Below are 230686 nucleotides of genomic sequence, written 5' to 3'. Positions count from 1 at the left end.
AGGAGCGTGGTCACGTCGACGAAGCCGTGTTCCACGCCGTGAAGGCCGGCGATGTCGACGCCGCGGCCGCCATGGTGGAGCGCTGTGCGCAATTGCTGCTGTCGCGTGGCGAACTGCGCCGGGTGGCGGCGCTGATGCGCATGCTTCCCACCGAACAGGTGGAACAGCGCTTCGGCCTGCATGTCGTCAATGCGTATATGCAACTTTACTCGCGCGATTTCGACCAGTTGCAGCGCAGCCTCGACCAGATGGAGTCACAACAGGAGAGGCTGGAAGATTGCGAGCGCTACTCGCTGTGCCTGCTGCGGGCAGGCCTGGCCCTGCAACTGGACAATAACGATGCGGCAGCGGAAATGTTGCCGCGACTTTGGGACGTTCCCCCCGACGTTGACGACTTTGCATGGCACGCGCGTGGCAATGTGTTGTCGTGGCTGCTGACCGCGCGTGGTGACTACGACCTGGCACGCAGCGTGCTGGAAGAGGCCGAACTGCGTACCGGCGCGCCGCGCAGCGGGCAGCTTGGCCATTGCATCCACGCCATCAGCCTGGCTAGAGAGGGCAAGATCAAGCAGGCTGGCAAGATCGTGCGTGAAATAATGGAGGAAGCGGAACGGCACGGCGCCGCCTATGTGGGCCTGGCGTGCATGGCGGCCGGCTTGCTGGCCGACATGCTCTATGAGTTGAATGAAGCCGAGGCTGCGTGTCAGTTGCTGGAGCCGCGCATCGACGTGCTGGAGCGCGTCTCGTTGCCGGACGTCGTGCTGCGCGCGTGCCTGGTGCTGTCCAATTCGCATTGGCTGGCAGGGCGGCGCACGGAGGCGTTGGGTTACCTGGACCGCCTGGAGGCGTATGCGGTGCGCTACGGGCTCGACCGGTTGCTGGCCGAGGCACTGGTCTCGCGCCTGCGCCGGCATCTGCAGCAGGGAGAAATGGAGCGGGCCAACATCGTGCTGGAATGCGTTCAGGGCCTGGCGGAGCACTATGTGGGTGCCGGTCCGGAAAGGGCGGGCCAAATTGCCCTGGCCGCTGCCCGCGCCGGTGTCGAGATGGCACTGCACACCAAGGACAACGCCAATGCCATCGAGCGCATCCAACCGCTACTGGCGGGCAGCGAGCGCCCACAGAGTGCCGTCAGCCTGCGTCTGCAGCTCGTCATGGCGCGCATGAGTCTGGGCGAGCACGAGGCCGCGCGGCAGGACTTTTCGCGTGCTGTCCGCGAGGGACATCGACTGGGCCTGACGCGGACGTTGCTCGATACCCTCGAGGGAAAGCCGGAAGTGCTGGCCATGCTGGGCCGCGATGCGGTTCAGGACCCGGTGCTGGCCTTCTACATCAAGCGCTTGCAGGATGCTTCGGGCAATGTCGTACTGGACCGGCGTCAGCCTCCTGCCAGCGCGGCCGCAGGGTCCATCGAGGTACTGAGCGAGCGGGAGCGCGAGATTCTTGGCTTGCTGGCGCAGGCGATGTCGAACAAGAAGATCGCCAAGGTGTTGAATGTCTCGGCTGAAACCGTCAAGTGGCACCTGAAGAATATCTACGCCAAGCTTGGTGTTGGCGGCCGGGGAGGCGCGGCCGCGCGCCTGCGGGACCTGGGCGGCGTCACGCCGATTCACGCCTGAAATCACATCCATCTTCCTGGCCGGTCATCCCCGCCGATGTGGGAGACCGGCCATTGCCCGTCTGTCCGCATCGCATCCGATGGCGCCGGCTCGCGTTTTTCCTGGCCCGCAGCGCCATCCGCCCCCTTCCATCCCCTTCGTCATAAGTTCCATTCAGGCCCGCCCCCCGGGTTGGGGAGTGCTCGCGCGGGTGGCCGCCGCAATCATGGTTACCCAGGCAGCATCTTCGTCAACCCCGTCATGTTCAGTCCAATCCGACAACTTGGTCACCGGCCGATCAGCTTTCCGTCTCCGCTTGCGGCGTCGGACTGCCGTATGCCCGGCGAAGCGGAGGCCGATGCGGCAGCGTGTCCTGGCGGGATCGTCATGGATTACCACGGCCGCAAGATCACCTTGCAGGAATTGCTGACAGCCAGTGCCGCATTGGCCGGCTACATGCAGCGGTACCTCGCCGTCCGTCGGGGCGCCCGGGTGCTGTTGATGATGCGCGAATGCCCGCAGTTTGTGATGACCTGGTATGCCGCGCTGCGCTGTGACGCCGTGGTGGTGGCAGTTCCCCACAACAGTCCGGCGGATGAGGTTGCCAGGCATGTCGAAGATTCCGGCGCCTGTGCGGCGGTGGTCATGCAGGACGCGTTGCCGCGCGTGGTGCCACTGCTGGGAGCCAGTGGTCTGCGGAATTGCGTCGTGGGGGCCTATTCCGAGTTTGGCCCTGCGCCGGTCACGGAAGCGTGGCTGCGTGCACCCGAGCATGTGCGCGATCCGCGCGTGCCATTGCTGCAGCCGCGTGTGCATGAGTTTTCGGACGCGCTCGCGTTGGGCTTCGTCCAGCCATCGTTGTCTGTGACTTCACGTGCGCTAACGCAGTCACCGGCAGCGAGCAAGACCGATTGCCTTGTTCAACCGATTTAATCTGGAGTACGAAAAAATGAGCTTGCTCGAAGGAAAAGTCATTATTGTGACCGGCGCAGGTGCCGGGGTCGGCAAAGGGATCGCACTGGAAGCCGCGCGCCAGGGCGCGCGGGTGATCGTCAACGACCTGGGCGTCAATATCGACGGATCCGGCGGCAGCGCCGGCCCGGCCCAGCAGGCTGTCGACGAGATCAAGGCGGCTGGTGGCGAGGCCGCGGCCAATACCGACAGCGTGGCCGACTGGAGCGCGGCCCAGAAGATCGTGCAGCAGGCACTGGACCTGTACGGTCGCGTCGACGGTGTGGTCAACAATGCCGGCAATCTGCGCGACATCATCTTCCACAAGATGAGCGAAGACGATTTCGATGCCGTGATTCGCGTGCACCTGAAAGGGAGCTGGAACGTCTCGCGCGCCGTGGCCCCGCATTTCAAGGCGCAGGAAGGCGGCGCCTTCGTGCACATGACGTCCACCGCAGGCCTGATCGGCAACTTCGGTCAAGCGAACTATGCGTCGGCGAAGCTCGGCATCGTCGGCCTGTCGAAGTCCATCGCGGTCGACATGCAGAAGTTCAACGTGCGCTCCAACTGCATCGCGCCGTTTGCCTTCACGCGCATGGTCGGCAGCATCCCGACCAACACGCCGGAGGCCGCGGAGCGCATGAAGATCAACATGCGCCTGGAGGCCGGCAAAATCGCGCCGTTCACGCTCGCCCTGCTGACTGACCAGGCGCGGCACGTCACTGGCCAGATCTTCGGCGTGCGCAACAACGAGATCTACCTGTTCTCGCAACCGCGCCCGATCCGCTCGGCCCACAACAGCGAAGGCTGGACCGTTGCGTCCTGCGTCGAGCGAGCCATCCCGATGTTCCAGGACTCGTTCTACAAGCTGGACCTGTCGCGCGATGTATTTGGCTGGGATCCGGTCTGACCGGCTGCCGTGACGCCGACGCGGCGGCAGCTGCCCAGATGGGTCTGCCGCCTGCGTCCGAGGAGACAAAGCATGGATTTTCAACGTGACCTGGGCCTGGAGGCCTTCCGAGAGCAGGTGCGCGCCTTCTTGCGAGAGAACCTGCCCGAGGACCTGAGCGGACGTATCCGCATTGGCACGCGATCGCCCAAGTCCGAGCTCAAGCGCTGGCAGCGCATTCTGAACGAAAAGGGTTGGGGTGCGCCGTACTGGGCGAAGGAGCATGGCGGTACCGGCTGGAGCGTGATGCAGCGTCTGGTGTTCGACGAGGAGTGCACGGCGGTCGGTGCCCCCTCGCAAGACACCGGGGCGCAGAAACTGCTGGGGCCGGTGCTGAATGCATTCGGCTCGCCGGCGCAGAAGGCCGAGCACCTTGCCCACGTTTTCAGTGGCGAACGCCAGTGGTGCCAGGGTTTCTCGGAGCCCGGTTCAGGCTCGGACCTGGCCTCGCTGCGCACACGTGCCGAACGCGATGGCGACCACTACGTGGTCAACGGCCAGAAGATCTGGACCAGCTATGCACATCGTGCCGACTGGATCTTCCTGCTGGTACGTACCGACACCGAAGTGAAGAAGCAGGCCGGCATCAGCTTCCTGCTGGTGGACATGAAGACGCCGGGTATCACGGTCCGGCCGATCGTCAGCATCGATGGTTGCCACCACCTTAATGAGACGTTCTTCGACAACGTGCGTGTGCCGGTCGGGAACCTTGTGGGAGCGGAGGGCGAGGGCTGGAAGATCACCAAGTTCCTGCTCAATAACGAACACGCCACGGCGGCGGACCTGCCGATGCTGCGCCGCTACCTGGCACAGATCCGGGCGCTCGCCATGCGGCGCAACCAGGGTGGCAGCGCGCTTCTGGAGCGCCACGAGTTCGCGCTGCAGCTTGCGCGTTTCGAAGCGGAACTCGCTGCCATTGCCACGCTGGTGCAGCGGGTGGCGGCGATGGAGGAAGACCACAGTCCGGCGGCGCATGCCATGGGATCCATCCTGAAGATCCGGGGCACCGAACTGCTGCAGAAGATGACCTGTTTTCTCTCCGAATCGCTGGGCGACTACGGCGCCATTGCCTATCCCACGCCGCAGGAAGAAGAGGCCGCCGATCCGTTGCCCATGCAGGACGTGGGGCGTGGCGTCACCAACGAGATGTTCTTCCGCCGCGCTTCAACGATCTACGGTGGTACGAGCGAAGTCCAGCGCTCCATCATCGCCAAGACAATGTTCCAACTCTGAGGGCACTGACCGATCATGAACTTCAACCTGACTGACGAACAGCGCCTGCTTCAGGACAGCGTGCGCCGCTTCGTCGACAAAGACTACGGCTTCGAGTCGCGCACCGCCAGGATCAAATCCGGCGAGCCGTGCAGCGAAAAGTACTGGGCCACCTTCGCTGAGAACGGCTGGCTGGCGGCGGCGCTGCCGGAATCGGCAGGGGGCCTGGGCGGCACCATCATCGACACGGTGCTGATTGCCTGCGAGCTGGGCCGTGGTCTGGTGGTGGAGCCCTACCTCGGCTGTGCGGTACTGGCAGGACAGACGCTGGTGGCGGCAGGCAATCCCACTCAGATGACCGCTGTGCTGCCCACGCTGGCCGACGGGTCGCGGCGGATCGCGCTGGCCTACAGCGAGGCGCAGTCGCGCGGTCTGTCCGAGCCCGTGACGACGCAAGCCGAGCCGGCACCCGGCGGCTACACCCTGCACGGCATCAAGACGCTGGTGCTCGGCGGATGCGATGCCGACACCTTTATCGTGTCCGCGATGCTGCCGGGCAAGGCCGGGGGCAGCGCGCTGTGCAGCCTGTTCCTGGTCCCGGCGGATGCTGCTGGCGTGCGCCGGACAGCGCTGCCGTTGCACGACGGTAGCTGGGCCGCAGAAGTGACCCTCGAACAGGTCTTCGTCCCGACCGACGCATTGCTGGGCGAACCCGGCAATGCGCAGGCGGCGCTGCGTCACGGGCTGGCGCATGGCATCGCGGCACTCTGCGCGGAACTGGTCGGCGGCATGGAGAAGGCGATCGAAATCACGGCCGATTACCTGAAGGTGCGCAAGCAGTTCGGGGTTCCGATCGGCAGCTTCCAGGCGCTGCAGCATCGCATGGCGGATATGGCCGCCGAATTGGAGGTGGCGCGCTCGATGTTGTATGCGCTGCTGGCATCGATCGAGAACGACGACGAAGACGCTATTGCCCGCACGGTCTCGCAGGCCAAGGCGCTGATCGGCCGCGCCGCGCGCTACGTGTGTGGGCAGGGCATCCAGTTGCATGGCGGTATCGGTATGACGGAGGAGTACACCGTGGGCCATTACTTCAAGCGCGCCGTAGTGGCGGACGTACTGTTCGGCAATGCCGATCTGCATGAGGCGCGCAACGCGCGCGCACTGCAAGCATCCCTGACGGAAAAGGAAACGCAAGCATGAAAATCTACGAGAACATTGGCGACTTGCAACCACTGGTCGGCGAGGTCATCGGCACCAGCGAATGGCTGACGCTGGAGCAGGATCGCATCAACCGGTTCGCCGACGCGACCGGCGATCACCAGTGGATTCACGTGGACCCGGTACGCGCCAAGGATGGTCCTTTCGGCACGCCGATCGCGCACGGATTCCTGACGCTGAGCCTGCTGCCCGCGTTTACGCACACGGCCTACAAGGTGAAAAACAGCAGTGCTGGTGTGAACTACGGCCTGGACAAGGTGCGCTTTCCCGCGCCTGTGCCAGTGGGCAGCCTGCTGCGGGCGCACTTCAAGCTGGTGGCGTTCGACCTTCTTGATAACGGCGGCGCGCAGTTGAAGCTGGAGATGACCGTCGAGCGACAGGGCGGTAGCAAGCCCGTGTGCGTCGCGGAGTCGATCATCAGGCGGTTCCCTTAACCCCTCGGGGTGTGACAGCGAAACAAGCCGGTGCCACGGGCACCGGACCTCTCAAGAAGCGCGACTGCCCGAATCAGGGCAGCACAGACCGACATGGAGGAGACACCAATGCAAAACGCCATTTCCCCGCTGCGCCGCCGGATTCTCGCAGCCACCGCCAGCGGCGTGCTGGCGGCTCTGGCTTCGGCGGCCGGCGCGCAGGCCCAGACCTATCCCGAACGCGTCATCAAGATTGTCTCCGTCGCCAGCCCCGGCACGGGCATCGATGACTACACTCGCCTGCTGGCGAAGTTCCTCGCCCAGAAGTTGGGGCAGAGCGTGGTGGTGGAGAACCGGCCCGGCGCCAACATGATCATCGCCAATGACTATGTGGCGAAGTCCGCGCCAGACGGCTATACGCTGCTGCTGACCGCGTCCAGCGCGATGTCGGCGAACCCTTTCCTGTTCAGGCATCTGCCATACAACCCGGCCAGGGATTTCGTTCCCGTGGCACGCATGTCAGCGCTGCCTGTGGCGCTGGTGGTGGCCGCCGGTTCCCCATACAAGTCCGTCGACGATCTCGTCAGCGCCGCGCGCTCCCGGCCAGGGAAGCTCAATGGCGCCAGCAGCAGCACCGGCTACCGGCTCATGGCGGCCGCGTTCACCGAGGCGGCTGGCGTCAGGACCCTGGACGTGCCCTACAAGGCGACCGCGACGCTGTTGCCGGATCTGATCGGCGGCAACGTGGACTTCACCATGGTCGAGCTGACAGCGGCGCTGCCATTGATCCAGTCGAACAAGCTGCGAGCGCTGGCGGTGCTGAGCCCGAAGCGCGTCGCGCTCCTGCCCGATGTGCCAACACTGACAGAGGCTGGCATGCGGAATAATGCCGTCGTAGAGGCTGTTTCGCGGATCAACTGGAGCGGGTTGTTTGCCCCGGCGGGCACGCCCGCGCCGATCGTCGACAGGATCTCCAGGCTCACGCTCGAGTTCGTCGGCTCCCCCGAGGCAATGGCGCACTACGCCAATCGCGGCAGCTTGCCGAACCCCGGCAGCGCGCAAGAACTGGGCAAGGCCGTGGTGGCAGACCAGGAGACGTGGAAGCGGCTGATTGCCGCGGCCGGCATGCAGCCGGAGTGAACGCTGGCAGGGAGCCGGTCAGACGCGACACCCAGCCACGTTGGCAGCATCGGATGTCCTTCGCGCAGTCTGCCGAAGGACATCTTTTTCATTGCGGCCCGCCTTGCGCAGCAATCAGAACTGGAACAGCGATTTCGCAATGATCGAGCGCTGGACCTCGCTGGTGCCGCCATAGATGGTGGTGGCGCGGCGGAAGAACATCTCCGAGGCCATGCCTTGCGCGACATCAGCCATGGGCAGTACCGGCAGCTGGCCAGACTGTTCCGCATGGGAGCCGGGATATGCGACGGCGCCATGATCGCCCAGCGTTTCCACCAGGAACTCGCTCATCCGCTGCTGCAGTTCGGTACCACGGATCTTGAGCATGGAGCCCATGGCATGCGCCGCCGGACTGTGGTCTGCCTCCATTGCCGCCACACGCTGGACCATGACGGTGATGGCCTTGAGCTCGGCGTCATAGCGGGCCAGGCGTAGCAGGAATTCGTGCCGCTCCATCAGCGTCTTGCCGCCTGCGCGTGCGGTGTGCGACAGCGCGCGTATCTGGCCCTGCAGGCGGCGCAGCGTGGGGAGGTCCGCGGTGGAGGCATGCTCGTTGTTGAGCAGGAACTTGGTGATCTTCCAGCCTTCGCCCTCGGCTCCCACCAGGTTGGCGACCGGGACGCGCACGTTGTCGAAGAACGTTTCGTTCAGATGGTGGCAGCCATCGATGCTGATGATGGGACGGACGGTGATGCCCGGCGTCTTCATGTCCACCAGCAGGAAGCTGATACCGGATTGCTTCTTGACGGCCGGATCGGTGCGTACCAGCAGGAAGATCCAGTCCGCATGGTGGGCATAGCTGGTCCAGATCTTCTGCCCGTTGACCACGTAGTGGTCGCCATCGCGGTCCGCACGCGTACGCAGGGAGGCCAGGTCCGAGCCGGCGCCCGGCTCCGAGAAGCCCTGGCACCAGAGGCGATCGCCGTTGAAGATCGGCGGCAGGTGCTCGGCCTTCTGCCCGGGCGTGGCGAAGTGATTCAGCACCGGGCCAACCAGTTTCTGGGCAAAGGAATCCTGCGAAGGTGTTCCGGCTGCCGCGCATTCCTCGTCGAAGACCAGACGCTGCTGCACGCTCCAGCCGGTACCGCCGTGCTCCCTGTCCCAGTATGGGGCGCCCCAGCCCTGGGCATTCAGGATGCGTTGCCACAGCACCACGTCCGCCCGTGGGGAGCGCAGGCCGTCCTTGCGACGCGCCAGGTCCGCCGGTTGGTGCTGCCGCAGGAAGTTCCGTACCTCCTGACGGAACGCATCGAGATTGGGGTCGGGTGCAAAGTTCATGAAGCCTCTCCAGTGGGTTGGCGGCCAGCAGGCCGGCCTGTTCCGATGCCATACACATTAAGCCGGCGCTCGGGTTGGAAGGCCCCCCACCACTGGGGGCGCCATGCTCGCATAGGCGCTGATTCATAGGTAACGCCTCCAGGATCCCCCTTGAGTCGAGGGGGGCGGCACGGTGGTCCGCTGCGCCACACTGCATTCAGGGGCTTTACCGTGCGCAGGCGCCATGGATAAGCCGAGCAGATATCCATTCCCAGGAGGAAAGATGACGATGCAGGCCCGGCAGATCCCTTTGCGTCACAGCCACCTGTCCATTGCGGACGGCGTGGCCGAATTCACTCACCAGCGCCCCGCGTCTCGGAATGCCCTGACGCTCGAGATGCGCCAGGACTACCACGACATGCTGGATTGCGTGGAAGGTGACCGTAGCATCCGCGCCTTGATCCTGACTGGCTCCGGCGGCAGCTTTTGCGCGGGCGGGGATCTGAAATCGATACAGGGCATCTTTTCCAACCCGGACGCGTCCGCGCGTGCGCCGGAAGCCATGCGCCGTCGGCTGCAGGACATCCACAAGTGGCTGCGGAGACTGCGCGATCTGGAGATCCCCGTCATCGCGGCGGTGGACGGGCCGGCCGCCGGGGCCGGGTTTTCACTGGCGCTGGCTGCGGACTTCGTGCTGGCGTCGGAGCGGGCGTCCTTCTGCATGTCCTTCGCCAAGGTTGGGCTGCTGCCCGATATGGGATCGCTCTACGCGCTGCCACGGGCAGTGGGGATGATGCTCGCCAAGGAACTGATGTTCACGGGGCGGCGGCTGGAAGTCATCGATGCCAAACGTCGCGGCATCGTGCATGCCATCCATCCGACCGATCGCCTTGGGGAGGAGGCGCGGCGCTTCGCACGTCGCTTCGTGGCGGCGCCGCAGGAGGCGCTGGCACTGATGAAGCGGGCGCTCAACCGCACGTTCGAGAGTTCCTACGACACGCTATTGGACCTCGAATGCCAGGCCCAGGCGCTCGCGTCTGCCGTGCCCTACTACGCCGAGGCGGTTGACGCATTCCTGAATGGCAAGCCGGCGCGATTCGACTGGGACAGGGACTCGGAGGCCTGAACATGGCCGCCGCACGCATACGGAAAGCAACGGTGCTGAAAGGTGCCGCCGAATCGCTAGTTGCGGATTCCACCTGCGAGCCTGTTGCACAGGTGGTGCGCCTTACGGCAAGCAGCGCTGTTTATGAATGACTGAGGAGGTTGTCTCCACGCCCGTCGCAGGCTCAATGTGACGGGAGTTTCGCTCCGGCACACGTGCCGGGGCTTTTTTCATGATCAGCCCGGCCCATGCACGATTCGTCTGCAGTTGTCCCCCCTCGACATGAGGGGGGGTGTGGGCGGGGCCAACGCCTCCCGACAGGGGGGCATCGGGGGGCCGGGCGATGTTCTCCTTGCAGTTGCGCGCGGAGAAGACGTCGTGCGCCACGTTTCTGGAGGAGGCGTGACCCACAGCAGGCGGGGCACCAGGCTCGTACCTGGGGCAGACGAACTATATGGAGAAGACAACCAATGAAGAAGACGATTTTCGCTTTGGCCGCGCTTGGCGCCCTTGGCGGATTCAGTGCGGCAGCGCAGGCGCAGTCGAGTGTGACGTTGTACGGTGTGGTTGACTCGTCGGTCGAGTATGTCAATCGTGTCGCGAGCGCGCAGCCAACGGTGGTGAATGGCCAACCGGTTTCCGCAACCACCGGTGGCAGCCGCGTTTCCATGCCCACCCTGGGTGGCCTGTCGCCGTCACGCTGGGGCCTGCGTGGCACGGAAGATCTCGGCAGCGGCAACTCCGCCATCTTTGTACTGGAAAGCGGCTTTGGTCCGGATACCGGCGTCATGCAGTCGAGCCGGTTGTTCGGACGTCAAGCCTTCGTTGGCCTCCAGAACAGCACCTATGGCAAGGTGATGCTGGGCCGCCAGTACACGTCCTTCTTCGAAGGCATGGCCAACTTTGCCCCGATGCGTTTTGCGACGACCTATGAACCGGTGGCATGGCAGCTTGGTACCAACTACCGCGAAGACAACGTGGTCAAGTATGTTGGAGTGTTCGGTCCGTTGCAGGCAGTGGCTCACTATTCGTTCGGCGTGGGGGTGCCCGCGATCGGCGCACAACCGCTGGCCAATGGCGGCGCCGGCGAAACGCCGGGAGCGTTCCGGGACAACAATGGCTATGGCGCGTCGCTGACCTATCTCAGCAACGGCTTCGGCGCCACCATTGCCTACGACCAGTGGCATCCAACGGTGACTTCCGGCCAGCAAGGCAATAGCCGCAAGGCAGGTGCGGCGCTGAGCTACACGACCGGCCCGTTTAAGGCAATGGCCGGTTACCGCTGGGCCAAGGTGGATTTCGCCAACGGCAACACGCTCGCGCGTGACAACTACTACTGGACGGGCGTCAACTACCAGGCGACCGGTGCGCTGGGTCTGTCGCTGGCCTACTACTACGCGGACTTCAAGCAATTGAGCCTGGCACCGACTGCGTCCGCCAGCAATCCCGCCAACCCGTGGCAGGTGTCTTTCCTTGCCGACTACAACTTCTCCAAGCGTACCGACATCTATCTCTCGGTTGCGTACTCGCGCAACGCGGGTCTGAACTTCGACTCGTCGCAGACGTTGTTCCTCTACGGCTATCCGATGATGGCCGGGCAGAAGGGCATGGTCGGCGTGACCACCGGCATTCGCCACATCTTCTGACGCCTTCAGGCGTGCAGAAGCATTACCCGCAGCGAACCGGCCGTGGCCGGCTCCTTGCGGGCGTTTTCGCGCCGCCAGGTATCGAGGTTACTGGTATCGGGTGGCGCGTTTCGCAGGTTTCCTCAGGGTTGGACCATGATCGGAAAACGAGCGATTGACTGGATACGCGGGATTGGTCGGCAGCGTGACGAGTACCGCGCGGCTTCGGGCTCGCAGCCCGCTGCAATGGACGAATCGGCCGGCGAGGATGTGGCGGCATGCGTCGAGACCGGCACGCCAGATGGGCCTGGCCATGCCGATGAGGAAGCGCTGAAGTACGACCGCGTTCTGGCGACGGCGGTAGCCCTGGCGCTGACCACTGGCGTGCACGGCTGATTTGCGATGGAAGGTCCAGGCGTCCCGTTTTGCCCCAGCCCTTATCCGTGCTGCCAGTTGCTGGCATCTCTGCGCATGGCCGATACAAGCCGTGTATTGATCGACATACATAAAGTATTTTTCTCGCGCCCCGTGCTTCCGTAGCATTTCCTTCAACACGATTCAAGGAGGCATGATGACTCTCACCACATTCCGCTTTTCCGCAACCGGGCGGACAGGGAGCCCCGCATGAGCGGCCCGTTGCAGGGCGTGCGCATCGTCGATATGACGACGGTGCTGATGGGGCCCTACGCCACCCAGATTCTCGGCGACTTCGGCGCCGACGTGATCAAGATTGAACCGCCGGACGGCGACACCGTGCGCGAAGTCGGCCCGCGCCGCCACCCCGGCATGTCCGGCATCTTTCTTCACGCCAACCGCAGCAAGCGCAGCGTTGTACTGGACCTGAAGACGCCGGGCGGGCGCGAGGCGTTGCTGCGCATCGCGGCCGACGCGGACGTGTTGATCTACAACGTACGTCCGCAGGCCATGGCGCGACTGAACCTGAGCTACGAGGAACTGCTCAAAGTCAATCCGCGCATCCTGTACGTGGGCCTGTACGGTTACGGGCAGGGGGGGCCGTACGCGGCCAAGTCCGCTTATGACGATCTCATCCAGGGCGCCGTGGCCATCCCAACGCTGGCCAAGCAGGCCGGCAGCGACGTGCCGCGTTACGCGCCGAGCGCGATCGCGGATCGCATCGTCGGCATGGCAGCAGTCAACGCCGTGACCGCGGGGCTTTTCCACCGCGAGCGCACGGGCGAAGGTCAGTCGATTGACGTACCGATGTTCGAGACCATGGCCCAGTTCATCCTGGGCGACCACATGGGCGGACTGACGTTCGAGCCGCCCATCGGGCCCAGCGGTTACTCGCGCATTCTCAACGAGCACCGCCGTCCCTACCGTACGCAAGATGGCTACCTGTGCGTGCTGCTTTACAACGACAAGCAGTGGCGCAAGTTCCTGGCGCTGATCGGTCAGCCCGACCTGATGGACAGCGATCCGCGCTTCAGCTCCATCGTCGAGCGCAACAAGCATATCCACGAGCTGTACCGCATGGTGGCCGAGATCATGCCGACGCGCACCACGGCCGAATGGATCAAGGTGCTGGAGGCGGCCGACATGCCGGTGATGCAACTCCACACGGTGGATTCGCTCATGGCGGACCCACACCTCGACGCGGTGGGCTTCTTCGACGTGGTGGAGCACCCCAGCGAGGGTGCCATCCGTTCGATGGCCATCCCCTCGCAATGGTCGAGGTCGCAGCCGAAGGTCTCGCGGCAGGCACCGCGTCTGGGCGAGCACAGCGCTCAGGTGCTGGGCGAAGCCGGCTACAGCCAGGAAGACATCCGCGAACTGGCCAGGCGGGGCGCCACGCGCCTTGCGCCGAACGCCAGCGAATGAACCGAACCGATACAGGGAGCTACATTGAACTCGACCCTCGATTCCCTTCCGCTCGTCAGCATCCCGCCCGAGGATGAGGCGCTGCGGACCCCAATCCGCAACTTCCTGCAGTCCTCCTTGCGCGACGTGCCGGCACCGGTGCGTGCGCGTACGTGGATGGGCTTTGACGCCAACTTCAGCCGGGCCCTCGGAGAACAGGGCTGGATCGGCCTGGCCCTGCCACCGCTGTACGGTGGCGCCGGCCGCAGCGCATTTGCGCGCTTCGTGCTGGTGGAAGAGTTAATTGCCGCAGGCGCGCCGGTATCGGCGCATTGGTTTGCCGACCGCCAGACGGCGCCGCTGATCCTGCGCTACGGCAGTGAATCACAGAAGCAGTTCTTCCTGCCGAAACTGATCCGCGGCGAGATCTTCATCTGTATCGGCATGAGCGAGCCCGATACGGGGTCGGACCTGTCTTCGGTGCGCACCCGGGCGGTCCGTACGGAGACCGGCTGGCGCCTGAACGGCCGCAAGATCTGGACCACCAACGCCCACCGCGCACAGTACATGTGTGCGCTGGTACGTACCTCCGGCCAGCATGGTGACCGCCACAAGGGCCTGTCGCAGGTGCTGATCGACCTGAGCCTGCCGGGCATTACCGCGCGCCCGATCCGCGACCTGGCCGGTGACGGTCACTTCTGCGAGGTGGTGTTCGAAGACGTGGACCTGCCGGCCGATGCTCTGGTGGGCGAGGAAGGCTCCGGCTGGAAGCAGGTCACCGCTGAACTGGCCTTCGAGCGCAGCGGTCCGGAACGCATCCTGACCAGCCTGATGCTGGCTGAGACGTGGCTGGCCGAGGTCAAGGCATCGGGCCTGCCGGTGCCGGACGCCGTCAAGGCGATCGTCGGCCGCATCGCGGGCCGCATGGCAGTGCTGAGAGCGATGTCGCTGGCTGTCGCCGACCGGCTCGACAAGGGGGAGAACCCCGAGATCGATGCATCGTATGTCAAGGACCTTGGCACGGAGTTCGAACAGACTGTGCCCGGCTGGATCAGCGAGGCCATCGAACAGATGCCCGCGTTTCAGCCGTCCGAGGACCTGCTGCGCGCGCATGCCTACATCACGCAACTGGCGCCGAGCTTCTCGCTGCGCGGTGGTACGCGCCAGATCCTGCGCGGCATCATCGCCCGCTCCCTCGGACTCCGCTGATACGAGATACACCATGACTGATTCCCTGATCGAAGGCTTCGAGCGCGCGCTGAATGGCCTGTGCTCGGACGAACAAATGCGGCGCAGCGAGTCCGGCGAAGGTGCCGACGCGCAATGGGCTGCCATCGACGCGCTGGGTTACACCGACGCGCTCGTGCCCGCCGAACTGGGCGGAGCTGGCCTGTCGCTGACGGACGCATTCCCGCTGTTCCTGGCTGCCGGCCGCGCCGGCCTGAGCCACCCGTTTGCCGAGACCGCTGTCGCGCGGGCCATCCTGGCAAGTGCCGGGCATGTGCACGAGGGCGAGTGCATCGCGATCGCTCCCGCGCTGGAGCAGGGCAGCGATGCCATCGTCTGCCGCGAGGTGCCCGGCGGCGCGCTGGCGCAGCAGGTGCTGGTCGGCTGGCGCGGCGAGTGGCTGCTTATGCCGCGCGTGCTCGCTCGTGCGACGCCCGGTGTCTATCGCCCACAGGCTTCGGCCACCTTGCGCTGGGATTCACCGGCCCAGGCGATCCGGCGTCTGCCGGCTGGCGGTGGTGATGTGGTGGCGATCTGCAATGCGGTGCATGCCGCCGGCATGGCCGGTGCCATGGTGCGCATTCAGGCCATGAGCGTTGCGTACGTCAACGACCGTCAACAGTTTGGCCGCGCCATCTCGCAGTTTCAGGCCATGCAGCAGGAACTGAGCATTCTTGCCGAGCAGGCCAACGCCGCGACATTCGGCGCGCGCCTTGGCTGCACTGCCGATGGTTACGTGCCGCGCCCGTTGCTGGCAGCCACCGCCAAGCTGCGCTGCAGCGAAGCGGCCAGCCGCGTTGCAGCGATTGCCCACGCAGTGCACGGCGCCATCGGCATCACCGAGGAACTGGCGCTTGGCCTGTTCACGCGCCGGCTGCACGAGTGGCGTTCATGCGCGGGCACGGAGACCGCCTGCGCCACCGTGCTCGGTGAAGCGCTGTTTGCGCAGTCGACCGGCGCCGGCCAGGAGATCCTGGACTTCGTGCGGCTGCAACTGGCGCCGGTGGCCGCCTGACCCCTTACTTGCTGGAACCCGATATGCAGAAAACTGATTCCATCGTGATCGTCGGCGCGAAGCGCACGCCGATCGGGGCCTTCAACGGCGCGCTGGCGCAACACACTGCGCCGCAACTTGGCGCCGTGGCCGTTCGTGCCGCAGTGGCCGAGGCGGGCGTCGATCCGGCGTCGGTCGACGAGGCCATCATGGGCTGCTGCCTGTTTGCAGGCCTGGGCCAGGCACCGGCACGACAAGCCGTGCTGGGTGCGGGGTTGCCGGTATCGACGCCCGCTACCACGCTGAGCAAAATGTGCGGGTCGGGCATGAAGACCGTCATGCTGGCGCACGACCTGCTGCTGGCTGGCACCTGTTCGGTGGCCGTGGCGGGAGGCATGGAGTCGATGACCAATGCCCCGTTCATCGTGCCACGCGGTCGCCACGGCTATCGGCTTGGGCACGGCCAGTTCCTCGACCACATGTACTGCGACGGCCTGGAGGATGCGTACGAAGGCCACCTGATGGGCTACTACGCCGACCTGTCCGCGCAGGAGCGGGGCATTGGCCGTGAAGCGCAGGATGACTATGCCCGCGAAAGCCTGCTGCGCGCACAGCGTGCTGTCGAGACCGGAGCGTTCGATGACGAGACCACGCCGGTCACGCTCAGGCGCAAGGGGCAGGAAACGCTGTTCACCCGGGACGAGACGCCCGGCCAGTGCGACGCCACCAAGCTGCCGAAGCTCAAGGCGGTGTTCCGCAAGGAAGGTACCGTGACCGCAGGCAACGCATCGTCGATTTCGGATGGTGGCGCCGCGCTGGTGCTGATGCGCGAAAGCGATGCGGTGCGCCAGGGCCTGGCACCGCTCGCACGCATCGTTGGCCACGCCACGCATGCCCAGGCACCGCAACAGTTCGTGGATGCGCCGGCCGCCGCCATCCGCCGCGTGCTGGACAAGGCCGGCTGGACCGCCCGGGACGTCGATCTCTACGAGGTCAATGAGGCCTTTGCCGTGGTGACGCTGGTCACGATGCAGGAACTGGGCATTGCGCATGAGCGCCTCAACGTCAATGGTGGTGCATGCGCGCTGGGCCATCCGGTGGGCGCGACGGGCGCGCGCTTGCTGGTCACCCTGATCCACGCGCTCAGGCAGCGAGGCTTGCGACGCGGCATGAGTAGCCTGTGCCTGGGCGGCGGCGAAGCCACGGCCGTGGCGATCGAGCTGTGTTGAACGGAGGACGTCAATGAGCCATCTGCACGAAACTCGCGGCAATGTGGGCTGGCTCACGCTGGACCGGCCCGCCGCCATGAACAGCCTGAGCCGTGCGCTGATGCGCGGGATGGACGCGCAGTTGCGGAAGTGGCGCGACGACCCGGCTGTGCGCGTGGTGGTGCTGACCGGAAATGGCCGTGCGTTTTGCGCCGGCGCCGACCTGAAGGAAGTGTCAGCGCCAGTGGAGGCCGGCGAACCCGACTTCATCGACGTGGCCACGGCGTTCTTTGCCACGCTACGCGCCTTCCCGAAACCAGTGATTGCCGCCGTCAACGGTCTGGCGGTGGCGGGCGGGCTGGAGCTGGTGCTGGCCTGCGACCTGGTGGTTGCGGCCGAGTCCGCGCGGCTCGGTGACGCGCATGCCAACTTTGGCGTGTTTCCCGGCGCAGGAGGCGCGGCCGTGCTGCCGCGCAAGATGCCGGCCAACGTAGCCCGCTACCTGCTGTTCACCGGTCGCACGTTCACGGCGACGCAGATGGAGCGGCATGGCCTGGTCAATGAAGTCGTGCCGGACAGCGAACTGCATGACCACGCTCAGGCTCTGGCCAATGAGCTGGCGGGCCGCAGTCCGCTGGTGCTGGCTCGCATGAAGCGGGTCGCGGCCGAGGCCGTTGACAAGACGGTGGCGGATGCCTTGCAACAGGAGTTGCTGGAATTCCGCAACCACCAGCGCTCCTACGATATGCAAGAGGGATTGCGTGCCTTCGCCGAGAAGCGCACGCCTGTATTCAAGGGGTACTAGGCCCCATCCATCGGAAGGACAATCATGGACCTGCTCTATTCCGAGCAACACAAGGCTTTCCGGCAGGAGATCCGCGACTTCATCGCCGAGAACCTGCCCGACGAGATGCGCCAGCGCTTGCGCGCGGGCGGCTTTGCCTCCAAGGCGGATACCGAACTGTGGCAACGCAGGCTGAACGCGCGTGGCTGGGGTGCGCCGGCATGGCCCAAGACCTTTGGCGGTGCGGGTTGGGATGCCGCCGAGCAGCAGATCTTCGCCGACGAGTGCGCCTGCGCGCCGGCGCCGCCGCCGCACATCTTCAATATCACCATGCTGGGCCCCGTGCTGGTTCACTTCGGTAGTGATGCGCAGCGTAAGTACTTCCTGCCCAGGCTGCTGAACGCAGACATCCAGGTCTGCCAGGGTTTCTCTGAACCCGGGTCGGGTTCCGACCTGGCGTCCCTGAAGACGCGTGCCGAGCGTACGCCCGACGGCTACCTGGTCAATGGTCAGAAGATCTGGACGAGCCAGGCGCACTACTCTGACTGGATCTTCTGCCTGGTGCGCACCGATCCGGGCGCCGCCAAACCGCAATCCGGCATCTCGTTCATCCTCATCGACCTGAAATCGCCGGGCATTACCGTGCGGCCGATCATCAGCATCGACGGGCGGCACAGTCTGAACGAAGTGTTCTTCGACAACGTGCGGGTGCCGGCCGAGAACCTCGTGGGCGAGGAGAACAAGGGCTGGGACTACGCCAAGTTCCTGCTCGGCCACGAGCGCGCCTACATTGCCGGAATCGGACGCAGCAAGGAACGCGTGGCCTATGCCAAGGATCTGCTGGCGCGCCTGGAGGCCGAAGGCGGGCCCGCCGACATGCTGGCGCCGTGGCGCGGCCGCATCGCAATGATCGAGGCCGATCTGCATGCGCTGGAAGTGACCCAGTTCCGCATGCACGGTGGTCATGCGGACATGAAGCTGTCGCCGATGCTCAAGGCGCGCGGTAGCGAAATCTTCCAGGCCATTACCGACCTGATCTGCCGCATGAGCGGTACCGACGCATTGCGCGCGGACACCGGCACGCTCACCAAGTCTTTCCTGTACTCGCGCGCTGTCTCGATCTTCGGCGGCAGTACGGAAGTCCAGAAGAACATCCTTTCCGCCACTGTCCTGGACCTGCGATGAACCTGCAACTGAACGACATCCAGCAGCAGTTGCTGGACAGCCTGACGCGGCTGCTTGGCCGTGAGTATTCCTTTGAGAAGCGCCAGCAGTATGTAGCGAGCGACGACGGATATGGCGTGCAGGCGTGGCGCGCGCTGGCGGACCTTGGGGTGTTGGGCGCGGCGATTCCCGAGGCATTCGGCGGATTCGGCGGCGATGCCGTCGACCAGATGCTGATCTCGCAAGAACTGGCGGGCTGCCTGTCGCTGGAGCCCTACCACGGCACGGCAGTCATGGCGGCCACGGCATTGGCCGCTGCGGGCTCCGACGAGCAAAAGGCCAGGCTGCTGCCACGCATCGCGCAAGGCGAAGTGAAAGTCGCATGGGCCCATGGCGAAACCGTCCCGGGGCGCGTGTCGGTGCAAGCCACGGCCGGGTCCGAAGGCTGGCGCCTGCTCGGCAGCAAGCCCTGCGTCGTCCATGGCGCGGGCAGCGATTACCTGATCGTGTCCGCGCAGGTTGCGGGAAGCGGTGTCAGGCTCTTTCTTGTGGATGCCCGGAGCACAGGGGTACGTCGCGAAGCCTACCGGCTGATTGACGGGACGCCGGCTGCGGACGTGCAGATGGATGGAACCCATGCCGAATTGCTCGATGCCGAGGCGAGCGACGCCGTGATCGGGCAGGTGCTCGACCACGGCATCAATGCGGCCTGCGCCGAGATGGTCGGTGCCATGCAAGCCGCATACGGCCTGACGGTCGAGTATCTCAAGACACGCAAGCAGTTCGGCAAGCTGATCGGCGCCAATCAGGCCCTGCAGCACCGTGCGGTGGACATGCTGGCCGCGCTGGAGCAGAGCCGCAGCCTCTCCCTTTCGCTCGCGCTGTCGCTGGCCGGGCGCAATGATCTGGCCGCGGGCGCGCAACAGGTGCATGCCGCCAAGGCCTGCATCGGCCAGGCCGCACGTCAGGTCACGCAGGAAGCCATCCAGATGCACGGTGGCATCGGCATGACGGAGGAGTACGCCGTGGGGCACTACCTGCGCCGCATCCTGGTGCTCGACCAGTTGCACGGCGACACGCAATACCACCTTGGCTGCCTGGAAGGCCGCCAGTACCACTGAACCTGTTGAAAGAAGAGGAGAACACCATGTCGGATCTTATGTCCCTGAAAGGGAAAGTCATCATCGTCACGGGTGCCGCGCAAGGCGTCGGCAGGGCCACGGCGGAGCTTGCGCTGGCGCTTGGCGCCAAGGTCGGCCTGGTCGATATGAAGGGGGACGCGTTGCAGGAAATCAGCGCGCGCTTCCCCGACCAGACGGTGGCATACGTCGGTAGCGTGTCAGATGCCGATTTCGTCGCGTCGTCGATGGAGCACGCACTGTCCCACTTTGGCAAGGTCGACGGATTGGTGAATTGCGCCGGCATCGTGCGCGCGGCGATGATCGAGAACATGACGCTGCAGACCTGGAACGAGGTGATCGATTGCCACCTGACCGGTTCCTTCCTGTGGCTGCAGGCAGTGGGGGTGCATCTGGTGGAGCGCGCCAGGAAGGGCGAGGCGGTCAAGGGCTCCATCGTCAATATCTCGTCCGAAGCGGGTCGCCGTGGCTCGATCGGACAGATCAACTACTCCAGCGCCAAGGCAGGCATGCTGGGCATGACCATGAGCGCCGCGCGCGAGTGGGGCAAGTACGGGGTGCGTACCAACTCGGTCTGCCTGGGCGTGGTGGAAACGCCAATGACCGAGACCATCCGCGGTGATCGCTTCCGTGATGGCATCCTGTCGATGATCCCCATGGGACGCTGGGCGCAGCCGGAGGAAGTTGCGCAACCGATCTGCTTCCTGTTGTCCGACGCCGCGTCGTACATTCTGGGCCAGCACATCGGCGTTAACGGCGGATATCACCTGGCGAGTTGAGTGGGTCGCCAGCACGGTGCCGGGTGCCTCACGCCCGGTGCCGTGCCGGGATCTCGCTCCAGTCGCCAGATCAGCCTGCCGTCTGCGCCGGCGACGTGGGCGACGCGGGTGGCTCCGGCATGACCTCGCGCGCGATGGCAACGAAGTTGCGCGTGGTAGCGTTGACCGTTTCCGGCAGCGCTACCAGCGCAATGCCAAGGTTCATCCTGGGCGGCATGCCGGTCAGGCGAACCAGCTTCACGCCATCGCCGGCCTGCCTGCCAGCCGTGGCGGGCACCAGCGCCACGCCCAGGCCGCTCTCCACCAGCGCCAGGATGGAAGGCACCTGGACGGCCTCCTGTGCGATGGGGGGCTGTATGCCGGCCTCGTGAAACGCCATCATCGTCATCGAGTGCATCGCCGGAACGAAGGTTCGCGAGTAGAGGATGAACGGCGTAGTGCCGAGGTCCGCCAGGTCCACCTCGTGGTGCGCGGCCAGCGGTGAATCGGCGCTGACAGCCAGCACCATCGGGTCCGGCTGCAGCAGCAATACGGTGGCGGCGGTCCGTTCCAGGATCGGGTAGCGCACCAGGGCGATATCGAGGGAGTGCGCTTCCAGGCGGCGCAGCAGCTCGACGGTGGTGGACTCTTCGATGACGAGATCGACGCGCGGATACTGCAGCCGGAACGTGCGGATCAGCCGCGGCATCAGCGAATACACGGCAGAGCCAACGAAGCCCACGCGCAGCTTGCCTTGCTCTCCGCGCTCGCCTTCGCTGGCGGCACGACGGATCTCGTCGGCAAAGAACAGGGTATTGCGCATCTGGCGCAGTACGGTCTCGCCTACGGGCGTCAGGCGCAGGCCCGACGGCAGCCGTTCGAACAGGGTCACCCCCAGTTCTTCTTCGAGCTTGCGGATGGCGGTGGACAGAGGCGGCTGCGCCATGTGCAGCCGCTCGGCGGCGCGGTGGAAGTTGAGCGTTTCGCTCAGCACAAGCGCCTGCTTGATCTGACGGAGGTCCATACGGGTGAAAAGTCGGTCGGGGCACTATCGCCGCGCGACCGACTATGCGCGAAGCCGGGCAGATGCGCAATCGGCCATTGCCCTGTGCGCGCTTCAGGCACTTCAGGCACCGGAGGCGGCCAGCGCGAGCAGGCGGTCGATGCTTTCCGGCGGTAGCCAGCCCGACAGCACTTCGGCGTAGCGGCCGATATCAGGCGCGCTCGGCGCAACGGGCGGCGGGCCGGGCGTGCGGCTGAAGCGCGGGGCGGGGGCAGGTTGAGGAATCCCGTCGACCTCCACGAAGGTCCGGCGCGCTTTCAGGTGGAAGTGCTGCGGCGCTTCCTCGAAATTCAGGACGGGCGCAAAGCAGGCATCGGTGTTGTCCAGCAGGCGGCACCACTCGTCGCGTGTGCGCGTGCGAAAGATCTCCGCCAGTTGCTCGCGCGCGGCTTCCCAGTTGCTCGCGTCAAGCTGGTCGCCAAGGCTGACGGGGTCGACACCAATCCGTTCCAGCAGGTCGCGGTAGAAGCGTGCCTCGATGGGCCCCACCGAGATCCAGCGCCCGTCCCGGCATTGATAGACGTTGTAGTAGTGGGCGCCAGAATCCAGCACGTTGGTGCCGCGCTCCTGTTGCCACTGGCCGGCAGCCGTCATCCCGTAAAAGACGGTGCCGAGTGTCGCTGCGCCGTCGACGATGGCGGCATCGATAACCTGTCCCTGTCCCGACCTGGCGGCTTCGATCAGGGCGGCAAGGACGCCCGTGACGAGAAACATCGCGCCGCCGGCGAAATCACCGAGGTAGGCCGGCGGAATAGCAGGGGGCTGATGACGTCCGCCGATGGCGTTGAGCGCCCCCGTCAGCGCGATGTAATTGATGTCGTGGCCGGCGGCATGGGCCAGCGGGCCGGTTTGGCCCCAACCCGTGACCCGCCCGTAGACCAGGCGCGGGTTGCGGGCCAGGCATTCGTCCGGGCCCAGCCCCATCCGTTCCGTGACGCCGGGGCGGAAGCCTTCGATCAATGCGTCCGCCTTGGCCACCAGGTCCAGCACGATGGCCACCGCCTGCGGGTCCTTCAGATCGAGCGCGATCGACTTGCGGTTGCGCAGCATCAGGTCGAAGCGGCGCTCGCGCTTGACGCCGAGATCCGCTTCGCCTGGGCGCTCGATACGCAAGACCTCGGCACCCATGTCCGCGAGCAGCATGCCCGCCATGGGGCCCGGGCCGATTCCGGCCAGTTCGACGATCTTCATGCCTGCAAGGGGGCCCATGTCTCTCCTCTCCTTTCGTGTTGGATGGGGCGTGCGCGGGCGAGGCTATTCCACGGGAATTCCGGCCGTCTTGACGATCTCGCGCGTACGGTCGATCTCGGTGAGCTGGAATTGCCTGAGCTGCTGGGCGTCGCCGGGATATACGCTGCCGCCGAGGTTCTCCACGAATTTCATGCTGTCTGGCTGCTGCATGGTTTCGTGAACGGCATCGGAGAGTGCCTTGACGATTTTCTGCGGCGTCTTCGCCGGCGCGAAAACGCCGGTCCAGGCGAAGACCTCGAAGCCAGGCGCGCCACTTTCGGCGACGGTGGGCACTTGCGGGAGCTCCTTCAGGCGCTGTGCGTCGGTGACGGCCAGCGCACGGAGCCGGCCACCGCGAATCAGCGGCAGGACCGCGCTGATCTCGCCGATCGAATAGTCGACGTTGCCGGCGGCGACGTCGGTCATGGCAGGTGCCGTGCCCTTGTAGGTGATCGGGTTGCCCTTGATGTGGAAGCGCTCATGGAACAGCTCGACGGCTACCTGGTATCCGGCGCTGCCACTGGCGTAGTTGAGCTTGCCCGGCGCCTTGCGCGCGGCATCCACGAGGTTGCCCAGTGTCTTGTAGGGTGAGTTGGCCGGCACCACGACGACCATGGCAAAGCGCGCGATACGCGCGACGGCCGCGAAATCCTTGACCGGGTCGTAGGGCATGGTGCGGAACACGGCCACATTGGTCACCATCGACGAATTGCTGCCGACGAACAGCGTATAGCCGTCCGGAGCGGCTTCCGCCACCGCGCGTGCACCAATAAAGCTGTTGGCGCCAGGGCGGTTCTCCACCACGAAGGGCTGCTTGAATTTCTCGCCCAGATGCTGCGCAATGAATCTTGCCGTGGTATCGGCGCCGCTTCCCGGCGGTAGCGAGACGATGATCTTGACCGGTCGGCCTGGGTAGTCGGACTGCGCAGTTACCGGGGCCACGCTCAGTGCCAGCGACGCCGCGATCAGACACCGCGTCAGGATGTGGGATGCCATGATGTCTCCTTGGAGTTGTTGCCGCCGCGGCGTATCGTTCGCCGCTTATGCGGGAGGTCGGAAGGGGGAACGGCCTGTCAGGCGCGCCGGTTGAGGAACGCGCCGAGAGCGGCCTCGTGTTCGGCCGTATGGTGTGCCATGGCCTGAAAGCCGGCGGACATTTCCAGGATGGTATCCATCCGCGCATGCGTGGACTCGCGCAGCAGGCGCTTGGTCATGCGCAGGGCATGTGCGGAATTGCGGGCGATTCGCTGGGCCAGTTCCATTGCGGTCGGCAGCAGTGCTTCGGGCGATACCAGCTGTGACACGAGCCCCCAGTCCAGTGCCTGACGGGCATCAATGGTGTCACCGGTAAAAGCGAGTTCACAGGCGCGCGACATGCCAACCACGCGCGGCAGGAGCCATGCGCCGCCATCGCCTGGGATGAGTCCCAGCTTCACGAACGTGGCTGCGAAGACGGCTTGCTCGGACGCAATCCGGATATCGCACAGGCAGGCCAGATCATTGCCAGCGCCGAGGGCTGGACCATTGACTGCCGCAATGATGGGCACTTCCAGGCCGAGTAGCGCCAGCGGCACGCGCTGAATGCCGTCGCGATACGCATAGCGCGACTGGATAGGCTCCCCCAGTCCGCTTCCCATCTTGTCGCGCAGGGTCTTGAGATTGCCGCCGGACGAGAAAGAAGGGCCGGCGCCGGTCAGGACCGCGGCACCGATGGACATGTCTCTGTTGAGCGTGTCGCACATCTCTACCACGGCCTGTACGGCATCGTCGTCGGAAATCGCATTGCGCGTTTCCGGGCGGTTCATGGTGATCAGTGCCACGGCGCCTTCGCGCCTGAAGTCCAGAAAATTGTTCATGGAAGTATCGAATGGAATGGCTGGAACCAGTCTTGGCGGAGCGCGCGCTCCGGTTGGATTCCATTCGATGCTACGGATGGCAGGGCGATGTGAAAAATACTTTCGGTATGTCGCGCAATACATCGCCTGTATCGCGCGACGGCAAGCTATGCCGCTTCCATCAACGCGTCGCGGACCTCAGTCAGCGCGGCAAGATAGGCGTCGTGATTCTTTTTCATTCGTTCCGCGGGGCCCGCCACGGAGATGCCTGCGGGTTGTCCTCCCAGCAGACCTACGACTGCCAGGCCATACACGCCCTCGCTGCCTTCCTCGCGGGCGTCGTACCAGCCGCGCTTGTGGCCGCGGGCGATCTGGCCCATGAGCGTGTCGATATCGACTACGGTCTGCGTCGTAAGTGGGCGCAGGCCACTCCTTTCCAGCGCGGCACGTGCCGCGTCGGGTGGCAGCAGGCTCAGCAGGCCTTTCCCGAGTGCCGAGGCATGGAGGGCTGCCCGCGATCCGACTTCAATGATGTAGCGCAGCGGCAGGCGGCTGGGCTGGGCGGCAACGACCTTGACGGCGGAGGTATCGAGCACCCCGAAGAAAACGCTTTCGTTGGTTATTTCTCCAACCTGTTCCACCGCTTCCTGCGCGACGGCGCTGAGTGGATCGTTCTCGGCGATCTGGCGGCCGACCTCGAACAGGCGTCCGGTGGGATAGAAGCGTCGGGAACGGGGGGTGCGCATCAGGTAGCCGAGCGACTGCAGCGTATGAAGCAGGTCGGACGTACTGCTCTCCGGCAAGGCGAGCAGGCGTGCCATGTCCGAATTGGACAACTCGCGTCGTTCGCGTGCGAAGACTTCGAAGACCGCCATGGCGCGGCCAGCGGCAGGAATCAGGGTGGGCATGGTTGCGGCAGGCGTGAGTTCGGTTTCCGCCAGTACTATACGAAATTTCGTAGGTTGCCGGAAGCCTGCCGTGAGGCGTTATCGCACGCCGCCGCCCTGATGTAACCGATGGATATCTTTCCTGTTATGGCCGTTGACGGACAACACCTCGTCGGCGACGTGCCCAAGATTGGCTGCGGCCAGGGCCGGTGATACCCATCATGCCGGTCATCGCCTGCGAGACGATTTCCTTGGGTCTTCGATGGCCCGGAGCCACACGTCATGGCAACTCGTTGCGCGGATCGTCCTTCAGCACGAGTTGCCACGCCTCACGTGCCATCGGGTGCGTCTTCTCTTCCAGCACATGGGCCAGCAGCCCGGCCGAGCGGCCCACCAACGCCAGTCCTCGCGCGATCAATGGGTCCAGGCCCATTGCCGCCACGATTGCCCCGATCGCTCCCACCACGTTCATGGGTAGCTTGCGGTTCTGCTCCTTCACCAGCACTTCGACGATGGCCTCCATCAGGCGCCAGTGCACGCCGTAGTAGCCGTTGTCGCGCGACAGCGCACGCAGCGCGGGTACACGCGGGTCGCCGTCGACGTGGATCGGATGGCCCACGCCGAAGATCGACTGGCGGCGCTCCTTGTGGCGGCGGATCAGCGCGCGGGCGGCTTCGTGGATTTGTGCATCCGTTGCGTCGTCCGTCAGTTCGCGGGCACCGTCGTTGAGCATCTCCGCGGCGTTCTGCATGGGGCCGAGGAATACGCTACCTGCACCAAGCAAGCCGGTTGCCACAGCGCCCTGCAGCGCCTCTGGCGCACCGATATAGGTCAGTCGTGCTGACAGGGAGCTTGGCGTGATGCCGTGATCGGCGGTCGTCACCAGCAGCGCGTTGACCATGACCTTTTCGCGCGCGGAGGGCAGGCGCGACAGCGTGGTGAAGAAGATCATGTCGACAAAGTCGAACTTGCCGATGATCTCGGTGGAAAGGTTGAGACCACGCACCATGATGGTGTCGGTGGTGGTGTAGCCGATGTCGGTCTTTACCATGTGGAAGGCTCCGTGCCTTGATATGAGAGGACGGCGTCCAGTGCGACCACGCCCTGTCCCTGCGGGCGGACCGCGAGGGGATTGATCTCCAGTTCCTCGATGTGGCCGGCGTGCCCGGCGACGAAGTCGGAGAGCTTCACCAGTGTGTCGACCAGTGCGTCTATGTCGAACGGCGGCTGGCCACGATAGCCCTTCAACAGTTCGTGGCAGCGGGTCTCGGCAATCATCGCGCGTGCCGAAGCGGGCGTGAGCGGTAGCAGGCGGCGGCTGACATCCTTGAACAGCTCGATGCTTACGCCGCCCAGGCCAAACGTGCAGACGTGGCCGAACACTGGGTCGCGATGAATGCCGACCACGGCTTCGACGAAAGGAGCGGGCAGCATCGGCTCGACCAGCACTCCCTCGATCCGCGACGGGTCGCACGCCCTGGCGCCGTTGGCATGGATCTCGTCGTACGCGGCTATCGCCGCGTCTTCGGAGGCGATACCCAGCCGCACGCCGCCGATATCCGTCTTGTGGGTGATGTCGACACTGATGATCTTCATGACCGCCCGCCCAATTCCCACCTTGCTGAAGGCCTGCGCAGCCTGCGCCGGCGAACTCGCCACGATGCCCTGGGGTGTGGCAATGCCCGCCTGCTCCAGCAGCACCTTGGTTCTTGCTTCGGACAGGTTGCTCGTGACGGCACTTGTCGTGACATCGGCGAGGGGGCGCCATTGGTGCTCGAAGCCCGCCTTCCAGCGTCCATATTCGATAAAGCGCTGGATCGCCAGTACGGCGTTGCCTACCGCGCGCATCGGCATCAGCCCGCCGTCGATCATCTTCCGGTGGCCTTCGCCGGTCCGGTCGCTCATCCAGACCGGCACGATTGGCGTGCCCGCAACCTCGGCCTGCACCCGAACCATGCTATCGGCCAGCATGGCAGTGGTCTTGCCATACTCGACCGGGATCGGTACCAGCACCAGATCGGTATTGGGGTCGCTGGTCGTGGCCTTGAGAGTGGCATAGCTCACCTCGGTATTGACCAGCACCTCCGCCGTGACGTCCACCGGATTATTGAATGCCGCAAATCCGGGCAGGGCGGCACGCAGCGCTTCGATCGTCGCCGGGGCAAACTCGGACAGCTTGAGCCCCGCCAGGCCGACCATGTCCGAAGCCAGCGCAGCGGTGCCGCCGGAGAAGCTGTACACCGCCAGTTGTTCCTTGCCGGTGGGTTTGCGCCGTGCCAGTAGTGAGGCAACATCGATCAGTTCGTCGATGTCGTCAACTTCGATGATGCCGAGCTGGCGGAACACCGCACTGTTGATCTCGGCCGAGCCCGCAATGGCGGCGGTATGTGACTGCGCGGCCTTGGCGCCGTACTCCGACTTGCCGACCTTGATCGCCACGATGGGCTTGCCGCGCCGGGCCGCGTGCAGGGCAGCTTCCATGAAGCGCGGGCCGTTGCGCACACCTTCCAGCGTGGTGACGATCACCTCGATGTCGGGGGCATCGGCCATGTAGTGGATGTAGTCGCTGACCTCGAGGTCCACTTCGTTGCCGCCCGAACACCACAGGCCGACGCCTACGCCACGGTCCATTGCCTGGATGAACGATCGGCCCAGGCCGCCACCCTGGGTGGCGACCCCGATCGGGCCGGGCCGACGGTCGAGGCGCCATGCCGGCGAGAAGGTCAGGCCGAGGCGCGCATTCATATTGTTCAGGCCGGGGCAGTTCGGGCCATAGATGCGCATGCCGGTGCTGGCCACGATCTCGCGCATCTCGGCTTCCACTGCGCGGCCGTCTTCGCCGGTTTCTCCAAAGCCGGAGGTGAATACGATGGCGAACCCGATGCCACGCTTGCCGCAGTCGCGCAGCGTCTGGATGACCATGTCGGCGCGCACGGCGAGGATGGCCAGGTCAGGCGGTGTCGCCAGGTCATTCACCGAAGCGAGGCACGGCCGGCCATGGATTTCGGTGCGCCCGGGATTGACAAGGTAGAGATCGCCCTTGAACTCGGAGAAAACGGTCAGGTTCTCCAGCGTTCGGCCGCCGATGCTGTCAGCCTTCTCGGACGCGCCGACCAGCACGATCGAGCGTGGGTTGACCAGCCGCGACAGGTCGCTGAAGCCGGTGGGCTGGCGCGTCATTGTGCGTCCCCCGGTGTGCGGCGCTTGAACAGGCAGGTGGCTGCCATTTCGGCCACCACTTCTCCCCGCTGATTGATGGCCTTGCGCAGGAAGGCAACGATGCCGCGATCCGGGCGGCTGGTGGTCTTCTGTTCGACCACTTCGATCTCAACACGGATGGTGTCGCCAATGAACGTGGGCTTTGGGAACTTCAGGCGGTTCTCCAGCACGCTGAACAGCGACCCCTCGAAGAACTGGTTGGGGATCGAGCGCGAAGTCAGCCCCGCCATGAAGGCGGCCACCAGCATGCCGTGGGCAATGCGCTGGCCGAAGATGGTGCCCTTGGCGTACTCGGCATCGACGTGCACCTTGTTGAAATCGCCGGTCAGCGCCGCGAAGGCGGCTACGTCCGCTTCGGTGATGGTGCGCGAGGAAGTGCTGTACGTCATGCCGGGCACCAGGTCTTCCCAGTAGAGCGTGGTGTTGGCGATCTGTTCGAGGATGGCAGGTTGGGTCATGTCTTGTGTCTCGGGGTGATGTGGATGGATCAGGTCAGTGCGCTGATGCCGAGGATTTCGCGACCGATGATGAGCGTCTGGATCTCGGTGGTGCCCTCGGGAATCATGCCGCCGCGCGTATCGCGGAAGATCCGTTCGATTGGGTAGCCGGTGGCATAGCCCATGCCGCCGTGCACCTGCAGTGCCAGGTTGGCGACGTCGAATGCGGCCTCCGTGGCGTAGAGCTTGGCGATCGAACACTCCGTGCGTGATGTGCCGTTCTGCATCGAGCGTGCCGCGCGGTAGCCAAGCGAGCGTGCCGCCTGCGTGCGCATGGTCATGTCCACAATGTGCTTCTGCACGAGCTGGAATGAGCCGATCTGGCGACCGAACTGCTTGCGCTGTTGCGCGTAGCCAACCGACAGGTCGAGCGCGCATTGCGCCGCACCCACCGCGCCCATGGCCACGTTCAGCCGGCCAAAGTTCAGACCGATCAGGATCTGCCGCAGGCCCTGGCCTTCCTGGCCCAGCAAGTTGGCAGTGGGAACCTCGGCGTTCTCGAACGTAAACGCAGCGGTCCCGGTGCTGCGGGTGAACATGGTATCGACAGGCGTGACGCTGTACGCGGTGACGTCTCGCTCGACCAGGAACAGCGAGAGTTCGCCATTGCAGGTCTCGCTGAAGGTGCGGGCCACCACGATGCCGAAGTCCGCGAACATGCCATTGGTGATCCACAGCTTGCTGCCGTTAAGCACGTAACGGTCGCCACGCTTGTCGGCACGGGTCTTGATTTCGGCCACGTTGGAGCCCACGTCCGGCTCCGAGATCGACACGAAGGTCTTGCGCTCGTTGCGCAGCAGCGGGCGCATGAAGCGTTCCTTCTGCGCCTCGGTGCCGTAGGCGTTGATGATGCCCGAGACAATGTTCAGGCCATTGAGCAGGATGCGCAGCGACAGCCAGCAGTAGCCGGCTTCTTCCATCATGACTGCCCAGGTGAGGTAGTCCAGGCCCAGTCCGCCGTCTGCTTCGGGAAGGTACCCGCCGAAGTAGCCGAAGTCGGCCAGTCCGGTCAGTACCTCGTGCGGGAAGTGCTTGTCCTTTTCCGCCTGGTCAATACGCGGGGCGACGTGTTCTTTCAGGTAGCGGCGGATGTTGTCGCGCAGCAGTTGCTGGCTGGCGTCCAGCCCATCGACGTCGACAGTCAGGTCAGCCATATCGGCCTCCGGTCACGAAAAGGGTGGTGCCCGTGATGTAGCGGGCGTGCTCGGAAGCCATGAAGGCGACAGCGCCTGCAATGTCGCAGGTCTGGCCCGGGAACGTCACAGCGTTCTTGGCCATTACGTTGGCCAGGATGGTGTCGTAGTTGGGCAGGCTTTTGATGTACTCGGTCTCGATATAGCCGGGAGCAATGGCGTTGACTGTCACGCCCTTACGTGCCTGTTCGAGCGAAAGCGCGCGCGTGAAGCCGATGATGCCGGCCTTGGCGGTGGAGTAGTTGGCCTGACCCGGGTTGCCAAACAGCGCTCGGGAGCTGATGTTGATGATGCGGCCCCAGCCCTTCTCGTGCATGAAGGGCAGCGCCGCACGCGTGGTGTGGAAGGCGCCCTTGAGCGTCACGTCCAGCACTAGGTCCCAGTCGGACTCTTCCATCTTGAGGATGGTGCGGTCCTTCACCAGCCCTGCGTTGTTGACCAGTACGTCGAGGCTGCCGAAGGCATCCTTGCCGGCGGCTACCATGCCGCGTACCTGGTCCTCCTGACGAACATCGCACTGTACGGCGATGGCCCTGCCACCTTCGCGCTCGATGCCGCAGGCGGTTTCGCGAGCTGCGTCGAGATCCAGATCGGTGATGACAACAGCCATGCCCTCCTGCGCCAGCATGCGGGCGGTTTCGGCGCCGATGCCGCGGGCCGAACCCGTGACGATTGCCACGCGGTCTTTTAATCCAAGATCCATGTGTCCTCCCTCTCCTTTGGTTTGCTTCGGGTTAGTGGTCGGCCAGCATGGAGTCGCGCACTTCGCGCAGGGCCGCCAGATAGGATTCGCGATGCTTCTCGATACGTTCGCTGGGGCCGGCCAGGGAGATCGCCACGGGCCGCTCTCCCAGGCAGGCTGGCACGGCCAGCGCTGTCACGCCGTCGGTGCCTTCGTCATGGGCCTCGTACCAGCCTTGCGCGCGACCGTGCGCCAGTTGAGTCATCAGTTGTGCGAGGTCTACCACCGTGCTTGGCGTGACGGCGGGCCGCTTGGCGGCTTCCAGCCGCGCGCGCGCTTCGTCTTCAGGCAACTGGCCGAGCATGGCCTTGCCCAGCGCGGATGCATGCAAGGCGACGCGCTCGCCCACGTCGAGGATGTAGCGCAGGGGCAGCCGGCTCTGGGCCACGGCGGCTACACGTACCGCCAGCGGCTCCAGCACGCCGAAGAACGCGCTTTCGTTGGTCATGTCGGCAAGTTGCGTCACGGCTTCCTGGGCGAGCCGGGTCAGCGGGTCGTTTTCCGCGATCTGCCGCCCGGTTTCCAGCAGGCGGCCAGACGGATAGAAACGCCGTGTGCGCGTGGTGCGTATCAGGTAGCCAAGCTTGTGCAGCGTATGCAGCAGGTCGGAACAGCTACTGTCGGCAACGGCCAGCAATTTCGCCATCTCGGAATTCGACAGGTCGCGTCGTTCCCGGGCGAACACTTCGAAGACGGCCATGGCACGGCTGGCTGCGGGAATCTGGGTGGGCACGATTGAGTCGATCCGTGGTTGTTTTATCTACGAACAATGGTAGAAACTTACGGCGTATCGAATTACGTGGCAAGATGAATTTCGAGGGGGTGATTATGTCTACGATATGTCGTAGTTGGTGGGGCTGAGCGCCTCAGCAACTGGATACTTGGTGATTTCGGTGACGGGCGCATGTTCCGAGGGCTTTTGTCGCGGCAGGTGTGCAACGCCCCGGGTCATCGGGTAATGCAGGGCAGGGCACGAGGTGCCCACCTCCAGGCTCCGGCTGGCTCAATCCGACCCTTCCGAGATGATCAGATCGATAGGTCAAACGGCCGCTCCCGTAGGGGTAGCGGCCGTTCATGATGCGAGAGCAACGGGTTATGCGCCGTATGCCCGATTGCTCCGATCGATACGTGCGATACGCGTCGCTACCGAAGGGCCGAACACATGTATGCGTCGAAAGCGTTCTGCTCGGTGCCGCGCACACCTCACAGCGAAACGGCTTTCACTTCCAGATACTCCGTCAGCCCGTGGACGCCATTCTCGCGGCCATTGCCGGACGACTTGTAGCCGCCAAACGGTAACGAGAAATCCAGCGGAGCACCGTTTATCCTGACGGAGCCTGCACGGAGACGCGCCGCCACACGGAGCGCCCGGGCACGGTCGCCAGAGGCAATATAGGCGGCGAGTCCGTAGTTCGTATCGTTGGCGATTGCGATGCCGTCTTCTTCGCTGTCGTACGGAATCATTACGAGTACCGGCCCGAAGATCTCCTCGCGGGCGACGGTCATGGCGTTGTTGACATCAGCGAAGACTGTCGGTCGCGTATAGAAGCCCTTGTCGAGCCCTTCCGGGCGGCCTGGGCCGCCGGCGATCACGCGCGCGCCTTCCTCGATGCCGACGCCGATCATGTGCTGGACCTTCTCATATTGCGCTCGGTTCGAGATCGGGCCGAGCTTCGTTGCCGGATTGGCCGGATCGCCCACGGTCAGCGCACTGGCGGTGGCAGCGGCCACGCCAACGGCCTCCTCATAGTGGGTGCGCGGCACGAGCATACGGGTCGGCGCGATGCAGGTCTGGCCTGAGTTCATCATGATCGAGGTTACGCCGCCTTGCACGGCGGTGGCGATGTCGGCGTCATCCAGGATCAGTAGTGGCGATTTTCCGCCCAGTTCCTGATGCACGCGCTTGACGGTCGGCGCGGCGCTGATCGCCACTTCCACGCCGGCCCGGGTAGAGCCGGTGATCGAGATCACGTCGACGTCCGGATGCGACGACAGACGCGCGCCTACCGACTTGCCTTCTCCGTAGATCAAGTTGAACACGCCGGCCGGCGTGCCGGCATCGTGCATGATCTGCGCGAACAGGTATGCATCGAGCGGCGCGATTTCGGATGGCTTTAGCACGATTGTGCAGCCGGCGGCGATGGCCGCACTGACCTTGGTAGCGATCAGCATGAGCGGCCAGTTCCACGCGGTGACCAGCGCGGCGACCCCGATCGCCTCGCGGCGCACGAAGCTCGCCCCGTGTGTGGATTCGAACTCGAATGTGCGCAGCGCCTCGAGCGTCGCACTCATGGCCGCCAGCCCGACCGGCGCTTGCACGGCATTGCACACGCTGATCGGCGCGCCCATTTCGGTTCGCACGGCCTCGCTGAGGTCGCCCAGGCGCTCCTTGTAGAGCGCCATGATGCGGCCCAGCAGCGCCATGCGCTCCTCGCGGCTCGACTGCGACCACGACGCGAACGCCGCGCGCGCGGCGGCCACGGCGCGGTCGGCGTCGGCGGCGGTGCCCAGTGACAGCTTGCCGATGACTTCCTCGGTGGCTGGATTGACGACATCCATTGTGGTCGCGCCGGCAGCCGGCGCAACCCACTGGCCATCAATGTAGAACGTGTCGATTTTTCTCATGGCGTTGGTCAGTGCTTGGCGAGCGGCATTACGATATTGAATGAGGGATCGAACGTGGTCATTAAGCCCATCAGTTCGGCCAGCTTGTGCCCGTCTCCTTCGATCCTGATCTCGCCGTTGCGCATGGCCTCTGGCAGTGTGATCTGGCGCAGGCTGATGCGGTCGAGCGTGCTCTTGGTCATCGTCACGGTCGCATCGGGCTTCTCATGTCGCATGCCTTCGCGGTAGGTCAGCACGCCATTGCGCAGCGTGAGCGCGAAAGGCTGGCCCAGATCGGAGAAGACCCAGTTCAGCACCATGTCATGGCCGACCGCCTTGTCGGAGTCGAGCCGCACGCCCATGTAATCAAAGAACATCGACGGCGCCAGCGCCCGGACCAGATCTTCTGCCTGCCGCGTGGAATTGGAGCGCGGTCCGTTGCGCAGCTCGAGCGCGCCGGTCAGGTACATGTTTCGCCATAGCGAATTCTCGGTCTGGTAGCCAAGCTGCTCAAGAGCGTCGGCCTGCGCGTTGCGCGCCTCCTGATTCTGCGGATCGGCAAAGACGAGCCGATTACCGATCTCGGCCGCCCAGCGATAGTCACCTTTGGCGATGGCGTCGCGCATCATTCCTAGCACCTTGTCCGAGCCGCCCATCGCCTCGACGTAGCGCCGGCCGGCTGCCTCGGGTTCGAGCGGGTTCAGGTTGGCCGGATTGGCATCGTAGAAGCCAAGGTAGCGCTGGTACACCGCGCGGGAATTGAAGCTCAGCGAACCGTAGTAGCCGCGCGCATACCACTTCTTCTCGAGATCGCCCGGCAGCTTCTGCATTGCTTCGGCGATTTGCATGGGGGTCAGACCCTGGTTCAGCAGGTGCAGCGTGCGGTCGTTGAGGTAGGTGTACATGTCGCGTTGATCCGCCAGCAGCGTGCGAATGCGCTCGCCCCCCCAGGTCGGCCAGTTGTGCTGGGCGAGGAGTACGTCTGTCCTGTCGCCGTATCGCACAAGGCTTTCGTCAAGGAACTTGCCCCATGCCTTTGGGTCGCGCACGAGCGCACCGCGCGGCGTGAGGATGTTATGCATCGTACGCGTCGCGTTCTCGGCCATGCACAGCGCACGCATCTGCGGCAGATAGAAGTTCATCTCGGCCGGTGCTTCGGTTCCGGGCGTGAACTGGAATTCGAAGTCGACGCCCGCGATGCGGCGCGTTTCGTACGGTTTGGAGATCGTGACGGTCGGCGCGATCAGGCTGATGGTCCCGCCTGCCATGTTGCTCTTGCCGATGCCCGTATCGACTTGCCCGTATTCGTTGCGCGGCACGGCGGCGGCAGCCTGATACATCGCGCGCCGGAACATTGCCGTGCCGGCAAAGACGTTCTCGCTGACCGCTTCCTGCATGAACCCCGCTGGCGCGTAGATCGCCACCTTGCCGCTCTTCACGTCGGCTTCGTCGATCACGCCGCGCACGCCGCCGAAATGGTCGACGTGGCTGTGCGTGTAGATCACTGCCACCACCGGCTTGCGCGGACGGTTCGCGTAGTAGAGCGTGAGCGCGGCTTTGGCCGTCTCGGTGTACATCAGCGGGTCGACGACGATGATGCCGCGATCGCCTTCGATGATGGTCATGTTCGCCAGGTCCATGCCGCGCACCTGGAATATGTGATCGGCCACCTTGAACAGGCCCGCATTGCTGTTGAGTTGCGCCATGCGCCATAGGCTCGGATTGACCGAATCCGGATTCTTGGCCGCACTCTCGAATGCGTAGGCCGACGCGCTTCGGATGGATTTGCCATCGGCGTTGAGAATCTCGCCTGTGAAGGGCGAGACCAGACCGCGACTGGCCTCTTCGTAGTCTTTGCGGTCGTTGAACGGAAGCTGCTGCAGCAGGGCGGCGTTCGCCGCCGTGGTCATTGCGCTGGCCGGCTTGGGCTGTTCGGCGGCATGCACCGTTTGCGCGCCGGAGGCTACCGCAAGCGCGGCAGCGGTAGCCAGCGTCATCCAGCGGTTGCGGGTCGCAGATCTTTGCGACGCGGCGCTCTGCAGCGCAGCGCCTGCAGGTACGCGCTGCGCTGGCGGCTGCGATCCGGTTTCGGCTACCGCCTGTCGGAACGAGGCAGCGTCCGCGCGCCGAATGCCGCGGACGAGATCGGCCGCCTTCTCGCCAATCATGATGGCCGGCCCATTGGTGTTGCCGCCAATCACGGTCGGCATGATCGAGGCGTCCGCCACGCGCAGGCCCTCGACGCCGCGCACGCGCAGTTCGCTATCGACTACCGACTCCGCATCGCTGCCCATACGGCAGGTGCCAACCGGATGGAAGATGATGTCGGCCTGTTCGCGAATCCATTCGCGCACGGCGGCGTCGTCGCTGCCATCGAGGCGCAGGTGGCCGTAGTTGTGCGCGGCACCGCCCAGCGTCGCGAGCGATGGCTGCGCCAGTATGCGCCGCGCGATGCGGACGCCAGCCACCAGCGTTTCCATGTCGCGCGCGTCGGAGAGCAGGTTCTGGTCGATGCTTGGCGAAACGCGTGTGTCGGCGGACGCGAGCCGTACCTGTCCGCGGCTGTACGGTCGCAACACGCAGGCATGCAGGCAGTAGCCATGCACATTGCGTTTTTTTGAATCGCCGAGCGTCGTAGAGAAGTGCAGTTGCAGGTCTGGATTTTCGAGGTCGGGGCGGCTCTTCACGAAGCCGCCTGTCTCGGCGATGTTCGAGGCGAACATGCCGAACCGTTCCTTCTTGTAGCGGCGCCATTCGCTGAGCAGGCGCAGCCCCCCGCGCACCGTCGCCGCGTAAAGGTCGGTGCTGGACAGGCGGTGCATCAGCTTCATGTCGGGGTGTTCCTGGAGATTCTGGCCCACGCCGGGCGCATCGACCACCACGCCGATGCCGTGCTCGCGCAGGTGTGCGGCTGGGCCGATGCCAGACGCCATCAGCAGTTGCGGCGAGCCGAACGTGCCGGCACTGAGAATGACCTCGCAGCGGGCCATCAGCATGCTCTCTACACCGTTGCGCACTACGCGTACGCCGACTACGCGCTTGCCTTCGAACACAACACGCAGAACCTGCGTGTCCGGCAGCACGCTAAGGTTCTCGCGTTTGCCGTTCAGGGCGTCCTGGTTTCCACGGTGCAGGTACGCGCGCGCCGTGTTCCAGCGCTCACCGTCTCGCTGCGTGCGCTGGTAGTAGCCGACTCCTTCCTGCTGCGCGCCGTTGAAGTCGTGGTTGTAAGGAATGCCGGCGCTCTGCCCGCATTCGACAAAGCGGCGGTCGAACGGGTTGAGCGATCGCGTGTCGACCACATACACCGGCCCGCGGCCGCCGTGCCACGCGTCTTCATCGTGGCCCGCGAGGCGCTCATTGCATTCGGATCGCTTGAAATAGGGCAGCACGTCTTCCCACGCCCAGCCGTCGCAGCCTGACGCGGCCCAGCCGTCGTAGTCGGACGGCACACCACGGATATAGATCATGCCGTTGATCGACGAACTGCCGCCGAGGCCGCGTCCACGAGGCTGGTAGCCGCGACGGCTGTTCAATGCCGGCTGAGGTTCAGTGACGAAACCGTAGTTGTAGCGACCGGGCTTTGGCACCGTCGCGGCGAGGCCGATGGGGATTGTGATAGCCGGGCTGAAGTCATGGCCTCCGGTTTCCAGCAGTGCGACGCTTTCCGTTCCTGCGTCGGCAAGCCGTGCCGCCACGGCGCATCCGGCCGATCCGGCGCCAACCACGATGTAGTCGAAAACCTCGTTCATATTCGCTTCTCAGTATCGGTTCTGCTCAAGGCGGACAAGGCGTGGCCTGGTCGCCCTTGACGACCCTCTCGCCGGCATCCGCAAGATGAATTTATAGTCGGGATTATATTTTTGACGAGGTGCCGAGATGAGTTCAAGAGGCCTGCGGGGTGGCTCGGGAAAACCACTAAGGGACATAAATTGGGGGGGGGCTGAGGTGCTTATGGTGAAGGCGCTGCCAATCGCAGGCGGGGCGGGGCGAGTCACGCCGAAGATACGGATGACTGCTCCCCAACTTATAATCATTGACTCTCCGGCCTGCGCTACAAGCCAGATGAAGGGGGAATACAGGAAAACCCGACGAGCCATACGTGCTGAAGAGCCATGACAAAACACAAGGCGTTGACCGCACTGGATGGACAGGCTGGATTCGTCCCTCCTCGCTACACCCGCGCGGAACGGACGACGGACGCCCTGTTGCGCGCCGGACGCGAATTGCTTTCCGAGCGAGCGCTGGACAGCGTGACAATCCAGGAAATATGCACGGCAGCGTGTGTGACGACCGGGGCGTTCTACGGCAGGTTTGACAGCAAGGGAGCTTTCTTCGGCGCATTGCAGGCCGTGACGCGGAAGGACTCGGGCGACGCGATGCGGGCGCGGTTGGCGGCGCTGAAGGAAGGCGAGTGGACGCTGGAGGCCGCGATTCACGCACTGCTGGCTGAGTTGCGGCGCTTGGTGCTGCGCCATCAGGGTGTGCTGCGGGCGTCGATCTTCGAAGCTCATGGCACAACCTGGTCTCGCATTCAGGAAGGGCGATATGCATTCATCGAGGAAGCCGTGCCTGTGCTACTACGTCTGCACAAACGGGCTGACCCGGTGGTGGCGGACCGGCGCATTCGGATTGCTTTCCAGTTCGCCATCGGGAGCATTATTAATGCGATGCTCAACAATCCCGGGCCGCTGCGGCTGGCGAGTCGGGAGTTCGATGAAGAACTGGTGCGGGCGTTCTGCGCTTACGTGAACGCCTGAATCGCCGACGGGCGAATCGGCAAAAGGACTTGGACGTTGGCGCTGCCGGGCTTTCTAAGTTTGCGCTCTGGCTGGCATCAGCGCAGGTAGGGAACTTGCCTGCTCTCATCGCCCAACAGCGTGACATGCCAGAAATAGTTGTCTCCCGCATCTGCCAGGTAGCCAAATTCGCGCTTGAGGTTGGCACTGCAATAGGAGCGAAGTCCGTGATTCATCGAAAGTGCTTCTCAATGCTCGTACGGTGGGCATGGCGGGGCGGTTCGTCTACGGAATCGCCGTAGGCTCAAGCCAGTTTGACTCTTTTTCCACCCTTGGATCGTCTTAGCTTCACCTAAACAATGGAGTCGAGTCATGAGCCTGAAAGGGAAGAATGTCGTCGTTACAGGGGGAAGCCGCGGTCTCGGCCTGGGACTGGTGGAGGCGCTGGTTGACCAGGGCGCAAATGTGACCGTTGTTGCGCGCGGTACGGAGGCACTTGACGCTGCAGCTAGCCGCCTAGGCGTCGCCACGATTTCGGCGGACATCACTGACGAAGCTGCTGCGCATCGAATTGTCGGGGACGTCCGACCGGACGTTCTAGTGCTGAATGCCGGCACGACACCCCGTATGGGCCGGTTGGATCAGTTGAACTGGAAGGACTTCTCCGTCGCCTGGGAAACGGATGTCAAGGCTGGCTTGTATTGGCTTCAGGCGGCGCTTAACGTCCCGCTCAACCCCGGAAGCCGCGTTCTGGTCGGATCGAGCGGTGCGGCCGATAATGGCTCGCAGATGACTGGGGGCTACGGCGGGTCCAAACGCATGCTTTGGTTCATGGCGAAGTACGCCAACGGGGTCTCTCAAGAGAAGAAGCTCGGCATCCGCTTCCAGGCGATTGTTCCGCGAACGATGATCCTGGGCACGGGAACCGGGGATGCGGCCGCAGGCGCCTATGCGAGAGCCATGGGCATCACGCCGGAAGAGTTCATTACTCGTTTTGGCTCCCCAATGCCGCCCAGGACTTTCGGTGATCGGGTGATCTCCGTGTTGGAGGACCCGCAATTCGCCGAGGGTATCGTTTTCGGAATCAACGGCGACGCCGGTGTTGTCGTCATTGAAGGGGGGGCAGTTTGAGCAAAGGCCAAAACTCTGCGGACGACGCGCAACGGGCCGAACTCATCGCCTTGGCCGAAGAGTTGCGGCCTGAACTTCACCGCTACTGCTCGCGCCTGATGGGCTCGGTCATCGAAGGTGAAGACGTGGTGCAGGACACGCTTACCCGGGCGTTGGTTGCCGTTGACGAGATGCTGGACGTTCGGACAGTACGCGCCTGGCTGTTCCGGGTAGCACACAATCGGGCACTCGACTTGTTGCGAAGTCGCGCCATCCGAGCAGCAGAACCGATCGATGCTGCCAACGATGTCGCGGATGATGAAGCCTCTGACCCTGTGGAGACGTTGATGCGCCAGGAGGCGATCAAAACGGCGGTGTCGCGGTTCATGGAGCTTCCGGTGCTTCAGCGCAGCGTCGTAGTTCTTAAGGACGTTCTCGACGAGCCGCTTGTGGAAATCGCGGCCCTCCTTGACCTCACCGTGGACTCGGTGAAGGCTCATCTTGCACGCGGTCGTATGCGTCTGCGCGAGATCAACATGGCCACCGGCGAGCAGCCGGTTGCCCTGCCAGCGTCCGATGCGGTAGCGCGCTACGTAGCCTTGTTTAACAAGCGCGATTGGGACGGCCTGCGAGCACTCCTGGCGGGCGACGTGAAACTAAAGCAGTCGACTCACCCAGTTCGTGTCGGCGCCGACGACGTCGGGATGTTCTTCAGTGTCTACTCAAGAATTGATGGTGTTTGGCTTGTTCCCGCATGGCTTGAGGGCCGGGAAGTAATTGCCGTCTTTGAAAGCCGTACAGATCCGAAGCCTAGCTACATCATGTGGCTGGAGTGGCGCGAGGGCAAAATTAGTTTCATTCGAGATTACCGCTATGTGCGGTATGTCGTCACCGACGCAGAGTTGATGCTGGCGCCGGACGGAGAGTGGAGCGCTTCCATCGGCCTGATCTGAGGATCCCGCGTTCGCGCGTCTTCTGGTGGAAAGCCAAAGCATCACTTCGCTTGCGCCTGCGTTTTACGAGAAAGTAGTTTGTTCAACATGAAATAGAACAAACAACCGGTTGGATCAGGGCGCGAAAAGAAGGTCTGGCGGGAACGATTGGCATCATTCAAACAAGTTCTTATTTGGAGCAGGGATTCTATGTTTATTGTTATCCTAAAATTTGGCGGGAACGAAGCGCTTGCCGCCAAGCTTATGGAAGCACACATGGCGTGCATAAAACAGGGATTCGACGACGGTGTTTTCCTTGTGGGCGGAGATATTCAGCCGGATTTGGGGGGCGCGCTGATTGCGCACGGTGTGTCGCGCGTCGAGTTAGAGAAGCGGATATCAAGCGACCCGTTTGTTGTTGAGCGTGTCGTGGACGTCGAAATTCTCGAAGTCAATCCTCGCAGTATGGACAAGCGGTTGGAGTCAATCCTCAGCGGGGCGGTAGCGTAGAAAACACCAAGATCTTTCGAATTAATGAATGACTGAGGCCGCCAGCATAAAGACTGGAATCGAGCTCGGCACGGGTGGGCAGCGGTGATGAACCACTGCCTCTACTGAGCAAACGCTTCCGTAGGCGGAAAGGCCCGGTAGGCAAGGCTTCGTTACGCCAGGCAGTCCGTGGCAAGACGGCTTCGTCGAACGCCTCAATGGCAAGCTGGGGGACGAGTTGCTGAATCGCGAGTGGTTCCGCGGCCGCGTCGAGGCGAAGATGCTCATCGAGCACTGGCGCCAGTCCGATAGCGAGCGCAGGCTGGACAGCGCCCATCGCTATCAACCTCCGGCAACAGTGCATCAAGCCTGGCTGGGTTCCGCTGGTATCGACAACCGATTCGGCTCACGATACGGCTCAAATCCGTCGTCCCGAACTCGTCCTCACCGCTCACACCAGGGCAGTCGAGGCCGGGCTGGGCTGCACGCTGCTCTTCGACCTCATTACTCTTCCTCTAGCGAACCACCATGATGGACGGCCACCGCGCGGTCAGTGATTCGCGCAGATTGCCGTCGAGTTCAATGCCGAAGCGTTCCGTCAGGACATCAATAACCGAGTCGACGGATGGCAATGTGTTCGTACTCCGCACGCTGCCATCGGGCTCGCGCTCGGTCAGCTTCGCGTTTGCTAGTGAAATGCGTACACCAGTGTCATCCGTGCGCGCTACCATCAGCGCCTGAGTGAAGTGGCTGTCTGGATTCGTCGAGACATCCCAGTTGCGCATCTCGAAGTCAATCTGCGACTGTGGGCTCAGATCGAATCGGTACAGTACCTGCCCGGAAGTATCTTCACTCCCACCGTCCGTCCTGCCTCGAAGAGATGCGAGGCTGTGCAGCGTCAGATCGTAGGAAGGAAGATGGATTGCGCGAGCATCCTGTGGCGTTGGTCGCAACTGGTAGGCCGCGGCGCTGGCGTGCTCGATTCGTGGCGATAGTACCAAGGCGTGATCTGGCGTTGGACCACCGAATCCCACGTCGACGATGTAGCTCTGGTTCTCCACCTCCACGCGTAACAGCATGTGGGACAGGCTTGTCGGTGTCCCTTCCTGCACGTGCCAGCGTACCCGTGCAGCCAGCGGCACTACGGTATAGCCAAGGGACTTGAGGCCGGCACAGAAAAGTGTGTTCAGCTCGAAGCAATAGCCACCACGCCGACGGCGCAGGAGTTTTTCGAATACAAACGGCGGGCCTATGCGCACGCGCCTGCCCAGCAACGAATCGAGGTTCTCGAACGGGAATCGCGCCAAGTGAGCGGCGATAAGGCTATTCATTGCTTGCAGGGTAGGTACTGGCGGGCGGCCAATACCCATGCGCCCTAGCCACGCATCGCATTGCTCTGGGGTTAGGGCCGGAATCTCGTCTGCAGGATGCATCGTCTCAATGAGGTTGAAGAATTCGTCAGGTGACTTGCGACGCGGGTCGGCGCAACCTCGTTGCCAAATTGCCAGCCAGGCAGCGTGGGCACACGAGATACAGGCGACGCAGCGGAAATTGCGCCGGTCTTCGTGAACCGATCAGGCCGTGAGCCGTTCGATAGCCTGGCCTGTCTACATTCCTGCCGTCATCTCGGCAGCCAATGCCGCCTGAACGGAGGGCCGTTCATTGATGCGTAGCATGAAATGCATCAGTCGGGGCCAGCGATTCAGGTCAATGTCGAGGCGCCCGGCCCAGCGGGCCACAGCGAACAGATAGAAGTCTGCGACCGAAAGTTTGTTGCCAAGCAGGTAGGGTCGCCTATCCGCAAGCAGCGACTCGACATAGTCGAGATGGCTGAACATCTTGGCCCTTGCCTTGGCGTCTCCATCCGGGGTCGCCGGATGGAGTAGCGGTCCGAAGGCCGGATGCAGTTCTGCTGCGATATAGATCAGCAGCTCATGTAGCCGCCTCCGTTCCATGGTGCGTGGTGGAGGAACGAGATTCGTGCCCTCACCGAGGTGCAGCGCAATAGCGGCTCCTTCAGTCAGCACTTCACCGTTGTCAAGACTCAGGGCTGCAACATGCCCCCTGGGACTGATGGCAAGAAAGTCCTCTCCGCGCTCAGTTTGCTTAGTCGTCAAGTCGACCCGTTCGAGCTCAAATTTCGCTCCCAGTTCGCGCAAGATGATATGAGGGGAGAGCGAGCATGTTCCCGTGGCGTAGTACAGCTTCATGGTGCGTTCTTGTGGCAGTGGCGTTCGGTGAGGCAATGTCACGTGAGGCTAAAGAAGGAATCTACGTATCCGCAAGTGAGGTGGTTTCAAATGCGATGTGCAACCCTCCACGGGGCATGGTCAACATTCGAGTGCAGGTACTTCCACTGACCGTGCGACCGATATTCGCAACCGCTTGTGATACCGATGATCAAGAAAGCGGTCGCTATGGCGATAGCGCCATCGCGAAGGGTTGGCTCTCTTAGCGCTGGCTGCGCTCCAGATTCCGCGCGCCATCCGTGAAGACATCACGCGCGCCGATGCGCGCGCCGCTGGCATCGATATCGTTGACAGTAACGCGGCCACCATCGGTGTATGGATCGCGCGGGCGGTGGACCTGGCCGTCAGGCGTTGCAGCGATGGCAGAACTCGCTGAGGCAATCGCAAGGGCAGAGGCAATCAGGGCAGTGTGAATCGTCTTCATGGGAATCTCTCCAGAGTCAAATTCTATGAGTCTCTTCGCTCACAGTTTTCACAGTCTATCTATCTGACCTGGTCCGCTGGATTACCCAGGTATTACGATACTGTCATAGGAAGGCGACCAATCTTCATGGATTCTCCAGACAGCAGGTACGCATCGATTGCTGTGAGATGTTCATTGACCGAGATGCGGCGTGCCTGTATAAGTACGAATGCAGGATCTTCAAGCGTAACCTCGAGGCGTTAGGTGTTTACCTCGGCAGCACCACTTTCTCTCCATGTTTCCTCCTTGATCGTCATGCCTCGTCCGCTATTTCGGCACGGCGAGAATTTTTAAGGAAGTTCTACATGGAAACCGGTACTGTAAAGTGGTTTAACGATTCAAAGGGTTTTGGCTTCATCACGCCGGATGCAGGCGGAGACGACCTGTTTGCCCATTTTTCCGAAGTGCAAGGCAATGGATTCAAGTCGCTTCAGGAAGGCCAGAAAGTGCGCTATGTGGCCGGCGTAGGCCAGAAGGGCCCCGCGGCGACCAAGATCGAACCGATCTAAGGTAGCCCTCGAAGTTGCGCAAGAAGCCCTGCCGGGAGAAAACCGGCGGGGCTTCTTCTATTTCGTGACGGCGAAATAGGTGCGGCGCGATGGGTACAGAAGAGCAGGCTATTGCGCAAGGCTGCTATGGCGACACCGGCCCGGCTAAAGTGATTGGTAGCGGCTGGCGACTGTCAGAATCGGCCCATCGAACTTCGGACGGTGCTGGCGCGCTGGCGAGTCCGGCCGCATCGCTGGCGTAGCTGCCAGCCTGTAGGCCGATGCGTGCGGCGTGGGCATTCCCGTCGCTCGCGCCAGTTTGATTTTGCGTACCGTGCAGCGAATGTTGGCTAGTGGCAAATGGCCTGCGGCCGAGGTCTAACGCTGGCGCATCGCCCAGATGCTTTCAATGATGTGCCGGGTCGTTGGGCTGACGACGATCTCTCCCAACTCGGCTTGCGAAAACCATTGGCAGCCCTGGATCTCCTTGCTTGGTTTCGGCACGGCCGATTCTCCAATATTCGCGACGAAGACGTGGTGCACGGTGGTTGCGCCAACGACTTGAAACAAGAATCCGAGCCCGCGAGCCAGCAACGTGGTCTCCTCCAGAAGCTCCCGGCCTGCTGCGTCAGCAAACGTTTCGTTCTTGGTCGGACGGCCACCCGGCAGCGCCCATCTGCTGCCATCCTTTGAGACCAGTAGCACACGGTCGCCGCGTGCGCAAACTACGGTAGCCCTTACCTTTGTTTTCATGGTTCGAGTGGAGAAAGTCGACGCCTGGCGGGCATCATACCGGGAGATTGCCGCTTTGCAGCAGCCGGCAGTCTGAGCTGGGGCTTTCGTGCCGCAAGCGGTCGAAGGGTAGTTGAATGCGTACTTGCGGGGGGGGGGGCAGCCGCGCTTCACGCGTTGACTCTATGGCTGGCAGGCATTTTCGAAATGCCTGATCATGCTGACGTTCAGCAGGTTGCCGCTTCCGGCGCTGATCGTCGTGCCGTTCTTCAGGACGATCAGCGAGATCGTATCCTCGGCGTTGAAGGCGACGCCCGTTTCCACGCTGATCGAGCCGCCACTCACGCAAATGATGATGTCGTCAGCAGCGGTGCCTCCGCTCGAAGAGACACCATGACGCTCGCCCGTCAGCGCGCTGTCCGTTATCAGGAGGTGGCCTGAGTCGGCGACCCGGGCGGCGTCATACTGGGTGCTGCTGACCGTTGTACGCATAGGCGCGGTGCCCGGCGACGTCGGAGGGGGCAGGCGTTCGAGGTGTCTTATCGTGCGGATCTGCCAAGTCAATACTGCGTGGATCAAGCCTTTTTCACATACGAGTTACACCATCCATTTGCGGAGACCTGCTTGCCGGCGAAGATCGGGCAGGGCCCCCATGCATCGCCTGGCTTGCCCTGGTATAGCTGGCAATTGCTGCACTTCTGGCTGACGTCGTGCTTCGCGAACTTGGCCTTGTCGACCTTGCTTGTATCGTGCTTGTACCCCAGCGCTACCGCTTGAGGGTCCTTCTCATCCAGTTTCGCAGCAGTCTGCGCTTCCGCCTTGCCATCAACCCCGGCCACGGTGGCCAGAACAACTCCCGAAATACTCGATAGAAATCGCCTTCGATTCGTCATCGCGAGACCTCCTCCAGGTTGAAATTCACAAGGATGCGCGCGCGCATCCAGACGCCGGCAGCGCGAGCGCGTTGCCGAATGAATCTTCAACTCTTCTTATAGGTCGCGCGGGCGATGGATGCTGTCAGTAATTGTCCGACGTTGCGCGAGTAGTGACGCGGAAGGCAGCGTACCGTGCTTTACGAAGACGTTTGCAGTGCCTTGGGAGTGGCATCGCCGTCCGTTTGCGGCGGCTGGACGGATTTGAGTGCCAGTTCAGCCACCAGCATGGTGTGGCCTGGCTGCGCGTTCACGGTCAGCGTGCCGCCCACACGCGCAATGCGAAGGTGCATGCTGCGCATCCCCACGCTCATGCCGGCTTGCTGCACTGCCGCGACGTCGAAGCCGACGCCATCGTCGTCGATGCTCAGCAACAGCCGATTGGCATCGGGGAGTTCCAGGCAGACGCGCACGCGCCGCGCGCGGCTGTGCTTGACGACGTTGGTCAGTGATTCTTCCAGCAGGCGGATCAGTGCCAGGCACTGCAGGGCGGTGGGCGGTGTCCGCCACTGGGCGGGGCACTGCCAGTCGATGGCGATGCCCAGTTCGTCGAACAACTCCGTAAAGCGGTAGCGCAGAGGCGCGATCCACTCCAGTGGCGTCGCCGGTACCTCGACGCCGACACTGGCGCTGCTGTCGATGGTCTGGCGCAGGTCATCGCGGATCAGTTTGAGCATGGAAAGCACGTGCTGGCGCTGCAGCGGTGCCTCGCTCTGTTCGACCAGAGCCATCATGTGCACCAGCGATCCGCCCACGCCGTCATGCAGGTCGTGCGCGATCTGCAGGCGTTCTTGCAGACGGGTGTTGCCCAGCGTCAGCGCGTGCTCGCGCGCCAGGGTCGTGGCCAGTTCGGCGCGGGCGTTGGTGATGCCGTCGGCCAGTTCCTGATTGAATTGCTCGATACGACGCACGTTGTGCGCGTGGCGCAGCCCCAGGATGCCGGACAGGCATAGGGTGACCACAATGCTGGTGTAAGGCGAGATTGGGAACGACCCGGGGAGAACGGCCAGCAACAGCAGGAGGTCGTGCACGCTGGCGGCCAGCAGGATCAGCAGGCAGCCTGCCAGCAGCGCGTGCTCCCGCTGGCGTGTGCGCAGCGCATGGACCAGAAACTGCAAATCATTGACGTAGAAGATCGCGGCGGCAACCATGACGCCCACCAACTGCGCGTGACCTACATACGCATCCGGCACCACCACCTGGGCGGCCAGCAGTATGCCGGTGACCCACCACAGTGCCCGTTCGATGCGCGGCAGATGCTGCCCGCCAAAGCGCCAGGTGAACACGCAGAAGCAGGCGATCGACAACAGCAGCGCCATGGTGTTGAAGCGCGCCACCGTCAGCGTGCTGTGCCACGGCCAGGGGGTGGTCACCAGCACGTTGGCGATGAACAGTACCCAGAACAGGTACATGAGCGCGTACCAGCCATAAGCGGTCTGTTCGCGCCGCACCACCCAGATGCAGAAGAACAGTGCCGCCATCACGCCCGACACGATGATGTTGATCATGAACAGCGTGCGATAGCGCCACAAGAGTTCGTCATAGCGCTGCTGCATCGCCAGCGGATCACCAAGGAAAACCGGCCCCAGCCCCAGGGACTGCCCGGCCACACCCACCACGCGCACCCAGAGCGTGTTCACGCCGTCATGTATCCAGGCTTCGGGCAGGCGCCAATGGCGCGGCAGGTTCCAGCTCCGCGACAGCGGCTCGGTGAGCTGCGCGTCCCGCCACAGTAGCTCGTCGTTGATGAAGGCTTCGCCCGCCATCACCACCGATTGCAGTACCAGCGCGACCGGTTCGCGCTGTGTGCCCGGGCATTCGCGCTGCCAGTCGAGGCGATACCAGACGCTACCGCCGAAGCCGGGCTGACGGCGGCTCCAGTCGTCGGGCAACGTGACCGTGCGCCATTGCGAGGGATCGGGGCGTGCGCCTTGCGGGCCCGCTTCGGCCGTGCTGACGGTGAGGATGCGCACCGAGCATTGGGCCGTTGGTGTCTGCGCCCAGGCCGACGCCGCAACCAGCCACAGCACGAGGTGCGCGAGGCAGGCGAGCCAGCCCTTCATCCCAGCAAGCCACGCGAGCGCGCCGCGTTGATCGCCCTGGTGCGCGACGAGACGGCGAGCTTGCGATAGATATGCTTGATGTGGCATTCCACGGTGTAGCGCGACAGGAACAGGTGCTCGGCGATCTCGCGGTTGCCCAGCCCGTCCGCCACCAGTCGCAGGATCTGGTGTTCGCGCGGGCTCAGGCGTTCGGCCGATGGTTCGGGCGTCTGCGCGTTGGCCGAATCGCTCGGGCCGGGATGCAGTTCCTCAATGATGCGCCGGGCGATGAACGGGTCGATGGGCGCGCCGCCGCGCAGCACGCTGCGCAGGGCCATTGCAACTTCCAGATCGTCGCGCTCCTTGACCACGTAGCCGGTGGCCCCGGCACGCAGCGCGGCCAGGATCGCATCCTGGGTGCTCCAGGCAGAAATCACCAGAATGCCCAGTCCTGGGTCGGCCGCGCGCAACTCGGCGATCAGGTCGATGCCGCTGCCGTCGGGCAGGCCCAGATCCACCAGTGCCAGTGCCACGGGCTGGTCCGCCACGCGGGCGCGCGCTTCGGCCAGCGAGGCGGCCAGTACAAGCGCGTCTGGCGCATAGCCGAGTTGTTGCAGCAGGTTCTCCAGCCGGCGAGCGACCAACGGGTCGTCCTCCACCAGCAGCGCCGGCGCAGGCAAGGTCAGATCGGCGGCAAGCATGCGCAAGGGCATCGGCCCGGGCTCCCAGAGAAACGGATCAGCGCGCATTATGCGGCGCGCCGACCACACCGGGCCATCCCTTGAAACCAGTATTTGGTGGGGTATGTCGCCGGGATTCGCGATGGTGCCGTCGCCCTGCTGGCGCATCGCGGCGAAATACCAGTTTGCAGTGATAGGCAGGCGTTGCCGTCACTTATCTAATTGCCTCCTGCCTCAAGACACGTCCAAGACACGGTCAGGGCACGGGTGGCAGGCCGGGCATCCCGGCTGCCAAGTCACGCATTCCTATTCCAAACACCGCACCACGCCGGGTCACGCACACGGCGTGGATGCCATTGGTCATCAAGTCGGTCATCGAGTCGTTCATCGACTTGGCCACCGGCTCCGGGGAAGTCGTCATGAATCTGAAGCGAATCATCAAGCGTTGCGGCCGCCAGCCTGCCACCGACACAGCGCAGCAAATCGAATCGGGACAACTTCCATGCCCGCGCGGCGGGCGGACGGAAAGACGCCATTGGCACCGGCGCGCGGTATAGCGCCCTCCCGATACCACCAGGCACCGCACGACTCCCACGGTCCTCGGTGCCTGCCGGCCACGTCGCCGCTTCAGATTACGGAAGTACTCATGAATCGTACCCATCGCATTGTTTTCAATCGACACCTCGGTCTTTGGCAGGTCGCCAGTGAGCTTGCCCACGGACAGGGCAAGGGCGGTTGCCCATCCCACAGCCGGCTGGCCCGCCGCGCCAGGGCCGTGGCCGGGCTGGCGGCCGCGCTGGCCATCATCGGCGGCCCGCCGGGCGTCTGGGCGCAATCGGTCACGGGCGGCGGGGATGTTGCTCCGGGGGGAGCGCCCGCGCAGACGCCATCCTGGATCGTGAGCTCCTTGCTGACAGTGGGGGGGGGTGGCACCGGCTGGCTGAGTATCGAGGGTGGCGGCACGCTGATAACGACCGCGGGGGCTTCCATCGGTGCCCGTGCGGCTGGAATTGGGGCGGTCAGCGTGTCCGGCCAAGGCTCGCTTTGGGATAGTTGGCAGAGCATGGAGGTCGGCGGCTACGGCACCGGCACGTTGAACATTGCCGATGCGGGCCGCGTGTCGGTGGTCAACGTACTAACGTTGGGGCAGACCGTCGGCAGTGTCGGCACCATCAACATCGGCGCCGCCAGCACCAATGCGGCCGACGCGCGCGGCGCAGGCATGCTCGACACCCCACGCATCGACTTCGGCGCCGGCGCGGCCACGCTCAACTTCAACCATACCGACAGCAGCTACACGTTCGGCACGGTCTTGAACAGCGCCAGTACCGGCACGCACGCACTCAATCACTATGCCGGCGTCACGCGGCTGACCGGCGACAGTTCTGGCTTCAAGGGCACCACCACGGTCGCGGGCGGCACGCTGGTGATTGCCAACGTCCTGGGCACCAGCGCGGGACAGATCGACAGTGCCAGTGCGTTGGCACCGGCCGGCGTGGAGGTGTCTGGCGCGCTGGCTGCCTGGCGGGCCAACGGCGACATTCTCGTCGGCGGCAATCGCGATGGCCATCTGACGATCGACGGCGGCGGCCAGGTGACCAACACGAGCGCCAGGATCAACGCCACGCAAGGCACGGCACGGGCAACGGTGACTGGCGCGGGCTCGCTTTGGGCGAGTCGCAGTGGTCTCCATGTCGGCGCCGATGGTGGCAGTGGCCGGCTCGATGTGATGGCGGGCGGCAGAGTGACCAGCAACGATGCCTTCGTCGGGCGGTACGGCGGCAACGGTGCGGTCACCGTGTCGGGGGCGGGATCGATCTGGAGTAACGACGGTTACCTGCGCGTCGGCGAACGGAACGGCATTGGCTCGGTGTCGATCGAAGCCGGAGGCTTGCTTGTCACGCAGCACAGCATCATTGGCAGGCTGCCGGACAGCTTCGGCTCGGTCAGCGTGAGCGGTGCCGCATCACGCTGGAGCAACGCCGGCGGTCTCATTCTGGGTGACGGCTATCTGACCAACTATGGCTCGGGCGCGCTCACCATCGCCGATGGCGGTACGGTCGAGCTTGGCATCCGGGGGAGCAGCGCGTTGTCATTAGGCGTGAACGGCAATTTTGCTTCGGCGGGCGCCGGCACGCTTACGATTGGCGCGGCGTCGACCGATCCGCTGGCTGCGGTGGGGGCAGGCATTCTCCAAGCGACACGCGTCGAATTCGGCACGGGGTCGGACTCGCTCAACTTCAACCACACCGCTGTCAATTACCGCTTCGACCCAGCCTTGATCGTCGTCGGCACGGGCAGCCACGCCGTCAACCACTATGCCGGCGTGACGCACCTGGCCGCCGACAGTTCCCGTTTCGACGGGACCACGACGGTGGCGGGCGGCACGCTGATCGTCGATAACCGGCTGGGTGGCAGCGCATCGGTGATCGGCACGGGGCATCTGCGAGTCGATGGCACGTTTATCGGCAACGTCAGCGCGTCCGCGCGAGGCGAGGTTGGTGGTGTCGGTCGCATCCAGGGCGACCTGGATGCCAGTAGCAGCGGCGTGATCGGGGGCCAGCAAGGCCAGACGCTGGCCGTGACCGGCAACCTGACGCTGGGTACGAGTAGCGCCATAAACGTCGCGCTTGGCGGGGCTACAGGCAACGCACTGTTCGACGTCGGCGGCAACCTGAGACTGGAGGGCACGCTCAACGTGACCGATCAGGGCGGCTTCGGTGCAGGCATCTATCGCCTGTTCAACTATGGCGGCAGCCTGACGTACAGCGGCGTTGTTATCGGCACGACACCGGCAGGGGTTCGAGCGGACAACCTCAGTGTGCAGACCGCTGTCGCGGGCCAGGTCAACCTGCTCTCTACCATCGGCAACTCCCTTGGCTTCTGGGACGGTGGAGACCCCACGCGCCGGAACAACGGCGTGGTCGATGGCGGCAACGGTACGTGGCGGGCCGATGGGCACAACTGGACCGGCGCCGACGGTGCTGCGAATGGTCCATTCCAGCCCAATCCGACGTTTGCGGTGTTCCAGGGCGTGGCGGGCACGGTGCAGGTCGACGGCAGTGCCGGCGCCCTTGGCGTAACCGGCATGCAGTTCGCTACCGATGGCTACCGCGTGCAGGGTGACGCCATCACGCTGCAGGGGGCGGGCGGTCAAAGCATCATCCGCGTTGGCGATGGCACGACGGCCGGCACGGGCCAGACGGCCACCATCGCCTCGGCGCTCACTGGCGCGAGCACGCTGGTCAAGTCCGACTACGGCACGCTGGTGCTCTCTGGCGTCAATACCTACACGGGCGGCACCGAACTGCGTGGCGGCACCTTGCGAGTGTCGGCGGACGCCAACCTTGGCGCGGCACAGGGTGGGGTGACCTTCACTGGCGGCACGCTGGCGAGCACCGGCAGCTTCGACACAGCACGCGCGGTGATGCTGACGCAGTCGGGCGTCTTCGATGTGGCTGCTGGTACCGAGCTAGGCCTGACCGGCACGGTCTCTGGCAGCGGCAATCTGACCAAGTTGGGTACTGGCACGCTGAGGCTGGACAACACCGGCAACGCCTATGGCAATACCGTCGTGCAGTCCGGCACGCTGATCGGCAATGCCGCTTCGATCTCGGGTCAGGTTGGCAATGCGGGCACCGTCATCTTCGATCAGGCGACCGATGCCCATTTCGCTGGCGACATCGTCGGTTTCGACGGTACGAACGGCAGCATGGTCAAGCGTGGGGCGGGCGGGCTCGTGCTCGGCGGCACCTCGGTGCTGGACTGGTCGATCCAGGCCGGCGGCCTGACCAGCGCCGCCGAACGCTTCAGTGGCAACGCGGCCATCGCGTCGGGCGCTTCGCTCACCTTCGGGCAGGCCACCGATGCGAACTACGCAGGCGTTCTCTCCGGCAGCGGCGTGTTCAACAAGACGGGCACGGGCACGCTCAGCCTGAGCGGAAATAGCGCAGGCTTTGCAGGTACCACCTCGATCGCGGGCGGACGACTGGCATTGAATGGCGCGCTCGGCGGATCGTTGATTGTCGGTAGCGGCGCGGTCCTCGGCGGTAATGGAACGATCGGCTCTGGCCAGGGTTCGCACGTGACGATCGCTTCGGGCGGCACGCTGTCGCCCGGCAATTCCATCGGCACGCTCACGGTGAACGGCGACCTGACCGTGCAACGCGACGCGCGCTTCGTCGTCGAGGTCAATCCGCTGGGCACCGAGGCTGATCTCGTCCACGTCACCGGCAAGGCCACGCTGGACGGCGGCACGGTGGCCCACGTTGGCGCCAGCGGCGACTACCAGCTGCGTTCGACCTACACCATCCTGACGGCAGACGGTGCGCTGTCCGGCAAGTTCGACAGCGTCACTTCGGATTTCGCATTCCTCGCGCCCAGCGTGAGTTACGACTATGCCGCCGGCAAGGTCATGCTGGACCTGAAGCGCAATGACATTGGTTTCGCCACGGTCGCCGGCACGCGCAACCAGCGTGCCACAGCCGCCGCCATCGACAGCATCGGGCTGGCTGCGGGCCACGCGGTGTATGACGCCGTCGCGCTGTTGCCCGATGATCAGGCGCTGGTCCGGGCCAGCTTCGATGGGTTCTCCGGGGAGATCTACGCTTCCGCGAAAACGGCGCTGATCGAGGATAGCCGCTTCGTGCGCGATGCCGCCACCGGGCGCTTGCGCGCGGCGTTCGATGGCGTCGGGGCTTCGGCCGCGCCGGTGATGACGCGAAGCGACGGTCGCAATGTACTGGCTGCCCCCAACGCCGCAGGACCGGTCAGCTGGATCCAGGCCTTCGGCAGTTGGGGCCACAGTGACAGCGACGGCAATGCCGCCCGCCTGAGGCGATCGACGGGTGGTGTGTTGCTGGGCCTGGATACCTCCGTGCTTGGCGACAACTGGCGCGTGGGCGCGCTGGCCGGCTACAGCCATACCAGTCTCGATGCGGACAACGCATCGTCCGGCGGCAGCGACAACTATCATCTCGGCCTGTACGGCGGCACGCAGTGGGGCGCGCTGGGTTTGCGCACCGGCGTGGCCTATAGCTGGAACAACCTCGACACGCGGCGCTCGGTGGCCGTGGCGGGCATGAACGACTCGCTCAAGGCCAATGCCGACGCGGGCACCGCGCAGGCTTTCGCGGACCTCGGCTATCGCATCGACGCGCGCGCCGTTGCGTTGGAGCCGTTCGCCAACCTCGCGTATGTCCATCTCCACACCGATGGCTTCCGCGAGCAGGGCGGCGCGGCCGCATTGCAGGCAAGCGGACAGAACACCGACACCACCTTCACCACCCTTGGCACGCGCGTCTCGACTCGCCTCGAATTCGGCGGCGCGGACGTCACCGCGCGTGGCGCGCTGGGCTGGCGCCACGCGTTCGGCGACGTGACCCCGCTCGCGACGCTGGCCTTCTCGGCCGGTGGCGCCTTCACCGTGGCCGGGGTGCCGATCGCCAAGGACAGCGCCGTGATCGAGGCCGGATTCGACGTCAAGGTCGGCCGCACGGCAACGCTGGGTCTGGCCTATCAGGGACAGATCGCCGGCAATGCCCAGGACCATGGCGTCCAGGCCACGCTCAATGTTCGTTTCTGAGCGCAGGCAGGCAGCGCCAATCGCATACCCAACTATAAGAACGTACTGGGAATTCGTCGATGCGATGACGCCGGAAGCGGGTGCCAAGCCCTATGGCCGAGCCGTGCCCCGCTTCCGCGGCAGCGATATGCGCAAGTTCCTCAACAAGAACCTGCCGGGCGACTGGAAGGGCGGCAAGTTCTGACGGCTGTCAGGCGGGGCGCCGACGCATCGGACTGCCCCGCCCAGATTACCCGGCGACGCGCTCCGTGTCCGCCATCACGAACCGGTGCTCGATCAGGTCGGCCTGTGGGTGGTAATACCGCAGGGCCATCGAGAACCGGCCCGCAGGCGCGGGCAGCCAGTTGGCGGTGCCACCCTCGGGTTGCGCGTGCTGGATGGCGATGTCGAGCGATCCGTCCGCATTGCGTATCAGTCCGGGTGTGCGGTCCCCAATCGCATAACGGCGGAGCGGGTTGGCCGTGAAGAAGCGCCGGCCATCCGGTTCGAACTCGTACATCGACAACGACCAGAAGGCGTCGACAGGCATGTTCGCAGGCACGCGCAGCCGATAGCGGTGCCCACCGTCGAATGCCTGTCCGTCGCCATCCACCAGGGCGGTTGCATAGATCGCTTCCGCGCGTTCCAGCGCGCCGAGTCCGACGAGCGCGATGTAGGCGCGGTACACGTAGTCATTGCCGAAGTTGCCGATATGGTCCATGCCACTGAACCACGAGCCCTTGGGACCGCTTCGACGGATGCTGCCCTTGGGCGGGTGTTCGAGCCGGTGGCGCAGCGCCGGCCACAGCCGCGTCCAGGCATCGCGCACCTGCGGATCGAGCGTGCTCCATGTGTCCAGCGCGCCAGCCCGGATGCCAAGATCGGCCCACCCGTCGACCATGAACTGTTCGTCGGCCGGTACGCCGTTGCGCGCCAGGGCCTCGTTGACGAGCGACAGATATGCGGCCGGACTGGATTCGTCGGGTGTGGTGATGAACCGCTTGGGTTCCATGGCGCTGGCCTGCAACAGCATCTGGTCCTGTAGCGCATGCACGGCGGGGGCATCGTGTTCGCCATCGACGAGCGTGCGCGTCAGCAGCCAGACATCGTTGCAAGGCGCCCGGACCAGGGTCGCGCCGACCGGTAGCACCTTTGCCGCGCTGGCATGGTGTGCCGGGCCGGCTATCACGAACGTGTGGGCGCCGGGGCCGTTGGTGCGCGGGCCCAGGCAGGCGAAGTTGTTCGTGAAGGCATCGAGCAGTGCCACGCTGTAGTAGCGGTCACCCATGTCAGGCATCGCCAGCGTCACGGGTGCGTCGGACAGGTCGAGCCACGCCGACGAGTACAACGTGTCGTTATTGGGCATTGTCACTTGCCGGGCGCGATCGTCCAGCAGATGCCGGTTGTGATACAGCCGGTTAGCCGGCTTGCCGCGCGTGGGCGCCTGCTGCGTGAAGCGCCAGCGCGTGCGCGCCACGTCATGCAAGGGGAAGGTGTAGACGAAGGCGTCGCCAATGCGCTGGTCAAGTGTGGTGGCGTTCAGGGTCATGGTGTCTTCGGGTTCCGATGGTCAGTCCACGGTGATGTGGTTGGCGCGGATCACGTTGCCCCACGCCGTCACGTCGTCGCGCACGGTCTGCGCGAACTGCGCGGTGGTCTTGATCGGTGGATCGGCCATGTTCAGCTGCATGAAACGTTCGCGCATCTCGGCGCTGGCAAGGGCGAGGTTCACTTCCGCGTTGAGCCGTTGCACGATCGCGTCGGGGGTGCCTGCTGGCGCGAACATGCCGTACCAGCTGTTGGTGTCGAACGGATAGCCCTGCTCGGTCATCGTGAGCACGTCGGGCGAGGCGGAGCCGCGCCGCGTTCCGCTGACAGCCAGCGCGCGCAGCTTTCCCGCACGAAGCAATGGCAGCGACGACGAGGTGTCGACAAAGGCCACGCGCACGATGCCGCCCTGCATGTCGTTCAGGATCTGCGGCACCGTCTTGTAGGGCACGTGCCGCAGGCGTATGCCCGTCTGCATCTTCAGGGCCTCCATCGTCAGATGGCCGCCCGAGCCGATGCCCCAGGACGCGTAGTCATAGGCATCCGGCCGCGCGCGTATGTGTGCGACGAACTCCTTGAGGTTGCGGGCGGGGAAGTCGGGCGCCACCACAAGGAAGTTGCCGCCTGCGCCGATCTGGGCGATGGGAGCGAGGTCGCGCAGGCCGTCGTACGGCATCTTTGGCTGCAGCGTCTGGTTGATGACTACCGTTGCCGCGTAAGTGAACAGCAGGGTCTGACCGTCCGGCGTGGCCTTGGCGACGATGTCGTTGCCAATGATGCCGGTGGCGCCCGGCTTGTTGTCGATCACGAACGATTGGCCCAGACGCTTGCCGATCATTTCAGCCAGCGGACGGGCGAAAAGATCGGGACCGCTTCCGGCGGAAGCAGGCACCACGAGGCGGATAGGGCGCGAGGGCCAGGTGGCAGCCGCGCCAGCGGGGCGCAGCGCGGCGCCCAGACCGAGCATCGCGAGCAGGCGCAATGCATTGCGCCGGCGATGGTCGGCGATGTCGTTGGCAATGTCATCGACAGACTGTGGGAACGGCATGGCGGGCTCCTAGTGGATGCCGAAGTTGTCGTCCGAGCCGCTTTCCAGGACCATGGCCGCCGCGACGTAGAGGCTGCGCGATACATAGCTGCGCACCTGTTTCGAGCGGGCGCGCAGCCATTCGGCCTTGAGCTGACGAGCCTCCACGACATGCGGAGCATCGCCGGATGCCTGCGCCAGCAGGTCGATCACATGCAGGGCCAACTGGATCTCGCCGCGATCCGCCAGTCCGCGGGCGTGCCGCACGATCGCGCCGTGATCGGCGATGGCCGCTGCGATCTCGTCGGCTACCGCCTGCGGCGCGGCCGGATGCAGCGTCGTGGCGTTGCGATCCCACCAGCCGTTTTCGGAGCGGTAGATATCGCGGGCGATATAGGTCGGGTCGCCGTAGGTAGGCTGCATCCACGGCTGCTCGAACAGATCCGGTGGTGGTTGCAGCGCGGCCAGCATCTCACGCTCGTTGCAGCCCGCGTTCATCAGTCGCACCACCTCTTCGCGCATCCAGCGCAGTGCCCTGGCGGTGTGCAGCAGTACGTGCTGGCAAGTGTCCTCGCCTTGGAGGGACGGCCCAAATTCACGGACGACGGTTTCGGGTCGCAGGCTGGCCAGCCGTTCGAGCGTCTCCGCCCAGCGCACGGTGTCGCGCATGGTGCGGAACGGTGTGCCGACATTCGGGATGGAGTCGATCACGGCGGGGCCGCCGTAGAGCAATCGGCTTCCGGGCAGCCAGACGGCGACGGCATCGTCGGTCTCCGATGGCGCCCACAAGATCTCGGCGCGCCGGTCACCATGCCCGACCGTGATGCCTTCGGTGAAGGTCTCGGTAGGTCGGTTCTGGCCCAGCTTGCCGGCCAGGGCGCCGCTGGCGTGGCGGAACTGGATCTCGGCCATGCGCTCCTGCATCCGCTGCGTTTCCCGATAGCGCTTCTGGCGGGCCAGCACGTTGGCATGCGCCAGGATGCGCGGCGCGGGGTCGCCACGTTGCGCGGCATGGTCGAGCCACTGCTTCACGCCGGCGTTGTAGCCCAGGTGACCGTGGCTGTAGCAGATCGCCAGGACGGGCAGGTCCGTCTGCGTGCGCAGGACCTCGATCATGCCCGCCGTAATGCGTCCGCCGGGACCGCTGTCGACCACCAGCAACCCGCCACCCACATCGGCGACGAAGCTCTGGCCTTGGCCATGCAGCAGCCAGATGCCATCTCCAATGGCGTCGATGCCCTTGCCGGTGATCAGCGCGGCGGGGCGGTCCTCGATTGCGTTCATGCGGGTCCCTTCCAGTTGACGAAGGGATATTCACGCGCAGATTCGCCGTTATATGCAGTGGGGAAAGTCCCGGCGGGACCACCGCTGGAGCCGGCGAGCGCAGTACTAGCGCGGCCTGGCGGCCTTTTGGGGCAGGTCGGGTGTGAACCGCTGGTTAGCACCCGCAACTGAAAGTGAGTTCCCGGCTCGTCCGCGGTGCGCTAGCCGGCCATTTCCGTGGCGCGGGGTACCTGTCTGCGGAGTGGGCTGTCCGGCTGCTTGCCGAGATAGTGCACTTCTCGCCGCAACAGCGTGGCGAACTGCTCCGCCACGGGCGTCATCGGGGAATCGGCCCGGTAGATCAGGCATACCGCATGGCTGGGCAACGGATCCTCGATGGGCAGCGCCACCAGATTCGCGCTGGCCAGTTGGCCGGGCACCAGCTGGCGCGGTAGCAGGCAGAGCAGCGACCGGTCTTCAAGCAGTGTCTGGATCATGCCGATGGTGTCGCAACGCACGGCCACGCGCGGCAACGGCAGATCGAGTTCCCGGAAGGCGTCCAGAATCGCGGCGCCCGGGCCGTGCATCCGCTGGCCCGTCAGCACCCACTCCGACCCCACCAGTTCGCGCAGCCTGCGGGCGTTGCGCAGCGGATGGTCCTTGTGTGCCACCACCACCGAATCATTGTCGTACAGCGGCTCGGAGACAAACTCGCGCTCGATGCCCTCGTCCGGAATCGGGCTGACTGCCATGTCCATGACACCGGCGCGCAGATCGGAAAGGTGGGCCGGATAGACGCCGCTGTCGATGCAGACCTGGACGTCCGGGTGTTGCGAGCGAAAGCGCTTGAGCACGGCCGGCAGCAGCAGGTGCGCCGGGCCGCCCGTGGCGCCGATACGGACCACGCCATTGCGCGTGCCCAGCATCTGCGACATCTCGTCGGTGGCCTTGCGCGCCTCGCTGGCGATGAGTTGCGCGCGCCGCAGAAATGCCTCGCCATAGCGCGACAGCACCACGCCGCGCGTGGTGCGTGTCAGCAACGGCACATGCAGTTCTTCTTCGAGCAGGCGAATGCTCTTGGTGATGGCCGGACCCGAGACATCGCGGGCCTTGGCGCCGGCCCGGATGCTGCCGGTCTCGGCCACGGCAATGAAGTCCTGAAGTTGGCTCAGGCGCATGAATTGTCCCCAGTGGCTGGCGTTCTTGATGACGTTTTGCCGCCAGCATAGCCGCATTTCCATGCGCTGGGGCCCCAACCCTCCAACCCTGCAGTCATCAGGCGGCCGGGCCACGCCGGGTCGATACGGTCAGGCGCGACCGGTCCGCACGGCATGCCCGGAGTGCGGTTGCTCGCGATGGCGGTCCTTCAGTTCGCGTCGCAACAGCTTGCCGGTGGGGGTGCGTGGCAGGCGTTCGTCGAAGACCACCGTGCGCGGCAGCTTCAGGCGACCGAGCCTGCCCTGGCAGTAGTCGACGATGTCCTGCGCCAGATCCGGCGTGGCGGCCCTGCCGTCACGTAGTTCGATCACGGCCTTCGGTACCTCGCCCAACTCTGGATCGGGCACGCCGATCACGGCGACGTCCGCCACCGACGGGTGCTGCATCAGCACGCTTTCGATTTCCTGTGGATAGACGTTTACGCCGCCCGACAGGATCAGGTCCGCGCGCCGGTCGCTCAGGAACAGATACCCTTCCTCGTTGACGTAGCCGAGGTCTCCGTAGGTGGCCCAGCCCTTGTCGTTGTACGCGGATCGCGTCTTCTCCGGGGCGTTGTGATACGAGAACGTCGCCACGCCCGAGAAGAAGATCATGCCGACTTCGTTGGGCGGCAACTCGTTGCCGGCGTCATCCACGATATGGATGACGCCGGCCGACGCGCGTCCGACCGAGCCCGGATACTTGCGCCATTCCAGTGGCCCGATGGAGGTCGTGCCGGCGCCTTCGGAGCCGGCGTAGTACTCGTAGAGGATGTCGCCCCACCAGTCGAGCATGGCCTGTTTGACATGGACCGGACATGGCGCGGCGGCGTGGATGGCGACCTTCATCGACGAGAGGTCGTAACGGCGGCGTGCCTCTTCGGGCAGGCCCAGCAGGCGCACGAACATCGTCGGCACCCACTGGCTATGTGTGACGCGGTAGCGCTCGACTGCGGCCAGTGCGCCCTCGGCGTCGTATTTCGCCATGGCGACGCATGTGCCGCCGACGTCAAGCGTGCGCATGATGTAGCGCAGCGGCGCGGCGTGATAGAACGGCGCAGTGGACAGGTAGACCGTGTTCTCGTCGAAACCGAATGCACGGCGCCAGGCGATGATTTCAAGCTCGGGTTTGTCGCGGTCTTCGTACGGCGTGAGCGGCCGGCGGATGCCCTTGGGGTGGCCGGTGGTACCGGACGAATAGAGCATGTCGCGGCCGACCGGGCGCGGGGGCAGGGTAGCGTCGGGGGCGAACGCGGAGATCGCGGCTTCGTACGCTTCAAAGCCTGGCGGCAGGTTTGACGCGCCAGCCAGCACGAAGACAGGCAGATCGAGCGCGTGGGCATCGGCCGCGCGTACTGCTTCGACCAGCGGCAACATGGCGGGCGACGCAATCAGCAGTTTCGCCCCGCAATCTTTCAGCACGTAGGCCGCTTCCGCCGGGCTCAGGTGCGTGTTGACTGCGGTGTAGTACAGCCCGACGCGCCGCGCCGCGGATGCAATCTCGATCAGGCCCGGGTGATTCTCCACCAGCACGGCGATGCAGTCGCCGGCTTCCAGTCCACGCGACACCAGCCATTGCGCCGCGCGGATCGCGCGCGCGTCCAGCTCGCCATACGTGATGACGTGGCCCGATTCAGCCTGGATCAATGCCGGCTTTTGCGGCGCCACGGTTGCCCAGTCGTGCAGCGTTGTCATAACAGGTCGTCTCCTCCTGTTGGTTTTGTATTCTTTTGCGACGCTATGCGCCCAGCGATGCCTCCACATTGCGCAAGAGCGTCAGCAGGCGCGGGCCGAGGTCTTCCTTCAGCCGTCTGCACTGTTCGCTGTAGATCGGCACGGCGGCGGCGAGCACCCAGGCCTCACCATCGCGGCGTTTCTGCATCGGCACGGCGATGGTTTCGATTTCGCGGTGCAGGTCGCCGTAGCTGCGCGAGAAGCCATGCTCGCTCAGATCACGCTGTGCCGTGGCAAGGCGCTCGTCGAGCCATTCCTTGCGCGATGGGTCGCGTCGCGCGAAGCCGTCGAGCCACGCCTTGCGTTCGGACTCGGACAGCATCAACAGGTACGCCCGGCCGGATGCCGTGCGCGACAGCGAGACGCGCATCCCGATTTCAGAGCGGAACAACTGCGAACCCGCACCCTGCGCCACTTCGACGTAGCTCAGATTGGTGCCAATCCCCGCGAGCAGCTGGACTTGTCCTTCGATGTGATCTGCCAGTTCCTGCATCAGCGGGCGGGCCAGCTGGCGGATCGTCATCCGGGCGAGCGCTGGCGCGGCCAGGTTCAGCAGGCCGAGTCCGGGCACGTATTTCGATAGCCGCTCGGAATAGCGCAGCAGGCCGAGTTCGCACAGCGTGTCGAGCAGTCGGAACAGCGTGGGCTTGGGCAGCCCCGTCAGTTCCATCAGTTCCTTGCCAGACAGTTCCTGAACGGTGGTCGAAAAGCAGCCAAGGATGCCGATGCCGCGTGCGAGCGCGCTCACCAGGCGACCTTCCTGTTCGCCTTCGCTCTCGCCCCCGGTGACGGGTGCGGTAGGTGGCAGTGATGTCACTTCAGATGCTCCTGGTCCATCGATATCGACGTTTTTCGGAACTTTTGTCTCATAAATTCTATTCTGCAATTCAAAAAAAGAGTCGGTCAAGGGAAATTTCGAGGCGAGATGCTGGACTTTTTGGCTAAATCTGATTGAAGATATGTCACACCAACCGATATTTTGAGCCACCCATCTCATTTTTCCTACTACCAGGATCAGGGGGAGACACATGCAGCAAGCTTTCATCATCGACGCAATCCGTTCGCCGCTGGGCCGTTCCAAGCCCGGCTCAGCCTTTACCGAACTCCATGCCACCGAACTGCTGGCCCAGGTACTGTCGCAACTCGTGCGGCGCAATGACCTTGATCCGGGTCTGGTCGACGACGTCATTACCGGTTGCGTGACGCAGGCCGGCGAACAGTCCGCAGGGGTTGGGCGCGTGGCCTGGCTGGCGGCGGGCTTTCCGGAGCACGTGCCGGCTACCACCATCGACCGCAAGTGCGGTTCGAGCCAGCAGGCCGTTCACTTTGCCGCGCAGGGCATCATGGCCGGCGCGTACGACATCGTGATTGCCTGCGGCATCGAGTCCATGAGCCGGGTGCCGATGGGCGCGGCGCGTATTGGCCAGAACCCATATGGTCCGTCGTTCGAGGAACGCTACGCGCCGGGGCTGGTCGGGCAGGGCGTGTCGGCCGAGCTGGTTGCCGCCAAGTGGGAGCTTTCCCGCCACGACATGGACAGCTACTCGGCGCGCTCGCACCAGCGCGCCGCCGCCGCCCAGGCAGCCGGCGGATTCAAGCGCGAGATCGTCGGCATCCAGACCGTGAACGGTCTGGTGGAGCAGGACGAGACGATCCGCGCCAACACCACCGTGGAGCGCCTGGCGACGCTGGAGTCGCCATTCCGCAACGACGAGCTGAGCGCCCGCTTTCCGCAGATCGGCTGGAACGTTACCGCCGGCAACGCCTCGCAGATCAGTGATGGCGCGGCGGCAATCCTGATCGTCAGCGAGCGCATGGCCACGAAGCTCGGCCTCAAGCCGCGCGCGCGTTTTGTCGGCTTCGACGTGATCGGCGCCAATCCGCTGGAGATGCTGACCGCGCCGATTCCCGCCACCCAGCGCGTGCTGGCGAAGACCGACATGACGCTCGACCAGATCGCCCACTACGAAATCAATGAAGCATTCGCCAGTGTGCCGTTGGCCTGGCAGAAGACGATGAAGGCCGATGGCGCGCGCCTGAACCCGCGCGGTGGCGCGATCGCGCTGGGCCACCCGCTTGGCGCATCGGGCGTGCGGCTGATGACCACCATGCTCCATGCGCTGGAAGACAGCGGCGAGCGCTTTGGCCTGCAGTCGATGTGCGAAGCGGGCGGCATGGCAAACGCCACGATCATCGAGCGCGTCTGACGCCCATCGCAATCCCATACGAACAGGAAAAACAAGCATGAAACTCGACCAGACCATGTCCGCCGTCGTGACCGGCGGTGCCTCCGGCCTCGGCCTTGCCAGCGCCAAACGCCTTGTGGAGAAGGGTGTCAAGGTGGTGATTGCCGATATCTCGGAAGAACGCGCCGCCGCCGCGCTGGATGCGCTGGGTCCCAATGCCACGTTCGTCCAGGCCGACGTCACCGATACCGACCAGATGACGCGCGTGTTCGACGCCGCAGTCGCGATGGGGCCGCTGCGCGCGCTCGTGCATTGCGCGGGGCTCGGTGGCGCGGTACGTGTGGTGGAAAAGGACGGTTCGCCCGGTTCGCTCGAAGCCTATGAGCGCGTGGTGCGGATCAACCTGATTGGCACCTTCAACGTGCTGCGTCTGGGCGCGGCACGCATGGCGACCAACGAGCCCATCGACGGCGAGCGCGGCGCCTGCGTGCTGACCGCGTCTGTGGCGGCCTACGAAGGCCAGATCGGCCAGATTCCGTACGCATCGGCCAAGGCGGGCATCGTCGGCATGACCATCGTGGCGGCACGTGATCTGGCCCAGCGCATGATCCGCGTCTGCACGATCGCCCCGGGCCTGTTCGATACGCCGCTGCTGGCCCGTCTGCCCGATAACGTGAAGGCCTCGCTGGGCGCGATGGTGCCGCACCCGGCCCGCCTGGGCGCGCCGGACGAGTACGCGTCCACCGCGTTGCACATCCTCGAGAATCCGATGCTCAATGGCGAGACCATCCGTCTGGATGGCGCCATCCGCATGGCCCCGCGCTAAGGAGTCGATCATGACCGATACGCTAGTCAAGGAGATCCGCGGCAACGTGATGGTGCTGACCATCAACCGCCCCGAAGCGCGCAACGCGATGGACTTCGAAACGGCCACCGCCATTGCCGCAGCGCTGGACGAACTCGATGCGCGCGACGACCTGAGCATCGCCGTGCTGACCGGTGCCGGCAACACCTTCTGTTCCGGCATGGACCTGAAGGGGTTCCTCGCCGGCAAGCGGCCCAGCATTCCGGGGCGTGGCTTCGGTGGTGTGACCGAGCGCCCGCCGCGCAAGGTGTTGATCGCCGCGGTCGAGGGCTACGCGCTGGCGGGTGGCTTCGAACTCGTGCTCGCCTGCGATCTGGTCGTGGCCTCGCGCGAAGCAAAGTTCGGCCTGCCAGAAGTCAAGCGAGGCCTGGCTGCAGCCGCTGGCGGCCTGATGCGCTTGCCGCGTCGCGTGCCGTACCACGTCGCCATGGAGTACAGCCTGACCGGCGACATGCTGCCGGCCACGCGTGCCTACGAACTGGGTCTCGTCAATCGCTTGACCGAGGCAGGCGGCGCGCTGGATGCCGCGCTGCAACTGGCCGCTGCGGTCGGCGCCAACGGGCCGCTGGCCATCGCCGCGAGCAAGCAGGTGGTGGTGCAATCGGGCGACTGGACCCGCGAAGAAATGTTCGAGCGTCAACGGCCGCTGATCGAGTCGGTTTTCACCTCGGCCGACGCGCGTGAAGGCGCGGCGGCATTTGCGGAGAAGCGCAAGCCGGTCTGGACCGGCAAGTAACACCCTGTCTGGATTGGCCGCCCCGAGCCTGATCAGGGGCGGCCTTTCGCGGTGGCAGCGCCCGCGATAACAGACCCGTCGCAGCAAGAAAGACATGCGCCCCCGCGTGAATACGCGGGCGGTGACAAGAAAAAAATGGTTGAGCCGACACAACCAATCAGGAGACGACAAATGCAACGCAGGACCTTCAGTTCGCTGGCGTTTGGCGCCAGCCTCGCGCTTGGCGCGATCGGCATGATCGCCGCGGAACCGGCGAACGCGCAGGCATGGCCAACGCGGCCCATCACGATCATCGTTCCCGGCGCGCCGGGTGGCACGACCGATATTCCGGCCCGCATCGTCGCGCAGAAGCTCTCGGCATTGCTGGGCCAACCCGTGGTGGTCGACAATCGCGCCGGCTCGGGCGGGATCATTGGCACGCAGGCCTTCCTGAATGCGCCCGCCGATGGATACACCTGGCTCGTCGGCAATACCGGCTCGCACGCGATCAACTACACGGCCTACAAAAAGCTGAGCTACAAGCCGCAGGACTTCGTGCCGGTCACCGACATGATCTCGTTCCCGAACGTGCTGGTCGTCAATGCCCAGTTGCCCGTGAAGAGCGTGGCAGACCTCTTGGCGCTCCTGAAGAAGGAACCGGGCAAGCTCACGTATGCGTCGGCCGGCATTGGGCAGACCACGCATCTGACGTCGCTGATGTTCACGCAGCGTACGGGCACCAACGCCATCCATGTGCCCTACAAGGGATCGACGCCCGCCACCACGTCAGTGCTCGCCGGCGAGACCACTTTCATGTTCGACAACCTGACCCAGTCGCTGCCGCAGATTCGAAGCGGCAAGCTGCGCGCGCTGGCGGTAACGAGCGATGAACGTCAGGCCAGCATGCCAGACGTGCCGACCATGGCAGAGGCCGGGGTGAAGGATTTCGTCGTGCAGGGCTGGCTGGGGTTCTTCGGCGCGGCAAAGACGCCCCCGGACGTGGTCGCGAAGATGCAGGCGAGCCTGGCGAAAGTCATGGAGGACCCTGAAGTCGTGCGGCGCTTTCGCGAAATGGGTGGTATGCCTGGCGGAGAGCCGCAGCCGAAATTCGCCGAACTGGTCAGCAAGGATCAGAAGCGCTGGGGAGAGACCATCCGGCTCGCCAACCTGACACTCGACTGATGACGCTGTCATCGTCCAACGCATCCAACGCATCCAACACCATCTAAGCAGGAGACATCGCATCATGACCAACCCTTTGCCCTGGATCAGCGGCGACCTGGAGATCTTCCAGGATGGCATTCGCAAGTTCGTCGAGCGCGAACTCGCACCCAACGAGGATCGTTGGTGGAAGCAGCAGTACATCGACCGCGAAGTCTGGTACAAGGCTGGCGAGATGGGGATGCTCTGCGCGAGCATTCCCGAAGAGTACGGTGGCGGCGGCGGAACGTTCGCCCATGAGGCCATCATCACGATGGAACAGGCGCGGGCCGGCGTAAGCAGCCTCGGCACCAACGTGCACAGCGGCATCGTTGCCCACTACATCCTGCGCTACGGCACCGAGGATCAGAAACGCAAGTGGTTGCCGAAGATGGCGACCGGCGAGCTGGTTGCCGCCATCGCCATGTCGGAGCCCGGCGCGGGTTCGGACCTCAAGAGTGTCAAGACGCGCGCGCTGAAGGACGGCGACAGCTACGTCATCAATGGTTCGAAGACCTTCATCACGAACGGCTATCACGCCAACCTGATCCTGGTGATCTGCAAGACCGATCCCGAGGCGGGCGCGCGCGGCGTGTCGATCGTCGTGGTCGAGACCGATGGCCAGCAGGGATTCCGCCGCGGTCGCATCCTGGAGAAGATGGGGCAGAAGGGCCAGGACACCGCTGAGTTGTTCTTCGACGACATGCGCGTGCCTTGCGCGAACCTGCTCGGCACCGAAGAGGGCAAGGGCTTCTACCAGCTTATGCAGCAGTTGCCGCAGGAGCGCATGATCATCGCGCTGGGCGCATTGGCATCGATGGAGCGCGCGCTGGGCCTGACGATCGAGTACGTGCGCAATCGCAAAGTCTTCGGCGAGTCACTGATCGAATTGCAGAACACCCGATTCCGGTTGGCGGAGTGCAAGACCAACGCGACCATCGCGCGCAGCTTCGTCAACGATTGCATGGAGAAGATCCTGCGTGGCGAACTGGACCCGGGCACGGCGGCGATGGCCAAGTGGTGGTGCACCCAGCGTTCGTGCGAGATCATCGACGAATGCCTGCAGTTGCACGGCGGTTATGGCTACATGATGGAGTACCCGATTGCGCGGATGTACGTGAATGCGCGGGTCAGCAAGATCTACGGTGGCTCGAACGAGATCATGAAGGAGCTGATCGCGCGCGAACTCTGAGGTGCCGCCGGCGAGGCGTCGTCGCTGTGGCTTCGGTCAGGGTTCGCTTTCGATCCGGACCGAAGCCTATGCGGCCGGCGCGTCGCCGGCGAACTCCGCAATCGCCACTTCGCGGAAATGCCTGATGGCCGGACCATCGGCGTGCGGGGAAAAGGCCAGGGCGATGCCGATGCTTGTCGTGTTGGGATAGTTGGCCAGTGTCGAATAGACCAGCTTGTCACTGCCGAATCGACGCATGATCGACGGGACCAACGCGACGCCAAGGCCGCTTTCCACCAGTGCCAGTACCGTCTGGATCTGCGTGGCTTCCTGCGTGATCCGGGGGAGGAACCCGGCGGTCTGACATGCCGCCATCGCAGCGGCGTGCAGGCCCGAGGCTTCGGTCTGGGCGTACATGACGAACCGCTCTTGGGCAAGGTCGGCGAGCGTAAGCGGTTGCTTTGCCGCCAGCGGATTGCGCCGTGGCAGCGCGGCAACGAACCGGTCTTCCTGCAGTGAAATCAGCGTGGCAGTGCCCCTGGACATCAATGGCGTCCTGATGAGGCCGACATCCAGGACTTCCTCTTCCAGGCTCCGAAGAATGCTGGTCGACGTTGCCTCCTTCAGTACGAGTTCGATGCCCGGATACTCCTCGCGGAAGCGCGAGACGAGTCGCGGGAGTACCTGATACGTCGTGGAGCCGACGAATCCCACGCGCAATGTGCCACCCAGACCGCTGGCGGCTGCGTGTACCCGCTCGCTGAACTGGCCAGCGTGGAACAGGATGCGCTTTGCCTCCAGCAACGCGACCCGCCCGCTGGCAGTCAGCGCCACGCCCCTGGCATCGCGCAGGAACAAGGTCGTGTCCAGCTCTGCCTCGAGTTTCTGTATGGAGACGGTCAGGGCCGGCTGGGCAATATGCAGCCGCTCGGCGGCGCGCCGGAAGTTCAGGGTCTCGGCAAGTACGACAAAGTGCCTGATGCGACGTAGATCCATATTCCTGGAAGGGTGACGGAGCGCCGCATCTCAATGTCGTGTCCTGGCTCCGGGGGGCGCGTGAGACATGGAGCTTATTGAAACATGCCGTGCGTCGCAATACGGGCACATACGCATGTCGCGGGGCATTCCCGCTACGGCCCCATTGCTCTCAGGCGAGCCGTTTCCCGCCGCCACGTCGGTGCGGGAAACCGCCGGCCGTCACCGCTTTATCCCTTGAATACGGGTTTGCGCTTGTCGAGGAACGCTTCCACGGCTTCCTTGTGATCGGCGGCCTGATGCGAGACCGCTTGATAGACGGCGGACAGTTCCAGCAGCGTGCCCAGCGACGTGTGCATGCCTTCGCGCAGCAGGCGCTTGGCCAATCGGACCGCATGCGGCGGGTTTGCCGCGATGGCGTCCGCGATCTCCCGGGCCGTGGGCAGCAGAGCCTCAGGTTCGACTACCTGTGAAACGAGATTCCATTCGAGCGCCGTTTGCGCGTCGATGGCCTTGCCCGTGAACGTAAGCTCCGCCGCGCGCGACATCCCGATGATCCGCGGCAACAGCCAGGCGCCGCCATCGCCGGGAATGATGCCCAGCTTGACGAAGCTCTCCGCAAACTGGGCGGCCCGCGACGCGATGCGGATGTCGCACATGCAGGTGAGATCGAGGCCTGCCCCCAGTGCCGGACCGTTGACGGCGGCGATGACCGGGACCTCCAGATTGAACAGCGCAAGCGGCAGCCGCTGAATGCCATGGCGATAGTCCCGTCTGACGTCCATTGCCGAGGCAGTCCCGGATGCCTGCCGCTTCATTTCGTGGATGTTGCCGCCCGACGAGAATGCGGTACCGCTTCCGGTGATGATCACGGCGCGGACCGACGTATCGGACTCGATACGCTCGATCGCGGCCAGGAATTCGGGCACGGCCGTATTGCCCGTCAGTGGGTTCCGGCGCTCGGGTTCCGACATCGTCAACGTGACGACGTGCCCGTCTTGTTCGTAGGACAGGAAGTTTGACATGGTAGGTCTCCGGGATTGGATGGATCGTTTCGACTATAGTTGCGTCTACTGTTTCGGCACGCCTGCGCGCTCGGCGGCGTCCGACCACTTCTTGATCTCCGCGAGCTGGAAGGTCCTCAGCGCTTTCGCGTCGCCGACAAAGACGTCCCAACTGGTGCGCGACAGGAATTCGCTGGTTTCAGGTGTCCGGTAGATGTCCACCATCAGCTTTTCCAGCTTGGCGATGATCGGCTTTGGCGTATTCGCCGGTGCGAACGCGGCGGTCCAGTTCACCATGAAGTAGCCGGGGAATCCGCTTTCCTGAAGCGTGGGCGTGTTGGGCTGGCTGCCGAGCCGCTTGTCGCTGGTGACCGCGAGCAGCCGGAGCTTGCCGCCGTTCAGCAGCGGAAGTACCGCGCCATAGTCGGCAAACACGAAATCCACCTGTCCTGCAGCCAGATCGGTCAGCGCCGGCGCCGCGCCCTTGTACGGCACATGGTTGGCCTTGATGTGACCCATTGCCAGAAAGAGCTCGGTCGCGATCTGGTACGAGGCGCTGCCCGCGCCATAGTTGAGGGTGCCGGGGTGTTCGCGTGCCGCGCTCAGCAGCGCGTCGACGGTTTGGTAGCGAGACGACGCGCTCACGACCAGCGCCATGGCGCCCACTCCCAGACGGGCAATGGGTGCGAGTTCACTGACGGGGTCATAGGGGAGCTTGCGAAACATCGCGACATTGGTTGCCACCGGCGAGTTGCTGGCCAGCAGCAGCGTATATCCGTCGGGTTCGGCGCGAGTCACCGTTTGCGCGGCGATGAAGCTGTTGCCACCCGGGCGGTTCTCGACGACGACCGGCTTTCCCAGCCGTTCCTCCATCTTGCGTGCGAGATATCGGGCGTTGGAGTCCGTGCCGCTCCCCGGCGGAAAGGACACTACCAGCTTGATGGGCTTGTCCGGGTATTCGCTTCTGGCGTCCATCGGCGTCAGTGCGCCGCCAATCGTCACCACGAGCGCGCACAGCATGGCCCACCGGCGCGTGGCTGATGTGAGTTTCATTCCTGTCTCCGTGTTATCCGGCTTCGTCTAGTACGCGAAGCGTCAGCAGAGACTATGCGCAGCGCTATGGCGCTGTCCAATATAGAAACGACGATTTCCGATATCCAAAATATATCGGCGTACTGCCGGGCAGTGATAAACGCAGCTTATCGAAGTCTCGCGAATCGCTATTGGACGCGGCGTTGGCACGTGGCTACGCTCATCGCTACAACTCGAAAGCAGGAGACAACGATATGAGCAAGGCGCTTGGCCACATCAAGGTGCTGGACCTGTCCCGTGTGCTGGCCGGACCCTGGGCTACCCAGAATCTGGCGGACATGGGAGCCGAAGTCATCAAGGTGGAACGGCCTGGTGCTGGGGACGACACGCGCGGCTGGGGGCCGCCGTTCCTGAAGGACCCGCAAGGCAACGAGACCGATGATTCGTCGTACTTCCTCAGCGCAAACCGGGGCAAGAAATCGATCACGATCGACCTCGCGTCGCCGAAGGGCCAGGACATCGTCCGGGCGCTGGCCCGCGAATGCGATGTTGTGGTCGAGAACTACAAGGTGGGCACGCTGGCTCGCTATGGCCTGTCCTACGAAGACCTGCGCAAGCTCAACCCGCGTCTGGTGTACTGCTCGATCACGGGATTCGGTCAGACCGGGCCCTATGCGGCATTGCCGGGCTACGACTTCGTTTTCCAGGGTATGGGCGGTCTGATGAGCATCACCGGGATGCCGGATGGCGAGCCCGGCGCCGGTCCGGTGAAATCCGGTATTGCCATCACAGATCTGCTCACCGGCATGTACGCCACATCGGCCATCCTTGCCGCGCTTGAGCACCGGAACGTCAGCGGAGAGGGCCAATACATCGATATCTCCTTGCTCGATTGCGTGGTCACCATCAATTCGTACCAGGCCATCAACTACTTTCTGTCCGGCAAGGTCCCCCAGCGGATGGGCAATGCGCACTCGAACATGGTGCCGTACCAGGTATTCCGCTGCAAAGAGGGCGACGTCATCGTGGCGGTCGGCAACGACACCCAGTACGTGGCGTTTTGCGGCGTCATCGGGCGTCCCGATCTGGCGGAGGATGCCCGGTTCACCACGGCGGCACAGCGCAACCGGAACCGGGAGACGCTGATTCCCCAGGTTGCCGAGGCGATGCTGGCCAGAACCATGACGGAATGGGTGACGCTGATGGAAGCGGCTAACGTGCCTTGCGGACCGATCTACAACATGAAGCAGGTGTTTGAAGACCCGCAGGTCAGGCATCGGGACATGCAGCTCGTTCTGGAGCACAACAGCGGTTCGAAAGCCCCATCGCTTGCGAATCCGATTCGCTTCTCCGATACGCCGATTCGCTACCAACGCTCCGCGCCAACCCTGGGCGAACACACCGACAGGGTTCTGCAGGACATGCTTGCCTTTTCAGAAGAGACCATCGACGCCTTGAGGGAGCAGGGCGTGATCTGATCGTTGCACCCAAAAAGAAAACTCAAGGAGACAAGATGCTGCATTCCGCAAAGATGCTTTTTCTGGCTGTTGCCGTGTTCGCCGTGTCAAATGCCGCGTCCGCGGCAGATCAGCCCATCCGCTTGGTCGTGCCATATCCGCCGGGCGGCGCGGCGGATCAGATCACCCGGCTGGTGACCAGCGATGCGTCGAAGTTCCTGAAGGCGACGATCGTCATCGACAACAAGCCAGGGGCAGCGGGCATCATCGCCGCGGAGACCGTGGCCAGATCCGCGCCCGACGGCAAGACGCTCCTGGTCGGCTCGAATGCGCCCCTGGTGATCAACAGCGCGATCTACGAAAAGCTGCCTTATGACCCGGCGCGCGATTTTGTGCCAGTGGCGGGGCTGGGCAAGACGCCGCTGATGCTCTCGGTGCGGGCGGAACTGCCGGTGAAGTCAGTCAAGGATCTGGTGGCACTGGGAAAGAGCCAGCCCGGGAAGCTGACCATGGGCTCGGCGTCGAGCGGCAACATCACGCACCTTGCCGGCGAGAACGCATCAAGCAAGCTCGGCGTGAAGGTCACCCATGTGCCGTTTGCGGGTAGCGCGCCCGCCATCGTCAGCCTGATCGGTGGGAACATCGACCTGATCTACGACGCATTGCCGTCCTCCATGCAGCAGGCCAGGGCAAACCGGATTCACGCGCTGGCCATTCTCGATACGAACCGCTTTCCACTGTTGCCGGACGTGCCCACCATGCACGAACTGGGCTACTCGGGGACCGAGGCAAGCGCCTGGTTCGGTGTAGTCGCGCCGGCTGGCACGCCCGCTGCGCTAATCGCGGCGATGAACAAGGCGATCAACGACGCACTTCGCAATCCTGAGCTGGTCGAGAAGCTACGCGCAATCGGCGCACAGCCGATGCCGGGATCTCCCGCGAGCTTTGGGGAATTCATTAACGAAGAGCGCGCGCGCTGGATTCCCGTGGCGAAGTCGCTCAACGTGAAGGCGGACTGAAGCATGCAGGCGTTGAGTTCTGTCGAGGCCGTCAAGGCGCTTCGCGATGCGCCGGCCGCGGTGAGCGACTACATCGTGCTGGATCAGGAGACGATCGATACGTTCGCAAGACTGACCGGCGATCGTCAATGGATCCACGTCGATCCGGTACGTGCTGCAGCAGAGTCGCCGTTTGGCTGCACGATTGCTCATGGACTCCTTACATTGTCGATGGTCACCACGGCGTTCACCCAGTGCTTCTCGTTTCCGGGCCGCAAGATGTCCGTGAACTACGGGTTCGACAAGGTGCGTTTCACTGGTGCCGTACCCGCGGGCGCCCGGGTGCGCGGTGTGTTCGTCCTGCAACGCGTCGAGGATGTCCGGCCGGGCGAGATCAGATGCTTTTGGCAAGTGGAAATGCAGGTGGAAAACAGCGAGCGTCCCGCCATGGCGGCGACGTGGCTGGTGCAGATGCGCTACTGAAAACACAGGAGACAAGCAATGACGGTACTGGAAGTCAGGCACGTTGGAACGACCGCCGTGGTGACGATGAATCGTCCGGAGCAGCGCAACGCGCTCGACATGACGATGCGGGACGCCTTTGCCGAGGTCATTCCGGCGTTGCGCGATGACAAGGCGGTAAAGGCCATCGTGCTGACCGGCGCTGGCGGGCACTTCTGCGCGGGGGGCGATGTGAAGGCAATTGCGGCCGGGCAGGGTGGCGAGCGCGACATCTTCGAGGGACGCGAGCGCATTCGCAAGATCCATCGCTGGTCCGACGAATTGATCGACATGGAGAAGCCGGTCATCGCGGCCGTGGACGGCGTGGCGTTCGGCGCGGGACTCTCGCTGGCGCTTTGCGCGGACTTCATCCTGGCATCGAAGCGGGCCACGTTCTGTTCGGTGTTCTCCCGCATCGGATTCGTGCCGGACGTCGGGGCGTTGTATCTGCTGCCTCGCTGGATCGGTCTCGCGCGTGCCAAGGAGCTGGTCTTCTCCGCGCGCGTCGTGAAGGCCGATGAGGCGCTCGACCTTGGGTTGCTCCATTCGATCTCCGAGGACGATGTCGTGGCCGATGCCATTGCGCTGGCGAATCGCTTCGCGCACGCCCCGACCGACGCCATCGGCGCGGCGAAGACCGTGATGAACCGGGCGTTCGAGTCCGACCGTCATACCGTCCATGCACAGGAAGCGATGCTGCAGGCCATGTGTCGCGAGAGCGCCTATCACCAGGAGGCGGTCCGGCGGTTCATCGACAAGGAACCCGCGAAGTACCAGTGGTGAAGACTGCCACCGTGAACATGATGTGAGGCACCGGCTGCCGGCGTGTTGCGGGCACGCGGCAGCACCGTGCCGGCTTTTGCACTGACGCCTTGCGGCAGTGCCAGATCAGGAGTTTTCGTTGAATCATCTACTCGATACCTTTCATCTCGCGCAGTTGCCCCCGGAGGCGGAGGCGTTTCGTGCCGAGGTGAAGGCCTTTCTGGCGGACATGCAACCCAAGGCCCCACCGAGCAAGCGGGCCAGGTCGTGGATGGGCTTTGACGCTGATTTCAGCCGGAAGCTTGCCGGCCGCGGATGGGTAGGCATTACCTTGCCCGCGCAGTATGGCGGGGCCGGCCTCGATCCGTTCCGACGATTCGTGCTGGTCGAGGAGTTGCTGAGTGCTGGAGCGCCCGTCGCGGCGCACTGGATCGCGGATCGGCAAAGCGGGCCGCTGATCCTAAGGTACGGGACAGAGGCGCAGAAGGCGGCTTACCTGCCGAAGATCTGTCGTGGCGAGGCATTCTTTTGCATCGGCATGAGCGAGCCGAACTCCGGCTCCGATCTGGCGAGTGTCCGGACGCGCGCGACACCGGCTTCGGATGGCTGGGTCCTGAATGGCCAGAAGATCTGGACGACCAACGCGCAGCATTGTCAGTACATGATCGCGCTGGTCCGTACTTCAGGTGTTCCCGAGGACAAGCAGAAGGGGTTGTCCCAGTTCATCATCGATCTTTCCCTGCCCGGCGTGACGGTGCGTCCCATCCGGGACCTCACGGGCGATGCGCACTTCGCCGAGGTGGTATTCGAGAATGTGGCGCTGCGGCCGGATGCCCTGATTGGCGAAGAAGGCAGTGGTTGGGAACAGGTGAACGCGGAACTGGCTTTCGAGCGTAGCGGCCCGGAGCGCATCTATTCCAGCATCGTCCTGCTGGATGCCTGGATCGAACAACTTCGCCGCACGGAAGCGACCCGAGACCAGGTGGCCGCGCTTGGCCGCTTCGTCACGCATGTGGCGACGTTGCGCAACATGTCGATCGCCGTGACATCGAAGCTGGCACGCCATGAGAGCCCGGTGGTCGAGGCCGCGTTGGTCAAGGACCTGGGCACCGAGCTGGAGCAGGCGATTCCGGCCTATCTGGAAGCGGCGATTGCCTCGGACCCCGAGTCGGCCGGCGATGGCGAGCTGCTGCGCACGGTGGCCTATCTGAGCCAGATTTCCCCGACGTTCTCGTTGCGTGGCGGCACGCGAGAGATTCTCCGCGGCATGATCGCCCGTAGCCTCGGGCTGCGCTAATACGAGGGAGGACAGTGAATGTTCGTAGAAGCCATCGCAGATATCCTGAAAGACCGTTTCTCGCCGCAGGCGCTCCGGAAGTTTGAACAAGGCGTTGAAGTCAGGGAGGCATGGAGCGCCATCGAGGAGGCGGGATTTCTCGAACTCCTGACGCCCGAAGAAGCTGGAGGCGCCGGGCTGGCGTTGGGCGAGCTGTTTCCGATACTTCTGGAGATCGGAAAGCACGCGGTGCCACTGCCGATCGGCCAGACCATTGTGGCACGGGCGATTCTCTCGAAATCCGGGGGCGGGGCACCCGCGGGCATGATCACGATCGCGCCAAGATGCCGGCGCGAACCGGACGGCAGCCTGCGCATCGCCAACGTGATCGGTGGCCTGGTCGCGGACCATGTACTCGTGGGCTGCGGCGATACGGTGCTCTTGCTGGATTGCAGCACGGCGCAGCGGGACTGGATCGGGGTGCACGGCAGTCTCTGCGCGGATTTGACGTGGGTGCGGAGTGATGCCGTGCCTGTCGAGGGCGTCACGGTGGACGAACTGGACGCCTGGGACGGCGCCGTGCTTTCCGTGCTGATGGCGGGGGCGGCCCGACGCGCGGGAGATCTGACCCTCCAGTATTGCCAGGACCGTTCGCAGTTCGGACGGTCGATCGGCAAATTCCAGGTCATCCAGCATCAGCTTTCGGTGATCGTCGAGCACATTGCCGCTATGTCCGCCGCCGCGCAAATGGCTTTCGCGGGTGGGCAGCGGCGCCCGGGGGGGCTTGCTGCCGCCGTGGCGAAGGCCCGTTGCGCGGAGGCCGTGCAGGTTGTCGCGGCGGCCGCCCACGGCCTCCACGGCGCCATCGGCATCACGGAGGAGTATGACCTGCAGCTGCTGACGCGATGCCTGCACGAATGGCGCATGGCGCACGGGTCGGAGTTGTACTGGAATCGCGTTGTCGGCATGGCGATTCTGGGGCGCGATGGCGTGAAGGTGAGCGATTTCGCACGTCAGGTCTAGGCGCTCGGGTGTACGCATAGTCTGGCGCGAATAGTTCGTTCGAACGTCGCCGGCATGGCCGGCGCGGAACAGAATGGCTGTGTCGCGTCCCCACCGAGGAGTCAACACGTGGATTTCCGCTTCAGCGAAGAACAGGTCATGCTGCGCGACACGCTCGCGCGCTACCTGTCCGATCACTACACGTTCGATGCGCGCCAGGCTGCCGTGCATTCGGCCGCCGGCTGGCGTCCCGACTGCTGGCGCGCGTTCGCGCGCGACCTTGGCCTGCTTGGCATCGGGATTCCCGAGCGCTTCGGTGGGCTGGGCGGCGGCATCATCGACCACATCGTGGTGATGGAACAGTTCGGCCGCCATCTTGTGCTGGAGCCCTACCTTGGCACGGCCATCCTTGCGGTTGATGCACTGCAATATGCCAATGAGACGCTGGCCGCCGAAGCGCTGCCCGCCATCGCGGCAGGCGAACTGGTGGTCGGCTGGGCGCACGCTGAACCGGAATCGCGCTACGGCATGACGGTGCGAACACGCGCCGACGCGGCTGCCGGTGGATACCGGTTGCATGGGCGCAAGGCGCTCGTCACCGGCGCGCCCTGGGCCACGCACTTCATTGTCAGCGCGAGCACGGAAGCCGGTCCGACGCTGTTCTGGGTCGAACGCACGGCGCCGGGCCTGACGTTGATCGAAGCCCCCACCTTTGACGGCGGCCGTACTGCTGACCTGATACTGGCCGACGTGCCGGTGAGCGCCGCACAAGTGCTGGGAATGCCTGGCGGCGCATTGCCGCTGCTGGAGCAATTGAGCGACACCGCCACCGTGGCGCTGTGTGCCGAAGCCACCGGCGCCACGGCGCGAATGCTGGAGGACACTGTCGAGTACGCGCGTCAGCGCCAGCAGTTCGGGCAGGCCATCGGCAGCTTTCAGGCGCTGCAGCATCGCATGGCCGACATGTACATGTTGCACGAGCAGGCCGTCGCCCTCACACAGGTGGCTGCCATGCGTCTTGCTGGCGAGCCACATGAGCGCGCGCTGGGTGCCAGCACCGCCAAGGCCCATGTCGACGAAGCAGGCCGCCGCATCGGGCAGGGCGCGGTGCAGATCCACGGCGGCATGGGCGTGACCGAGGAAACGGCGGTCGGCCACTACTTCAAGCGTGTCACCGCCATCGGCCTGCAGTTCGGCAACGTTGCCTACCATCTGCGCCGTTGTGTCGACCTGCGCTACCCGGCCAACGCATAAGGATCGCCATGGATATCGACGACTCTCCGCAAGACCTGCAGTTTCGCGCCGAGGTGCGCGCCTGGATCTCCGAAGCGTTTGATGACGAGCTTCGCGCCATGATGGCGCAATCGAAGAACGGCCATCTCGACAAGGCGGCACAGGTACGCTGGCAAAAGGCGCTGCACGCGCGTGGCTGGGCCGCGCCGAATTGGCCGCAAGCACATGGCGGGCCTGGCTGGACACCCACGCAACGTCACCTCTTCCAGAGCGAACTGGCCGCCGCCGGTTGCCCGGCAGTGTCGCCGATGGGGCTCAAGATGGTGGCGCCCGTCATCATGAAGTACGGCAGCCCCGAGCAACAGGCCCGCTTCCTGCCGCGCATCCTGGCGTCCGACGACTGGTGGTGCCAGGGCTACTCCGAACCGAACTCAGGCTCCGACCTGGCATCGTTGCAGATGCGCGCGACACGCGGCATCGATGCGGATGGCGAGCACTACATCCTCAACGGTTCGAAGATCTGGACGACGCACGCCCAGTGGGCCGACTGGATGTTCTGTCTGGTGCGGACCTCGCGCGAGGGCAGGCCGCAGGAGGGGATTACGTTCCTGCTGCTCGACATGCGCACGCCGGGTATCACCGTATCGGCGCTGCCTACGCTCGACGGCCCGATGGAAGGCCAGCAGGAGGTCAATCAGGTTTTCTTTGACGATGTGCGCGTGCCGGCCGCCCAACGCATTGGCGACGAGGGCATGGGCTGGACCATTGCCAAGTACCTGCTCGAGTTCGAGCGGGGTGGCAGCTTCGCGCCGATGCTGCGCCGGCAACTGGACAAGGTGGCTGCCATTGCTGCCGCTCAGCCCGGTGAGGATGGCACCGGGCGGCTGATCGACGATCCCATCTTCCGGCAACGGCTGGGCGCCATGTACGTGCGCGTGGCGGCGGCCGAGGCGGCGGAGTTGCGGCTGTTCTCCGGCGTGGCCTCGGGTACGTCGATCGGCGCGGCGTCGAGCATGATCAAGTTGGTCGGAACCGAGACGGCACAGGCCATCTCCGAGCTAGCGGTCGACGCGCTCGGGCCCTATGCGCTGCCATTCGTGCGGGACACCTGGGCCGAGATCCAGGGACGCGCTGCCGACCCGCGTCTGGGTCCCGACGATGCCGCCCCGATCGCACCGCGCTACTTCAACTACCGCAAGGCATCGATCTACGGCGGTTCGAGCGAGATCCAGCGCAACATCATCGCGCGACAGGTATTGCGGCTCTGAGCGCCCGCGTTGGCGTCCCTCGACGCCATCTGTCGCCAGTATCCATCCTACAAATCGAACAAGGAGACAAGGCTCATGGAGACGGAATACCTCGCGACGCTGCCCAGCGCGATTCGCCACTTCGCCCGGGAGCGGGCCGGGGCCATTGCGTACGCCTTCGAAGGCCGCGAGACCACGTTTGCCGATTTCGATCGCCATACGGATCGTGTGGCGCAGGCCCTGCTGGCCGACGGCGTGAAGGCTGGCGATCGCATCGCCTATGTCGGCAAGAACAGCGACCACTATTTCGAACTGTTCTTTGGCACGGCCAAGATGGGGGCCGTCATCGCACCGGTGAGCTGGCGGCTGGCAGGGCCTGAAATCCAGTACATCGTCTCGCACTGCGACGCGACGCTGGTCTTTGTCGGCCCCGAGTCATCGGCATCGGTTCGCAACCTGCTGCCAGCGCTGCCACTGGTGCGCCGCGCCGTGGCGATGGAGGGCGGGGAGCCAGACTGGCCGGCCTACACGGACTGGCGCGACGCCTGCCCGGATACGCCACCTGCGTACGAAGCGAAGCCCGCCGACGTGGTGCTGCAGCTCTACACGTCTGGCACTACCGGACGTCCCAAGGGCGTGATGCTGATGCATCGCAACCTGACCAGTGGTACCGAGATCTCGCTGCGCGAAGGCGCAGACTGGTCGCAATGGAACGACGGAGATGTGTCGCTGGTGGCCATGCCGGTGGCGCATATCGGCGGTTCGGGCTGGGGCGTGCGCGGTGTTCTTGTCGGCTGCAAGGGTGTCGTCGCGCGCGAATTCGATCCGGGCAGGGTGCTCGACTATATCGAGCACGACCGCATCAGCAAGCTGTTCATGGTGCCGGCCGCGATGCAGATCGTGCTGCGCGATCCGCGCGCGCGCCAGGTGGACTATTCACGCCTCAAGCACATGCTGTACGGCTCGTCGCCAATTCCCGCGGCGCTGCTGCGCGAGGGCATGGCGGTGTTTGGCTGCGGCTTCGTGCAGCAGTACGGCATGACGGAGACCACGGGCACGATCGTGGCACTGCCGCCCGAAGACCATACGCCCGCCGATGTCCCGCGCATGCGCGCCGCCGGCAAGGCCATGCCCGGTAGCGAGGTCGCCGTGGTCGGGCCGGATGGCCAGAGGCTGGCTGCCGGCGAGGTGGGCGAGGTGGTGATCCGCTCGCCGCAGAACATGGCGGGCTACTGGAAGCAGGAGGAAGAGACCGCCCGTACCATCGACGCCGACGGCTGGCTGCGCAGTGGCGATGCCGGCTACATGGACGCGGACGGTTACCTCTATATCCACGACCGGGTCAAGGACATGATCATCAGCGGCGGGGAGAACATCTACCCGGCCGAGGTGGAGAGTGCCATCTACGGTCACCCGGCCGTTGCCGACGTGGCCGTGATCGGTGTGCCGGACGAGCGGTGGGGCGAGGCGGTCAAGGCGATGGTGGTGCTGCGCCCGGGTGTGGCCGCTGATGCCGACAGCATTCTGGGCTGGGCGCGCGAGCGCATCGCGGGTTTCAAGGTGCCCAAGAGCATCGACTTCATCGACGCCATGCCGCGCAATCCATCCGGCAAGCTGCTGCGCCGGGCGCTGCGGGAGCCGTACTGGACGGGCCGCACCCGGCAGGTGAACTAGGCACTCCGGGGCCGGGGAAGGGCACATCCGGCGGCAGATGCCGCCGGGCGGTCGAGGTCGGGGTCGCCCTCCGGGCCATACCCGGTCGATGCGCCACCCGATGCGTCGTCCCCCCGCGGCGGTGCCGCCGTTTGATCTGCCGCAACACTACCTATGGTATCGATATAGATAATCAACCCCATATTTTGTGCGTAAGCACGGGAGGGGTGCGATGCAGCAGAACATCCGGGGCGCGACGACTGTCGACGTCGAGTCGTCCATCAATGAATACCTGGACCGCAAGGACTGGCGGATTCACGCCAATGCCAACCAGGGTTATTCGCTGGGCGGCCTGATCCTCAATGTGGCCGGCAAGGTCACCGCCAACTACTGGCTTTCGCATGTCTACGCGCCCGAGGCTGGCGCCGCGCACCGGGAAGGCGACCTCCATATCCACGATCTCGACATGCTGTCCGGCTACTGCGCCGGCTGGTCGTTGCGCACTCTGCTCCATGAAGGCCTCAACGGCGTGCCTGGCAAGGTGGAAGCCGCGCCGCCGCGGCATATGTCGAGCGCAGTCGGGCAGATCGTGAATTTCCTGGGGACGATGCAGAACGAATGGGCCGGCGCGCAGGCCTTCTCGTCGTTCGACATCTATATGGCGCCCTTCATCCGCAAGGACGCGATGACGTACCCCGAGGTCAGGCAGCACATCCAGGAGCTGATCTACAACCTCAACGTGCCGTCGCGCTGGGGCACGCAGACGCCATTCACTAACCTGACGTTCGACTGGACATGTCCCGACGATCTCAAGGAACAGGTGCCCGTCATCGGCGGCGAGGAAATGCCGTTCCGCTATGGCGACCTGCAGGCGGAGATGGACATGATCAACCGTGCGTACATCGAGGTGATGACGCAGGGTGATGCCAAAGGGCGCGTCTTCACGTTCCCGATCCCCACCTACAACATCACGCCGGATTTCCCGTGGGAAAGCGAGAACGCTGCGCGGCTGTTCGAGATGACGGCGAAATACGGCCTGCCGTACTTCCAGAACTTCGTGAACTCGGACCTGACGCCCAATATGGTCAGGTCCATGTGCTGCCGCCTGCAACTGGATCTGCGTGAATTGCTCAAGCGCGGCAACGGTTTGTTCGGCAGTGCGGAGCAGACCGGGTCCCTGGGTGTGGTCACCATCAACTGCGCGCGCCTTGGTTATCTGTATCAAGGCGACGAAGCCGCACTGCTGAACAGGCTCGATTCACTGCTGGACATGGGCCGCGACACGCTGGAGGCCAAGCGCGAGCGTATCCAGCAACTGATGGACGAAGGGCTGTTCCCCTACACGAAGCGCTACCTGGGCACACTGCGCAATCATTTCTCGACGCTTGGCGTGAACGGCATCAACGAGATGATCCGCAATTTCTCGGGCGATGCGTACGACATCAGTACGGAAGACGGGCACGCGATGGCGATGCGTCTGCTGGACCATGTACGCGGGCGGATCGTCGAGTTCCAGGAAGCCACGGGCCACATGTACAACCTGGAGGCCACGCCTGCGGAAGGCACTACATATCGCTTCGCGCGTGAAGACCGCAAGCGCTGGCCCGACATCCTGCAGGCCGGCTCGGCCGATCAGCCCTACTACACGAACTCGTCGCAGTTGCCCGTCGGCTTTACCGACGATCCATTCGAGGCGCTGGCACGTCAGGAAGCCCTGCAATCGAAGTACACCGGGGGCACGGTCCTGCATCTCTACATGGGCGAGCGACTGTCCAGCGGCGAGGCCTGCAAGCGGATGGTGCGTCGCGCGCTGGAGTCGTTCCGGCTGCCTTACATCACGATCACGCCGACGTTCTCCGTCTGCCCCAAGCACGGCTATCTGGCCGGCGAACACCGCTTCTGCCCGAAGTGCGACGAGGACATTCTCGCGCGCAAACGCGCCGCGCTGGCGGCGTGAGGTTTCCCGATTTTCAACCCGACGTTTTGCACATGAGGAGCAACGCCATGACTGATCTCGCTGTCGCCCGCCATTTCTCGATCGAACCCGCACTGACACTCAAGGACGAAGAGCGCCAACCCTGCGAAGTTTGGACCCGCGTGATGGGCTACCACCGTCCGGTGGCGAGCTTCAACACCGGCAAGAAGGGCGAGCATGCCGAGCGCACGTTCTTCGATGAGGCCCGCTGCGCGGCCTGAGCCCATCTTGGCAGACCTGAAAGTCGGCGGTTTCACACCGCTGACCAGCATCGACTTTCCCGGGCGGCTGGCCGCGGTGGTGTTCTGCCAGGGATGCCCCTGGCGTTGCGACTACTGCCATAACCCGCATCTGATTCCGGTCGGCAGCCCGTCAGCGCGGGCCTGGGAAGACGTGCTGGTATTCCTGGCGCGGCGGCGTGGCCTGCTGGATGGCGTGGTGTTTTCCGGCGGAGAGCCCACGCTGCAGGCCGCGCTACCCGCCGCCATGCGCGATGTGCGGCAACTGGGTTTCGAGGTCGCCCTGCACACGGCCGGCATGTATCCGGACCGCCTGGAGGCTGCGCTGCCATGGGTCGACTGGGTTGGCTTCGATATCAAGGCGCCCGCGCACCGCTACGACCACGTGACCGGCACGCCCGGAAGCGCCACACGCGTGATGGACTCGCTGGAGCGTCTGGTGGCAAGCGGTGTCGCCTATGAATGTCGCACGACCTGGGACCCCGAGCTATTCGATGAGGCCGAATTGATGGCGCTGCTGCATACGCTGGCGGAGAAGGGCGTCCAGCGCTGGTCGTTGCAAGTCTGCAATCGCGCCGGAATGCCGGTGCCGCACCCGGCGGGGATTGCAGACCGCATCGCAGCGGCGTGCCCGCGGATTGCCGTGCGAATGCAAGCCTGATTTACTCAGCCACGAAGCGTTGCCACGCGCCGGTTTCCTGACACACGCCAACCCTTTCGCCATGCAGTCGGACTTGCTCTTCGTCCAGATCGAGCGCGGTCGATACGTCGCTGTCGAACGCGATCCTGAGCGCCCGTGCCACGTGGGCATTCTCGATAGGCAGTTCCCAGGTCAGGAAAAGCTGGGTGCAATCCTGATTCGTCGGAAAGTCGGCGGCGTTGAAACGGCCGCTGCCGCGTGGAATCACTGCGTGAGGCTGGCAGGTATCGAAGATCAGCACCGTGCCGCGCTGCAACGGAATGCGAAGATCCAGCAAGGGGAAATGGACGTCCTGTCCCTTGTCCTCGCTCAGGAAGAGATTGCAGAATGCGGCGCCGCCATACTGGTCGCCGTCATGGTGATACCGCGCCCCGCGACAGACCATAAGCGCGACATCGCTCGCGGCCAGCACTTCGGGCAGGCCGAGCGTGCTTGTCCAATCCGAGACGGCGCGCACGCAGCACGAATAATCCGACCAACGCGCGCGTGCTCGCGCCAGGGGCATGACCTCGACATCCCCCACTTCCAGGTTCATGTGATGTGAGATTTCGCGCGCCCAGTCTGCGGTCAGCCGGGCGGGGGGCTCTGGAATGTCGACGGTGCCGGAGAGCACGACGTCACTCACGCGCCGGCTGCGAATGGCGTCGCCACTCCAGTAGTAGGCGGTGAGGGAATCCTGAAGATGAGGTTGCGGGTGGCTGCGGCTCATAGGCTGCAGTGTAATGCGTTAGCCGGGGCCGTGGGGACGGCCCCAACTGTGGAAACGCTACCAGGTGTACTTCACGCCCACACGAAGCGCGTACTGGTAGAAGCTCTGCGCGCCCCACGCCCCCGACACATTGGTCCATCCAGTCCAGCGCTTGCTGAACTGGGCATTGGCACCAATCTTCACCTCGTAGCGGTTGCTCGGATACATGCTGCCCAGCGGGAGTTCGTTGAACGAGATGTTGCTGGATACACCGGTGTGCCACCAGTTCAGCGTCAGGTAAGGCTGCCACGTGGTCTTGCCTTCCTCGCGCACATACGTCCGGTGAAACCGCACGCCCAGGCGCGAAATCCAGCCGTGGGAGTTCGCCCCGTTGATCTGGGTGCCGTTGGGCTCGGTGATGTTGTCTTCGTTGTAGCCCACGTAGATCAACTGGCCCTGCGGCTCGACGATCCAGTTGCTGCGCGTCGGGATGGCGTAGCCGGTCTCGCCCGAGACGGCCCAGCCGGTAGCGTTGTAGCGCACGGTCGGCAGCAGTTGGCCTTCGACGCGATTGGCGAACCAGCCGTACTGGAACCAGGTGTCGACGTAGGCGCCCAGCTTCTGCTCGTCGTTCTGGTACCACGTGCCGTAAGCGCCAACGCTCCAGCCCTCGACCTTGCCCTTCGCGCTGAACGGGTTGCCCCGGGCGTTCGCATCGGTGCTGGCAAAGCCGTAGCTACCCATCACGCCAAGGTGCCCGCGATCGTTGCCGTCGTCGCGGAACAGCTTCCACTTGGCCAGTTCGGCGCCGCCGTGCAGCAGGAAGGAATCGGTGCTGGTCTTGAAGACGCCGTCGGCGCTATGGCTGCCCTCCCATTTGCCGACCATGCGCAACCAGCCGGAGCGGGGTTTGTCGTCGGCACGGTCGAAGCCTTGTTCCTCGACATACTGCGGCTCGCCCAGGCGGTCGTGCAGGCTGTGGACGAACATCTGGCCGGCCAGGCGCTGATTGGCCAGATAGGCGGCCACTTCGGGGCGGTACAGTGGATCCGGCGTTGGTGGCGCGGGGGGAGAGGGCGGTTCCGGTGGCGCGGGCGGCGTGGGCGTCTGATCGGAACGCAGGTACCACGAATTCGCATCCGTGCCGTCGTTGGCGCCACGGAACAGGCGATACTCGTAGGCACCCGCGACGGCACGGCCATCAAGCGCGAACGCTCCGGCGGCGGTGGTGCCGCCATTGGTCGCGTTCACTACCTGAATGCCGTTCGCCACGGTCAGCGCGCCGGCGCCTCCGGCATTGTTGATGCGCAGTTTCGAACTGCCGGTTGCCGTGCCGCCATCGACAACGAGCTTGTCCGACGGCGCGCCGTCGCTTGCCAGTACCGTGTTGAGCGCGATGGTGCCGTTACCGCTGTAGTTCTGCACCGTCAACGTCTTGAACGTATTGTTGACCGGCGCAGCGAAGATGATCTGGCTCGGGTCATTGACCAGCGTGGACAGATTAGAGTTGTCGGTGAGGTTCCAGGTGCTGTCCTTGAGCGTCAGGTTGAACGTGGATCCGTCCTTGCGCGTGGTGGCTCCGGTGAACACGGAGCCGGGCGTCATTGTGAGGTTGATCTGTGCGTTGTTCTGCGATTGCAGATTGGCGATCACATTGAACAGGCCCGTACCTGAAATGCTGGAGTTCGCGCTGCCCAACACACCGAAGGCACTCTGGTCGGCCAGGCGGATCGTGGCGCCGTTGAGGACAACGGTACCGGCCTGATCGGCGAACACGGCGTGGGCGCCGCTGCCATTAGTCGTGATCGAGGTCGGACCGGAGAGCTGGATAGTGCCGTTGTAGGTAGCGGGCGAGGTCTTGCCAGAGGCATAGACGCCGTACGCATTCGCGCCGCTGGTAGTGATGGTTGCGCCGTTCTGAATGTCAACCAGGCCACCAATGCTGCGGACACCGCCCGAGGTCGCCTGCGTCGTGTTGACAGTCAGCAGCCCCTTGAAGGTGGTGGTCCCGCTCAGCGCGCTGTTGACGCCCCAGGCGCCAACGGTTTCGTTGGAACCGGCGGCGGACCCTGGCCTGTACCACGTCACGCTTCCGCTGCCTCCAGTCGTGTTGACGTTGACCGGCCCTTGAAACGTCATGGTCCCGCTATTGCTGTCGTTGTAGATGCCATGGGCGGCAGGGCCGCTGGTGGTGATCGTGACCGGACCGCCAAAGGTCATTGCAGATCCACCACCGGCGATCCGGCTGGCGCTGGTATTCCAGATGCCGTACGCGGATTCATAGGTGTACGAGAGGAAACTGCTTCCGACCGGCGTGATGCCGCCCACCGTGTTGATCGTAGTGGCGCCCGTGACGTTCAACGTCCCCAGAATCCCGCGAATCCCCGCAGAGCCGACTCCCGAAGCGCCGGCAACCGGATTCACGCCGGTTTCAATCGACAGGTCGCCGTTGAGTTGTACGGTTCCCGCATCGAGTCGTATCCCGAATCCCTGGTCTCCATATGTATGAATGGCGGAGTTCCCGTTCGCGGTAATGGTGCCGCCGCCGACGCCGGTCCACATCCCGTATCCGCGCCCCTGGCTTGCTGCCAGCTGCGAGTTGCCCGTGATGGTGACGGCTCCGGAATCGGCCCGCAGGGCGGCCGCTTCATTGACGTTGTTGATGCCTGAGTTCTGGCCGTTGATCAGTGAAATCTGTATCGGCTGCCCCTGGCTGTTAACGTTTGCAATGGCGTTTGCGGCGGCCGCGTAAATCCCGGAGCCTGCCACGCTATCCACATTGATCGTTAGCGCGTTGTTGGCGTTGAAGGTGCCGCCGCTGTTCACGCGAACGCCGTTGTAGAACGTGTTGGCAGTGCCGCCCGGCAGCGCGTTGATGACCGTGCTGCCATTCGTCGTGACGGTGCCGCCATCGACGAAGATTGCACCCGCGTTGCCGGTGGCGACCGTACTACTGATGTTTGCCGCCCCAACTGTTACCGAGCCGGCCGATGACGTATGAATTCCACCCTGACCGCCGGTCAGGGTGACGGTGTCGGCCGAGATGCTGGAGCCGCTTCCGGAAGCATCGAACACGTACCCACTGCTGCCGTTGATGCCGAAAGTGGACGTGCCTGTGAACGCGACGCTGCCACCGCCGGTAGCCTGTACCGTGGGAGTGCTCGACCCGGCGGGGATCGTGCCGGAGATGCTACTGCCGGTATAGGTCACGCCAGGTCCTGTGGCGCGGATGATCGCCACGCTACTGGCAGAGGTTCCGTAAGCGTGATTCGGCGTATCAACGAAGGTATTTCCCTGGCCAACACCCTGAATAAAAACCTGGGCGATGGCGGGCTCGTATTGCATCAGCAAAAGCACTGCCACCGCCGCAGACGTTGCCTTCAGTCTCGGCCTTCTATGTCGGGAGGAAATTGGGATCGATCTGATCGTCATGCTCTCTCCAGTTAGTCGACTTGCTGATGGTCCGAAAGCGAGCCCGTGCGAGACGGGGAGACTATTGCCGGGGTCTGAAGGCTCCGGAGAGGCGGGTCCCGCGACACGTGGCAAAGATCGTGTTGATGGAGCGCCTCATGCAGATTAGTGTCGTAAAGGAATATTTTTGTGTGAAACTTTTAATATCTTGATATTAATATTTTATTTTAATTTATGATTATTGATCCACGTGAGGGCGGGGTGTCAAATCCAGCAATCAAGCCGAATCTCTGCCGTGCAATCCGATCGTGGGCGACGGATTAAATGCCGGAATTACGAAAATCTGATTTTTGAGATTTAGTTATTCGACATGGTTTTCGCGTGGCGATCGCTCATTGCATCCGCGCCTCGAAAATGCCGATCATGCGCAGGGCCAGCGGCGAGAGATAGGCACCCGCCCGCGACATCACGCCCACCCGTCGGCCCAGGTCTAGGGCATCAGGCCGCAGTGCGATGGGGCGCAGGCCCGCCTGGGCGCCATTGCTGGTTGATCCCGCGATGCAGAGCATTTCGGTGCCGCGCACCAGATCGAAGAGGGCCGTGCTGCCGAAGTCGGTCTCCACGCGCAGGATCGGCGCGGGCAAGCCCAGTTCCGTAAAGGCGGCGTCGATCTGCTGGCGGATCAGCACGTGCGCGCTAGGCAGCAGCCACTGCTGGTCGGTCAGGTCCGCCAGCGTCAGGTTGCGTCGTCGTAGCAACGGATGATTCTCGTCGGCCACCACCGCCAGGCGATCGGTGAACAGCTCACGCGATACCAGGGCCGGGTTTGCCTGACGCGGCAACGGGGCGATGGCCAGGTCGAGTTCGCCGGCCTGCAGCAGGTCCATCAACTCGCGCGCCACACGCATCGTCAGGCGCAGCCGTGCCACTGGCCGCTCGCGAATCAGTTGCCGGCACGCGCCCAGCACCAGCGCATTGGGCATCGACGGGGAATAGCCGAGGCGCAGCATCCCTTGTTCGCCGGTCTGGATGCCGCGCATTTCCTTGATCGCGTCTTCATATTCCAGCCGGATCCGGCGTGCCCGTTCCAGAAAGACCGCTCCCGCCTGCGTGACGCGCATACCCAGCGTCGTGCGTTCGAATAGCGGTACGCCCAGTTGCGCCTCCACGCGCTGCACGGCCTTGGTAAGTGCCGGCTGGGTCATGTCCAGCGCCTCGGCGGCACGCCCGATGCCACCGTGGGCTTCTACAGCCAGCACGTATTCCAGATCGCGAGTCTCCATCGCACATTCCTGATGTTTATGACTTTATTCCAGTAAATGCATTGTAGTGATGCCCGTCATCTTACAGACTGGGCGCACAAACACCAGACAAGTTGCAAGGAGACATGCATGACGTTCGCCTACTTCCTCAGGCGCGCCGCTCGTTACTGGGGCGATAGTCCGGCCGTGCTGTACCGGGATCGCGTGCTGACCTATCGCCAGCTCGACGAGCGTTCCACGCGGCTGGCGAACGCGCTGCTGGCACTGGGCCTGACCCGTGGCGACCGCGTGGCGATCCAGGCGCGAAACTGTCCGGAGATCGTGGAGATCGAATGCGCGCTGTACAAGGCCGGGCTGGTCAAGGCCGCGCTGAATCCCCGCTTCACCGCCGAAGAGGCGTCGGATGTCGTGGAAAACTGCACGCCACGCGTGATGATCGTCGGCCCCGGCTATACGCGATACCAGCGGGAATCGCGCGGGTTCGGCTGCGTGGAGCATTTCTTTGCGATTGCCGGGGCGGAGGGCCAGTACGGTGCCTATGAAGCACTGATCGATGGCGGCGCCACCACCGCCATCGACTATGTGCCGCAGCCAGACGACATCGCCGTGCTGCATTTCTCGTCGGGCTCCACCGGCAAGATCAAGGCAGCGATGCAGAGCTATGGCAACCGGCTGGCGTCGATGCGCAAGATGATCCTGGGCATGGATCGCCCTGCACGCCCGGGCGATCGCCTGGCGCTGATCGGGCCGATTACCCATGCGTCTGGCATGTTGATGCAGCCGTATCTGTTCCTTGGCGCCACGCTGGTCCTGTTCGAGAGGTTCGAGCCCGCGCACTTCCTGGCCGAGGTGCCGCGTCTGAACCTGACGCACGTGTTCATGGTGCCGGCGATGATCAACCTGCTGCTGGCCGAGCCCACACTGGCCACGGCAGACCTGCGTTGCCTGAAGACGCTGGCCTACGGCGCCGCGCCCATGGCGCCCGCACGCATTCGCGAGGCGTGGGAACGCATCGGTCCAATCCTGTCGCAAGGCTACGGCGCCAGCGAATCGACGTCCGGCGTTACCCGGCTATCCACGGCGGATCATGCCGAGGCACTCGCGCGGCATCCAGAGCGGCTGGCATCGTGCGGTCGCGCCATGGGGGAAACCGAAGTGCGGGTCGTCAACGAACGCGGTGAGGAGGTCAGCGACGACGAGATCGGCGAACTCGTGATTCGTGGCGAGGATGTGTTCCAGGGCTACTGGGGCGAGCCCGGTCTCACCAGCGAAGTACTGATCGACGGCTGGCTGCACACCGGCGACCTGGCGCGTGTGGATGCCGATGGCTACCTGTACCTCGTCGATCGCAAGAAGGACATGATTATCTCCGGCGGCTTCAATGTGTACCCGACCGAGGTGGAGGCGACGCTGTACCAGCATCCGGACGTCATGGAAGCCTGCGTGATCAGTGTGCCCGACGAAACCTGGGGCGAAAGCGTCAAGGCCGTGGTGGCGCTGTGGCCGGGCCGGCAAGCCAGCGCATCGGAGTTGATCGGCCATTGCCGCGCGCGCATTGCCGACTACAAGTCGCCGCGCACGGTCGATTTCGTGGCCGAACTGCCCAAGAACGCAAGCGGAAAGCTGGCGCGCAAAGTCGTGCGGGAACAGTACTGGGTGGGCGCCAGCCGCCGCGTCAATTAAGGGACACATCATGTTCGATCACCTGACCAACCCCGTGCTGCTGGAAACGCGCGCGGCGATCCAGCGCTTCATCGACGAGGAACTGCGGCCGCTGGAGCGCGAGCTGGATCTGGGCGCGGAAGACGCGTGGCCGCGCGAGGTGCTGCGCAACGTCTGGCGCCGTTCCAGCGAACTCGGGCTCTACGCGGCCTGCCTGCCCGTGGAACTGGGCGGCAAGGGTCTCAATATCGCGGAGCAGTGCGCGCTCAAGGCCGATCTGGCTGCCAGCGGGGCGGTGCTGGCGCCGCACGTGCTGGGCGATCTCGGCGGGCCGCCGCGCGTGGGCAACATGCTCAAGTACGCGACGCCCGACCAGATCGAGCGCTACTTCCAGCCGGTAATTCGCGGACAGAAGTCCACGTGCTTCGCGCTGACGGAGACGCATTCTGGTTCGGATGCGCAGAGCATTCGCACCAGTGCCGTCGTAGATGGCGATGATCTCGTCATCAACGGCGAGAAGCACTACATCAGCGGCGCGCCGTTCGCGGACTTTGCCATCGTGATGTGCGTGACCGATGCCGCCACCGCGCCACCGTCGATTACTGCGGTCCTCGTCGACCTTGATCTGCCGGGCGTGACCGTCAGTACCGAGTACGTACCGATGTCGGGTCAGCATATTGACGGCGATATCCGCTTCGAGAACGTGCGTGTGTCGCGTGCGAACATCTTCGGTGGCGAAGGGCGTGGCTTCAAGCTCGGCATGTCGCGTATCAACGTCAACCGGCTGTTGCATTGTCCGTCGATGCTGGGGCTGGCCACGAGTGCCTACAAGGCGTCAGTACAGTACGCAGGCACGCGCCGCCAGTTTGGTGGCCCGATCGCGCGTTTCCAGGCCATCCAGCACATGCTGGCCGATATGGCCGCCGCGCTGTGGGCGTGCGAGAGCATGATCGCGCAGACTGCGATGCTTGCCGATGCCGGCGCCGACCTGCGGATGAAGGCGGCGGCGTGCAAGCTGTTTGTGTCAGAGCGCTGCTTCGAGGTGGCCGACAAGGCGGTGCAGATTCACGGCAACGTGGGCGTGACGCGCGGCCATCCGGTGGAGCAGACCTGGCGCAAGCTGCGCATGTTCCGCATCTTCACGGGCACCAGCGAGATCCAGCGGAATACGGTCGCCAAGGCGATTCTGGATCCCACTGGGGCATGACCAACTGGCCTGATCGGGTCTGACCTGACCGACGGGCCTCAACGCATTTGCGTGGCGACATTGCGATACAAGACAATGCGCCGCATGACAGGAGACAAGCATGAATCGTCGTCAGTGGTTTGCCACAGCAGGCGCCGTGGCCGGTGCCACGGCCTTGAGCGGCATGATGAGCCGCGTGGCCAGCGCAGCCGCGCCCTATCCATCGCGCCCGATCCGGCTGATCGTGCCGTTCATCGCGGGAACCGCGCCCGACTCGATGGCCCGCACAATCTCCGCCGAACTGGCACCCGTGCTGGGCCAGCCGCTGGTGGTGGAAAACGTCGGTGGCGCGGGCGGCATCATCGGCGCTCGCGCGCTGAAGCGTGCCGAGCCGGATGGCTACACGCTCGGTGTGCTGGCCAACCAGCACGTGATCAACGTCCACCTGTATCGTGACCAGCCGTATGACGCGACCAAGGACTTCACCGCGATTTCGGCGCTGTCCGGCGGCCCGGTAGTGTTGGCCGTGCCGGCCTCGTCGCCATACAAGACAGCGCGTGACCTGATTGACGCAATGCGCCGGCAGCCAGATGGCTTGAACTATGGATCGGGCGGAAAGGGCAGTGTGTCGCACCTGGCAGTGGAGTCGCTGCTCCACCAGACGCGAACCAAGGCGGTTCACATCCCCTACAAGGGTGCCAGCGAAATCGTGACGGCGATGATGAGTGGGCAGACGCAGTTCGGCATGCCCGTTCTATCGACAGCGGCACCGTTCCTGCGTAACGGACAGCTTCGTTCGCTGGCGGTGTCGTCAGCCGCGCGGTCGATCTATTTTCCCGACGTGCCGACGCTGGCGGAATCGTTGCCGCCAGGCTTCGTGCTCGACAACTGGAGCGGCCTGTTTGCCCCGGCTGGCCTGCCAGCGCCGCTGACGAAGAAGTTGTTCGATGCCATGGCCGCATTGCAGGCCAGTGGGAAACTCGATGCGTCGATGAAGGCAAACGCGGGAGAGATTCGCAGGAGCGCATCGCCCGCCGAATTCGCGCAGATGGTAGCCGCGGATAACGCCCGCTACGACAAGCTCATCGGCGAGATCGGGATGCGGGGGGAGGTGGGCTGAGACATCCGGCAGCCCGCACGGGCGGGCACCGATGGCACGCGACATCATTGCCACGCTCGGCGCTTGAACCGGGGTGACCGGATCTCCGGTCAGCGGGAAAGCGTGCTGTACCAGAAGGGCAGTGCCGCGGCGGCCATCGCCACGGCCAGCGGGGCGAGTTGGACCAGGCCGGCGAGCACTGCGTGTAGGGCGGATCGTTGTGACATGGCGGCGACGGAGTGAGAATGTCGTGGCATCATGCGCTGTCGAGCCTGAACCGCGCCTGAGCGCGGCGTTCAGCTTCTGTTCAGGCTTGCCCCCGCAACATGCGCCCCATGAATGCCTTGACACGCTGGCTGCGCCCCGCAGCGCACATCCTGATCCTCGTTGCCGCGCTCGGCCCTTTTGGCGCCGCCGGCATCGCCCATGCCGATACCGATGCCGACCGCGCCCGCGAGGCGCTGCGCTCGGGCGAGATCCTGCCCCTGTCCCATATCCTCGAGACCGTTTCGAACCAGTACACGGGCGATGTCATCGACGTCAAGCTGGACCGCGATGACGGGATATGGACCTATGAAGTCAAGCTGCTGCTGCCGAACAGCGCGGTGGCCAAGCTCAAGTACGATGCCCGCAACGCGCGCCTGTTGAAGGCAAAGGGGCATGACCTCGACAAAGCCCGCAAGCCCTGACGACGATGCGCATCCTGCTGATCGAGGACGAAGCCACACTGGCGCGCCAGCTTGCCGATACGCTGTCTCAGGCAGGGTATGTGGTGGACCACGCGTCAGATGGCATCGACGCCGAGCATCTCGGTACCGAGAATCCCTATGATGCGGTCATTCTCGACCTGGGCCTGCCCAAGCTCGATGGCCTGACCGTGCTCAAGCGTTGGCGCCAGGCCGGCAACGGCGTGCCGGTGCTGATTCTGACCGCGCGTGACAGCTGGGTGGAAAAGGTGGAAGGCATCGACGCGGGCGCGGATGACTATCTCACCAAACCGTTCCGTGCCGAGGAACTGCTGGCCCGTATCCGGGCGCTGATCCGCCGTTCCACCGGCCATACCTCGCCCGTTCTCGTCTGCGGGCCCGTCGCGCTGGCGCCTGCCACCGGTCAGGTCAGCGTGGACGGATCGCCCATCATCCTTACCGCCCACGAGTACAAGGTGCTCGACTACCTGATGCACCACCAGGGTGTGATCGTCAGCAAGACCACGCTGACCGAGCATATCTACGCGCAGGACCACGACCGCGACAGCAATACCATCGAGGTATTCGTCGGTCGCCTGCGACGCAAGCTGGGCGTCGATGTCATCGAAACGGTGCGTGGCCTCGGATACCGGCTGCGTCCGCCGGAACACGGCGCATGAAGCGGCCCACCATCGCGGGCCGGCTGCTGCTGATTGCCACGCTGTGGGTGGTCGGCACGTTGTGCGCCACGGGCTGGGTGCTCGATACGCTGTTCGGGCGCCACGTCGACAAGACTTACGTGACCGAGCTGGACCGGGACCTGACCAGCCTTGCCGCCGCGCTCGAATGGAATGGCCACGGCCAGCTGGAACTGACGCGCCAGCCCGCCGATCCGCGCTTTGAACGGCCATACTCGGGCGCCTACTGGCAGGCCGCGTCGGGCACGCAATCGCTACGGTCGCGGTCGCTGTGGGACATCGATATCCCCACGACGATCGAGCGCAAGATTCCGGCGGGAGACGCCGATATCCGGAACGGCCCGGAAGGCCAGTCGCTGCTGGTGAAGTCCCGCAGGCTGCAATTGACCGGGGATGACGCGTACGTCCAGATCACGGTGGCACTGGATCGCACCGAACTGCGGGACGCCAAACGGTCGTTCCGGCATCTGTTGTGGCTGTCACTCGGCATCCTTGGTGTGGGCATTCTCGGCGCCGTCTGGGCGCAGATCCGCTTTGGGCTGGCGCCGCTGAGCCGCTTGCGCGCGGCGGTGGCAAAGCTGCATGGCGGTGGCGACCCCACGTTGCAGGGCGTATGGCCGGCCGAAGTGAAGCCTCTGGTCGATGAGATCAACGCGCTTCTCAAACGCAATCACGATGCCGTGGAGCGGTCGCGCCGGCAGGCGGCGGATCTGGCCCACGCGGTCAAGACGCCGCTGGCGATCCTGGCCAACAGCGCCACGGCCTTGCCCGGTCCGCTGTCCCAGAGCGTGCTGCAGCAGGTGGACGCGATGCGCCAGCAGGTGGATCGGCATCTGTCCCGGGCCCGCGCGGTGGGTGCCGCCGGCGCGGGCGGGCGGAGCGTTGCGATCCGCCCGGCGGTCGAGGAACTGGCCCGCGCGCTTGTGCGGCTTCATGCGGGCAAGCCGATTGAAGTGAGTGTGGAAGGCAATGCCGACTTCTTCGGTGACAGGCAGGATCTTGTCGAGATGCTCGGCAACCTGCTGGACAACGCCTGGAAATGGGCGAACACGCATATCCGCGTGACGCTGGTATCGCAGGAATCGGAGATCGAGATCTGCGTCGACGACGATGGCCCGGGTATGCCCGCAAGCTCCATGCATCAGGCCATGCAACCCTTCTCCCGGCTGGACGAATCCGTCGAGGGCAGTGGGCTGGGCCTGTCTATCGTGCGCGATATCTGCGCGATGTACGACGGGGTGTTCGAACTGAAGCGCTCCTCGCTGGGCGGTCTGGCCGCGCGGATGCGATTCCCGGCCGCAGGTGCGACGCCGTCGCAGCGCTGAGCCGCTAAGCCGCCGAGCCGCTGAGCGGTGAGGGCGGTAGCCACCGACTGTTGATCCCTGGAACAGCCGGTGTTCCATTCTTGAACAGTCTCTCTCGTTGCCACCGCGGTGTATCGACCGGATTCCGGCTTGAGCGGGCCACGACGGAAGGTGGCCCGGGTTTTGCAGATAACGCATGGACGCCACGCAGAATCAGACCAGAACGCTGGCGTCGTCACTCATCCATCAGGAGACAGTCCATGCGTTACGCCCATCCCGGCACCCCCGGCGCCATCGTTTCGTTCAAGCCGCGCTACGGCAACTTCATCGGCGGCGAGTTCGTGCCGCCTGTCAAGGGCCAGTACTTCACCAACACCACGCCGGTGACCGGTGAGGCGATCGCCGAATTTCCGCGCTCGACCGCCGAGGACATCAACCTTGCGCTCGATGCCGCCCACGCCGCGGCGGGCGCCTGGGGTCGCACCGCTGTACAGGACCGCTCGCTGATCCTGCTGAAGATTGCCGACCGCATCGAACAAAACCTCGAACTGCTGGCCGTCACCGAGACGTGGGACAACGGCAAGCCAGTGCGCGAGACGCTCAATGCCGATATTCCGCTGGCCGTGGACCATTTCCGCTACTTCGCCGGCTGCATCCGCGCGCAGGAAGGCTCGGCGGCCGAGCTGAACGAGCACACCGTGGCGTACCACATCCACGAACCGCTGGGCGTGGTGGGCCAGATCATCCCGTGGAACTTTCCCTTGCTGATGGCGGCATGGAAGCTGGCGCCCGCGCTGGCTGCTGGCAACTGCATCGTGCTCAAGCCGGCCGAGCAGACCCCGCTGGGGATCAACGTGCTGATGGAGCTGATTGGCGACCTGCTGCCGCCGGGCGTGCTGAACGTGGTGCACGGCTTTGGCAAGGAGGCCGGAGAGGCACTGGCAACCAGCAAGCGCATTGCCAAGATCGCTTTCACCGGGTCGACCCCCGTCGGTTCGCACATTCTCAAATGCGCGGCCGAGAACATCATCCCTTCGACCGTGGAGCTGGGAGGCAAATCACCCAACATCTACTTCGAGGACATCATGCAGGCGGAGCCGAGCTTCATCGAGAAGGCGGCCGAGGGGCTGGTGCTGGGGTTCTTCAACCAGGGCGAGGTGTGCACGTGCCCGTCGCGCGCGCTGGTGCAGGAATCCATCTACAACCGCTTCATGGATGCCGTGATGACCAAGGTGGCCGCCATCAAACGCGGCGATCCGCTCGACACCGAGACCATGGTCGGCGCGCAGGCGTCCGAGCAGCAGTACAACAAGATTCGCGGCTATCTGGACATCGCCCGGGAAGAGGGCGCCGAATGCCTGGTCGGTGGCGATGTGGAGGTCATGCCCGGCAGCCTTGCCAAGGGCTACTACATCAAGCCGACGCTGCTCAAGGGCCGCAACGACATGCGCGTGTTCCAGGAGGAAATCTTCGGGCCGGTCATCGCCGTGACCACATTCAAGGATGAGGCGGAGGCCGTTCGGATCGCTAACGACACCGAGTACGGATTGGGCGCGGGGCTGTGGACGCGCGACATCAACCGCGCCTACCGTGTGGGCCGCGCCATCCAGGCGGGGCGTGTGTGGACCAACTGCTACCACCTGTATCCCGCTCACGCTGCTTTCGGCGGGTACAAGAAGTCGGGCGTGGGCCGCGAGACCCACAAGATGATGCTCGACCACTACCAGCAGACCAAGAACCTGCTGGTCAGCTACGACACGCAGCCGCTGGGCTTCTTCTGATCTCCTTCCGATGGCTGACGGGGGCGGATGCTTCCGCTCCCGTCATCGGGAAGGGTGGTCAGTCGCTTTGCGGCGGCAGGCCGCCCGCTTCCTCGATTCTGCGGTAGACGGTATTGCGTGAAACGCCGAGCGCCTTGGCCGTCGCCGAGATATTGCCGTCGTGGGCCTTCAGCGCAGTCAGGATGGCCATGCTTTCGATGTCGGCGAGCCGACTGGGGCGAGTATCGTTTCCGTTCGGCTCCGCCGCGTGTCGCGCGCGCCAGTCTTCGAGGAAGTCGTCAGGCAGGTGGTCTTCCGTGATTTCAGGCGATCCCTCGGCCATCAGTTGCGCGGTGCGTAGCAGGTTGGCAAGCTGGCGGATATTGCCGGGCCAGTGGTAGCTGCGCAGCATCCGTGTCACTGGTTCGCTGAGCGGCAGCGCATTCGCATGGTCCTGTTGCAGCAGCCTCTGCGCCACGGCATCCAGGTCGTCACGCTCGCGCAACGCCGGCAGACGCACCACGAATCCATTCAGGCGGTAATACAGGTCCTCGCGGAACTGGCCGCTGGCCATCATCTCGCGCATGTTACGGTGCGTGGCGCAAACCACGGCGACGTCGACCTGAACCAGCTTGTTGCTGCCCAGCGGCGACACCGTACGCTCCTGTAGCGCGCGCAGCAGCCGCGCTTGCAGATGCAGTGGCATATCGCCGATCTCGTCGAGGAACAGTGTGCCGCCATTGGCCAGCACCATCTTGCCGATGCCGCCCTTTTTTCTCGCGCCCGTGAATGCCCCCTCTTCGTAGCCAAACAGTTCGGACTCGATCAATGCCTCGGGAATCGACGCGCAGTTGACGGCGACGAATGGCCCGGCGCGACGCGGGCTGTCGGCATGGATGGCACGGGCCAGCAACTCCTTGCCGGTGCCGGTCTCGCCCAGCACCATGATCGGAATGTCCTTGCCGATGACCTTGCGCAGCTTGCCGATGACGCTCTTGATCTGGGTGTCGCCAGTATCGAGGGCATCCAGACCGTCTGGCTGCGACGTCCCGTTGCCCGGTCGGCGGGCTGGCGTTGTATCGCGCTGGCGGGCCACATCGCGGTTTATGGTGGCGCGTGCGATCTGGCTGGCGGGCCGCTTCCACTCCACGCGCGCGTACACCTTCACGCCACTCTGCAGCTGCAATTGGACGGTGCCGGCGGGCGCGCCGCGTACCGAGTCGATCAGTTGGGGCATCGACATGCCGAACAGCGATGAGAAGGTATGCGCCTGCAATGCGCCAATCGACAATTCCAGCTGGAAGACGCCGCTCCGGTTGGCGGAGAGAAAGCGCCCGGTGGGCGTGAAAGCGGCGATGCCTTCGACCAGTGTGCCGATGAACTCTGGCCGCGAGTGGAAGTGCACGCACACCACGTCCTGAAAGGCATTGGCGAACAACTGGTTCTCGATCATCTGCGCCGACATGCGCACCAGGGCCATGGTGTGCTTGTGAAAGCCGCGATGATCGCCGGTGACGTCGAGCGCGCCGACGGTCCTGCCGTACGGGTCGAGGATCGGCGCGCAGGAGCAGGTGAGGAACCGGTTGGCTTCCAGGTAGTGCTCGGCGGCGTGGACCAGCGTGGGCCGGCCCTCGGCCAGCGCCGTGCCGATGGCGTTGGTGCCCCGGCTTTCCTCGGACCACAGCGCGCCCGGCTGCAAGGCCACCTTGCTGGCCTTGGCCAGGAAGTCATCATCGCCAAGCGAATGCAGGATCAATCCAGCCGAGTCGGTCAGGATCACCATGCTTTGCGTGTTGACGATCTGGTTGTGGAGCGTCTCCATGACAGGCAGCGCGTGGGTGAACAGCGACTGGCTGCGCTCGATCTGCGTTTTCAGCTCGCTTGGCCGCGCGGGGAAGAATTCGGGCGATTCATGAGGCCGCAGGCCATACGATTTCGAACGCTCGTGCGCTTGGGCGATCAGTCCGGGCTGATCGGTCTCCGGGGCCTCACTGGACGTGCCGCCTCGCGAAGCGCGCCCGGCGGCGGCCACGTGGGAAATCATGGATGTCTCCTTTAAGTCGCCCCGTGTCCGCGCGCGTCTGGCCGGGGGATCGCCCGCAACCGCGCAGGCGAAGTGACGCCGCAGGCTGTGGACACGCACACATTACCCTAACTCGGCGCCGAATGGCGTCCGGATAATCCATGGCGGACTGGCGGCAACCGCGGCGAGGCGCCGCGAAGCCGCATGCGCTCGGGAGACGGATTCGAGGCTATGCTGTCCGCTTTCCAGGGAGATGGCGAATGCGAGGCATCGTGGGCCAGGCAAGCAATAACAGTGCGGCGCGATCCGTGCTGCAGCGGCTGCTGCCGTGGCTTTGCTTGGTCGCGGTGCTGGCTGCTCCCGGCGTGGCTGCGGCAATGGGCTTCAGGATCTACTACCAGCCACAGCTCAACATGAAAATGGTGGTCGGGGAAGGACGGATCGACGACGGTGATGCAAAGCGGTTTCAGTCAGCAGTGAAACGGGCCGATCGCGACGACGAAGGGCTCGTCGTGTTCATCCTGGACAGTCCGGGTGGCAATGTCGAGGCCGCCTTCCGCATGGTCGACGTCATGGACAAGGCGCGCATCTATACCGTGGTCCCCAATGGCGCGAAATGCGCGTCCGCCTGTGCGTCGATCCTGTTCGCCTCGGGGGCACGTCGAAGCGTTGTCGGGAGCGGCATGCTGGGCTTCCATAGCTGCTACCGTCACGAGGGCAATACCTATGCAGAGGACTCGCTCTGCAATGAGATCATCGCGGCAAACGCAATGCTGAGAGGCGTCAGCCACGCGGCCATCAATCGCTTCGTTGACAAGTATGGCGCTACCGAAATGGCCTGGGTCGGCCCGAACATCGCTTGCAAGTCGCTGCAGGGGCTATGCAAGCCAGGGCGATTGGAAGGGCGGAGCGGCGCGAAGGATGCGCTTGCCCGGAGCTTTGGCTGCAGCAAGCTGACATCCGTCGCGGGGCAGCTCATATGCGGAGATGCGGAGCTGACCCGCGCCGACGACCAACTGGCGCGGATCTACGATCAGAAGATGAAGACATCGAGCAACAGGGCGCGGCTGCGGGCGGACCAACGGACGTGGCTCCGCGATTCACGCAACGTCTGTGTGGACAAGGCCTGCCTGATGCGGAGCTATCAACGCCGCATTGACGAACTGCAGCGAGTGCGGTCGTAGGGACGGCAGGGCGATGCCAATGCCGATGGCACTAGCCCGGGTGATCGGCGGGCACCACGTGGATGCGTTCTTCCGTGGTCAGCGGGTCATGCGCGCGCAATTGCAAGGCAAGCACGGCCAGATCCGCATCCGATGGGTCTTGGCGTGCCTGTGCCCGGGCGACGATGCGCGCGCGCAAGGTTTCGACTGGCGCTTTGCAATCGACGATGAAGAACCGTACTCCCAATCGACGTGCCTGATTTGCGAAGCGGGCGCGCTGGTCATGCGAGAGGAATGTCGCATCGGCGATCATCGGAAAGCCTGCCGTGCAGCCCAGCCTGCAAATGGCCAGCACGCGATGATACGTGCGTGCCGTCACACTGTCCGAATACCTGGCTTCCTGCTGCGCATTTGCGTTGCGCAACCGCTTGCGTTCCACGTCGGAGCGGACGCGCACCATGGCGCGTGTTTCGCTCATGGTTGCCGCGACGGTCGATTTCCCGCTACCGGAGAGGCCGTGCATCACCCACAGGGGGGCGGCGGGCAACGTCAGAAACTGGAACGCCAGATTCAGCAGGGCGCGGCATTCGACGTGTACGAGATCAAGCGCAGTGCTTTCGACGTGGCGTTGCCGGGCACGCTCCAGTCGCACGCGCGCGCGTACGAGCGCCCGCATGGCGACGTAGAACGGCAGCACTGCCAGCCCGGCATAGTCGCCATGGCGCTCCAGATAGCCGTTGAGCAACCGATAGGCAAGGTCCGGCCGGCCGTGGTGCAGTAGATCCATGAACGGGAATGCGATATCGCTGGCCGTGTCGATCCAGCGCAGGCGCGGTTCGAACTCGAGGCAGTCAAAGGGCGTCGGATTGCCGTCGAGCAGGACGATGTTGCCCAGGTGCAGGTCGCCATGACACTCGCGAACATGGCCGTGGTGCAGTCTCGCCTGAAATGCGTCTTGTAGTGCCGCAACCCGTGCGCGCGCGGCGTTCGCGACGCGGTCTGTCATGTTTCGGTCGAAGGTCAGCCGCGCCAGGCCGTCCAGGCATTCTTCAAGCGTGGCGTCGATACTGGCCGGCGTGCCGAAGCCTTCGTGTGGGGCAGCGCGCGGTTGCGCACCATGAAAGATCGCGATGTCCCTGGCGAGCGCGTCGATGTGATCCGGCCCCAGGCGGCCTGCGCCGATCATGTCGATGAGTAGATCGTGCTGTGCGAACCGTCGCATCCTGACCGCGTACTCCAGCGGTGTGCCCCTGCCACCGACGACGACGGCGCCCGGGGTTTCGCCCGCGACGATTGGCAGAACATCAAGGTAAAGCGCCGGGGCGAAGCGGCGGTTCAGGCGCAGTTCTGCCTCGCAGTCAGCGTGCCGGGCTTGCGGGGTCGAGAAATCCACGAAATCGAATTTGACGGGCTTGCGGACCTTGTAGGCGAATGGCCCCGCCAGGAACACCCGCGAGATATGCGTTTCGATGACCTGAACGTCCTGAACCGGCGGGGGATATGCACTGGGTTGCAGTAAGGCGTAGGTCAATGCTGCGTCATCCATGCGCGCTTCCTTATTCAATGCCCTTGCGTTCTTGTATCTCAGCGTAGTGGGAAGAGGGGCAGCAAGATTGATTCGCATCAATTTAAGGGGGCGTAGGTGGATGCGGTTGGATCAGACGATCCCCAGACTTTCCGGTAGCACGGCAGGTTGCATGTGCATAGCGTCCCCACTTCCATACGAGGCCGGAATGGAGGCCTGCGCGCTCCACAAGCCGGAGATCGAATCGGCGGCGCGGGAGCTATTCGACTTGACCGGCGCGTTCGATACAGGAATCGGCCAAGTTTAGTGCATTCAAGTGCAACCCTTTGGGTAAAAGGGTGTCGGACTTTCTGCAATGTTCGATGGATTTCTACATTCCCGTCAAACTTGACATACGTCAATTGGTGGCCTAGCCCTATGCCTAGACTCGATCGAATGACGGATCGTCACCCCATCACGTCAACTCAAGGAGATAGCAATGGCAATGCTCCGTTCTGCGACCACCGATCCGATGCTGGATGCGGCCCGTGCGTTTCTCGAGAACAGTTACAAGTTCGCGGCGCTTGCGGCTGAAACCCGCCGCAACCTGATCGAGACCCATCTGAAGAGCCTGGAGCATCGCCTGACCGCGATGCATAGTGCGCAAAGCCGTATGGCGGGGGTGGCCGATTGGGCCTCGTTGCAAGCCGCGCAGGCACAGACACTGACAGATCAGGCAGAGGCCCAGGCCGCGCTGGCACGGGCCTACGGCAAGGTCCTGGTCGAAGCGACGTCGGCGTGGCTTGAGCAGTGCCGGGAATGTGGCAGTGACTGGGTGAAGCGAGTCGAGACCACCAGCGAGACGGCAAGGGGCAACGGCAACGTCAATGGCGCTGCTGCTGCGGTGCTCGATCCGCTGTCCGCATCCCTGGCCGAGTTCTACGAGCGACTCGGAAAGATGACGCCGTTTGGGGTGGTACCGCCCAGCGAGTCCGCCACGACTGCGACCAGCGCCGCCCGCTCGCGCTCCGCCAAGGGCGGTGCGACATCATGAGCTCCGGACGCATTGCGGTAGTGACGGGCGGTATGGGCGGTCTGGGCGAAGCCATCGCCGAAAGGCTGCTGAGCGACGGATTTCGCGTGGTCGTCACGCATTCGCTTGGCAATGATCATGTCGCGACCTGGCTGCGCGAACACAGTACGCAGCAACGCGAGCTCGTGGCCTACCCGGTGGATGTCGCCGACTTCGAATCCTGCCAGCAATGCGCGGCCAGGATTCTGTCCGAGGTGGGCCCGGTGGATGTCCTGATCAACAATGCCGGCATCACGCGCGATTCGACCTTGCGCAAGATGACGCACGAAGCCTGGCGCGCCGTGATGTCCACGGACCTCGATTCGGTGTTCAACATGAGCAAGCCTTTCTGTGAAGGCATGGTGGAGCGTCGCTGGGGCCGGATCGTGAATATCTCGTCGATCAACGGCTCGAAGGGCGCGTTTGGCCAGACTAACTATGCCGCGGCCAAGGCAGGCATCCACGGATTCAGCAAATCGCTGGCGCTGGAGCTGGCCAGCAAGGGCGTGACGGTCAACACCGTTTCTCCCGGCTATCTCGATACGAAGATGGTGAGGGCAGTGCCGCAGGACGTGCTCGATCAGCACGTGATTCCTCAGATTCCGGTCGGCCGCCTGGGCCAGCCGAAAGAAGTGGCCGCGCTGATCAGCTACCTCTGCTCGGACGATGGCGCGTACGTGACCGGCGCCAACCTTGCCATCAATGGTGGCCAACATATGGATTGAACCATGCGCCCCAAGAAGCCAGTCGCCCTCGAACACGCCACGGATACGCTGATCGAACAGGCCCCGCCCGCCAAACGGGCGAAGGCCACCTCACCCAAGCCATCGACATCAACCCCTTCGGTTCCGGCTGCACGGAAGGCTGCCGTATCGGCACCGGCAAAATTGGCGCCGGCGGCTTCCCCTGCTCCGGCGGCTGCTACCTGCCCGGAACCCCAGCCGCTGCGGCCCGACGTCGCCTATGACGAACAGGTCAGGGCATTGCTCGCCTCGATGACCGGTGGTGTTTCCTTCGGGTCGCTGGCGCTAGCCTGGACCGACTGGGCCATGCATCTGGCAGCTTCGCCAGGCAAGCGCTGGCGGGCCGCGCTGCAATGGCAGGCCACGGCCGCCGCCGAGTATTCGCTGGCGCCGCCGTTCATGCCGCGTCCGCCGGTCGTCACCGATCAGCGCTTTTCCGCGCCGGGCTGGGAAAACTGGCCGTACTGCGTCTTGCGCGATGGCTTCCTGCGGCTTGAGTCCTTGTGGATGGCGCTGACCAGCGACATCGACGGGCTCTCTCCGCATCATCAGCGGATCGCGGCGTTCTGCGCGCGCCAATGGCTCGACATGATGTCTCCCAGCAATGTCTGGTGGATGAACCCGACGGTTCTGGATGCCACGATGCAGACGCGGGGCGCCAACTTCGTTCGCGGCGCCGGGAACTTCGTCGAGGATCTCTATGACGCGGTCGGCGAGCGGCTGCATCTGCCGATCGGGCGGCTGCCGCACGCGTATGTGGTGGGTCGCGATGTGGGGCTCACGCCGGGGAAGGTCGTCTACTGCAATGATCTGTTCGAGCTGATCCAGTACAGTCCGACTACCGATTCCGTGTATCGCGAGCCGGTCATGATCGTGCCGTCGTGGATCATGAAGTACTACATCCTCGATCTTCAGCCTCAGAACTCGATGGTGAAGTACCTCGTGGACCAGGGTCACACGGTGTTCATGCTGTCATGGCGCAACCCGGGCGCCGAGGCACGTGATACCAGCCTCGATGACTACCTCAAGCAGGGCCTGCTCACCGCGCTGACCACCGTGCGCGAGCGCTGCGGCCAGGAACAGGTACACGCCGTGGGGTATTGCCTGGGCGGCACGCTGCTGGCGATTGCCGCCGCGAAGCTGGCGCGCGACAAGGACGACAGCCTGCGCAGCGTGACGCTATTTGCAACGGAAACCGACTTCGACGAACCCGGTGAGCTTGGCCTGTTCATCGATGACAGCGCGTTGTCGACGCTCGATGCGCTGATGCGCAAGCAGGGGTACCTCGATGGCTTTCAGATGGCGCAGGCCTTCTCGATGCTGCGTGCCAGGGATCTGGTCTGGTCTCGGGTGCTGCGGGAGTACCTGCTGGGCGAGCGCGATCGCCCCAATGACCTGATGTCCTGGAACCGCGATACGACACGCCTGCCGTATCGCATGCATAGCGAAGTGCTGTCACGGCTCTTCCTCCGCAATGAACTGGCCGAAGGCCGGTTCTGCGTGGATGGTTACCCCGTGGCCATGGCCGATGTCGAGGCGCCGATGTTCGTGGTTGGCACCGAGCACGATCACGTGGCGCCGTGGAAATCCGCCTACAAGCTGCATCTGCTGACGCACAACGCGCTGACCTTCGTGCTGACGTCTGGCGGTCACAACGCGGGTGTTGTTTCGGAGCCGGGCCACAAGGGTCGCCGCTACCGTGTGGCCACCCGGGCGCCGAACGGTGAATACAAGGATCCAGATCGTTATGCCGAAGAGGCCACCAGATATGACGGTTCATGGTGGCCGTGCTGGCACGAGTGGCTGGCCGAGCAGTCCTCGGGCCGCTGCGCGCTACGCGACTCCGCGCCGGGTTCGCTCCGGGATGCGCCCGGCGAGTACGTCATGCAGGGCTGATTGCCGATTGCTGATCGCTATGGCAAGGCCCATGCTCCGGTGGACGGCATCGTCACCGGAGCTTTTTTCATGTTTCCGCTGACCGTTCTGGTCGCGCGGAAGTCGGCTCAGTTGTCCACGCCAACGATCACGCTCGATGCCTTGAACATGGCTGCTGCCGGCTTGCCGACAGCCAGGCCCAGCCGGTCGACGCTTGCGTTAGTAATGATTGCGGCGACGGCCATGCCGTTGTCACCTGTGATTGTCACGTCGGCATTGACGGCGCCCTTGGTCAGATTCGTGACCTTGCCTTGCACGAAGTTGCGGGCCGAAACCTTGGTGGCATCCGCATCGACCATCACGATGACGGACGTTGCCTTGACCAGCGCGACGACCTTGGCACCGGTCTTCAGGCCCAGGCGGGCGGCGCTGTCGTGTGTGACGGTGGCGACGATCTGCTGGCCACCGTTGATGGCAATGATGATCTCGTCGTTGACGGCGCCAGCCGTGGCTTGTGCAACGACACCGGAAAACTGATTGCGCGCGCTGGTCTGCATACCCGTTACCCCAGGAAGGAAAGTTGTCGATCTGGGGAAGTTTGCGCGGATCGGTAGGTCGTGACAAGGTGCCGGTGCGTATGACACCTATCACCCAGTGGGAATTACCGCGTTGCCGGAGTCACTTGCAATCCGTGGGACGACCAATGCCCCGACTGCCAGGTCGGCTGTCGGGGCATTGGCGAGCAGGATGGCCCTAGGGTCTTAGGGCCTTAGCGGCGTGCGTGCTGTGTAAAGCCTACCTGGCCGGGTTTGCGGTTCGGCGCGAAGCCGTTCTCCGCCAACGTCTCGTTGGCACTGTCGTAGAACGTCCCGATCTTGTAGATCTCGCGCGCTTCCTTCGCGTTGGCGACATCCCGGCCGAACTCGCGCGAGATGCGCACGAGCTGCTCGATCTGCTCGACTGTGCCGATCTTGCGGTCGCGTCGCTGCGCCCAGAGGTTGTCCTCGATGCCGCAGCGCACATGCAGTCCCATGGCAATCGCCATCATGTTCAGCGGCAGCACGTTCAGCATCGACGTTTCCAGCGTCAGCACCGAGCCGTTCGGGCAAGCGCGCACGAAGTTGGCGAGGTTGTAGAGGTTAGGCGCCTCGAAGCCGCCGCCAATCGCCACCCAGGTCAGGATCAGGGGCACATTGCAGCTGCCCCGGCGCATCATCCGTTCCACCGTTTCCAGTTGCGCGATGTTGGCAAGCTGGAAGTGGGTCTGGATGCCGTTGATGCTGAGCCGGCGGATATGCTCCTCCACCCACTCCGGGCCGGCCGGAATCGTCATTTCGCGATAGGCGCGGTAGTTGGCCGGTTCGGCCAGCGACGTGCCCGCCACGTCGGCCGCGCACATCTGTTCCACCACGTTCATCTGGTTGGTGTTGATCGCGATGGTCACCTGGTCCGGCGTCGGCTTCAGCTCGGCCAGCATGTGGCGCGTATCGTCCGACAGCCACTTGGCCACGTCGCCCTCGGTCTCCGGCGCGAACGAGATCGATCCGCCCACCTGCAGGATCATGTCCGGCACGCGGGCACGGATGCCGGCCAGCAGTTCGTTGAACTTGGACAGCCGCTTGGAACCTTTGCCGTCCACTTCACGCACGTGAACGTGCAGCACGGTGGCACCGGCGTTATAGCAGTCCACCGCCTTCTGGATCTGCTGCTCCATCGTCACCGGGATGTCTTCCGGAAAATCGGAAGGTATCCACTCGGGCCCATACGGCGCGGCGGTAATGACGAGCTTCTGCTGGTTTTCCGGGAACATCGAACCGTCGATGAAATCCATGTCTCTCTCCGTGGAATTGAACGTTCAGGCCGTGGCCGGCTGCGCCGACTCTGCCTTGACTTCGCCTTCGCCGATGCCGAAGGGCTTGTCGCCGATGATGCCGGCGCGCTCCATCTTGCGATGGCACGGTGCGTAGTCCATCACCGCGTAGTGCTGGGTGCTCCGGTTGTCCCAGATCGCCATGCTGTTGGCCTTCCAGCGCCAGCGCACCTGGTACTCGGGAATAAATGCCTGGCTGATCAGGTAGCGCAGCAGTTCGCCCGCGCCCGGGTTGTAGTCCTGTCCGTAGCGCACGTGCGCGGGCGTATGAAAGTTGGAGAAGTGCGTGGTGAACGCATTGACGAAGAGGACCTTCTCGCCAGTCTCGGGATGGACCCGCACGACGGGATGTTCGGGGTCGGGGTACTGCGCCTTCAGCGCCAGGCGCTTCTCGATCGGCATGGCAGCACCGAAGCTCGCCTCGATGCTGTGCCGCGCGCGCAGGCCGGCAATCTGCGTCTTGATATGAGCGGGCAGGTTCTCGTAGGCGAGCACCATGTTGGTCCACATTGTGTCGCCGCCGATCTCGGGTGATTCCACGCAGCGCAGCACGCAACCCAGAGGTGGCGCCTCACGCCACGTGGCATCGGTATGCCAGGCGTTCTCGTAGCGATCCATCGGCTGGTCCGGCCGCTTGTAGATCTGCACGAGCCCCGGATGATCGGGATGGCTGCCGGCGACCGGGTGATCCTCGAGCTTGCCGAAGCGCTCGGCGAATGCCACATGTTCGGCGCGGGAGATGTCCTGGTCGCGCAGGAACAGCACCTTGTGTCGCAGCAGCGCGGCACGAATTTCGTCGAACAGGCCATCGTCATGAATCGCATCGGAAAGCCTGACGCCCACGAGTTCGGCGCCGATGCTGGCGGTCATTGGTTCGATGCGCATCAGCGTGCCTCCTCGAAGGTCACGGGTGCGCACTGGGTGGCGCGAGGGGGAACGCAAAGGGTATTGCGAAGGAAAATGCGAAAGGGAATGCCGGACGTTGCCAAGATCTGTCTCCTATCGTTTTGATGTGGTGATTCAACGCGCGTGGCGTTGGCATGAAGGTAGGAGTTGCGTGCACGCCAGACTTTGCATTTCATGCCATAAGCATTGCGTCTGATGACAGTGGCGAGGCTTGGTAATCCTCCGTTTGATACCGATCAAGGAAAACGGCGCCGCGGCAGGTCGCCATGTGCGTTGGCTGGTGGATCGCGCGCACGTCCTTCCCGGGCGATGGCAAACAAAAAAGGCCTCCGGAAGCCGGAGGCCAAGAACCCTCTTGCCCTCGCAAGAAAGTGTCGATGCTGCCGATCGTTCGGCGCTTCAGAACTTGTGGCGCACGCCGACCACCAGGCCAGTCTGGTCCTTGCCGGGAACGACGTTGGTCGGGCTGCCGCTCGGCGCGTTGAATCCGTTCATGCCGAGCTGGGAGTTGCCGCGATTCAGCGCGTAGCCGGCATTCATGTACACGTCCGTGCGCTTGGAGAATGCATAGTCCGCCGAGGCGACGAACATGATCGGGTCGGCCCCGGAGTTGCGCATGTTCGTGTAGTACGCCGCGCCGGTCAGCTTCAGCGCGGGCGTCACGCTGTAGCGCAGACCCGCCCAGTACAGATCCGAGCGGTCGGTCGGCATGGCGCCGACATTGCCGTTGTACCAGCGATAGCCGATGAAGGCCTTCGCCGGGCCGAAGGCGTAGCTCGCGCCGACCAGCATGCGGCGGTCCTTGCGTTCGGCGGTAGCAAGTGTGGAGCCCTGGTACTCGTCATATACCGCGCCGATCGCGAAGGAACTCACCTCATAGGCCAGCGAGATACCGAGATTGCGGTCGACGGTGTAGTTGCCGGGAACCTCTCCGCCGCCGGTTCGGCTGAAACTGTACAGGCCGCTGGCGGTCAGTCCGTTGAACGTGCCACGGTACTTGATCGAGTTGTCCGCGCGTCCGGCCAGCACGTCGTCACTCTTGTAGAGCGAGTACCGCGGCGCAAAGCCCATCGGGTCGAGCTGGATCGCAGTGTCATACAGCGGGGTGGTCTGGCGGCCCAGCGTGACGGTTCCGTACTTGCTGCTCAGACCTACGATAGAGGTACGATCGAACAGCCGGGTCCGGTTGTTCTGCGCACCGGTATCAACTGAAATACCGCTTTCGAGATCGAAGATCGCCTTCAGGCCGCCGCCGAGATCCTCGACACCACGAATGCCCCAGCGGGATGTGGACATGTTGCCGGACGCCATTCGTACCTGGCTGGCGCCGCCGTTGGCGGAAGGCACGTTGCTGAGGTACTCGATGCCAACGTCGGCGACCCCATAAAGCGTGACGCTGGATTGCGCGGATGCGGTGCCTGCAATCATCCCCAGGGTTGCCATCGCAACGCCGTGACGAACATTCATGAACTCTCTCTCCAGTTATTGAATTGGAGCGGCGAGTATAGAAATGCAGACATTTCGCTTCGATTGCGGCGAGATTACAGCCGCATCGTTCCGGGCGCGGGCAGGCAAAAAGGGGGGGGAGGGCAGGACTACCCCACGCCTTTGGGCGCGGGGCTTGTGTTGATTCAGTCGGCTCAATCGACCCAGTTCACCTTTGGGAAGCGCGCGGCGAAGCCATCGGGCATCGGCACCACGCGCGTGGTGGCGTAATCGAAGAAGACGAAGCCGGATTTGGCCATGGCGATCAGCGCGCCATCCTGCGGGCGCGTGATGCGGAAGATGATGTCGCCGCCGTACTTGTTGAAATCCATCACGCCCACTTCGAACAGAAGTTGGTCGCGTGCGTGGGCTTCCTTGCGATACATCGTGGCCAGGTCGGTGACTATGATGCCCGCACCGTCCACGCGGTCGCCCTCGCTGCCGTATTCGAAGAGAAAGCGGGCCCGTGCCTCCGAGATCATCGAAATCATCGAGTCGTTGGCCAGGTGATTGGCCGAGTTGATGTCGGTAACGCGAACGGTCAGGTGAGTGGAATAGCAGAACTGCTCGGCGGGCAGGTCGAGTTTGAGGCGGGCCATGATAGGGCTGGCAGGGCAGCGTGGATCGATAGAGGCCGCCATCTTAGTCGATTCTCTCCGTGTGCTCGCATTGCCGCACCTCATTGTGAACCTGACCGCTGGGCGGCAATTTAGGGATTCTACGATTTCACGTCGGAAGCCATTGCATCAGGATTGCAACAAATGGTCGTAGCCGGTGGTGGCTGTGAGGATGGCGTGAACTGGGGGAGCGTGATGATTCGACGAGTATGGATTGAGACACTCAAGAAGATGCTGCGTGTACTGGCCTTCGTGGCTGTTCCTGGCGCTGCCCATGCACTGGGAGCCTGCTCGTCATCGACTTCCATGCCGTACTTGCAGGCCATGAACAATATGGCTGTGGCGGTTAACCTTGCGGTCGGCGCGGAGATCCCGGGTACGAGGCGAAACTACACGTTCAGCGGTCGATGTGTCGCGGATGGCAATCAATCGATCTATGCGGGGGCGCCGATCATTGCGTGCTATTACGGCAGCGGTAGAGAAATCACCCCAGGCGTGTATTCGACAGGTGTCGCCGGCATTGGCATTCGGCTACGGAACGCCGTGGGACAGCCTATGATCAATGCTATCGGTGTTGCCTGCGATACAAGAGCGGCTGCTCTGGGAGCGCTGGCGGCTGACCTTTCGTATGCGGTGTCCGTTTCCATCGAATTCGTGAAAACGGGAGCGATCGGTCAAGGCAGCCTGGACCCCGCACAAACGCTTTTTGGTTTTGGCGTTTATCGTTCAGCAGTCGGCCTGGGCCGTGGGGGGAACCACATCGGCTTCACCGGCAGCGCCACGCCACGTCAGATTACCTGCACCAGGCGTGCTCCGACGACCGTTACCCTTCCGGATGCCACGGCATCGAGTCTCTCCGGGAACGGTTCGACGACGGGCTTTGCGCCATTCTCCATCGGGCTTACATGCGATGGCGCGGCAGTTGTGGGCATATCCTTCGATGGCGCCGGCGGGACGCCTGTCAGGTCCGCTTCCATGGGCGTGCTGGGCATCCAGAACGAAGGCGCGGCCGACATGGCCAGCGGGGTCGGCGTGCAATTGATCGATGGCAGCACTTATTCCCCCGTACCCCTGCAAGCGCGCAATCCTCTTGGCAACATTCCAGCCAACGGCATGTCCTCGTATCGCTATGCGTTCCGGTACCACAGTCTTTCGGCCAGACCCAGTCCGGGCACCGTGAGGGGTACGATGGTTTTTACGTTCGACTATCAGTAGGCCGATGGTGGCCGATGGTGGCCGATGGCGATTTTCTCCCGTCCCCGTCGCATTCCCGGTGAATTGGCGGGGAAGGCATGGCTTTAGCGCGCCGCCAGCATCCGTCCGCCAAGTACTATCAGCAGTCCTCCAACCACGGAATCCAGCACGGCCTTGCGCCGCATCAGTAACCGGTGAACCGCAGGGTGCGAAGCGAGCAGCGCCATGCCGCAGTACCACGCGGACGATACCGCGACAGCAATGGCGATGACAGCGACGTGGAACCATGCCGGCGCGTGCGCGGGAACCATCAACGCGAAGATGCTGCCGTAGAACGCCACGGCCTTGGGGTTGGTCATGCTGACGACATACCCCTTCTTCGCGGCGGTCCAGCCGGATGGCGCAATGAGGGGCGGCGCGTTTAGCGGGTGGCGCGCGGTCAGGATCATCTTTGCCCCGAGCCAGATCAGGTAGGCGGCGCCTGCGATCCGGAGCGCCGTGCCGATCCATGCCACGTGCGTGACGATCAGGCCGAGTCCGGCGATCGCGATCAGGGCCCAGGTGCCCGAGGCTGCGCCAAGCGCGAGGCCGGTGATCACCCCTGCACGCCGAGACGCCACTGCCGTCGATGTGACGATCATGAAATTCGGTCCCGGGCTGGCGACGCTCAGCATCATGACGCCGGTCAGTGCCAGCAGGGTGTTGATGTATTCCATCTTGTGTTCTCCGCAGCACACGGAGCGCGTGGAGCCGACCGACGCGATCAGGGTGAGCGCCAATCCTACCTGACGATGCGTGGCGGCGCAGCGGACAAAGAAAATGCGACGAGGCAAGCCTCGTCGCATTCCTCCCCCGGCTGGCAATCGGGGTGTCTGGTTAGACCAGCTGCCCGACCGACCGCGGGATCAGATCACGCCCTGCGCCAGCATGGCATCCGCCACCTTGACGAAGCCGGCGATGTTGGCGCCTTCCACATAGTTGATGTAGCCGTCTTCCTTCTGGCCGTAGTGGATGCAGTTGCCGTGGATGTCCTTCATGATGGCGTGGAGCTTCTCGTCGATCTCGGCGTGATGCCAGGCCATGCGCATTGCGTTCTGCGACATCTCCAGACCCGAGGTTGCCACGCCGCCAGCGTTGCTGGCCTTGCCCGGTGCGTACAGGATGCGCGCGGCCACGAAGCGGTCCACGGCGTCCAGCGTCGACGGCATGTTGGCGCCTTCGGCCACGCAGAACACGCCGTTCGACAGCAGGCGCTCGGCATCGTGACCGTTCAGTTCGTTCTGGGTGGCGCACGGCAGCGCTACGTCGGCGGGCACGTGCCACGGCGTCTTGCCGGATTCGAAGCGCAGGCCATGCTGCTCGGCGAAGTCGGACAGGCGGCCACGGGTGTCGTTCTTGAACGTCATCAGCGCGTCCAGTTGCTCGCGATTCATGCCCTCGGGGAAGTGCAACACGCCGCCGGAGTCCGACACCGTCAGCACCTTGGCACCCAGTTCGATCGCCTTTTCGGCGGCGTATTGCGCCACGTTGCCCGAGCCGGACAGCAGCACGCGCAGCCCGTCGAACTCACGGCCGCGACGATGCAGCATCTCCTGCGCGAAGTACACCGTGCCGTAGCCAGTGGCCTCGGGACGCATCAGGCTGCCGCCGAAGGCCAGACCCTTGCCAGTGAACACGCAGGCTGACTGGTTCGACAGCTTCTTCATCATGCCGGCCATAAAGCCGACTTCCCGCGCGCCCACGCCGATGTCACCGGCCGGCACGTCCGTGTCCGGTCCCAGGTGACGATACAGCTCGGTGATCAGCGCCTGGCAGAAGCGCATGACTTCGGCGTCGGACTTGCCCTTCGGGTCGAAGTCCGAACCGCCCTTGCCGCCGCCCATGGGCAGGGTGGTCAGCGCATTCTTGAAAGTCTGCTCGAAGCCCAGGAACTTCAGCACCGACAGGTTCACGGTCGGGTGGAAGCGCATCCCGCCCTTGTACGGGCCGATCGCGGAGCTGTGCTGCACGCGGAAGGCGCGGTTGACCTGCACCTGGCCGCGGTCGTCGGTCCATGCCACGCGGAACTGGATCACGCGTTCCGGTTCCACCAGCCGTTCCAGCAGGGCCTGATCGCCATAGCGCGGGTTGCGCTCGACGAACGGCCACAAGGTCATCATGACCTCCTTCACGGCCTGGAAGAATTCGGGCTGGTTGGGGTCACGCCGGGAGACCCCGGCCAGGAAGGAATCGAGGGTGCGAGAAGTCACGATGTCTCTGAATTTTCTTGATGCGATGTGCGGCGCCTGCGCCACGCAGTGGGTGTGGCGGAAGGGTCGCTCCGAATGGCGTGTCTGGTGGGCGCCGCGGCATGGAAACCCGGGAAATCCCGATGGGGACCCCGCGTCAGGCGGCGGGACTGGGAGGCAAGCCGAAATGTCCTAACAATTGAGCTTGTGGCTGGATGTTTCGAACAGGCACGAAGCTTAGCACCAGAGTGGGGCACCCCACATCGAAAACATCAAAGTGGAGGGAAAAACAGTTCGCTGTTCGGTGGGGTGGCACGGTCTGCCAGACCGGCTGAGGCGCCCCCGAATGCGGCTCCCGATCCCTGTGCAGCATTGTGCACCCTGCGCCGGACATGCAAGCCTTGAAAATCCACGAACGCGCGCTTCGAAACTTTCGGATAGTGGTTTCCTGTCCTCAAAAATAAACTGGCGCCCGGCATTCCCAACGCACGGGCGGCACAGCCCTGGCGAATAACGACAAGGCAGGAGACATCGATGCAACACGGCTTTCGGCGCCGTCGCCTCATGGCGGCCATTGGCTTTTCATTCGCACTAGGCGGTACTTCCCTGGCTCCGGCACATGCCGATACGTGGCCGACCAAGCCGGTCACGATCGTGGTGGCGTTCGCGCCCGGCGGCATGACCGATATCGTCGGCCGGATGCTCGCGGCCGAGCTGAGCCAGACATTCAAGCAGAGCTTCGTGGTGGAGAACCGCCCCGGCGCGGCCGGACAACTCGCCACGGAATACGTCGCCCGCAAGCCGAATGACGGCTACACGCTGCTGCTCAGCGCCACCGGGCACGTGATTGGCCCGGCCGTGCAGAAGACCGTGCGGTATCGCCCGGTCCTGGACTTCGAGCCGATTGCCCTGATTGCCAAGGCGCCGAACATGCTCGTGGTGAACCCGTCGGTACCGGCGCATACCGTGCCCGAGTTCGTGGCATGGGCCAAGGCCCAGGGCAGCGTGCCCTACGGTTCCGCGGGCGTGGGAGGCTCCACCCATCTCGCGGGCGAGCTGTTCCGCCATATGACCGGTGCGCCGCTGGTGCACGTGCCATACAAGGGTGCGTCGCCATCCACCAGTGATGCCGTGGCCGGCCAGATTCCGGTGGTATTCCAGGATTCGATGAGCGTCTCCGCGTTCATCGCCGTCGGCAAGCTGCGCCCGATCGCCGTGACCAGCCTGGAGCGCAGCAAGCTGTTCCCCGATGTGCCGACGATTGCCGAGGCCGGGTACAAGAACTTCGACGCCTATACCTGGCTGGGGCTGTACGCACCGGCCGGAACGCCGGCCGCTATCGTCACGCGCCTGAATACCGAGGTGAACCGGATCATGTCGTCGCCGGACATGGTGGCGAAACTCAGGAAGCAGAACGCCGAGGCGGCGGGCAATCTGAATCCGGTCGAATTCCGCAAGTACGTCGAGACCGAAGTGGCCAAGTGGCAGAACATGGTCAAGATCACCGGCGTGCAGATCGAGCAATAAGGGCCCCATGACGATTGCACATCCATCCGGCGACCCGACAGCCACGTCTGCCGACGCTCACTATTTCCAGTGCCTCGCCGAAGGCGTGTTCGAAATTCCCCAGTGCCGCGACTGCGGCCGTCATCACTTCTTTCCGCGCGTTGTTTGCCCCCATTGCGGCTCCGTAGCGTTGCAGTGGGTCGCGCCGAGCGGTCTTGGCACCGTGTATTCGACCACGGTCGTGCGCAAGAAGGAGGGGGACTACAACGTGTGCCTGGTCGATCTCGATGAGGGGCCGCGCATGATGAGCCGCGTGATCGGCGTGGATCCCGGCGCGGTGAGGATCGGGCACCGCGTCAGGGCGCAGGTGCTGCGCACGGGCGAGGACGCATTGCTGGTGTTCGCGCCGGCCGGGGAGCGACAATGAGCGCGGCATTGAAGGCCACCGATCGTGGTGGCGTGGCGATTCTGGGCACTGGGCTGGCAGGGCTCGGTCATGCGGGTGGCCGCACGGAGCAGGAGATCATCGCCCAGGCCGCGTACCGCGCGGTGGCGGCAAGCGGGCTGCGCATGGCCGATATCGACGGCATTATCACGTCGAGCCTGACATCGCCATGGTGGGTGATGCGCATGTCAGAGTACCTCGGCATCCGGCCCCGGTTCTCCGATAGCACGATGTTCGGCGGCTCGTCGTTCATCGCGGATATCCGCATCGCTGCCATGGCGATCGAGGCGGGCGAATGCGACAACGTGCTGATCTGCTACGGCAGCAATCCTCGCAGCATTCCCAGTAGTTCGCGCGTCAACGCGATGCGCGCCGAACTCGACCCGCAGCCGTACGAGCATCCATACAAGCCGTTCAATCCCGTCACCAGCTATGCGCTGGCCGCGGCCCGGCATATGCACGAGTTCGGCACCACGCGCAAGCAACTGGCCGAAGTGGCGGTGGCAGCGCGGCAGTGGGCGCAGCGCAATCCCGACGCCTTCATGCGCGACCCATTGACGATCGACGACGTGATCAACGCCAAGATGGTGTCTGACCCGCTGACGGTGCGCGATTGCTGTCTGGTGACCGATGGCGCCGGCGCTTTCGTCGTCACGCGCGCGGACCGTGCGCGGGGTCTTCATGCGAAGCCAATCTATGTGCTCGGTGTCGGACACGCACACTGGCATCGGCAGATTTCCTGCATGGACGATCTGACGCGCACGCCGGCCATCGACTCGGGCCGCAAGGCATTCGCGCAGGCGGGTCTGACGCCCGCCGATATCGACGTCGTGGAGCTTTATGACGCCTTCACGATCAACCCGATCCTGTTTCTGGAAGACCTGGGCTTCTGCGCGAAAGGCGAGGGCGGTGCATTCATCTCGGGCGGCCGCATCGCGCCGGGCGGCGATTTGCCGATGAATACCAATGGTGGCGGGCTGTCGTGCATTCACCCAGGCATGTACAGCATCTTTCTTGTGATCGAAGCCGTCAGCCAGTTGCGCGGCGAGGCCGGCGAGCGGCAGGTCAGCAAGGTGGAAACGGCGTTGGTGCACGGCAATGGTGGTGTGCTGTCAAGCCAGGCCACCGCCATCCTGGCATCCAGCCAGTAAAGGCCAAACCAGCCTTACAAAGAAACGTAGTCGAGATCGCAGCAATGTCCCACGCAATCGAATCCATTCCTCTTTCCTCCACTGTGAGCTGGCAACAGCAGGGCGATGTCGCCGTGCTGTGGCTCGACAACCCGCCGGTGAACGGCCTGGGCGATACCACGCGCGCCGGGCTGCACGCCGGCATCACGCGCGCGCTGCAGGATGCCACCGTGGCCGGGGTTGTGCTGGCAGGCGCCGGCAAGGCGTTTTGCGGCGGCGCAGACATCCGGCAGTTCAACACGCCTGCCGCGACCGCCCGGCCGCTGTCGCGCGATGTGCTGGCGCTGATCGAATCGGCAAGCAAGCCCGTGGTGGCTGCGATTCACGGCGTGGCGCTCGGCGGTGGGCTGGAACTGGCCATGGGTTGCCACTATCGCGTGGTGGCATCCGACGCCAGCCTGGGTCTGCCAGAGGTCAACCTCGGGCTCGTGCCCGGTGGTGGCGGTACCCAGCGGCTGCCACGGCTCGTTGGTGTGGAACAAGCGCTGGACATGATTCAGCAAGGGGTGCCCGTCAGCGGCGAGACCGCCGCGCGTATCGGTCTCGCCGATGCGGTGGCAGACGCGAGCCCGAGCGGCACGCGGGATGCCGGACCTGTTGTCGCACTGGCGGTCGACTTTTGCCGGCGTGCTGCCGCCCGTGCGGTGGCGCATCCGGTTGCCAGTGCGTTGGCCGTCAAGGCGGGCGGCGATGTCGATTTCGGGACGCGGATCGCTGCAATCAACGGCAAGGCACGCAACGCGATCGCGCAGAATGCGTGCATTCGGTGCGTCGAAGCCGCGACGCAGCTGCCGATTGCCGACGGGCTGGCATTCGAGCGCGCCCAGTTCGAGGCGCTTGTCGCGGGCAACGAGTCGAAGGCGCTGCGCCATATCTTCTTCGCCGAGCGCGAGGCGCCGAAGTTTGCCGAAGGGAAGGGACAGGCGCTGCGGCCGATCGAACGTGTTGCCGTCATCGGTTCTGGGACGATGGGCGTCGGTATCGCGATGTCGTTCGTCAACGCCGGCATTCCGGTCATGCTGATCGAACGCGAGCAGGCCGCGCTGGACCGCGGCGTGGCACTGATCCGCCGCAACTACGAGATTACCGCCGCGAAAGGCAAGCTGGCGCCGCAGCAGATTGACGCGCGCATGGGGCGCATCACGCCGACGCTGGCGTTCGAGGCCGTCGCAGATGCCGATCTGGTGGTCGAAGCCGTGTTCGAAGACATGGCCGTGAAACAGGCCATCTTCGAGCGTCTGGACGCGCTGTGCAAGCCGTCGGCGATCCTGGCGACGAATACGTCGCGGTTGAACATCGACACGATCGCCGCGTCGACCAAACGCCCGGGCGATGTGATCGGCCTGCATTTCTTCAGCCCGGCGAACGTGATGAAGCTGCTGGAAGTCGTGCGCGGACAGGCGACCCACGCCGACGTCATCGCCTCGTGCATGGCGATGGCGCAGCGCATCCGCAAGATACCGGTGCTGGTGCGGGTGTGTGAAGGTTTTGTCGGCAACCGGATGCTGACGCCTTACTGGCGCGAGGCCGGCTTCCTGTTGGAAGAGGGCGCGTCGCCACTGCAGGTCGATCGGGCATTGACGCAGTTCGGCATGGCGATGGGCCCGCTGACAATGGCGGATCTGGCCGGCATGGACATCAACTGGGCCACGCGAAAGCGGCTGGCGCCGACGCGGCCGGCGCACCTGCGGTACTCGGCGGTGGCCGATCGAATCTGCGAACTGGGCCGGTTCGGGCAGAAGACCAACGGCGGCTACTACCGCTACGAACCTGGCAGCCGTACGCCGATCCCCGACCCGCAGATCGACGCGTTGATCGAAGACTGCGCGCGCGAGGCGGGCATTGCGCGGCGCCCGGTTGCCGACGAGGAGATCGTCGAGCGTTGCATGCTGGCATTGATCAATGAAGGCGCGCGCATCCTGGATGAGGGCATCGCACAGCGCGCTTCCGATATCGACGTGGTGTACGTGCATGGCTACGGCTTTCCGGCGTGGCGTGGCGGCCCCATGTTCTACGCGGAAACACTCGGTCTGGCGCACGTGCTGACCCGCATCCGCGCGTTGCAGGATGTGCACGGCGCCCATTGGGAGCCTGCGCCACTGCTCGAACGGTTGGTCGCTGAAGGTAGGCGGACCTTCGACGGTCCACGCTGAGTCCGCGCCGCATCTACCCTGAATCTGAACCCGAAAATCTGGAGTCACAATGTTGCATCGCGCATTGGAAGGCATTCGCGTGCTAGACCTGTCGCGCATCCTGGCTGGGCCGTGGTGTACGCAGAACCTCGCCGATCTGGGCGCCGAAGTCATCAAGGTCGAACATCCGCAGCGTGGCGATGACACGCGCGGTTGGGGGCCACCCTATCTGGATGCCGCGGATGGCAGCGACGCGCGCCTTTCCGCGTACTTCATCAGTTGCAATCGCGGCAAGCAGTCGGTGTGCATCGACTATGGCCAGCCTGAAGGTGTCGCGCAATTGCTGGAGCTGGCCCGCAACGCCGACGTGTTGGTGGAGAACTACAAGGTGGGGACGCTCAAACGCTACGGGCTCGACTATGCGTCGCTCAAGGCGATCAATTCGCGTCTGATCTATCTGTCGATCACGGGGTTCGGTCAGGACGGCCCGATGGCCGACAAGCCCGGCTATGACTACGTGTTCCAGGGGATGGGCGGACTGATGAGTTACACCGGCCAGCCGGATGGTAGCCCCGGCGCGGGGCCGTTGCGCACGGGCGTGGCAGTGGTCGATGTCAGCACGGGCATGTATGCGACGAGCGCCGTGCTGGCGGCACTGTTCCAGCGTCAGCAGACCGGCGAAGGCCAGCATCTCGATATCGCACTGCTCGACGTGGCCGTGGCACTGAATGCGAATCAGGGCGCCAACTACCTGGTATCGGGCAAGAACCCGCAACGCACTGGCAACGCGCATCCAAACTGCGCGCCGTATGAGGTCTTCCGATGCGCCGATGGTTATCTGATTCTGGCGATCGGCAACGACACGCAGTTCGCACGCTTCTGTGATGTGGCGGGGCGTCCGGATCTCGCGCAAGACCCGCGCTACGTCACGAACTCGGGCCGCATCGAGCATCTCATCGAACTGCGCAAGGTACTGACGGCGTTGTTCCCGACGCGCTCGCGTGCCGACTGGACGTCGGCGTTCGATGCCGCCGGTGTGCCCTGGGGCCCGATTCATACGATGGAAGAGGTCTTCGCGCATCCGCAGGTCCAGCATCGGCAATTGCGTCAGGTGGCCACGCATCCGGTGATGGGCGAGGTGCCAATGGTGCGCAATCCGATGCTGCCGGCCAATCCTCAGCCGCTCAAGCCGCCGCCGCTGCTCGGCGAACACACGGGCGCCACAGCAGTGGCCGCCATCGCTGCCGCGCAATAGATGCGGGCGGCCCGACTCGAATTTCGACAAATCGTACGGAGACACATGATGAATATGAAGCCAACCTTCCTGGCACTGGCCGCGCTGGCCTGTGTGGGCCCGGCAGGCCTTGCCCACGCCGCCGACTGGCCGGACAAGCCGATCAAGCTCGTGGTGCCCTACGCGGCCGGTGGTACTACCGACATCATCGCGCGCGTGGTCGGCACGCGGCTTGGCGCAGTGCTGAAGCAGCCTGTTGTGGTCGAGAACCGTCCCGGTGCCGGTGGCGCGGTAGGCAGTGCCTACGCGGCCAAGCAGCCGGCCGATGGTTATACGCTCGTGATGGAAGTGGAAAGCTCCCACGCGGTCAACCCGAACGTCTATCAGAAGACGGCCTATGACCCGGTCAAGGACTTCGATCCGATCAGCAATCTGGCGGACGTGCCCAACGTGCTGGTGGTCAATCCGTCGTTCCCCGCCCAGGATATGGCGGCCTTTATCAAGCTGCTGAAGGCGTCGCCGGGCAAGTATTCGTTCGGGTCGTCGGGCAACGGCGGCCTGAGCCATATGAATGGAGAGCTGTTCATGAGCGTCACGGGCACGAAGATGCTGCACGTGCCGTACAAGGGTCTGGGGCCGGCGCTGAACGATGCGATGGCTGGACAGATTCAGGTGGTGTTCGACAATATCCCGTCGTCGTCCGGCCTGATCCAGGGCGGCAAGCTGCGGCCCCTGGCCGTGGCGGCCAAGCATCGACTCAAGATGCTGCCCAATGTGCCAACCTACGCGGAAGCCGGACTGCCCGCGATGAACAATCCGTCGTGGTTTGGCCTTGGCGCGCCGGCTGGCACGCCGCCGGCGATCCTCGACAAGATCAATGTGGCGGTCAAGCAGGTGCTGGCCGAGCCAGAGGTGGTCGACGCCATCGAGAAGCAGGGCGCGCTGCCTGCCTATACCACCCGCAAGGCCTTCGCCGACTTGATCCGGGAGCAGAATCAGCACTGGAAGAAGGTAGTCGAGGACATCCATTTCGCAAAGCTGCAGTAAGGAGCAGAACACGATGAGCGCATCGCTTTCCAATCACCACGCCGCCGTAGAGGTCGACGAGCAGGGCGTAGCCACCGTCACCATCCGCGAAGCGAAATCGCTGAATATCCTAGGCACGCCGGTCATTGCGGATCTGACCCAGGCCGTGCGTGCCCTGGCCGAGCGCGACGACGTGCGCGTGCTGGTGGTTCGCGGCACGGGGGACAAGGGCTTTATCGGGGGCGCCGATATCAACGAGATGGCTGCGCTGACCCGCGAGCGCGCGGAAGTGTTTATCAGCGCATTGCGCGACTTGTGCAATGCGCTGCGTCACTTCCCGGTACCCGTGATTGCACGGATGCCGGGCTGGTGCCTCGGCGGCGGCCTGGAGCTGGCGCTGGCATGCGATATCCGCATCGCCGCCGACAACGCCCAGCTGGGTATGCCCGAGGTCAAGGTAGGCATCCCGTCGGTCATTCATGCGGCGCTGATGCCGCGCCTGATTGGCAACGCGCGCGCCGCGTGGTTGTTGCTGACGGGCGAGATCGCCGACGCGGCAGAGTCGCTGGCTGCGGGGCTGGTGAGTCGCGTGGTGCCGTTGGCCGATCTCGACGTCGAGGTGGGTCGTGTGGCATCACTGCTGGCCAGCTTCGGCCCGCAGGTGGTGCGTCAGCAGAAGCGGCTGCTGCGCGAGTGGGAAGAAGCGCCACTCGACGTGTCGATCGACAACAGCGTGGCGGAGTTCGGCAGCGCCTTCGATACGGGCGAGCCGCAGCACCACATGGCTACCTTCCTGAACCGCAAGCGGTAACGGGACTCAGGGCGCGGCTTCGGGTGCCGCGCCTGTCTCGCGTGTGATGGCCACGCGCGGGTCGTTGAGCAGGAACTGCACGAACGCCGCGGCAAAGCCGGGCAGCTTTCCGTCGGCGCGGGTGACGAGCGTCAGCTCCCGTACCGCCCAGGGCTCGTCGAGCGCCACGCCGACCACGCGCCCCTCGTGCATCGACGTCGCCGCCACGCTACGCGGCACCAGCGCCACCCCGACGCCGGCAGCCGCCAGCGCCAGCACCGCCTCGAAGCTGTGCGCGTGCAGGCGGACGTTCGGTTGCTTGCCGGCGCGTTGCGCGGTATCGCGCAGAAACAGGAAGTTGCTGCTGGTGCGGCTCATGCAGACGAAGTCGAACCCGAGCGCGGCGCCAAACCGGATGCGCCCCTGTCGCGCCAATGGATGATCGGGGGCCACCGCCAGCACCAGTTCATCGACCGCGTACCGCACCGCGTGAACGCCGGCGGTGTCGGCGGCCATGGTCATATCGCTGGCAAATATGCCGATGTCCGCCTCATGCGCGGCCACTGCCGCCGTAATCGCCTGGCTGGCCCGCTCTTCCAGATCGATGTTGACCGCCGGGTGCGCGGCCAGGAACCGGCTCACGCTCGGGATGATGAATCCGTTCAGCGAGCTGCTGTTTGCCAGCAGGCGGATGTGCCCCTTGAGCCCGCTGGCAAAGCGGCCAACTTCTCCGTGCATCCGTTCGATGCCTTGCAGCAGCTCGCGCACATGCGCCAGCATCATCTCGCCCGCAGGCGTCAGATCCATGCCGCGCGCGTTGCGAACGAAGAGCGGTGTGCCCAGCGCATGCTCCAGGTTCTTCAGACGGTAACTGGCCGCCGAGGCCGTGATATGCGCGGCGCTAGCGCCGCCCGCCAGGCTGTGGGCCTCCGCAATGGCCTGGAAAAGGCGGAGATCGGTAAGTTCGTACCGCAAGAGAGGGACTCCGGAATAGGTCACCCGCTTTTGCAGCCACCGGCGAATGCCGATGGCGCGGGCGTGCAGCAAGACGGGTTGGTCTCGCCATGCTGCATCAATCGGGTCTGGGAATCAATGGAAGGGAGCCGGAAGCACTGCCGCCGGCCCCAGGGCGGACATAGCTGCAGCAACTGAACCGCGACGCGCAGCGTTCGTCATGAAGTACTCGACTGTCAAGATGGACGCTGCCTGGCGCAATGTCAGGAAGGACCCTGTCACCGATGCCGGCAAGGGACCCACGCAAGGCCGCCTGACACTGCTACGCAATCGTCGGACCGGCGACTAACATGCCGGCGCCACCGGTGCGTCAAACGGAAAAAAGGGGGGATATGCCTGCGCGGCTTGTGTCGGTGTCCTGTCCAGTGAAGAATATGCAGCTTGTTCGCTCCGGAGCCAGCCATGACCACCGCACACGTCTTCATCGCCACCAGCCTCGACGGCTTCATCGCCCGACCCGACGGCGATATCGGCTGGTTGCTCCAGCGCGATGATCCGGCCGAGGACCACGGCTATATGGATTTCATCGCCGACAAGGATGCGATCGTGATGGGCCGGGGCACTTTCGAGAAGGTCCTGACCCTTGGCGACTGGGCCTATGACCAGCCTGTCCTGGTCCTGTCCCGGCAACTGGCGGGCACGCCGGTGCCGGCGGTGTTGGAAGGGAAAGTCCGATTCGCGAGCCTTTCGCCGAGGGATACGCTGGAGCGCCTGGCGGCTGAGGGCGTACGCCGGGTCTATGTCGATGGCGGGCAGGTTGTGCAATCGTTCCTGCGCGATGGGTTGATCGCCGATCTGGTGGTCACCACGGTTCCTGTGTTGATCGGCGCCGGGCGGCCGTTGTTCGGGGCGCTGCCGCGCGACGTCGATCTGGCCCTGGTCTCGAGCCGCAGCTTCCCCTCGGGATTGGTGCAGTCGACGTACCGGGTGGTCTGACGCGTGAACGGGTGACGGGGGCGCCCGGCCACCCTCCGCCAGGTTTGTCGTGGCAAATCCTCCGTCGCGCCGCGTCTCAGTCGTGTGGGAACGTCACCACCGCCGCCTCTAGCCCGGCCAGCGTGCCCGCCGCATCGATTGCCTGCTCTATGGCTTCGAACGGGAAGCGCTTCACGTGGATTGCATCGAGTGAAAGCTGGCCGGCGCGAACCATTGCCACCAGCGCGCGGTAGTCGGCGGATGCGTACATGAAGTGGCCGATCAGCTCCCAGCCATTGCGCAGCATGGCGCCGTAGGGCAGTGGCAGCGGCACGGTCATGCTGCCCATCAGCACCATGCGACCGCGCCGCTTCAGGCTGAGCAGCGCCGCGAGCGTACTGTTTGGCGAGGTAGCCTGACCAACCATGTCGAATGCCAGGTCGACGCCACCGCCGGATACCGCATTGCGGATGGCGGCGCTGTCGACACCCTCATCGCCGGTCATTACTACTGGCACCACCCGGCCGTCGCCCATCCGGGCGAGGGATTCGAGCGGGCCTGCGCGGCGTCCCAGCGCGAGTACGGTCGATGCGCCCATCGCCAGCGCGGCAAGCACGGCGGCTGACCCGAACGCGCCCGTTGCGCCGTTGATCGCGACGGTCTCGCCCGCAACCAGCCGACCGCGGCGCAGGCCGCCGAAAGGAATGGCGAACTTCGACAGGGTGGCCAGCCGGTCGGACGAAAAGCGATCCAGCCCGTCGAGGGGGATAAGCGTCGCAGCGGGGAACTCGGCAATCTCTCGTAGCGTTCCGTGTGGGAAGTCCTGAAGCAGGGGGCCGCTGTCCGCGCTGATGCCGGTCAGGCCAATCAGGATTTCGGCCGGCGCATCGACGCTTTCCGTGCTGGTCAGGTATGGGTTGACGGCCACGCGTTGTCCGACCCGGAAGTGATGGACACCCGCTCCGGTTTCGATGATCGTGCCAACGCCGTTTGTACCGGGGGTAAAAGGACCGGGCGGGTAGGCGTAAGGCAGCGCGCCGTTCAGGTAGTCGCGCGTGTAACTGAGCAGCGGCACCGCTTCCATGCGTACCAGCACCGCGCCGGGGCGGGCATGGGGCGTGTCGATGTCACGCAGGACAAGCGGCTGGCCGGGTTGGTCGAGCATCCAGGCTTTCATATCGGGGCTCCTTGATTGGGGTGTCTGCGGGTTGTCTGGCTTGAACTGTAGAGGCCCGCGACCTATCTTTGAAATCGATGACAGATATAAGAGGTATAAGCGTGGTTGATTTCAAGGGCGTGGATCTGAACCTTCTGGTGACCCTGGATGCCTTGCTGGACGAACGTAACGTCACGCATACGGCGGAGCGCCTCGGGCTGACGCAGCCAGCCGTTTCGGCCCAACTGGCGCGGCTGCGGCGTATCTTCGACGATCCATTGCTGATGCCGGCGGATACGGGGCGCGGCATGATCGCAAGCGCGCGGGCCCTGGCGTTGCTGGAGCCGCTGCACGTCGCGCTCAAGGACCTGGCGTCGGTCGTGCATCGGCGGCCAGAGTTCGATCCGTTCGTCGATACGCGCCAGTTCGTTATCGCCGCGAGCGATAACGCCACGTCGACACTTGGCATGTCCTTGCTGGAGCGGCTATCGGTTGTCGCGGGGACCGGGGTGCGCGTGGCGTTCGTGCATGGACGGCAGGCCGAGATCGCCGCCCAGCTCGAATCGGGTGAAGTCGATCTGCTGATCGGGTCCGAGCGTATGGTTCCGCCAACCATGCGGGCACGCAAGCTTGTCGATGAGACCTTCGTGATGGCACAGCGGAAATCCCATCCCCGGGGAGCGCGCCGGCTTACGCTCGATGCGTACTGCAAACTGCGCCACGTGCTGGTTTCCACGAGTGGTGGCAGCTTCTTCGGTTTCGTTGACGAGCAGCTTCAGTTGCTGGGTCGATCGCGTGATGTCGCGGTATCGGTTCAGGCATTCACTGTGGTCCCCGATTTGCTGCGCCGTAGCGACTACGTCTGCACCATGCCGGCTCGGCTGGCGGCACGCTATGCCGATTGGCTGGACGCCTTCGCTCTGCCGTTCGATGTGCCGGGATTCTCGCTCAGCGCGGCATGGCACCCGCGCAACCACGCGGACCCCGCGATTGCCTGGCTGCGGAGCACGCTGGCCGAGGTGGCCGGCCAGTTGCGGGAGGGCTGAGCCCGGCGGCAACTCAGGTGCCGGTCCCGCACGCGAGCGCAGTAGAATGCAACATGGCAGAGACGCACCCCGAAGCGTCCATCTAGCCCAGGGGCATCCACGAGACAGATATGAACGGAAGATCCACGTCTGCGCTAGGCGCGGCGACACGCGCCGAAGCGGCAACGGAAGAACTCAGGCGGCGAATCCTGGAAGGCGAGCTCGTGGAGGGCTTTCAGCTCAAGCAGGATCTTCTCGCGGAAGAATTCGGCATCAGCCGTATCCCGGTGCGGGAAGCGCTAGTCCAGCTAGAGAACGAAGGACTGGTGAAGATCGTCCCCCACAAGGGGGCGATTGTTGCGGAGCTGTCGACGAAGGACATTGAAGAGCTGTTTTCGTTGCGCGCGCTGCTCGAATCCCATCTGCTCCGGCATTCGATTCCCCGTCTCACAACGGATGACTTCGACCGCCTCAATGAAATCCTGAAGCGCTATGCCATCGAGCTTGCCGAGGGACACTCGCACCGGTGGGGCGAACTCAACACCGAGCTGCACGACATCCTGCTGGGGCGTGCCAACCGGCCCAGGTCCCTGGACCTGGTGCAGTCGCTATTGCGGCAGACCGATCGCTATACACGGGTGCAGCTCTCCATCAGCGATGCCGCCGTGCAGCGCGCCAAGGCGGAACACGAGGAACTCGTCCGCCTTTGCCGGCTGGGCGAATCGAGGGAGGCGTGCGCGCTGCTCAAGCGGCATATCGAGCATGCTGGCGAGGAGTTGATTCTGTTTCTGCGGGAGCGCCGGCGGCCGTAAGGCGCGATGGCCCTGCTGTAGAATGTAGAAAATATGCAAAACGGCGCCAGGTGGCGCCGTTGTCAACTTCCAATGGTCATCAATAAACCTGGTCTTCGGCATGTGACGCGAGCAGAGGCCGCCGCCGATGAAATTCGTCGCCGCATCCTCTCCGGCCAGTACGTGGATGGCTATCAACTCCGGCAGGACGCGCTCGCCAATGAACTCGGGATCAGCCGCATCCCGCTGCGCGAAGCGCTGGTGCAGCTCGAAAGCGAAGGGCTGGTGAAGATACTCCCTCACAAGGGAGCCATCGTGTCGGAGCTTTCCATTGACGAGCTCACCGAGCTGTTCGAATTGCGGGCGTTGCTGGAGCCAACGCTGGTCCGCAAGTCCGTGAAGAAGCTCTCCGCCGACGATTTCAAGGAACTCGACGCGATTCTGGCCGAGTTCAGCGGCGAACTGAAGGCGCAGGCGCAGGATCGCTGGGGCGACCTGAATACCATGCTGCATCAGTTGCTGCTGTCGAAGGCCGATCAGCCGAAGACAGCGAGCATCGTCGCATCCCTGCTCCAGCAGACGGACCGCTACACGCGCCTGCAGCTTTCCTTGTCCACGGCCAGCCGGGAGATTGCCGAAGCCGAGCACCGGCAACTCGTCGATCTCTGTCGCAAGGGGGATGGGCGCGGCGCGGCCGCGCTGTTGAAGCGGCATATCGAACATGCCGGCGAGGAACTGCGGAATTTTCTGCTCTCCCGTCGGCGCGGCACCAGCTAAGCAGCCCGGATCAAGCCGATAGCCAGGCCCGAAAACAAAAAGCCGCCCGGAAAGGGCGGCTTTTTTGTTGCTCGGAGACTTCGATCAGCCATTCACACGGGCTTTCGCCTCGGCGTCGACGTCACGCAATGACTTGCCGCGCGTTTCCTTCGCGGCGGCAACGCTGATGATAGAGATCACCGCGGCGGCCACCAGGTAGAGGGCGATCGGCGTGGAGGAGTGGTACTTCTCCAGCAGCGACAGCGCGATCAGCGGAGCCAGCGATCCGGCCATCAGCGGTGCGATCTGGTAGCACAGCGAGAGCGCGGTGTATCGGACGTTCGTCGGGAACATCTCGGTCATGAGCGCGGAGTAGGGCGAGTAGGTCATCGACTCGATTGCCAGGCCCAGCACGATGGCAGCCATGATGATCCAGTCGTTCCCGGTGTCCATCATCGGGAAGCCAATGAAGCCCCAGGCCGCTGTCAAGACCGCGCCGGTCAGGTACACCGGCTTACGACCGATGATGTCCGACAGGTAGCCCATGAACGGAATGATCATGAAGTGCAGGGCATTGGCAAAGAACATCAGCTTGAGAATGCGCGTGGTATCCGCGCCGACCACGAGCTTCAGGTACGTGATGGAGAACGTCACCACCATGTAGTAGAGGATGTTCTCCGCGAAGCGCGCGCCAATGCCGATCAGCACTTCCTTCCAGTGATAGCGCAGAACGTAGCGGACACCTTGCTGGGTCGCATGTTCCTTTTCGCGCCGTTCCTGGGATTCCTTGAAGATCGGTGCGTCATCGACCTTGCGACGGATCCAGAAGCCGATCAGCACCACCACGGCGGAGAACCAGAAGGCGACTCGCCAGCCCCAGGACAGGAAGTCCTGTTCCGGCAGCGTGCTCGAGAGCGCGAGCAGGATGAGTGTGGCGACGAGGTTGCCAGCCGGCACGCCTGCCTGCGGCCAGCTTGCCCAGTAGCCGCGCCGGTCGTCAGGGCTGTGCTCGCTCACCAGAAGGACGGCGCCGCCCCATTCGCCACCGAAGGCAAAGCCCTGGATAAGGCGCAGCGTGACGAGCAGGGCGGGGGCCCAGTACCCGATCACGTCGAACGTGGGAAGGCAGCCCATCAGGAACGTCGTGATCCCCACGGCTACCAGACTGACCTGGAGCAGGTACTTGCGGCCGAACTTGTCGCCGTAGTAACCGAAGACGATCCCGCCGATCGGCCGTGCGGCGAACCCGACGGCATAGAGCGCGAAGGCCGCGATCAGGCCATCGACCGGATTCCCTGTTTTCTTGAAGAAGTGCGTCCCGAATACCAGTGCGGATGCGGTTCCATACAGGAAGAACTCATACCATTCCGCTACGGACCCAACCATCGCAGCCGCGACAACGCGGCGCAGATCTTTTGTTGTTGTCGTGCCGCGTTGTCGTCCCACACTCGCTTCGGGGACAGCCTCGCTGAGTTGATTCGCCATCTTTGCTCGTCCTTTTGTCTCTGCTGACCAGCGGGTGGATTCCCGCCTCGCCACACCGGCGTCAGTGGTGAGATTTTATACAACATGCAATATACGGAAATGAGGGGTTTACCCTTTGGCCGGGAACCACTGGGGCCGGAAAGCCGTCATCAATCTCCCGGAAAGGGCCTCTGCAAGCCAGAAAATGGTGCATCTGTGGAGTCGGAGGGGGATGGTGGATGACCCAGGCTGGTGCGCTCTGGCGGGTAAACCCTGACGAAATCTCGTAGCACGTTTCTCAACAGATTTTATACAATATGCACGAAGCAGGGATCGTTGTCCTGATAAAGCAGTCTCGCGGAGGCTGTTTCCGGGAGCCCCGATTCCGCTCTTATCGAAACTTTCTGACTCAGGACCGCGTGATGTCTTCCAAGATTTTTGAGGGTACTATCCCCGCACTCATGACCCCTTGCACTCCGGATCGCAAGCCGGACTTCGACGCGCTCGTCGCCAAGGGCAAGGAACTGATCGAGCTTGGCATGAGCGCGGTCGTCTACTGCGGGTCGATGGGAGATTGGCCGCTGCTGACGGAACAACAACGTCAGGAAGGCGTGGCCCGCCTCGTGGCGGCGGGTGTGCCGACCATCGTCGGTACCGGTGCTGTCAATTCGAAGGAAGCCGTTTCCCACGCCGCGCACGCCGCGAAGGTTGGCGCGCACGGCCTGATGGTCATCCCGCGCGTGCTGTCGCGCGGCGCGTCTCCGGCCGCGCAGAAGGCACACTTCGCCGCCATCCTTGCCGCTGCGCCGAGCCTGCCCGCGGTGATCTACAACAGCCCGTACTATGGCTTCGCCACCCGGGCGGACCTGTTCTTCGAACTCCGCCGCCAGTTCCCGAACCTGATTGGCTTCAAGGAGTTTGGCGGCGCGGCGGACATGCGCTATGCCGCGGAGAACATCACCTCGCAGGACGAGAACGTGATCCTGATGGCCGGTGTCGACACGCAAGTGTTCCACGGGTTTGTGAACTGCGGCGCCACCGGTGCCATCACCGGTATCGGCAACGCGCTGCCGCGTGAAGTGCTGCAACTGGTCAAGCTGAGCAAGCAGGCGGCTGCTGGCGACGTCAAGGCGCGTCGCCTGGCCAGGGAACTGGAGGCGGCGCTGCATGTCCTGTCCTCGTTCGACGAAGGCACCGATCTGGTTCTGTTCTACAAGCACCTGATGGTGCTGAACGGCGACAAGGAATACACGCTGCATTTCAATGAGACGGATGCGCTGAGCGACGCGCAGCGCAACTACGCGGAACAGCAGTACGCACTCTTCCGCGACTGGTATCGCGAGTGGTCCAAAGGCGTGGACGCCTGATCCTGTCTGACCCTGCATGACCATCCCAAGGCGGCGAAGTCGGCTGCCTTGGGCGCATGTTCTCCCCATCTGTACTCCTTCTCCGTGATGCGGCGCTTCCGCGCTCCGCTCGCTTCTCCGCTTTTCCGTCAGATTCCCTCGTTTCCATTCATGCACGCTTCCGAACAGAACCAAGTCTTCGCGATCATCGACCAGCACGCCACGCGCGCCCACGAGGCCAGCGCGGCATGGGCGCATTCGAGTCCCACGGTCCGCAGTGGCGTGCTGCGTGCGCTGGCCGACGCCCTCGACGCGCGCGCGAATGAACTCGCGGTGATGGCCGACGAGGAAACCGGCCTCGGCATCCCACGGCTGACGGGGGAGATCGCCCGCACATCGTTCCAGTTGCGGGGCTTCGCGGATGAAGTCGTGGCGGGCGTCCCCTATGTCCAGGTGGATGACGAAGCCATTCCCGGCCCGCCTCCGTCGGGCCGTCCGCGTCTGACCCGTGTCATGGTGCCGATTGGTCCGGTTGCCGTATTTGCAGCCAGCAACTTCCCGTTCGCGTTCTCGGTCCTGGGCGGAGATACCGCATCGGCATTGGCTGCAGGCTGTCCGGTCATCGTGAAGCCGCATGGCGGACATCCGCGCCTGTCAATCGAGGTGGCGAAGATTGCCGCAGAGGTCCTGCGCGCGCAAGGCGTGGGAGAGGGCGTGTTCTCAATGCTCGACTGCGACATGTCGCGCGACGCCAATATCTATCTGGTCAAGCAACCGATGATCGCGGGCGTCGCCTTCACGGGCTCCTATCAGGGTGGCGTGGCCTTGTGGCGCGCCGCCAATGAGCGAGAGATCCCGATTCCATTCTTCGGCGAACTCGGTTCGATCAATCCGGTGGTGGTGCTCCCTGCGGCACTGCATGACGACCCGGTTGCGCCGGCCAAGGTGCTGGCGGCATCGATGCTGCAAGGTTGCGGCCAGTTCTGTACCAGCCCGGGCGTTATCGTGGTGGTCGATGACCAGCGCGGCCGCGAGTTCGTCTCGGCGCTGGGCGATTCGCTGGCGGGCCAGGCCACCCATCGGATGCTGAGCGAAGGTATCCGCAATGGGTTTGAAGATGCCGCCGCGCGTATCAAGGCGAATGCCAATATCGAGGTCGTGCAGGAAGGGAATGAAGTTGGGGCCGGCCCGGCTCCCCGGCTGTTCCGGACGACCAGCGCCGCCTTTATCGCGGATGCCGGCCTCCACGAGGAAATGTTCGGTCCGGCGGCCGTAGTGGTCATGGTGCCATCCGTCGATGCGATTCCCGATGTACTCTCGGCCGTCAAGGGATCGCTCACGGTCACGATCTGGGGGGCCGGCCAGGACAACCACCAGAATCGCGAGATCGTGCGCGTGGCCCAGAATATTGGAGGCCGCGTGCTGTTCTCTGGTGTGCCTACCGGCGTCGCCGTGACACGCGCTCAGCAACATGGCGGCCCCTGGCCGGCGTCCACCGATCCGAAGAGCACGTCGGTCGGGTATGCTGCCTTGCAGCGTTTTCTTCGCCCCGTGGCGCTTCAGGATGCGCCCGAGTGGTTGATCCAGCGCGCGTGACATCCCCCAGGCAACGATAAGGAGGCATCGCAGATCAATGTCGGAAACCATCCAGCTCTCGCTCGCGGAGGTACGCGAGCTTTCGCTCAACGTTCTGCAAACGAACGGCTATTCCGAGGCGCACAGCAAGGCGATCACTGACGTGATTGTCGCGGGCCAGCGAGACGAGTGCCAGTCTCATGGCCTGTATCGCCTGCTGGTCTGCGTTCATACCATTCGCAACGGGAAGGTGGATGGCCACGCGGTGCCGGAAGTCGTCGATCAGGCGAAAGCGATCGTTCGGGTCGATGCCCGCTTCGGCAACTCGCTGCTGGCGTTTCAGACCGGCCTGCCGCATTTCATCCGGAAAGCCCGGGAATGCGGTCTGGCGGCCATGGCCATCAATCGCTGCTTTCACTTCTCCGCGCTCTGGCCCGAGGTGGAAACGCTGGCGAGTGAAGGACTGGTCGCGATGGCCATGACGCCCAGCCACGCGTGGGTGGCCCCTGCCGGCGGAACCAAACCGGTATTCGGAACGAATCCCCTGGCGTTCGCCTGGCCGCGTCCGGGCAGAACGCCATTTGTCTTCGACTTTGCGACCAGCGCGATCGCCAGAGGCGATATCGAGCTTCATCGCCGGCAAGGCAAGGCGCTGCCGGAAGGGTGGGCCATCGATGCGGACGGGAACCCGACGACCGACCCACTGGCGGCGCTGAAAGGCGCCATGCTGACGTTCGGTGGGCACAAGGGGTCTGCGTTGTCCGCGATGATCGAACTGATGGCCGGCCCGCTGATCGGCGACATGACAAGTGCCGAATCCATGGCGTTCGATGCGGGCGCGGGGGCCACGCCATGTCATGGCGAACTGCTGCTGGCATTCGATCCGACCGTCTTTCTGGGCGATCGGGCCAGCGAGTATCTGGAGAAAGCCGAGAGCCTGTTCGAGGCAATCACGAGTCAGGGCGCGCGCTTGCCGTCGCAACGCCGCTACGCCGCGCGAGCCAGGAGCGATGAGGCGGGCGTGACGGTGCCACGCGCGCTGTACGAGGATCTGCTCAAGCTGCGATAGCCGAGCCATCCTCTGACGACGATTCGCGAACCGCCTCGGCTCGCGAATCGCCGGCGATTGGCGGCTTACTCGAAGTCCGGCTCGCCCTGCCAGTCGAAGAAGTCCGGCATCTGGCTCGATACGCGGTTCGGGAACTGTGCCGGACGCTTCTCGAGGAAGCTCGCAATCCCCTCCTTCGCATCGTCCGACTGACCACGCGACTGGATCGCGCGGCTATCCACCTTGTGGGCGTCCATGGGATGAGCGGCTCCTGCCATGCGCCAGATCATCTGGCGCGCCATGGCGACCGAAACCGGGGCGGCGTTGTCCGCGATCTCCCTGGCGATGGCATAGGCCGCCGGCAGCAGATCCTCGGGCGCATGGAGCGAGCGCACGAGTCCGCGCTCGTGCGCTTCCTGCGCGCTGAACACGCGACCCGAAAAACACCATTCCAGTGCCGTCGAAATCCCCACGACGCGCGACAGGAACCATGACGAAGCCGCTTCCGGCGTAATTCCCCGCCGTGCGAACACCAGGCCGAACTTTGCGTCGGTCGAGGCGATGCGGATGTCCATCGGCAACTGCATGGTGACGCCGACACCAACCGCGGCGCCGTTCACGGCAGCGATGACCGGCTTGAGACTGCGGAAAATGCGCAGCACGACCCGGCCGCCGCCGTCACGTTTCACGCCGGTCGATCCATAACGCTTCTCGTAGTCGAAGGTGGCGCCCCCGCTGGACAGGTCGGCACCCGCGCAGAACGCGCGGCCGCTGCCGGTCACGACCACGGCGCGCACATTGTCGTCGGCATCCGTCGCGTCAAATGCCGCGATCAGGTCTTCACACATCTGGTGTGTGAACGCGTTCATCTTCTCGGGGCGGTGAAGCGAAATCGTGGCAATGCCGTTCTGCACGGCGTACTGAAGCGTCTCGAAAGCCGGGGGCGTCGTGGTGGTCATGGTCGCGTGTCTGTTGGGAAGTGGATGCAGCGTAGCACCTGCGGCGCCATCGTGGTGCGGGGCTTTCGCTGCGCGGAACAGGCCAGGGCCGTCGAGTCGTCAAGCCGCAGCTGGGGTAAACGCGGACTTTTATCCGCAATGGAGTTTCATCTATAGTTCTATTCATAGAACTAATTGACGCTGACCCATGGGAGGCTTCGCCAATGGGTCGACGTAGCCAAACTGCGGACAAAAATATGAAGAAACAGGAGACAACCGGCCCATTGGCCGGCGTGAAAGTGGTGGACATCACGTCCGTATTCATGGGGCCGTCAGCCACCCAGATGCTGGCCGACCTGGGCGCCGACGTGATCAAGGTGGAGTCGCCAGAGGGCGACAGCACACGCCGCATCGGCCCCTGCGGCGACGAGAAACTGGGGCCGCTGTTCCTTGGTCTCAACCGCAACAAGCGCAGCCTCGTGCTGGATCTGAAGACCGACGCGGGCAAGGACGCGCTGCTGCGATTGGTCAAGGATGCCGATGTCCTGGCCTACAACGTGCGCCCACAGGCGATGCAGCGGCTTGGGCTGGACTACGAGTCGATCGCGGCAATCAATCCTCGCATCGTCTATGTGGGCATGTTCGGCTTCTCGCAGCGCGGACGCTACGCGCCACAGGCCGCATTCGACGATCTGATCCAGGCGGCCACCGGCCTGCCGCTGGCCGTATCGCTCGGCTCCGGCGATATCCCGCGCTACCTGCCAATCACCATTGCCGACCGTTCGGTGGGCCTCTATGCCTTCGGCGTGATTTGCGCGGCGCTCTATTCGCAGGCGCGTACCGGAAAGGGGCAGCGTGTCGATGTCCCCATGTTCGAGACCATGGTCCCCTATGTCATGGGCGACCATCTGTATGGGGAGACGTTCGTTCCCGCAAAGGGAGACTTTGGTTATCCGCGTCTGCTGTCACCCGAGCGGCGGCCATACAGGACCAAGGATGGCTATGTCTGCTGCCTGATCTACCACGATCATCATTGGCGCACCTTCCTCAAAGTTATCGGCAAGCCGGAGCTGTATGACACGGACCCGCGCTTCGCGAACATCACTACCCGCACCGCGTATATCACCGAGCTCTACGGCATGGTCAGCGACGAGATGATCCGGCGCACGACAGACGAATGGCGCACCTTGCTGAAAGAGGCCGACATACCGGTCTTTCCGATGCATACCTTCGAGTCGCTGCTCGATGATCCGCATCTGGACGATATCGGCTTTTTCACGGAATCGGATCATCCGGTGGTTGGCCGTATCCGCGAGATGGCGGTGCCGAGCGAGTGGCACGGAACGCCTCCGGCGGGGCGCCGCCATGCGCCGGCCCTGGGAGAGCACAGCCGCGAAGTCTTGCGCGAAGCCGGCTACGACGATGCGGCGATTGACGCGCTCATGGCATCGGGTGCCTCCAGGCAGGCCACCAGAATGGCATCGATCGAAAAGGAAGCAGACAATGACTGAAGAACTCAGGAGCGAAGTCCGGGGAGCCGTTCTCACGTTGACCATCAACCGACCCGAACGACGCAACGCCATGAGCCCAGCAGTCGTGCAGGGCCTTCGCGAGGCCATCGTCGGCGCCAATCGTGACGGCGCGATTCGGGCCATCGTCATTACCGGTGTGGGCGAACAGGCCTTTTGCGCCGGCGCGGATTTGCAGAGTGGCAAGTCCTTCGCGTTCGACTACTCGGATCCCTACCTCGGGCTGGCGGACCTCCTCCGTGTGGCTCGGCAATCCACGATTCCGCTGATCGCCCGTGTCAACGGCGCCTGCATGGCCGGTGGAATGGGGCTGATGGCGATGTGCGACATGGCCGTGGCCCGCGGAAGTGCGATCTTCGGTCTCCCCGAGGTCAAGGTTGGCCTGTTTCCGGCACAGGTGCTGAGCGTGCTGCAGTCGCTGGTGCCGCGCCGGCTGCTCAACGAGATGTGCCTGTGCGGTGAACCGATTACGGCCGCCGACGCGCTCGCGGCAGGGCTGGTCAACTATGTCGATGACGATCTGGACGGCAGGATTGACTGGTTGCTGGGGCGCTTGCTCGACAAGTCGCCGACGGCCATCCGTCGCGGCCTTTACACCCTCAAGCACGTCGAAGACATGCCTTTCGCGCAATCGATGGCGTTTACGGAAAGCCAGATCGGCCTGCTGGCCATGACCGAAGATGCCCGCGAGGGGCAGCTTGCCTTCCGTGAGAAACGCCGGCCCGGCTGGACCGGCAAATAGGAGCACACGCATGACAGGAAAAACGATCCGCATCGGCGGCGCATCCGGCTTCTGGGGTGACAGCAGCGTAGGCGCGCCGCAACTGGTGCGCCACGGGAACATTGATTATCTGGTGTTCGATTACCTGGCCGAACTGACCATGTCGATCCTGGCTTCCGCCCGGCTGCGCAAGCCGGAGCTTGGCTATGCCACGGATTTCGTGACGGTGACCATAAAGAGCCTGATCGGGGAGATCGCAGAGCGTGGCATTCGTGTCATCAGCAACGCGGGTGGGATGAATCCACACGGGTGCGCCGAGGCCATCGCCACGCTGGCGGCGGAACAGGGTCTCACGCTCCGCATTGCCGTGGTCGAAGGCGACGACGTGATGCCGCTGCTGCCGCAATTGAGCGACGCGGGCGTGCGCGACATGCAGAAGGGTCGCCCCCTGCCGGAGAAGGTCGTCAGCGCCAATGCCTATCTGGGCGCGTTGCCGATTCGCCAGGCACTGGATCATGGCGCCCAGATCGTCATTACCGGGCGCTGTGTCGACAGTGCGGTCACCCTGGGTGTGCTGATGCATGAGTTCGGCTGGCAGCCGGATGACTATGACCGGCTGGCGCAGGGCAGTCTGGCTGGCCACATCATCGAGTGTGGGTGCCAGGCTACCGGAGGGCTGCATACCGATTGGGAAAGCGTGCCGGACTGGCCGAACATGGGCTATCCCGTGGTGGAATGTCGCGACGACGGCAGTTTCGTGGTCGGCAAGCCTTCTGCCACAGGCGGCCTGGTGAGCACCGCCACCGTCGGCGAGCAGGTCCTTTACGAGATCGGCGATCCCGCGTTTTATCTGCTGCCTGACGTCACGTGTGACTTCACGCGCGTCGAACTGCGGCAGATCGGTCAGAATCTGGTCGAGGTCAGCGGGGCGCGTGGACGCGCACCCGGTGGTGCCTACAAGGTCAGCGCTACCTACATCGACGGCTTTCGCTGCAATGCCCAGCTTTCGATCATTGGTGTCGATGCGGTGGCCAAGGCGGAGCGCACCGGGGAAGCCATCCTCGCGCGCACGCGTCGGATCTTCGAGGAGAACGGCTGGGGCGACTATATCCGCACCCGCATCGAGGTGCTCGGCGCGGAATCCTGCTTCGGGCCGCGTGCGGCGACGCGCCACACGCGCGAAGTCGTCATGCGGATTGCCGTCACTCACCGGGATAAGGCCCCACTGGAACTGTTCGCCCGGGAGATCGCCGCCGCGGGAACGAGTTGGTCACCCGGCACCACGGGCTCTGGCGGAGGCGGGCGTGCCAGCCCATCGCCATCGATCCGGCAGTACGCCTTCCTGCTGGACAAGGCAGCGCTGGCGCCAGTCGTCGTGATGGACGGGGTGCGTAGCGCCGTGTCGATTCCCTTGGGCGACAGCGCGGATGCAACCGTCACCGCGCCAGCCCCCGACATCGACGTCGTTGCCCCGATGGCGGGACCTCACGACACGATCGAAGTACCCCTGATCCGCCTCGCCTACGGGCGCAGCGGCGACAAAGGCGACATCTCGAACATCGGTCTTATCGCACGCAGGCCCGAGTATCTGCCGCTGTTGCGTGCGGAGGTCACGCCGGCACGCGTGGCGGACTGGCTGGCGCATCTCGTGGAAGGGCCAGTGACGCGCTACGACCTTCCAGGCTTCGACGCAATGAACTTCGTGTGTGAGTCAGCACTGGACGGAGGCGGCATGGCATCTCTGCGCAACGACCCCCTGGGCAAGGGCATGGCCCAGATTCTGTTGACCATGCCTGTACGCGTGCCGCGAGGGCTACTGCAATGAGCCCGGTCACGGCTAACACGTCTGCCAATGACAACAGCGTGCTGGGCGAAGACGGCACCGATGGCGTAACCCGTTATCGGCAGCTCGCCAGCGTCATTCGGCACAAGATCGTCTCGGGCGAGTACCCGATTGGTCACCAGCTACCGACGGTGGACGCGATGGCGCAGTCCCACGGGATCGCCAAGGTCACGGTGAGGCAGGCCTTCGCGTTGCTGGCCGAAGAGGGGCTGATCAGCAGCCAGCGCGGGCGCGGCACTCACGTCATCAAGGCGCCATCCGGATTCGACGAGCGTCTGCGTGCCGCCATCAACGATGATGCGGTTGGCGCCGCCGATCTCGAGATCCGCATTCTCGAGAAGCGGGACGGCGTCAGCCTGCCGACAGCGCTGTCGAGATTCGGCAAGGCACACGACACCTATGCGATGGTGCGCAAGCTCCATATCCAGGACGGTGCACCGTTCTGCGCCATCGAGATGTACGTGGCGACTTCCGTATATGCCCGGTTTCCGCGCGGTGGCGAGAAACGGCACAAGCTTGTCCAGCTGCTGCGTCAGGTCGTGGGCGACCGGATGGGTGCCACGTACATGACGCTGACGGTCGAGCCCGCGGACTATGTGCTGGTGCGCGATCTCGGCTACATCTTTGGCGCGCCGGTCGCGAAGATGGCCCGGTCGATTCTCGATGTCGACGGCAATGTCCTGATGGCCGGCTTCTTCTGGTATCGCGGTGATCGCTTCGTGCTGGATGTCGCGCTCCCGGCGACACTGAGCGAACACTATCCGGACTTGACGATTCCTGAAGCGCGTCGCTAGTCCTGCATCGCAACGTGACAAGGAGACAGACGATGGCATCCCCATTTGTTTTGCGTGCAGCGGACGTGGCGACCTACTCGCCGGCGAACCATACCGGTACCGCCAATCAGCGCATCATCGGCAAGGAAACGGTAGGCGCCCGGCGGGTAGAGGTGCTGCTTGGCACCATCACGCGTGGCCATGGCGCATTGCCTCATGCACACCCGAACCTCGAACAGGCCAGTTACCTGCTGGCCGGCGAGGGCGTGGGCGAGCTGCCGGGCCACCGTCGCACGCTGAGGGCGGGCGACTGGAGCTTCAACGCGGTCGGCATGTTTCACCGCTTCGAAGTCGTGAGCGAAGAGCCGGTGCAAGTCATGGTGGTCTACGCGCCACCCTACAGCGAGAACCCGAATGCCGCCGTGGTGGCGGACGGCATCGACGATCCGCGCCTCCAGGACGGTGCCGGCGACGTACGTGACGTGCCGACCGATGCGCCGCCGATTGACTTGGACTTCTATGTGGGCGCGCGGGTCAGCCCGGCCATCTCGCATCAGACGGTGGGCGCCCGGTTCCTCGATATCTACATGGTGCAACTTGCCGCCGACGGTTATGTGGCCCCCCACGCGTTACAGGACGCGGAACAGGTGCTGTTCGTGCGCAGCGGCAGGCTGGACGGCCAGGTCGGCGATCACCCGTTCCGCGCGATAGCGGGTGATTGGGTCTTCGTGCCGGAGAGCCATGTTCTACGCATCGCGGCCGGTGGTGCTCCCTCGGCATTCATCGTCATTCGTGCACATGACGCCGTGACCTGACGCGCGACGCTCCGACGGATCACCAGAGATAAAAATATAAGGAGACACAATGGAACAGCAGATCAACCGGCGGCGCTTTCTCGGGCTGCTCCCCGCCCTGGCGGTATCGGCAACGGCGCCAGAGATGGCTTCGGCGGCCGTGACCAAGGGGTATCCGGACAAGCCGATACGCGTAGTCGTGCCGTTCCCGGCGGGAAGCGGCACCGACGAAAGCGCACGCTATGTGGCCCAAAGCATCACGATGCAGACGAGCCAGTCCGTGGTGGTCGAGAACCGCCCCGGCGCGAACGGATTCATCGCGGCAAAGGCCGTTGCCACCGCGCAGGGCGACGGCTACACCATGCTGATCACCACCAACACCACGCACGCGGCCAATGCCTCGTTGTTCAAGAAGCTGCCCTACGATCCCATCAAGGATTTTGCTCCGGTTTCGCTGATCGCCAAGAGTGGCCTGGTACTGGTGGTGCCGTCCGACAGCCCGGTGCGCACCGTGGCGGATCTGACGGCGCTGGCCCGGCAACGGCAGGGGAAGCTGACGTTCGGGAGCGGCAGTTCCTCCACCCGTATCGCCAGCGAGCTCTACAAGATCATGAGCGGAGCGCCAGCGCTGCATGTCCCCTACAAGGGGGTGCCCCAGGCGCTGACCGACCTGATGGGCCATCAGATCGACTTCATGATCTCCGACATCTCGCCGGCGCGGCCGCTGATCCAGGCCGGCAAGCTGCGCGCGATCGCGGTGACTACCGCACAGCGGCATCCGTTGTTCAAGGACGTGCCCACGATGGACGAGAGCGGATTGCCGGGCTATGAATTAACGGCGTGGGTGGCGGCATTCTTCCCCGCCGGCACACCCACGCCCGTCGTCGACCAGATGAGCAGCTTTATCCAGCAGGCCATGGGCAGCAGCGCGGCGGCGGAGCACTTCGGCAAGACGGGCGGGCAGCCGCTGTCTTCGACGCCGGAAGAGCTGGCGGCGTTTGTCCGCAGCGAAACCGCGAAGTGGGCCAAAACCATCAAGGCAGCAGGTATCGAACCGGAGTAATTGTCAGCAGGCACCCGTACCTGCACTGGAATCTAGAAAGGCATCTCCGGATGCCATGCCAATGTCAACCTCCGAGCTGAAGGCACAGCTCCAGGTTCCTCTTCACGCCCCCATATTGCGAAGGTCATGATGCCGGCGCGCTGGTAGCAGCGCGACCCCGGTCAGTCCGGCATTTGCCTTTTTTTCACCACGCCGTCCCCAGGGATTTCCGCCCTGGGGCGTTGGCTGTGCTTTGCCTTTTTTTTTCGTGCAGTGCCCGTAACACCCAAGACCAACAAGGAGACATCAAACATGAAACAGGGAACCGTATTTGCTGTACTCAGTGCTGCATCCGCGCCCGTACTGGCGCAGAGTTCGATCACGCTATATGGCGTCGTCGATGCAAACATCGAGTACGTCAGCCACTATTCCTCCATCGCGCCGACCCAACCCGGCTTTCCGGGCCCTGCGCACAGCAAAATAGGCATGACGCCCGGCGGTTTGTCTGGCTCGCGTTGGGGGATTCGCGGGACCGAAGATCTCGGCCGCGGGATGAAGGCGCTGTTCGTGCTGGAAAACGGCTTTGGCAGCGACGACGGCAAGTTGCAGCAGGGTGGCCGGATCTTTGGCCGTCAGGCGTATGTGGGCTTGCAGAGCGACAGCGTTGGTGCCATCACGCTGGGCCGTCAGTACACCACGATCTTCAGCGCGCTGGCCGACTTCTCGCCTACCCGCTACGGCGTGCAGTACGAGCCGATTGCCATGCAGCTCGGCCTGAACTACCGCTCGGACAACGTCATCAAGTATGTCGGCAAGTTCGGGGGCGTCACCGCAGGTGGCTACTGGTCGTTCGGCAACGGTGTTGCCGGTGCCGGCGAGGTCGCGGGCCAGTTCCGCCGCGATACCGGATACGGTGCCTCGTTGAGCTATTCCGGCGGACCGTTCGGGGCGACGGTGGTCTACGACCAATACAACCCCACGCTGTCCGCGGCAACGGGGGCAACCGGCGCATTCCGAAAAGTCGCGCTAGCGGCCAGCTATGAGACCGGGCCGGTCAAGGTGATGGGTGGATACCGCTGGGGATTGAACAAGGGGACCACCGACGCGACGCTGTTGCGCGACAACTACTACTGGATCGGCGCGAACTACCAGGCGACTGCCGCGCTTGGCCTGACACTGGCCTACTACTACGACGATATCAGGAACGTAGCGGGCTTCAACGTGAAGAACCCGTGGCAGGTCACCTTCATCGCCGACTACGCCTTCTCCAAGCGTACCGACGTCTACCTGACCACCGCCTACTCGAATAACTCGGGGTTGAACTTCGACACGTCGGCGATCAGTTTTGCCAATGCTTACTACCTGGGTGCCGGAGCGGACAACATGATCGGCGTGGCCGTGGGGGTGCGCCACCGCTTCTAGCCGCTACGCGGAAGCATCCGAGGCCGGGGCTCATGGCACTCGGCCTCGGTGCTTCCCGCCAGGTCATCAGGCGGCGTGACGACGCCTGATGACCTGGCCGTTTCTGGCGCCGGTATGCTGCCCGCCGTGCCAGGTGATGGCGCCGTTGACGATAACGGTGTCGATGCCCTCGGCCGGGCGCGTGGGCGTGTCGTAGCCGGCGGCGTCGCGGATGGTGCCGGCGTCGAAGACCACGATGTCGGCATGATTGCCGACCGCCAGCGTGCCGCGCCCGTGCAGGCCGAAGTTGCGCGCGGTCAGGCCGGTCATCTTCCAGACCGCGGTTTCCAGCGGGAACAGGCCGACCTCGCGGCAGTAATGCCCCAGCACACGCGGGAAAGTGCCCCACAGGCGCGGGTGCGGATTCTCGCCGACCGGGATGCCGTCCGACCCGATCATCGTTTCGTCGAAAGCCAGGATGCGTTGCACGTCGGCTTCGTCCATCAGGAAGTAGATGGCCGTGCCGGGCTGAAGCCGCCGTGCGGCTTCCTGCTTGGCGACGCCCCATTCGCGGGCGATGTCATCCAGGTCGCGGCCCGTGCATTCCGGGTGCGGCACGCTGGAGGCGATGCGCACGCGACCCTCGAGCATGGCGGGTTCGGTGCGGATCATGGTGGAGCCGGCGGTGTAGGGATAGCAGTCGAGCGACACGCACTGGTGCTGCATCGTCTCCTGGATAAAGGGCAGGGTGACGCGGCTGCGGCCGAAGTTTGGCGTGTTCTGCACCTTGTGGTGCGACACCACCACGGGTACGTCCAGCGCGCGGCCGATCTGGAAGGTCTCCTCGAGCGCTTCCATGACCTGATCGGACTCGTTGCGCATGTGCGTGACATAGAGCGCCTTGCGCGCGCTCAGCGGGCGGCAGACTTCGATGATCTCCTCGGTGGTGGCCTTGATCGCCGGCGGGTAAAAGGTACCAGTCGACAGCCCGATGGCACCCGCCTGCATCGCTTCCTCGACCAGCGCCTGCATGGCTGCGATCTCGTCGTCGTTCGCGGGGCGATCCAGCGCGGACATGGTGACCGCGCGCAGCGTGGAGTGACCCACCATCGCTGCCACGTTCACCGAGCTGGGGGTGGCGCGCAGGGCGTCCAGATAGGCGGCGAAGGTTGTGAAGCGGCCTTCAGGCGGTGCATCGATCAGGCCCAGCGGCATCGGCAGGTCCATGTCGGCGCGTAGCGGTGCAGCGCTGATGCCGCAGTTGCCGGCCACCACCGTGGTCACTCCCTGGGAGATCTTGAACGGCATTGCCGCCTGCGACAGCACCGCCTGGTCGTCGTGGGTATGCGAGTCGATGAAGCCTGGGGCGACGATGCGGCCAGTGGCGTCCAGCGTGCGCTCGGCAGTGTGACCGGCAAGGTCGCCGATAGCGGCGATGCGGCCATCGCGCACGGCAATGTCGGCAGCGAATCGCGGTGCCTTGCTACCGTCGATCACGGTGCCGCCCCGGATCAGCAGATCATGATGGTTCGAAGCCTGCTCAGCCATGCTACGGGTCTCCTGAGATGAAATGGGTGTGTCCTTCAACGGAAGTGACAGGCGACCTGGTGGCCGCCCGGCGCGTCCGACGGGCGGGCCGTCAGCGCCGGTGCCTGCTCGCGGCAAATGGGCTGCGCAAGCGGGCAACGCGTATGAAAGTGGCAGCCAGAGGGTGGGTTGGCCGGGCTGGGCGGATCGCCTTGCAGCAGAATTCGCCGTGCCGGTGCGCGCGGGTTTGGCACCGGCACGGCCGACAGCAGAATCTCGGTATAGGGGTGGCGCGGCGTCGAGAACAGCGCATCGCGATCGGCCAGTTCGACGATGCGACCCAGGTACATCACGGCCACGCGGTGGCTGATATGGCGCACCACGGCCAGATCATGGGCAACAAAGAGATAGGCGATGCCGAACTCCTGCTGCAGGTCCATCAGCAGGTTGACGACCTGGGCCTGCACCGATACGTCGAGCGCGGAGACCGGCTCGTCGCACACGATCAGCTTGGGCTGCATGGCCAGTGCGCGGGCAATGCCGAGCCGCTGGCGTTGCCCGCCCGAGAACTCATGCGGATACTTCGCGGCGGCCTCGGGGCGCAGGCCGACCTTGCCGAACAGCCATTGCACGCGCGCCTCGCGCTCCGCGCGGGAGCGCATCCCAAAGTTGCGCAGTGGCTCCGCGACGATTTCTCCCGCAGTCAGACGGGGGCTCAGCGAAGCGTACGGGTCCTGGAAGATGATCTGTAGTTCGCGCCGGCGGCGGCGCATCTCCGCAGGCGACAGGGTCAGCAGTTCCTCGCCGTCCAGCCTGACCGAGCCTGCGGTGGGCTCTACCAGACGCAGCACGGACTTTGCGGTGGTGGTCTTGCCGCAGCCGGATTCGCCCACCAGAGACAGTGTTTCGCCGCGAGCGACCGTGAAGGAGACGTTATCAACCGCCTGGATCGGCCGGGGCGGTGGCGAGGGCCAGCGGCGCGGCGCAGTGTAGTGCTTGCGCAGCCCGTCCACCTGCAGCAGCGGCGCGGCCTGCGCAGTCGCCACGATGGGTTCCTGAGAGGGGTTCATGCAAGGGTCTCCGGGGTACTGTCGGCAGGCGCGACGCGATCGGGTTGACTTGCCTCGACGGCGAAGCAGGCCACGAAGTGGTCGGCGCCCTGTGCCGAAAGCCGGGGCATTTCCGTGTGGCAGCGAGCCTGCGCCTGGGCACAGCGGGGCGCGAAGGCGCAGCCGCGCTGCGGCTGCTGGGGCGACGGCACCAGCCCGGGGATCTCGGTCAGGCGGCGGCTGCCGGTGTTCATCGACGGCATGGACGCCATCAGGGCGCGTGTGTAGGGATGCAGCGGACGGTCGAACAAATCGGCCACGTTCGCTTCTTCGACCTTGCGCCCGGCGTACATCACCACCACGCGATGACAGCTCTCCGCCACCACGCCGAGGTCGTGCGTGATCATCACCACGCCGGTGCCCAGCTCCCGCTGCAGCCGTCGGATCAGGTCGAGGATCTGCGCCTGGATGGTCACATCCAGCGCCGTGGTGGGCTCGTCGGCGATCAGCACCTCGGGATTGCAGGCCAGCGCGAGCGCGATCATCACGCGCTGGCGCATGCCGCCAGAGAGCTGATGCGGATACTCGTTCGCGCGCCGCTCGGGCTCCGGGATCTGCACGAGGCGCAACATGTCGGTCGCGCGCGCAAGCGCTTCGGCATGGCTCGCCCCCTGGTGCAGGCGCACGGTTTCCGCGATCTGGCGGCCGATGGTCAAGACCGGATTGAGCGAGGTCATCGGCTCCTGGAAGATCATGGAGATGCGGTTGCCACGGATGCGGCGCATCTCCCGCTCGCCAAGCGTGAGCAGATCGGTCCCGTCGAGCAGGACGGCACCTGTCACGTGCGCGGGTGGCGTGGACAGCAGCCGCATGATGGAGAGCGCGGTCACGCTCTTGCCGCAGCCGGATTCACCGACCACACCCAGTGTCTGGCCGGCGCGTACCGTGTAGGAGACACCGTTCACCGATCGCGCGGGGCCGGTCAGGGTGTCGAAGCGCACGTGCAGGTCCTGCACTTCCAGCAGTGGGGTGCCGGCGGGGAGCGCCTTGCGGGTGGACGTCATGGCAGCTCCCATCTCAGAGTTGACGCGCCAGGCGCGGATCGAGCGCATCGCGCAGGCCATCGCCGAGCAGGTTGATAGCAAGCACGGTGGCGGCAAGCAGCAGGCCGGGATACAGCAGGATGTGGAAAGCCACGGCAACGAAGTTGCGACCCTCGGCCATGATGTTGCCCCAGCTTGGCGTCTGCGCCGGCACGCCCACCCCAAGGAAGGACAGCGCCGCCTCGGTCAGCACGGCCGCCGCCGCGACGAAGGTGGCCTGCACGATCAGCGGCGCGACCATATTGGGCAGCACGTGGCGCAGCAGGATCACCGGCAGCCGCGTGCCGACCGCGTGCGCGGCTTCGACATAGAGTTGCTCGCGCAGGGTCAGCGCCATCGAGCGAACCAGCCGCACCACGCGAGGCACCTCGGGGATGGTGATGGCGACGATCACCGCGCCCAGGCTGGCCTGGGTCAGTGCCATCAGCGCGATCGCCAGCAGGATGCCCGGGATGGCCATCAGCCCGTCCATTACGCGCATGAGAAAGCCATCGGTCCAGCGCACGAAGCCAGCGGTCAAGCCGATGGCGACGCCCAGCACGGTGGATAGCAGGCCGACCGAGAGGGCGACGATCATCGACACGCGGCCGCCCCAGACTGCGCGGCTGAACACGTCGCGGCCCAGCGCATCGGTGCCGAACCAGTGTTCGGCGGAAGGTGGCTGCATCCGTGCCAGCGGGTCGATGTCCTGCGGGTCGAACGGCGAGATCCACGGCGCGGCGATCGCCAGCGCGGCGACGGCCAGCAGGAGCACGGCGCCAATGAGGAGGGTGGGATGCTTGCGCGCCCAGTACCAGCGCGGCAGCACGAACGGCGCGTCGTCGTCCGCCGGCCGTGCGGCGGCGTCCTGGCTCGAGGGCAGGGTAGCGGTCATGGCGGCTCAGTATTTGATGCGGGGATCGAACAGCCGGTAGCTGAGGTCGATCATCAGGTTGATCAGCACGTAGGCACCTGCCGAGAGCAGCAGCACGCTTTGGATGACCGGGTAGTCGTGGCGTTGCACCGAATCCACTACCAACCGGCCAACGCCGGGAATCGCGAACACGGTTTCGGTCACCACCACGCCACCGATCAGCAGCGCGATGCCGGTGCCGACCGTGGTCGCAATCGGAATGGCCGCGTTGCGTAGCGCATGGCCGAGCACCGGCAGCACACCGAGCCCCTTGGCGCGGGCGGTGCGGATGTAGTCTTCGTGCAGCACTTCCAGCACCGTGGCGCGCGTCATGCGGGTGATCAGGGCGATGTACACCAGCGCCAGGTTGACGCACGGCAGCACCAGGCTACGCAGCCAGCCCCCGGCGCCATCGGCCAGCCGGGCATAGCCCTGCACCGGAAACCACGGCAACTGGATTGCGAACGCATAGACCAGCAGGTAGCCCACCAGAAATACCGGGAGCGAGAACGCCAACACGGCGAACAGCATCACCAGCCGGTCGACCCAGCTGCCCGCGCGATAGGCCGCCAGCGTGCCCAGCGGCACCGATACCAGCAGCGTCAGCAGCATGGTCAGCGCGGCGATCGACAGCGTCGGCTCCAGCCGCTGGGCCAGCAGCTCGGTCACCGGCATCTGCGTGAAGATGGAGGTGCCCAGGTCTCCGCTGGCGAGCCGGCCGGCCCAGAGCCCGAACTGTTGCCACAGCGGCTGGTCGAGGCCCAGGGTGGCACGCAGGCGCGCGATGTCCTCGACGGTGGCAAGGTCGCCTGCGATCAGTGCCGCCGGGTCGCCCGGCGACAGGTGAATCAGCAGGAAGACCACGATGGCCACCACGGCCATCACCGGCAGCGTGGCCAGCAGGCGGCGGATCAGGTAACCCATGGCAGACTCGCTCAGCGATCAAGCGCCCAGACCGTGGGCACGCCGCCCCACAGCTTGTCCAGGCCCTTCAGATTGGCCCGCGCGGCGAACGCGGACGAGTACTGCCCGGCGTTCACGTACGGCACCGTTTCATAGGCGCGCTTCTGGAAGGCATCGAGCAGATCGCGCCGCTTGGCCGGCACCATCTCGCGCACCCATGCGCTGCGCAACTCGTCCAGCGGCTTGTCGCACGGCCAGCCGGGCAGGCTGTTGCCGCAGGCAGCGCTGAGGTAGGCGTTGGTGACCGGGGTGTTGACGTCGAACTCGCCGGCCACGGTCACGTACATGTTCCAGCCACCGGCATCCGGCGCGTCACGCTTGGCACGTCGCGCGCCGATCGAGGCCCAGTCCATGTTCTGCATGTCGACGTTGATGCCGATGCTGCGCATGGTCTGCGCGGCCATCAGCGCCTCGGCGTTCAGCGCGGTGATGTCGGTGGGCACCAGCAACACTACTTTTTCGCCCTTGTAGCCCGAGACCGCCAGCATCTGCTTGGCCTTGGCGACATCCGGCTTGCGGAAGGGTTCGGCGCCGGCGGCCGTGTCGTTGGGGCTGCCGCAAATGAAGAACGTGGCGCAGTAGTTCATGCGCATGTCCAGCGGGAAACCCATGGCCGCGGTGAAGCGCTCCTGGCTGACTGCCTGCAGCAGGGCCTGGCGTACCTTCGGATTGTTGAAGGGCGGGTGCAACTGGTTCATCACCAGCATTCCCTGGTAGGTGCCGCCAGAGCCGACCTTGAGGCTGTTATCGGCACGCAGCGGCGTGATGTAGTCCGGCGGCAGCTGCTCGATCAGGTCCACCTCGCCGCGCTTGAGGGCGGCGACGGCGCTGTTGGCGTCGGGGAGGTACAGCCATTCGATGCGATCGAAGTGGCTGGTCTTGTTGCCAGCCAGACCGCTTGGTGCTTCGCGGCGGCCCGTGTAGTTGGGATTGCGCACGAACACGGCCTTGTTGCCCGGTACCCATTCGTCACGCTTGAACAGATAGGGGCCGGAACCCACCACTTCGGTCAGCGGGGCGGTGGCCGGTTGCTTGGCCAGGCGTTCGGGCAGGATCACCGGCGGAAAGCCGGAGGGCTTGGCCAGCGCTTCCAGCACCAGCCCAAAGGGCTGCTGCAGCGTCAGCGTGAAGGTGCGCGCGTCGACGACCTTCCACTCGGCGCCGGCCTCGCCCATCGAGCGTCCCAGGCTGTCGCGCGCGCCCCAGCGCTGCAACGATGCCACGGCGTCCGCGGCGGTCACGGCGTTGCCATCGGAGAACTTCAGGCCGGGACGCAGCGTAAAGCTCCACTGCTTGCCGTCCTTGCTGCTGGTGTACTTCTCCACCATCTGCGGCTGCGGCTTGCCGGTCGCGTCCTGCGCGAACAGCGTGTCGTAGACCATATAGCCGAAGTTGCGCGTGATGTAGGCCGTGGTGAAGGTCGGGTCGAGGATCTTCAGGTCGGCGTGCGGCACGATCTTCAGCGTCCTGGCGGGGGCCTGTGCCTGTGCCTGCGCCGGCAGGCTGGTGCAGGCCAGCAACAGGGCGCCAATGACGAGCGTGGCGAGCGGTCGGTGTTGCATGTCTTGTCTCCTCCTTGTCTTGCTTTGTCCTGATGCTTGTCAGGTGTCTTGGTATTGGAGTCTCAGCGTCCCGTGAATCAGGCGGGATCGAGCGGCCACTTCGGGCGGTGAACTTTGCGGTAGGGCAGGGTGCGCAGGTCCAGCGTCACCGCGCCCGGCGCTCCGGCATAGATCACGTGGCGCGCGATCTTCGCGAAGGACGCGTAGAAGTGTTGCGACGACTTGACCACGATGATCTTTTTTGCGGCGAGGTCGCAGCCAAGCTGGGTAAAGAGATCGGTTCCCATGGCCTGGTTGCGCAGCGTGATCAGAACGATGTCGATGCCGTTGGCCTCCACGAGCGCGCTGTCGCCCATCTGCATGGGAGCGTTGGCCAGGCCGGTCATCACCATGTCGGGCATCAGCGCCTTGACCGTGCAATCCAGATCCAGCGGCTCGCCGGAGAGCGGGCTGATCTTGCCGCCGATGCGTAGCGGCAGGCGCGCGCCCACGCCGGCCTCGAACGCGATGCGTGCCGCGATCGGGTCCCACATTGGGCCGATGGCCGCATTGCCTATGCCGCGTTCGATCATGCGGCGCAGGATGAAGGTGGAGTCGCCCGCCGCGCCACCGCCCGGATTGTCCGCGCCATCCGCCAGCACCACCGGGCCACCGTCAAAGGCCAGTGCCTCGTCCAGTGCGGCGTCGATGCCGGGGTAGGGCACGTCGAGCGCCTCGCGCATGTCGATCAGTTCATCGGCCAGACGGCGTGCGAGCGTCTGGGCCGCGGTGGCGTCGCCGTCCGTGTAGACGAGCACCCTGGTGCCCATCTCGGGCACGTCGCCCCAGGAGAATCCGTGCGCGATCGAGATCGACAGCACGCCGTTGTGGCCTTCCAGTGCCTGGATGCGGTCGACGAAGCCACGCGCAGGCTGGCGCGACGTATGCACCGTGACGATCATGCCGCAGTCGACCACCGCCGGGACCGGACGGATCTTGCCCGCCGCCTTGGCCGCGCACAGGTCGACCAGTTCGATCGCGCGTTCGAGCACATCGGTGTGCGGGTACTCCTTGAAGGCGATCAGAAGATCGGCATGCGTGGTCATGGCGGGCGACAGGTGGCAGTGCGGATCGAGTTCCGCGCCGATCACCACATCGGGGCCGACAATGGCGCGCACCCGTTGCAGCAGGTCGCCTTCGCAGTCGTCGTAGCCGTCGGCGACCATGGCGCCGTGCAGGCCGAGCAGCACCATGTCCACCGGCAGCGCCGCGCGCAGATCGGCCAGCAGTTCCTCGCGCAGCGTTTCATAGGCGTGCCGCGTGGTGGTGCCGCTGGGCTGAGCGCCGGCAACCATGCCTTCCAGCAACGTCCAGCCGCGCTCCTTGCCGCGCAGGCGCGCGGCCCACAGCGGCCCGGAGAAGAAGGTCATCTGGTCCGGATGCTGGCCGGCCGGGAAGTAACCACGGTCGCGGAACGATGCGAGCCCGGTCGGCATCGGCGCGAAAGTATTGGTCTCGGTTGCTAGGGAAGCGCTGAACACACGCACGGCTGTCTCCTGGAGTCGTTGTTGTACCTGTCGTTGTGCTTTCGTTTCGTCTGCGTGTGGCCCGTGGATGCCGGGCCCGCTGCTATGAGGCCACTGTGCGGCGCAACCGCGCGGGCCCCAGCATTTCCGCGGTCAGCCCGAAGGACGCGGCGTGCGCGGGCACAGGCAGGCCACGCGCCAGCGCGGCGCAGGTCTCGCCCATGGCCGCGGACGTCTGGATGCCGTAGCCGCCTTGCGCAGCCACCCAGAAGAAGCCTGACGCGCGATCGTCGAAGCCACCGACCAGGTCGCCGTCCGCCACGAAGGAGCGCAGGCCGGCCCAGGTACGGGCGGGATGGCGGATCGTCAGCGTGGTGGCTTCCTCGATGCGGTGGATCGCCATTGCGATATCCAGTTCCTCGGGTTGCACGTCCTGCGGCTCGACCGGGTCGGCATTGGCCGGAGAGCCGAGCAACATGCCAGCGTCGGGCTTGATGTACCAGGATTCGTCGGCGCTATGCACCATGGGCCAGCCATGGCTGTCGATGCCGGCGGGCGGCTGGAAGACAAAGGCCGAGCGCCGGCAGGGCTGCAGGCCAAGCGGGGAGACGCCGGCCTGGCGCGCGATCACGTCGGCCCACGCACCGGCGGCATTCAGCACGACCGGCGCTTCGTAGACGGCATGTCCTGCTTCCACGCGCCAGACATCGCCATGACGCGTGATGGCGCGGACCTCAGCGTCGCAGACCAGCTTGCCACCCGCCTGACGCATGCCGCGCAGGTAGCCTTGATGGATCGCATGGACATCCATGTCGGCCGCGCCGGGCTCGTAGACCGCGCCGATCACCATCTCCGGGCGCAGCACGGGCACGCGTTCGCAAGCTTGCTGGGCGGTCAGCAGTTCGGCCTCGGGCGCCATCGCGCGCAGGATTTCCCAGTGCTCGTCGAGCAGGGCCTGCTGCCCGGGCGCGGCAACCATCAGCGCGCCGCGCGGCGTCAGCAGCGGATGCGTGGCAAAGCCCTGCGGCGGATTTGCGAGAAAGGCATGGCTGGCCATCGTCAGCGCGCGCACCTGAGGCGTGCCGTAGCTTTCCATGAACAGCGCGGCGGATCGGCCGGTGGAGTGATAGCCCGGCTGGCTTTCCCGCTCCAGCACGGTGACGCTGCCGTGCGGCGCGAGCCAGTACGCGACGGAGGCGCCGGCGATACCTGCGCCGATTACCAGAAAGTCAGAGCGGAGTGGGGCCGTGGTTGCAGTCATTGGCAAGGGGTGCTTGGGGACGTTGCACGCCGGCGCGAGGCGAGGCGCAGGCTCATGGGTCCAGCGAGTGTATTCAAGAATTTGCGAATACGCAAATTGCGGATACGCAAATTATCGGATAAATTGCGGATGCCAAGGGCATACCCCTACGCGGGGGGTGTGCCGGGCTCAACAACACGTCATCACGAAAGGATCCTGGCTTGAAAGAGACTAATGCCTCGGCGCACGTGGACCCGTCGCGCACGCTGGACCGGGAGACCTTCGGCAAGCGCCTGCGCGGCGCGCGCAAGGCGCTCGGCTGGACGCTGGCCCACCTTGCGGAGCTGTCCGGCGTATCCATCACCACTATCTCGCGCGCGGAGCGTGGCCAGCTTGCGCTCGGCTACGACAACTTCGCGGCCATTGGCAAAGCGCTGCAAATGGACATGGGCGAGATGTTCGCCGGAGCGGGGGAGACTGCGGCGCCGTTCCAGGGGCCCATCGTCACGCGTGCCAATCAGGGCGTGGTCTATACCGGCCAGTCGATTGCCTATGAGTTTCTCTGTACCGAGGCGGCCGGGAAACAGATGAGCCCGACGGTGGCCACCGTCCACGCGCGGCACATCACGGGGCCGGAGGTCTTTGCCAGCCACCCCGGCGAGGAGTTCATCTATGTGCTGAGCGGCGAAGTCGAGGTGCACTTCGCGAATGGCGAGTTCGTGCGAATGGCACGCGGGGATTCCTTGTACTTCGATGCCAGGCTGGGGCACGCCTATATCAGCGTCAGTCGGCAACTGGCACGTACCATTGGCGTGACCACCAGCGAGAGCCAGCAGATGCGCTCCGCTCAGGCGCTGCCGGCAGCGGCATCAGGCAAGGTAAAGGAGCGGACAGCGGTGGCCGCTCCGGGCGCGAAGGCCGTCAGCGGCAAACGTGCAGGCACCGCCGCGAAACGGGCGGTGAAGATCAAGCGTTGATCCATCCATTCGGGCGGCTGCCGCGCGATCACGCGGCCTCGGCCTGTCATCCCGGAATCGTCACGCCGCACTCCTGCGCCACCGCATGGAGCTTTTCCAGATCGGGCGGGCCCGGAGGGACGGTCTCGTCAATGCGCGAGAAGAGATGCGAGGCATTGCCGCCGTGGCTGGTGACGGAGATCATCTCGCCCCCGCCGGTACCGAAGCGGAACGAGTGCGTCGTGCCGGCTGGAATATGGACGAACGTGCCGACCGGTGCCGCGAAGACCTGATCGCCATAGCCGATCTCGACACTGCCCCTGGTGACGTAGAACGATTCGTCCCAGTCATGGCTATGTGGCGGCGGCCCACTGCCTTCCTCGCCATGCTGCAGGAACACCTCGTAGCCCTGCGTGGCGGCACTCGAGGCCAGCACCGTGATTTTCTCGCCCACGACGTTGAGCGGGCGTGCGTACGCGTCCGGGGTCACTACAAAGGGCTCTGGTTTCATGGCTCGCTACCCAGTCGGTCAGGAATCGGATGACTCGGTACTGCGAGAGTGACTATGCGCGTGTCGCGGTGCTGCTCTGTGCGGTTGCGCACAGACGGAGCAATGGTGATTGCCGGTACGACAAGCCGACGCCTTGCGCGCCGGCCCTTTCAGACGTTGCCGCTTCCCGTCTTGCCCGATTTGGCGCGTGCCCTGCGGTCGGGCACCAGCGAGATGGGGTGCATCCCCTCGAGCCACGACAGTGCATCGACATACGACAGGAACTGTTCCAGATACCCGGGCGACACCTCGCGCATCAGTGACAGTGACCGATGCACCAGATGGTTCGTATTCAGCGGCCCGGCGTTCTCGGGCACACCCGCCTGCGACTGGCGCATTTGCCGGTCGACACTGACGCGAGCCCAGGTGTCGCGGAAGTAGTCGGCCAGTTCTGGCTCGACGGGGGCGGCGCGCTGCGGGATGAGGGCGTTTGGTGTGTGAGTGTGAACGTGAGCGTGGGTGGTGGTGGCCGCGGCGGCTGGCTGCGTATGCTGGCCGAGGCGCTCCCTGAGCGCCGCGAGTTCCGCGAGGGCGTCGAGCCGTTGCGACTGTGCCTCTGGCTGCGCTACCTCGTCCGACGCGCTCGCATTGCCTGCCAGCATCTCCCCGTATTCCGCCACCAGCCTGGCTACCCGCGCATCGAGCAGACGGCCAGCTTCGCCGCTATAGCCGGACGCGCGTTGCGCCATCGTCTCGATAAAGCGAAAGCGGACGGGGTCTGCACGGTCTGCGCCGTTGTCGCGCCAGCCGTCGAGCAGGGTAAGGGGATCGAGCGGGCCGTCGTTATGCATGGGGTTTCGTGGTCCCGGCACCGGCTCCGGCCCCGGCAGATACCCTCGGCACTGGCGCGATTTCCACGCGCCGGTTCTTCGCCCGGCTTTCCTCTGTGGCATTCGACGCGACCGGCTGCTGCGAGCCGAATGCCGCCGAGAAGATCGAAGCCGGGGGGAGGCCCGCTTCGATCAGCGCGCGGGTGACGGTCAGCGCCCGCTGGGCCGACAGTTCCAGGTTGTCGGCAAATCGCCGGTTGCCTTCCCTGACCTGCTGGTCGTCGGTGAAACCGCTGACCATCAGGATTTCGTCGCGCGCGCCCAGATAGGCCGACAGCGGCGCGGCAAGGCTTTTGAGCAGCGCGCGGCCTTCCGGCTGCAACTGGTCGGAATTCAGCGCGAACAGCACATTGCCGCTGATGCCGATGCGCCCGTCCTTGAGCGTGACCCGGCCAGCCGCCAGCGGCCCGGCGAGCGCTTCCTCCAGCGTCTGGCGTCGCTTCAGTTCCTCTTGCCGCTGCTTGACCTCGTTCTCGAGCCGTGCCGACAGTTCCATCTGCACGCCAATCACGCCCAGCAGCACCAGCACGAAGGCGCCCAGCATGACCGACATCAGGTCACCGAACACCGCCCAGGCCGGGACGGTGGGCTCCGCGCCGGCGTCGAAATCGTCCGTCATGCCGCCTCGGCTCCTGCCTGCTGCGCGGAGAACTGCTGCAGGTTCTCAAGGATCTGCTTCTGCGACAGCATGCTCAGGTCCACCACCTCGCGGGCCTGCGCCACGTAGTAGGCCAACTGCTCGTCGCTACGCGTCATCGACTTGTCGAGCGCGGCCTCGATGCGGGTGAGGTGCTCCGCCAGCTTGTCATTCGATGCGCTGAACACCTGTACCGCCATACCGAAGGCTTCGCCCAGGCTCGCCACTTCGACGGCACCGCCCGTGACCTGTGCCGCGATGCCATCGAGCTTGCCGGTCTCCTGCGCCACCTGCTCGGTGAAGCGCGTGCCGACGCGCTCCAGCAGGTCCGCCGTAGTCGTGACGAGCCCATCCACGGCCGCACGTTGCTCGGTGGAGGCGTGATTCACGGCATCGAGCAGCGTGCCGAGCGTTTCGAGCAGACGCCCACGCTCCTCAAGCATTGCGTTGTCGCGCGCCATGCCGTCGGTGAGCTTCTGGCGCAGTTCGGCGATGACGTCGGCGGCGGCCTTGGGTGCCTCGGTCGCGATCTGCGCCAGGCGGGCCACTTCAGCGATGGTGCCGTTGGCCTGCTCCTGCGTGTGCGTGGCGATGTCGTTGGCGGTCCGGGCGAGGGTGTCGCGGATCTCCCGCTGATGCTCGGCCGATTGCGTGCTCGCTTGTTGCCATTCATCGCGCATGGTGGCGGCCATGGTGGCCAGCGTGTCACGCCACGCCGCAAGGCGCTGTTCGTCGCGCGAGGCCAGTTCCGATTGCAGCGTGGACGCGGCCTGCAACAGGCGATCGATTTCAGCAACCGTGCCGGAGGCGTGCGTCTGCGCGTGAGCGGCGATATCGCGCGCGCTTTGCGTCAGGGCATCGCGGACATCCTGCTGATGAACGGCCGATTGCGAGCTTGCCTGCTGCCACTCATTGCGCATGGTGACGGCCATGTCGGCCAGTGTGTCGCGCCACGCGGCGAGCCGCTGTTCGTCACGCGCGGCCAGTTCCGATTGCTGCGTGGTTGTGGTTTGCAGAAGCCGGTCGATTTCGGCAAGCGTGCCGGTGGTGTGAGCCTGGGCGTGCGTGGCGATGTCGCGCGCGCTTTGCGTCAGGGCATCGCGGACAGCCTGCTGATGAGCGGCCGATTGCGAGCTGGCTCGTTGCCACTCATCGCGCATGGTGACGGCCATGTCGGCCAGTGTGTCGCGCCACGCGGCGAGGCGCTGTTCGTCACGTGCGGCCAGTTCCGATTGCCGCGTGGTCGTGGTCTGCAGTAGGCGGTCGATCTCGGCAAGCGTGCAGGTCGCGTGAGCCTCGGCGTGCGTGGCGATGTCGCGCGCACTTTGCGCCAGGGCATCGCGAACGGCCTGCTGGTCAGTGGCCGATTGCGTGCTGGCCCGTTGCCACTCGTCGCGCATGGTGGCGGCCATGGCTGCCAGCGTGTCGCGCCACGCGGCAAGCCGCGTTTCATCGCGTTCGGCTAGCGCCGTCTGGCGCTCCGTTTCCTGTGCCGCCAGTTGGGATTGCAAGTTGGCGTGCGACTGGCTGACCGTACCCGCGATGTCGGCGGCGTGCTGCGAGAAGGCGGCTGAGGCGTCGGTCATCGCCTGGTGGTTGGCGCTGGCGAGCGATTCGCCCGTATGTTCGAGGCGCGACAGCGCGGCATCCCACGTTCTGGCGGCGTCGGCGGCGGCCGTGTCGAGGCGCGTGCCGATGCCGTCGACCAGCGCCGTCGAGCGTTGCGCGAAGGTTTCGCCGAAGCCGTCGAGCGATGCGCGCAGGTCTGACGTCAGAGAGGCGTTCACCTGCTGGTGTTCGGCGAGCGCCTGACGCCATGTGTCGGCCACGGCGGTAGTGGTGGCGTCGAAGCGGGTGGAGAGGTCGTCCAGATGCTGTCGCACGGTCTGCGTGACGGTGTCGCGCATGGTGGAGGCTTCGCGGGCGAGGCCGGTCATGGTGGTGTCGACGGCTGGCTGGATCGCCGCGCTGGCGGCCCGGGCGCTGTCCGCGATGCCTTCCTTCAGCGACTGCCCGACGGTATCGGCCAGCCGCGCGTAGGCTGCTTCGGTCCGCGTATGGAACGCATCCTGGCTGGCCGACAGACGCTCGCCGAGCGCTTCGTTCTGGCGGGCCATCGTCGTGGCCATGGTTTCCAGTCGATCCACCAGCGTGGGCATCAGTTCGGCCTGGCGTTGCAACAGCGCGAAGACCGTGTCGTGCTGGTGATGGCGCGAATGCGCGCGCAGCGTGGTGGCGATGCGCTCGTCCAGCATCTGCGCCGCTTGCACGCGCTCGCGGCGGGCAAGCGTCGAAAGCAACCCGAGCATGGCCGAGGTGGCTACGCCAGCCACAGACGTCCCAAAGGCGAAGCCAAGACCCTTGACCGGAGCCGCCAGCGAAGCGCGGATCGCCTGCAGGTCGGCGGCGCTTTCCAGCGCCACGCCGGTGCTGCGTAGCGTGCCGACCATGCCGAGGAAGGTGCCGAGCATCCCCAGCAGCACCAGCAGGCCGACCAGATACGGCGTCATCGACGGTCCAGGAAGCGCAACGCGCTCGCCCTCCACGCGCAGGCGTACCGCATTGCGCAGGCTGGGATGCAGGCTGTCGAGCCACGCGCCGAGGCTGGTCGGCGGCGCGGCCAGGTTGGCAAGCGCGACGGGCAGGGTAGCCGTGGCCTGGCGGTAGCGGCGCAGTTCGAACGCGCCGCCCACGTAAAACCCGCCAATGAGCAGTGTGACGGCCAGCGCCAGCGCATTCGTGCCCGCGTAGCCGGCGCCGACCCAGCCGACGACGGCGAGGCCAGCCAGGAAGACAACGAGTGGCGCGACGAGCGATGTGAGGTGTCTGTTCATATAGTTCGATCAGATGTCGCGCAGGGCGGCGAGCAGGGCGTCCACGGGCTGGAATCGGATTTCCAGCTCGGCCAGCAGTACGCTCTGCATGTCCCTGCGAAATACAGTTAGCCACGCGCCCTCGGTGTCGCGCAGCCGTGTGAAATGCGGTTCCAGCATCCCCGGCACTGCGGCAAGCACGGCCTGTTCGCGCGCGCCGAGTACCTGTTCCATGACGGCATCCAGCATGGCCAGCCGGGCTGCCTGCGGCGTGCGCGACGTCAGTGCAGCCCGCAGCCGCCCGCGCAGACCGGCGATTTCGCGTTCCATCTGCTGCTGCAACGCGATATAGCGCTGGCGATGGACGGCGAAGTCGGCCTCGGCAGGATCGGGCGCCGCCGTCCGCGTCGGCATCCGGCGGCGGCTGTCGGACGACATGCCTTGCCCGGTAATCGCGGCGGTCAGCATGGCGCGCAAATGGGTGCCAGCGGCGTCGCCGATGCCCCGTTCGCTACCCGCACGCGCCGGTGCGCCGGACGGCATTTCCGGCGGACTGCCGTTGAGCGCGGCCGACAGCGCGATGGCGTCGGTCCAGCCAAGCCACCGGCTCATCACGGCGGACAGCGACGGCACGGCGCCGGCGGCGTCGGTCTCGGTCAGGCGCGCCAGCACGCGCAGCAGTTTCGGGCCGCTGAAACCCGTGCGCTGTGGCACTTGCGTCATGTCGGCAGGATGGGAAAAAGGGGGGAGTTTACACGGTCGCGGCTATGGCGGACGCGGCGCCGGGAGGCGGGTTGCCATTTATCACAGCGCAGTGGCTGGGGTGATGGGCGATTTGGTGATTGACGGGGCAGCGCCGGGAGGGGGGCCGTTCGCCAACACGACCAACGACGCCTCGCTGCCAGAACTCGCGCAGTTCCTGTGTCCGCAGGGCGGAAAGCCAAACGCGGAGGCGCGTGATAAACACGAGGATGATTGGCGTCACAGCACTTCGCCCATGTCCGTTTGCCGCAGGGGTACCTGACAAAGGAGCAGGGCAGACGGGACGTGAGACCAGGATCCTCCGATCTCACGCTGGCAGGGGTGGGCTGGGGGGGCGCACGATGGCTGGAAGCTCAAAATAAACAAACGATCGTATACTGATAAGATCGTGGACATGTGGATTGTCCAGTTTCACGATTTTCCCGAGGACCATTCATCATGGCGCGCACTTTCGGATCGAACGGCGCTAAGACCGTCGAATCCCTGAAGAAGGAAGCAACCAGGCTCATCTACGAGCATGGCTTTGAAGGCATGAATCTTCGCATGCTGGCTGAGGCTGTCGGCATCCAGCCTGGGTCGTTGTACAACCACATTTCGAACAAGCAGGATCTGCTCCATATCTTGCTTAACGATGTCATGGAGGAATTGCTGGAGGGCGTCGAAGCTGCGTTGATGGGCAGCGCGACACCGCGTGAGGCACTGATGCGATTCATCGCGTTCCATATTCAGTTCCACGCCGAGCGCAAGGAAGACGTATTTATCGGCAATGCCGAGCTGCGCAGTCTTGAGCCTGCGAACTTCAAAGCCATTGCCGCAAAGCGCGAAAAATACGAGACCTATCTCAACGACATCTTCGACGCTGGCACCAGGCAGGGCCAGTTCCACATTGCCGACACCAAAGTCGCGACATACGCAACGATTGCCATGCTTACGGGGGTCTGTACCTGGTATCGCCCGGGCGGCCGTCATTCGATCGGGTCACTCGTCGAGATCTATACGTCGATGGTCATGAACGGGATAGACAACCCCGGTCAGGCGCCTGAACCTGTGCCTGCGAGGAAAGCGACTCGTCCACGCAAGGGCTGAAAGCAGCTATGTTGGGTGATGCCGATGGAAGGGCCTTCCTCGTGCCCTATACGTTGTCGCGCTGCATCGGACCCCGGCTAGACCTTGTCCATCATTCGAAACACGGCTCAATATCGCCAGGAGCGTGTGAATCCGTGGCGCAACGGTGAGCCTGTTCACTGACGGTTCCGATGGAATGAAGGCGCCACTACCGCCGATGGCGGCTTCCCGATCGCTAACCACCCGGGAGCGCCGCGCCTCCGTCGGCAGCAACGATTTCGTCGCAGGCAATGGCCGGCAACAAGCCTCCTCCGGCCGTCGCGCCATCCACCGCGACTGATTAATTTCCGAACTCTGCCCCATCTTCCCGGTGACCGTATTCCTGACCGGGCCCTTGCACTCTGAAGAATGCTTGTCCGTCTCATCGTTTATCCCTATATGGCGAGGATATACAAACGAACGTACGTTAGTATAGTATCTGCCGTGCGGATGAGACGTGAGGTTGTCCGCCGATTGACGGGCTAGAGAGCGGCGAGGTTGGAGGGCGGGCCGACCGCTTCATGCCCTGTCAGCACACAGACAAACGAAACCACTGTTTTGCTGCTTGGGGGACTGGAGGGATGTCATCAGAGATTTGGTCGACCGATGCGTCTGGCGACCTTCAGATTCATACCGACGAGAGAGGTGTGGCAACGGTCATCCTGAATCGGCCGGATCACCGCAATGCTCTCTCGATGGCGTTGATTCGTGCACTGCACCGGGCCGCAATCGCGCTCGAGTCGCGCGACGGAGTGCGGGTTGTTGTGCTTGCCGGCTCGGGGGGCATCTTCTGTTCCGGTGGAGATCTGGAATGGATGCGCGACATTCTTGATCAGTCCGACGAGAAGAAGGCCGAAGACGCGCTGGAGTTGGCGCACATGCTCGATGCATTCCACCGTCTCAACAAGCCGGTGATTGCGCGGGTCCAAGGCGGTGCGTATGGCGGTGGAGTCGGTCTGATGTCAGTGGCTGACATTGTGATTGCCGCAAACGATGTCACATTTGCGTTGGCGGAGGTACGCCTTGGTGTGATCCCCGCAACGATCGCCCCCTACGTGATCGCTCGCACCGGTGTTGCCCAGGGGCGCTCGCTCATGGTAACCGGACGCCCGATCGACGCAACGGATGCCCAGCGCATCGGTCTGGTAGATATTGTTTGCGATGCGGCCTCCTTGGGCGAGGCCCTGGAACGGGAAGTGGCGACTGCACTGACCACGGCACCCGGCAGTGCGGGTCACATCAAGCGACTTCTATCCGGATTCTCGCAACAGCCACACACGCATTTCCAGCCATGTATCGACGAGCTGGTCTCGGTCTGGAACTCCAGCGAGGCTGCCGAAGGTGTTGCTGCCTTCCTGCAGAAACGTAAGCCGGTCTGGCTAAGCCGATAGGGTGCCGCCATGCTAGTCGTCGAAACTCTGCAGGTGATGTACGACCGATCGATCGAAGCGGTCCGCAATATTTCGCTGCGCGTGGAAGAGGGCACCATCGTGGGCCTGCTCGGTACCAACGGTGGGGGCAAGAGCACTGTCCTCAAGGCCGTCACGGGCACGCTGGAAGTGGAGGATGGCGAGATCATGGCGGGCTCCGTCAGGTTGCTCGACCGTGACCTGTCGCGCATGACGTCGGATCAGATCGTTCGTCAGGGCATCGCACTGGTCCCGGAGGGGCGTCGCATGTTTGACACCCTCACGGTGGAAGAAAACCTGAGGGCCGGCGGACACATCATGCCGCGCGCCGTAGTCGATGTGAATATCGAGCGGGCCTATATGCTCTTTCCCCGGCTCAAGGAAAAGCGTCTGGCGGTGTCCGGCTATCTGTCGGGCGGAGAGCAACAGATGGTTGCCATCGCGCGTGCGCTGATGTCTGATCCCAAGATGCTGATACTCGATGAGCCATCCCTGGGGCTGGCTCCGCTTATCGTCGCCGATATCTATGCCGCCATACAGCGCCTGAACCAGGAGCACGGCATGACGATCCTTGTGGTCGAACAGAATGCGCGCACCGCCATCAGCATTTGCGACTACGCCTATGTTATCGAGAACGGTGCGGTCGTCCTCGATGGCAACGCCGACGCCCTCGCGGCGAATCCGGATTTTCAGGATTTCATCCTCGGCATGGGGGAAAATCGGCAGGCCCGAAGCATGCGTGATGTCAAGCACTACAAACGACGGAAGAGGTGGCTGTCATGAGCGCACTGCTGACGGTTACGCACCTGGCCAGACGCTTCGGCGGTGTCGCCGCGATCCAGGATGCGCACCTGAGCGTCAACGAGGGCGAGATCTATAGCGTGATTGGACCGAACGGCGCTGGCAAGTCGACGCTGTTCAATCTCATCTCGGCGATATTTCGCCCCGACAAGGGCTCCATTCAGTTCGGTCCATATCGCATCGACCACCTGCGCTCTCACCAATTGGCGTCGATCGGAATCGGACGAACCTTTCAGAATCTTGCGTTGTTCAAGCATGCCAGCGTCGTTGAGAACGTCCTGGTGGGCATGCACAGCCATCTGCGCAGTGGCCCGTTCAGCGCCGCTTTCTTTCTCGGTCGCACAAAAGCCGAAGAGATCGAGGCCCGGCGGCGAGCCGAAGAGATCATCGATTTCCTGGAGATATCCGAGTTGCGCGACAAGCCGGTGGGAAGTCTGTCCTATGGCCAGCAAAAGCGGGTGGAGCTTGGTCGGGCGCTGGCCACACGTCCCAGGCTGCTGCTGCTGGACGAGATGGTTTCCGGAATGAACGAGGAGGAAACGGAGGACATCGCACGCTTCATCCTTGATATCCGCGATGAGCTTGGTATCACCGTCATGATGATCGAGCACCACATGGGCATTGTCATGGATATCTCCGACCGCATCTGCGTGCTCAACTTCGGCACCACGATTGCCGAAGGGACGCCCGCCCATATCCGTGCGAACGATGCGGTGCGCCAAGCTTATCTGGGGAGCGCAGAAGCGGATCAGCCAGCGCAAGTGGAGGTTGCAGCGTGAAAGAGGTCAACAGAGTCGACTCGGAGGGTCTGACCCTGCCGCAACTGCTGCAGCGTTGGGCACAGCAGGTCCCGTACAGAACGGCGCTCCGGGAAAAGGATCTGGGCATTTGGAAGGGGGTCACGTGGCTGCAGTATTGGCACAACGTGCGCGACCTCGCGAGGGGATTGCACGAGATCGGCTTCCGGGCCGGCGACAGGCTTGCGATCGCCAGCGAAGACTCGCCGGAATGGCTCTACGCGGACCTCGCGGCGCAAGCGCTGGGCGGCATTTGCGTCGGCATCTACCCTACCAATCCGTGGCCGGAAGTGCAGTACATCCTCAACCACTCCGAAGCGACGGTGGTGGTTTGCGGGGACCAGGAGCAAGTCGACAAGATACTGGACGCCAAGGCGTCTCCTGTCGGGCTTCCATCCATCAGGCATGTCTACTGTGTCGACATGAAAGGCCTGCGGCACTACGACGAGGCGCAGGTTGGAAGTCTGCAAAGACTGATGGAACTCGGCCGAGCCTGCCCGGACATTGATAAATGGTTCGAGCGGGCCGTCAGTCATACCCGGCCGGACGACGTGGCGGTGATCGTCTACACCTCAGGCACGACTGGGGCGCCGAAGGGCGCCATGCTTTCGCATCGGAATTTCATCTGCTCGACGCAAGGCATCGTCAATGAGTTCGGCTTTACCGACAAGAATCACAGCGTCCTCTGCTACTTGCCGCTTTGCCATGTCGCAGAGCGCTCGTTCTCTCAGGTGAGCCACCTGATCTGCGGCTCGGTTATCAACTTCGCGGAGTCGGTCGACGCGGTGCAGTCCAACCTACGAGAGATTGCCCCGCTGATCTTTTTCGGTGTGCCGCGTATTTGGGAAAAGATGCAGCAGACCGTACAGATCCGGGTCTCGGAAAGCTCGGCGCTACCACGCAGGCTATATGTCGCCGCAATGCGTGTGTGCGGTGCCATCGTCGATGCTGAGGAGAGCGGTCAATCCGCTACTGCGTTGCAGCGCGCTGTCATGTTCGCCGCGCGCTGGGTGGTGTTCAAGCCCATTCTTCGCCATTTCGGGCTTGACCGTGTCAACGCTGCATTTGCCGGCGGCGCATCGGTACCACCTGACGTCGTTCGCTTCTTTCGCATTCTCGGGCTGACCATCTATCAAGCCTACGGCCTGACGGAAACTGCCGCGGTAGCCTTCATTCAGCGCCCGCGCTACACGAAGCGTGGCCACACCGGTTTGCCTGTGGAGGGGGTGGAGTACAAGATTGCGGACGATGGAGAGATGCTGATCCGAGGCGCATCGGTGTTCAAGGGGTACTTCAAGGATCAGGCCGCGACGGACGCAACGCTTGCCGATGGCTGGCTGCACTCCGGGGATATCGTCGAGCGGGATGTCGGTGGCGAGATCGCGATTGTGGATCGCAAGAAGGAAATCATCATCACCAGCGGTGGCAAGAACATCGCGCCGTCGGAGATCGAGAACGCCCTCAAGGAGAGCTTCTTTATCCGGGAGGCCATCATCATCGGGGATGGGCGCCATTTCGTCTCGGCGCTCCTTCAGATCGACATGCACACCGTCGGAAAATGGGCACAGGAGAACGGCCTGACTTTCACGACCTTCAAGTCGCTCTCCAGATTGCCGCAAGTACGCAATCTGATCCAGGCAGAGGTGGATCGCGCGAACGGTCGGTTCGCAAGGGTGGAGCGCGTTCGCGAGTTCGTCCTGCTCGATAAGGAGCTCGATCACGACGACGGCGAACTGACCGCAACGATGAAGGTGCGCAGAAGGGCAATCGAGAAGAAATTTGCTGCCGAGATCCGGCAAATCTACGAGGAGGCAGCCTGATGGACTATCTTCTGGCCCTATTGGGAAGCGGTGTGGCGATCGGTGCCATCTACGGGCTGGCTGCAATGGGCTTTGCCGTTGTCTACAAGGCGACGGGTGTCATCAATTTCGCTCACGGCGAGATGATCATGCTGGTGACGTACCTCGCCTTCACCCTCAGCAATCATGCGCCATTGCCGCTGTGGATACTCCTTCCAGCGATAGCGGTGACCTCGTTGGTCGTTGGTCTGTTGCTGGAGTGGGTGTTTATCCGACCCATGATCGGCGAGCCTCCGTTCTCGACCGTCATGCTGACAATCGGGTTGGCGGTTCTCCTGCGTTCGCTAGTCGTGCTGATCTGGGGCGCCGAGCCGCACCCATTCAATCTCGGTGGCGAAGAATCGGTCATCACGCTCGGCGCACTGCGGCTGTACACGGCCCAGGCGTACGCCATCGGTGCGCTGATACTTTGGTGTATCGGGATCGCGTTGTTTCTCAAATTCTCGAAGTACGGGATCGCCATGCGGGCGACGGCCATCAGTGAGACCACGGCAATGTTGATGGGCGTAAGCGTCAAGCGCGTATACGCGATGTCATGGGCGATTGGCGCCTTGATGGCCGCCACTGTAGGCATCTTCTTCGCAACCATCTACGAGCTTGGGCCCGATATGCACATGCTGGGCTTGCGTGCATTCCCTGCGGCAATTCTTGGCGGGCTTGACTCCGTCATTGGCGCGGCTGTGGGAGGCATTGCCATCGGGGTGTTGGAAACCGTCACGGAAGGGTATATCGGCAAGGGCCTCAAGGAGATCGTCGGCTTCGCTGCGATCATCGTGGTGCTCATGGTGCGGCCGTATGGCCTGTTCGGAAAAAAGAAAGTCGAGCGCGTGTAATGCATTCCGGAAACTACAAAGAATCGTACGGGCAGCTGGTCGCCGCCATCCAACGTCCGGCGCAACCGATCTGGCTGAGTGTCCTTGCACTATGCCTGGTTGTGCTGCCATTGGTCGCGAGCCCCTATGCAATGACCTTGGCAATCAAGGTCCTGATCTGGGTGATCGGGATCGTGGGATTGAATCTTCTGATTGGCGGCACCGGGCTGATCTCGCTTGGTTACTCGGGATTCCTCGCGCTCGGCGCCTACGCGAGCACCATTGTCGTGGTGCGTTACGGGTTACCCGCGGTGTTCGGCATTCTCTTTGGCGGGGCGGTCTCCGCGCTTGTCAGCCTGTTGGTGAGCATTCCATCACTGCGACTGCGAGACTTGTATCTCGCGATTACCACGCTGGCATTCAGCTTGATTGTCACGCACGTGATCTTGATCTCCGATGGCCTGACCGGTGGATCGCAGGGCCTCACCGTGCCGCCCCCCACGATCCTTGGATGGTCAATTGATGGGGATGTTCCGTTGTATTTCTTCTGTTTGGCCTGGTGCGTGCTGGCCGTCCTCGCCGTCGTCAATCTGGGCAGGTCGAAAGTCGGACGGGCGTTCAATGCCATTCGCGATCAGGATATCGCGGCGTCGATGATGGGCATCAGCGTGACCCGCTTCAAGGTACTCGCGTTCATGATCAGCTCGTTCTTTACCGGGATCTCCGGCGCTCTGCTGGGCTATCAGTTTGGCTACATCAACGTGGACAACTTCAATGTGCTACTGAGCATTGAGGCCGTCTCCATGGTCATTCTGGGTGGCATGGGGTCGATCCCCGGGGCCATTCTCGGCGTGATCTTCATGACGCTGCTGCCGGAAGTCATTCGTATCGCCTCCGAACTTGTGGGCGGCGGCGCTGGAGAGCTTTTCTCTACCCGCGGTCTCGAAGTTCGAGGTCTGATCTACGGCATCACCGTCGTGATGTTCGTTCGGTTTCAGCCCGAGGGACTGGTGGGCTGGTGGCATGACGTCAAGAAGTACTGGACCAATTGGCCTTTCACACACTAATTAAAGCACTTGAGGAGACATGATGGCCTTGCATCAGAAAATGCTCGTTTCGGTCGCGGCCGCTTGCCTGTTGCCGACCGCGCCGGTGGCACTGGCAGCCGAAGTTGGTGTGTCGGGAACGGAGGTCCGAATCGGTGAGATCCTGCCTCTGACCGGCCCGGCTAGCCTGGCGGGCAAAGCTCATTTTCTGGGGACGAAGCTGGCCGTGGCGGAGGCCAACGATCAGGGCGGCGTCAACGGTCGCAAGGTCGTGGTGATCACCGAGGATGATGGATATGTCCCGGCAAGAACCTTTCAGGCTGCCAAGAAGCTGGTTGAGACGGATAAGGTCTTCGGCATTACGGGAACCTCTGGCACGACGCATATGGCCGCGATGACGCCGTACCTGGTCTCGAAGAATGTCCCGACCATTGTCTCGATCAATCCGAACCAGATCGCCTACGACCCGCCCAAGCCATCGATCTTCGTGGTTGGCACCGACTATGGCGATGCCATCTATGCCCAGATGAAGTACTTCGCGGAAAAGCTCAGTCTGCGTGATGCGCCGTTCAGCGTGATCTATCAGGACGATGACTTCGGCCTCAACGTTCTGGCAGGCTACAGGCGAGCCATCAAGGACCTGAAGCTAAAGAACGTTGCCGAAACGCCGTATAAACGCGGCCAGAAGGACTTCGGCGCCGAGGTGTTGAAGGTCAAGGAAGCTGGCGCCAGGGTCATCGTCTCCGGCGGCATCATCTCCGAGAATGTGGCGATCATGAAGGAAGCGGAGAAGCTTGGGATGAACGCGCCGATCGCCACGGTCTGGACTGCGCATCTGCCAACCGTACAGAAGCTCGCCGGCAAGGCTGGCAATGGGTACTACTCGGCGGATTACGTACTGACGCTTACGGAAGACAAGGCCAAGCCCTTTAACAACCTCGCAGCGAAGTATCTTTCGGCGGATGAAATCAAGGACGTCAACCGCTATACCGAAACGGCCTATGTTGGCGCACGGCTGCTGATCGAGGCCATGCGTACCTGCGGGCAGGACGTCACCCGTGCCTGTGCGATCTCGGCGCTCGAAAGCGGCAAGAAGTTTGATGTAGGAACGCCTATGCCGCCAGTGTCGTTTGCCAAGAACGTGCGCGTTTCGCGCGCGCCGGTGCGGGTACTCAGGAGCGACGCAGACAACAACAGGTTTGTGCCGGTTACCGAGTTTTGAGGCGGCTTGGCGCTCTGGGAAGGATGATTCTGGGCGCCGTCCCAACTTGTGCCTTGCGCCGGTGCGCGCGCAGCGCTCGCTATCAGCGGGTGGCGCCGGCGACGTCGCAGGCCGGCGCCACTGCCGCCTCTGGAAACGCTTGGGGTAGTGACGAATGGCGGGCCCGATGTGCACGGACTAACTCGTTTTTTTTTTTCGCCCATTAAACGGACGGACGACCGTATGTATAAGATTCAACAGGAGGCAGATCAATGAGCTTGCGCGATGACACCAAGCCATTCAGTCCAATGGAGACTCGACCCTGGGATGACATTGTTCAACTCCAGGACCGACTACTACGCGAGCAGGTGCAATACCTGGCGCAGCACTCGGACTTCTATCAAACCAAGCTGGCTGATGCGCGAATCGATGCCGGCCGCATCCGCTCGGTGGCGGACCTGCAGGAGGTTCCGTTCACTTGCAAGCAGGAACTGCGCGACAGCCTGAAGGCTCGCCCATTGCTGGGGCTTCATCAGGCGGCGCGGCAGGAGGACATCGTCCAGATTCAGGCCTCGTCCGGGACAACGGGTAGTCCGGCATACGTTGGGCTGACGTCATCCGACAAGGCGGCGTGGGCGGAGGTCACGGCACGCGGCCTTTATGCCTGTGGCGTGCGCAAGGGTGATTTCGTGCTTCACGCTTTCGCGATGAGCAAGGGCTTTGTCGGCGGCATTCCGATCTACCAGGGTATCGAGCGCATCGGCGCCATCGATGTTCCGATCGGTGCGGACGGCGGTGCGGACCGGCTGCTGATCGCGGCCCGTGATGCCCGCCCGCGCTGCGTCGTTGGCACGCCGAACTATCTGCTGCATCTGGCCAACATTGCCGAGGAGGTGATCGGCATGCCCGCGAGCGCGCTGGGCGTCGAGCGATTGATCGTCGGGGGGGAACCTGGAGGAGGCAATCCCGCTATCCGGGGTGCGCTCGAGCAAGCCTGGGGGGCCAAATGCTGCGAGTTGATGGGAGGGACCGACCTTGGGTGCGTCTATTGGGCGGAATCCGACGACCAGCGTGGCATGTACTTCGTCGGCGCAGATCACATTCTGGCCGAGCTTGTCGACCCGGAGAGCGGGACCACGCTTCCTTGGGAGGTTGGCGCAAAGGGAGAGCTGGTCTACACGTCGTTGCAGCGGCAGGCGTCGCCAGTCCTGCGTTTCCGCTCCGGAGACCATGTGGTCGTCACCGCCATCGGTGGGCCAGGCGGTCGGACGGCCCCAGCGATTCGCTGTTTTGGGAGGACCGATGACATGCTGATCGTGCGCGGTGTGAATGTTTTTCCTTCGGCAATTCAGGATGTCGTGTCCGCAATGGCGCCCGTCGTACCTGGGGTGGTACGTGTGCTGGCTGATTTTGAAGGACATACCACCCAAGGCAATCTGAAGCTCTTCGTCGAGCGGGCAGCGGGACAGGTAGCAGAGAGCGATGCCGATGTTTCTGCGCAGGTGGAAACCCGCATCAGGAACGCGTTGGCGGTGAAGGTCGAAGTGACCATGGTGCGGCATGGTTTCTTCATGGCTCCGGGGGCGCAGAAGACGCAGCTCACCCTGCGGAAAATGCCCGACCTTGCTATGTAACCCGCAGATGGAGAGCGCAGTGGAACTCAAGGACTCAGACATCAACGAGCAGTCGTATCAAGGCCTTCTGCAGGAGCTGCTGATCGCGCGGGATGCGGCATGGATGGGAGGTGGTGAGCTGGCGCGTCAGAAGCACGTCGACCGGGGCCGCTTGCTTGTACGCGATCGAATCGAAATGCTGTTGGACGAAGGTTCGCCATTCCTGGAGATCGGTGAACTGGCCGGCGAAGGATTGTATGAGGGCGTGGCGCCCGGAGCAGGAATCGTGACGGGGGTCGGGCTTATCCAGGGTCGGGCGTGCATGGTCATTGCGAACGACCCGACCGTCAAGGGCGGCACGTACTTCGGCATGACCTGCAAGAAGCACGTGCGGGCCCAGCGGTTTGCCTGGCAACATCGGCTGCCGTGCGTAACGCTGGTTGACAGCGGCGGTGCATTCTTGCCAGACCAGGCAAACATATTTCCCGACGAAGGCCTGTTCGGCAGCATCTTCCACAACCAGGTGGGCATGTCCGCCGAAGGCATTGCTCAGATCGCTGTCGTGCTGGGCGCATGTACGGCAGGGGGCGCGTATATCCCCGCGCTGTGCGACGAGATCGTGATTGTCCGCGGCAAAGGCTTCATGTTCCTTGGGGGGCCGCAACTGGTGCAGGCGGCAACAGGAGAGGTCGTCGATGCGGAAAGCCTGGGTGGGGCCGAGATGCACGGACGGATCAGTGGCGTCACCGATCATATTGCCGAGGACGATGGCCATGCGTTGGCGATCGCGCGCCGGCTGGTTGGAGAGTTGCCGCCGATGCCGGCGCCGCTGCGAGAACGGGTTCCCACCCAGGCGCCGCTGCGGCCGATCAGCGATGTGTACCAGCTTGTCAGCGCGAACACGAAGAAGCCGACGCCGACTCGCGAGGTGCTGAACTGCTTGCTGGATGGAAGCGCGCTGTCCGAATTCAAGGCCGAGTACGGCCCGACCTTGATTACCGGTTTTGCGCGTATCGGGGGATGGCAGGTAGGCGTGCTCGCCAATGACGGCGTGCTTTTTACGGAAAGCGCGATCAAGGCGACCCATTTCATCGACCTGTGCTGCAAGCGCGACATCCCATTGCTATTCCTGGCCGATGTTTCTGGCTTCATGGTTGGCATGCAGGCGGAGCAAGGCGGAATCGCGAAAGCCGGCGCCCGCTTCATCACGGCGATGAGCGCCGCCAAGGTGCCGAAGTTCACGGTAATCACCGGTGGTTCGTACGGTGCCGGCAATCTCGCCATGTGCGGGCGTGCGTTCCAGCCCAACGCCATGTTCATGTGGCCGAGCGGCCGCGCCGCAATCATGGGACCAGACCAGGCCGCCACCACGCTGGCGATGGTCAAGCGCCAGAACCTGAGCGCGAAGGGGCTGGCATGGAGCCAGGACGAAGAAGAAGCCTTCAAGGCGCCAATCAGGCAGCAGTACGAAGCCTTTGCGTCCGCCAGGAACTTCGCCCGCCATCTGTGGGTGGACGGCATCCTGGATCCGGCCGAAACGCGGGATGCACTGTCGTTGCTGCTGGATCTCGCAGCACGTGTTCCAACCGAGATGACCCGCTTTGGCGTCTTCCGTATGTGAGGTAGCGATGTTCAACAAAGTACTGATCGCAAATCGTGGCGAAATCGCGTGCAGAATCGCAAGGACCTTGCGTCGCATGGGCGTAGCCGTGGCAACCGTGCACTCCAGCGCAGACACGGAGGCCTTGCACGTGCGGGAGATTGGCGAGTCGGTCGCCATTGGTGACGTGCCGGCGCATTCCAGCTATCTCAATATCTCCGCTGTCATCGACGCGGCGAGACGAGTCGGTGCGGATGCCATCCATCCGGGGTTCGGCTTCCTCTCGGAAAATGCCGCCTTCGCCAGAGCCTGCGCCGAGGCCGGCATTGCATTTATCGGTCCATTTCCCGAGACGCTGGAACTATTTGGCGACAAGGCCAAGGCGAAGCAGCTAGCGCAGCAACTGAGTATCCCCACCGCCGGCGGATTGGCGTCACCGAGTGACAACGTGACCGAAGTGCTGGCCTGTGTGCGCGACATGGAAATGCCCTGCATCGTCAAAGCCGTCGCCGGGGGTGGTGGCAAAGGCATGCGCGTCATCCGGCATCGCGAGGATGCCGAGGATGCCATCTCCGCCGCGATTCGGGAGGGCAGGTCCTCGTTCGGGGACGGCCGGGTCATCGTCGAGCGTTACCTGTCGAAGCCCCGGCACATCGAAGTCCAGATTCTTGGGGACGGGCGTGGTGGCGTGATTCATCTCTTCGATCGGGAGTGCACGCTTCAGCGCCGCCATCAAAAGGTTGTGGAAGAGGCTCCCGTCAGCAGCATTCCGTTGGAGCTAAGGCAGCAGCTCTGGCAGCATGCGGTCGATCTGGGACGAGCCACTCACTACCTGGGCCTGGGGACCGTCGAATTCGCGGTCACCGACAACGCGGCGGTGTTTCTGGAAGTCAATCCTCGTCTACAGGTTGAACATCCCGTCACCGAGTTGGTGATGGGCATCGACCTCGTCGAATGGCAGCTTTGTTCGGTCCACGACAGGCAGCTCCCCGCAGAGCAGGGCCAGTTGACGGAGCCACGAGGGGCTGCGATTCAGGCACGACTCTATGCGGAAGATCCGGCCCAGGGATTCCTGCCCTCCACCGGCCGCATCGAGGTCTTTCGACATGGCTCCGCGGTCCGCATGGACGCTGGTGTCACGGCCGGTAGCGAGATCAGTTCGCACTACGATCCGATGATCGCGAAGCTGATCGCCGCAGGGCAATCGCGGACAGAGGCGCTCAGGACACTGCGCGAAGCACTGAACGAAGTCACGGTGCTCGGCGTAGTCAGCAATCGGGCCTTTCTGCTTGGGCTCCTTGCCGACCCATTGGTCGAGAGCAATGCCATCAGTACGGAAACGATTGACCAGTGGCTGGCGGACAAAGGGATACCGGCTGAATCAACGAAGCACGTTGCTGCGTTGATGACGATCTGGCGGCGGGCCACAAGCAGCCAGACCACGCAAATGGGGGCATGGGGTGATCACGGGATCGCTGGCTGGCGCCTGCGGCGTGGGCCGGCTTCCACGCCACATGTTGTGCCGCGCTATGAGGTGAGCACACCGCGCAACCGCTGGCAGGTCGGTTTTGGCTCGGGCACTGGGGGGTGCGTCTCGGCGGTATTGGTTGGGCCGACCATGCATCGGGTGGGCGAGCCACAACGGCTGGCAGACAGCACGTACCTGGTTGCTGTGGACGGGGAATCCCTCTCCGTCCACGCGTTCTGTCACCGCGGCCGCGCACACGCGGTGATTGGCGAGTCCCAGCTATCGCTCGATATTGACGCCATCCATACGCCGGCCGGCAGGTCCAGAGGCGGAGAGGCAGGCACCGTACTCGCGCCGATGATGGGCCTGCTGATCGGCATTCATGCACAGGAAGGCCAGCGCGTCAGCGTTGGCGACAAACTGGCCACGCTCGAGTCCATGAAGATGGAGATGTCCATTACCGCACCGGCTGATGGGGAAGTGGTGTGGACGGGCTGCGCGCTGGGCGAGAAGGTCGAGCGAAACCAGGAGATCTTTCGGATTGCATCGGTCGCTTCTATCGCTTCAATTACATGAGGCCGGCAGCCATGACTGATCTACCAAAGCAAGTGGAAATACACGAAGAGGGGCCGCGCGAAGGCTTCCAGATCGAGCCCCCAGGTTTTTCTCTGGAGGATAGGGCCGGGCTGGTCGAGGCGTTGGCCGGGGCCGGACTGGCCCAAATCCAGGTCGCTTCCTTCGTCAACCCCGTCCGGGTGCCCCAGATGGCGGATGCCGCAGAGCTCTTCGCGCGGATACGAAAGGTCGAGGGCGTCCGCTTTACCGCCCTCTGGTTGAACGAGAAGGGCTTCGAGCGTGCGCGTTCGGTACCTCAGGTCGACATTGACGGGGCACTGTATTTCTATACGTCGGATGCTTTCAGCCAAATGAACAACGGGGCATCGGCCGAAGAACACAACAGGAAACAAATTGACTGGATTCGGCGGTACCACGCCTGCGGAATCAAAGTCGATACGGCCTACGTCATGACCGCGTTTGGCTGTCATTTCGCCGGCGAGATCAGCGAGCAGCAATTGGCGCAGACGCTGGATCTCATGAGGGCTGTGGAGACTGAGGGTGAGGCGCGTCTCGAACGCCTCTATCTTGCCGATACGGTTGGGTGGGCCAATCCCTTGTCCGTGCAGCGGCGCGTTGAGCTCGTACGTAGGATCTTCCCGCACGTCCGGGTAGGGATGCACCTGCATGACACGCGAGGGGCAGGCATGGCGAATGCGTTGGCAGCCCTGCAGTGCGGGGTTGACTTGTTCGATGCCTCCGTTGCGGGATTGGGTGGATGCCCCTTCAGCGGGCACGCTGCGGGCGGCGCCGCCGGCAACATCTGCACCGAGGACCTGGTCTTCATGTGTCACGAGATGGGTATCGAAACAGGTGTTGACCTCGAGCACCTCATTGATGCCGCCAAGTTCGCTGAACAACTCATTGGCAGGCGCCTGGAAGGGCGTCTGATGCATAGCGGTTCGCTCGCCGCATATCGACGGCAATAGTCTGGCGCGCGACGGATGCGCTGCTGCGCCAATAGCGCCATCGATTGAGCCGGACGCCCGTCGGACCCCGCTGAAAGAAAGAAAAAAGCAAAAAAATGGAGACCCGTATGTCTACAAATTTCACAAGTGATCAATGGGTAGCGCTGCACGCCAGCCGTCAGGCGGACAAGGTGGCTTTGCAGGACGAGCGCGTGTCACTCAGCTACGCGCGACTCAATGAGCTGGTAGGGCAACGAGCCTCGCTTCTTGCCGAAGCGGGCGTGCGCAGCGGCGATGCTGTGGGCTTGTTGGGGTCGCCTACCTTGGAGTGGGCCGTAGCGTATCTGGCGATCTCGCGTGCCGGCGGTGTACCGGTAGGTTTGAACTATCGGGAGACTCCGCAATGCATCTCGGACCAGATGCGCAGCGCCGGCGCGGCGTTCGTCTTTCACGATGCAGCGCGCCGCGAACACATTCAGGTTCCGGATGCCGTTTGCATGCAGCTCGAGGCGGTGCTTCAGGTTCCACCCGGCACCCGGGAGGCAAAAACAAGGCCCGTCGATGGCGCCGATATTGGCGTGATTCTGTACACGGGCGGAACAACTGGCAGCTCCAAAGGTGTCGAGCTGACACACGAGAACCTGCTGTGGAACGTGCTCAACGAGATCTCCGCGGGCGAGCTGACGCCGGCCGACCGTGTAGTGATCGCTACCGCCTTGCATCACTCGGCCGCGCTCAACACGTGGCTGCTGCCCCATCTGTATCTGGGAGCCACGGCAATCCTGATGGGGGACTTTGATCCGAGGCGTTGGATCGACATGATGGTGCGCTTCAAGGCGACGAATAGCTTTACGCCACCAACCATGATCCGGCAGATCCTGGATGCAGCGCGCCCAGGCGACGACTGGAGCAGCTTTACAAAGTGGTTCTCCGGTGCAGGAATTCTGTCGCATAGCGACCGCGAGGAGATGACTGCATTGTGTCCAGGGTTGCGAATCTACTACCAGTACGGCTTGACCGAGGCCGGCCCGATCGTTACATGCCAGGGCCCGGATGAGTACGCGCTCAATCCGCGCTCGTTAGGGCGCGTGGTCCGGCATTTCGAGGCCAAGGTACTGAACGACAAGGGTGAAAAAGCTGCGCTGGGTGAAGTGGGTGAGCTGGTGGTGCGCGGTCCTTCCGTCATGAGGGGGTACTTTCGCAAGCCGGAGGCTACCGGCAAGGTTCTGCGCGACGGCTGGCTGCATACCGGCGATCTCGTGATGGAGGATGAACACGGCTGCCTGACATTCCACGATCGCGCGAAGGACATGATCAAGACTGGCGGGTTGAACGTGTTCAGCCAGGAAGTTGAAGCGGCACTGGCAGGGCATCCGGCCGTGTCCGAGGTCGCGGTGATCGGTTTGCCCGACGCCAGGTGGGGCGAGCGGGTGGTAGCCGTGGTGAGTCTGAAGGCGGGGAGCAGCGCGACCGAACAAGACATTGCGGACCACGGCCGCCAGCGGCTGGCCGGGTACCAGGTGCCCAAGCAGGTCATCTTCATGCCAGTCAGCGAGGTACCCAAGAACTACCTTGGCAAGACCCTGAAGCAGGATCTGAAGGCATTGCTTCGGGACAGCGCGGCGGCCTGAGTGGCCACTTTTGGAAACGCACTGCCCGGCATCGGGCAATGGTGATGAGAAGGGTCAGGAAGATGATGGATGAGCATGATTCAGAAGAACTGCTGAGCAGCCTGAGGGAAACGGTTCGCCGCTTCGCTCAAGCAGAGATCGCGCCGCTGGCGCGCAGGATCGATCAGGAGGATTGGTTCGCGCGGGCGTTGTGGCCCAAGTTGGGCGAACTGGGCGTGCTGGGGCCGACCGTGTCGGAAGAGTATGGCGGCGCCGGCCTGGGCTATCTCGCGCATGCCGTGATCTCCGAGGAAATCTCCAGGGTTTCCGGTTCGGTGGGGATTTCCTACATTGCCCACTCCAACCTTTGCGTCAATCAGATTCACCTTCATGGAACGGACGAGCAGAAGCGACGCTTCCTGCCAGACCTCCTCAGTGGTGAGGCGGTTGGCGCGCTCGCGATGAGCGAAGCCGGTGCTGGCTCGGATGTCGTGTCGATGACCTGTCGCGCACGGTTGGACGGAGACGTCTATCGCCTGAACGGCACCAAGCTCTGGACCACCAATGGGTGGCATGCCGATACCTACGTCGTCTATGCAAAGACGGAGCCGGGGGCTGGGAAAGCCGGCATCACTGCATTCATTGTCAGGCGCGACAGCCCCGGCTTTGAAGTGCGCCAACGTATGGACAAGCTTGGGATGCGCGGATCGGGAACCTGCGAACTGGTGTTCGAGGATACCCCTGTTCCCGTCGAGCAGGTTCTCGGTACCGTCAACCACGGAGTGCGCGTGCTGATGCGGGGACTGGACTACGAGCGCCTGGTCGCTTCGTCCGCATGCGTTGGCTTCATGCAGGCCGCGCTCGACATGGTGTTGCCCTATGTGTCCCAGCGGCGCCAGTTCGGGCAGGCGATCGGGGAGTTCCAGTTGATTCAGGCCAAGCTTGCTGACATGTACACGCGGCTGAATGCCTCCAGGTCATACCTGCACGCCATGGCAGGCAGGGCCGATCGAGGTGAAAGTCTGCGAAAGGAATCCGCGAGCGTGATCTTGCTCGCCGCCGAGTCTGCGACGCAGTCCGCATTGGACGCCATTCAGTGCCTCGGGGGGAACGGGTACGTCAATGACTACGACGCGGGGCGGCTACTGCGAGATGCAAAGCTCTACGAGATCGGAGCGGGTACCTCCGAGATCAGGCGCGTCCTGATTGGACGAGAGCTGATGCGCGAAGCAAACGGCTGAATGCGTCGCGGGGGTGACGTTCGATTCCACGGGGATACCCGTACTACAACGAGAGAAGAGAGAGGAGACTACCGTATGAAGCAGCGCATGAAGCTTGGGGGCATCGCCATTTCCGCATTGCTTGGCTGTGCGAGCAGTGCCTTTGCACAGTCGGGTGTCACGCTCTATGGTGTGGCTGACATCAACCTGGAGTACGCCAATCACGTCGGTGCGATTCCGACTGCCGCCAATCAGTTCAACCCCGGCCCGTCCAACAACGTGTTTCGTATGGACTCGGGCGGGATATCGGGATCGCGCTGGGGCATTCGCGGCACGGAAGACCTGGGGAGCGGCATGAAAGCCCTTTTCGTTCTGGAGAACGGATTCAATCTTGACTCGGGCACGCTTCAGCAGAGCGGCCGATTGTTCGGTCGCCAGGCATTCGTGGGCGTGCAGAAGGATGGCGTCGGTCAACTCAGCCTGGGCCGGCAGTACGTCTCCATGTTCGATGCCCTGGCCAACTTTTCCCCCGCCGCGTATGCCACGCAGTACGCGCCGACTGTGCTGCTGAACGGCCCGAACTATCGCGCGGATAACACCATCAAGTACACCGGCCAGTTCGGCCCGGTGACTGCGCTGGCGCACTGGTCGTTTGGTGCAGGGGTGGCATTGCCCCAGACGGTTGGCGTGGCGGTGCCAATCGGCGGCAATGGCGAAGTGCCCGGCCAGTTCCGTCGCGATAGTGCTTATGGTGCTGCGCTAACCTATTTGCAAGGGGCCATTGGATTGACCGCTGGCTATGACCAGTGGAACCCGACCATTGGCACAGGCAGCGGCACTATGAAAAAGGCCGCGGTTGGCGCCAGCTATAGCTTTGGCAGCGTTGCGAAGATCATGGGGGGCTACCGCTGGGGGCAGAACAAGGATGCAGCGGATGTGGTGACCCAGCGTGACGATTTCTTCTGGATTGGCGCCAACTATCAAGTGACCCCGGCCATCGCGCTGACGCTTGAGTACGACTACGACAACGTCAAGAGCCTCTTCGGCGATACGCACGTTGCAAATCCCTGGCAGATTGCGTTCATTGCGAATTACGCCTTTTCCAAGCGAACTGACCTTTACCTGTCCACCGCTTACGCCAAGAACGCTGGTCTGATGATGGAGTCGCTGGCGACAACGTTCGCCAACAGCTTGGCACTGGGCAACAGCTATGTGCTGGCCAACGGCCAGAGCAACATGATTGGCGTGGCGCTTGGCATCCGCCATAAGTTCTGACGGCTCTTCAGGCTGGCTCATGGCAACCGCCTAGGCCAGCCTCACTGTAATGCCTGCTCGTGGCCGCCAATGATTCTTGTGGGGCGGCCATTTCCTTTTGCATCAACCACGGCGGCGCTTATCCACGCCGCGCCGCCATTCCTAGGCATCCTGGAAACGCGGTGCCCGCTTCTGAGTGAATGCCTCGATTCCCTCCCTGGCGTCTTGCGTGGCCATCACGCTGGCGAAGACTTCCCGTTCCTCTGCCAGCGCGGGAGCCAGATCGCGCCGTGATTGGCGACGAAGCAATTCCGTGCAGGCGCGGACCGCGCGTGGTGCCCGCGACGCAATCGTCGCTGCCAGATCGAGTGCGGCGTTCAGCAGCTCGCAGGCGGGCAGAACCTGGCTGATCAGTCCACATTTGAACGCACGGTCCGCGTCAATCGGGGTTCCGGTAAGAATCATCTCCGCCGCCAGCGCAGGCGATATCGATCGGGGTAGACGCGTACAGCCACCCGCGCCGGCCAAGATCCCAACCGAGATTTCTGGCAATCCGAAGCGAGCAGTGACGGATGCGATCCTGATATCGCATGCAAGCGCAAGCTCCAGGCCACCGCCCAATGCGACACCGTTGATGGCGGCGATCAGGGGCTTGCCAGACGGGGCCCTGTGCGTGACGCCGGCAAATTGCGGATCGTCCGTCCCCTCGCTTAGCGTCTCGGCAAGGTGAGGCAGCATAGTCGGAATATGTGCGCCGGCACAGAACGCGCGATCACCAGCCCCAGTAATGACGATGCACTGGATGTCCGCGTTTGCCCCGAGACCCTGTAGCACCCGTTCCAGTGCCGCGTTCAGTTGCGGATCGATGGCGTTCATCCGCTCGGGGCGGTTGATCGTGACCAGGGCCACGCCGGGGCGTGGGTTATTGACAAGCAAACCTTCCGCGCCTGCGCTATTGGCATTGGATACAGCATCGAACATCTACAGTCTCCTTCATGTTGGCAGTTTGGCCCCGTTCACGGCATCCACTTTGATCAAAGTGTGTTCATGAAAACTGGAGCAGGGAATCGAGAGCAGCACCAACGGCTGCCTCCTGCCGTGTATCATACAAATACTTACGGACGTTTGTACGTTTATTTGCTGAATGATTGGAGCGAACCACGCGTCGGTGAGCAGAGGGCTGGAGAAGACTTCCTCAACTTATGGAGTGCAACGAATGTACCAAGATATTCTCTACGCGGTCCGTAACGGCGTGGCATGGATCACCATCAATCGCGCGGACAAGATGAACGCCTTCCGTGGCACCACTTGCGATGAACTGATCAAGGCGTTGTACAAAGCCGGATACGACAAGAGCGTGGGGGCCATCGTGCTGGCGGGAGCTGGTGATCGCGCTTTCTGCACTGGCGGCGACCAATCCACCCATGACGGCAACTATGACGGCCGCGGCACGATCGGATTGCCCATGGAGGAACTCCACGCGGCCATCCGCGACGTGCCCAAGCCGGTGATCGCCAGGGTCCAGGGTTTTGCCATTGGTGGCGGCAATGTGCTGGCCACCATCTGCGATCTCACGATCTGCTCGGAGACGGCCGTCTTTGGCCAGGTGGGTCCCAAAATGGGTTCAGTCGACCCCGGTTATGGCACAGCGTTTCTGGCACGTGTGGTCGGGGAAAAGAAGGCACGCGAGATCTGGTACATGTGTCGCCGCTACAGCGGCCAGGAAGCCGTAGCCATGGGGCTGGCCAACCTCTGTGTGCCACACGAAGAACTCGATGCCACCGTCCAGCAATGGGGTGAGGAACTGTGCGAGCGCAGTCCGACCGCTTTGGCGATCGCCAAGCGCAGCTTCAACATGGATACCGCGCACCAGGCTGGAATTGCCGGCATGGGCATGTACGCGCTCAAGCTCTACTACGACACAGAGGAATCGCGGGAGGGCGTTATGGCACTCAAGGAAAAGCGCCGGCCCGAGTTCCGCAAGTATGCAAAATAGTGGGAAAATTTCCGCAAACCAAGGACCCGTCATGCCCCGGCGGGGTATGACGACAAAGGACTAGTCAAGCATGGCAAGACCCGCTGGCGTCAGTGGCGCCGAGACGATGCGCTCGATTCGCAAGGCCGCAATTGCCCGCATTTACCAGTGCGGCTTCGAGGCGATGAACCTGCGTGATCTGGCTGCGGATGTCAATCTGCGCGTTGGATCCCTCTACAACTATGTGCCCCAAAAGCAGGAGTTTCTTGCGGATTTGCTGGAGGATATTCTGCAGGAGCTGCTGACAGACCTCCATGCGCGAATGGCCGACGTCGATGACCCGATGGAGCGCTTGCGCCGTTTTGTGAAGTTTCACATTGAATGGCACACGGCACGGAAAGAGGAAGTCTTCATTGGAAACATGGAACTGCGCAGTCTCTCCGCAATGCAATACGAGCGGGTAGCCAGCCTTCGGAAGCGGTACGAGCACCATTTGCAGGAAATCCTGGTGGCAGGACAAGCGAGCGGCGTTTGGACTTTGGCAGATGTGCGTGTGACGACATTTGCCATGTTGTCCATGCTGACTGGAGTTTGTACCTGGTATAGCGGCAGCGGCCGCCTTAGCCAGACGCGCCTGATTCGCGTCTACGAGGACCTCGTTCTCAAAATGCTGGGCATTGTTCCGACCTCGGCATCGGGTTTCGGCGACCAGAAACCTTCGGCGCGTGCAACAGAAAAGACTATCAGCCGCTCCCGAGCGAAGCAGCCTCGCCGCTCCGATGCCTAGGCGTTATCAGCTAGCTGCCTCGCGATATCGCGTGTTGGAAAGTGGCAGTCAACGGAGGAGCGACGTCAATCGGATAGGCTCCAGCCACAATGCTCGGGTTGGGCAGTCCTGCCTTGTGCCGGTCCTTCAACTAGTGGCTGAAACTGGGGGCAACACCGCCATTGGAACGCGGACCATCGAATTCCCGCTCCTGGCAGGACTCAGCCGCACGCCATCAACCCTCCGCAGAAATTGCCGCTGAACCAAGAAAAACGCCCTCTCAAATTGAGAGGGCGGCGCAGACATCGACGTTCGAAGGGGCGCTAAGGCCCCCAAGAGCGGAAGCCTGATCAGGCAGCCTTCTGCAGGAAGCCTTGGCGTCCACCGTTTCGATTGGGTGCGAACCCGTTGGCCTCCAGCGATTCTTCTACCGTGTCATAGAACACGCCGATCTTGCACATTTCGCGCGCTTCCTTGGCGGTAGCGATCGGGCGGCTCAGCTCGCGAGAGATGCGCACCAGTTGCTCGATCTGTGCTGCGGTGCCAATCTTCTTCGTCCGCGTCTGGTTCCAGAGATTGTCTTCCGTGCCACAGCGAACATGCAGGCCCATCGCAATACCGATGGTGTTGACTGGCAGCACGTTGAGTACCGAGCTTTCCACCGTCACGACTGCGCCATCCGGCACACCGCGCATGAAGTTGGCAAGGCTGTAGACGGTCGGCGAGTCCATGCCGCCGCCAATTGCCACCCAGTTCATGACCAGCGGGCCTTTGTAGATCCCGCGGCGCATCAGCCGTTCCACGGACTCGAAGCTGTTGACGTTGTAGCACTGGAAGGCGCTCTGGATCCCCGCCGCGGTCAGGCGGCGGACGTGCTCCTCCACCCAGCCCGGCTGCGCCGGCACGGTCATCTCTTTGTACGCATTGAAGACCGCGGGATCTTCCATCGAGCTGCCCACGATATCGCGGTGGTCGAACTGCTCGAGAACGTTCATCTGCGACGTATTGACCGTGACCGTCACTTGGTCGGGCTTGGGGTCGAGTTCGGCCAGCATGTGGCGCGTGTCGTCCGAGAGCCACTTCGCTGCCGCGCCTTCGGTTTCAGGAGCGAAACTGATGGATCCGCCGACCTGGATAATCATCTCCGGCACGCGGGCGCGGACGCCGGCGATAAGCTCATTGAACTTGGACAGACGCTTGGAGCCCTTACCGTCGAGTTCGCGCACATGCAGGTGCAGCACGGTGGCGCCGGCGTTGTAGCAATCCACCGCTTTCTGGATTTGCTCCTCCATGGTGACCGGGATCTCCTCGGGAAAGTCCGACGGAACCCACGAGGGCGCATAAGGCGCAGCGGTGATGATCAGCGGTTGCTGGTTTTCGGGGAACAGGTGTCCGTCAAGAAAGTTCATGGCAGGTCCGGGAAGAGAGATTGTGGAGCTTGGCTTTTGGCGCTACCACTTCCCGCAAATATGAAGTACGGGAAGTGCCGGCTTGGTGCTCCTGTAGATCAAGAACTGCCACAGGCTCGGGGTAGCGCTGCCGGGTTTAATCGAGACCGATACCGACTGGCCCCAACCCAGCCATTATTTGCGAAGATCGGCCAGTTCATTTGTCATATGGGGACATAGATTTAACGAACCGGGACACCCCCTCGGAACCCCTAAGTAAAGACGCGAGGCCAAATGCACTCCCGCGAGCAGGCGGGATAGAAGCGGCCGTCAGAATAGGGCGGCGAGCATCGCGCCTGGCCTGGAGTCGAAAGGCTATTCGCAAGATTCCGGGAAACCAGACGGTGGGCGAAGCGCAAATGGATGCCACGGTGGGTGGCCGCTTCAGCATCGACACGTTTGTTTGGCATTGGCGAGGATACGGGCCAACCAGTGACTCCCGACTACAAACCGCCGTTCAAGTTCACGGGCGACATCCGGCAAGTCGCCATCCGGATACGGAAGCCCAACTGGCAGTGAACGGGTCCACGAGCATTCAGGGTTCGAGCTCGGTCGAGAGGAGCCCAGTGGTCGGCGGGTCGACGAGCGTTTTCGAACAAAAGCCTTCGCTGATGACTGCTGCCTATGCCACAGCAGTCATACAGAACCGGGCACACACGAATTCGAGAATGGCCGATCGCCGACCTCGACGAAGCCAGTGGGGATAACTGCTCACAGGCTCACGGCACGAGCATGTTCCACGCACTGAGATCCGCCATGCGTGGTGACAGTCCTTGTTCGATCAAAGCGCAGGCATTACGTCCTGATACGCCACGGTTTCCTACATTGGGCGTCACTGGTAGATTCCGTGCAGACTCCCCTTGTAGGAACAGCCGTCACGCACGCGACCGTGCGCAAAACGCCCCGTGATGCCGTGCCTTCTCTTGGATTGCCCAGCAACTGTCAGGCCATTTCACTGACAGCTTCGTCAGCCAGCGCGACCTCGGTCTTATCGGTCACCGTGCTTGCCGCTATCTCGCTGTCGACCTCGGAAACCAGGTCGCCCAGACCGATGGCGACCGTGATATTCGGCGTCCAGTTCTTGCGGTCGGTGCTGACCTCGGCAAACGTGGTCACCGTTGCGGTGTAGCCCTGCGCTCTGAGGTCGTCGGCTAGCCGTTGCGCGCGCGGTTCCAGCGCTGCTTGCGGGTTGTCTTCGTTGATGTCGAGTACCAGTGTGGTCTCGAATTCTTCCTTGCCCTTCTGGATTGCCGTTTGCATTGCCTTCAGTTGCTTGTTCGCGAGTGCGACGAGCTTGCTGTACCTGGATTCTTCCTGGCTGGCGCGAAGTGCCTTGGCGGCGTTGATGATTTCGGTGCGGTCCACGAACATGATTGCCTTTCGATGTGGAGAGGAGAAAGCGCAGGCGCCGCACGGGCTTGGCTGCAGGAGCCAGCTTTTCCGGGGCGCGGCGAGTACTGTATAAATATACAGTACTCGCCGGCGAACCGGCAAGGAGTAAAGGGTGAAATTGTCTGACAGCGGAAGATCTGGTGAATCGCGCTTTGGTGAATCGCGCTTCGGTTGGTACGTCCAGACTAAAAGCGGCACTGCTCGGAACTGATCGAGTCCCGCACTGGTGGGAGCGCGCGAGACCTCTCCTGGGTCGGGCTGAGGTTGGGTAGCTTGTACTGCCCGATGCGGGCCGTTGCGCAATGCCGCCGCACGATTCGTTCCGAAGCGGTTGCCTCTAGCGAGCTGCTAATCCCTGGCCGCCAATCGGCGTTGTCTCGAACCGTTCGCCGAAACCCGCGATGAGTGGTTTGCCGCGCGCGATGGCTTGTTGCACTGACGGCAAAGACAGGGAGGCCCGATGGCTATCTTGGCTGTCCCAGACCTCCGTGATCCAGATCGCATCAGCATCATCCGGATCATGCGCAACGATGTAGCTCAAGCAGCCAGGCATTCCGCTAACGCCCTCAAGGAGGATCGAGACTAGTGCCTCGCGTTGTCCAGAAATGACCTTCATCTTTCCAATCAGTCCGTACATCCTTGCTTCCTCACCATAAAAAACCCAACTTACGTCATCTTGAGCCAATGATGGCCGAGCGTGGTGTCTCAGTCGATCACTGGCTGGCTTCACCTCGCGCCGCTATCGAGACAGAACCGCAGTGGGCATTGGCGCCTACTTCAGCAACTTCTCGAAATCCCGGTCGAGTCGGCCCAGCGAACCAGCGATCGCCGACCGCCGCTCGCGGATCCACGCATCCTGTTGTGCCAGTTGTCCCTCGGACGCCTTCAGCATGCGATCCATCTCTGCTGGCTGCGGTCCGCCCACCGTCACGCGATGTTTGACGATGGCCACCGGATCGAGCGCCGCGCGAAACTCCGCCTCGCTCATCGGAAACGCCCCACCACCGTAGTCGCGCACAGCTTCGCCATAGATGCGCTTCGCCTCGGCATAGGGGAAGGCACTTGGCTTGATGTCGTGCGCCTTCGCATAGTCCACCAGGTTCGACGCAAAGTGATGGCCGACGCGGAACGGCAGCTTGTACTTGCGCATCAATTCGTCGGCCAGTTCCTGCGACGCCGTCCAGTCGCTGTCCAGTTCATCCAGCGCGCGCTGCCGATCGATCACCAGGGACGTCATGATGCGGTCCAGCCCCTTCAATGTCGTGATTGCGCTCTGCACCATCTGGCCATTGGTAACGGCATCCTTGGCATCGGACATGCCCGGCGGCAGGTTGTGCGCGCGGATCACCGGCCCCATGGCCAGCGTAATCGCTGTGGAGGCCTTCTCGCGCGTGGAATTGAGCAGCCCTGGATTGCGTTTCTGCGGCATCGCGCTGGACACATAGGTATTGCCACCGCCCTCCTGCAGCAGGATCCAGGGGCGCGGCTGCGCATACTGCGTCATCACGTCCTCGATGAAGCTCCCTGTGTGCAGGGCGATGCTGGTCACGATCGAGCCCACTTCCACCGGCAGGTCCACGGCGCTGATCTGCGACGCATCATAGGCGTTATCCACCAGCGCGGAAAAACCGAGGTAGCTCGCCATTCGCGTGCGGTTCAGCGGCCAGCCCGTGCCGTTCAGCACCGTCGTTCCCATCGGCGAGCGATCGATACGCTGATAGGCTTCCCGCAGGCGCTGGGCATCGCGTTCCAGACCCGCATTGATGCCGAGCAGGTAGTGGCCATAACTGTTGGGCTGTGCGGCAACGCCGTTCGTGTAGTTCGGCACGATGGTTTCGGCGTGCTGCCGCGCCAGCTTGACGATGGTGGCGGAGGTCTTGTTGAGCTGGTCGGCCAGCGACAAGACTTCCTCGCGCAACATCGCCGCGCGCACCGTGGCGAGCATGTCCTGGCTCGAGCGGCCGGCATGGATCAGCGTGACTTCCTGACCTGCGGCCTGAATCATCAGTGGCTCGAAAGTAATTACCGTCGACGGTCGCTGGCCGCCGGGCTTGTCGCCATTGGCCAGCACCGTGGCAATGCCGCCCGCCACGCGCGGCGCCAGCGAGCGATCCAGCAATCCTTCGTCGGTATTGATGACCGTCGATGCCTTGTTGATCTCCCCTAGCCAAAAAAAGGCATCGTGGTCTGCGCCGCCCGCCGCGAATGCGGCTTGGGGGCCGACCGACATCATCAGCATGGCTAGTGCGGTCAGCCTGGCCAGCGATTTGACTCGGCTGTGCAGTCGGGGGGTAGGCATGTAGTCTCCAGAGGTGTTTGCTTGTTCGGACAGAATTCCGGATTCTAGGGTGAAATCGCCGATTCGTGGAACACGTGACATTCAGCCTGTGGTGCGCGTTGCTGCTGTGCTCCGGTGATACGAAGGCAACGCCGGATATATCGAAATGGTGTCTCGATGCTCGAACGCTTGGCCAGGGGCGCCTTGGGCCTTGCAGCTTCGGGCGACGGGCTTGGAGGCCCGCGCCCGCCCGTTGCTGAGGCGGAACCCGACCGCAGGCCCCGCTCATGACTGATTGGTTCTTGATAAAGCTAGCAGTTATGAGTCACTGCCATTGGGCTGGCCACAGAGACACGGTTGCGTCCATTCTTCTTGGACTGGTACAACGCGTGGTCGGCGCGCGCAAGCGCCGCAGCCATGCTGTCGCTCGCGGCCAATTCTTCCGACGTAATCTGGGCGACTCCGACGCTGATGGTGATCGCGATGGACTGGCCATTGAACGTCACCGGTTCGGCGGCAATCCTCGCGCGAATGCGCTCGGCCGTTTCCACCGCTCCCTTCAGGGAAGCATGGGTCAGGGCTGCGACGAATTCCTCGCCGCCGAAACGGGCGGCGATGTCACCTTCACGCAGGGCGCTCCGCAACAGGCGGGCCACGTGCCTAAGTACGGCATCGCCGCCGTCATGTCCGTAGGTGTCGTTGACCCGCTTGAAGAAGTCCAGGTCGAAGGACATCACGCTCAGGGGCTGTCCATGGCGCCGCGCCTGGCTGCGCGCGACCCGGGCCCACTCGTCGAAGCGCCGACGGTTCGCCAGTTCGGTCAGGGGATCGTACTGGGCCTGCCGGGCCAGGCGTTCGCGTTGCAGGAACTTGTCATTCGCATAGTGCAATAGCATCCACTGCAGGACGGCCATGGCAAGAAACGCACCGGCGCCCAGCCACGCGCGCATGTGCCAGCCATGCAGGAAGGCCTTGTCGGATGCGGCCACCACCATCACCCATCTTCCCTGGTTGATGTTCAGGAACACACCGTACCGGCGCACGCCGTCGATGAGCGAGACGAAGCGGTGGACCTGCAGCGCTGTATCGCCGGCCAGAACCATCTGACGTGCGACGGACGCGTCCGCATAACCGGGGAGCGGCGGGTATCCACCCATCCGGGCTAGTACGTGGCCGCTGTCGCGGTCGACCACGGTCACGACACCTCCTGCGCCGAGGTCAAAGCCCCGTATCTCGATCTGCAGGTACCGCCGCTTCAAGGTGGCATTGGCGAGGTAGCCAATGATGCTGCCCAGGTAGCGCCCCTCTGCGTCGTACACGGCGCGATAGACGAGGAAGCCTTGGGAGTCCGAATGGCTCGTATTGCCACGCCAGAAGAAAAGCCTCTCGTTCACGCCCGGCTGGCGAAGGTCCCTGGACACGGGGCCTTCCCGAAAACTGTCGAGCAGGGCCTGGTCGACTGGAAAGATGCTGCTTCTGCCGATGATGTCGCCGTTTGCATTAGTGATGAACACGGCGTCCAGCCAGCCCTGGGCCAGTTCACGTTCGAGGAACGGCTCGGCGTCAGCGATGGGGACATCGCGGTTAAGCAATACGGCGTCGCCAACGACACGCAGTTGATAGCGCATGGCCTGGAGGCTGGTGTCGAATTGCTCCGCCTTCAGCAAGGCCGTGTTGCGCAGGACGCGTACCGTGTCGTTCTCGATACGTGCCCGTTCGAACATCAGGTAGGCACCGATGGATGCTGCCTGGATGAGCAGGAAGAGCAACAGGAGACCGCGCCGGACATTCAGACTCAGGTGACGCTGGCTGTACTCGATGGATCGGCTCAGCGCCATGCTCGCTGCAGCCATTTTGATGCTCCTGTGGTCTCGGAGGATTCCGGGCACCGACTTACTGGAGAGTTCAAGGTACGGCTTGCGAGCAGATCGATCTTTACTTGTCGCGCCAAGGCCATTGCCTTCGATGACAGTGGAAGCACCGAGGCTGCACAATCTGCGCGCGATCAACATCGGTCTGCCCGGCCGCCCCTGCGGTGCTAAACGCCGTGGACGCCAGCACAGGCTTGCTACCTTGCCGGGCACAACGCGAAGTATCGTCAGGGGGGCTCTTTGCCAAATCGATGCCTATTGGCGATCTCCTCGCGCACTTGCAGCGCGAGGGTTCCGATAAGGAGCGGCCGAACGTCACCGCAAGGCCGAGCAGTCGGCGTCAAAAAGGGAACGGCTTGACAGTGGCCGTGTCGCTGCAGGCCATGAGGCATGGGTGGCCAAGCTAAAGTCCGATAGCTCTGCTGATCCGCATTCATTGATCTCAAAAAAAGGCACCCCCGTAGCCGGGGGACTAGCGGGGGCGATCAAGGGATCGCAGGCTGGCTCAACGCGGGCCTGCCCCAGGAGTGTGCATAGGCGATTCGTGGCCGTGTGTTCGACTTCGCACGCAACGCAGTGATCGAGCAAGAACTTCGGGGCGGTGGCAGGCTGCGGATTCCCGACATCAACTTCCCGTGGATCGGACTCTCTGCGCGTGCAAATCTTGATTCACAAAATGCCCGGGCCGATCCACCCATCCGCGATGGCTCTGCACGCGTGAATGAAGGGCGCACTTTTCGGCGCGCCATCAGGGAGTGACGTCGGGTGCGGCGCAGTCATCTGGGCTGGTAAGAATGGCAGGCACGGCTCGAGCAGGCGCAGCTTTACCCGGCGAACGTCCACACGACAACCGACGCGACCAGGCAGTAGCAGCCGAACAGGTACCAGCGCCCCTGCTCCAGCCAGCGCGACAGCCAGCGCAGGGCCACCAAGCCGGCGATGAAGCTGAACACCATGCCTAGCAGGCTCGGTGCCAGCAGGTGCAGCAGGCCGTCAGTTGCGCCCGCATGCGCCTTGAAGAAGCGATAGCCTTCCTTGGCGATGACGGCTGGCGTCAGCACTACGGCCAGCGCGAAGCTGAACTCCTCGGCGCGGCGGCGCTCCACACCCAGCAGCATCCCGCAGGAGATCGTCGCGCCCGAACGCGACAGTCCGCGGAAAGGCAGGCACAGCCCCTGCACGGCACCAACCCAAAGGGCTCGCTGGCCAGTCAGGTCTTCGGTGGCTGTACTGGAGCGCCTAGAGGACACGATGATCAGAACGCCAGCCACAGCCAGACTGACCGCCATCAGCCTGGTATTGCCAAAGAGGTGTTCCACCTCGAAGCTGTCGGCGCCGCCCATCACGGCATGCTTGATGATGTACAGCAGGGCCAGCCCGACGACGCCCGTGGCTGCCGTGGCCACCGCCAGCAGGACACCGTTGTTCCACAGTGCCTTGGTCGATGAGAAATACGTCTGCTGCCACGAGCGCCAGAAATAGGCGATGACCGCGAACATCGTGCCCGTATGCAACATCACAAGCATCAGAGTCATGTCGGGCGAGGTCGGGTCCAGCCCCAGCCATTTCTCGGCCAGGATGACGTGCGCCGAACTGGAAACCGGCAGCAACTCGGCAAGGCCTTGGACACAGGCCAGGATGATGATTTGAAGCGTGGTCATGTGATGCTGTGTATCTGCATAGCGCCATGGATGGCTACGCTAATGTTGGGGCCGAAGATTGCTTTGCGCATTTTCCGACATCCTTCCGAAGGGCGGCCGCTTTCTGCGTGCGTTGGGCAACATAGGAAACCAGTCGACGGTCATGCTGCGATGGCCAGACGCACTAGGCGAAGGGTTCGTCCGAGCGCCATGCAGCTCTCCTTCCTGCGTCTGCTGAGGAGACTTTATTCTTGACGGCCAGTCGCACCGACGCGTCATTGGCGCGTGTGCCACCAGTGGTCGGACGCACGCGCGCGCCGGTCACGAAATAAGCATGCAGGTCGTGCGCGAAGCGGTTCAGCTTGCTGATGACGCCCTTGTTTCCACGGCTCAGCGCGTTGTAGCCGAGCACGGCCGGGATCGCCACGGCCAGGCCGAAGGCGGTCATGATCAGTGCCTCGCCGACAGGGCCGGCAACCTTGTCGATGGTCGGTACGCCCGAGGCGCCGATGCCGATCAGCGCGTGGTAGATGCCCCACACGGTACCGAACAGGCCGACGAACGGTGCGGTCGAGCCTACCGACGCCAGCACGGCCAGGCCCGATTGCATGCGTCCCACAGCCTCATCGATCGCGCTCTTGAGCGAACGGGTCAGCCAGTCGGAAATGTCGAGCACGTCGCGGAGTTGTGGCTGGCTGGCATGGTGGTGCTGCGTGGCCTCGCGGCCAGTGATGGCCAGCGTCCGGAATGGATTGGCTCCGTTAGCGCCGAGTGTATCGAGCGCGTGGTCGAAATCGTCGGCGTGCCAGAAATGCTTCTCCGCGCCATGCGCCATCTTCTTGATGCGAACCAGATCCCACGCCTTGGTGAGAATCACGATCCAAGACAGTACCGACATGATCAGCAGAATGATGGCGGTCGCGCGTATGACGAGATCGCCTTGCGACCAGAGATGGGAAAGTCCGAGGTCTTGCATGGTAGTTCCTGAAAAGAGTCAGTGTTGAGATCAAGGGCCACTCAGAACGGTTTGGACACAGCCAGATAGAAGCTGCGGCGCGGGGCATACTGCGGTGCGCCGACACCGATACCGGTGCCGTCTCGTAACTCATAGGAGCGATCGAACAGGTTGACCACGGTAAACCGGGTCTTGAGCTTGCCGATGGTGGGCAGATCAAAGGTGTGCGCGATACCGACGTTGACCTGAAAGTAGGCCGCCAGGTGCGAGGTATTGGCAAAGCCGTTGCGCAGCCCACTGCCGTAGATGGCATCGGCGGTCAGCAGGTTGCCTTTCCACAGATATGAGGTGCCCATCGATGCCGCCACAGTCTGGTCGTGATCGAGGTGGACCCAGTTGTTGGCGATATAGGCCTGTTCTTCCGGCGAGAAATTGAACTGGCCGGTCTCGATGCCCTTGCCCATCGCCCGCGACACGCCAACATTCAGGTAAGCGCCAAAGTTGCCCTGATGATAATTTGCCGTGCCCTCCAGTCCGTAGATCTTGCCCTGGTCATAGTTGAACGTGGAGAAGATCAACGCATTGCCGAACTGGCCCTCATCCTGGAGGTGGCGCACTTTCCGATAGTAGGCATCCAGGCCCACGGTCAGATTGCGGGTCGCCTGATGCGAAACGCCGAGGTCAAAATAGTCGGAGCGTTCTGAGCGTACGGCCGTGTTGGCGTCGGAGGGGAGTGCATTCGTGGTGTCGATGAACTTCGTGACCGTGGTGGTATCGATCTTCTCCGTGGCTGGCGGCGTGAAGTACCGGGCGTAGCCGGCATGGACCCGTGTCGTGTTGGACACGTCATAGGTCAGCCCGAGCCGCGGGCTGAGCTGCTGCTCGCTCACTACCGTGTTGACGTGGTCATAGCGAGCGCCGTAGTTGACGGTCAGCTTGTCCGTGGCCTTCCACTCGTCTTGCAGGTAGAAGCCCAGCGTCGTGCCCGAGAGACTGCTGTTATCCACGATCGTGAATGGCACGCCGCTGGTCTGGTTACCGTTGGCATCGGCCGGGAATACCGTGGAGGTATTGTCCACGCCGAAGTTCTCGCGCTGCACGAATAGCCCGGTGCGAAGTGTGTGCCGCGGGTTCAGTACGTAACTGGCATCGGCCTGCACGCCATACGCCTCGTTGCGCCGCGTGATGTCCGCGGCTACGCCGTCGTAGACAAGGTCGCCGACAGGATCCGGGGAGTAGTCGATGCGGCTGGTGCGGTGGAACAGCGAGACCTGGTAATCCAGCGCCGCCGACACCTTGCTCTGGTACGACAGGATCTGGAAGTCGGTTTTCTCGCGCTGGTTGGCGTTCAGGTTTTCCGAGGCAGGAGGCGTCACGCCGTCCAGCGTGAACTGGGGTGTCAATCCGGGGCGGTTGGGAATCTCAAAGCGGTTGTTGGCCGTGCCGAACAGGAAGCTGACCCGATTGTCCGCATCGAGCAGATAGGACAGCATGCCGAAGCCCTTGCTCTGGTCGGTGTGGTCGTGGATAGTATTCGGGCTGCTGGTCGGATTCTCGATGCCCAGATTGTTCTCCACGAAGGAGCCGCTCAGGTAGTAACTGAATGGCCCCTTGGTGCCTTGAATCTGGGCGTTGACCTCATGATCTGCATGGCTGCCGATCACCGTACCGATTTCGCCACCGAAGGCTTTTGGTTCGCCGTTTTCGTCGGTGGGCGCGCCCTTGGTGGTGATATCCACGATGCCGGCGGTACGGTAGCCATACTGTGCCGGCAGGGCTCCCGTGATGAGTTTGATTTCATCGGCAAAGCGCGTGTCGAGCATTTGTCCGAAGCCGCTGATCGGCTCCGGAACAATGACGCCGTTGATGCGGTACTGGAGATTGGAGTGGTCACCGCGTACATGCAACTGACCGAAAGAATCCTGCACGACGCCAGGCGCCTGCAGCAGCACCTGGTTCAGGGGCGTGTTTTCGCCTAACGGCAGTGTTTGGATATCGGTGCTGTCGAAGCGATAGACGGAACTGCCAGTCTCCGGCGAGAGCGCGTTGCGAGCCTCGTCCAATCGCTTGGCGGAAACAACGACCGTGTTCAGGGTTTTATCGCCGCCTGCGTTGGTGGCAGGCTGTTCCGTTGCGGAAGGCGAGGATGGTGACGCTGGCGGATTGGACTCTGCCGATTGGGCTTGTGCGGCAACGACGAACGTCGACGTGACGCCGGCCGCAACGGCTCGTAGCGGAAAACGGGTCATGGAACACCTTTGCAGGGCAGGAATGATCGGGCTGCGGGACTAGCGCCTCGCCCGCGCGAACTAGCGGTACATTCCGATCAGCAGAGGTGGCCCGCGACTACGGGCAGGGGGTGAAAATGCCAGCGCCAGATGGCGGCTGAAGCGTGCAGGGAAGTGCCAGCGGCGCTCGCACGCGGCCACCATCCAGCAGGCAATCACGGGAATGGCGACAGCAATGGCGGCAAGCGCAAGGCATGTCGGGCAAACGTCGTGTGCAGGTCCGCATTGCTCTATGTCGACAGGTACCGCACAGGAGCTCGTTTGGTGGTGAGCCTGCAAGTGACCGACCGCATGGACGACCGCTGCCGACTGCCCGAATAGCAGGAACAGGACCAGCAGGATCGATAACCAGCGCTGCCGCATGGAGGGCGTTGAAGAGGATCGAATCGAAGGTGCCAGGTAGCCAGACGTTCTTTGCAACTTTGTTGCAAGTCTGCCATCGATAAGCCGGACGAGCAAACACTCAGTAGAGAGGCCGTGTTGCGCAGGATTGACCAGAATTGTCAGCTTGTCAGTTGGATCGCCAGACAGGTGAGCAAGGCTCCACATCGTCGCAAGTGCCCATCGATCGATGCTGATACGCAGGTCTTGAGTGTGGCTTCGGCGGCGGCTCAAGGGCGTCGGGATGGCAGGCCATTCGCTCGTCTATTATGGTTGGCAGGCAAGCCAGTTGCCGCTGAACCGCGCGGCAACCTTTTATCGGAAGGGAGTCAGGCATGAGCACTTGCGACCTGCCGCACCATGCCCATCATCATCACCGGCATGGCATGAACTGTGGCCATACGGCAATCCGGCACAACGGGCACGTCGATTTTCTGCATGACGGCCATCTGCACCATCCACATGCGGGCCATGTCGACGAGCACCGACTTGAAGTGAGTGCGATGAATCCCGACCGATGCACGCCGGACCACAACTGTGGGGGGCACGAGCCCGGGCATGTTCACGGCCCCGGATGCGGGCACGAAGCGGTGCCACACGGCGATCACATTGACTATCTGGTCAATGGTCATCTTCACCATCCACACGGCGACCATTGCGACGATCACGGCGCGGTAGACCTGTTGTAGCGTGCCGGAACGATAATCGCCGTTCTCCTCGCGGAGCCGCTTCATCAGCGCCACTGCGACCGTCTCTCACTGAATGCCTAACGTCCGAGCCCCACTGGCTTTGAGCGACCCGTCTGACCCCTTGGGCAACCCTATGGCAGAGACCGGTCCATAACCAAAATCGGACATTTGAATGGCGGGGCAGAGCCAGAAGTCCTACTTGCGCGCCGCCAGATAGCTGCGCCAGCACAGCACGCAGCAGTAAATGGCAAGAAGCGTCGCAAAGACCGGCCAGAAGTGGAGCCACCAAAGCCAGTCGTAGCCCGGTGCAACCCGCTTCAACTTGACGGGCGCACCGACGATCACCGTAATGTTCTCCCCGACTAGTGTTTGGCCAACGTCGACAACCGAGATAGTCAAGTCCGAGACTCCACTAGGTAATGCTCCTCCAGGTACTGCCACAGATTCTGGTGGCCATACCAAGCGGTGGGTGGAGTTGTAGTTTTCGGTGGGGACCAGAGCACGACCCATGGTCGTTCCGTTGTGGGAATTTACGGGTAGTGCATCAAATTCTCTATCCAATCCCGCGGTCGATGTCACACGAACCGTGATTGGTTCCCCAGGTTGCTTGAACTCTAGGTAGCCACGTTCCCTGAAGTCTGCATTGTGTTGGTACGAGTCCAACTCTGGTCTCTTGTCCTGCCACCCGCGCCGATTGAACATCAAATTAATTTCGAGCGGGGCCTTCAAAACCCGATATACCCGGAAGCTGACCGCCACCTAAACAGGCGGTCATCGACCTGACTACAGGCATCCGTCCGTTACCCGCCTGCCTCGCAGTTCACTGACACGCATCCGCAGCCTGTGGCCGGCAATGTCGTCGAATGGCCGGTGGTCGGCTTTGGGCGGCTCTGGCTACCCATCAATGCCGGATCTGACCAAATCCGCCATCCGCCCATCTTGTTGCGCTTTCCGTCGTCAAACGAAAGTCCGGTTGCACATTGACGCTTGCGAGAACGTCCCCGAATGCATCAATGGCAGTAAGTGTGCCGAATGGCTCGAATTCGTCTGGCGTGATCGCTAACCTGACATTCACGAGCTGCGAGGCGATCTCGATGGAGACTTGCTTGTTGAGCTGCGCGTGCAATTGCTGCTCGTGCCGGCGGATGACCTCGGATGCCGTCTTCACCAATGTCTGGTGCGCGGTAGCGTCGAGCGGTTTCGGATCGACCTTGTTTCTGCCCATTGTCCATGGGCCAACGAGGGCAGGTTCCGCGCTGCCGTCGCGGAACATCTCGACGGCCCACCCCTCGCCGTCCTCGTTCTTCACCACCTTCGCCGTCCAGCCTTTGTCTCGCCAAAGCCGGGGCTCATGGATTTGAGAAGTGTCGTCGTCCAAAAGGGCGGAGTCGTCTTGGGACATGGAAATGGTCGTCACGGAATTGGGGGAGCCGGTTCGTCGTTGCGGGCCGGGGTGCGTAATCAAAATACTGTATAAATATACAGTGTATGACGCATTGACTGCAAGGGGGGTAGAGATCGTGTAGCAACTACCTTGGAGGGCGGGCAGCACATCAGTGCGCTGTCTTCGCTCTCAATCCGAATTCCGTAGCGTAGTGAAGGCGTTGACCGGCTGAATCCGCGACCCCTCTCGGTCATTGAGAGTTGTGGCGGGAGCGACGAGAGGTATCGCAAGGTGCCTCAAGATGAGGCCGCATACGGAGGTATGTTGCTTCCCGCCTGGTGAGAACAGAAGCTGGCGGCATCCCCTTTTGTGCGCAAACACGGGATCAAGGTTCAGCTATTCTGAGGAACGGGCTCGGCATACGGCGGCAGCTTCAGTCATCCCTGGAAGAACCGGTCGCGCCGTGTGACCGGCGCCTTTGTAGCCATCGCGCAAATGGCACGACACCGGCGCACCGACGTCGGGATATCTGACCACTGAGCCAGATCAGCAGGTGCAGGCGATGGGATTGTCGTGGAGGGAGGGGCGGAACTCACTGTGAACGAGTCAGTTCCGCGCGATGAAACATTGGCCAGTGTCCACTGGACTGGCCGCAGCCCAATTCACGGCCGTCAAACTACAGCTTCAATGCCTCCGCACCATTTACGACCTTAGCTCAGCACTAGCTCGAGAGTTCTCCCCGGATGATATCTGCGCCTGCACTGAGAGCATTTAGTTTGCCTCTTGCTACTCGACGAGGTAAGGGCGCCATACCACAGTTGGTGCAAGGATACAGCTTGTCTGCATCTACAAATTGAAGCGCCTTCCGTAGGGTATTTGCTACTTCTTCCGGCGTTTCAATGGTATTGGTCGCGACATCGATGGCTCCAACCATCACTTTCTTGCCACGAATGAGTTCAATCAGATCAATCGGAACGTGAGAGTTGTGGCACTCCAGCGAGACAATATCGATATTGGACTTCTGCAGCTTGGGGAAAGATTCTTCATATTGGCGCCACTCGGACCCCAGCGTCTGCTTCCAATCGGTATTGGCCTTGATGCCGTAGCCGTAGCAAATATGCACGGCCGTTTCACACTTGAGGCCTTCGATTGCTCGCTCCAAGGTGGCGATTCCCCAGTCATTCACCTCGTCAAAGAAGACGTTGAACGCCGGCTCATCAAACTGGATGATGTCGACGCCGGCAGCCTCCAACTCCTTGGCTTCCTGATTGAGGATCTTGGCGAATTCCCAGGCTAGCTTCTCGCGGCTCTTGTAGTGGCTATCGTAGAGCGTATCGATCATGGTCATGGGTCCCGGCAGGGCCCATTTGATGGGCTGCCTGGTTTGCTGACGCAGGAACTTGGCGTCTTCAACAAACACAGGCCTTGGGCGACTCACAGCGCCAACCACGGTCGGCACACTCGCGTCATAGCGATCGCGAATTCTGACGGTCTCACGTTTCTCAAAATCGACCCCGCTAAGGTGCTCGATAAACGTGGTGACGAAATGCTGGCGCGTTTGCTCGCCATCACTAACGATATCAATGCCCGCGTGCTGTTGTTCTTGCAGCGACAAACGCAACGCATCTTGTTTGCCTTCGACCAATTCCTCGTCTTGTAGCTTCCAGGGCGACCAGAGCTTTTCAGGTTGAGCAAGCCAGGAAGGTTTGGGCAAGCTGCCAGCAGTTGAGGTAGGCAATAGCTTTTTCATAACAGATGATCTCGTATTTTTTTGGTTGGTCAGAGAGCGTAATTGTTAGCCCATTGTTCAAGAACTCTTCTGTACGGCTTGATGAAGTGTTCTTCCGTGAATTTTCCCTGCTTGACAGCTAGTTCGCTACGTTCTACCCGATCGTAGACAATCTGCGTCAGGGAATAATCCTTGTTCTTCAGGCTCGGCTGATAGAGTTTTCCCGCTGCAGAATTGGCGTTGTAAATCTCCGGCCGGTAAATTCTCTGAAACGTCTCCATCGTGCTGATGGTGCCGATAAGCTCAAGATTGGTGTAGTCACCGAGCAGATCGCCGAGGAAGTAAAAAGCCAAAGGCGCAACACTGTTCGGGGGCATAAAGAAGCGAACCTGCATCCCCATCTTCTCGAAATATTGATCGGTCGAGGATAATTCGCTCTGCTGATATTCGACGCCCAGTATGGGGTGATGATTTTCAGTTCGATGGTAAATCTTGCTGCTGGAAGCGCTGATACAGATAACCGGCGGCTTACCGAAGCGATTTTTGTAAACGCTTGAGTTCACAAAGTGCTTGAATAGCTTTCCATGCAAATCACCGAAGTTGTCCGGGATGCTAAACGTGGATTTGTCATGATTGTGCTCGGGCAGCAAAACGCTGAAGTCGTAATCTCGCACGTAAGAGGAGAAGTTATTTCCCGCAATACCATCGATGCGTTCGTTGGTTTGCTTGTCGATGATGTTTGTTTTCAGTATCTCGATCAACGGAAATACATCGCCGCCGGCGGCATCAATATTCATCTCCACAGAAACGATTTCGAGCTCGACAGAATATCGATCACCTGTCGGATTATCCCAATGCGCCAGGTTATTGAAGCGATTGTCAATCATCCTCAGGGTGTTGCGCAGATTCTCTTGGCGACTCTGTCCTCGGGCCAGATTGGCAAAGTTGGTTGTTATGCGCGTATTGTCAGATGGTTGGTAATCTTCATCGAAACGAATACTCTTGATACCAAATGTGAAATCTTTGCTCATAGCGATCTGATGCCCTGGTTTCCGAGAGAATATTTGAATTTGTTTCGTGCCCGTTACGCCCTTGTTTCAGGCCGCGACCATTTCCTCGGCGTTGGCGGATCTTGTCTGGCGCGTCAATTCGACCAACGGCAATGCCCGCTGGACCGCGAGTCTGGCCCGCTGGATAAGGGCCTCGTTCTGCAGGCGGTAGTCGACGAAATCCTTGTCGGTGGCGTAGACGCCCAACGGCAAGGTACGTGCCTGGAAGAAGCTGAACAGTGGCCGCAACTGGTGGTCGATCATCAGGGCATGGCGCTCGCTGCCGCCGGTGGCAGCCAACAAGACCGGCTTGTCGATCAAGGCGTCCTGATCAATGAAGTCGAAGAAATGCTTGAACAGGCCCGAGTAAGAGCCGCGGAAGACCGGTGTTGCCACCACCAGGACGTCGGCTTGCTCGACCGCCGCAAGCTCTCGCTCCACCGTGTCGGACATTTGAGAGCGCCAGACCGCGCCAGCAAGCTGCGGCGCGAGTTGACCCAACTCGACCAGCCGTTGCTCGCACGGGACTTCTTCAGCGATCAGGTCCAGCAGGTGCTCTGTCAGAGCCGCAGACTTGGAGGGGCGTTGCAGCCCACCGGAGACCGCTACTACGCGGAGTGGAAGTGTCATCTTTGTTTTCATATGGATGGATCTGCGCGGTGCCGGGAGACGCGATGCGTACCGATGCAAGCGCATTGACCAAGCCGAGAGCGCGCATTCACAGCGGGCCGCCGCCGTTGCTCGCTGTTTGCCGCCATCCCGTTAAGGACGGTGCAAACCAACTGCTGCAATGGCATACGCTCGGTCCATGCGCCATGTCGGCCACGGGGCAGTCTCATGCGCTGAGCCAGCTCGGGCACAGCCTGGTCGGCATCCGCCCAGCCCTCGCCAAAGTCAACCGCATCACGCGCGCGACCACTGGTGTAGCGCTGCAGCACCAACTCGGCCTGGGAGAATGCAAACAAACAATAGGAGCGGATGCTATCGACAGATAACCATGAAGTAAAATGGTTAAAACTCACATATTCATGAATTTGGATCATGTGAGTGCTTCAGCGATATCCCTATCGGCGTCGCTCAGCTGGTCAGTCAGCAGGGCGTTGACAGCCCACGTCGGCGTGCTGAACCTGACCTACTCGGCTGTGAGCCTCAGGCTGTTCGGAGGTCGAAGCCTGCGCCTGAAGCAATCTGACCTGACGCCTCGCAGCACACACCAGGAACTGATGGCGCGCAGACTGGCCTTGCACTGCTATATCCAGACACACTGGAGAACGGGCCGGCGCTTCGGATGGCGCGGCACTAGCAAGCGTCTGGCGGGGACCCTGACTAACGCTCCGTCAGAGCGCGCCGATCGGAATCGACTTTTTTGGGGCCGTGGCGTCGGAATTCTGCGCCGGCTTCGGGTCAATCCTTCGCAAACCGATAGGACACCAGCGATTCCGTGTTGCTGTCGATCACGATGGATTTGCCCGCAGGCGGAAATGCGCGCTGCACGCAATCCTGCCTGGGGCAGACGCGGCAACCGGGACCAATCGGTGCAACGTCCGACGGATGATCGATGTCGATGTGATCGGCGTAGACGAGCTCGCGTGCGTGCGCGAGCTCGCATCCAAGACCCACGGCGAAAAGCTTGCGCCTGGCCCGAAAGCCGCCGCCGCCCCGTTCGATCGTCCTGGCGATGCCGAAGTAGCGGATGCCGTCCGGCATTTCGGCGACCTGAGTCAGGATGCGGCCGGGCTGGGCAAACGCTTCGTGGACATGCCAGAGCGGACATGCGCCGCCGTGGCGGGCGAAGTGGAACGAGGTCGCGCTCTGGCGCTTCGAGATATTGCCGGCCTGGTCCAGCCGGACAAAGTAGAACGGTACGCCGCGCGCATGGGGCCGCTGCAGCGTGGAAAGCCGATGGCAAACCGTTTCGATGCTGACCTGGAACTGTTGCTGCAGGAGTTCGATGTCATAGCGCACCCGTCGTGCCGCATCGAGAAAGTCGGCATATGGCAGCAGCATCGCGCCCGCGAAATAGTGCGATAGCCCCTGGCGCACCAGTTCCTGCGTGGACGCATCCGCAAACGCGGCCTGGCGGATTTCCGTATCGATGATGTCGCCATGCCTGAGCAGGGCGTATTGGGTGGCGAGCTGGAACGCCTGCTGGGCGTCGCTGAGCCCGGCCCGGATGGTCATCCGCTTACGGGTGGGGTCGAAGCGGCGCAGCCAAGCCTCGCCATCGGACTGCTCCACCACGGTGACGCCGAAATCCTGTCGCAGCAAGCGCTGCAGCGGCCCGCTGCGTGCGCCTGGTACCAAGGCCGCCGAACCCGCCAGATCCTCGGCCAATACATCGAGGGCGTCCAGATAGTTGTTCTGCCGGTTGAAATGATCCCGGACCTCCTCATGCGGTAACGGTGCTCCCATGCGGCGTACCGCCTCGGATGTCGTGCCGGGATCGAGATCGCCATAGAAACGATCGACCGTCTGGGCGTATTCGTCCTGCAAGCGGCCATGCCTGGCGTAAAGGCTCAGGAACGCGTCGACAAGATCCGGCGCGTGCTCGCTCATGCGCTGTAAAGCGGCGGGGCCGATGGCGCCTGACCAGACCGTGCGGTCCTTCAGCGCGGCATCCAGCTCCGCCAGTTGCCGCTGATCCTTGTCTTCCGAGAACTGGGCGACGTCGCCGCCAAACACTTCGGCCAGTTTGAGCAGTACCGCAGCGGTCACGGGGCGCTGGTTGTTCTCGATCTGGCTGACATAGCTAAGTGATAGCGATAGCCGTCCGGCCAACGCCATCTGGCTCCACTCGCGCTGTTCGCGGAGCCTTCGCACGCGCGCGCCGACAAAGATCTTCCGGGATTTCGTCATTTCACAATCTTCACAAATTTGATCGAGGAGATGCGAAGCAATTCACAGATTTTCTCTTTTACTTCAGTAACTTGTGTGAATCTGTGAAGGTTGCGGGTAGATTCTGCTTGAGCTTTTCGATCATGTCGAGTGACCTTGGAGACGCTATGGCTGCCGCTGACATCCCCCGCATTCCCTTGTTGATCAATGGTGAGTTCGTCCAGTCCCGGACATCCGAATGGCGGGACGTTGTGAATCCTGCAAACCAGCAGGTATTGGCTCGTGTGCCGATGGCCACGGCGGACGAAATAGCCGCTGCCGTTGGAGCAGCGCAGGCAGCGTTTCCCGCGTGGAAGAAAACGCCGATCGGCGCCCGCGCGCGCATCTTCCTGAAGTACCAGGAACTGATTCGCGCCAATATGAAATCCCTGGCTGCCACGCTCACAGCCGAGCAAGGCAAGACGCTGGCGGACGCGGAGGGCGATGTGTTCCGCGGCCTGGAAGTGGTGGAGCATGCCGCCGCCATCGGCAACCTGCAACTGGGCGAACTGGCCAACAACGTGGCCGCGGGCGTCGACACCTACACGCGCCTGCAACCGCTGGGTGTCTGTGCGGGCATCACGCCGTTCAATTTCCCGGCGATGATTCCGCTGTGGATGTTCCCCATGGCAATTGCCTGCGGCAATACGTTCGTGCTCAAGCCCTCGGAGCAGGACCCGATGGTGACGATGCAACTGGTGGAACTGGCGCTGGAGGCGGGCATCCCAAAGGGGGTGCTCAACGTCGTGCATGGCGCCGCCGATGTTGTGAACGCGATCTGCGATCACCCGGACATCAAGGCAATCTCGTTCGTTGGCTCGACCAGGGTTGGCGCACATGTGTATGAGCGCGCATCGCTGGCGGGCAAACGCGTGCAATGCATGATGGGGGCGAAGAACCACGCCATCGTGCTGCCCGACGCTCACAAGGAGCAGACGCTCAACGCGCTGGCTGGCGCCGCATTCGGTGCGGCAGGGCAGCGTTGCATGGCGGTGTCCGTCGTCGTGCTGGTCGGTGAGGCCAATCGCTGGTTGCCGGACCTGGCAGCCAAGGCCCGGTCGCTCAAGGTGGGCCCCGGGCAAAACAATCCCGATGTCGGGCCCGTTATCTCCCGCAGTGCCAAGGCGCGTATCGAAGGGCTCATCGCCCAGGGGGTGGCGGAAGGCGCGACGCTGGAACTCGACGGACGCATGCCGGAGCTTCCTGGCGGCCTGGCCGAGGGCAATTACATCGCGCCGACCATCTTTTCGGGTGTCCGCTCCGGTATGGAGATCTACGACCAGGAAGTGTTTGGTCCCGTGTTGTCCTTGGTAAGTGTCGAGTCGCTAGACGACGCCATCGCGCTGGTCAACGCCAATCCCAACGGCAATGGCGTGGCGATCTTCACGCAATCCGGCGCGGCGGCGCGCAAGTTCGAGGAAGAGATCGATGTGGGCCAAGTGGGCGTCAATGTGCCGATCCCGGTCCCGGTGCCGCTGTTCTCGTTCACCGGGTCCCGCGCGTCCAAGCTGGGCGACCTCGGGCCCTACGGCAAGCAGGTGGTGCTGTTCTACACGCAGACCAAGACCATTACGTCGCGCTGGTTCGAGGATGACGTGACCACCGGCGTCAACACGACGATCCGCCTGCAATAGGCCAGGAGCGAGCGATGGATTTCGATCTCAACGAGGACCAGCTCGCCTTCCAGCACACGGCGCGTCAGTTTGCGGACCAGGAGTTCGCACCTTACGCCGGCGAGTGGGACGAAATGCGGCACTTTCCGCGCGACACGATCCGCAAGTCTGGCGAGCTTGGCTTCTGCGGGCTCTACACGCCTGTCGAGCACGGTGGGGTCGGCCTGTCCAGGCTCGATGCGACGATTGTCTTCGAGGAACTGGCCAGCGTCTGTCCATCCACTGCCGGCTTTATCACGATCCACAACATGGCGACGTGGATGGTGACGACGTTTGGTTCCCGGGAGCTTGCCTCGCAGTGGGGCCCCAGGCTCGCCAGCGGCCAGGCGCTGGCGTCGTACTGCCTGACCGAGCCAGGCTCGGGTTCGGACGCGGCGTCGTTGCGGACCACCGCGCGCATGGACGCGGAAGGTCTCGTCGTCAACGGCAGCAAGGCGTTCATCTCGGGCGCGGGCGAAACCGACGTATTGGTGCTGATGGTCAGAACGGGTGGCTCCGGGGCAGCGGGCATCTCGGCATTGCTGGTGCCGGCGGACAGCCCTGGTATTCACTATGGCAAGAAGGAAGCGAAGATGGGCTGGAACAGCCAGCCCACCCGAACCATCAGCTTCGACAACGTGCGGGTGCCGGCTGCCAACCTGCTGGGCGAAATCGGCAGCGGTTTCAAGATCGCCATGAAGGGGCTGGATGGTGGTCGCATCAACATCGCCACCTGTTCGATCGGCGCCGCACAAGGCGCGCTGCGCGCCGCGCATCGGTACATGCATGAACGACAGCAGTTCGGCAAGCCGCTGGCGGATTTTCAGGTACTGCAGTTCAAGCTGGCAGACATGGCCACCGAACTGGTAGCGGCCCGTCAGATCGTGCGTCTGGCCGCGTCGAAGCTTGATGCGGGCGATGCCGAGGCATCGGTGTATTGCGCGATGGCGAAGCGGCTTGCCACGGACGTCGGCTTCAATGTCTGCAACGAGGCGCTGCAGATCCACGGCGGATATGGCTATATCCGCGAGTATCCGCTGGAACGCTTGCTGCGCGACGCGCGCGTGCACCAGATACTGGAAGGCACGAACGAGATCATGCGCGTGATCGTCGCCCGACGCCTGCTTCAGGACAACGCGACGGAGGTGATCCGGTGACGGAAAAAATGCATCACGACGTACCGGTGCGCATCGGCACGCTGTGGACCGCAAGTGGCCATCTGTTCGGCCGCGTCACGCTCGATGCGCCGGACAGCCTGAACGCACTGACCATGGCCATGGTCGAGCACATCGATCCGCAACTGGAGCGCTGGGCGGTGGATCCGAAGGTGGTGGGCGTCATCATCGACGCGGCAGGCGACAAGGCCTTCTGCGCCGGTGGCGATATCGTCGGGCTATACCGGTCGATGCAGAACGCCGGGGCGGGCAACGTGCCCGCCGATGCGGCCGCGTTCTTCGCCCGCGAATACCGAATGGACTATCGCATCCACCGCTATCCGAAGCCAGTGATCTGCTGGGCAACGGGCATCGTTATGGGAGGCGGCATTGGGCTGCTTGCCGGCGCCTCCCACCGCGTGGCGACTCCGACTTCGCGCATGGCGATGCCCGAGGTTGGAATTGGCCTCTATCCCGATGTCGGTGGTAGCTGGGTGCTGTCCAAGATGCCCGGCCATATTGGGATGTTCCTGGGACTGACGGGGGCATCGCTGAATGCCGGCGATGCGCGCTACGTAGGCCTTGCCACGCACGCTGTGCATGCCGGGCAACGCGGCATGCTGCTGGAGTCGATCGCGCAGGCATGCTGGCACGGGAATGCGCAAGCCGATGCCAACCGTATCGACGGGCTGCTTGCCATGCTCGGGGACGGTCAGGAATTGCCGCCGTCGCCGTTGCGCGAGCATGCAGCACGGATTGCCGGTCTGGTTGACGGTGACGATCTGGCGCAGATCGTCACGCGCCTGCGGGCCCTTGCCGAAGACCCGGATCCCTGGCTGGCCAAGGCTGGCCGCGCGGTCGCCGGTGCGTCGCCCACCTCGCTTGCGCTGACATTCGCCATGCAGCAACGCGCGCGGCGCATGACCCTGGCCGAGGTCTTTCGCATGGAATGGCAGGCGTCGATAGGCTGTTGTGTGCACCATGACTTTCCGGAAGGCATCCGCGCCCTGTTGATCGACAAGGACAAGCAACCGCGCTGGCAGCCGGCCACGCTGGATGCCGTCACGGCCGAGCTTGTCGACGCGCACCTTGCGCCGCGCCATGGCGGCGTGCATCCACTGGCTGATCTGAGCTGATTCAGGAGACAACGACATGACCCGCAGCACACGTATCGCATTCATCGGGCTGGGCAACATGGGCGCCCCCATGGCGCTGAATTTGCATCGCGCCGGCTTCTCAGTGACCGCCTTCGACCTGAGCACGGAAGCGCTGGCGCGCGTGCGCAGCGAAGGGGTGGCCACTGCCGACACTGTCCGGGCGGCGGTGGACGGTGCCGGGATCGTGATCTCGATGCTGCCAAACAGCCGCCACGTTGAGTCGCTTTTTCTCGGCACAGAGGGGCTGCTGACGCAACTGCCGCAGGGCGCGCTGATCATCGACTGCAGCACGATCGCGCCGGCGTCGGCGCGCAGGGTGGCGGATGCCGCGCGCGAGAGAGGCATCGACATGATCGACGCACCGGTTTCGGGCGGAACGGCTGGTGCGTCCGCCGGCACGCTGACGTTCATCGTGGGCGGTAGCGAGGCGGCGTTGGCAAAGGGCCGGCCGGCGCTCGATGCCATGGGCAAGAACATCTTCCATATGGGCGAATCGGGCGCGGGCCAGGTGGCCAAGCTCTGCAACAACATGGCGCTTGGCGTGATCATGGCCGTTACCGGCGAAGCGTTGGCACTTGGCGTCTCGCAGGGCCTGGACCCGGCCAGGCTGTCGCAGATGATCGCCGTCAGCACCGGGCGGAGTTGGGCCACCGAGGTCTGCAATCCCTGGCCCGGCGTACTTGACAATGCACCATCTTCACGTGGTTACAGCGGCGGGTTCGGCAACGACCTGATGCTGAAGGATCTGGGGCTCGCCGTGGACGCCGCGATGTCGGCCGGCGCGACTGTGCCGCTTGGAGAGCTTGCGCGCAATCTGTACTCGCTGAATCAGCGCGCGGGACGCGGTGGCCTGGATTTTTCGAGCGTGATCCAGCTCTTCACAGCGGAGATTGCGTCCGGCAAGGGAACTTGACGGGCCGGCACGACAGGGCGAGCCATTCAGCGCGAAAACTGGCTTGGCACGCCAAGCATGCGATGTCCGAGCGACGCCGTGTGTTGACGTGCCTGTTCGGGGACAAAGAGATAGAAGCGCCAGAGGTCGGCCTAGCTGGACTCCAGGGCATGGATCTCGTCGTAGGCGTCGCTGGCCGTCGGGCAGGGGAACTGGCTGGTGTGTGTCTGATATGGCGATGGTTCAGTTCGGGGCGACGTCCGCGGAGCGGCGGGCCAGTTCAATAAAGGCCTTCACGTAGTCGATGTCGATGTCGCCCTCGCGTGCGCCCAGGAAGATCTGTTTGGCGACCCCGTCGGCGCCCAGGCGAACGGCCGTGACGTCCATTTTCTGCGCGTATTCGGCCACTAGCCAGCGCGGCAGTGCGGCAATGCCGCGTCCGCTGGCCACCATCTGCATCATGATGTCGGTCGTCTCGATGGTCTTGTGGCGCTTGGGCGTGACGCCCGCCGGCTGCAGGAACATGTTGTAGATATCGAGCCGATCGATTGCAACCGGGTAGGTGATCAGCACTTCATCGGTCAGTGCATCAGCATCCACATACGGCAGGCCAGCAAGGCGATGGTCCTTGCCGACGACGAGCACCTGCTCGTAATCGAACACGGGCTCGAAATGCAGGCCCGGCTTGTAGAGCGGGTCGGGCGTAACGAGCATGTCAATCTCATACCCGAACAACGCGCCAATGCCGCCGAACTGGAATTTTTGCTTCACATCGACATCCACGTCGGGCCATTTGGCCAGATAGGGCGACACGATCTTGAGCAGCCACTGGTAGCACGGGTGGCATTCCATGCCGATGCGCAGCGTGCCACGTTCACCCTGCGCGAACTGTCGGACGCGTTCTTCGGCCAGGTCGAGCTGGGGTAGCACGCGGTTCGCCACCGCCAGCAGATAGGACCCTGCCTGCGTCAGCCGCAACGTACGACCCTCCCGTAGCCAGATGTCGGTGCCAAGCTGCAGCTCCAGCTTCTTCATGGCATGGCTAAGCGCCGACTGCGTCAGGCAGAGCACGGAAGCGGCGGCAGTCAGGGAACCCTGGCGGTCCACTTCCCGGAGGATCGATAGATGAATGCGCTCAAGCATGAGTGATATTCATTGAATTCTGAATAACGATCATTTTACTTCATGTGATGCCGTTCCTACAATCCGGCTTCGACTTGAATACGGATGACGCCATGACCACGATCCACAACCTCGGCTTTCCGCGTATCGGCGCGAAGCGCGAACTGAAATTCGCACTGGAGTCCTACTGGAAGGGTGAAACATCGCGCGACGAACTGAAGCGGCTAGCCGCCGAGTTGCGTCAACGTCACTGGGATAGCCAGAAAGGTCTGGATCTGGTGCCGGTAGGCGACTTTGCTTTCTACGACCAGGTGCTGGACATGAGCTTCACGCTCGGCAACCTGCCCGAGCGCGTGCAAGGCTTCCATGGCGATGCGCTGGACAACTACTTCCGCGTGGCCCGTGGCCGCTCGGCCAAGTCGGCCGAAGAGCATGCCGCGTGCTGCGGTGGCGTGGCCGCCGGCGAGATGACCAAGTGGTTCGACACCAACTACCACTACATCGTCCCGGAATTCTCCGCCAGCACCGAGTTCAAGCTGGACCCATCGCGCCTGCTGGACCAGCTTGGCGAAGCGCGCGCACTGGGTGTCACCGCCAAGCCGGTGATCGTGGGCCCGGTGACCTACTTGGCGCTCGGCAAGGCCAAGGACGATTCCGACAAGCTCGCGCTGCTGCCGCGCCTGTTGCCCGCTTATGTGGAACTGCTGGTCGCCCTGGCCGCGCAGGGCGTGGAGTGGGTGCAAATCGACGAGCCGGTGCTGGTGACCGAGCTGTCGAACGCCTGGCGCGACGCCTTCCGTACGGCTTACCTGGCGCTGGCCAAGTCGCCGGCCAAGCTGCTGCTGGCCACGTACTTCGGCCAGTTGCAGGAAAACCTGCTACTGGTGGCCGAACTGCCGGTGGCCGGCGTGCACCTGGATGCCATCAACGCACGTGCCGAAGTCGAGGCGCTCATCGCGAAGTTGCCAGCCGACCGCGTAGTTTCGCTGGGCGTTATCAACGGCCGTAACATCTGGAAGACCGACCTGAGCCGCGTGTTGGACTGGCTGGAGCCGCTGGCGAAGCAGCTTGGCCAACGCCTGTGGGTGGCGCCGTCGTGCTCGCTGCTACACGTTCCGGTGGATCTGGGTAGCGAGCAGAAGCTCGATGCCGACGTGAAGTCGTGGCTGGCGTTTGCGCTGCAAAAGCTCGACGAACTGCAAGTGCTGGCCGGCGCCTTGCGCAACGGCCGGGACAGCGTCAAGGACGAGCTGGCCGCCAACAAGGTCGCCGTCGACGCACGTCGCGCTTCGCCGCGTGTGAACAACCCCGCCGTCAAGGCGGCCGTGGCTGGTATCAACGCCGCGCTAGGTCAGCGTCAGAATGTCTATAGCGAACGCGCGCCGAAACAAGCTGCGCACCTGAAGCTGCCGGTATTTCCGACTACGACGATTGGCTCGTTCCCGCAAACGACCGAGATCCGCCACGCGCGCAGCCAGTACAAGGCCGGCGCACTGGATGAAGCCGGCTACAAGACCGCCATGGAGGCGGAGATCGCCCGCAGCGTACGCGAGCAGGAAGCGCTGGGTCTTGACGTGCTGGTCCACGGCGAAGCCGAGCGCAACGACATGGTCGAGTACTTCGGCGAGCAGCTCGAAGGCTACGCATTCAGTCAGTTTGGCTGGGTGCAGTCGTACGGCTCGCGCTGCGTGAAGCCGCCTATTCTGTTCGGCGACATCAGCCGTCCGAAGGCCATGACCGTCGAATGGATCAAGTACGCGCAATCGCTGACCAGCAAGCCGATGAAGGGCATGCTGACCGGCCCCGTGACGATCCTGAACTGGTCATTCGTGCGTGACGATCAGCCGCGTTCCGTGTCGTGCTACCAGCTCGCACTGGCGATCCGCGAGGAAGTGCTGGACTTGGAGCGTGCTGGCATCAATGTGATCCAGATTGACGAGGCCGCGCTGCGCGAAGGCCTGCCGCTGCGTCGCGCGCAGTGGAAGGAATACCTGGACTGGGCCGTCGGATCGTTCCGCGTCACGGCCAATGGCGTGCGCGACGAAACGCAGATCCACACCCACATGTGCTATTCGGAGTTCAACGACATCATCGCATCGATCGCCGACATGGATGCCGACGTGATCACGATCGAGACGTCGCGCTCAGATATGGAGCTGCTCGACGCGTTCGACAACTTCAAGTATCCGAACGAGATTGGCCCGGGCGTGTACGACATCCACTCGCCGAACATCCCGACGCAGGAGCACATCGTGCAACTGATGCGCAAGGCCGCAGCGCGCGTGCCTGCCGAACGACTGTGGGTGAACCCGGACTGCGGCCTGAAGACGCGCCAGTGGGCGGAGGTTATCCCGGCACTGACGAACATGGTTGCCGCTGCCAGGGCGCTGCGCGCCCAGTAACGCCGGAAGCGCTCTTCGTCGTCGAGTCCGCATCGTGTCGCGTTCGGCAGGTGAAGGACGTGCTGCGGCGTTCGTGCCGATTAAGCGGCTCTGGGTCAATCCGGATTGCGGTCTCAAGACCCGTACCTGGCCAGAGGTGGAGGCTGCGCTGTCGAATATGGTCACGGTAGCGCGAACGGTGCCAGAGCAGGTGGGGCGGCGGACCCAAGTCCAGCGTTGAAGGGGACGATAGCCGGGGCCGGTCAGCTTTGGGCCACGCTGGCTATCCCGTCAATGCCGGATCTGACCAAATCCGCCACCCGCCCATCTTGTAGCGCTTTCCGTTGTCAAACGAAAGTCCGGTTGTACATTGACGCTTGCGAGAACGTCCCCGAATGCATCAATGGCCGTCAGTGTGCCGAATGGCTCGAATTCGTCTGGCGTGATCGCCAGCCTGACGTTCACGAGCTGCGAGGCGATCTCGATCGAGACTTGCTTGTTGAGCCGCGCGTGCAGTTGCTGCTCGTGCCGGCGGACGACCTCGGATGCGGTCTTCACCAGCGGCTTCGGATCGACCTTGTTTCTGCCCATTGTCCAGGGGCCAACGAGAGCAGGTTCCGCGCTGCCGTTGCGAAACTTCTCGAATCGGTGAAGGCGTTGACCAGTTGAATCCGCGACTCCTCGCGGGCATTTGGCCGTCTCCGGCTGAACGGCCGAACCGCCGAACCGCCGAACCGCCGAACCGCCGAACCGCAGCCCGCTTCAGCCCACCGCGATGGGGCGCTGGGCGGCACCTCCCAGATCCTCAATCAGCGGACTATGCGTGTTGGGCTGCATTGGCTAGGCTTGGTCGGCCCCGTCGCCAGGCTGGCGGCTGCGCCCCAGCAGCCGGGCCGGCAACGCAAGCAACAGAACGACCGCTCCCACCGCCAGCAGTACAGCAAGCAGGTCGAACGCGAGGTAAAGGTCTCCGGTGCGGGTCTTGATCGCACCCACCGCGATTGGGCTCAGCAGGGCCGCCACGCCCCCAAGGCTGCTGACGAAGGCGATGCCGGCAGGCGCCTGCGTGCCGCCGAGATATGCCGGCGGGATCGTCCAGAACACCGGCAGCGCCGCGAGGCATGCAGCGGCGCCGATTGTCATGCATAGCACCGAAGGCACCAGTTGATCGCGCACGATGCCCATCAGCAGGAAGCTGGCCGCTGCCACCAGGAGACAGCCCGCGACGTGCCAGCGCCGTTCCAGATGGCGATCCGAGCTGCGTGCCAGCAGGTACATCGTCACCAGTCCGAGTACATAGGGCAGCGTGGAGATCCAGCCGATGCGTGTCACCTGGGTCTCACCAAAGCCCTGGATCAGCGTGGGCATCCAGTACGCGATGGTATTGGTGCTGGCATAGATCGAAAGAAAGGTCAGGCCGATCATGTAGATGCGTGGATCCTTGAGCAGGGCTTTGATACCGCCGTGTTGTTGTGCGTGGACCTCTTTGCCAAGATCGCTGGCGAGCAGCGCCTTTTCTGTCGGACTGAGCCAAGTCGCCTGTGTCGGACCGTCGTCGAGGAAGCGATACGCGACGAGGGCGAGCAGCATCGCGGGGATGCCTTCCACCACAAACAGCGCCTGCCAGTCGCGCAGTCCCATCCATCCGTCCAGGTGGAGCATGATCGCCGCGGCCAGCGGGCCGCTGATCATTCCGGCGAAGGTGCCAGACATCAGGAACAGTGAGGTGATCCGTCCGCGGCGCTGCGCCGGGAACCAGTAGGTCAGGTAGAGGATGACGCCCGGAAAGAAGCCTGCCTCGGCCACGCCGAGCAGGAAGCGCGCGACGTAAAGCGCATCCGGCGAGCTGACCTGGCTGGTGGCGATCGTCACGAGGCCCCACAGCAGCATGATGCGTGTGATGGTCAGTCGGGCGCCGATCTTCTGCATATACAGGTTGCTTGGCACCTCGAACAGGATGTACCCGGCGAAAAAGGCCGCCGCGCCGATGCCATAGGCAGCATCCGATAGTCCAAGGTCGCTGGCCATGCGTAGCTTGGCGAACGAGATGTTGATGCGGTCGATCGTGTTCAGCACGTAGGCAACGAACAGGAACGGCAGCAGCCGCCACATGATCTTGCGATAGATGGCGGCAAGCGTGTCGGCATCCTGATGGAGCGATGCGGTATTGCCTGCAGTGGGGGCGAAGGGATGCACGGCGTACTCCTGGACTTTGCGGGAAGAGGCCGGCAGATCCGGCCCCGGGGGTCAAGCCGCGGTTTCCCGCATGGCGCGGTCGAGCATCGGTACCGCGAGTTCGCAGGCTTCGATGCCTTGCAGGCCGACGATCTTCAGTACCGCCAGGATCTGCGCGCGCGTGGCGCCGAGCCGCAGCGCGGCTTCGATATGCCGCTGGGTGCCGTGGCCGTACATGTGGGTGATCGCGGCATCGCCGGCGATGCAGAGAAACTCGATCCACAGCGGCGGCAGGATGTTGTCCTTCCACAGGCCGAAGCCCATTGCCAGGAATTTTTCAAGGTACTGTGGATCCCAGCGATAGAGCGTCTCCCACAGCGGATTGAACATGCCGTTGGCACGCACCGCGTCGCACACCGGCGTGGCGCCGGGCGCCACGGGGTCATCGGGAATGCCGGCGCGCGCCAGCTCCTCGGCCAGCGCCGGCACGCCAACCGCGCAGGCGTGGATGCCGACCACGCTGGCCAGCTTGAACACTTCCAGGATCTCGGCGCGGGTGGCGCCCAGGCGGATGGCCTCGCGCACGTGGCGGGACACACCCGGCTTGTACAGGTGGGTGGCGGTGACATCGAGATTCAGGCGGATTAGTGCGACCAGCTTGGGGTCAAGCACATCGTCAGCTTGCGCATCGCGCGCCAGTGCGACCCAGCCAGCGATCCAGTTGGGATCCCAGTCAGTCAGCGGATCGAGCTCGCTGCCGAGCACGCCGGTATCGCGCAGCGCCTTGTAGTGTGGAAATAGATTGAGTTGCATGGTTTTCTAAGTCTGAGGGCGGCCTCAGATCACCGAGCCGCCATTTGGGCTGATGACCTGGCCTACGAGGTAGTGCTCGTCACTGGCGAGGTGCAGCACGGTTGCGGCGTACTCCTCCACGGTGCCGAAGCGGCCCGCCGGGCAGCCTTGCCAGAGCCGGTTGCGGCCGTCCTCGCCGATCCTTTCCAGATACTCGTTGAAGGCCGGTGTCGCGACGCCGCCAGGTGCCATCGCGTTGACGTAAATGTTCGCCCCGGCCACTTCCAGCGCCACGGAGCGCGTGAAGGCCGCCACGGCGCCCTTGGTGGCGCTGTAGTGCGGGCTGTGCGCGCTCTTTGACGAGATCCCGGCAATCGAGGCGATATTGACGATGCGGCCGTAGCGTTGCGGCTGCATCAGCCGGAGTGCTTCTCGGGTGCAATAGAAGGTCCCATGCACGTTTACGCCCCAATATCGCAGCCATTCTTCGTCGGTGATCTCGCTGGTGAAGCCGAGCGATGCGCGTGGCACCGGCGTTTGCAGGTACGCATAGAGCTGGTTGCGGCGCTCGGTATCCACCGGGCGGTTGGGGGTCAGCGCGGCATTGTTGACAAGGATATGTACCGTGCCAAAGGCCTCGCGCGCCTGCGCAAACATGTCGGCCACTTGCTGGCTCGACGACACGTCGCAAGCGACGGAAAGGCAGCGGCGGCCCTCGGCGAGGACCGCCTCGCGTGCGGCGGCCAGCGACGCCGGGTTGATGTCGCAAATCACCAGGTCGGCGCCTGCACGTGCCAGTGCCACGGCGATGCCCTGGCCCAGGCCTGGGCCAACGCCCGTCACCAAGGCGATCTTGTTGCTCAGCTTCATGATTGGTCTCTGCCGGAAACGGTATTCGGAGGTCAACACCAGAACATCACGCGCAGCCGGGGCGCCGCGCGTGACGTGGCGGCATGGCTGTGCTCAGACGCTGCCCGGCACCGTGAAGCCGCGCTGGCCCGGTTTGCGGTTCGGCGCCATGCCCAGCTGGCGGATGGTCTCGTCGGCGCTGTCGTACCACTCGTCGATCTTGTAGATGCGGCGCGCTTCCGTACCGTTGGCTACGTCGCGGCCCAGCTCGCGCGCCAGGCGCACGGTCTGCTCGATCTGCTGCACCGAGGTCATGCGTTCGCCTTTGCGGCCCCACAGGTTGTCCTCGATGCCCACGCGCACATGCAGCCCCAGCGCGATCGCCATGGCGTTCATCGGCAGCACCGCGCGCATGGCGCTCTCGATCGTCAGCACGGCGCCGTCCGGCGTGCGGCGCGCGAACTCGATCATGTCAGCAGGGTGCAGGCCGGCCGCGCCGCCGCCGATGGCGACATAGTTCAGGATCAGCGGGCCGCGATACAGGCCCTTGCGGATCAGGCGCTCCACGGTTTCCAACTGGGCCACGTGACCGAGCATGAAGTGCGGCTGGATTCCGGCCCGGCTCAGGCGCTCCAGGTGCTCGATGAAGAACGACGGCTTGGCGTCGACCACCATCTCGCTGTATGCCTTGAAGTATTCAGGCTTCTCGAGGATGGTGCCTTTGACGTCGTCGGCGGTCAGCATCTCGCAGATATTCATCTGGCTGGTGTTGATCGCAATGGTCACCTGGTCCGGCTTGGGGTCCAGTTCGGCCAGCATATGGCGACTGTCATAGTCCAGCCACTCGGCGGCCTTGCCTTCGCCCTCCGGCGCAAACGAGATCGAGCCGCCGACCTGCAGCACCATGTCCGGAACGGCGTCACGCAGACGGGCCAGCATCTCGTTGAACATCGACAGGCGCTTGGAGCCCTTGCCGTCTGCCTCGCGCACATGCACATGAAGCACTGTGGCGCCGGCGTTATAGCAATCGATGGCCTTCTGAATCTGAGCATCCATGCTCACTGGAATGTCGTCCGAGTCGGATGGCAGAAACTGGGGGCCGTAGGGCGCGACCTGGATCACCAGCTTTTCCTGGTTCTCGGGAAGCAGGCTGTCGTCGAGAAAATGCATGAATAGTCTCCTGAAGGTGAAGCCCTTTGCAGTGGGGGCGGTGCAGGTATTCTGGACAGCTGTCCGATCCTGCGTTTATCCTTCTGTCACTATTTTTTATCTGATGATCACATCTGGTGAATACCCGAACCTTGAAGCCCGAGAGCCGCTCCGTGCCAGTTGGCACGCTTGCGCGGGTGGTCGAAGTACTTCAGGCGCAGGGCGACGATCCCTGGCCGATCCTGGAGCGTCATGGGATCAGGCTCGCGTCGCTGCATGAACCCATGGCACCCCTGGCGCTACAGGTATGCGGCCGCATCCTGGCAGATGCGGCCGACGCGACCGGCCGGCCCCATCTCGCAGTGCAGGTCGGCGCGCGCGCCAATATGGAAAACGCGGGCCCGCTGCGCCTGCTGCTGCTGTCCTCGCGGAGCGTGCGCGATGCCGCGGAGGGCCTGCTGCGCTATGGTCGGATCTGGTACCGGGGCATCAACACGGCGCTGACCGTGCGCGATGGCTACGCCGTCTTCTCGATTGAAATCGACGGCGCCTTTGCTGGCCGTGAAGCGCTGCTGACGGCCTACCTGGCGGCCAACCTCCAGTTGTTCCGTCTGGTTCTCGGCAAGCTCTGGATGCCGGCGGCTGTGTCCTTGTCGCGGCCGCCGCCGTTGGAGCTTGGCCCGTATGCGGCACACTTCGGTTCCGATGTCCGCTTCGGCCAGCCGCGTGACGAATTCGTGTTTCCGGCCGCCACGCTCGAGCAACGATGCGGCGTCGGGGGTGTGGCAGGCGAGGCGGTGGAGTCCTCCGTGGTGCGCTACCTGGGCGAACTGGAGTCGCATGTCGCGCCGGATTTCCTTGGGCAGGTTCGGCATGCAATCCGCGACCTGATGCTGCTGGGCGAATGCACCGCACCGCGGCTGGCCTCGCTGTTCGCGGTTCACCGCTTTACGTTGCATCGCCACCTGCAGGATCACGGCACCTCGTTTGCCCACCTGCTGGACGAGGAGCGCGATACGCTGGCGCGACGGCTGCTGGCCAATACGGACATGCCGCTTGGAGATGTCGCGCGGGCATTGGGGTTCAAGACACAGGCCGGCTTTAACAAGGCCTTCATGCGGTGGCAGGGCGTCGCGCCCGGCACCTTGCGCGCCGGTCAGCGGCGCCGGCCCCGGCTCACCTTGCAGCGTGATTGATCTGGGCCAGTAGCCCTTGCTTGTCGCTTCACGACCCAAAGGCACCAACTCAACGCTCTTTCAACGTTCTCAACGCAACCGTCCACTTCACCCCGCACGCAACACCAGAATGCTCCCGAGCGACCGGAGACGCACGACCTCTTCAAGCGCCAGGCCGCCGGCTTGAATGATTGCCTTCCATTCGGTCAAGGTGCGTTCGCGCCCCCGGCTGCCGACGAACATCTGCATGTCGAACGATGCGCTGGAGATGTCGGCGTTTTTTTCAGGCACAACGATCTCCAGGATTGCCGCGCGGGCGCCGCTGTTGCCGATGGCTTCGCGGAGCCGTAGCAATGCCTGCACGCAGGCAGGGTCGTCAAAGCCATGCAGGACGGCCGAGTACAGGTAGACATCCTTCGGACCAGCCGCAGGCAGGCTTTCAAACAGGTTCGCAGCCTGAAATTGCAGGCGTTCGAGGCCATCCGCATGGTGCTCTGCCCAGTAGCGTCGGGCTTCCTCGATGACCTGGGGCCGATCCACGATCAGTGCCGCCAACCTTGGATGGCGTCGCAGGATCGCCAGCGACTTGGTGCCCCGTGATCCGCCAACGTCGATGATGCGGTCGAACCGGCCCCAATCCAGATCCGTGGCGAAGCCGTCGCCAGCCAGTGCCTCGACGCTGTTCATGGCTTCCGAGAAAAGCTGGTCGAACTCGGCATGATGATCCAGGTAATCGAACAGGTCCTCGCCGTGGCTGAGTTGAAACGGTGGCGTGCCGCTGCGGATGCCGGCCTCCAGTTGCTCGAACCATGGGCGGCTCATGGTTTCCGAGTTGTGCATCAGGATCATGGCCCGGACGCTTTTGGGATCGTCGCGCGTCAGGCACCGGGAGAGCTTGTTGTTGCGGAAGACCATCGGGGCCGTTTCCTCGAAGATGCCCATGGCTGCAAGCAGTCGCATCAGGCGTCCGAGCGCATCTTCATTGGCGTCGACCCGGCTGGCCAGCGCAGATGCCGTCAGGGTTGCCGTTCCCAGGACAGTCGCCAGGTCCAGCTTCGCCGCCACGTAGAGCGCTTTCGATTGCCAGTAGGCCGAGCCGATCTGCACCAGCCGGAAAGGGGCTGGCGTCATCCTGTCAGTGATCGATTGAAGCCAGGCGCCGAACCTCATGGCCTTGGCGAATCGGCGCACGGCACCTGCGTTCATCTGGAACGTCATGCTCATTCTCCTTGGCGAATTGGGCAATGCGGCGGGTCGTGACGTAGTGATAGTCGTCGGCGAGGAAGCCATCCAGCGCCGCCTTGATCAAGCGGATGCGGACGGATTCTGTAGCGTTCTGATCGTTCACGACCGGCTCTGGCGATTCTGACAAAGGTAGGTTATCAGTCGCAATGCTGCGAGCAGAAGCGCTTTCGTCAATCATTTCCGGAGAGATGGTCGATATCGCGGTGGGCACGAACCTCGGGGGTCTGACGTGACATCCACGTTGATCGGGGCTTCCAGATGCGCGATGTCAAGCCGGCGGGCGGTCACGTCGGTGGCTACCAGTTGGGCAGGGCTTGCGATGTGCCCGATTGCAAAGGTCGAAGAGGTAGCGGATGCTTGCGTCTGCGCCTGAAAAGGTGGAACAGAAAACAAGGGGTAAACAATGTCAGAAATCACGATTCGCGATGCCACGCCGGACGACATGGAAGCGGTTTGCGCGATCTATAACGATGCGGTGGCGAACACCACGGCGATCTGGAACGAAGTGCTGGTCGACGTGGACAATCGCAAGGACTGGCTGGCCGCGCGCCGCAAGGCGGGCTTTCCGGTGCTGGTCGCGCAGGACGAGGCGGGGGCCGTGGTGGGCTACGCGTCGTTCGGCGACTGGCGTGCTTTCGACGGCTATCGCCATACAGTGGAGCATTCGGTCTATATCCGGAACGACCAGCGGGGCCGGGGCATTGCCGGCCTGATGATGAAGGCGCTTATAGAGCGCGCGCGCGACCTGAACAAGCACATCATGGTGGGCGCCATCGAGGCGGGAAATGCCAGTTCGATCCGCCTGCACGAGAAGCTCGGCTTCGAGCAGGTCGGCTTGATGAAGGAGGTTGGCATGAAGTTCGGCAAGTGGCTCGACCTGGTATTCATGCAGCTCAATATCGATCATCGCAGCACCCCGGACGTCGCCCAGCGGTAATCCGGCAGGCTCGGATCGAACACAACCGTGAAACGGGGATCCGCTCAATTCTCGCCGGTGCTGACGATTGCCATCGCGCAGCTGTTTGGCACGTCACTCTGGTTCAGCGCCAACAGCGCCGCTGACGACCTCGTCCGGACGTGGGGGCTGACGGCAGCCAATATCGGCACGCTGACGGCGGCGGTCCAGGCCGGGTTCATTCTCGGCACCATGGCTTTTGCCTTGCTGGGGCTCGCCGACAGGTTCTCCGCGAGCCGGATCTTCGGTCTGGCGGCCCTGCTCGGGGCAGGGTTCAACGCGTGGTTCGCCTGCCTGTCCGGTGATTTCTCTGCCGCCATCGCGCTTCGGTTCGCGGTAGGGGTGTGCCTGGCGGGCATCTATCCGATCGGCATGAAGCTGATCATCAGTTGGGCGCCGGACAGGGCGGGCGCGGCGCTGGCATTGCTGGTAGGAATGCTGACGCTGGGGACCGCGCTGCCACACGGCTTGCGTATCGCCGCAGCCCAGTGGCCCTGGCAGTACGTCATGGCGGGCTCGTCGGTGCTGGCCTGCGCGGCGGCGGTGCTGGTGCTCTGCCTGGGCAATGGGCCGCATCTGCCGGTGCGCCGGCATGGCGCGCCAAGTCCCGGCAATCCGCTGCGTGCCTTTCGCGATCGCCGGTTCAGAGCCGTGGCGGTGGGCTACTTCGGGCATATGTGGGAGCTCTACGCGTTCTGGACGGTATTGCCGATGCTCGTCGCCCGCTCGTCGCTGCCGTCCGTTTTCGGTGGACTCAGTATTTCCGCGCTGGCATTCGCGATCATCGGCATCGGCGCCCTTGGCTGCATTGCAGGTGGCCTGCTGACCCGCTGGGTGGATAGCGCCGGCGTGGCGCTGGGCGCGTTGGCGATCTCCGGCACCTGCTGCCTGCTCTTGCCATTCGCCGCCGATGCGCTCTCGCCGGGTTGGCTGCTGTGCTTCTTCCTGGTCTGGGGGGCGACCGTCATCGCGGACTCGCCACAGTTCTCGGCCCTGGCGGCCAGGGCCTGCCCGCCAACATTGGTTGGGGGCGCGCTTGCCATTCAGAACTCGATCGGCTTCGCGCTGACCGTGGTGTCCATTGCGCTGGCGTCCACTTACCTCGGCGAACTGGGGTTGAAGACGTCCTGGATTCTGCTGCCGGGCCCGATACTGGGCATTCTGGGCTTCCTGCTGCTTCGTCGCCGCCCGGCGTGAATGGAAACCCACCCATGCGGCGGGATCAAGGGCGGACACCTGAGCGCGGTGCGACCACGTTTTCTTACCTACACTTATTTCGAGCAGCCGCTGTGTGCTGTCACGGGCACTCCAAGGGGCCGTGCTGCTAGCCGTTCCGGTCCCAGGACCAGAGCGAATCACCATCGCAGTCTTGCCGCGTGGATACGACGATGCTGGCCGCTTCAGGTCATCAGGGCTCCGAGGGCAACGACCGAACCTTGCTGTACTTTGGTTGGCTGACCCTGTTCATCTATCTGGCGACGCCGGCCGGTGCGCTCGTCGATATCCAGACGTCGTACGTCCTCAAGAACGAGTTGCACGCGACGGCAACGCAGATTTCCACGTTTCGGCTGGTGACGGGCATCCCCGTCTATGTGGCGTTCGTTTTCGGACTGGCGCGGGACCAATGGAACCCGCTCGGGCTACGGGATCGCGGCTACTTCCTGATATTCGCGCCGATGACCGCGCTGGCCTGCGTCTGGATGGCGTATTCGGGGTTCTCGTACACCGGGCTTCTGGCCGGGACACTGATGGCCATGCTGGCATTCCGGTTCGTCGCGGCCGCCTATCAGGGGCTGATCGCCCTGGTCGGCCAGGAAAAGCTCATGTCCGGCCGCCTGAGCGCGCTGTGGAACGTGATCGGGTCCGTTCCGGTCGTGGCGGGCGCCTTTGCTTCTGGCTATGTCTCCGACCATCTGGCGGCGGCGGAAGCGTTCTTCCTGGTGGCGATCGTCAATCTGCTGATCGTCGCGCTGGCGCTCTGGAAACCCCCGTCGGTCTTCGGCCAGATCTATGACAGGCCCCTGGCCCGCGCCACCGATTTCGTCGGGAACGTCAGGCGGCTGGTCAGACACAAGGCCGTCTATCCGGCAGTACTGATCTGCTTTCTGTGGAACTTCGCCCCGGGCTCCGCCACGCCGCTGCAGTTCTACCTGACCAACGAATTGCACGCGTCGGACTCCGTCTACTCGTACTACAACGGCATCTTCGCTGCCGCATTTGTGCCGACGTTCCTGCTTTATGGCTATCTGTGCAAGCGGGTGGCCCTGAACAGGCTGCTGTGGTGGGGCACGATCATCGCCGTGCCGCAGATGGTCCCGCTGGCGTTCATCCATTCCGCCGACCTTGCGCTGGTGCTGGCCGCGCCAATCGGGCTGATGGGCGGCATCGCCACGGCAGCCTATCTCGACCTCGCGATGCGGTCGTGCCCGCCGGGCCTGCAAGGCACCCTGATGATGCTGGTGGATGGGGTCCTCGCGCTCTCGGGGCGCGCTGGCGATCTGCTGGGCTCCTGGATCTACAATAGCGTGCCCTCGCACGGATTCACCTATTGCGTGATTGCCACCACCGCAGTGTATGGGCTGATCCTGGCCGTGATCCCGCTGGCGCCGAAGGCGCTGATTGCCACCCGGGATGGCGAGCCAGCCTTGACGGCGCAAGCCGAGGCCTTGAACGAGAGTCGGGAGAGTCTATGAACGTTACCGTTGAAACCACTGTTGCAGCGCCTGTCGGAAAGGTGTGGCGCGCCTATACGACGCCGGAAGACATCAAGCAATGGAATGCCGCGTCCGACGACTGGCACACGACGGCCGCCACGGTTGACTTGCGGGAGGGGGGTGCCTTCTCTTCGCGGATGGAGGCCAAGGACGGCAGTATGGGTTTCGATTTCGCCGGTACCTACACGAAGATCGTGGAAAACAAGCTGATCGAATACGCGTTCGGGGACCGGACTGCCAAGGTCGAGTTCCTCGAGGCACCGCAGGGGGTCACCGTGCGGGTGAGCTTCGTCGCCGAGACGGAGTACCCGGTCGAGCAGCAGCAACAAGGCTGGCAGGCCATCCTGAACAACTTCAAGCGCCACGTGGAATCGCATTGAGAGGCGTCCGCAACGCCGTTGGCGTTGCTCCACGGACCTGGCCCCTGCATTGACGCCCGCTTTTGCGGGCGTTTTTCCTGGGCCTCGGAAGTTCTATGCTTGAGGCAGGGGATGGACTGGGCGTATTGCCCGGCCAGACTCGGGCCACGACGACCAGCACGTCTGCAGTCACGGCCCAGGAAGCAGGGCGGTGACGATATGAACCGGTTCTACGCAATGGTTGCGGTGTGCGGCCTCATGGCCGCCTGCGTATCGACTGGTATCGATGTCAAGCCCGAGCAGATGCAGAGTTTCATTCTGGGCTTCTCCACGCTCGATGACGTGACCGGACAGCTTGGCAATCCAACCTCGCAGGCGACAACTAGCGACGGGGCGATCGTGCTGGTCTACGCGTATGCGACCTCGAAGCCGCATCCTGAGAGCTTTCTTCCCTTTATCGGTCCGCTGTTCGCCGGCGGCGACATCCTGTCGTCGACGGTGCTGTTCGAGTTCGATCAGAACGGCGTACTCCGGAGCGAGCGCAGGACGACTTCCAGCGGCGCCACGGGCCTGACCGTCCTGCCGCATTGATTGAGTCAGGCGCGAGCCGGGCGATTCGGTCGCCCGCTCGCCCAACATGTGCGTCATGCGAAGCGGGACTACACTGAAGCGCATTCGGTGGGTCGATGCCTTGGGAGAGGGGATGGAATCGTTCGTTTATCAAGCCACGCCGTCGCGGGTGGTCTTCGGCGCGGGCCGGTTGGCGGCGTTGCCCGAGGAGGTGCTGCGGCTAGGCGCGCGGCGGGCTCTGGTACTGACCACGCCCGGGCATCGGGCACTTGGCGAGCGGGTGGCCGCGTTGCTGGGCGAGTGCTCCGCAGGCGTCTACAGCGAGGCGGTGATGCATGTGCCGGTGGAGGTGGCCCACGCCGCACGCGACGAGGCCGCGCGGCTGGGTGCTGACTGCTACGTGGCGGTTGGCGGTGGGTCCACCATCGGGCTTGGCAAGGCCATCGCGCTCGTTTCGGGGCAACCCATCATCGCGGTACCCACCACCTACGCAGGATCGGAAGTAACACCGATCTACGGCCTGACCGAAGGACGCCTGAAACAGACCGGCCGCGACCCGCGCGTGCTGCCGCGTACGGTCCTCTACGATCCCGAACTGACGCTGACGTTGCCGGTGGAGATCTCCGCCGCCTCCGGCATGAATGCGATGGCGCACGCGGTGGAGGCGCTATACGCCGAGGACGCCAACCCGATCATCAGCCTGATGGCCGAGGCGTCGATTCGCGCGCTGGCCGGGGCTTTGCCCACCGTGGTGCGGCGGCCGGACGATATCGACGCCCGTGGTGACGCGCTGTACGGCGCGTGGCTGGCGGGTGCCTGCCTTGGCTCGGTTGGCATGGCGATCCATCACAAGCTTTGCCACACGCTGGGCGGGACTTTCAACCTGCCCCATGCGCAGACCCATGCCATCTTGCTACCGCATACCGCGCACTACAACCACGCCGCCGCGCCGCTTGCGCTGGCACGCGTGGCGCGGGCGCTGGGTGGCGAACGCGCGCAGGATGCCGGCCCGTTGCTGTTCCGGCTGAACCAGTCGCTGGGTATCGCCACGGCGTTGTCGGCCATCGGTATGCCCGAGGATGGGTTGGACGAGGCCGCCACGCTGGCCTGCGCCAATCCCTACTACAACCCGAGGCCGGTCGAGCGCGAGCCGATCCGGGCGTTGCTGGAACGCGCCTGGCGCGGCGAGAGCCCGGCCTGAGACGGATCGGCGCACGGAAACCAACACAAAGGAGAGACACCATGGAGGCAACGCCCCACGCAGCCGCCGAAGCCGCGCTGACCGAGCAGGTCGTCGCCCGCTTTGCCGACACGCCAGACCCTCGCCTGCGCGCGCTGATGCAAGGGCTGGTGCGCCACCTTCACGCCTATGTGCGCGAGTGCGAGCCGACGGAAGCGGAGTGGTTCGCCGCCATCCAGTTCCTGACCGATACCGGCAAGATGTGCGACGGGCTGGTCCGGCAGGAATTCATCCTGTTGTCGGACACGCTGGGGGTGTCGATGCTGGTCGATGCGATCAACCACCGGCAGTCCACGGGCGCTACCGAAACCACCGTATTTGGCCCGTTCTACATTGCCGGGATGCCCGACCGTTCGGCAGGCGAGAACATGGCTCTCACGCCGGGTATGCCTGCACTGGTCCATGGTCGCGTGTTCTCCGCCGATGGCACGCCGCTGCGTGGCGCGGTGCTCGACATCTGGCAGACCGCGGAGAACGGCATGTATTCGGGCCAGGACACAGCGCAGCCTACGGGCAACCTGCGCGGCCGTTATCGCACCGACGACGAGGGCTACTACGCCATCCGCACCATCGTGCCGGTGAGCTATCCGATTCCGACCGACGGGCCGGTCGGCCACATGCTTACGTCTACCAGACGGCATCCGTGGCGGCCGGCGCACCTGCATTTCATGATCGACGCGCCGGGCCATCGCCGGCTGGTCACACACCTGTTCAACCGGGGCGATCCGTACCTGGACTCGGACGCGGTGTTCGGCGTCAAGCCATCGCTGCAGGTGGCTTACGAGGAGCGGCCCGCCGACCATCCGCTGGCGCGGCGCTTCGGCTTCGATGGGCCGTTTCGTGAAGCACGCTACGACTTCGTGCTCGATCCGGTCCCCAAGGCAGAGGGCTGACGGCAGAGGGCAGGGGACTGAGGGCTGAGGGCCGAGGCTGGCGTCCTTACTCCAGCTTCACGCCCGCGTCGCGCACCACCTTGTTCCATCGCGCCAGCTCGGCGTCGATATGCGCGCCCAAGGCGGCCGGCGTGGACCCTACCGGCTCGTAGCCATTGGCGGCGAGTTGCGAACGGAGTTCCGGCTGGGTCAGCACGGTGGCAATCTCGCTGCTGAGTTTGTCGACGACGGCGCGCGGGGTGCCGGCCGGGGCCAGGATGGCATACCAGCCATTGATGTCGAAGCCGGGCACGCCAGCTTCGGCCAGCGTCGGCACATCGGGCGCCATCGCGGCGCGTTTGGCGCTGGTCACGGCCAGCGCGGTCATGCGGCCGGCGCGGATCTGCGGCATCGAGGTCGAGATGCTGTCGAACGTAAGCTGAATATCGCCGGCGAGCATGGCGTTGACCACCTGGGCGCTACCCTTGTACGGCACGTGGGTCATCTTGACGCCCGCCATCGAATCGAACAGTTCGCCAGCCAGATGCCCGGTGTTGCCGTTGCCGGCGGAGCCGAAGGTAATGGTGCCGGGCGCGGCCTTGGCGGCGGCGATCAGATCGGGCACGTTGCGCGCCTTGAGCGACGGGCTGCCGGCCAGGATCAACGGCAGGTTGGCCACCAGCGAGACCGGCGCGAAGTCCTTGCGCGTGTCGTACGGCAGCTTGGGATACAGGCTCGGATTGATCGCGTGAGCGGCCAGCACCATGATCAGCGTGTAGCCGTCGGGTTTGCTGCGGGCCAGCGCCTGCGTGGCGATCGTGCCGCCCGCGCCGGGGCGATAGTCAAGGACGATGGGCTGGCCCAGCCGTTCCTGCAACTTTGCGCCGAGCGGGCGCGCAAGCAGGTCGGCGCTGCCGCCGGGCGGGTAGGGAATGAGCAACTGAATCGGGCGGGATGGCCACGCATCCGCTGCGTGAGCGCCAAGCGGCAGGGCGGCGATGGCGGTGGTGGCCAGCAGCACGCGTAGCGCGATGCTGGCGGTCAGGCTCATCTTTCCGGTTGTCATCCTGGTCATGCTTGTCCCCTTTTTTGTTCTGGTGGTGATCCTGCCCGATCCGTCGACGCTTTCAGCGCCCTGGCCCTAGCACGCGGCAGTCGGTCGCCAGCGTGAGTGGTGCGGCCGATAGCGCCTGCACCGCTTCGAACGACACGCCATCGACCAGGCCGGTCACCAGCAATGGCTTGCCGGGCCGAACGTCGATCACGGCCAGGTCGGTATAGATGCGGTCAACTACGCCGATGCCCGTCAACGGATAGCTGCAGCGTTCGACGATCTTCGGTTGTCCGTCGCGCGTCACGTGTTCCATCATCACGAACAGCCTGGCCGCGCCCACCACCAGGTCCATCGCGCCGCCTACCGCGGGAATCGCATCGGGCTCGCCGGTCGACCAGTTGGCCAGATCGCCGTTGGCCGCGACCTGGAATCCGCCCAGCACCGTGATATCGATATGCCCGCCGCGCATCATGGTGAACGACACCGCGTGGTCCGAGATCGACGCGCCGGCGATCAGGCTGATCGGCTCCTTGCTGGCGTTGATCAGGTCCGGGTCGGTCTCGCCTTCGCGGATGACCGGACCCATGCCGAGGATGCCGTTCTCGCTGTGCAGCACGATCTCGCGGTCGTCGGGCAACTGGTCGGAAACGAGCGTGGGCATCCCGATGCCGAGATTGACGACGCTGCCATCGGGAATGTCATGGGCGACGATGCGCGCCATCTGGGCGCGGCTCAGTCGCGGCAGCGTGCCGAGGCGGGGCAGGGTGTCATGCATGGCTGTCTCCCGATGTTGCCAGGACCACTGTCTGGACGAAGATTCCCGGCGTCATCACGTGTTGCGGCGTCATCTCGCCCAGCGGGACGATCTCGTCGACCTGCACGATGGTGTGTCGCGCGGCGGTGCACATCACCGGCCCGAAGTTGCGGCCCGCGTAGCGGTAGGTCAGATTGCCCCAGCGATCGGCACGGTGTGCCTTGATCAGCGCGAAGTCGCCGTGCAGCGGTTGTTCCAGCACATAGCCGGTGCCATTGATAACGCGGCTTTCCTTGCCTTCGGCCAGCGCGGTGCCATACGCCGTGGGCGTGAAGAACGGCCCGAGCCCGGCGCCTGCGGCGCGCATCCGCTCCACCAGCGTGCCCTGCGGCACGCACTCGAGCGCGACCTTGCCGGCGCGATACGCATCAATGAACGCCTCGGCATTGTTCGAACGCGGGTGCGAGCAGATGACCTTGCGCACGCGGCCCGCGCGTATCAGCGCGGCAATGCCAGCATCGCCGTTGCCGGCGTTGTTGTTGACGATGGTGAGGTCGCGCGCGCTGTGCGCCAGCAAGGCATCGAGCAGTTCGTCGGGAATGCCCGAACCGCCGAAGCCGCTGACCAACACCGTGGCGCCGTCGCCAATGCCCGAAACCGCGGCGGCGAGCGAGGGCGCGATCTTGTCGATCATGAGAACTCCTTTGCCGATGAAACTGCGATACGGTGATGCGGCTACTGCTGCGGAATGCCCGTGTCCTTGACGACCCGCGCCCAGCGCAGGCGCTCCTGTTCGATGAACTGGCCGAAGTGCTCGGGCGTGTCGCCGCCCGCCTGTCCGCCAAGTTCAGCCAGCCGCGACTTGATCTGCGGCTCGGCCAGCGCCGTTGCCGCGGCCTTGTGCAGTTGCGCGATTACCGCCGGCGGTGTGCCGGCGCGTGCCACCAGGCCGAACCACGCCGTCACCTGGAAATCGTCGAAGCCGGCTTCCTTCATCGTCGGCACGTCGGGTAGTTCGGCCACGCGCGTCCCGCTGGTCACGGCCAGCGCGCGCAGCTTGCCAGCCTGGATCTGCGGCAGCGAACTGGGCAGGTTGTCGACCATCATCGTCACCTGGCCCGCCACCAGATCGGCCACGGCAGGCGCCGCGCCCTTGTAGGGCACGTGGATGATGTCGATGCCGGCGCGCTTCTTGAAGAGTTCGCCCGACAGGTGCACAGACTGGCCCGAGCCCGACGACCCGAACGACAGCTTGCCCGGCTCGGACTTCGCCAGCGCCACCAGTTCCGCCACGTTGCGCGCGGGCACCTTGGCATTGACCACCAGCACGTTTGGCACGGAGACCACCATCGTGATCGGCGCGAAATCCTGGGGTTTGTAGGGCAGCTGGCGATACAGCGCGTAGTTGATCGCGTTCGGCCCAATGTTGCCCATCATCAACGTGTAGCCGTCGGCCGGCGCCAGGAGCAGCGCTTGCGAGCCGATGATGCCGGCGCCACCGGCACGGTTGTCCACCACCACCGGCTGGCCCAGGATCTCGCTCATGCGCTTGCCTACCAGGCGGGCCGCGATATCAGTGGTACCGCCTGCGGCGGCCGGCACGATCAACCGGATCGGCCGCTCTGGCCAGGCGGCCTGCGCGGTACCGGCCATGCCAAATGACAATGCGGATGCCGCAACCCATGCGGCGGCCAGACGCGCCCCGCCCATCTTGATGGTCATGCCTGTCTCCTTGTCCGGCGCTCGCGCACATGGCTGGGCTGACGGTGCCGTTCTGTTTCTTGTCGTTCTGTGTCGATACGCGGAAGCGCGGATCGCGACCTAAGATAGGCCGCTGCCCGGAGCAATGGAATTCACGATTCACAAATCGGGCCTTCGGGATCGCGGAAGGGGCGCCGTCCCGCGTGTCTCCAGGGGACGTCTGCTGATGTACTGCGTGGTACATTGACGCGCTGCGGTACGGCGTTCCATGCCGGGGCCGCGCCAACCAAGAGCCCAGTGAATGCCGAAAGCCAAAACCACCGCCGCGGACCGCTCATCCAGCGAGCAAGCCGTTCAACTGCTGGATGCCGCCACAGAACACGTGCTGGCTCACGGTCTGGGAGACCTGTCGCTGCGCAATGTCGCGGATGCGCTGGGCACCAGCCATCGAATGCTGATCTACTACTTCGGATCTGCCGATGGCTTCTGGCAGGCGTTGCTGTTTCGCGTGCGACATACCGAGCAGCAGGCGCGTCTGCGCGCGTTCTCGGGCGGTATGGATAGCGGCGCGGCGATGGAAGCCGCCTGGGACCGCTATTCCGCGCCGGGCTATCTGCCCGTGATGCAGTTGCTGTTCGAGATCTACGGCAGGGCAATCCGCGATCGCGATCGTTTCAGCGGCTTCCTGGAGGACGTCGTGGGTAGCTGGACTTCGATGCTGGCTGAGCGTCTGCAGCAAAGCATGAACATCAGCGAAGAAGAAGCCCGGCTCTACGCGCGTGTTGAAGTCGCCACGATGCGAGGGCTGCTACTGGACCTGATCACGACTGGGGACCGCAAGGGCACCACCGCCGCGCTCAAGTACTTCGCGAGCAAGATGGCGACGCCTGGCAAGGGGCGGAAGGGCGCATAGCGGGCGCCCATCGGAGAGTCCCGAGGCGGGCGCCTGTTCAATCCCGGTGTCACCAGAGTTCCGCCGCGGCGTGGCTCAATGCCCATCGCTGCGAGTGCTTACGGCATGACACCGTCTGACACATCCCCCGTGACACTTTCATCCGAATCGCCCAGCTTTAGCACCAGGCCATCGCTTGCGTTTGGAATCGGTCCCAACACCACCGTGACCTCCGCATACCCCTGGGCCATATTCGCCTGAATTGCCGTCTTGGAGAAGTCGTAGTCACGCGACGATGGCTCGTCGGATGGTCCCTCGCGCCTGACAGGCTCGATTTCCTGAAGGATGTAGTCCACAAGCTCGCGATACGCGTCTCTCAGTTCGCGTGCGCGCTGATCGCTACGGATGCGCTCCGAGTACACGATCTCGTCGCGGCGCGCGAGGATTTCCATCATGCCGGACGGCAACGGTTTTTCGCCGGAGAAAAGATCGACAATGAAGACGCGCTTCCCATCCGGGCCGCAGCGTTCGGTCACCATGTCGAGGGGAGAGTTGGACACGATCCCGCCATCCCAGTAGGGCACCCCGTCGACGAATGTCCACGAGAAGCCCGGCGGCAAGCTGCCGCTGGCGAGGATATGATCCGGCGTCAGGTCGTCAACGTAACTGTCGAAGATCTCGAACTTCGAAGTCAGGACATTGACGGCGCCGACCAGCAATCGCACCGGGCTGTTGCGTAGCCCGCCGAAATCCACGTACTTCTCCAGCAGCGCTTTCATGGGGGAGGTATCGTAGAAGCTCGTCCAGTCCCATGGCGCGACCCAAGGCTGGTCGAAAGCGGGCATCCAGCGGGGCTGAAAGAAGTTGGGCACGCCAAGCTGCAGTATCTGCATGGCCGTCGTGGCGCGTCGCAAGGGTTCCGAATGAAAGTGAGGGGTGCAAACCGAAAGATCGGACCAGAACGACTCGAGCGCTTCAGTCGCGTTGCCGGGGTTGCTGGCAATGATCGCGCCGTTGAGTGCGCCAATCGATATCCCGGCCACGATGTCAGGAAAGATCTTGCGTTCCTCGAGACCCTTGACGACCCCACACTCGAACGCGCCAAGCGCGCCGCCACCCTGCAGGATCAGCACGGTCTGCACCGGCAACTGATCGAGCGCGAAGTCGGGGTCGCCCAACTCCGCTTTCTGCGGCAGCACATTGGTGCGGTACCGTATCAGCCCTTCGGCAAGGCGCAACTCGGTGGCTGGTCGTCCAATGGAGAACACGGCGCGCACCACATCGTCCTTCAGGTAGAAGAGCGCAAAGGAGCGGTCCTCTAGCGAGCCCCGGGCGATGCATTCGTCGGCCCCCTCGGGAGCGCCGAGCATGTTGAAGCCAATATCACCTACGTCGCAGAAGAAGTATGAGACGAGGTCATAGCGCATCCGGCGGCCAAGCATGTTCATTGCCGCAAGGCGGCCCTGCTTGGCGGCGTTGTCCCAGTGCTCGATATGACGCCGGCGGGCGAAGACGGGATCGTGGAAGCTCGTGACATCGCCTGCTGCCCAGACGTTTGGCACGTTCGTCTGCAGCAGCTCGTCTACGGCAACGTAGCCTTTCTCGAGCGCGATCCCGCTACCCTCGAGGAAGCGCGTTGCCGGATCCACTCCCGCGCACACGACAACAACGTCACACGGCAGCCTCCTGCCTGAGCGTGTTTCGACTTCCGCCACCTTGCGTTGGCCATGCAGGGCCACCACCGCGTCTTCGAGGACGATGGATGCGCCGCGCTCCTGCGCGTGCAGACGGAAGAACTCCGACAGCATCCTGGATTCGAGATGACGCAGCAGTCGGTCACTCTCCTCGATCACCGTCACATCGAGACCCATTTCGCCCAGGGTCATGGCGGTTTCCATGCCGAGGAAGCTGCCACCGATCACCACGACGCGCTTGCCCTTCGATGCGGCATCGCGAATGGCATCGCAATCCTGCCTGGACCTCAGGGTGTGGATGCCATGGAGCGACATCCCCGGGACATCGAGCAGCCTCGGTGTCGCGCCGGTTGCGATCAGGAGGTTTCCGTAGTGGATGCGCGCGCCCACCGAGGTCTCTACTATCTGACGGACGGGATCGACGGATGCAACTGTCGTGTCCAGCGCGATATCTATCGCCTGCTCCCGGTAGAACTGCTCGGAGTGCAGCAGGAACTGGGAGTCCTCTGACGGCTCCTGCAGATACTGTTTCGAGAGTCTCGTCCGCAGATACGGCAGGGTCGACTCTGTCGAAAGCATGAGGATGGAGCCTGTCGCGCCTTCTCTGCGCAGCGTTTCCGCTGCGCGCGCGCTCGCAAGCCCACCGCCGATCAAAAGGAAATCAACCTGCTTGTGCGTCATATCGCTCCCTGGGGCGTTCGATTACTGCATGAACCAGCCGTGGCTGACAACAAACGATTGTCCGGTCAGTGCCGCGCTCGGGAACGTGCAAAGGAACAGGACGGTCTGCGCGACATCCTCCACAGTGGTGAAGACGCCATCGACAGTACCGCCAAGCATGACGTTGCGCACCACTTCCGCCTCGCTGATGCCCAGTTCCTTGGCCTGCTGTGGAATCTGTTTCTCCATCAGCGGCGTCTTTACGAAGCCAGGACAGATGACATGCGAGCGCACATTATGAGCCGCGCCTTCCTTGGCCAGCACCTTGGCCAGCCCCAGCAATCCATGTTTCGCGGTCACGTACGCCGACTTCAGCGGCGACGCTTCGTGGGAGTGCACGGATCCCATGTAGATCACTACACCGCCACGGTCGTCCTTGTACATGTGCTTGAGCGCGGCCTTCGTCGTCAGGAATGCGCCGTCCACATGGATGGCTTGCATCTTCTTCCAGTCCGAGAACGCATAGCTCTCGATGGGATTGACGATCTGGATGCCCGCGTTCGAGACCAGGATATCGATTGAGCCAAACTCCGCCGCGACCTTGTCGATGCCTTGATTGACTGCGTCCTCGTTGGTGACGTCCATGGCCACGCCGATGGCCTTGCCGCCAGATTTCCGGATTTCATCGGCGACGCCATTCGCGCCATCGAGATTCATGTCGGCGATGGCAACCGCGGCCCCGCCTTTCGCCAGTTCCAACGCAATTTCCTTGCCGATGCCGCTTGCCGCACCGGTGACGACTGCAACCTTGCCGTTCAGATTAGTCATGATCAACTCCTGGATACGTTGAGTACGTTGAGTAAGTTGGATACGCGAGAACAAGAACTGCTACTTCGCCAGATAGTCGTGCACG

The 230686-nt window shown here is 63.6% G+C and carries 201 protein-coding genes and 3 pseudogenes (2 of these 204 cut by a window edge); 110 read left to right on the top strand and 94 right to left on the bottom strand.

Going from position 1 to position 230686, the window contains the following annotated elements; all coding sequences use genetic code 11:
- From B2246_RS16495 to B2246_RS16465, 7 genes are all read left to right on the top strand, one after another.
- Positions 1 to 1619: the 3' portion of a LuxR C-terminal-related transcriptional regulator gene (locus tag B2246_RS16495; protein ID WP_286881854.1), read on the top strand. The gene continues 2191 nt to the left of window position 1, outside the view; 1619 of the gene's 3810 nt are visible here — the last part of the coding sequence; its start codon lies off the left edge, out of view; its stop codon occupies positions 1617 to 1619.
- A gap of 315 nt (positions 1620 to 1934) precedes the next feature.
- Complete coding sequence (locus B2246_RS16490) at positions 1935 to 2531, top strand: AMP-binding protein (protein ID WP_286881855.1); 597 nt, start codon at positions 1935 to 1937, stop codon at positions 2529 to 2531.
- A gap of 16 nt (positions 2532 to 2547) precedes the next feature.
- Positions 2548 to 3459, top strand: coding sequence for an SDR family NAD(P)-dependent oxidoreductase (locus tag B2246_RS16485; protein WP_187192336.1), 912 nt, complete (start codon positions 2548 to 2550; stop codon positions 3457 to 3459).
- A 72-nt stretch (positions 3460 to 3531) separates the two neighbouring features.
- The gene (locus B2246_RS16480) at positions 3532 to 4731 is read left to right on the top strand and encodes an acyl-CoA dehydrogenase (protein ID WP_286881856.1); all 1200 of its coding nucleotides are present in this window, start codon (positions 3532 to 3534) and stop codon (positions 4729 to 4731) included.
- Positions 4732 to 4746: 15 nt separating this feature from the next.
- Entirely contained in the window at positions 4747 to 5913 is a 1167-nt protein-coding gene (locus tag B2246_RS16475) for an acyl-CoA dehydrogenase family protein (RefSeq protein ID WP_186426241.1), read from the top strand.
- Entirely contained in the window at positions 5910 to 6365 is a 456-nt protein-coding gene (locus B2246_RS16470; protein ID WP_286881857.1) for a MaoC family dehydratase, read from the top strand. The genes B2246_RS16475 and B2246_RS16470 overlap by 4 nt, the downstream gene beginning before the upstream one ends.
- Before the next feature lie 108 nt (positions 6366 to 6473).
- On the top strand, positions 6474 to 7484 hold the full coding sequence (locus tag B2246_RS16465; RefSeq protein WP_286881858.1) for a Bug family tripartite tricarboxylate transporter substrate binding protein: 1011 nt from the start codon (positions 6474 to 6476) through the stop codon (positions 7482 to 7484).
- 114 nt (positions 7485 to 7598) lie between these two features.
- On the opposite strand, the gene B2246_RS16460 is transcribed toward B2246_RS16465, so the two are convergent.
- On the bottom strand, positions 7599 to 8801 hold the full coding sequence (locus B2246_RS16460; protein ID WP_286881859.1) for an acyl-CoA dehydrogenase: 1203 nt from the start codon (positions 8799 to 8801) through the stop codon (positions 7599 to 7601).
- 262 nt (positions 8802 to 9063) lie between these two features.
- Between B2246_RS16460 and B2246_RS16455 the strand changes: the two genes are divergently transcribed.
- The 11 genes from B2246_RS16455 to B2246_RS16405 all read left to right on the top strand — a co-directional run bounded on the left by B2246_RS16455 (position 9064) and on the right by B2246_RS16405 (position 20623).
- A complete protein-coding gene (locus B2246_RS16455; RefSeq protein WP_234819075.1) occupies positions 9064 to 9906 on the top strand; it encodes an enoyl-CoA hydratase/isomerase family protein in 843 nt (280 codons plus the stop codon).
- A gap of 449 nt (positions 9907 to 10355) precedes the next feature.
- Positions 10356 to 11531 carry a porin gene (locus B2246_RS16450; RefSeq protein WP_186426237.1) on the top strand — a complete coding sequence of 392 codons (1176 nt, stop codon included), beginning with the start codon at positions 10356 to 10358 and terminating at the stop codon, positions 11529 to 11531.
- Between the two features lie 135 nt (positions 11532 to 11666).
- The gene (locus B2246_RS16445; RefSeq protein ID WP_186426236.1) at positions 11667 to 11906 is read left to right on the top strand and encodes a hypothetical protein; all 240 of its coding nucleotides are present in this window, start codon (positions 11667 to 11669) and stop codon (positions 11904 to 11906) included.
- 228 nt (positions 11907 to 12134) lie between these two features.
- Positions 12135 to 13349, top strand: a complete 1215-nt coding sequence (locus B2246_RS16440) for a CaiB/BaiF CoA transferase family protein (RefSeq protein WP_286881860.1) — start codon at positions 12135 to 12137, stop codon at positions 13347 to 13349.
- Positions 13350 to 13373: 24 nt separating this feature from the next.
- Positions 13374 to 14537 (top strand): acyl-CoA dehydrogenase family protein, encoded by a 1164-nt coding sequence (locus B2246_RS16435; RefSeq protein ID WP_286881862.1) that lies wholly within the window; start codon positions 13374 to 13376, stop codon positions 14535 to 14537.
- 13 nt (positions 14538 to 14550) lie between these two features.
- Positions 14551 to 15570: an acyl-CoA dehydrogenase family protein gene (locus tag B2246_RS16430; protein ID WP_186426233.1), complete on the top strand. Its 1020-nt coding sequence runs from the start codon at positions 14551 to 14553 to the stop codon at positions 15568 to 15570.
- Positions 15571 to 15593: 23 nt separating this feature from the next.
- Positions 15594 to 16778: an acetyl-CoA C-acyltransferase gene (locus B2246_RS16425; protein WP_186426232.1), complete on the top strand. Its 1185-nt coding sequence runs from the start codon at positions 15594 to 15596 to the stop codon at positions 16776 to 16778.
- A 13-nt stretch (positions 16779 to 16791) separates the two neighbouring features.
- A complete protein-coding gene (locus B2246_RS16420; protein ID WP_286881863.1) occupies positions 16792 to 17562 on the top strand; it encodes an enoyl-CoA hydratase/isomerase family protein in 771 nt (256 codons plus the stop codon).
- A gap of 24 nt (positions 17563 to 17586) precedes the next feature.
- Complete coding sequence (locus B2246_RS16415) at positions 17587 to 18726, top strand: acyl-CoA dehydrogenase family protein (RefSeq protein WP_286881864.1); 1140 nt, start codon at positions 17587 to 17589, stop codon at positions 18724 to 18726.
- A complete protein-coding gene (locus tag B2246_RS16410; RefSeq protein WP_186426229.1) occupies positions 18723 to 19826 on the top strand; it encodes an acyl-CoA dehydrogenase family protein in 1104 nt (367 codons plus the stop codon). The genes B2246_RS16415 and B2246_RS16410 overlap by 4 nt, the downstream gene beginning before the upstream one ends.
- 26 nt (positions 19827 to 19852) lie before the next feature.
- A complete protein-coding gene (locus B2246_RS16405) occupies positions 19853 to 20623 on the top strand; it encodes an SDR family NAD(P)-dependent oxidoreductase (RefSeq protein WP_286881865.1) in 771 nt (256 codons plus the stop codon).
- A 70-nt stretch (positions 20624 to 20693) separates the two neighbouring features.
- On the opposite strand, the gene B2246_RS16400 is transcribed toward B2246_RS16405, so the two are convergent.
- The 13 genes from B2246_RS16400 to B2246_RS16340 all read right to left on the bottom strand — a co-directional run bounded on the left by B2246_RS16400 (position 20694) and on the right by B2246_RS16340 (position 37624).
- Positions 20694 to 21626: a LysR family transcriptional regulator gene (locus B2246_RS16400; protein ID WP_186426227.1), complete on the bottom strand. Its 933-nt coding sequence runs from the start codon at positions 21624 to 21626 to the stop codon at positions 20694 to 20696.
- A gap of 102 nt (positions 21627 to 21728) precedes the next feature.
- Positions 21729 to 22874: a CaiB/BaiF CoA transferase family protein gene (locus tag B2246_RS16395; RefSeq protein WP_186426226.1), complete on the bottom strand. Its 1146-nt coding sequence runs from the start codon at positions 22872 to 22874 to the stop codon at positions 21729 to 21731.
- A 45-nt stretch (positions 22875 to 22919) separates the two neighbouring features.
- Positions 22920 to 23891, bottom strand: a complete 972-nt coding sequence (locus B2246_RS16390) for a Bug family tripartite tricarboxylate transporter substrate binding protein (RefSeq protein WP_186426225.1) — start codon at positions 23889 to 23891, stop codon at positions 22920 to 22922.
- Positions 23892 to 23968: 77 nt separating this feature from the next.
- Positions 23969 to 24751 (bottom strand): crotonase/enoyl-CoA hydratase family protein, encoded by a 783-nt coding sequence (locus tag B2246_RS16385; RefSeq protein ID WP_186426224.1) that lies wholly within the window; start codon positions 24749 to 24751, stop codon positions 23969 to 23971.
- A 146-nt stretch (positions 24752 to 24897) separates the two neighbouring features.
- On the bottom strand, positions 24898 to 25638 hold the full coding sequence (locus B2246_RS16380; protein ID WP_186426223.1) for an IclR family transcriptional regulator: 741 nt from the start codon (positions 25636 to 25638) through the stop codon (positions 24898 to 24900).
- A 259-nt stretch (positions 25639 to 25897) separates the two neighbouring features.
- Positions 25898 to 26668 carry a citryl-CoA lyase gene (locus B2246_RS16375; protein ID WP_186426222.1) on the bottom strand — a complete coding sequence of 257 codons (771 nt, stop codon included), beginning with the start codon at positions 26666 to 26668 and terminating at the stop codon, positions 25898 to 25900.
- Positions 26662 to 28797 (bottom strand): acetate--CoA ligase family protein, encoded by a 2136-nt coding sequence (locus tag B2246_RS16370; RefSeq protein ID WP_186426221.1) that lies wholly within the window; start codon positions 28795 to 28797, stop codon positions 26662 to 26664. The genes B2246_RS16375 and B2246_RS16370 overlap by 7 nt, the downstream gene beginning before the upstream one ends.
- Entirely contained in the window at positions 28794 to 29294 is a 501-nt protein-coding gene (locus tag B2246_RS16365; RefSeq protein ID WP_186426220.1) for a MaoC family dehydratase, read from the bottom strand. The genes B2246_RS16370 and B2246_RS16365 overlap by 4 nt, the downstream gene beginning before the upstream one ends.
- Positions 29295 to 29323: 29 nt before the next feature.
- Positions 29324 to 30487, bottom strand: a complete 1164-nt coding sequence (locus B2246_RS16360; protein ID WP_186426219.1) for an acyl-CoA dehydrogenase family protein — start codon at positions 30485 to 30487, stop codon at positions 29324 to 29326.
- The gene (locus B2246_RS16355; RefSeq protein WP_186426218.1) at positions 30480 to 31229 is read right to left on the bottom strand and encodes an SDR family NAD(P)-dependent oxidoreductase; all 750 of its coding nucleotides are present in this window, start codon (positions 31227 to 31229) and stop codon (positions 30480 to 30482) included. The genes B2246_RS16360 and B2246_RS16355 overlap by 8 nt, the downstream gene beginning before the upstream one ends.
- Before the next feature lie 31 nt (positions 31230 to 31260).
- Positions 31261 to 32001, bottom strand: coding sequence for an IclR family transcriptional regulator (locus tag B2246_RS16350; protein WP_286881868.1), 741 nt, complete (start codon positions 31999 to 32001; stop codon positions 31261 to 31263).
- Between the two features lie 470 nt (positions 32002 to 32471).
- Complete coding sequence (locus tag B2246_RS16345; RefSeq protein WP_286881869.1) at positions 32472 to 33893, bottom strand: aldehyde dehydrogenase family protein; 1422 nt, start codon at positions 33891 to 33893, stop codon at positions 32472 to 32474.
- Between the two features lie 8 nt (positions 33894 to 33901).
- Positions 33902 to 37624, bottom strand: a complete 3723-nt coding sequence (locus B2246_RS16340; protein WP_186426215.1) for an alkyl sulfatase dimerization domain-containing protein — start codon at positions 37622 to 37624, stop codon at positions 33902 to 33904.
- Positions 37625 to 38005: 381 nt separating this feature from the next.
- Between B2246_RS16340 and B2246_RS16335 the strand changes: the two genes are divergently transcribed.
- Complete coding sequence (locus B2246_RS16335; RefSeq protein WP_187192335.1) at positions 38006 to 38632, top strand: TetR/AcrR family transcriptional regulator; 627 nt, start codon at positions 38006 to 38008, stop codon at positions 38630 to 38632.
- 77 nt (positions 38633 to 38709) lie between these two features.
- On the opposite strand, the gene B2246_RS16330 is transcribed toward B2246_RS16335, so the two are convergent.
- A complete protein-coding gene (locus tag B2246_RS16330) occupies positions 38710 to 38847 on the bottom strand; it encodes a hypothetical protein (RefSeq protein WP_187192334.1) in 138 nt (45 codons plus the stop codon).
- A gap of 136 nt (positions 38848 to 38983) precedes the next feature.
- Here B2246_RS16330 and B2246_RS16325 point away from each other — a divergent pair, with 136 nt between their 5' ends.
- From B2246_RS16325 to B2246_RS16310, 4 genes and pseudogenes are all read left to right on the top strand, one after another.
- Positions 38984 to 39742: an SDR family NAD(P)-dependent oxidoreductase gene (locus B2246_RS16325; protein ID WP_186426213.1), complete on the top strand. Its 759-nt coding sequence runs from the start codon at positions 38984 to 38986 to the stop codon at positions 39740 to 39742.
- On the top strand, positions 39739 to 40674 hold the full coding sequence (locus B2246_RS16320) for a sigma-70 family RNA polymerase sigma factor (RefSeq protein WP_186426212.1): 936 nt from the start codon (positions 39739 to 39741) through the stop codon (positions 40672 to 40674). The genes B2246_RS16325 and B2246_RS16320 overlap by 4 nt, the downstream gene beginning before the upstream one ends.
- Positions 40675 to 40863: 189 nt before the next feature.
- Complete coding sequence (locus tag B2246_RS16315) at positions 40864 to 41163, top strand: YciI family protein (RefSeq protein WP_186426211.1); 300 nt, start codon at positions 40864 to 40866, stop codon at positions 41161 to 41163.
- A gap of 148 nt (positions 41164 to 41311) precedes the next feature.
- Positions 41312 to 41542, top strand: a pseudogene (locus B2246_RS16310) (integrase core domain-containing protein); the annotation flags it as partial.
- 115 nt (positions 41543 to 41657) lie between these two features.
- On the opposite strand, the gene B2246_RS16305 reads toward B2246_RS16310, so the two are convergent.
- The 3 genes from B2246_RS16305 to B2246_RS16295 all read right to left on the bottom strand — a co-directional run bounded on the left by B2246_RS16305 (position 41658) and on the right by B2246_RS16295 (position 43815).
- Positions 41658 to 42512 carry an arylamine N-acetyltransferase family protein gene (locus B2246_RS16305; RefSeq protein ID WP_234819074.1) on the bottom strand — a complete coding sequence of 285 codons (855 nt, stop codon included), beginning with the start codon at positions 42510 to 42512 and terminating at the stop codon, positions 41658 to 41660.
- 237 nt (positions 42513 to 42749) lie between these two features.
- Positions 42750 to 43352, bottom strand: coding sequence for a glutathione transferase GstA (gene gstA, locus B2246_RS16300; RefSeq protein ID WP_286881870.1), 603 nt, complete (start codon positions 43350 to 43352; stop codon positions 42750 to 42752).
- A gap of 241 nt (positions 43353 to 43593) precedes the next feature.
- Positions 43594 to 43815 carry a hypothetical protein gene (locus B2246_RS16295; RefSeq protein WP_186426208.1) on the bottom strand — a complete coding sequence of 74 codons (222 nt, stop codon included), beginning with the start codon at positions 43813 to 43815 and terminating at the stop codon, positions 43594 to 43596.
- 344 nt (positions 43816 to 44159) lie between these two features.
- On the opposite strand from B2246_RS16295, the gene B2246_RS16290 reads away from it, so the two are divergent.
- Positions 44160 to 44363, top strand: a complete 204-nt coding sequence (locus B2246_RS16290) for a cold-shock protein (RefSeq protein WP_008646235.1) — start codon at positions 44160 to 44162, stop codon at positions 44361 to 44363.
- A gap of 357 nt (positions 44364 to 44720) precedes the next feature.
- Here the strand turns inward: B2246_RS16290 and B2246_RS16285 are convergent, their stop codons facing one another.
- The 6 genes from B2246_RS16285 to B2246_RS16260 all read right to left on the bottom strand — a co-directional run bounded on the left by B2246_RS16285 (position 44721) and on the right by B2246_RS16260 (position 49149).
- Complete coding sequence (locus B2246_RS16285; protein ID WP_286881871.1) at positions 44721 to 45095, bottom strand: NUDIX hydrolase; 375 nt, start codon at positions 45093 to 45095, stop codon at positions 44721 to 44723.
- A gap of 162 nt (positions 45096 to 45257) precedes the next feature.
- Positions 45258 to 45653, bottom strand: a complete 396-nt coding sequence (locus B2246_RS16280) for a hypothetical protein (RefSeq protein ID WP_286881872.1) — start codon at positions 45651 to 45653, stop codon at positions 45258 to 45260.
- Positions 45650 to 45967: a high-potential iron-sulfur protein gene (locus tag B2246_RS16275; protein WP_035883998.1), complete on the bottom strand. Its 318-nt coding sequence runs from the start codon at positions 45965 to 45967 to the stop codon at positions 45650 to 45652. The genes B2246_RS16280 and B2246_RS16275 overlap by 4 nt, the downstream gene beginning before the upstream one ends.
- 179 nt (positions 45968 to 46146) lie before the next feature.
- Positions 46147 to 48069 (bottom strand): sensor histidine kinase, encoded by a 1923-nt coding sequence (locus tag B2246_RS16270; RefSeq protein WP_286881873.1) that lies wholly within the window; start codon positions 48067 to 48069, stop codon positions 46147 to 46149.
- On the bottom strand, positions 48066 to 48761 hold the full coding sequence (locus B2246_RS16265) for a response regulator (RefSeq protein WP_008646240.1): 696 nt from the start codon (positions 48759 to 48761) through the stop codon (positions 48066 to 48068). Before B2246_RS16265 ends, B2246_RS16270 begins: the two co-directional genes overlap by 4 nt.
- Before the next feature lie 223 nt (positions 48762 to 48984).
- Positions 48985 to 49149, bottom strand: a complete 165-nt coding sequence (locus B2246_RS16260) for a hypothetical protein (RefSeq protein WP_234707062.1) — start codon at positions 49147 to 49149, stop codon at positions 48985 to 48987.
- A 225-nt stretch (positions 49150 to 49374) separates the two neighbouring features.
- On the opposite strand from B2246_RS16260, the gene B2246_RS16255 reads away from it, so the two are divergent.
- Positions 49375 to 54312 carry an autotransporter domain-containing protein gene (locus B2246_RS16255; protein WP_286881874.1) on the top strand — a complete coding sequence of 1646 codons (4938 nt, stop codon included), beginning with the start codon at positions 49375 to 49377 and terminating at the stop codon, positions 54310 to 54312.
- Positions 54299 to 54496 (top strand): hypothetical protein, encoded by a 198-nt coding sequence (locus B2246_RS16250; RefSeq protein ID WP_286881875.1) that lies wholly within the window; start codon positions 54299 to 54301, stop codon positions 54494 to 54496. Before B2246_RS16255 ends, B2246_RS16250 begins: the two co-directional genes overlap by 14 nt.
- Positions 54497 to 54541: 45 nt before the next feature.
- On the opposite strand, the gene B2246_RS16245 is transcribed toward B2246_RS16250, so the two are convergent.
- The 6 genes from B2246_RS16245 to B2246_RS16220 all read right to left on the bottom strand — a co-directional run bounded on the left by B2246_RS16245 (position 54542) and on the right by B2246_RS16220 (position 61876).
- Positions 54542 to 55840 (bottom strand): DUF1254 domain-containing protein, encoded by a 1299-nt coding sequence (locus B2246_RS16245; protein ID WP_286881876.1) that lies wholly within the window; start codon positions 55838 to 55840, stop codon positions 54542 to 54544.
- A 21-nt stretch (positions 55841 to 55861) separates the two neighbouring features.
- The gene (locus B2246_RS16240) at positions 55862 to 56887 is read right to left on the bottom strand and encodes a Bug family tripartite tricarboxylate transporter substrate binding protein (RefSeq protein WP_286881877.1); all 1026 of its coding nucleotides are present in this window, start codon (positions 56885 to 56887) and stop codon (positions 55862 to 55864) included.
- Positions 56888 to 56896: 9 nt separating this feature from the next.
- Positions 56897 to 58150, bottom strand: coding sequence for an alkyl sulfatase dimerization domain-containing protein (locus B2246_RS16235; protein WP_286881878.1), 1254 nt, complete (start codon positions 58148 to 58150; stop codon positions 56897 to 56899).
- A gap of 200 nt (positions 58151 to 58350) precedes the next feature.
- Positions 58351 to 59307 carry a LysR substrate-binding domain-containing protein gene (locus B2246_RS16230; RefSeq protein ID WP_035884145.1) on the bottom strand — a complete coding sequence of 319 codons (957 nt, stop codon included), beginning with the start codon at positions 59305 to 59307 and terminating at the stop codon, positions 58351 to 58353.
- Positions 59308 to 59436: 129 nt separating this feature from the next.
- On the bottom strand, positions 59437 to 61020 hold the full coding sequence (locus B2246_RS16225) for an acyl-CoA synthetase (protein WP_008645313.1): 1584 nt from the start codon (positions 61018 to 61020) through the stop codon (positions 59437 to 59439).
- A 43-nt stretch (positions 61021 to 61063) separates the two neighbouring features.
- Positions 61064 to 61876, bottom strand: a complete 813-nt coding sequence (locus B2246_RS16220; protein ID WP_286881879.1) for an IclR family transcriptional regulator — start codon at positions 61874 to 61876, stop codon at positions 61064 to 61066.
- Positions 61877 to 62087: 211 nt separating this feature from the next.
- On the opposite strand from B2246_RS16220, the gene B2246_RS16215 reads away from it, so the two are divergent.
- The 5 genes from B2246_RS16215 (at position 62088) to B2246_RS16195 (ending at position 67217) form a co-directional block, all read left to right on the top strand.
- A complete protein-coding gene (locus tag B2246_RS16215; protein ID WP_286881880.1) occupies positions 62088 to 63266 on the top strand; it encodes a thiolase family protein in 1179 nt (392 codons plus the stop codon).
- A gap of 37 nt (positions 63267 to 63303) precedes the next feature.
- Positions 63304 to 64071 (top strand): SDR family NAD(P)-dependent oxidoreductase, encoded by a 768-nt coding sequence (locus tag B2246_RS16210; protein WP_008645304.1) that lies wholly within the window; start codon positions 63304 to 63306, stop codon positions 64069 to 64071.
- Between the two features lie 10 nt (positions 64072 to 64081).
- A complete protein-coding gene (locus tag B2246_RS16205; RefSeq protein WP_008645301.1) occupies positions 64082 to 64846 on the top strand; it encodes a crotonase/enoyl-CoA hydratase family protein in 765 nt (254 codons plus the stop codon).
- A gap of 171 nt (positions 64847 to 65017) precedes the next feature.
- On the top strand, positions 65018 to 66007 hold the full coding sequence (locus B2246_RS16200) for a Bug family tripartite tricarboxylate transporter substrate binding protein (RefSeq protein WP_286881881.1): 990 nt from the start codon (positions 65018 to 65020) through the stop codon (positions 66005 to 66007).
- 64 nt (positions 66008 to 66071) lie between these two features.
- Complete coding sequence (locus B2246_RS16195; protein WP_008645297.1) at positions 66072 to 67217, top strand: acyl-CoA dehydrogenase family protein; 1146 nt, start codon at positions 66072 to 66074, stop codon at positions 67215 to 67217.
- A 66-nt stretch (positions 67218 to 67283) separates the two neighbouring features.
- On the opposite strand, the gene B2246_RS16190 is transcribed toward B2246_RS16195, so the two are convergent.
- The 3 genes from B2246_RS16190 to B2246_RS16180 form a co-directional block, all read right to left on the bottom strand.
- A complete protein-coding gene (locus B2246_RS16190; RefSeq protein ID WP_011519556.1) occupies positions 67284 to 68192 on the bottom strand; it encodes a LysR family transcriptional regulator in 909 nt (302 codons plus the stop codon).
- Positions 68193 to 68401: 209 nt separating this feature from the next.
- On the bottom strand, positions 68402 to 69196 hold the full coding sequence (locus B2246_RS16185) for a crotonase/enoyl-CoA hydratase family protein (protein WP_035883989.1): 795 nt from the start codon (positions 69194 to 69196) through the stop codon (positions 68402 to 68404).
- 45 nt (positions 69197 to 69241) lie between these two features.
- The gene (locus B2246_RS16180; RefSeq protein ID WP_286881882.1) at positions 69242 to 70228 is read right to left on the bottom strand and encodes a Bug family tripartite tricarboxylate transporter substrate binding protein; all 987 of its coding nucleotides are present in this window, start codon (positions 70226 to 70228) and stop codon (positions 69242 to 69244) included.
- A gap of 233 nt (positions 70229 to 70461) precedes the next feature.
- Between B2246_RS16180 and B2246_RS16175 the strand changes: the two genes are divergently transcribed.
- The 12 genes from B2246_RS16175 (at position 70462) to B2246_RS16120 (ending at position 83211) form a co-directional block, all read left to right on the top strand.
- Positions 70462 to 71685, top strand: coding sequence for a CaiB/BaiF CoA transferase family protein (locus tag B2246_RS16175; RefSeq protein WP_286881883.1), 1224 nt, complete (start codon positions 70462 to 70464; stop codon positions 71683 to 71685).
- Between the two features lie 35 nt (positions 71686 to 71720).
- Positions 71721 to 72683: a Bug family tripartite tricarboxylate transporter substrate binding protein gene (locus B2246_RS16170; RefSeq protein ID WP_286881884.1), complete on the top strand. Its 963-nt coding sequence runs from the start codon at positions 71721 to 71723 to the stop codon at positions 72681 to 72683.
- Between the two features lie 3 nt (positions 72684 to 72686).
- Complete coding sequence (locus tag B2246_RS16165; protein ID WP_017512015.1) at positions 72687 to 73145, top strand: MaoC family dehydratase; 459 nt, start codon at positions 72687 to 72689, stop codon at positions 73143 to 73145.
- 18 nt (positions 73146 to 73163) lie between these two features.
- Positions 73164 to 73946: an enoyl-CoA hydratase/isomerase family protein gene (locus tag B2246_RS16160; RefSeq protein WP_186426198.1), complete on the top strand. Its 783-nt coding sequence runs from the start codon at positions 73164 to 73166 to the stop codon at positions 73944 to 73946.
- Between the two features lie 118 nt (positions 73947 to 74064).
- Positions 74065 to 75222 (top strand): acyl-CoA dehydrogenase family protein, encoded by a 1158-nt coding sequence (locus B2246_RS16155; protein WP_008645285.1) that lies wholly within the window; start codon positions 74065 to 74067, stop codon positions 75220 to 75222.
- 18 nt (positions 75223 to 75240) lie between these two features.
- Positions 75241 to 76224 (top strand): acyl-CoA dehydrogenase family protein, encoded by a 984-nt coding sequence (locus B2246_RS16150; protein WP_286881885.1) that lies wholly within the window; start codon positions 75241 to 75243, stop codon positions 76222 to 76224.
- Positions 76225 to 76332: 108 nt separating this feature from the next.
- Positions 76333 to 77457, top strand: a complete 1125-nt coding sequence (locus tag B2246_RS16145; protein ID WP_286881886.1) for an acyl-CoA dehydrogenase family protein — start codon at positions 76333 to 76335, stop codon at positions 77455 to 77457.
- A gap of 8 nt (positions 77458 to 77465) precedes the next feature.
- Complete coding sequence (locus B2246_RS16140) at positions 77466 to 78704, top strand: acyl-CoA dehydrogenase family protein (protein WP_035883982.1); 1239 nt, start codon at positions 77466 to 77468, stop codon at positions 78702 to 78704.
- A gap of 75 nt (positions 78705 to 78779) precedes the next feature.
- Positions 78780 to 80357: a fatty acid--CoA ligase gene (locus B2246_RS16135; protein ID WP_286881887.1), complete on the top strand. Its 1578-nt coding sequence runs from the start codon at positions 78780 to 78782 to the stop codon at positions 80355 to 80357.
- 211 nt (positions 80358 to 80568) lie between these two features.
- Positions 80569 to 82293 carry a ribonucleoside triphosphate reductase gene (locus tag B2246_RS16130; protein WP_286881888.1) on the top strand — a complete coding sequence of 575 codons (1725 nt, stop codon included), beginning with the start codon at positions 80569 to 80571 and terminating at the stop codon, positions 82291 to 82293.
- 47 nt (positions 82294 to 82340) lie between these two features.
- Positions 82341 to 82532 carry an anaerobic ribonucleoside-triphosphate reductase gene (nrdD, locus tag B2246_RS16125; protein ID WP_008645279.1) on the top strand — a complete coding sequence of 64 codons (192 nt, stop codon included), beginning with the start codon at positions 82341 to 82343 and terminating at the stop codon, positions 82530 to 82532.
- A gap of 7 nt (positions 82533 to 82539) precedes the next feature.
- Positions 82540 to 83211 carry an anaerobic ribonucleoside-triphosphate reductase activating protein gene (locus B2246_RS16120; protein WP_008645277.1) on the top strand — a complete coding sequence of 224 codons (672 nt, stop codon included), beginning with the start codon at positions 82540 to 82542 and terminating at the stop codon, positions 83209 to 83211.
- A gap of 1 nt (position 83212) precedes the next feature.
- Here the strand turns inward: B2246_RS16120 and B2246_RS16115 are convergent, their stop codons facing one another.
- From B2246_RS16115 to B2246_RS16105, 3 genes are all read right to left on the bottom strand, one after another.
- Positions 83213 to 83959 (bottom strand): hypothetical protein, encoded by a 747-nt coding sequence (locus B2246_RS16115; RefSeq protein WP_186426196.1) that lies wholly within the window; start codon positions 83957 to 83959, stop codon positions 83213 to 83215.
- Positions 83960 to 84016: 57 nt separating this feature from the next.
- Positions 84017 to 87178 (bottom strand): autotransporter outer membrane beta-barrel domain-containing protein, encoded by a 3162-nt coding sequence (locus tag B2246_RS16110; RefSeq protein WP_234707060.1) that lies wholly within the window; start codon positions 87176 to 87178, stop codon positions 84017 to 84019.
- A gap of 563 nt (positions 87179 to 87741) precedes the next feature.
- Positions 87742 to 88632 carry a LysR family transcriptional regulator gene (locus B2246_RS16105; RefSeq protein WP_008645272.1) on the bottom strand — a complete coding sequence of 297 codons (891 nt, stop codon included), beginning with the start codon at positions 88630 to 88632 and terminating at the stop codon, positions 87742 to 87744.
- Positions 88633 to 88740: 108 nt separating this feature from the next.
- Here B2246_RS16105 and B2246_RS16100 point away from each other — a divergent pair, with 108 nt between their 5' ends.
- From B2246_RS16100 to B2246_RS16070, 7 genes are all read left to right on the top strand, one after another.
- Complete coding sequence (locus tag B2246_RS16100; RefSeq protein ID WP_035883980.1) at positions 88741 to 90294, top strand: AMP-binding protein; 1554 nt, start codon at positions 88741 to 88743, stop codon at positions 90292 to 90294.
- Positions 90295 to 90304: 10 nt separating this feature from the next.
- Positions 90305 to 91480 carry an acyl-CoA dehydrogenase family protein gene (locus B2246_RS16095; RefSeq protein WP_286881890.1) on the top strand — a complete coding sequence of 392 codons (1176 nt, stop codon included), beginning with the start codon at positions 90305 to 90307 and terminating at the stop codon, positions 91478 to 91480.
- Between the two features lie 100 nt (positions 91481 to 91580).
- Entirely contained in the window at positions 91581 to 92579 is a 999-nt protein-coding gene (locus B2246_RS16090; RefSeq protein WP_186426193.1) for a tripartite tricarboxylate transporter substrate-binding protein, read from the top strand.
- 314 nt (positions 92580 to 92893) lie between these two features.
- Positions 92894 to 93247, top strand: a complete 354-nt coding sequence (locus tag B2246_RS16085) for a PepSY domain-containing protein (RefSeq protein WP_017512555.1) — start codon at positions 92894 to 92896, stop codon at positions 93245 to 93247.
- Between the two features lie 5 nt (positions 93248 to 93252).
- Positions 93253 to 93924 (top strand): response regulator transcription factor, encoded by a 672-nt coding sequence (locus tag B2246_RS16080; protein WP_186426183.1) that lies wholly within the window; start codon positions 93253 to 93255, stop codon positions 93922 to 93924.
- A complete protein-coding gene (locus B2246_RS16075) occupies positions 93921 to 95267 on the top strand; it encodes a sensor histidine kinase (RefSeq protein ID WP_017512553.1) in 1347 nt (448 codons plus the stop codon). Before B2246_RS16080 ends, B2246_RS16075 begins: the two co-directional genes overlap by 4 nt.
- A 239-nt stretch (positions 95268 to 95506) precedes the next feature.
- Entirely contained in the window at positions 95507 to 97027 is a 1521-nt protein-coding gene (locus B2246_RS16070; protein ID WP_008642488.1) for an aldehyde dehydrogenase family protein, read from the top strand.
- Positions 97028 to 97085: 58 nt separating this feature from the next.
- Here B2246_RS16070 and B2246_RS16065 read toward each other — a convergent pair whose 3' ends face one another.
- A complete protein-coding gene (locus B2246_RS16065; RefSeq protein ID WP_286881892.1) occupies positions 97086 to 99050 on the bottom strand; it encodes a sigma-54-dependent Fis family transcriptional regulator in 1965 nt (654 codons plus the stop codon).
- A gap of 287 nt (positions 99051 to 99337) precedes the next feature.
- Between B2246_RS16065 and B2246_RS16060 the strand changes: the two genes are divergently transcribed.
- Positions 99338 to 100213 carry a lysozyme inhibitor LprI family protein gene (locus tag B2246_RS16060; protein ID WP_234707059.1) on the top strand — a complete coding sequence of 292 codons (876 nt, stop codon included), beginning with the start codon at positions 99338 to 99340 and terminating at the stop codon, positions 100211 to 100213.
- A 31-nt stretch (positions 100214 to 100244) separates the two neighbouring features.
- On the opposite strand, the gene B2246_RS16055 is transcribed toward B2246_RS16060, so the two are convergent.
- Entirely contained in the window at positions 100245 to 101738 is a 1494-nt protein-coding gene (locus B2246_RS16055; protein ID WP_286881893.1) for a bifunctional aminoglycoside phosphotransferase/ATP-binding protein, read from the bottom strand.
- 457 nt (positions 101739 to 102195) lie between these two features.
- Between B2246_RS16055 and B2246_RS16050 the strand changes: the two genes are divergently transcribed.
- The 3 genes from B2246_RS16050 to B2246_RS16040 are packed head-to-tail and all read left to right on the top strand — an operon-like array spanning position 102196 to position 105407.
- On the top strand, positions 102196 to 102750 hold the full coding sequence (locus tag B2246_RS16050; RefSeq protein WP_286881894.1) for a hypothetical protein: 555 nt from the start codon (positions 102196 to 102198) through the stop codon (positions 102748 to 102750).
- Positions 102747 to 103493 carry an acetoacetyl-CoA reductase gene (gene phbB / locus B2246_RS16045; RefSeq protein WP_286881896.1) on the top strand — a complete coding sequence of 249 codons (747 nt, stop codon included), beginning with the start codon at positions 102747 to 102749 and terminating at the stop codon, positions 103491 to 103493. Before B2246_RS16050 ends, phbB begins: the two co-directional genes overlap by 4 nt.
- A gap of 3 nt (positions 103494 to 103496) precedes the next feature.
- Positions 103497 to 105407 carry a PHA/PHB synthase family protein gene (locus tag B2246_RS16040; RefSeq protein ID WP_008642497.1) on the top strand — a complete coding sequence of 637 codons (1911 nt, stop codon included), beginning with the start codon at positions 103497 to 103499 and terminating at the stop codon, positions 105405 to 105407.
- A 107-nt stretch (positions 105408 to 105514) separates the two neighbouring features.
- On the opposite strand, the gene B2246_RS16035 is transcribed toward B2246_RS16040, so the two are convergent.
- The 5 genes from B2246_RS16035 to B2246_RS16015 all read right to left on the bottom strand — a co-directional run bounded on the left by B2246_RS16035 (position 105515) and on the right by B2246_RS16015 (position 110246).
- Positions 105515 to 105943: a TOBE domain-containing protein gene (locus B2246_RS16035; RefSeq protein WP_008642498.1), complete on the bottom strand. Its 429-nt coding sequence runs from the start codon at positions 105941 to 105943 to the stop codon at positions 105515 to 105517.
- Between the two features lie 212 nt (positions 105944 to 106155).
- Positions 106156 to 107217, bottom strand: coding sequence for a 3-keto-5-aminohexanoate cleavage protein (locus B2246_RS16030; protein ID WP_008642499.1), 1062 nt, complete (start codon positions 107215 to 107217; stop codon positions 106156 to 106158).
- Positions 107218 to 107241: 24 nt separating this feature from the next.
- Positions 107242 to 108141 (bottom strand): TauD/TfdA dioxygenase family protein, encoded by a 900-nt coding sequence (locus tag B2246_RS16025; RefSeq protein WP_008642500.1) that lies wholly within the window; start codon positions 108139 to 108141, stop codon positions 107242 to 107244.
- A 420-nt stretch (positions 108142 to 108561) separates the two neighbouring features.
- On the bottom strand, positions 108562 to 109629 hold the full coding sequence (locus B2246_RS16020; RefSeq protein WP_008642502.1) for a porin: 1068 nt from the start codon (positions 109627 to 109629) through the stop codon (positions 108562 to 108564).
- A gap of 173 nt (positions 109630 to 109802) precedes the next feature.
- Positions 109803 to 110246 carry a thioesterase family protein gene (locus B2246_RS16015; protein ID WP_008642504.1) on the bottom strand — a complete coding sequence of 148 codons (444 nt, stop codon included), beginning with the start codon at positions 110244 to 110246 and terminating at the stop codon, positions 109803 to 109805.
- A 162-nt stretch (positions 110247 to 110408) separates the two neighbouring features.
- Between B2246_RS16015 and B2246_RS16010 the strand changes: the two genes are divergently transcribed.
- Complete coding sequence (locus B2246_RS16010; RefSeq protein ID WP_286881897.1) at positions 110409 to 111479, top strand: fimbrial protein; 1071 nt, start codon at positions 110409 to 110411, stop codon at positions 111477 to 111479.
- Between the two features lie 83 nt (positions 111480 to 111562).
- Here the strand turns inward: B2246_RS16010 and B2246_RS16005 are convergent, their stop codons facing one another.
- Both B2246_RS16005 and gdhA read right to left on the bottom strand, forming a co-directional pair.
- Complete coding sequence (locus B2246_RS16005) at positions 111563 to 112174, bottom strand: LysE family translocator (RefSeq protein WP_186426179.1); 612 nt, start codon at positions 112172 to 112174, stop codon at positions 111563 to 111565.
- Positions 112175 to 112363: 189 nt separating this feature from the next.
- Entirely contained in the window at positions 112364 to 113707 is a 1344-nt protein-coding gene (gene gdhA / locus B2246_RS16000) for an NADP-specific glutamate dehydrogenase (RefSeq protein WP_035883960.1), read from the bottom strand.
- A gap of 513 nt (positions 113708 to 114220) precedes the next feature.
- Between gdhA and B2246_RS15995 the strand changes: the two genes are divergently transcribed.
- Genes B2246_RS15995 through B2246_RS15965 form a run of 7 tightly spaced genes read left to right on the top strand, consistent with a single transcriptional unit; the run spans position 114221 to position 122030 of the window.
- Positions 114221 to 115213: a tripartite tricarboxylate transporter substrate binding protein gene (locus B2246_RS15995; RefSeq protein WP_286881899.1), complete on the top strand. Its 993-nt coding sequence runs from the start codon at positions 114221 to 114223 to the stop codon at positions 115211 to 115213.
- Between the two features lie 7 nt (positions 115214 to 115220).
- Positions 115221 to 115619, top strand: coding sequence for a Zn-ribbon domain-containing OB-fold protein (locus tag B2246_RS15990; RefSeq protein WP_286881900.1), 399 nt, complete (start codon positions 115221 to 115223; stop codon positions 115617 to 115619).
- Entirely contained in the window at positions 115616 to 116788 is a 1173-nt protein-coding gene (locus tag B2246_RS15985; RefSeq protein ID WP_008642511.1) for a thiolase, read from the top strand. The genes B2246_RS15990 and B2246_RS15985 overlap by 4 nt, the downstream gene beginning before the upstream one ends.
- 44 nt (positions 116789 to 116832) lie before the next feature.
- The gene (locus B2246_RS15980) at positions 116833 to 118980 is read left to right on the top strand and encodes a 3-hydroxyacyl-CoA dehydrogenase NAD-binding domain-containing protein (protein WP_008642514.1); all 2148 of its coding nucleotides are present in this window, start codon (positions 116833 to 116835) and stop codon (positions 118978 to 118980) included.
- A 49-nt stretch (positions 118981 to 119029) separates the two neighbouring features.
- Positions 119030 to 120214 carry a CaiB/BaiF CoA transferase family protein gene (locus B2246_RS15975; RefSeq protein ID WP_286881901.1) on the top strand — a complete coding sequence of 395 codons (1185 nt, stop codon included), beginning with the start codon at positions 119030 to 119032 and terminating at the stop codon, positions 120212 to 120214.
- A 54-nt stretch (positions 120215 to 120268) separates the two neighbouring features.
- Entirely contained in the window at positions 120269 to 121240 is a 972-nt protein-coding gene (locus B2246_RS15970) for a Bug family tripartite tricarboxylate transporter substrate binding protein (RefSeq protein ID WP_008642516.1), read from the top strand.
- A 13-nt stretch (positions 121241 to 121253) separates the two neighbouring features.
- On the top strand, positions 121254 to 122030 hold the full coding sequence (locus B2246_RS15965; protein WP_008642517.1) for an enoyl-CoA hydratase: 777 nt from the start codon (positions 121254 to 121256) through the stop codon (positions 122028 to 122030).
- 6 nt (positions 122031 to 122036) lie between these two features.
- Here the strand turns inward: B2246_RS15965 and B2246_RS15960 are convergent, their stop codons facing one another.
- Positions 122037 to 122984 carry a LysR family transcriptional regulator gene (locus tag B2246_RS15960; protein ID WP_008642518.1) on the bottom strand — a complete coding sequence of 316 codons (948 nt, stop codon included), beginning with the start codon at positions 122982 to 122984 and terminating at the stop codon, positions 122037 to 122039.
- Positions 122985 to 123148: 164 nt separating this feature from the next.
- On the opposite strand from B2246_RS15960, the pseudogene B2246_RS15955 reads away from it, so the two are divergent.
- Positions 123149 to 123309, top strand: a pseudogene (locus B2246_RS15955) (nicotinate phosphoribosyltransferase); the annotation flags it as partial.
- Between the two features lie 116 nt (positions 123310 to 123425).
- The gene (locus tag B2246_RS15950) at positions 123426 to 123959 is read left to right on the top strand and encodes a dihydrofolate reductase family protein (protein ID WP_035883951.1); all 534 of its coding nucleotides are present in this window, start codon (positions 123426 to 123428) and stop codon (positions 123957 to 123959) included.
- A gap of 76 nt (positions 123960 to 124035) precedes the next feature.
- Here the strand turns inward: B2246_RS15950 and B2246_RS15945 are convergent, their stop codons facing one another.
- Positions 124036 to 125115, bottom strand: coding sequence for a zinc-binding dehydrogenase (locus B2246_RS15945; protein ID WP_186426174.1), 1080 nt, complete (start codon positions 125113 to 125115; stop codon positions 124036 to 124038).
- 77 nt (positions 125116 to 125192) lie between these two features.
- On the opposite strand from B2246_RS15945, the gene B2246_RS15940 reads away from it, so the two are divergent.
- From B2246_RS15940 to B2246_RS15930, 3 genes are all read left to right on the top strand, one after another.
- On the top strand, positions 125193 to 126140 hold the full coding sequence (locus tag B2246_RS15940; protein WP_035883949.1) for a LysR family transcriptional regulator: 948 nt from the start codon (positions 125193 to 125195) through the stop codon (positions 126138 to 126140).
- Positions 126141 to 126250: 110 nt separating this feature from the next.
- Positions 126251 to 126931, top strand: a complete 681-nt coding sequence (locus tag B2246_RS15935; protein ID WP_008642524.1) for a GntR family transcriptional regulator — start codon at positions 126251 to 126253, stop codon at positions 126929 to 126931.
- A 72-nt stretch (positions 126932 to 127003) separates the two neighbouring features.
- The gene (locus B2246_RS15930; protein ID WP_008642526.1) at positions 127004 to 127687 is read left to right on the top strand and encodes a GntR family transcriptional regulator; all 684 of its coding nucleotides are present in this window, start codon (positions 127004 to 127006) and stop codon (positions 127685 to 127687) included.
- 84 nt (positions 127688 to 127771) lie between these two features.
- Here the strand turns inward: B2246_RS15930 and abaF are convergent, their stop codons facing one another.
- Positions 127772 to 129151: a fosfomycin efflux MFS transporter AbaF gene (gene abaF, locus B2246_RS15925; protein WP_011519503.1), complete on the bottom strand. Its 1380-nt coding sequence runs from the start codon at positions 129149 to 129151 to the stop codon at positions 127772 to 127774.
- Between the two features lie 401 nt (positions 129152 to 129552).
- Between abaF and B2246_RS15920 the strand changes: the two genes are divergently transcribed.
- The 3 genes from B2246_RS15920 to B2246_RS15910 all read left to right on the top strand — a co-directional run bounded on the left by B2246_RS15920 (position 129553) and on the right by B2246_RS15910 (position 133120).
- On the top strand, positions 129553 to 130497 hold the full coding sequence (locus B2246_RS15920; RefSeq protein WP_035883948.1) for a dihydrodipicolinate synthase family protein: 945 nt from the start codon (positions 129553 to 129555) through the stop codon (positions 130495 to 130497).
- 150 nt (positions 130498 to 130647) lie between these two features.
- On the top strand, positions 130648 to 132072 hold the full coding sequence (locus tag B2246_RS15915) for an aldehyde dehydrogenase (NADP(+)) (RefSeq protein ID WP_286881902.1): 1425 nt from the start codon (positions 130648 to 130650) through the stop codon (positions 132070 to 132072).
- A gap of 37 nt (positions 132073 to 132109) precedes the next feature.
- The gene (locus B2246_RS15910) at positions 132110 to 133120 is read left to right on the top strand and encodes an Ldh family oxidoreductase (RefSeq protein WP_186426172.1); all 1011 of its coding nucleotides are present in this window, start codon (positions 132110 to 132112) and stop codon (positions 133118 to 133120) included.
- Positions 133121 to 133185: 65 nt separating this feature from the next.
- Here the strand turns inward: B2246_RS15910 and B2246_RS15905 are convergent, their stop codons facing one another.
- The gene (locus B2246_RS15905) at positions 133186 to 134058 is read right to left on the bottom strand and encodes a crotonase/enoyl-CoA hydratase family protein (protein ID WP_008642536.1); all 873 of its coding nucleotides are present in this window, start codon (positions 134056 to 134058) and stop codon (positions 133186 to 133188) included.
- Between the two features lie 236 nt (positions 134059 to 134294).
- Between B2246_RS15905 and B2246_RS15900 the strand changes: the two genes are divergently transcribed.
- The 7 genes from B2246_RS15900 to B2246_RS15870 all read left to right on the top strand — a co-directional run bounded on the left by B2246_RS15900 (position 134295) and on the right by B2246_RS15870 (position 142161).
- Positions 134295 to 135548 (top strand): CaiB/BaiF CoA transferase family protein, encoded by a 1254-nt coding sequence (locus B2246_RS15900; RefSeq protein WP_286881903.1) that lies wholly within the window; start codon positions 134295 to 134297, stop codon positions 135546 to 135548.
- Entirely contained in the window at positions 135541 to 136308 is a 768-nt protein-coding gene (locus B2246_RS15895; RefSeq protein WP_186426170.1) for an enoyl-CoA hydratase/isomerase family protein, read from the top strand. Before B2246_RS15900 ends, B2246_RS15895 begins: the two co-directional genes overlap by 8 nt.
- Positions 136309 to 136318: 10 nt before the next feature.
- A complete protein-coding gene (locus tag B2246_RS15890) occupies positions 136319 to 138112 on the top strand; it encodes an acyclic terpene utilization AtuA family protein (protein WP_286881904.1) in 1794 nt (597 codons plus the stop codon).
- Positions 138109 to 138924, top strand: coding sequence for a GntR family transcriptional regulator (locus tag B2246_RS15885; RefSeq protein ID WP_008642541.1), 816 nt, complete (start codon positions 138109 to 138111; stop codon positions 138922 to 138924). Before B2246_RS15890 ends, B2246_RS15885 begins: the two co-directional genes overlap by 4 nt.
- A gap of 32 nt (positions 138925 to 138956) precedes the next feature.
- Positions 138957 to 139718 carry a cupin domain-containing protein gene (locus B2246_RS15880; RefSeq protein WP_035883944.1) on the top strand — a complete coding sequence of 254 codons (762 nt, stop codon included), beginning with the start codon at positions 138957 to 138959 and terminating at the stop codon, positions 139716 to 139718.
- Positions 139719 to 139767: 49 nt separating this feature from the next.
- A complete protein-coding gene (locus B2246_RS15875) occupies positions 139768 to 140760 on the top strand; it encodes a Bug family tripartite tricarboxylate transporter substrate binding protein (RefSeq protein ID WP_186426168.1) in 993 nt (330 codons plus the stop codon).
- Positions 140761 to 141051: 291 nt separating this feature from the next.
- Positions 141052 to 142161 carry a porin gene (locus tag B2246_RS15870; protein WP_286881905.1) on the top strand — a complete coding sequence of 370 codons (1110 nt, stop codon included), beginning with the start codon at positions 141052 to 141054 and terminating at the stop codon, positions 142159 to 142161.
- A 66-nt stretch (positions 142162 to 142227) separates the two neighbouring features.
- On the opposite strand, the gene B2246_RS15865 is transcribed toward B2246_RS15870, so the two are convergent.
- The 8 genes from B2246_RS15865 to B2246_RS15830 all read right to left on the bottom strand — a co-directional run bounded on the left by B2246_RS15865 (position 142228) and on the right by B2246_RS15830 (position 152002).
- Positions 142228 to 143688 (bottom strand): N-acyl-D-amino-acid deacylase family protein, encoded by a 1461-nt coding sequence (locus B2246_RS15865; protein WP_286881906.1) that lies wholly within the window; start codon positions 143686 to 143688, stop codon positions 142228 to 142230.
- Between the two features lie 35 nt (positions 143689 to 143723).
- Positions 143724 to 144737 (bottom strand): ABC transporter ATP-binding protein, encoded by a 1014-nt coding sequence (locus tag B2246_RS15860; protein WP_286881907.1) that lies wholly within the window; start codon positions 144735 to 144737, stop codon positions 143724 to 143726.
- Positions 144734 to 145780 (bottom strand): ABC transporter ATP-binding protein, encoded by a 1047-nt coding sequence (locus tag B2246_RS15855; RefSeq protein ID WP_286881908.1) that lies wholly within the window; start codon positions 145778 to 145780, stop codon positions 144734 to 144736. Before B2246_RS15855 ends, B2246_RS15860 begins: the two co-directional genes overlap by 4 nt.
- A 13-nt stretch (positions 145781 to 145793) precedes the next feature.
- Entirely contained in the window at positions 145794 to 146693 is a 900-nt protein-coding gene (locus tag B2246_RS15850) for an ABC transporter permease (protein ID WP_286881909.1), read from the bottom strand.
- 6 nt (positions 146694 to 146699) lie between these two features.
- Positions 146700 to 147635 carry an ABC transporter permease gene (locus B2246_RS15845; RefSeq protein WP_017513830.1) on the bottom strand — a complete coding sequence of 312 codons (936 nt, stop codon included), beginning with the start codon at positions 147633 to 147635 and terminating at the stop codon, positions 146700 to 146702.
- Between the two features lie 11 nt (positions 147636 to 147646).
- Entirely contained in the window at positions 147647 to 149236 is a 1590-nt protein-coding gene (locus B2246_RS15840) for an ABC transporter substrate-binding protein (protein WP_286881910.1), read from the bottom strand.
- Between the two features lie 77 nt (positions 149237 to 149313).
- Positions 149314 to 150762: a M81 family metallopeptidase gene (locus tag B2246_RS15835; RefSeq protein WP_008642565.1), complete on the bottom strand. Its 1449-nt coding sequence runs from the start codon at positions 150760 to 150762 to the stop codon at positions 149314 to 149316.
- An 82-nt stretch (positions 150763 to 150844) separates the two neighbouring features.
- Complete coding sequence (locus tag B2246_RS15830) at positions 150845 to 152002, bottom strand: NAD(P)/FAD-dependent oxidoreductase (RefSeq protein ID WP_008642566.1); 1158 nt, start codon at positions 152000 to 152002, stop codon at positions 150845 to 150847.
- Between the two features lie 200 nt (positions 152003 to 152202).
- Between B2246_RS15830 and B2246_RS15825 the strand changes: the two genes are divergently transcribed.
- Entirely contained in the window at positions 152203 to 152958 is a 756-nt protein-coding gene (locus tag B2246_RS15825; RefSeq protein WP_035883936.1) for a helix-turn-helix domain-containing protein, read from the top strand.
- A gap of 46 nt (positions 152959 to 153004) precedes the next feature.
- On the opposite strand, the gene B2246_RS15820 is transcribed toward B2246_RS15825, so the two are convergent.
- From B2246_RS15820 to B2246_RS15800, 5 genes are all read right to left on the bottom strand, one after another.
- Entirely contained in the window at positions 153005 to 153448 is a 444-nt protein-coding gene (locus B2246_RS15820; protein ID WP_286881911.1) for a cupin domain-containing protein, read from the bottom strand.
- Between the two features lie 149 nt (positions 153449 to 153597).
- Positions 153598 to 154278, bottom strand: coding sequence for a DUF2894 domain-containing protein (locus B2246_RS15815; protein ID WP_286962696.1), 681 nt, complete (start codon positions 154276 to 154278; stop codon positions 153598 to 153600).
- Complete coding sequence (locus tag B2246_RS15810) at positions 154271 to 154936, bottom strand: OmpA family protein (RefSeq protein ID WP_017514636.1); 666 nt, start codon at positions 154934 to 154936, stop codon at positions 154271 to 154273. Before B2246_RS15810 ends, B2246_RS15815 begins: the two co-directional genes overlap by 8 nt.
- On the bottom strand, positions 154933 to 157788 hold the full coding sequence (locus B2246_RS15805) for a DUF802 domain-containing protein (RefSeq protein WP_286962695.1): 2856 nt from the start codon (positions 157786 to 157788) through the stop codon (positions 154933 to 154935). The genes B2246_RS15810 and B2246_RS15805 overlap by 4 nt, the downstream gene beginning before the upstream one ends.
- 9 nt (positions 157789 to 157797) lie before the next feature.
- On the bottom strand, positions 157798 to 158490 hold the full coding sequence (locus tag B2246_RS15800) for a DUF3348 domain-containing protein (protein WP_286881915.1): 693 nt from the start codon (positions 158488 to 158490) through the stop codon (positions 157798 to 157800).
- Between the two features lie 477 nt (positions 158491 to 158967).
- Between B2246_RS15800 and B2246_RS15795 the strand changes: the two genes are divergently transcribed.
- From B2246_RS15795 to B2246_RS15725, 15 genes are all read left to right on the top strand, one after another.
- On the top strand, positions 158968 to 159615 hold the full coding sequence (locus B2246_RS15795) for a TetR/AcrR family transcriptional regulator (protein WP_186426652.1): 648 nt from the start codon (positions 158968 to 158970) through the stop codon (positions 159613 to 159615).
- Positions 159616 to 160280: 665 nt separating this feature from the next.
- A complete protein-coding gene (locus tag B2246_RS15790; RefSeq protein ID WP_214608532.1) occupies positions 160281 to 161024 on the top strand; it encodes an enoyl-CoA hydratase-related protein in 744 nt (247 codons plus the stop codon).
- A gap of 9 nt (positions 161025 to 161033) precedes the next feature.
- Positions 161034 to 161825, top strand: coding sequence for an ABC transporter ATP-binding protein (locus B2246_RS15785; RefSeq protein ID WP_186426653.1), 792 nt, complete (start codon positions 161034 to 161036; stop codon positions 161823 to 161825).
- Complete coding sequence (locus B2246_RS15780) at positions 161822 to 162622, top strand: ABC transporter ATP-binding protein (protein ID WP_286881916.1); 801 nt, start codon at positions 161822 to 161824, stop codon at positions 162620 to 162622. Before B2246_RS15785 ends, B2246_RS15780 begins: the two co-directional genes overlap by 4 nt.
- Positions 162619 to 164460, top strand: coding sequence for an AMP-dependent synthetase/ligase (locus tag B2246_RS15775; RefSeq protein ID WP_286881917.1), 1842 nt, complete (start codon positions 162619 to 162621; stop codon positions 164458 to 164460). The genes B2246_RS15780 and B2246_RS15775 overlap by 4 nt, the downstream gene beginning before the upstream one ends.
- Entirely contained in the window at positions 164460 to 165332 is an 873-nt protein-coding gene (locus B2246_RS15770) for a branched-chain amino acid ABC transporter permease (protein ID WP_286881918.1), read from the top strand. Before B2246_RS15775 ends, B2246_RS15770 begins: the two co-directional genes overlap by 1 nt.
- Positions 165332 to 166378: a branched-chain amino acid ABC transporter permease gene (locus B2246_RS15765; protein WP_286881919.1), complete on the top strand. Its 1047-nt coding sequence runs from the start codon at positions 165332 to 165334 to the stop codon at positions 166376 to 166378. The genes B2246_RS15770 and B2246_RS15765 overlap by 1 nt, the downstream gene beginning before the upstream one ends.
- A 19-nt stretch (positions 166379 to 166397) precedes the next feature.
- Positions 166398 to 167579, top strand: a complete 1182-nt coding sequence (locus B2246_RS15760) for an ABC transporter substrate-binding protein (protein WP_286881920.1) — start codon at positions 166398 to 166400, stop codon at positions 167577 to 167579.
- Positions 167580 to 167830: 251 nt separating this feature from the next.
- Positions 167831 to 169192 (top strand): phenylacetate--CoA ligase family protein, encoded by a 1362-nt coding sequence (locus B2246_RS15755; RefSeq protein WP_286881921.1) that lies wholly within the window; start codon positions 167831 to 167833, stop codon positions 169190 to 169192.
- Between the two features lie 7 nt (positions 169193 to 169199).
- The gene (locus tag B2246_RS15750) at positions 169200 to 170792 is read left to right on the top strand and encodes an acyl-CoA carboxylase subunit beta (protein ID WP_411860105.1); all 1593 of its coding nucleotides are present in this window, start codon (positions 169200 to 169202) and stop codon (positions 170790 to 170792) included.
- A 7-nt stretch (positions 170793 to 170799) separates the two neighbouring features.
- On the top strand, positions 170800 to 172815 hold the full coding sequence (locus B2246_RS15745; RefSeq protein WP_286881923.1) for an acetyl/propionyl/methylcrotonyl-CoA carboxylase subunit alpha: 2016 nt from the start codon (positions 170800 to 170802) through the stop codon (positions 172813 to 172815).
- Between the two features lie 11 nt (positions 172816 to 172826).
- Positions 172827 to 173783, top strand: coding sequence for a hydroxymethylglutaryl-CoA lyase (locus tag B2246_RS15740; RefSeq protein ID WP_286881924.1), 957 nt, complete (start codon positions 172827 to 172829; stop codon positions 173781 to 173783).
- Between the two features lie 107 nt (positions 173784 to 173890).
- Complete coding sequence (locus B2246_RS15735; protein WP_286881925.1) at positions 173891 to 175393, top strand: class I adenylate-forming enzyme family protein; 1503 nt, start codon at positions 173891 to 173893, stop codon at positions 175391 to 175393.
- 62 nt (positions 175394 to 175455) lie between these two features.
- Positions 175456 to 176613, top strand: a complete 1158-nt coding sequence (locus B2246_RS15730; protein ID WP_214608533.1) for an acyl-CoA dehydrogenase family protein — start codon at positions 175456 to 175458, stop codon at positions 176611 to 176613.
- Between the two features lie 87 nt (positions 176614 to 176700).
- Positions 176701 to 177867: a porin gene (locus B2246_RS15725; RefSeq protein ID WP_286882032.1), complete on the top strand. Its 1167-nt coding sequence runs from the start codon at positions 176701 to 176703 to the stop codon at positions 177865 to 177867.
- A 141-nt stretch (positions 177868 to 178008) separates the two neighbouring features.
- On the opposite strand, the gene B2246_RS15720 is transcribed toward B2246_RS15725, so the two are convergent.
- Complete coding sequence (locus B2246_RS15720) at positions 178009 to 178827, bottom strand: enoyl-CoA hydratase/isomerase family protein (protein WP_286881927.1); 819 nt, start codon at positions 178825 to 178827, stop codon at positions 178009 to 178011.
- 235 nt (positions 178828 to 179062) lie between these two features.
- On the opposite strand from B2246_RS15720, the gene badI reads away from it, so the two are divergent.
- Positions 179063 to 179842 (top strand): 2-ketocyclohexanecarboxyl-CoA hydrolase, encoded by a 780-nt coding sequence (gene badI / locus B2246_RS15715; protein WP_286881928.1) that lies wholly within the window; start codon positions 179063 to 179065, stop codon positions 179840 to 179842.
- A 70-nt stretch (positions 179843 to 179912) separates the two neighbouring features.
- A complete protein-coding gene (locus B2246_RS15710) occupies positions 179913 to 180608 on the top strand; it encodes a TetR/AcrR family transcriptional regulator C-terminal domain-containing protein (RefSeq protein ID WP_286881929.1) in 696 nt (231 codons plus the stop codon).
- Between the two features lie 329 nt (positions 180609 to 180937).
- Here B2246_RS15710 and B2246_RS15705 read toward each other — a convergent pair whose 3' ends face one another.
- From B2246_RS15705 to B2246_RS15630, 16 genes are all read right to left on the bottom strand, one after another.
- Entirely contained in the window at positions 180938 to 181996 is a 1059-nt protein-coding gene (locus B2246_RS15705) for a 3-keto-5-aminohexanoate cleavage protein (RefSeq protein WP_008652041.1), read from the bottom strand.
- 981 nt (positions 181997 to 182977) lie between these two features.
- Complete coding sequence (locus tag B2246_RS15700; protein WP_286881930.1) at positions 182978 to 183406, bottom strand: hypothetical protein; 429 nt, start codon at positions 183404 to 183406, stop codon at positions 182978 to 182980.
- 358 nt (positions 183407 to 183764) lie between these two features.
- Positions 183765 to 184064 (bottom strand): putative quinol monooxygenase, encoded by a 300-nt coding sequence (locus B2246_RS15695; protein WP_008652039.1) that lies wholly within the window; start codon positions 184062 to 184064, stop codon positions 183765 to 183767.
- Positions 184065 to 184199: 135 nt separating this feature from the next.
- A complete protein-coding gene (locus tag B2246_RS15690) occupies positions 184200 to 185726 on the bottom strand; it encodes an argininosuccinate lyase (protein ID WP_081596878.1) in 1527 nt (508 codons plus the stop codon).
- 290 nt (positions 185727 to 186016) lie between these two features.
- On the bottom strand, positions 186017 to 187717 hold the full coding sequence (locus B2246_RS15685; protein ID WP_286881931.1) for a sensor domain-containing diguanylate cyclase: 1701 nt from the start codon (positions 187715 to 187717) through the stop codon (positions 186017 to 186019).
- Positions 187718 to 188400: 683 nt separating this feature from the next.
- Positions 188401 to 189237: an undecaprenyl-diphosphate phosphatase gene (locus B2246_RS15680; RefSeq protein ID WP_008652036.1), complete on the bottom strand. Its 837-nt coding sequence runs from the start codon at positions 189235 to 189237 to the stop codon at positions 188401 to 188403.
- Between the two features lie 163 nt (positions 189238 to 189400).
- Positions 189401 to 190192 carry a MotA/TolQ/ExbB proton channel family protein gene (locus B2246_RS15675; RefSeq protein WP_008652034.1) on the bottom strand — a complete coding sequence of 264 codons (792 nt, stop codon included), beginning with the start codon at positions 190190 to 190192 and terminating at the stop codon, positions 189401 to 189403.
- Positions 190193 to 190233: 41 nt separating this feature from the next.
- The gene (locus tag B2246_RS15670; RefSeq protein WP_286881932.1) at positions 190234 to 192420 is read right to left on the bottom strand and encodes a TonB-dependent receptor; all 2187 of its coding nucleotides are present in this window, start codon (positions 192418 to 192420) and stop codon (positions 190234 to 190236) included.
- A gap of 749 nt (positions 192421 to 193169) precedes the next feature.
- Positions 193170 to 193583: a hypothetical protein gene (locus tag B2246_RS15665; RefSeq protein ID WP_187192369.1), complete on the bottom strand. Its 414-nt coding sequence runs from the start codon at positions 193581 to 193583 to the stop codon at positions 193170 to 193172.
- Positions 193584 to 193724: 141 nt separating this feature from the next.
- Positions 193725 to 193928 carry a hypothetical protein gene (locus B2246_RS15660; protein WP_152564913.1) on the bottom strand — a complete coding sequence of 68 codons (204 nt, stop codon included), beginning with the start codon at positions 193926 to 193928 and terminating at the stop codon, positions 193725 to 193727.
- A gap of 502 nt (positions 193929 to 194430) precedes the next feature.
- Entirely contained in the window at positions 194431 to 194931 is a 501-nt protein-coding gene (locus B2246_RS15655) for a hypothetical protein (RefSeq protein ID WP_008652030.1), read from the bottom strand.
- 703 nt (positions 194932 to 195634) lie between these two features.
- Positions 195635 to 196663 (bottom strand): methionine synthase, encoded by a 1029-nt coding sequence (locus tag B2246_RS15650; protein ID WP_286881933.1) that lies wholly within the window; start codon positions 196661 to 196663, stop codon positions 195635 to 195637.
- A 29-nt stretch (positions 196664 to 196692) separates the two neighbouring features.
- A complete protein-coding gene (locus B2246_RS15645; RefSeq protein ID WP_008652028.1) occupies positions 196693 to 197673 on the bottom strand; it encodes a DUF1852 domain-containing protein in 981 nt (326 codons plus the stop codon).
- 66 nt (positions 197674 to 197739) lie between these two features.
- Entirely contained in the window at positions 197740 to 198321 is a 582-nt protein-coding gene (msuE, locus tag B2246_RS15640) for an FMN reductase (RefSeq protein ID WP_008652026.1), read from the bottom strand.
- Between the two features lie 8 nt (positions 198322 to 198329).
- Entirely contained in the window at positions 198330 to 198734 is a 405-nt protein-coding gene (locus B2246_RS15635) for a hypothetical protein (RefSeq protein ID WP_186426671.1), read from the bottom strand.
- 361 nt (positions 198735 to 199095) lie between these two features.
- Entirely contained in the window at positions 199096 to 200547 is a 1452-nt protein-coding gene (locus B2246_RS15630) for a short-chain fatty acyl-CoA regulator family protein (RefSeq protein WP_008652024.1), read from the bottom strand.
- Positions 200548 to 200693: 146 nt separating this feature from the next.
- Between B2246_RS15630 and B2246_RS15625 the strand changes: the two genes are divergently transcribed.
- The 4 genes from B2246_RS15625 to mmsB are packed head-to-tail and all read left to right on the top strand — an operon-like array spanning position 200694 to position 205441.
- Positions 200694 to 202199: a CoA-acylating methylmalonate-semialdehyde dehydrogenase gene (locus B2246_RS15625; RefSeq protein ID WP_286881934.1), complete on the top strand. Its 1506-nt coding sequence runs from the start codon at positions 200694 to 200696 to the stop codon at positions 202197 to 202199.
- 14 nt (positions 202200 to 202213) lie between these two features.
- Positions 202214 to 203374: an acyl-CoA dehydrogenase family protein gene (locus B2246_RS15620; RefSeq protein WP_286881935.1), complete on the top strand. Its 1161-nt coding sequence runs from the start codon at positions 202214 to 202216 to the stop codon at positions 203372 to 203374.
- Positions 203375 to 203382: 8 nt separating this feature from the next.
- Positions 203383 to 204507, top strand: coding sequence for an enoyl-CoA hydratase/isomerase family protein (locus tag B2246_RS15615; RefSeq protein WP_286881936.1), 1125 nt, complete (start codon positions 203383 to 203385; stop codon positions 204505 to 204507).
- A 16-nt stretch (positions 204508 to 204523) separates the two neighbouring features.
- On the top strand, positions 204524 to 205441 hold the full coding sequence (gene mmsB, locus B2246_RS15610) for a 3-hydroxyisobutyrate dehydrogenase (protein WP_286881937.1): 918 nt from the start codon (positions 204524 to 204526) through the stop codon (positions 205439 to 205441).
- A 222-nt stretch (positions 205442 to 205663) separates the two neighbouring features.
- On the opposite strand, the gene B2246_RS15605 is transcribed toward mmsB, so the two are convergent.
- Positions 205664 to 206563: a LysR family transcriptional regulator gene (locus B2246_RS15605; RefSeq protein ID WP_008652016.1), complete on the bottom strand. Its 900-nt coding sequence runs from the start codon at positions 206561 to 206563 to the stop codon at positions 205664 to 205666.
- A gap of 92 nt (positions 206564 to 206655) precedes the next feature.
- On the opposite strand from B2246_RS15605, the gene metE reads away from it, so the two are divergent.
- Positions 206656 to 208944: a 5-methyltetrahydropteroyltriglutamate--homocysteine S-methyltransferase gene (gene metE, locus B2246_RS15600; protein WP_286881939.1), complete on the top strand. Its 2289-nt coding sequence runs from the start codon at positions 206656 to 206658 to the stop codon at positions 208942 to 208944.
- 34 nt (positions 208945 to 208978) lie between these two features.
- A complete protein-coding gene (locus tag B2246_RS29180) occupies positions 208979 to 209164 on the top strand; it encodes a hypothetical protein (RefSeq protein WP_160172206.1) in 186 nt (61 codons plus the stop codon).
- Between the two features lie 50 nt (positions 209165 to 209214).
- Here the strand turns inward: B2246_RS29180 and B2246_RS15595 are convergent.
- The 5 genes and pseudogenes from B2246_RS15595 to B2246_RS15575 all read right to left on the bottom strand — a co-directional run.
- Positions 209215 to 209565: pseudogene (locus B2246_RS15595) on the bottom strand (hypothetical protein); the annotation flags it as partial.
- A 198-nt stretch (positions 209566 to 209763) separates the two neighbouring features.
- Entirely contained in the window at positions 209764 to 211119 is a 1356-nt protein-coding gene (locus B2246_RS15590) for an MFS transporter (RefSeq protein WP_286881940.1), read from the bottom strand.
- Positions 211120 to 211170: 51 nt separating this feature from the next.
- Entirely contained in the window at positions 211171 to 211911 is a 741-nt protein-coding gene (locus B2246_RS15585) for a carboxymuconolactone decarboxylase family protein (protein ID WP_286881941.1), read from the bottom strand.
- A gap of 24 nt (positions 211912 to 211935) precedes the next feature.
- Positions 211936 to 212760, bottom strand: a complete 825-nt coding sequence (locus B2246_RS15580; protein WP_035883909.1) for an SDR family NAD(P)-dependent oxidoreductase — start codon at positions 212758 to 212760, stop codon at positions 211936 to 211938.
- 93 nt (positions 212761 to 212853) lie between these two features.
- Positions 212854 to 213909, bottom strand: coding sequence for a 3-keto-5-aminohexanoate cleavage protein (locus tag B2246_RS15575; RefSeq protein WP_008652006.1), 1056 nt, complete (start codon positions 213907 to 213909; stop codon positions 212854 to 212856).
- 116 nt (positions 213910 to 214025) lie between these two features.
- On the opposite strand from B2246_RS15575, the gene B2246_RS15570 reads away from it, so the two are divergent.
- The gene (locus tag B2246_RS15570; RefSeq protein ID WP_286881942.1) at positions 214026 to 215084 is read left to right on the top strand and encodes an AraC family transcriptional regulator; all 1059 of its coding nucleotides are present in this window, start codon (positions 214026 to 214028) and stop codon (positions 215082 to 215084) included.
- An 87-nt stretch (positions 215085 to 215171) separates the two neighbouring features.
- Here the strand turns inward: B2246_RS15570 and B2246_RS15565 are convergent, their stop codons facing one another.
- Both B2246_RS15565 and B2246_RS15560 read right to left on the bottom strand, forming a co-directional pair.
- A complete protein-coding gene (locus B2246_RS15565; RefSeq protein WP_286881943.1) occupies positions 215172 to 216194 on the bottom strand; it encodes a methyltransferase in 1023 nt (340 codons plus the stop codon).
- Positions 216195 to 216198: 4 nt separating this feature from the next.
- Positions 216199 to 216411 (bottom strand): hypothetical protein, encoded by a 213-nt coding sequence (locus B2246_RS15560; RefSeq protein WP_286881944.1) that lies wholly within the window; start codon positions 216409 to 216411, stop codon positions 216199 to 216201.
- 300 nt (positions 216412 to 216711) lie between these two features.
- Between B2246_RS15560 and B2246_RS15555 the strand changes: the two genes are divergently transcribed.
- The 7 genes from B2246_RS15555 to B2246_RS15525 all read left to right on the top strand — a co-directional run bounded on the left by B2246_RS15555 (position 216712) and on the right by B2246_RS15525 (position 223039).
- On the top strand, positions 216712 to 217245 hold the full coding sequence (locus B2246_RS15555) for a GNAT family N-acetyltransferase (RefSeq protein WP_186426681.1): 534 nt from the start codon (positions 216712 to 216714) through the stop codon (positions 217243 to 217245).
- Positions 217246 to 217272: 27 nt separating this feature from the next.
- Positions 217273 to 218460: an MFS transporter gene (locus B2246_RS15550; RefSeq protein ID WP_286881945.1), complete on the top strand. Its 1188-nt coding sequence runs from the start codon at positions 217273 to 217275 to the stop codon at positions 218458 to 218460.
- Positions 218461 to 218651: 191 nt separating this feature from the next.
- The gene (locus B2246_RS15545; RefSeq protein WP_008652000.1) at positions 218652 to 219956 is read left to right on the top strand and encodes an MFS transporter; all 1305 of its coding nucleotides are present in this window, start codon (positions 218652 to 218654) and stop codon (positions 219954 to 219956) included.
- Positions 219953 to 220357 carry an SRPBCC family protein gene (locus B2246_RS15540; protein ID WP_035883904.1) on the top strand — a complete coding sequence of 135 codons (405 nt, stop codon included), beginning with the start codon at positions 219953 to 219955 and terminating at the stop codon, positions 220355 to 220357. Before B2246_RS15545 ends, B2246_RS15540 begins: the two co-directional genes overlap by 4 nt.
- 198 nt (positions 220358 to 220555) lie before the next feature.
- Positions 220556 to 220927: a hypothetical protein gene (locus tag B2246_RS15535; protein WP_008651998.1), complete on the top strand. Its 372-nt coding sequence runs from the start codon at positions 220556 to 220558 to the stop codon at positions 220925 to 220927.
- A gap of 112 nt (positions 220928 to 221039) precedes the next feature.
- On the top strand, positions 221040 to 222107 hold the full coding sequence (locus B2246_RS15530) for a maleylacetate reductase (protein ID WP_286881946.1): 1068 nt from the start codon (positions 221040 to 221042) through the stop codon (positions 222105 to 222107).
- A gap of 41 nt (positions 222108 to 222148) precedes the next feature.
- Positions 222149 to 223039, top strand: coding sequence for an intradiol ring-cleavage dioxygenase (locus tag B2246_RS15525; protein ID WP_286881947.1), 891 nt, complete (start codon positions 222149 to 222151; stop codon positions 223037 to 223039).
- A 46-nt stretch (positions 223040 to 223085) separates the two neighbouring features.
- On the opposite strand, the gene B2246_RS15520 is transcribed toward B2246_RS15525, so the two are convergent.
- From B2246_RS15520 to B2246_RS15505, 4 genes are all read right to left on the bottom strand, one after another.
- Positions 223086 to 224084 carry a Bug family tripartite tricarboxylate transporter substrate binding protein gene (locus B2246_RS15520; RefSeq protein WP_411860112.1) on the bottom strand — a complete coding sequence of 333 codons (999 nt, stop codon included), beginning with the start codon at positions 224082 to 224084 and terminating at the stop codon, positions 223086 to 223088.
- Positions 224085 to 224145: 61 nt separating this feature from the next.
- Positions 224146 to 224847: a 3-oxoacid CoA-transferase subunit B gene (locus B2246_RS15515; protein WP_286881949.1), complete on the bottom strand. Its 702-nt coding sequence runs from the start codon at positions 224845 to 224847 to the stop codon at positions 224146 to 224148.
- Positions 224840 to 225520: a 3-oxoacid CoA-transferase subunit A gene (locus B2246_RS15510; protein WP_008651993.1), complete on the bottom strand. Its 681-nt coding sequence runs from the start codon at positions 225518 to 225520 to the stop codon at positions 224840 to 224842. The genes B2246_RS15515 and B2246_RS15510 overlap by 8 nt, the downstream gene beginning before the upstream one ends.
- A gap of 41 nt (positions 225521 to 225561) precedes the next feature.
- Complete coding sequence (locus B2246_RS15505; RefSeq protein ID WP_051705480.1) at positions 225562 to 226548, bottom strand: Bug family tripartite tricarboxylate transporter substrate binding protein; 987 nt, start codon at positions 226546 to 226548, stop codon at positions 225562 to 225564.
- Between the two features lie 280 nt (positions 226549 to 226828).
- Between B2246_RS15505 and B2246_RS15500 the strand changes: the two genes are divergently transcribed.
- Complete coding sequence (locus B2246_RS15500; RefSeq protein WP_008651991.1) at positions 226829 to 227440, top strand: TetR/AcrR family transcriptional regulator; 612 nt, start codon at positions 226829 to 226831, stop codon at positions 227438 to 227440.
- 98 nt (positions 227441 to 227538) lie between these two features.
- Here the strand turns inward: B2246_RS15500 and B2246_RS15495 are convergent, their stop codons facing one another.
- The 3 genes in view from B2246_RS15495 to B2246_RS15485 are tightly spaced (at most 60 nt apart) and all read right to left on the bottom strand, a layout consistent with a single transcriptional unit that may run on beyond the window.
- Positions 227539 to 229794 (bottom strand): FAD-dependent oxidoreductase, encoded by a 2256-nt coding sequence (locus B2246_RS15495; RefSeq protein WP_286881950.1) that lies wholly within the window; start codon positions 229792 to 229794, stop codon positions 227539 to 227541.
- Positions 229795 to 229815: 21 nt separating this feature from the next.
- Positions 229816 to 230601 carry a 3-hydroxybutyrate dehydrogenase gene (locus B2246_RS15490; protein WP_008651989.1) on the bottom strand — a complete coding sequence of 262 codons (786 nt, stop codon included), beginning with the start codon at positions 230599 to 230601 and terminating at the stop codon, positions 229816 to 229818.
- A 60-nt stretch (positions 230602 to 230661) separates the two neighbouring features.
- On the bottom strand, positions 230662 to 230686 hold the 3' end of the coding sequence (locus B2246_RS15485; protein ID WP_035883897.1) for an acetoacetate decarboxylase. The gene runs 716 nt beyond the window's last position; only the last 25 of its 741 coding nucleotides appear in the window; its start codon lies off the right edge, out of view; its stop codon occupies positions 230662 to 230664.

Origin of the sequence: Cupriavidus sp. UBA2010 (assembly GCF_002335265.1) — a bacterium.
Taxonomy (GTDB): Bacteria; Pseudomonadota; Gammaproteobacteria; order Burkholderiales; family Burkholderiaceae; genus Cupriavidus; species Cupriavidus metallidurans.
The sequence above is the reverse complement of the archived record's forward strand: the minus strand, read 5'-3'. Positions and strand labels throughout refer to the sequence as shown.

Coding starts and splice junctions, on each gene's coding strand:
- B2246_RS16085 (WP_017512555.1), top strand. CDS start 92,894: ATGAATGCCTTGACACGCTGGCTGCGCCCCGCAGCGCACATCCTGATC.
- B2246_RS15880 (WP_035883944.1), top strand. CDS start 138,957: ATGGCATCCCCATTTGTTTTGCGTGCAGCGGACGTGGCGACCTACTCG.
- B2246_RS16485 (WP_187192336.1), top strand. CDS start 2,548: ATGAGCTTGCTCGAAGGAAAAGTCATTATTGTGACCGGCGCAGGTGCC.
- B2246_RS15750 (WP_411860105.1), top strand. CDS start 169,200: ATGGAGAGCGCAGTGGAACTCAAGGACTCAGACATCAACGAGCAGTCG.
- B2246_RS15885 (WP_008642541.1), top strand. CDS start 138,109: ATGAGCCCGGTCACGGCTAACACGTCTGCCAATGACAACAGCGTGCTG.
- B2246_RS16105 (WP_008645272.1), bottom strand. CDS start 88,632: ATGGAGACTCGCGATCTGGAATACGTGCTGGCTGTAGAAGCCCACGGT.
- B2246_RS16380 (WP_186426223.1), bottom strand. CDS start 25,638: ATGCCCACCCTGATTCCTGCCGCTGGCCGCGCCATGGCGGTCTTCGAA.
- metE (WP_286881939.1), top strand. CDS start 206,656: ATGACCACGATCCACAACCTCGGCTTTCCGCGTATCGGCGCGAAGCGC.
- B2246_RS16325 (WP_186426213.1), top strand. CDS start 38,984: ATGAGCCTGAAAGGGAAGAATGTCGTCGTTACAGGGGGAAGCCGCGGT.
- B2246_RS15710 (WP_286881929.1), top strand. CDS start 179,913: ATGGCAAGACCCGCTGGCGTCAGTGGCGCCGAGACGATGCGCTCGATT.
- B2246_RS16290 (WP_008646235.1), top strand. CDS start 44,160: ATGGAAACCGGTACTGTAAAGTGGTTTAACGATTCAAAGGGTTTTGGC.
- B2246_RS16065 (WP_286881892.1), bottom strand. CDS start 99,050: ATGATTTCCCACGTGGCCGCCGCCGGGCGCGCTTCGCGAGGCGGCACG.
- B2246_RS15620 (WP_286881935.1), top strand. CDS start 202,214: ATGGATTTCGATCTCAACGAGGACCAGCTCGCCTTCCAGCACACGGCG.
- B2246_RS15795 (WP_186426652.1), top strand. CDS start 158,968: ATGGCGCGCACTTTCGGATCGAACGGCGCTAAGACCGTCGAATCCCTG.
- B2246_RS15760 (WP_286881920.1), top strand. CDS start 166,398: ATGATGGCCTTGCATCAGAAAATGCTCGTTTCGGTCGCGGCCGCTTGC.
- B2246_RS16415 (WP_286881864.1), top strand. CDS start 17,587: ATGGACCTGCTCTATTCCGAGCAACACAAGGCTTTCCGGCAGGAGATC.
- B2246_RS15910 (WP_186426172.1), top strand. CDS start 132,110: ATGTCGGAAACCATCCAGCTCTCGCTCGCGGAGGTACGCGAGCTTTCG.
- B2246_RS15635 (WP_186426671.1), bottom strand. CDS start 198,734: ATGATCCAAATTCATGAATATGTGAGTTTTAACCATTTTACTTCATGG.
- B2246_RS16010 (WP_286881897.1), top strand. CDS start 110,409: ATGGTCGTAGCCGGTGGTGGCTGTGAGGATGGCGTGAACTGGGGGAGC.
- B2246_RS16050 (WP_286881894.1), top strand. CDS start 102,196: ATGGCAATGCTCCGTTCTGCGACCACCGATCCGATGCTGGATGCGGCC.
- B2246_RS15530 (WP_286881946.1), top strand. CDS start 221,040: ATGGAATCGTTCGTTTATCAAGCCACGCCGTCGCGGGTGGTCTTCGGC.
- B2246_RS16340 (WP_186426215.1), bottom strand. CDS start 37,624: ATGAACGAGGTTTTCGACTACATCGTGGTTGGCGCCGGATCGGCCGGA.
- B2246_RS16100 (WP_035883980.1), top strand. CDS start 88,741: ATGACGTTCGCCTACTTCCTCAGGCGCGCCGCTCGTTACTGGGGCGAT.
- B2246_RS15865 (WP_286881906.1), bottom strand. CDS start 143,688: ATGGCTGAGCAGGCTTCGAACCATCATGATCTGCTGATCCGGGGCGGC.
- B2246_RS16005 (WP_186426179.1), bottom strand. CDS start 112,174: ATGGAATACATCAACACCCTGCTGGCACTGACCGGCGTCATGATGCTG.
- B2246_RS15740 (WP_286881924.1), top strand. CDS start 172,827: ATGACTGATCTACCAAAGCAAGTGGAAATACACGAAGAGGGGCCGCGC.
- B2246_RS16190 (WP_011519556.1), bottom strand. CDS start 68,192: ATGGATCTACGTCGCATCAGGCACTTTGTCGTACTTGCCGAGACCCTG.
- msuE (WP_008652026.1), bottom strand. CDS start 198,321: ATGACACTTCCACTCCGCGTAGTAGCGGTCTCCGGTGGGCTGCAACGC.
- B2246_RS15505 (WP_051705480.1), bottom strand. CDS start 226,548: ATGACCATCAAGATGGGCGGGGCGCGTCTGGCCGCCGCATGGGTTGCG.
- B2246_RS15920 (WP_035883948.1), top strand. CDS start 129,553: ATGTCTTCCAAGATTTTTGAGGGTACTATCCCCGCACTCATGACCCCT.
- B2246_RS16410 (WP_186426229.1), top strand. CDS start 18,723: ATGAACCTGCAACTGAACGACATCCAGCAGCAGTTGCTGGACAGCCTG.
- B2246_RS15850 (WP_286881909.1), bottom strand. CDS start 146,693: ATGACCGCTACCCTGCCCTCGAGCCAGGACGCCGCCGCACGGCCGGCG.
- B2246_RS15625 (WP_286881934.1), top strand. CDS start 200,694: ATGGCTGCCGCTGACATCCCCCGCATTCCCTTGTTGATCAATGGTGAG.
- B2246_RS16025 (WP_008642500.1), bottom strand. CDS start 108,141: ATGCGCATCGAACCAATGACCGCCAGCATCGGCGCCGAACTCGTGGGC.
- B2246_RS15975 (WP_286881901.1), top strand. CDS start 119,030: ATGTTGCATCGCGCATTGGAAGGCATTCGCGTGCTAGACCTGTCGCGC.
- B2246_RS16170 (WP_286881884.1), top strand. CDS start 71,721: ATGCTGCATTCCGCAAAGATGCTTTTTCTGGCTGTTGCCGTGTTCGCC.
- B2246_RS16185 (WP_035883989.1), bottom strand. CDS start 69,196: ATGTCAAACTTCCTGTCCTACGAACAAGACGGGCACGTCGTCACGTTG.
- B2246_RS16425 (WP_186426232.1), top strand. CDS start 15,594: ATGCAGAAAACTGATTCCATCGTGATCGTCGGCGCGAAGCGCACGCCG.
- B2246_RS15735 (WP_286881925.1), top strand. CDS start 173,891: ATGTCTACAAATTTCACAAGTGATCAATGGGTAGCGCTGCACGCCAGC.
- B2246_RS16015 (WP_008642504.1), bottom strand. CDS start 110,246: ATGGCCCGCCTCAAACTCGACCTGCCCGCCGAGCAGTTCTGCTATTCC.
- B2246_RS15805 (WP_286962695.1), bottom strand. CDS start 157,788: ATGAACAGACACCTCACATCGCTCGTCGCGCCACTCGTTGTCTTCCTG.
- B2246_RS16440 (WP_286881860.1), top strand. CDS start 12,135: ATGAGCGGCCCGTTGCAGGGCGTGCGCATCGTCGATATGACGACGGTG.
- B2246_RS16180 (WP_286881882.1), bottom strand. CDS start 70,228: ATGAAACTCACATCAGCCACGCGCCGGTGGGCCATGCTGTGCGCGCTC.
- B2246_RS15540 (WP_035883904.1), top strand. CDS start 219,953: ATGAACGTTACCGTTGAAACCACTGTTGCAGCGCCTGTCGGAAAGGTG.
- B2246_RS15780 (WP_286881916.1), top strand. CDS start 161,822: ATGAGCGCACTGCTGACGGTTACGCACCTGGCCAGACGCTTCGGCGGT.
- B2246_RS16020 (WP_008642502.1), bottom strand. CDS start 109,629: ATGAATGTTCGTCACGGCGTTGCGATGGCAACCCTGGGGATGATTGCA.
- B2246_RS16385 (WP_186426224.1), bottom strand. CDS start 24,751: ATGAACAATTTTCTGGACTTCAGGCGCGAAGGCGCCGTGGCACTGATC.
- B2246_RS16200 (WP_286881881.1), top strand. CDS start 65,018: ATGCAACGCAGGACCTTCAGTTCGCTGGCGTTTGGCGCCAGCCTCGCG.
- B2246_RS15520 (WP_411860112.1), bottom strand. CDS start 224,084: ATGACAACCGGAAAGATGAGCCTGACCGCCAGCATCGCGCTACGCGTG.
- B2246_RS16345 (WP_286881869.1), bottom strand. CDS start 33,893: ATGAGAAAAATCGACACGTTCTACATTGATGGCCAGTGGGTTGCGCCG.
- B2246_RS15945 (WP_186426174.1), bottom strand. CDS start 125,115: ATGAAAGCCTGGATGCTCGACCAACCCGGCCAGCCGCTTGTCCTGCGT.
- B2246_RS15725 (WP_286882032.1), top strand. CDS start 176,701: ATGAAGCTTGGGGGCATCGCCATTTCCGCATTGCTTGGCTGTGCGAGC.
- B2246_RS15845 (WP_017513830.1), bottom strand. CDS start 147,635: ATGGGTTACCTGATCCGCCGCCTGCTGGCCACGCTGCCGGTGATGGCC.
- B2246_RS16465 (WP_286881858.1), top strand. CDS start 6,474: ATGCAAAACGCCATTTCCCCGCTGCGCCGCCGGATTCTCGCAGCCACC.
- B2246_RS16395 (WP_186426226.1), bottom strand. CDS start 22,874: ATGGGCCCCCTTGCAGGCATGAAGATCGTCGAACTGGCCGGAATCGGC.
- B2246_RS16370 (WP_186426221.1), bottom strand. CDS start 28,797: ATGACGCGCCAGCCCACCGGCTTCAGCGACCTGTCGCGGCTGGTCAAC.
- B2246_RS16330 (WP_187192334.1), bottom strand. CDS start 38,847: ATGAATCACGGACTTCGCTCCTATTGCAGTGCCAACCTCAAGCGCGAA.
- B2246_RS16460 (WP_286881859.1), bottom strand. CDS start 8,801: ATGAACTTTGCACCCGACCCCAATCTCGATGCGTTCCGTCAGGAGGTA.
- B2246_RS15890 (WP_286881904.1), top strand. CDS start 136,319: ATGACAGGAAAAACGATCCGCATCGGCGGCGCATCCGGCTTCTGGGGT.
- badI (WP_286881928.1), top strand. CDS start 179,063: ATGTACCAAGATATTCTCTACGCGGTCCGTAACGGCGTGGCATGGATC.
- B2246_RS15515 (WP_286881949.1), bottom strand. CDS start 224,847: ATGCATGACACCCTGCCCCGCCTCGGCACGCTGCCGCGACTGAGCCGC.
- B2246_RS16205 (WP_008645301.1), top strand. CDS start 64,082: ATGACCGATACGCTAGTCAAGGAGATCCGCGGCAACGTGATGGTGCTG.
- B2246_RS15950 (WP_035883951.1), top strand. CDS start 123,426: ATGACCACCGCACACGTCTTCATCGCCACCAGCCTCGACGGCTTCATC.
- B2246_RS15810 (WP_017514636.1), bottom strand. CDS start 154,936: ATGACGGACGATTTCGACGCCGGCGCGGAGCCCACCGTCCCGGCCTGG.
- B2246_RS16230 (WP_035884145.1), bottom strand. CDS start 59,307: ATGCGCCTGAGCCAACTTCAGGACTTCATTGCCGTGGCCGAGACCGGC.
- B2246_RS16055 (WP_286881893.1), bottom strand. CDS start 101,738: ATGGATGACGCAGCATTGACCTACGCCTTACTGCAACCCAGTGCATAT.
- B2246_RS16260 (WP_234707062.1), bottom strand. CDS start 49,149: ATGACGACTTCCCCGGAGCCGGTGGCCAAGTCGATGAACGACTCGATG.
- B2246_RS16420 (WP_286881863.1), top strand. CDS start 16,792: ATGAGCCATCTGCACGAAACTCGCGGCAATGTGGGCTGGCTCACGCTG.
- B2246_RS16305 (WP_234819074.1), bottom strand. CDS start 42,512: ATGGGTATTGGCCGCCCGCCAGTACCTACCCTGCAAGCAATGAATAGC.
- B2246_RS15535 (WP_008651998.1), top strand. CDS start 220,556: ATGAACCGGTTCTACGCAATGGTTGCGGTGTGCGGCCTCATGGCCGCC.
- B2246_RS15510 (WP_008651993.1), bottom strand. CDS start 225,520: ATGATCGACAAGATCGCGCCCTCGCTCGCCGCCGCGGTTTCGGGCATT.
- B2246_RS15545 (WP_008652000.1), top strand. CDS start 218,652: ATGCTGGCCGCTTCAGGTCATCAGGGCTCCGAGGGCAACGACCGAACC.
- B2246_RS16285 (WP_286881871.1), bottom strand. CDS start 45,095: ATGAAAACAAAGGTAAGGGCTACCGTAGTTTGCGCACGCGGCGACCGT.
- B2246_RS15670 (WP_286881932.1), bottom strand. CDS start 192,420: ATGACCCGTTTTCCGCTACGAGCCGTTGCGGCCGGCGTCACGTCGACG.
- B2246_RS15695 (WP_008652039.1), bottom strand. CDS start 184,064: ATGTACGGACTGATTGGAAAGATGAAGGTCATTTCTGGACAACGCGAG.
- B2246_RS15615 (WP_286881936.1), top strand. CDS start 203,383: ATGCATCACGACGTACCGGTGCGCATCGGCACGCTGTGGACCGCAAGT.
- B2246_RS15830 (WP_008642566.1), bottom strand. CDS start 152,002: ATGACTGCAACCACGGCCCCACTCCGCTCTGACTTTCTGGTAATCGGC.
- B2246_RS15525 (WP_286881947.1), top strand. CDS start 222,149: ATGGAGGCAACGCCCCACGCAGCCGCCGAAGCCGCGCTGACCGAGCAG.
- B2246_RS15915 (WP_286881902.1), top strand. CDS start 130,648: ATGCACGCTTCCGAACAGAACCAAGTCTTCGCGATCATCGACCAGCAC.
- B2246_RS16255 (WP_286881874.1), top strand. CDS start 49,375: ATGAATCGTACCCATCGCATTGTTTTCAATCGACACCTCGGTCTTTGG.
- B2246_RS16175 (WP_286881883.1), top strand. CDS start 70,462: ATGAGCAAGGCGCTTGGCCACATCAAGGTGCTGGACCTGTCCCGTGTG.
- B2246_RS15655 (WP_008652030.1), bottom strand. CDS start 194,931: ATGTCCCAAGACGACTCCGCCCTTTTGGACGACGACACTTCTCAAATC.
- B2246_RS16240 (WP_286881877.1), bottom strand. CDS start 56,887: ATGCCGTTCCCACAGTCTGTCGATGACATTGCCAACGACATCGCCGAC.
- B2246_RS15785 (WP_186426653.1), top strand. CDS start 161,034: ATGCTAGTCGTCGAAACTCTGCAGGTGATGTACGACCGATCGATCGAA.
- B2246_RS16445 (WP_186426236.1), top strand. CDS start 11,667: ATGATCGGAAAACGAGCGATTGACTGGATACGCGGGATTGGTCGGCAG.
- B2246_RS16115 (WP_186426196.1), bottom strand. CDS start 83,959: ATGAGCCGCAGCCACCCGCAACCTCATCTTCAGGATTCCCTCACCGCC.
- B2246_RS16095 (WP_286881890.1), top strand. CDS start 90,305: ATGTTCGATCACCTGACCAACCCCGTGCTGCTGGAAACGCGCGCGGCG.
- B2246_RS16135 (WP_286881887.1), top strand. CDS start 78,780: ATGGAGACGGAATACCTCGCGACGCTGCCCAGCGCGATTCGCCACTTC.
- B2246_RS15565 (WP_286881943.1), bottom strand. CDS start 216,194: ATGACGCCAGCCCCTTTCCGGCTGGTGCAGATCGGCTCGGCCTACTGG.
- B2246_RS15500 (WP_008651991.1), top strand. CDS start 226,829: ATGCCGAAAGCCAAAACCACCGCCGCGGACCGCTCATCCAGCGAGCAA.
- B2246_RS16450 (WP_186426237.1), top strand. CDS start 10,356: ATGAAGAAGACGATTTTCGCTTTGGCCGCGCTTGGCGCCCTTGGCGGA.
- B2246_RS15650 (WP_286881933.1), bottom strand. CDS start 196,663: ATGAAAAAGCTATTGCCTACCTCAACTGCTGGCAGCTTGCCCAAACCT.
- B2246_RS15490 (WP_008651989.1), bottom strand. CDS start 230,601: ATGACTAATCTGAACGGCAAGGTTGCAGTCGTCACCGGTGCGGCAAGC.
- B2246_RS16150 (WP_286881885.1), top strand. CDS start 75,241: ATGTTCGTAGAAGCCATCGCAGATATCCTGAAAGACCGTTTCTCGCCG.
- B2246_RS16075 (WP_017512553.1), top strand. CDS start 93,921: ATGAAGCGGCCCACCATCGCGGGCCGGCTGCTGCTGATTGCCACGCTG.
- B2246_RS15900 (WP_286881903.1), top strand. CDS start 134,295: ATGAAGAAACAGGAGACAACCGGCCCATTGGCCGGCGTGAAAGTGGTG.
- abaF (WP_011519503.1), bottom strand. CDS start 129,151: ATGGCGAATCAACTCAGCGAGGCTGTCCCCGAAGCGAGTGTGGGACGA.
- B2246_RS15700 (WP_286881930.1), bottom strand. CDS start 183,406: ATGTTCGTGGACCGCACCGAAATCATCAACGCCGCCAAGGCACTTCGC.
- B2246_RS16040 (WP_008642497.1), top strand. CDS start 103,497: ATGCGCCCCAAGAAGCCAGTCGCCCTCGAACACGCCACGGATACGCTG.
- B2246_RS16210 (WP_008645304.1), top strand. CDS start 63,304: ATGAAACTCGACCAGACCATGTCCGCCGTCGTGACCGGCGGTGCCTCC.
- B2246_RS15905 (WP_008642536.1), bottom strand. CDS start 134,058: ATGACCACCACGACGCCCCCGGCTTTCGAGACGCTTCAGTACGCCGTG.
- B2246_RS16295 (WP_186426208.1), bottom strand. CDS start 43,815: ATGAAGACGATTCACACTGCCCTGATTGCCTCTGCCCTTGCGATTGCC.
- B2246_RS16035 (WP_008642498.1), bottom strand. CDS start 105,943: ATGCAGACCAGCGCGCGCAATCAGTTTTCCGGTGTCGTTGCACAAGCC.
- B2246_RS16140 (WP_035883982.1), top strand. CDS start 77,466: ATGGATATCGACGACTCTCCGCAAGACCTGCAGTTTCGCGCCGAGGTG.
- B2246_RS16165 (WP_017512015.1), top strand. CDS start 72,687: ATGCAGGCGTTGAGTTCTGTCGAGGCCGTCAAGGCGCTTCGCGATGCG.
- B2246_RS16245 (WP_286881876.1), bottom strand. CDS start 55,840: ATGACCCTGAACGCCACCACACTTGACCAGCGCATTGGCGACGCCTTC.
- B2246_RS15765 (WP_286881919.1), top strand. CDS start 165,332: ATGCATTCCGGAAACTACAAAGAATCGTACGGGCAGCTGGTCGCCGCC.
- B2246_RS16455 (WP_234819075.1), top strand. CDS start 9,064: ATGACGATGCAGGCCCGGCAGATCCCTTTGCGTCACAGCCACCTGTCC.
- B2246_RS15770 (WP_286881918.1), top strand. CDS start 164,460: ATGGACTATCTTCTGGCCCTATTGGGAAGCGGTGTGGCGATCGGTGCC.
- B2246_RS15575 (WP_008652006.1), bottom strand. CDS start 213,909: ATGCATTTTCTCGACGACAGCCTGCTTCCCGAGAACCAGGAAAAGCTG.
- B2246_RS16215 (WP_286881880.1), top strand. CDS start 62,088: ATGCAGCAAGCTTTCATCATCGACGCAATCCGTTCGCCGCTGGGCCGT.
- B2246_RS15895 (WP_186426170.1), top strand. CDS start 135,541: ATGACTGAAGAACTCAGGAGCGAAGTCCGGGGAGCCGTTCTCACGTTG.
- B2246_RS15745 (WP_286881923.1), top strand. CDS start 170,800: ATGTTCAACAAAGTACTGATCGCAAATCGTGGCGAAATCGCGTGCAGA.
- B2246_RS15860 (WP_286881907.1), bottom strand. CDS start 144,737: ATGAACCCCTCTCAGGAACCCATCGTGGCGACTGCGCAGGCCGCGCCG.
- B2246_RS15645 (WP_008652028.1), bottom strand. CDS start 197,673: ATGAGCAAAGATTTCACATTTGGTATCAAGAGTATTCGTTTCGATGAA.
- B2246_RS16235 (WP_286881878.1), bottom strand. CDS start 58,150: ATGAACGCAATCGAGGACCGCCCCGCCGCGCTGATCACCGGCAAGGGC.
- B2246_RS15990 (WP_286881900.1), top strand. CDS start 115,221: ATGACGATTGCACATCCATCCGGCGACCCGACAGCCACGTCTGCCGAC.
- B2246_RS16490 (WP_286881855.1), top strand. CDS start 1,935: ATGCCCGGCGAAGCGGAGGCCGATGCGGCAGCGTGTCCTGGCGGGATC.
- B2246_RS15970 (WP_008642516.1), top strand. CDS start 120,269: ATGAAGCCAACCTTCCTGGCACTGGCCGCGCTGGCCTGTGTGGGCCCG.
- B2246_RS15875 (WP_186426168.1), top strand. CDS start 139,768: ATGGAACAGCAGATCAACCGGCGGCGCTTTCTCGGGCTGCTCCCCGCC.
- B2246_RS16360 (WP_186426219.1), bottom strand. CDS start 30,487: ATGGCTGACCTGACTGTCGACGTCGATGGGCTGGACGCCAGCCAGCAA.
- B2246_RS16130 (WP_286881888.1), top strand. CDS start 80,569: ATGCAGCAGAACATCCGGGGCGCGACGACTGTCGACGTCGAGTCGTCC.
- B2246_RS15855 (WP_286881908.1), bottom strand. CDS start 145,780: ATGACGTCCACCCGCAAGGCGCTCCCCGCCGGCACCCCACTGCTGGAA.
- B2246_RS16315 (WP_186426211.1), top strand. CDS start 40,864: ATGTTTATTGTTATCCTAAAATTTGGCGGGAACGAAGCGCTTGCCGCC.
- B2246_RS16070 (WP_008642488.1), top strand. CDS start 95,507: ATGCGTTACGCCCATCCCGGCACCCCCGGCGCCATCGTTTCGTTCAAG.
- B2246_RS16030 (WP_008642499.1), bottom strand. CDS start 107,217: ATGGATTTCATCGACGGTTCGATGTTCCCGGAAAACCAGCAGAAGCTC.
- B2246_RS15935 (WP_008642524.1), top strand. CDS start 126,251: ATGAACGGAAGATCCACGTCTGCGCTAGGCGCGGCGACACGCGCCGAA.
- B2246_RS15720 (WP_286881927.1), bottom strand. CDS start 178,827: ATGTTCGATGCTGTATCCAATGCCAATAGCGCAGGCGCGGAAGGTTTG.
- B2246_RS15840 (WP_286881910.1), bottom strand. CDS start 149,236: ATGCAACACCGACCGCTCGCCACGCTCGTCATTGGCGCCCTGTTGCTG.
- B2246_RS16275 (WP_035883998.1), bottom strand. CDS start 45,967: ATGACGAATCGAAGGCGATTTCTATCGAGTATTTCGGGAGTTGTTCTG.
- B2246_RS15940 (WP_035883949.1), top strand. CDS start 125,193: ATGACAGATATAAGAGGTATAAGCGTGGTTGATTTCAAGGGCGTGGAT.
- B2246_RS16355 (WP_186426218.1), bottom strand. CDS start 31,229: ATGGATCTTGGATTAAAAGACCGCGTGGCAATCGTCACGGGTTCGGCC.
- B2246_RS15965 (WP_008642517.1), top strand. CDS start 121,254: ATGAGCGCATCGCTTTCCAATCACCACGCCGCCGTAGAGGTCGACGAG.
- B2246_RS16430 (WP_186426233.1), top strand. CDS start 14,551: ATGACTGATTCCCTGATCGAAGGCTTCGAGCGCGCGCTGAATGGCCTG.
- B2246_RS15995 (WP_286881899.1), top strand. CDS start 114,221: ATGCAACACGGCTTTCGGCGCCGTCGCCTCATGGCGGCCATTGGCTTT.
- B2246_RS15980 (WP_008642514.1), top strand. CDS start 116,833: ATGTCCCACGCAATCGAATCCATTCCTCTTTCCTCCACTGTGAGCTGG.
- B2246_RS16365 (WP_186426220.1), bottom strand. CDS start 29,294: ATGACCCAACCTGCCATCCTCGAACAGATCGCCAACACCACGCTCTAC.
- B2246_RS15800 (WP_286881915.1), bottom strand. CDS start 158,490: ATGACGCAAGTGCCACAGCGCACGGGTTTCAGCGGCCCGAAACTGCTG.
- B2246_RS16225 (WP_008645313.1), bottom strand. CDS start 61,020: ATGACAACGCTGCACGACTGGGCAACCGTGGCGCCGCAAAAGCCGGCA.
- B2246_RS16475 (WP_186426241.1), top strand. CDS start 4,747: ATGAACTTCAACCTGACTGACGAACAGCGCCTGCTTCAGGACAGCGTG.
- B2246_RS15930 (WP_008642526.1), top strand. CDS start 127,004: ATGGTCATCAATAAACCTGGTCTTCGGCATGTGACGCGAGCAGAGGCC.
- B2246_RS16160 (WP_186426198.1), top strand. CDS start 73,164: ATGACGGTACTGGAAGTCAGGCACGTTGGAACGACCGCCGTGGTGACG.
- B2246_RS15690 (WP_081596878.1), bottom strand. CDS start 185,726: ATGCCTACCCCCCGACTGCACAGCCGAGTCAAATCGCTGGCCAGGCTG.
- B2246_RS15815 (WP_286962696.1), bottom strand. CDS start 154,278: ATGCATAACGACGGCCCGCTCGATCCCCTTACCCTGCTCGACGGCTGG.
- nrdD (WP_008645279.1), top strand. CDS start 82,341: ATGACTGATCTCGCTGTCGCCCGCCATTTCTCGATCGAACCCGCACTG.
- gstA (WP_286881870.1), bottom strand. CDS start 43,352: ATGAAGCTGTACTACGCCACGGGAACATGCTCGCTCTCCCCTCATATC.
- B2246_RS16375 (WP_186426222.1), bottom strand. CDS start 26,668: ATGGTAAAGACCGACATCGGCTACACCACCACCGACACCATCATGGTG.
- B2246_RS16250 (WP_286881875.1), top strand. CDS start 54,299: ATGTTCGTTTCTGAGCGCAGGCAGGCAGCGCCAATCGCATACCCAACT.
- phbB (WP_286881896.1), top strand. CDS start 102,747: ATGAGCTCCGGACGCATTGCGGTAGTGACGGGCGGTATGGGCGGTCTG.
- B2246_RS16470 (WP_286881857.1), top strand. CDS start 5,910: ATGAAAATCTACGAGAACATTGGCGACTTGCAACCACTGGTCGGCGAG.
- mmsB (WP_286881937.1), top strand. CDS start 204,524: ATGACCCGCAGCACACGTATCGCATTCATCGGGCTGGGCAACATGGGC.
- B2246_RS15630 (WP_008652024.1), bottom strand. CDS start 200,547: ATGACGAAATCCCGGAAGATCTTTGTCGGCGCGCGCGTGCGAAGGCTC.
- B2246_RS15985 (WP_008642511.1), top strand. CDS start 115,616: ATGAGCGCGGCATTGAAGGCCACCGATCGTGGTGGCGTGGCGATTCTG.
- B2246_RS15495 (WP_286881950.1), bottom strand. CDS start 229,794: ATGACGCACAAGCAGGTTGATTTCCTTTTGATCGGCGGTGGGCTTGCG.
- B2246_RS15555 (WP_186426681.1), top strand. CDS start 216,712: ATGTCAGAAATCACGATTCGCGATGCCACGCCGGACGACATGGAAGCG.
- B2246_RS15585 (WP_286881941.1), bottom strand. CDS start 211,911: ATGCAACTCAATCTATTTCCACACTACAAGGCGCTGCGCGATACCGGC.
- B2246_RS15870 (WP_286881905.1), top strand. CDS start 141,052: ATGAAACAGGGAACCGTATTTGCTGTACTCAGTGCTGCATCCGCGCCC.
- B2246_RS16265 (WP_008646240.1), bottom strand. CDS start 48,761: ATGCCCTTGCGCATGCTTGCCGCCGATCTGACCTTGCCTGCGCCGGCG.
- B2246_RS16090 (WP_186426193.1), top strand. CDS start 91,581: ATGAATCGTCGTCAGTGGTTTGCCACAGCAGGCGCCGTGGCCGGTGCC.
- B2246_RS15820 (WP_286881911.1), bottom strand. CDS start 153,448: ATGAAACCAGAGCCCTTTGTAGTGACCCCGGACGCGTACGCACGCCCG.
- B2246_RS15755 (WP_286881921.1), top strand. CDS start 167,831: ATGAGCTTGCGCGATGACACCAAGCCATTCAGTCCAATGGAGACTCGA.
- B2246_RS16390 (WP_186426225.1), bottom strand. CDS start 23,891: ATGGCATCCCACATCCTGACGCGGTGTCTGATCGCGGCGTCGCTGGCA.
- B2246_RS15680 (WP_008652036.1), bottom strand. CDS start 189,237: ATGACCACGCTTCAAATCATCATCCTGGCCTGTGTCCAAGGCCTTGCC.
- B2246_RS16080 (WP_186426183.1), top strand. CDS start 93,253: ATGCGCATCCTGCTGATCGAGGACGAAGCCACACTGGCGCGCCAGCTT.
- B2246_RS16400 (WP_186426227.1), bottom strand. CDS start 21,626: ATGGACCTCCGTCAGATCAAGCAGGCGCTTGTGCTGAGCGAAACGCTC.
- B2246_RS15675 (WP_008652034.1), bottom strand. CDS start 190,192: ATGCAAGACCTCGGACTTTCCCATCTCTGGTCGCAAGGCGATCTCGTC.
- B2246_RS15705 (WP_008652041.1), bottom strand. CDS start 181,996: ATGAACTTTCTTGACGGACACCTGTTCCCCGAAAACCAGCAACCGCTG.
- B2246_RS15730 (WP_214608533.1), top strand. CDS start 175,456: ATGATGGATGAGCATGATTCAGAAGAACTGCTGAGCAGCCTGAGGGAA.
- B2246_RS16480 (WP_286881856.1), top strand. CDS start 3,532: ATGGATTTTCAACGTGACCTGGGCCTGGAGGCCTTCCGAGAGCAGGTG.
- B2246_RS16405 (WP_286881865.1), top strand. CDS start 19,853: ATGTCGGATCTTATGTCCCTGAAAGGGAAAGTCATCATCGTCACGGGT.
- B2246_RS15685 (WP_286881931.1), bottom strand. CDS start 187,717: ATGTTGATCGCGCGCAGATTGTGCAGCCTCGGTGCTTCCACTGTCATC.
- B2246_RS15580 (WP_035883909.1), bottom strand. CDS start 212,760: ATGAAGCTGAGCAACAAGATCGCCTTGGTGACGGGCGTTGGCCCAGGC.
- B2246_RS15605 (WP_008652016.1), bottom strand. CDS start 206,563: ATGCTTGAGCGCATTCATCTATCGATCCTCCGGGAAGTGGACCGCCAG.
- B2246_RS16195 (WP_008645297.1), top strand. CDS start 66,072: ATGACCAACCCTTTGCCCTGGATCAGCGGCGACCTGGAGATCTTCCAG.
- B2246_RS16270 (WP_286881873.1), bottom strand. CDS start 48,069: ATGAAGGGCTGGCTCGCCTGCCTCGCGCACCTCGTGCTGTGGCTGGTT.